General features: G+C 51.9%; 210 protein-coding genes, 5 tRNA genes, 6 pseudogenes and 1 other annotated feature (1 of these 222 cut by a window edge). Of the genes and pseudogenes, 99 read left to right on the forward strand and 122 right to left on the reverse strand.

All coding sequences use genetic code 11. The features are described 5' to 3' along the window. Positions 1-642 carry the final stretch of an alanine/glycine:cation symporter family protein gene (locus tag NAZ64_RS13315; RefSeq protein ID WP_483640962.1) on the forward strand. 789 nt of this gene lie to the left of the window's left edge, so the window shows 642 of its 1,431 coding nt (coding positions 790-1,431); its start codon lies off the left edge, out of view; it ends in the stop codon at positions 640-642. A 78-nt stretch (positions 643-720) separates the two neighbouring features. Then, positions 721-1,494 carry a peroxide stress protein YaaA gene (gene yaaA / locus NAZ64_RS13320; RefSeq protein ID WP_024797404.1) on the forward strand — a complete coding sequence of 258 codons (774 nt, stop codon included), beginning with the start codon at positions 721-723 and terminating at the stop codon, positions 1,492-1,494. A 92-nt stretch (positions 1,495-1,586) separates the two neighbouring features. Here yaaA and thrC read toward each other — a convergent pair whose 3' ends face one another. From thrC to yjjY, 6 genes are all read right to left on the reverse strand, one after another. Beyond that, on the reverse strand, positions 1,587-2,873 hold the full coding sequence (gene thrC, locus NAZ64_RS13325; RefSeq protein WP_058331392.1) for a threonine synthase: 1,287 nt from the start codon (positions 2,871-2,873) through the stop codon (positions 1,587-1,589). 3 nt (positions 2,874-2,876) lie between these two features. Beyond that, complete coding sequence (thrB, locus tag NAZ64_RS13330; RefSeq protein WP_000241685.1) at positions 2,877-3,806, reverse strand: homoserine kinase; 930 nt, start codon at positions 3,804-3,806, stop codon at positions 2,877-2,879. 1 nt (position 3,807) lies between these two features. Next, complete coding sequence (thrA, locus tag NAZ64_RS13335) at positions 3,808-6,270, reverse strand: bifunctional aspartate kinase/homoserine dehydrogenase I (protein ID WP_001264677.1); 2,463 nt, start codon at positions 6,268-6,270, stop codon at positions 3,808-3,810. Between the two features lie 25 nt (positions 6,271-6,295). After that, positions 6,296-6,416 (reverse strand) — a sequence feature (Thr leader region). Continuing rightward, positions 6,352-6,417, reverse strand: coding sequence for a thr operon leader peptide (gene thrL / locus NAZ64_RS13340; protein ID WP_001575544.1), 66 nt, complete (start codon positions 6,415-6,417; stop codon positions 6,352-6,354). (Overlaps the previous feature by 65 nt.) A gap of 213 nt (positions 6,418-6,630) precedes the next feature. Next, positions 6,631-7,317 (reverse strand): tRNA/rRNA methyltransferase, encoded by a 687-nt coding sequence (locus NAZ64_RS13345; protein ID WP_220569423.1) that lies wholly within the window; start codon positions 7,315-7,317, stop codon positions 6,631-6,633. Between the two features lie 399 nt (positions 7,318-7,716). Next, positions 7,717-7,857 carry a YjjY family protein gene (yjjY, locus tag NAZ64_RS13350; protein ID WP_001541509.1) on the reverse strand — a complete coding sequence of 47 codons (141 nt, stop codon included), beginning with the start codon at positions 7,855-7,857 and terminating at the stop codon, positions 7,717-7,719. A gap of 95 nt (positions 7,858-7,952) precedes the next feature. On the opposite strand from yjjY, the gene arcA (NAZ64_RS13355) reads away from it, so the two are divergent. The 8 genes from arcA (NAZ64_RS13355) (at position 7,953) to sthE (ending at position 16,228) form a co-directional block, all read left to right on the forward strand. Further along, positions 7,953-8,669: a two-component system response regulator ArcA gene (gene arcA / locus NAZ64_RS13355; protein ID WP_001194359.1), complete on the forward strand. Its 717-nt coding sequence runs from the start codon at positions 7,953-7,955 to the stop codon at positions 8,667-8,669. 266 nt (positions 8,670-8,935) lie between these two features. Beyond that, positions 8,936-9,250, forward strand: coding sequence for a hypothetical protein (locus NAZ64_RS13360; protein ID WP_000749516.1), 315 nt, complete (start codon positions 8,936-8,938; stop codon positions 9,248-9,250). A gap of 384 nt (positions 9,251-9,634) precedes the next feature. Beyond that, positions 9,635-10,306 carry a winged helix-turn-helix transcriptional regulator gene (locus tag NAZ64_RS13365; RefSeq protein ID WP_000811635.1) on the forward strand — a complete coding sequence of 224 codons (672 nt, stop codon included), beginning with the start codon at positions 9,635-9,637 and terminating at the stop codon, positions 10,304-10,306. Positions 10,307-10,644: 338 nt separating this feature from the next. Then, entirely contained in the window at positions 10,645-11,190 is a 546-nt protein-coding gene (locus tag NAZ64_RS13370; protein WP_220569424.1) for a fimbrial protein, read from the forward strand. A 70-nt stretch (positions 11,191-11,260) separates the two neighbouring features. Next, positions 11,261-11,944, forward strand: a complete 684-nt coding sequence (gene sthA / locus NAZ64_RS13375) for a fimbrial biogenesis chaperone SthA (RefSeq protein WP_000680525.1) — start codon at positions 11,261-11,263, stop codon at positions 11,942-11,944. Between the two features lie 45 nt (positions 11,945-11,989). Further along, on the forward strand, positions 11,990-14,527 hold the full coding sequence (locus NAZ64_RS13380) for a fimbrial outer membrane usher protein (RefSeq protein WP_220569425.1): 2,538 nt from the start codon (positions 11,990-11,992) through the stop codon (positions 14,525-14,527). A 17-nt stretch (positions 14,528-14,544) separates the two neighbouring features. Next, entirely contained in the window at positions 14,545-15,102 is a 558-nt protein-coding gene (locus tag NAZ64_RS13385) for a fimbrial protein (protein ID WP_001527481.1), read from the forward strand. Between the two features lie 40 nt (positions 15,103-15,142). Next, positions 15,143-16,228 (forward strand): fimbrial major subunit SthE, encoded by a 1,086-nt coding sequence (gene sthE / locus NAZ64_RS13390; protein ID WP_220569426.1) that lies wholly within the window; start codon positions 15,143-15,145, stop codon positions 16,226-16,228. A gap of 57 nt (positions 16,229-16,285) precedes the next feature. Here sthE and creD read toward each other — a convergent pair whose 3' ends face one another. The 4 genes from creD to creA are packed head-to-tail and all read right to left on the reverse strand — an operon-like array spanning position 16,286 to position 20,292. Then, positions 16,286-17,635 carry a cell envelope integrity protein CreD gene (gene creD, locus NAZ64_RS13395; RefSeq protein WP_483640963.1) on the reverse strand — a complete coding sequence of 450 codons (1,350 nt, stop codon included), beginning with the start codon at positions 17,633-17,635 and terminating at the stop codon, positions 16,286-16,288. A 57-nt stretch (positions 17,636-17,692) separates the two neighbouring features. Continuing rightward, entirely contained in the window at positions 17,693-19,117 is a 1,425-nt protein-coding gene (creC, locus tag NAZ64_RS13400) for a two-component system sensor histidine kinase CreC (protein WP_076936341.1), read from the reverse strand. Further along, positions 19,117-19,806 (reverse strand): two-component system response regulator CreB, encoded by a 690-nt coding sequence (creB, locus tag NAZ64_RS13405; RefSeq protein WP_001187046.1) that lies wholly within the window; start codon positions 19,804-19,806, stop codon positions 19,117-19,119. Before creB ends, creC begins: the two co-directional genes overlap by 1 nt. A 12-nt stretch (positions 19,807-19,818) precedes the next feature. Beyond that, positions 19,819-20,292: a protein CreA gene (gene creA / locus NAZ64_RS13410; protein ID WP_000875813.1), complete on the reverse strand. Its 474-nt coding sequence runs from the start codon at positions 20,290-20,292 to the stop codon at positions 19,819-19,821. A gap of 211 nt (positions 20,293-20,503) precedes the next feature. Here creA and robA point away from each other — a divergent pair, with 211 nt between their 5' ends. Next, the gene (robA, locus tag NAZ64_RS13415) at positions 20,504-21,373 is read left to right on the forward strand and encodes an MDR efflux pump AcrAB transcriptional activator RobA (RefSeq protein WP_000371685.1); all 870 of its coding nucleotides are present in this window, start codon (positions 20,504-20,506) and stop codon (positions 21,371-21,373) included. Here robA and gpmB read toward each other — a convergent pair. Further along, complete coding sequence (gpmB, locus tag NAZ64_RS13420) at positions 21,370-22,017, reverse strand: 2,3-diphosphoglycerate-dependent phosphoglycerate mutase GpmB (RefSeq protein ID WP_000942363.1); 648 nt, start codon at positions 22,015-22,017, stop codon at positions 21,370-21,372. The genes robA and gpmB overlap by 4 nt on opposite strands. 48 nt (positions 22,018-22,065) lie before the next feature. Between gpmB and yjjX the strand changes: the two genes are divergently transcribed. Further along, entirely contained in the window at positions 22,066-22,581 is a 516-nt protein-coding gene (yjjX, locus tag NAZ64_RS13425; protein WP_000554310.1) for an inosine/xanthosine triphosphatase, read from the forward strand. A 101-nt stretch (positions 22,582-22,682) separates the two neighbouring features. Here yjjX and trpR read toward each other — a convergent pair whose 3' ends face one another. Further along, entirely contained in the window at positions 22,683-23,009 is a 327-nt protein-coding gene (trpR, locus tag NAZ64_RS13430) for a trp operon repressor (protein WP_000192003.1), read from the reverse strand. Between the two features lie 57 nt (positions 23,010-23,066). Then, entirely contained in the window at positions 23,067-25,004 is a 1,938-nt protein-coding gene (sltY, locus tag NAZ64_RS13435; RefSeq protein WP_483640964.1) for a murein transglycosylase, read from the reverse strand. 208 nt (positions 25,005-25,212) lie between these two features. Here sltY and ettA point away from each other — a divergent pair, with 208 nt between their 5' ends. Next, the gene (gene ettA, locus NAZ64_RS13440; RefSeq protein WP_000046770.1) at positions 25,213-26,880 is read left to right on the forward strand and encodes an energy-dependent translational throttle protein EttA; all 1,668 of its coding nucleotides are present in this window, start codon (positions 25,213-25,215) and stop codon (positions 26,878-26,880) included. Between the two features lie 117 nt (positions 26,881-26,997). Here ettA and nadR read toward each other — a convergent pair whose 3' ends face one another. The 3 genes from nadR to serB form a co-directional block, all read right to left on the reverse strand. Then, entirely contained in the window at positions 26,998-28,230 is a 1,233-nt protein-coding gene (gene nadR / locus NAZ64_RS13445; protein ID WP_000093829.1) for a multifunctional transcriptional regulator/nicotinamide-nucleotide adenylyltransferase/ribosylnicotinamide kinase NadR, read from the reverse strand. 150 nt (positions 28,231-28,380) lie between these two features. Then, positions 28,381-29,763, reverse strand: a complete 1,383-nt coding sequence (gene radA / locus NAZ64_RS13450) for a DNA repair protein RadA (protein WP_001029710.1) — start codon at positions 29,761-29,763, stop codon at positions 28,381-28,383. An 83-nt stretch (positions 29,764-29,846) separates the two neighbouring features. Then, positions 29,847-30,815, reverse strand: a complete 969-nt coding sequence (serB, locus tag NAZ64_RS13455) for a phosphoserine phosphatase (protein ID WP_076936337.1) — start codon at positions 30,813-30,815, stop codon at positions 29,847-29,849. A 116-nt stretch (positions 30,816-30,931) separates the two neighbouring features. On the opposite strand from serB, the gene NAZ64_RS13460 reads away from it, so the two are divergent. After that, positions 30,932-31,576 carry a YtjB family periplasmic protein gene (locus NAZ64_RS13460; RefSeq protein ID WP_023139888.1) on the forward strand — a complete coding sequence of 215 codons (645 nt, stop codon included), beginning with the start codon at positions 30,932-30,934 and terminating at the stop codon, positions 31,574-31,576. A gap of 33 nt (positions 31,577-31,609) precedes the next feature. Further along, positions 31,610-32,626, forward strand: a complete 1,017-nt coding sequence (gene lplA / locus NAZ64_RS13465) for a lipoate--protein ligase (protein WP_000209758.1) — start codon at positions 31,610-31,612, stop codon at positions 32,624-32,626. 4 nt (positions 32,627-32,630) lie between these two features. On the opposite strand, the pseudogene yjjJ reads toward lplA, so the two are convergent. The 5 genes and pseudogenes from yjjJ to deoC form a co-directional block, all read right to left on the reverse strand. Next, positions 32,631-33,949 (reverse strand): annotated as a pseudogene (gene yjjJ, locus NAZ64_RS13470) (type II toxin-antitoxin system HipA family toxin YjjJ). A gap of 178 nt (positions 33,950-34,127) precedes the next feature. Beyond that, positions 34,128-34,847 (reverse strand): purine-nucleoside phosphorylase, encoded by a 720-nt coding sequence (deoD, locus tag NAZ64_RS13475; protein WP_076936333.1) that lies wholly within the window; start codon positions 34,845-34,847, stop codon positions 34,128-34,130. 135 nt (positions 34,848-34,982) lie between these two features. Further along, on the reverse strand, positions 34,983-36,206 hold the full coding sequence (gene deoB, locus NAZ64_RS13480; RefSeq protein WP_000816459.1) for a phosphopentomutase: 1,224 nt from the start codon (positions 36,204-36,206) through the stop codon (positions 34,983-34,985). Positions 36,207-36,257: 51 nt separating this feature from the next. Then, on the reverse strand, positions 36,258-37,580 hold the full coding sequence (gene deoA, locus NAZ64_RS13485) for a thymidine phosphorylase (protein ID WP_001647417.1): 1,323 nt from the start codon (positions 37,578-37,580) through the stop codon (positions 36,258-36,260). 123 nt (positions 37,581-37,703) lie between these two features. After that, positions 37,704-38,483 (reverse strand): deoxyribose-phosphate aldolase, encoded by a 780-nt coding sequence (gene deoC / locus NAZ64_RS13490; RefSeq protein WP_001519713.1) that lies wholly within the window; start codon positions 38,481-38,483, stop codon positions 37,704-37,706. A 259-nt stretch (positions 38,484-38,742) separates the two neighbouring features. On the opposite strand from deoC, the gene NAZ64_RS13495 reads away from it, so the two are divergent. Together NAZ64_RS13495 and NAZ64_RS13500 are read left to right on the forward strand one after the other, a co-directional pair. Next, positions 38,743-40,293: a YjjI family glycine radical enzyme gene (locus NAZ64_RS13495; RefSeq protein WP_001111671.1), complete on the forward strand. Its 1,551-nt coding sequence runs from the start codon at positions 38,743-38,745 to the stop codon at positions 40,291-40,293. Beyond that, positions 40,265-41,128: a YjjW family glycine radical enzyme activase gene (locus NAZ64_RS13500; RefSeq protein ID WP_023232169.1), complete on the forward strand. Its 864-nt coding sequence runs from the start codon at positions 40,265-40,267 to the stop codon at positions 41,126-41,128. The genes NAZ64_RS13495 and NAZ64_RS13500 overlap by 29 nt, the downstream gene beginning before the upstream one ends. A gap of 32 nt (positions 41,129-41,160) precedes the next feature. Here NAZ64_RS13500 and NAZ64_RS13505 read toward each other — a convergent pair whose 3' ends face one another. The 8 genes from NAZ64_RS13505 to NAZ64_RS13540 form a co-directional block, all read right to left on the reverse strand. Next, positions 41,161-41,934, reverse strand: a complete 774-nt coding sequence (locus tag NAZ64_RS13505) for a metal-dependent hydrolase (protein ID WP_000119005.1) — start codon at positions 41,932-41,934, stop codon at positions 41,161-41,163. Next, the gene (locus NAZ64_RS13510) at positions 41,931-43,004 is read right to left on the reverse strand and encodes a patatin-like phospholipase family protein (RefSeq protein WP_131046708.1); all 1,074 of its coding nucleotides are present in this window, start codon (positions 43,002-43,004) and stop codon (positions 41,931-41,933) included. Before NAZ64_RS13510 ends, NAZ64_RS13505 begins: the two co-directional genes overlap by 4 nt. Before the next feature lie 123 nt (positions 43,005-43,127). Next, on the reverse strand, positions 43,128-43,289 hold the full coding sequence (locus NAZ64_RS13515; RefSeq protein ID WP_000490276.1) for a DUF1328 domain-containing protein: 162 nt from the start codon (positions 43,287-43,289) through the stop codon (positions 43,128-43,130). A 118-nt stretch (positions 43,290-43,407) separates the two neighbouring features. Next, positions 43,408-44,025, reverse strand: a complete 618-nt coding sequence (gene osmY / locus NAZ64_RS13520; protein ID WP_000178963.1) for a molecular chaperone OsmY — start codon at positions 44,023-44,025, stop codon at positions 43,408-43,410. A gap of 401 nt (positions 44,026-44,426) precedes the next feature. After that, a complete protein-coding gene (gene prfC, locus NAZ64_RS13525; RefSeq protein ID WP_000175965.1) occupies positions 44,427-46,016 on the reverse strand; it encodes a peptide chain release factor 3 in 1,590 nt (529 codons plus the stop codon). A gap of 91 nt (positions 46,017-46,107) precedes the next feature. Then, positions 46,108-46,785: a pyrimidine 5'-nucleotidase gene (gene yjjG / locus NAZ64_RS13530; protein ID WP_000870686.1), complete on the reverse strand. Its 678-nt coding sequence runs from the start codon at positions 46,783-46,785 to the stop codon at positions 46,108-46,110. 21 nt (positions 46,786-46,806) lie between these two features. Beyond that, positions 46,807-47,253: a ribosomal protein S18-alanine N-acetyltransferase gene (gene rimI, locus NAZ64_RS13535; RefSeq protein WP_001092435.1), complete on the reverse strand. Its 447-nt coding sequence runs from the start codon at positions 47,251-47,253 to the stop codon at positions 46,807-46,809. Then, positions 47,198-47,635 (reverse strand): DNA polymerase III subunit psi, encoded by a 438-nt coding sequence (locus NAZ64_RS13540; protein WP_000204003.1) that lies wholly within the window; start codon positions 47,633-47,635, stop codon positions 47,198-47,200. Before NAZ64_RS13540 ends, rimI begins: the two co-directional genes overlap by 56 nt. A 102-nt stretch (positions 47,636-47,737) precedes the next feature. Between NAZ64_RS13540 and rsmC the strand changes: the two genes are divergently transcribed. From rsmC to NAZ64_RS13560, 4 genes are all read left to right on the forward strand, one after another. Beyond that, positions 47,738-48,766: a 16S rRNA (guanine(1207)-N(2))-methyltransferase RsmC gene (gene rsmC / locus NAZ64_RS13545; RefSeq protein WP_220569431.1), complete on the forward strand. Its 1,029-nt coding sequence runs from the start codon at positions 47,738-47,740 to the stop codon at positions 48,764-48,766. Between the two features lie 190 nt (positions 48,767-48,956). After that, a tRNA-Leu gene (locus NAZ64_RS13550) sits at positions 48,957-49,043 on the forward strand. Positions 49,044-49,070: 27 nt separating this feature from the next. Next, a tRNA-Leu gene (locus NAZ64_RS13555) sits at positions 49,071-49,157 on the forward strand. 31 nt (positions 49,158-49,188) lie between these two features. Next, positions 49,189-49,275, forward strand: a tRNA-Leu gene (locus tag NAZ64_RS13560). Positions 49,276-49,306: 31 nt separating this feature from the next. Here NAZ64_RS13560 and NAZ64_RS13565 read toward each other — a convergent pair. Continuing rightward, positions 49,307-49,543 (reverse strand): DUF1435 domain-containing protein, encoded by a 237-nt coding sequence (locus tag NAZ64_RS13565; protein WP_000941879.1) that lies wholly within the window; start codon positions 49,541-49,543, stop codon positions 49,307-49,309. 250 nt (positions 49,544-49,793) lie between these two features. Here NAZ64_RS13565 and NAZ64_RS13570 point away from each other — a divergent pair, with 250 nt between their 5' ends. The 3 genes from NAZ64_RS13570 (at position 49,794) to NAZ64_RS13580 (ending at position 52,376) form a co-directional block, all read left to right on the forward strand. Then, positions 49,794-50,858 carry a GGDEF domain-containing protein gene (locus tag NAZ64_RS13570; protein ID WP_000211207.1) on the forward strand — a complete coding sequence of 355 codons (1,065 nt, stop codon included), beginning with the start codon at positions 49,794-49,796 and terminating at the stop codon, positions 50,856-50,858. A 120-nt stretch (positions 50,859-50,978) separates the two neighbouring features. Continuing rightward, the gene (gene fhuF / locus NAZ64_RS13575; protein ID WP_079944419.1) at positions 50,979-51,767 is read left to right on the forward strand and encodes a siderophore-iron reductase FhuF; all 789 of its coding nucleotides are present in this window, start codon (positions 50,979-50,981) and stop codon (positions 51,765-51,767) included. 150 nt (positions 51,768-51,917) lie between these two features. After that, on the forward strand, positions 51,918-52,376 hold the full coding sequence (locus NAZ64_RS13580; protein ID WP_000058271.1) for a YbaK/EbsC family protein: 459 nt from the start codon (positions 51,918-51,920) through the stop codon (positions 52,374-52,376). A 50-nt stretch (positions 52,377-52,426) separates the two neighbouring features. Here the strand turns inward: NAZ64_RS13580 and bglJ are convergent, their stop codons facing one another. Beyond that, the gene (gene bglJ / locus NAZ64_RS13585) at positions 52,427-53,101 is read right to left on the reverse strand and encodes a DNA-binding transcriptional activator BglJ (RefSeq protein WP_000431546.1); all 675 of its coding nucleotides are present in this window, start codon (positions 53,099-53,101) and stop codon (positions 52,427-52,429) included. Continuing rightward, complete coding sequence (locus tag NAZ64_RS13590; protein WP_000936659.1) at positions 53,062-53,787, reverse strand: response regulator transcription factor; 726 nt, start codon at positions 53,785-53,787, stop codon at positions 53,062-53,064. Before NAZ64_RS13590 ends, bglJ begins: the two co-directional genes overlap by 40 nt. A 711-nt stretch (positions 53,788-54,498) precedes the next feature. Here NAZ64_RS13590 and NAZ64_RS13595 point away from each other — a divergent pair. The 6 genes from NAZ64_RS13595 to opgB all read left to right on the forward strand — a co-directional run bounded on the left by NAZ64_RS13595 (position 54,499) and on the right by opgB (position 60,234). Further along, a complete protein-coding gene (locus NAZ64_RS13595) occupies positions 54,499-55,275 on the forward strand; it encodes a threonine/serine exporter family protein (protein WP_001674846.1) in 777 nt (258 codons plus the stop codon). Further along, a complete protein-coding gene (locus NAZ64_RS13600) occupies positions 55,266-55,739 on the forward strand; it encodes a threonine/serine exporter (RefSeq protein WP_079826872.1) in 474 nt (157 codons plus the stop codon). The genes NAZ64_RS13595 and NAZ64_RS13600 overlap by 10 nt, the downstream gene beginning before the upstream one ends. A 92-nt stretch (positions 55,740-55,831) precedes the next feature. Next, positions 55,832-56,371, forward strand: coding sequence for a primosomal protein DnaT (gene dnaT, locus NAZ64_RS13605; RefSeq protein WP_000098573.1), 540 nt, complete (start codon positions 55,832-55,834; stop codon positions 56,369-56,371). 2 nt (positions 56,372-56,373) lie between these two features. Next, positions 56,374-57,111, forward strand: coding sequence for a replicative helicase loader DnaC (dnaC, locus tag NAZ64_RS13610; RefSeq protein ID WP_000799924.1), 738 nt, complete (start codon positions 56,374-56,376; stop codon positions 57,109-57,111). Between the two features lie 57 nt (positions 57,112-57,168). Next, positions 57,169-57,660 (forward strand): YjjA family protein, encoded by a 492-nt coding sequence (locus NAZ64_RS13615; RefSeq protein WP_024797791.1) that lies wholly within the window; start codon positions 57,169-57,171, stop codon positions 57,658-57,660. Positions 57,661-57,942: 282 nt separating this feature from the next. Next, entirely contained in the window at positions 57,943-60,234 is a 2,292-nt protein-coding gene (gene opgB, locus NAZ64_RS13620) for a phosphatidylglycerol--membrane-oligosaccharide glycerophosphotransferase (protein WP_042947772.1), read from the forward strand. A 168-nt stretch (positions 60,235-60,402) separates the two neighbouring features. Here the strand turns inward: opgB and tsr are convergent, their stop codons facing one another. After that, entirely contained in the window at positions 60,403-62,064 is a 1,662-nt protein-coding gene (tsr, locus tag NAZ64_RS13625) for a methyl-accepting chemotaxis protein (protein ID WP_220569433.1), read from the reverse strand. A 366-nt stretch (positions 62,065-62,430) separates the two neighbouring features. On the opposite strand from tsr, the gene btsT reads away from it, so the two are divergent. The 7 genes from btsT (at position 62,431) to NAZ64_RS13660 (ending at position 68,820) form a co-directional block, all read left to right on the forward strand. Next, positions 62,431-64,581 carry a pyruvate/proton symporter BtsT gene (btsT, locus tag NAZ64_RS13630; protein ID WP_000379928.1) on the forward strand — a complete coding sequence of 717 codons (2,151 nt, stop codon included), beginning with the start codon at positions 62,431-62,433 and terminating at the stop codon, positions 64,579-64,581. A 94-nt stretch (positions 64,582-64,675) separates the two neighbouring features. Then, entirely contained in the window at positions 64,676-64,879 is a 204-nt protein-coding gene (locus NAZ64_RS13635) for a YbdD/YjiX family protein (protein ID WP_000460616.1), read from the forward strand. 10 nt (positions 64,880-64,889) lie between these two features. Further along, a complete protein-coding gene (gene yjiA, locus NAZ64_RS13640) occupies positions 64,890-65,846 on the forward strand; it encodes a GTPase (protein ID WP_000187840.1) in 957 nt (318 codons plus the stop codon). A 37-nt stretch (positions 65,847-65,883) separates the two neighbouring features. Further along, complete coding sequence (locus tag NAZ64_RS13645) at positions 65,884-66,699, forward strand: AraC family transcriptional regulator (protein ID WP_001523695.1); 816 nt, start codon at positions 65,884-65,886, stop codon at positions 66,697-66,699. 47 nt (positions 66,700-66,746) lie between these two features. After that, positions 66,747-67,388, forward strand: a complete 642-nt coding sequence (locus NAZ64_RS13650) for a LysE family translocator (protein ID WP_000438687.1) — start codon at positions 66,747-66,749, stop codon at positions 67,386-67,388. 324 nt (positions 67,389-67,712) lie between these two features. Further along, a complete protein-coding gene (gene symE / locus NAZ64_RS13655; RefSeq protein ID WP_001647389.1) occupies positions 67,713-68,045 on the forward strand; it encodes an endoribonuclease SymE in 333 nt (110 codons plus the stop codon). Positions 68,046-68,118: 73 nt separating this feature from the next. Next, the gene (locus NAZ64_RS13660) at positions 68,119-68,820 is read left to right on the forward strand and encodes a hypothetical protein (RefSeq protein ID WP_023197696.1); all 702 of its coding nucleotides are present in this window, start codon (positions 68,119-68,121) and stop codon (positions 68,818-68,820) included. A gap of 74 nt (positions 68,821-68,894) precedes the next feature. On the opposite strand, the gene yjiS is transcribed toward NAZ64_RS13660, so the two are convergent. Continuing rightward, a complete protein-coding gene (gene yjiS / locus NAZ64_RS13665) occupies positions 68,895-69,059 on the reverse strand; it encodes a DUF1127 domain-containing protein YjiS (protein ID WP_000397917.1) in 165 nt (54 codons plus the stop codon). On the opposite strand from yjiS, the gene NAZ64_RS13670 reads away from it, so the two are divergent. Next, entirely contained in the window at positions 69,026-69,169 is a 144-nt protein-coding gene (locus NAZ64_RS13670; RefSeq protein ID WP_001595639.1) for a hypothetical protein, read from the forward strand. The genes yjiS and NAZ64_RS13670 overlap by 34 nt on opposite strands. 94 nt (positions 69,170-69,263) lie before the next feature. Here the strand turns inward: NAZ64_RS13670 and NAZ64_RS13675 are convergent, their stop codons facing one another. Further along, positions 69,264-70,634: an NAD-dependent succinate-semialdehyde dehydrogenase gene (locus NAZ64_RS13675; RefSeq protein WP_023212768.1), complete on the reverse strand. Its 1,371-nt coding sequence runs from the start codon at positions 70,632-70,634 to the stop codon at positions 69,264-69,266. Positions 70,635-70,814: 180 nt separating this feature from the next. Next, the gene (locus NAZ64_RS13680; protein ID WP_023197796.1) at positions 70,815-71,756 is read right to left on the reverse strand and encodes an Rpn family recombination-promoting nuclease/putative transposase; all 942 of its coding nucleotides are present in this window, start codon (positions 71,754-71,756) and stop codon (positions 70,815-70,817) included. 478 nt (positions 71,757-72,234) lie between these two features. On the opposite strand from NAZ64_RS13680, the gene mdtM reads away from it, so the two are divergent. From mdtM to hypT, 7 genes are all read left to right on the forward strand, one after another. Beyond that, entirely contained in the window at positions 72,235-73,476 is a 1,242-nt protein-coding gene (mdtM, locus tag NAZ64_RS13685; protein WP_220569435.1) for a multidrug efflux MFS transporter MdtM, read from the forward strand. 86 nt (positions 73,477-73,562) lie between these two features. Beyond that, positions 73,563-74,834 carry a DUF445 domain-containing protein gene (locus NAZ64_RS13690; RefSeq protein WP_001033033.1) on the forward strand — a complete coding sequence of 424 codons (1,272 nt, stop codon included), beginning with the start codon at positions 73,563-73,565 and terminating at the stop codon, positions 74,832-74,834. Between the two features lie 219 nt (positions 74,835-75,053). Next, complete coding sequence (locus NAZ64_RS13695) at positions 75,054-76,238, forward strand: MFS transporter (RefSeq protein WP_220569436.1); 1,185 nt, start codon at positions 75,054-75,056, stop codon at positions 76,236-76,238. An 870-nt stretch (positions 76,239-77,108) separates the two neighbouring features. Further along, complete coding sequence (locus tag NAZ64_RS13700; protein WP_220569437.1) at positions 77,109-77,780, forward strand: nucleoside recognition domain-containing protein; 672 nt, start codon at positions 77,109-77,111, stop codon at positions 77,778-77,780. Continuing rightward, on the forward strand, positions 77,777-78,238 hold the full coding sequence (locus NAZ64_RS13705) for a YjiG family protein (protein WP_220569438.1): 462 nt from the start codon (positions 77,777-77,779) through the stop codon (positions 78,236-78,238). Before NAZ64_RS13700 ends, NAZ64_RS13705 begins: the two co-directional genes overlap by 4 nt. Before the next feature lie 12 nt (positions 78,239-78,250). Then, a complete protein-coding gene (iadA, locus tag NAZ64_RS13710; protein ID WP_220569439.1) occupies positions 78,251-79,423 on the forward strand; it encodes a beta-aspartyl-peptidase in 1,173 nt (390 codons plus the stop codon). A gap of 118 nt (positions 79,424-79,541) precedes the next feature. Beyond that, entirely contained in the window at positions 79,542-80,450 is a 909-nt protein-coding gene (hypT, locus tag NAZ64_RS13715) for a hypochlorite stress DNA-binding transcriptional regulator HypT (RefSeq protein WP_000383509.1), read from the forward strand. Positions 80,451-80,455: 5 nt separating this feature from the next. On the opposite strand, the gene cuyB is transcribed toward hypT, so the two are convergent. Both cuyB and NAZ64_RS13725 read right to left on the reverse strand, forming a co-directional pair. Then, on the reverse strand, positions 80,456-81,190 hold the full coding sequence (cuyB, locus tag NAZ64_RS13720) for a cysteate racemase (protein ID WP_076728047.1): 735 nt from the start codon (positions 81,188-81,190) through the stop codon (positions 80,456-80,458). A 238-nt stretch (positions 81,191-81,428) separates the two neighbouring features. Next, positions 81,429-81,959, reverse strand: coding sequence for an Hcp family type VI secretion system effector (locus NAZ64_RS13725; protein WP_076936289.1), 531 nt, complete (start codon positions 81,957-81,959; stop codon positions 81,429-81,431). Between the two features lie 716 nt (positions 81,960-82,675). Here NAZ64_RS13725 and trpS point away from each other — a divergent pair. Next, positions 82,676-83,689, forward strand: a complete 1,014-nt coding sequence (gene trpS / locus NAZ64_RS13730; protein WP_079944407.1) for a tryptophan--tRNA ligase — start codon at positions 82,676-82,678, stop codon at positions 83,687-83,689. Here trpS and uxuR read toward each other — a convergent pair whose 3' ends face one another. Further along, positions 83,690-84,463, reverse strand: coding sequence for a Uxu operon transcriptional regulator (gene uxuR / locus NAZ64_RS13735; RefSeq protein ID WP_000841654.1), 774 nt, complete (start codon positions 84,461-84,463; stop codon positions 83,690-83,692). Positions 84,464-84,812: 349 nt separating this feature from the next. Here uxuR and NAZ64_RS13740 point away from each other — a divergent pair, with 349 nt between their 5' ends. Beyond that, entirely contained in the window at positions 84,813-85,478 is a 666-nt protein-coding gene (locus NAZ64_RS13740; RefSeq protein WP_220569440.1) for a dienelactone hydrolase family protein, read from the forward strand. 16 nt (positions 85,479-85,494) lie between these two features. Here NAZ64_RS13740 and NAZ64_RS13745 read toward each other — a convergent pair whose 3' ends face one another. The 3 genes from NAZ64_RS13745 to NAZ64_RS13755 form a co-directional block, all read right to left on the reverse strand. Beyond that, a complete protein-coding gene (locus NAZ64_RS13745; RefSeq protein WP_023231489.1) occupies positions 85,495-85,956 on the reverse strand; it encodes a DUF302 domain-containing protein in 462 nt (153 codons plus the stop codon). 204 nt (positions 85,957-86,160) lie between these two features. Beyond that, positions 86,161-87,072: an STM4504/CBY_0614 family protein gene (locus NAZ64_RS13750; RefSeq protein WP_131046648.1), complete on the reverse strand. Its 912-nt coding sequence runs from the start codon at positions 87,070-87,072 to the stop codon at positions 86,161-86,163. 351 nt (positions 87,073-87,423) lie between these two features. After that, positions 87,424-88,032, reverse strand: coding sequence for a DUF1062 domain-containing protein (locus NAZ64_RS13755; protein ID WP_220569441.1), 609 nt, complete (start codon positions 88,030-88,032; stop codon positions 87,424-87,426). 487 nt (positions 88,033-88,519) lie between these two features. On the opposite strand from NAZ64_RS13755, the gene NAZ64_RS13760 reads away from it, so the two are divergent. From NAZ64_RS13760 to NAZ64_RS13770, 3 genes are all read left to right on the forward strand, one after another. Continuing rightward, a complete protein-coding gene (locus NAZ64_RS13760; RefSeq protein WP_001054380.1) occupies positions 88,520-88,777 on the forward strand; it encodes a YjhX family toxin in 258 nt (85 codons plus the stop codon). A 4-nt stretch (positions 88,778-88,781) separates the two neighbouring features. Continuing rightward, entirely contained in the window at positions 88,782-90,413 is a 1,632-nt protein-coding gene (locus NAZ64_RS13765; RefSeq protein WP_220569442.1) for a class I SAM-dependent methyltransferase, read from the forward strand. Between the two features lie 558 nt (positions 90,414-90,971). After that, positions 90,972-91,688: a YebC/PmpR family DNA-binding transcriptional regulator gene (locus NAZ64_RS13770; protein WP_000532939.1), complete on the forward strand. Its 717-nt coding sequence runs from the start codon at positions 90,972-90,974 to the stop codon at positions 91,686-91,688. A gap of 458 nt (positions 91,689-92,146) precedes the next feature. Here the strand turns inward: NAZ64_RS13770 and NAZ64_RS13775 are convergent, their stop codons facing one another. After that, positions 92,147-93,022 carry a phosphorothioated DNA-binding restriction endonuclease gene (locus NAZ64_RS13775; RefSeq protein WP_220569443.1) on the reverse strand — a complete coding sequence of 292 codons (876 nt, stop codon included), beginning with the start codon at positions 93,020-93,022 and terminating at the stop codon, positions 92,147-92,149. Between the two features lie 396 nt (positions 93,023-93,418). Next, positions 93,419-93,787, reverse strand: a complete 369-nt coding sequence (locus NAZ64_RS13780; RefSeq protein WP_220569444.1) for a hypothetical protein — start codon at positions 93,785-93,787, stop codon at positions 93,419-93,421. Positions 93,788-94,176: 389 nt separating this feature from the next. Between NAZ64_RS13780 and NAZ64_RS13785 the strand changes: the two genes are divergently transcribed. The 3 genes from NAZ64_RS13785 to NAZ64_RS13795 are packed head-to-tail and all read left to right on the forward strand — an operon-like array spanning position 94,177 to position 103,597. Then, the gene (locus NAZ64_RS13785; protein ID WP_483640965.1) at positions 94,177-97,068 is read left to right on the forward strand and encodes an SNF2-related protein; all 2,892 of its coding nucleotides are present in this window, start codon (positions 94,177-94,179) and stop codon (positions 97,066-97,068) included. Positions 97,069-97,088: 20 nt separating this feature from the next. Then, a complete protein-coding gene (locus NAZ64_RS13790) occupies positions 97,089-100,217 on the forward strand; it encodes a site-specific DNA-methyltransferase (protein WP_220569446.1) in 3,129 nt (1,042 codons plus the stop codon). Positions 100,218-100,219: 2 nt separating this feature from the next. Continuing rightward, positions 100,220-103,597, forward strand: coding sequence for a DEAD/DEAH box helicase family protein (locus tag NAZ64_RS13795; protein ID WP_024797444.1), 3,378 nt, complete (start codon positions 100,220-100,222; stop codon positions 103,595-103,597). A gap of 47 nt (positions 103,598-103,644) precedes the next feature. On the opposite strand, the gene NAZ64_RS13800 is transcribed toward NAZ64_RS13795, so the two are convergent. The 9 genes and pseudogenes from NAZ64_RS13800 to NAZ64_RS13840 all read right to left on the reverse strand — a co-directional run bounded on the left by NAZ64_RS13800 (position 103,645) and on the right by NAZ64_RS13840 (position 110,749). Further along, positions 103,645-103,947, reverse strand: a complete 303-nt coding sequence (locus NAZ64_RS13800) for a hypothetical protein (protein ID WP_483640966.1) — start codon at positions 103,945-103,947, stop codon at positions 103,645-103,647. Between the two features lie 140 nt (positions 103,948-104,087). Then, a complete protein-coding gene (locus tag NAZ64_RS13805; RefSeq protein ID WP_483640967.1) occupies positions 104,088-107,603 on the reverse strand; it encodes an AAA domain-containing protein in 3,516 nt (1,171 codons plus the stop codon). 361 nt (positions 107,604-107,964) lie between these two features. After that, positions 107,965-108,248: pseudogene (locus NAZ64_RS13810) on the reverse strand (Arm DNA-binding domain-containing protein); the annotation flags it as partial. A gap of 435 nt (positions 108,249-108,683) precedes the next feature. Further along, positions 108,684-108,992, reverse strand: a complete 309-nt coding sequence (locus NAZ64_RS13815; protein WP_001199743.1) for a CcdB family protein — start codon at positions 108,990-108,992, stop codon at positions 108,684-108,686. A 2-nt stretch (positions 108,993-108,994) separates the two neighbouring features. Beyond that, complete coding sequence (locus NAZ64_RS13820; protein ID WP_000016244.1) at positions 108,995-109,234, reverse strand: type II toxin-antitoxin system CcdA family antitoxin; 240 nt, start codon at positions 109,232-109,234, stop codon at positions 108,995-108,997. Between the two features lie 108 nt (positions 109,235-109,342). Continuing rightward, a complete protein-coding gene (locus NAZ64_RS13825) occupies positions 109,343-109,591 on the reverse strand; it encodes a CopG family ribbon-helix-helix protein (protein ID WP_079944395.1) in 249 nt (82 codons plus the stop codon). A gap of 76 nt (positions 109,592-109,667) precedes the next feature. After that, the gene (locus NAZ64_RS13830; RefSeq protein ID WP_411022641.1) at positions 109,668-110,213 is read right to left on the reverse strand and encodes a helix-turn-helix domain-containing protein; all 546 of its coding nucleotides are present in this window, start codon (positions 110,211-110,213) and stop codon (positions 109,668-109,670) included. Positions 110,214-110,368: 155 nt separating this feature from the next. Next, a pseudogene (locus tag NAZ64_RS13835) lies at positions 110,369-110,464 on the reverse strand (integrase); the annotation flags it as partial. A 200-nt stretch (positions 110,465-110,664) separates the two neighbouring features. Continuing rightward, positions 110,665-110,749: transfer RNA gene (locus NAZ64_RS13840), tRNA-Leu, on the reverse strand. 222 nt (positions 110,750-110,971) lie between these two features. Here NAZ64_RS13840 and ahr point away from each other — a divergent pair. Next, positions 110,972-111,991, forward strand: coding sequence for an NADPH-dependent aldehyde reductase Ahr (ahr, locus tag NAZ64_RS13845; protein WP_000152558.1), 1,020 nt, complete (start codon positions 110,972-110,974; stop codon positions 111,989-111,991). 27 nt (positions 111,992-112,018) lie between these two features. On the opposite strand, the gene idnK is transcribed toward ahr, so the two are convergent. Next, positions 112,019-112,549: a gluconokinase gene (gene idnK / locus NAZ64_RS13850; protein ID WP_220569449.1), complete on the reverse strand. Its 531-nt coding sequence runs from the start codon at positions 112,547-112,549 to the stop codon at positions 112,019-112,021. 216 nt (positions 112,550-112,765) lie between these two features. Between idnK and idnD the strand changes: the two genes are divergently transcribed. The 4 genes from idnD (at position 112,766) to idnR (ending at position 117,029) form a co-directional block, all read left to right on the forward strand. Then, positions 112,766-113,797, forward strand: coding sequence for an L-idonate 5-dehydrogenase (gene idnD / locus NAZ64_RS13855; protein WP_000453357.1), 1,032 nt, complete (start codon positions 112,766-112,768; stop codon positions 113,795-113,797). 24 nt (positions 113,798-113,821) lie between these two features. Next, positions 113,822-114,586: a gluconate 5-dehydrogenase gene (gene idnO / locus NAZ64_RS13860; protein WP_000998688.1), complete on the forward strand. Its 765-nt coding sequence runs from the start codon at positions 113,822-113,824 to the stop codon at positions 114,584-114,586. Positions 114,587-114,647: 61 nt separating this feature from the next. Continuing rightward, positions 114,648-115,967: a gnt-II system L-idonate transporter gene (gene idnT / locus NAZ64_RS13865; protein ID WP_001128356.1), complete on the forward strand. Its 1,320-nt coding sequence runs from the start codon at positions 114,648-114,650 to the stop codon at positions 115,965-115,967. Positions 115,968-116,030: 63 nt separating this feature from the next. After that, positions 116,031-117,029 (forward strand): DNA-binding transcriptional regulator IdnR, encoded by a 999-nt coding sequence (idnR, locus tag NAZ64_RS13870; protein ID WP_001244065.1) that lies wholly within the window; start codon positions 116,031-116,033, stop codon positions 117,027-117,029. Positions 117,030-117,213: 184 nt separating this feature from the next. Here the strand turns inward: idnR and lptG are convergent, their stop codons facing one another. The 3 genes from lptG to NAZ64_RS13885 all read right to left on the reverse strand — a co-directional run bounded on the left by lptG (position 117,214) and on the right by NAZ64_RS13885 (position 119,510). Next, positions 117,214-118,296: an LPS export ABC transporter permease LptG gene (gene lptG, locus NAZ64_RS13875; protein WP_001182242.1), complete on the reverse strand. Its 1,083-nt coding sequence runs from the start codon at positions 118,294-118,296 to the stop codon at positions 117,214-117,216. Beyond that, positions 118,296-119,396, reverse strand: coding sequence for an LPS export ABC transporter permease LptF (gene lptF, locus NAZ64_RS13880; protein ID WP_000584132.1), 1,101 nt, complete (start codon positions 119,394-119,396; stop codon positions 118,296-118,298). The genes lptG and lptF overlap by 1 nt, the downstream gene beginning before the upstream one ends. Before the next feature lie 63 nt (positions 119,397-119,459). After that, the gene (locus NAZ64_RS13885; protein ID WP_212724070.1) at positions 119,460-119,510 is read right to left on the reverse strand and encodes a hypothetical protein; all 51 of its coding nucleotides are present in this window, start codon (positions 119,508-119,510) and stop codon (positions 119,460-119,462) included. A gap of 280 nt (positions 119,511-119,790) precedes the next feature. Here NAZ64_RS13885 and pepA point away from each other — a divergent pair, with 280 nt between their 5' ends. The 3 genes from pepA to NAZ64_RS13900 all read left to right on the forward strand — a co-directional run bounded on the left by pepA (position 119,791) and on the right by NAZ64_RS13900 (position 124,737). Then, entirely contained in the window at positions 119,791-121,302 is a 1,512-nt protein-coding gene (pepA, locus tag NAZ64_RS13890; RefSeq protein WP_000397158.1) for a leucyl aminopeptidase, read from the forward strand. 136 nt (positions 121,303-121,438) lie between these two features. After that, complete coding sequence (gene holC / locus NAZ64_RS13895; RefSeq protein ID WP_001523689.1) at positions 121,439-121,882, forward strand: DNA polymerase III subunit chi; 444 nt, start codon at positions 121,439-121,441, stop codon at positions 121,880-121,882. After that, a complete protein-coding gene (locus tag NAZ64_RS13900) occupies positions 121,882-124,737 on the forward strand; it encodes a valine--tRNA ligase (RefSeq protein ID WP_220569450.1) in 2,856 nt (951 codons plus the stop codon). The genes holC and NAZ64_RS13900 overlap by 1 nt, the downstream gene beginning before the upstream one ends. A 141-nt stretch (positions 124,738-124,878) precedes the next feature. Here NAZ64_RS13900 and NAZ64_RS13905 read toward each other — a convergent pair whose 3' ends face one another. Further along, positions 124,879-126,066 carry a YjgN family protein gene (locus tag NAZ64_RS13905; RefSeq protein ID WP_080094970.1) on the reverse strand — a complete coding sequence of 396 codons (1,188 nt, stop codon included), beginning with the start codon at positions 126,064-126,066 and terminating at the stop codon, positions 124,879-124,881. 194 nt (positions 126,067-126,260) lie between these two features. Here NAZ64_RS13905 and NAZ64_RS13910 point away from each other — a divergent pair, with 194 nt between their 5' ends. The 3 genes and pseudogenes from NAZ64_RS13910 (at position 126,261) to NAZ64_RS13920 (ending at position 127,608) form a co-directional block, all read left to right on the forward strand. After that, on the forward strand, positions 126,261-126,764 hold the full coding sequence (locus NAZ64_RS13910) for a GNAT family N-acetyltransferase (protein WP_024797435.1): 504 nt from the start codon (positions 126,261-126,263) through the stop codon (positions 126,762-126,764). Positions 126,765-126,870: 106 nt separating this feature from the next. Continuing rightward, positions 126,871-127,373: pseudogene (locus tag NAZ64_RS13915) on the forward strand (DUF3617 domain-containing protein). A 79-nt stretch (positions 127,374-127,452) separates the two neighbouring features. Next, on the forward strand, positions 127,453-127,608 hold the full coding sequence (locus tag NAZ64_RS13920; protein WP_220569928.1) for a hypothetical protein: 156 nt from the start codon (positions 127,453-127,455) through the stop codon (positions 127,606-127,608). 9 nt (positions 127,609-127,617) lie between these two features. Here the strand turns inward: NAZ64_RS13920 and miaE are convergent, their stop codons facing one another. Continuing rightward, positions 127,618-128,430 (reverse strand): tRNA isopentenyl-2-thiomethyl-A-37 hydroxylase MiaE, encoded by an 813-nt coding sequence (gene miaE / locus NAZ64_RS13925; RefSeq protein ID WP_078057625.1) that lies wholly within the window; start codon positions 128,428-128,430, stop codon positions 127,618-127,620. Between the two features lie 11 nt (positions 128,431-128,441). Beyond that, positions 128,442-128,858: a ribonuclease E inhibitor RraB gene (gene rraB, locus NAZ64_RS13930; protein WP_000002940.1), complete on the reverse strand. Its 417-nt coding sequence runs from the start codon at positions 128,856-128,858 to the stop codon at positions 128,442-128,444. A 100-nt stretch (positions 128,859-128,958) separates the two neighbouring features. On the opposite strand from rraB, the gene argL reads away from it, so the two are divergent. Together argL and argF (NAZ64_RS13940) are read left to right on the forward strand one after the other, a co-directional pair. Next, positions 128,959-129,054, forward strand: coding sequence for a putative translational regulatory protein ArgL (gene argL / locus NAZ64_RS13935; protein ID WP_223148976.1), 96 nt, complete (start codon positions 128,959-128,961; stop codon positions 129,052-129,054). Next, positions 129,024-130,028: an ornithine carbamoyltransferase gene (argF, locus tag NAZ64_RS13940; protein ID WP_000103041.1), complete on the forward strand. Its 1,005-nt coding sequence runs from the start codon at positions 129,024-129,026 to the stop codon at positions 130,026-130,028. The genes argL and argF (NAZ64_RS13940) overlap by 31 nt, the downstream gene beginning before the upstream one ends. A gap of 73 nt (positions 130,029-130,101) precedes the next feature. On the opposite strand, the gene NAZ64_RS13945 is transcribed toward argF (NAZ64_RS13940), so the two are convergent. Continuing rightward, complete coding sequence (locus tag NAZ64_RS13945; RefSeq protein WP_001647361.1) at positions 130,102-130,554, reverse strand: YhcH/YjgK/YiaL family protein; 453 nt, start codon at positions 130,552-130,554, stop codon at positions 130,102-130,104. Positions 130,555-131,230: 676 nt separating this feature from the next. On the opposite strand from NAZ64_RS13945, the gene arcA (NAZ64_RS13950) reads away from it, so the two are divergent. The 5 genes from arcA (NAZ64_RS13950) to NAZ64_RS13970 all read left to right on the forward strand — a co-directional run bounded on the left by arcA (NAZ64_RS13950) (position 131,231) and on the right by NAZ64_RS13970 (position 136,644). Next, positions 131,231-132,451, forward strand: a complete 1,221-nt coding sequence (arcA, locus tag NAZ64_RS13950; RefSeq protein WP_220569923.1) for an arginine deiminase — start codon at positions 131,231-131,233, stop codon at positions 132,449-132,451. A 10-nt stretch (positions 132,452-132,461) separates the two neighbouring features. Then, positions 132,462-133,394 carry a carbamate kinase gene (arcC, locus tag NAZ64_RS13955; protein ID WP_000428751.1) on the forward strand — a complete coding sequence of 311 codons (933 nt, stop codon included), beginning with the start codon at positions 132,462-132,464 and terminating at the stop codon, positions 133,392-133,394. A 111-nt stretch (positions 133,395-133,505) separates the two neighbouring features. Beyond that, positions 133,506-134,510, forward strand: coding sequence for an ornithine carbamoyltransferase (gene argF / locus NAZ64_RS13960; protein WP_023243272.1), 1,005 nt, complete (start codon positions 133,506-133,508; stop codon positions 134,508-134,510). Positions 134,511-134,565: 55 nt separating this feature from the next. Then, positions 134,566-135,969, forward strand: coding sequence for a YfcC family protein (locus tag NAZ64_RS13965; RefSeq protein ID WP_131046668.1), 1,404 nt, complete (start codon positions 134,566-134,568; stop codon positions 135,967-135,969). A 186-nt stretch (positions 135,970-136,155) separates the two neighbouring features. Beyond that, positions 136,156-136,644, forward strand: coding sequence for an arginine repressor (locus NAZ64_RS13970; protein WP_000666051.1), 489 nt, complete (start codon positions 136,156-136,158; stop codon positions 136,642-136,644). On the opposite strand, the pseudogene NAZ64_RS13975 reads toward NAZ64_RS13970, so the two are convergent. Next, positions 136,614-136,755: pseudogene (locus NAZ64_RS13975) on the reverse strand (hypothetical protein). The gene NAZ64_RS13970 and the pseudogene NAZ64_RS13975 overlap by 31 nt on opposite strands. Between NAZ64_RS13975 and pyrL the strand changes: the two are divergent. The 4 genes from pyrL (at position 136,735) to ridA (ending at position 138,744) form a co-directional block, all read left to right on the forward strand. After that, on the forward strand, positions 136,735-136,836 hold the full coding sequence (gene pyrL / locus NAZ64_RS13980) for a pyr operon leader peptide (protein WP_000249504.1): 102 nt from the start codon (positions 136,735-136,737) through the stop codon (positions 136,834-136,836). The pseudogene NAZ64_RS13975 and the gene pyrL overlap by 21 nt on opposite strands. 35 nt (positions 136,837-136,871) lie before the next feature. Beyond that, a complete protein-coding gene (gene pyrB, locus NAZ64_RS13985) occupies positions 136,872-137,807 on the forward strand; it encodes an aspartate carbamoyltransferase (protein WP_000013055.1) in 936 nt (311 codons plus the stop codon). Between the two features lie 12 nt (positions 137,808-137,819). Continuing rightward, entirely contained in the window at positions 137,820-138,281 is a 462-nt protein-coding gene (pyrI, locus tag NAZ64_RS13990; RefSeq protein WP_000148566.1) for an aspartate carbamoyltransferase regulatory subunit, read from the forward strand. A gap of 76 nt (positions 138,282-138,357) precedes the next feature. Continuing rightward, a complete protein-coding gene (gene ridA / locus NAZ64_RS13995) occupies positions 138,358-138,744 on the forward strand; it encodes a 2-iminobutanoate/2-iminopropanoate deaminase (protein ID WP_000047544.1) in 387 nt (128 codons plus the stop codon). Between the two features lie 88 nt (positions 138,745-138,832). Here the strand turns inward: ridA and mgtA are convergent, their stop codons facing one another. Then, positions 138,833-141,541 carry a magnesium-translocating P-type ATPase gene (gene mgtA / locus NAZ64_RS14000; RefSeq protein ID WP_000920858.1) on the reverse strand — a complete coding sequence of 903 codons (2,709 nt, stop codon included), beginning with the start codon at positions 141,539-141,541 and terminating at the stop codon, positions 138,833-138,835. Positions 141,542-141,681: 140 nt separating this feature from the next. Then, positions 141,682-141,780, reverse strand: a complete 99-nt coding sequence (mgtL, locus tag NAZ64_RS14005; RefSeq protein WP_131046669.1) for a mgtA regulatory leader peptide MgtL — start codon at positions 141,778-141,780, stop codon at positions 141,682-141,684. 144 nt (positions 141,781-141,924) lie between these two features. Between mgtL and treR the strand changes: the two genes are divergently transcribed. The 5 genes from treR (at position 141,925) to nrdG (ending at position 149,262) form a co-directional block, all read left to right on the forward strand. Continuing rightward, positions 141,925-142,872, forward strand: a complete 948-nt coding sequence (gene treR, locus NAZ64_RS14010; protein WP_001181297.1) for a trehalose operon repressor TreR — start codon at positions 141,925-141,927, stop codon at positions 142,870-142,872. A gap of 137 nt (positions 142,873-143,009) precedes the next feature. Then, a complete protein-coding gene (treB, locus tag NAZ64_RS14015; RefSeq protein ID WP_134945096.1) occupies positions 143,010-144,428 on the forward strand; it encodes a PTS trehalose transporter subunit IIBC in 1,419 nt (472 codons plus the stop codon). Positions 144,429-144,477: 49 nt separating this feature from the next. Further along, positions 144,478-146,130, forward strand: a complete 1,653-nt coding sequence (gene treC, locus NAZ64_RS14020; RefSeq protein ID WP_220569453.1) for an alpha,alpha-phosphotrehalase — start codon at positions 144,478-144,480, stop codon at positions 146,128-146,130. 408 nt (positions 146,131-146,538) lie between these two features. Beyond that, positions 146,539-148,677, forward strand: a complete 2,139-nt coding sequence (gene nrdD, locus NAZ64_RS14025; protein WP_220569454.1) for an anaerobic ribonucleoside-triphosphate reductase — start codon at positions 146,539-146,541, stop codon at positions 148,675-148,677. Between the two features lie 120 nt (positions 148,678-148,797). Next, positions 148,798-149,262 carry an anaerobic ribonucleoside-triphosphate reductase-activating protein gene (gene nrdG / locus NAZ64_RS14030; RefSeq protein ID WP_001268859.1) on the forward strand — a complete coding sequence of 155 codons (465 nt, stop codon included), beginning with the start codon at positions 148,798-148,800 and terminating at the stop codon, positions 149,260-149,262. Between the two features lie 3 nt (positions 149,263-149,265). Here the strand turns inward: nrdG and NAZ64_RS14035 are convergent, their stop codons facing one another. The 13 genes from NAZ64_RS14035 to pmbA form a co-directional block, all read right to left on the reverse strand. Beyond that, on the reverse strand, positions 149,266-149,550 hold the full coding sequence (locus NAZ64_RS14035) for a type II toxin-antitoxin system RelE family toxin (protein WP_000220578.1): 285 nt from the start codon (positions 149,548-149,550) through the stop codon (positions 149,266-149,268). After that, complete coding sequence (locus NAZ64_RS14040; RefSeq protein ID WP_000212724.1) at positions 149,540-149,782, reverse strand: type II toxin-antitoxin system RelB/DinJ family antitoxin; 243 nt, start codon at positions 149,780-149,782, stop codon at positions 149,540-149,542. Before NAZ64_RS14040 ends, NAZ64_RS14035 begins: the two co-directional genes overlap by 11 nt. 77 nt (positions 149,783-149,859) lie before the next feature. Then, positions 149,860-151,773: a BglG family transcription antiterminator gene (locus NAZ64_RS14045; RefSeq protein WP_001212135.1), complete on the reverse strand. Its 1,914-nt coding sequence runs from the start codon at positions 151,771-151,773 to the stop codon at positions 149,860-149,862. A gap of 16 nt (positions 151,774-151,789) precedes the next feature. Further along, positions 151,790-152,530: a 2-dehydro-3-deoxy-phosphogluconate aldolase gene (gene dagF, locus NAZ64_RS14050; RefSeq protein WP_023229489.1), complete on the reverse strand. Its 741-nt coding sequence runs from the start codon at positions 152,528-152,530 to the stop codon at positions 151,790-151,792. After that, the gene (locus NAZ64_RS14055; protein WP_483640968.1) at positions 152,527-153,645 is read right to left on the reverse strand and encodes a DgaE family pyridoxal phosphate-dependent ammonia lyase; all 1,119 of its coding nucleotides are present in this window, start codon (positions 153,643-153,645) and stop codon (positions 152,527-152,529) included. Before NAZ64_RS14055 ends, dagF begins: the two co-directional genes overlap by 4 nt. After that, positions 153,629-154,762, reverse strand: coding sequence for an amidohydrolase/deacetylase family metallohydrolase (locus NAZ64_RS14060; protein ID WP_023194698.1), 1,134 nt, complete (start codon positions 154,760-154,762; stop codon positions 153,629-153,631). Before NAZ64_RS14060 ends, NAZ64_RS14055 begins: the two co-directional genes overlap by 17 nt. Before the next feature lie 58 nt (positions 154,763-154,820). Then, positions 154,821-155,465 (reverse strand): DUF4310 family protein, encoded by a 645-nt coding sequence (locus NAZ64_RS14065; RefSeq protein ID WP_000392127.1) that lies wholly within the window; start codon positions 155,463-155,465, stop codon positions 154,821-154,823. 11 nt (positions 155,466-155,476) lie between these two features. Continuing rightward, positions 155,477-156,253, reverse strand: a complete 777-nt coding sequence (locus NAZ64_RS14070) for a DUF4311 domain-containing protein (RefSeq protein ID WP_000478578.1) — start codon at positions 156,251-156,253, stop codon at positions 155,477-155,479. A 22-nt stretch (positions 156,254-156,275) separates the two neighbouring features. Then, the gene (locus NAZ64_RS14075; RefSeq protein WP_000975187.1) at positions 156,276-156,578 is read right to left on the reverse strand and encodes a DUF4312 family protein; all 303 of its coding nucleotides are present in this window, start codon (positions 156,576-156,578) and stop codon (positions 156,276-156,278) included. Further along, a complete protein-coding gene (locus NAZ64_RS14080) occupies positions 156,578-156,940 on the reverse strand; it encodes an SFCGS family glycine-rich protein (protein ID WP_000435389.1) in 363 nt (120 codons plus the stop codon). Before NAZ64_RS14080 ends, NAZ64_RS14075 begins: the two co-directional genes overlap by 1 nt. 10 nt (positions 156,941-156,950) lie before the next feature. Then, positions 156,951-157,289: a glycine dehydrogenase gene (locus NAZ64_RS14085; RefSeq protein ID WP_077908845.1), complete on the reverse strand. Its 339-nt coding sequence runs from the start codon at positions 157,287-157,289 to the stop codon at positions 156,951-156,953. A 277-nt stretch (positions 157,290-157,566) separates the two neighbouring features. Further along, positions 157,567-157,953, reverse strand: coding sequence for a cytochrome b562 (gene cybC / locus NAZ64_RS14090; RefSeq protein ID WP_001232231.1), 387 nt, complete (start codon positions 157,951-157,953; stop codon positions 157,567-157,569). Between the two features lie 98 nt (positions 157,954-158,051). Next, entirely contained in the window at positions 158,052-159,404 is a 1,353-nt protein-coding gene (gene pmbA, locus NAZ64_RS14095) for a metalloprotease PmbA (RefSeq protein ID WP_000852997.1), read from the reverse strand. A 95-nt stretch (positions 159,405-159,499) separates the two neighbouring features. Here pmbA and yjgA point away from each other — a divergent pair, with 95 nt between their 5' ends. Continuing rightward, positions 159,500-160,051, forward strand: a complete 552-nt coding sequence (gene yjgA, locus NAZ64_RS14100) for a ribosome biogenesis factor YjgA (RefSeq protein ID WP_000166287.1) — start codon at positions 159,500-159,502, stop codon at positions 160,049-160,051. Between the two features lie 106 nt (positions 160,052-160,157). Here the strand turns inward: yjgA and mpl are convergent, their stop codons facing one another. Beyond that, a complete protein-coding gene (gene mpl, locus NAZ64_RS14105; protein ID WP_001219832.1) occupies positions 160,158-161,531 on the reverse strand; it encodes a UDP-N-acetylmuramate:L-alanyl-gamma-D-glutamyl-meso-diaminopimelate ligase in 1,374 nt (457 codons plus the stop codon). Between the two features lie 174 nt (positions 161,532-161,705). On the opposite strand from mpl, the gene fbp reads away from it, so the two are divergent. The 4 genes from fbp (at position 161,706) to NAZ64_RS14125 (ending at position 166,239) form a co-directional block, all read left to right on the forward strand. Beyond that, positions 161,706-162,704 carry a class 1 fructose-bisphosphatase gene (gene fbp / locus NAZ64_RS14110; RefSeq protein WP_000853764.1) on the forward strand — a complete coding sequence of 333 codons (999 nt, stop codon included), beginning with the start codon at positions 161,706-161,708 and terminating at the stop codon, positions 162,702-162,704. Positions 162,705-162,930: 226 nt separating this feature from the next. Further along, positions 162,931-163,461, forward strand: a complete 531-nt coding sequence (gene ppa / locus NAZ64_RS14115) for an inorganic diphosphatase (protein ID WP_000055079.1) — start codon at positions 162,931-162,933, stop codon at positions 163,459-163,461. Between the two features lie 409 nt (positions 163,462-163,870). Beyond that, positions 163,871-165,034, forward strand: coding sequence for a metallo-dependent hydrolase (locus tag NAZ64_RS14120; RefSeq protein ID WP_000977208.1), 1,164 nt, complete (start codon positions 163,871-163,873; stop codon positions 165,032-165,034). Next, the gene (locus NAZ64_RS14125) at positions 165,031-166,239 is read left to right on the forward strand and encodes an MFS transporter (RefSeq protein WP_000203131.1); all 1,209 of its coding nucleotides are present in this window, start codon (positions 165,031-165,033) and stop codon (positions 166,237-166,239) included. Before NAZ64_RS14120 ends, NAZ64_RS14125 begins: the two co-directional genes overlap by 4 nt. Positions 166,240-166,293: 54 nt before the next feature. Here NAZ64_RS14125 and NAZ64_RS14130 read toward each other — a convergent pair whose 3' ends face one another. Genes NAZ64_RS14130 through tamA form a run of 3 tightly spaced genes read right to left on the reverse strand, consistent with a single transcriptional unit; the run spans position 166,294 to position 172,150 of the window. Beyond that, positions 166,294-166,638, reverse strand: coding sequence for a gamma-glutamylcyclotransferase family protein (locus tag NAZ64_RS14130; RefSeq protein ID WP_220569457.1), 345 nt, complete (start codon positions 166,636-166,638; stop codon positions 166,294-166,296). Positions 166,639-166,640: 2 nt separating this feature from the next. Then, entirely contained in the window at positions 166,641-170,420 is a 3,780-nt protein-coding gene (gene tamB / locus NAZ64_RS14135; protein ID WP_483640969.1) for an autotransporter assembly complex protein TamB, read from the reverse strand. Further along, positions 170,417-172,150 (reverse strand): autotransporter assembly complex protein TamA, encoded by a 1,734-nt coding sequence (tamA, locus tag NAZ64_RS14140; protein WP_001120237.1) that lies wholly within the window; start codon positions 172,148-172,150, stop codon positions 170,417-170,419. Before tamA ends, tamB begins: the two co-directional genes overlap by 4 nt. Positions 172,151-172,362: 212 nt before the next feature. On the opposite strand from tamA, the gene msrA reads away from it, so the two are divergent. Both msrA and paeA read left to right on the forward strand, forming a co-directional pair. Next, entirely contained in the window at positions 172,363-173,001 is a 639-nt protein-coding gene (gene msrA / locus NAZ64_RS14145; protein ID WP_000051466.1) for a peptide-methionine (S)-S-oxide reductase MsrA, read from the forward strand. Between the two features lie 182 nt (positions 173,002-173,183). Beyond that, complete coding sequence (gene paeA, locus NAZ64_RS14150) at positions 173,184-174,527, forward strand: polyamine export protein PaeA (RefSeq protein ID WP_000934970.1); 1,344 nt, start codon at positions 173,184-173,186, stop codon at positions 174,525-174,527. 85 nt (positions 174,528-174,612) lie between these two features. On the opposite strand, the gene NAZ64_RS14155 is transcribed toward paeA, so the two are convergent. Beyond that, positions 174,613-174,819 carry a DUF1107 domain-containing protein gene (locus NAZ64_RS14155; RefSeq protein ID WP_000689229.1) on the reverse strand — a complete coding sequence of 69 codons (207 nt, stop codon included), beginning with the start codon at positions 174,817-174,819 and terminating at the stop codon, positions 174,613-174,615. Positions 174,820-175,145: 326 nt separating this feature from the next. Here NAZ64_RS14155 and NAZ64_RS14160 point away from each other — a divergent pair, with 326 nt between their 5' ends. Further along, entirely contained in the window at positions 175,146-175,703 is a 558-nt protein-coding gene (locus NAZ64_RS14160; RefSeq protein WP_000175302.1) for a YtfJ family protein, read from the forward strand. Here NAZ64_RS14160 and cysQ read toward each other — a convergent pair. Then, complete coding sequence (gene cysQ, locus NAZ64_RS14165; RefSeq protein ID WP_000893398.1) at positions 175,693-176,433, reverse strand: 3'(2'),5'-bisphosphate nucleotidase CysQ; 741 nt, start codon at positions 176,431-176,433, stop codon at positions 175,693-175,695. The genes NAZ64_RS14160 and cysQ overlap by 11 nt on opposite strands. Before the next feature lie 267 nt (positions 176,434-176,700). Here cysQ and NAZ64_RS14170 point away from each other — a divergent pair, with 267 nt between their 5' ends. Beyond that, complete coding sequence (locus NAZ64_RS14170; RefSeq protein ID WP_000589377.1) at positions 176,701-178,644, forward strand: bifunctional 2',3'-cyclic-nucleotide 2'-phosphodiesterase/3'-nucleotidase; 1,944 nt, start codon at positions 176,701-176,703, stop codon at positions 178,642-178,644. 57 nt (positions 178,645-178,701) lie between these two features. Here the strand turns inward: NAZ64_RS14170 and NAZ64_RS14175 are convergent, their stop codons facing one another. Then, positions 178,702-179,088, reverse strand: coding sequence for a winged helix-turn-helix transcriptional regulator (locus NAZ64_RS14175; RefSeq protein ID WP_001201297.1), 387 nt, complete (start codon positions 179,086-179,088; stop codon positions 178,702-178,704). Positions 179,089-179,175: 87 nt separating this feature from the next. Here NAZ64_RS14175 and NAZ64_RS14180 point away from each other — a divergent pair, with 87 nt between their 5' ends. From NAZ64_RS14180 to ytfE, 3 genes are all read left to right on the forward strand, one after another. Next, positions 179,176-180,024, forward strand: coding sequence for an SDR family oxidoreductase (locus NAZ64_RS14180; RefSeq protein WP_220569459.1), 849 nt, complete (start codon positions 179,176-179,178; stop codon positions 180,022-180,024). An 80-nt stretch (positions 180,025-180,104) separates the two neighbouring features. After that, complete coding sequence (locus tag NAZ64_RS14185; protein WP_220569460.1) at positions 180,105-181,070, forward strand: DMT family transporter; 966 nt, start codon at positions 180,105-180,107, stop codon at positions 181,068-181,070. A gap of 102 nt (positions 181,071-181,172) precedes the next feature. Then, on the forward strand, positions 181,173-181,835 hold the full coding sequence (ytfE, locus tag NAZ64_RS14190) for an iron-sulfur cluster repair protein YtfE (protein ID WP_000331471.1): 663 nt from the start codon (positions 181,173-181,175) through the stop codon (positions 181,833-181,835). Positions 181,836-181,946: 111 nt separating this feature from the next. Here the strand turns inward: ytfE and cycA are convergent, their stop codons facing one another. Both cycA and bamJ read right to left on the reverse strand, forming a co-directional pair. Next, a complete protein-coding gene (cycA, locus tag NAZ64_RS14195; protein ID WP_000228322.1) occupies positions 181,947-183,356 on the reverse strand; it encodes a D-serine/D-alanine/glycine transporter in 1,410 nt (469 codons plus the stop codon). A 295-nt stretch (positions 183,357-183,651) separates the two neighbouring features. Beyond that, the gene (gene bamJ / locus NAZ64_RS14200) at positions 183,652-184,272 is read right to left on the reverse strand and encodes a BamJ family beta-barrel-assembly machinery protein (protein ID WP_000235161.1); all 621 of its coding nucleotides are present in this window, start codon (positions 184,270-184,272) and stop codon (positions 183,652-183,654) included. 219 nt (positions 184,273-184,491) lie between these two features. On the opposite strand from bamJ, the gene NAZ64_RS14205 reads away from it, so the two are divergent. Then, entirely contained in the window at positions 184,492-185,127 is a 636-nt protein-coding gene (locus NAZ64_RS14205; RefSeq protein WP_001119446.1) for an OapA family protein, read from the forward strand. Between the two features lie 49 nt (positions 185,128-185,176). Here NAZ64_RS14205 and NAZ64_RS14210 read toward each other — a convergent pair whose 3' ends face one another. The 5 genes from NAZ64_RS14210 to rpsF form a co-directional block, all read right to left on the reverse strand. Beyond that, positions 185,177-186,103 carry a DMT family transporter gene (locus NAZ64_RS14210; RefSeq protein WP_134945104.1) on the reverse strand — a complete coding sequence of 309 codons (927 nt, stop codon included), beginning with the start codon at positions 186,101-186,103 and terminating at the stop codon, positions 185,177-185,179. 147 nt (positions 186,104-186,250) lie between these two features. Continuing rightward, the gene (rplI, locus tag NAZ64_RS14215) at positions 186,251-186,700 is read right to left on the reverse strand and encodes a 50S ribosomal protein L9 (RefSeq protein ID WP_001196065.1); all 450 of its coding nucleotides are present in this window, start codon (positions 186,698-186,700) and stop codon (positions 186,251-186,253) included. A gap of 41 nt (positions 186,701-186,741) precedes the next feature. Then, a complete protein-coding gene (gene rpsR / locus NAZ64_RS14220; protein WP_000135199.1) occupies positions 186,742-186,969 on the reverse strand; it encodes a 30S ribosomal protein S18 in 228 nt (75 codons plus the stop codon). 4 nt (positions 186,970-186,973) lie between these two features. After that, the gene (priB, locus tag NAZ64_RS14225; protein ID WP_001519453.1) at positions 186,974-187,288 is read right to left on the reverse strand and encodes a primosomal replication protein N; all 315 of its coding nucleotides are present in this window, start codon (positions 187,286-187,288) and stop codon (positions 186,974-186,976) included. Between the two features lie 6 nt (positions 187,289-187,294). Beyond that, positions 187,295-187,690, reverse strand: coding sequence for a 30S ribosomal protein S6 (rpsF, locus tag NAZ64_RS14230; RefSeq protein ID WP_001216673.1), 396 nt, complete (start codon positions 187,688-187,690; stop codon positions 187,295-187,297). 386 nt (positions 187,691-188,076) lie between these two features. Here rpsF and yjfY point away from each other — a divergent pair, with 386 nt between their 5' ends. After that, a complete protein-coding gene (gene yjfY, locus NAZ64_RS14235) occupies positions 188,077-188,352 on the forward strand; it encodes a DUF1471 family protein YjfY (RefSeq protein ID WP_001627599.1) in 276 nt (91 codons plus the stop codon). A 52-nt stretch (positions 188,353-188,404) separates the two neighbouring features. Here the strand turns inward: yjfY and NAZ64_RS14240 are convergent, their stop codons facing one another. From NAZ64_RS14240 to ulaA, 7 genes are all read right to left on the reverse strand, one after another. Continuing rightward, a complete protein-coding gene (locus NAZ64_RS14240; protein WP_220569461.1) occupies positions 188,405-188,962 on the reverse strand; it encodes a YagU family protein in 558 nt (185 codons plus the stop codon). 87 nt (positions 188,963-189,049) lie between these two features. Beyond that, positions 189,050-189,736 (reverse strand): L-ribulose-5-phosphate 4-epimerase, encoded by a 687-nt coding sequence (locus NAZ64_RS14245; protein WP_001170772.1) that lies wholly within the window; start codon positions 189,734-189,736, stop codon positions 189,050-189,052. After that, positions 189,736-190,590 carry an L-ribulose-5-phosphate 3-epimerase UlaE gene (ulaE, locus tag NAZ64_RS14250; RefSeq protein WP_220569462.1) on the reverse strand — a complete coding sequence of 285 codons (855 nt, stop codon included), beginning with the start codon at positions 190,588-190,590 and terminating at the stop codon, positions 189,736-189,738. Before ulaE ends, NAZ64_RS14245 begins: the two co-directional genes overlap by 1 nt. Positions 190,591-190,599: 9 nt before the next feature. After that, complete coding sequence (gene ulaD, locus NAZ64_RS14255; protein ID WP_220569463.1) at positions 190,600-191,250, reverse strand: 3-keto-L-gulonate-6-phosphate decarboxylase UlaD; 651 nt, start codon at positions 191,248-191,250, stop codon at positions 190,600-190,602. 13 nt (positions 191,251-191,263) lie between these two features. After that, entirely contained in the window at positions 191,264-191,728 is a 465-nt protein-coding gene (ulaC, locus tag NAZ64_RS14260; protein ID WP_000776531.1) for a PTS ascorbate transporter subunit IIA, read from the reverse strand. Positions 191,729-191,737: 9 nt separating this feature from the next. Next, positions 191,738-192,043: a PTS ascorbate transporter subunit IIB gene (gene ulaB, locus NAZ64_RS14265; protein ID WP_000218358.1), complete on the reverse strand. Its 306-nt coding sequence runs from the start codon at positions 192,041-192,043 to the stop codon at positions 191,738-191,740. Positions 192,044-192,058: 15 nt separating this feature from the next. Continuing rightward, on the reverse strand, positions 192,059-193,456 hold the full coding sequence (gene ulaA, locus NAZ64_RS14270) for a PTS ascorbate transporter subunit IIC (protein WP_000404876.1): 1,398 nt from the start codon (positions 193,454-193,456) through the stop codon (positions 192,059-192,061). A gap of 362 nt (positions 193,457-193,818) precedes the next feature. Here ulaA and ulaG point away from each other — a divergent pair, with 362 nt between their 5' ends. Both ulaG and ulaR read left to right on the forward strand, forming a co-directional pair. Further along, positions 193,819-194,883, forward strand: a complete 1,065-nt coding sequence (ulaG, locus tag NAZ64_RS14275; RefSeq protein ID WP_000049161.1) for an L-ascorbate 6-phosphate lactonase — start codon at positions 193,819-193,821, stop codon at positions 194,881-194,883. Between the two features lie 104 nt (positions 194,884-194,987). After that, positions 194,988-195,743, forward strand: coding sequence for an HTH-type transcriptional regulator UlaR (gene ulaR / locus NAZ64_RS14280; RefSeq protein WP_000133620.1), 756 nt, complete (start codon positions 194,988-194,990; stop codon positions 195,741-195,743). Here ulaR and yjfP read toward each other — a convergent pair. Continuing rightward, a complete protein-coding gene (gene yjfP, locus NAZ64_RS14285; protein WP_000560303.1) occupies positions 195,740-196,489 on the reverse strand; it encodes an esterase in 750 nt (249 codons plus the stop codon). The genes ulaR and yjfP overlap by 4 nt on opposite strands. 183 nt (positions 196,490-196,672) lie before the next feature. On the opposite strand from yjfP, the gene bsmA reads away from it, so the two are divergent. Both bsmA and yjfN read left to right on the forward strand, forming a co-directional pair. Continuing rightward, positions 196,673-197,002 carry a biofilm peroxide resistance protein BsmA gene (bsmA, locus tag NAZ64_RS14290; protein WP_000586836.1) on the forward strand — a complete coding sequence of 110 codons (330 nt, stop codon included), beginning with the start codon at positions 196,673-196,675 and terminating at the stop codon, positions 197,000-197,002. Positions 197,003-197,132: 130 nt separating this feature from the next. Beyond that, a complete protein-coding gene (gene yjfN, locus NAZ64_RS14295) occupies positions 197,133-197,408 on the forward strand; it encodes a DUF1471 family protease activator YjfN (RefSeq protein ID WP_001542902.1) in 276 nt (91 codons plus the stop codon). A gap of 44 nt (positions 197,409-197,452) precedes the next feature. Here yjfN and NAZ64_RS14300 read toward each other — a convergent pair whose 3' ends face one another. The 22 genes and pseudogenes from NAZ64_RS14300 to nnr all read right to left on the reverse strand — a co-directional run bounded on the left by NAZ64_RS14300 (position 197,453) and on the right by nnr (position 219,500). Continuing rightward, positions 197,453-199,075: an isovaleryl-CoA dehydrogenase gene (locus tag NAZ64_RS14300; protein ID WP_483640970.1), complete on the reverse strand. Its 1,623-nt coding sequence runs from the start codon at positions 199,073-199,075 to the stop codon at positions 197,453-197,455. Positions 199,076-199,159: 84 nt separating this feature from the next. After that, positions 199,160-200,323, reverse strand: a complete 1,164-nt coding sequence (locus NAZ64_RS14305; protein ID WP_000943942.1) for a glutathionylspermidine synthase family protein — start codon at positions 200,321-200,323, stop codon at positions 199,160-199,162. Positions 200,324-200,325: 2 nt separating this feature from the next. After that, on the reverse strand, positions 200,326-200,964 hold the full coding sequence (locus NAZ64_RS14310) for a DUF1190 domain-containing protein (protein WP_001085585.1): 639 nt from the start codon (positions 200,962-200,964) through the stop codon (positions 200,326-200,328). Positions 200,965-200,973: 9 nt separating this feature from the next. Next, positions 200,974-201,372 carry a DUF350 domain-containing protein gene (locus NAZ64_RS14315; RefSeq protein ID WP_000547736.1) on the reverse strand — a complete coding sequence of 133 codons (399 nt, stop codon included), beginning with the start codon at positions 201,370-201,372 and terminating at the stop codon, positions 200,974-200,976. A 17-nt stretch (positions 201,373-201,389) separates the two neighbouring features. Continuing rightward, entirely contained in the window at positions 201,390-202,073 is a 684-nt protein-coding gene (locus NAZ64_RS14320; protein WP_000090294.1) for a YjfK family protein, read from the reverse strand. Positions 202,074-202,194: 121 nt separating this feature from the next. Next, positions 202,195-202,282, reverse strand: a pseudogene (locus NAZ64_RS14325) (hypothetical protein); the annotation flags it as partial. Further along, the gene (locus NAZ64_RS14330; RefSeq protein ID WP_000511981.1) at positions 202,282-202,980 is read right to left on the reverse strand and encodes a PspA/IM30 family protein; all 699 of its coding nucleotides are present in this window, start codon (positions 202,978-202,980) and stop codon (positions 202,282-202,284) included. The gene NAZ64_RS14330 and the pseudogene NAZ64_RS14325, both read right to left, overlap by 1 nt. A gap of 14 nt (positions 202,981-202,994) precedes the next feature. Next, complete coding sequence (locus NAZ64_RS14335) at positions 202,995-203,399, reverse strand: YjfI family protein (protein ID WP_220569466.1); 405 nt, start codon at positions 203,397-203,399, stop codon at positions 202,995-202,997. A 131-nt stretch (positions 203,400-203,530) separates the two neighbouring features. Beyond that, positions 203,531-204,262 carry a 23S rRNA (guanosine(2251)-2'-O)-methyltransferase RlmB gene (gene rlmB, locus NAZ64_RS14340; protein ID WP_079900334.1) on the reverse strand — a complete coding sequence of 244 codons (732 nt, stop codon included), beginning with the start codon at positions 204,260-204,262 and terminating at the stop codon, positions 203,531-203,533. Positions 204,263-204,352: 90 nt separating this feature from the next. Next, positions 204,353-206,791 carry a ribonuclease R gene (gene rnr / locus NAZ64_RS14345; RefSeq protein ID WP_000076357.1) on the reverse strand — a complete coding sequence of 813 codons (2,439 nt, stop codon included), beginning with the start codon at positions 206,789-206,791 and terminating at the stop codon, positions 204,353-204,355. 37 nt (positions 206,792-206,828) lie between these two features. Beyond that, complete coding sequence (gene nsrR / locus NAZ64_RS14350) at positions 206,829-207,254, reverse strand: nitric oxide-sensing transcriptional repressor NsrR (protein WP_001177632.1); 426 nt, start codon at positions 207,252-207,254, stop codon at positions 206,829-206,831. A gap of 219 nt (positions 207,255-207,473) precedes the next feature. Beyond that, the gene (purA, locus tag NAZ64_RS14355) at positions 207,474-208,772 is read right to left on the reverse strand and encodes an adenylosuccinate synthase (protein ID WP_000527976.1); all 1,299 of its coding nucleotides are present in this window, start codon (positions 208,770-208,772) and stop codon (positions 207,474-207,476) included. Positions 208,773-208,874: 102 nt separating this feature from the next. Next, on the reverse strand, positions 208,875-209,072 hold the full coding sequence (locus NAZ64_RS14360; RefSeq protein ID WP_001089290.1) for a DUF2065 domain-containing protein: 198 nt from the start codon (positions 209,070-209,072) through the stop codon (positions 208,875-208,877). Positions 209,073-209,150: 78 nt separating this feature from the next. After that, positions 209,151-210,155 carry a protease modulator HflC gene (gene hflC / locus NAZ64_RS14365; protein ID WP_001232417.1) on the reverse strand — a complete coding sequence of 335 codons (1,005 nt, stop codon included), beginning with the start codon at positions 210,153-210,155 and terminating at the stop codon, positions 209,151-209,153. Positions 210,156-210,157: 2 nt separating this feature from the next. After that, positions 210,158-211,417, reverse strand: a complete 1,260-nt coding sequence (hflK, locus tag NAZ64_RS14370; protein WP_000312505.1) for an FtsH protease activity modulator HflK — start codon at positions 211,415-211,417, stop codon at positions 210,158-210,160. 214 nt (positions 211,418-211,631) lie between these two features. Then, the gene (gene hflX, locus NAZ64_RS14375) at positions 211,632-212,912 is read right to left on the reverse strand and encodes a ribosome rescue GTPase HflX (protein ID WP_000460338.1); all 1,281 of its coding nucleotides are present in this window, start codon (positions 212,910-212,912) and stop codon (positions 211,632-211,634) included. A gap of 71 nt (positions 212,913-212,983) precedes the next feature. After that, a complete protein-coding gene (hfq, locus tag NAZ64_RS14380; RefSeq protein WP_001051875.1) occupies positions 212,984-213,292 on the reverse strand; it encodes an RNA chaperone Hfq in 309 nt (102 codons plus the stop codon). Between the two features lie 82 nt (positions 213,293-213,374). Further along, positions 213,375-214,325 (reverse strand): tRNA (adenosine(37)-N6)-dimethylallyltransferase MiaA, encoded by a 951-nt coding sequence (miaA, locus tag NAZ64_RS14385; RefSeq protein ID WP_001000734.1) that lies wholly within the window; start codon positions 214,323-214,325, stop codon positions 213,375-213,377. Next, positions 214,318-216,174 (reverse strand): DNA mismatch repair endonuclease MutL, encoded by a 1,857-nt coding sequence (gene mutL / locus NAZ64_RS14390; RefSeq protein ID WP_220569467.1) that lies wholly within the window; start codon positions 216,172-216,174, stop codon positions 214,318-214,320. The genes miaA and mutL overlap by 8 nt, the downstream gene beginning before the upstream one ends. Positions 216,175-216,183: 9 nt before the next feature. Continuing rightward, positions 216,184-217,503 (reverse strand): N-acetylmuramoyl-L-alanine amidase AmiB, encoded by a 1,320-nt coding sequence (gene amiB / locus NAZ64_RS14395; RefSeq protein WP_000640362.1) that lies wholly within the window; start codon positions 217,501-217,503, stop codon positions 216,184-216,186. A 16-nt stretch (positions 217,504-217,519) separates the two neighbouring features. Next, positions 217,520-217,981 carry a tRNA (adenosine(37)-N6)-threonylcarbamoyltransferase complex ATPase subunit type 1 TsaE gene (gene tsaE / locus NAZ64_RS14400; protein WP_000981984.1) on the reverse strand — a complete coding sequence of 154 codons (462 nt, stop codon included), beginning with the start codon at positions 217,979-217,981 and terminating at the stop codon, positions 217,520-217,522. Then, positions 217,953-219,500, reverse strand: a complete 1,548-nt coding sequence (gene nnr / locus NAZ64_RS14405; protein WP_000968675.1) for a bifunctional ADP-dependent NAD(P)H-hydrate dehydratase/NAD(P)H-hydrate epimerase — start codon at positions 219,498-219,500, stop codon at positions 217,953-217,955. Before nnr ends, tsaE begins: the two co-directional genes overlap by 29 nt. Here nnr and queG point away from each other — a divergent pair. Then, positions 219,499-220,638, forward strand: a complete 1,140-nt coding sequence (gene queG, locus NAZ64_RS14410) for a tRNA epoxyqueuosine(34) reductase QueG (RefSeq protein WP_001670426.1) — start codon at positions 219,499-219,501, stop codon at positions 220,636-220,638. The two genes, nnr and queG, sit on opposite strands and share 2 nt — an antisense overlap. Positions 220,639-220,907: 269 nt before the next feature. On the opposite strand, the gene NAZ64_RS14415 is transcribed toward queG, so the two are convergent. Then, positions 220,908-220,983 (reverse strand) — tRNA-Gly (locus NAZ64_RS14415).

The following is a 220,983-nucleotide window of genomic DNA, read 5'->3' on the forward strand; positions in this document are numbered from 1 at the left end:
TTTCAGCGTGGGATGTTCTCTAATGAAGCGGGAATGGGGTCAACGCCTAATGCGGCCGCAGCGGCAACGTCGTATCCCCCTCACCCTGTCGCGCAGGGGATTGTGCAAATGATTGGCGTATTCAGCGACACCATTATCATCTGTACCGCCAGCGCGATGATTATCCTGCTGGCGGGGAATCACGCGTCCCATTCGTCAACAGAAGGCATTCATCTTCTCCAACATGCAATGGTTTCGTTGACCGGTGAATGGGGCGCCAGCTTTGTCGCGCTTATCGTCATTCTGTTCGCGTTCAGTTCTATCGTCGCCAACTATATTTACGCCGAGAACAATCTGTTTTTTCTGCGGTTACATAACGCAAAGGCCATCTGGCTATTACGCCTTGCGACGCTTGGCATGGTTATCGCCGGTACGCTTATCAGTTTTCCGCTGATATGGCAGCTCGCTGACATGATCATGGCCTGTATGGCCATTACCAATCTGACGGCGATTTTGTTGCTCTCACCGGTGGTGTATACCCTCGCCAGCGATTATCTGCGACAACGGAAACTGGGCGTAAGACCGCAGTTCGATCCGCGGCGCTTCCCGGATATCGAACCACAACTGGCGCCAGATACCTGGGATGCGGCATCGCGCGACTAAGCCGACAATCGCAACCATCGGTCAACTCTGTGGCGTTTTTTTGCTAAAGTCGCAGAAAATTCCCTGCAAGGACTGGATATGCTGATTCTGATTTCACCTGCAAAAACGCTTGATTATCAAAGCCCGCTGGCCACGACCCGCTATACCCAGCCGGAGCTGTTGGATCACAGCCAGCAGCTTATTCAACAGGCCCGCCAGCTTTCGGCGCCGCAAATTTCCAGGCTGATGGGAATTAGCGACAAACTGGCGGATCTCAACGCCACGCGTTTTCATGACTGGCAGCCTCATTTTACGCCGGATAATGCACGCCAGGCGATTCTGGCGTTTAAAGGCGATGTTTATACCGGCCTACAGGCGGAAACGTTCAACGACGCGGATTTTGATTTTGCTCAACAGCATCTGCGCATGCTCTCTGGCTTGTATGGCGTATTGCGTCCGCTGGATTTAATGCAGCCTTATCGTCTGGAGATGGGGATTCGCCTGGAGAATCCGCGCGGCAAAGATCTTTATCAATTCTGGGGCGATATCATTACCGATAAGCTCAACGAAGCGCTTGAGGCGCAGGGCGATCGGGTGGTGGTGAATCTGGCCTCCGAGGAATATTTTAAATCGGTGAAGCCGAAGAAACTGAATGCCGAACTGATTAAGCCCGTGTTCCTTGATGAGAAAAACGGCAAGTTTAAGGTGGTAAGCTTCTACGCCAAAAAAGCGCGCGGACTGATGAGTCGTTTTATTATTGAAAACCGCTTAACGAAGCCGGAACAGCTTACCGCGTTTGACCGTGAAGGGTATTTCTTTGATGAAGAAACCTCCACACAAGACGAGCTGATCTTTAAACGCTACGAGCAGTAACGGCATCGCCGGATGGCGGTTACGCCTTATCCGGCCTACAAATCGACACCACCCATAGGCCCGGTAAGCGACAGCGCCACCGGGCGCAATGGTTACTGGCGGGTCATCATCAGCTTACGCAGGGCGGCAAAATCCGCAGGCAGATGATGTGAAAGTAGCGGCAGGTCGGCGCGTTCGGCGAGCGCTTCAGGCAAGGCCAGCGTTTCTCCCAGAATGGACTCCACGCTTTCTTTAAACTTCGCCGGATGTGCCGTTCCGAGAAACAAGCCATACTCGCCAGGGTTTAACTGGTCGCGTAATGCCCGATACGCTACCGCCGCATGAGGTTCCGAGATATAACCTTTCGCTTTCAGCTCGCGCATCGTCTGCTGTGTCGTAGTATCATCTACCGCCGCATAGCCCAGCTCAGTCAGACGCCAGATTTTACGGCGGAATAGCTCCTCCACGCGCGGCCAGTTATTCGGCTGGCTGACATCCATCGCATTCGACAGGGTCGCCTGCGTCGCTTTCGGCGCCCACTTTCCGTCATGCAGAAAACGCGGCACCGTGTCGTTGACGTTGGTAGCGGCGATAAAGCGTTTCACCGGTAGGCCTAACGACTTCGCCAGCAGTCCTGCCGTCAAATCGCCAAAGTTGCCGCTGGGTACGGAGATCACCAGTTGGTTACGCGCCTCCTGCGGCAGTTGCGCCACGGCTTCAAAGTAGTAGCAAATTTGCGCCAACAGGCGGCTGATATTAATCGAATTAGCCGAATTCAGCCCCAGCGCCGTTTTCAGATCTTCGTCATCAAATGCCTGTTTCACCAGCGCCTGGCAAGCATCGAAATCGCCGTCGATCGCCACGGTTTCAATGTTGCCGCCCAGCGTACAGAACAGTTTTTCCTGCAACGGACTGATTTTACCGCGCGGGTAGAGAATGACGACCCGCACATTTTCCAGGCCATAGAACGCATGAGCCACCGCCGCGCCGGTATCGCCTGACGTTGCGGTCAGAATCGTCACCGGTTTGTCGCCGCTGATATGCGTCAGCATTTGCGCCATAAAACGCCCGCCGAAGTCTTTAAAGGCCAGCGTCGGACCATGGAACAGCTCCAGGCAGCCGACATCGCTTTCTACCTGCGCTACCGGCGCCGGGAACGCAAACGCCGCGCGGACGCGCTCTTCCAGAATTTGCTGCGGTATTTCATCGCCAATAAATGCCGAGAGGATCTTTGCGCTACGGCTGACAAAGTCCTGGTTGAGCATCTCATCAATTTCCGTCAGGCTAAACTCCGGCAGATCGTGCGGAAAAAAAAGTCCCTGCTGTTTGCCCAGTCCTTGCGTGACGGCCTGCGCAAAGCTGACCTGCTCATTATGGTCTTTCAGATTATAGAGTTTCATTGATTATCCCACTACTCGTGCGCCCGCCGTATCCAGCCGGCAAATATGAACGAAGCCTTCCTGATTTTGCAGATAATGTTTGCTCAGCCAGTCCGCGACGCGCTGCGCCGTCTCCGGTTTATCGCATAGCGCAAACAGCGTCGGCCCCGACCCGGAAATCCCGCTCGCCAGCGCGCCGATCTCCGACACCGCCTGCCGCGCCTGGCTAAAGCCCGGCAGTAAACGCGCGCGGTATGGTTCGGCAATAACATCTTTCATCAGCGCGGCGGCAAGCTGCGGCTGCCGCGAGTAACAGGCGTGAATAAAACCGGCCAGATGCCGTCCATGCGCAATGCAATCCTGACGGCGATACTGCGCAGGCAAAATGGCCCGTGCTTCTGCGGTGGAAACTTTAATGCCCGGATAAGCCAGTACCCATAGCCACTCATCAAAGCCCGGCACCTGTTGACTAATAATGCCGTTTTCTTCAATCATCAACTGCATACCGCCAAGAAAGCACGGCGCGACGTTATCGTAATGGATGCTGCCGGAGATACGGCCTTCCAGCTCGCCCATCAGCGCCAACAGACGCGTGTCGTTTAACGGTTTGCCGCAGTGCTCATTCATCGCGACCAGCGCGGCGACGACGGAACAGGCGCTGGACCCTAACCCGGAACCAATCGGCATATTTTTTTCCAGCGTCATCGCCACCGGGATGGTTTTCCCCAATGCCTGGCAAAAACGTTCCCAGCACTGATAAACAATATTTTCACGCGGCTCCGGCGGCAGTTTATCGGCAAATCGCCCCAGGTTATGCAGACGGAAATGGTCCGCTGCTTCAACGGATACCACATCGCCCAGCAACGTGCCGTCAACGGGTGTGACGGCTGCGCCCAACACGTCGAAACCGACGCTCATGTTCGCGCTGGAAGCCGGGGCATACACTTTCACCATGTTAAACTCCTAACTTCCATGAGAGGGTCCGTAACAGATCGGCAAACACGCCCGCCGCCGTCACATCATTGCCTGCGCCGTAGCCGCGCAGCACCAACGGCAAGGGCTGATAATAGTGGCTGTAGAACGCCAGCGCGTTTTCACCGTTTTTCACTTTGAAGAGCGGATCGTTACCATCAACTTCGGCAATCTTCACGCGGCACACGCCATCCTCTTCGATATTGCCCACATAGCGCAATACCTTACCTTCATCACGAGCTTTCGCCACACGGGCGGCAAACGCGTCGTCAAGCTGCGGCAGATGCGCCATAAAGGCGGTCACATCGCCGGAGGCGTCAAACTCGTCCGGCAACACCGGTTCAATCACGATATCGGAAAGCTCCAGCTCGCGGCCCGTCTCGCGGGCGAGGATCAACAGTTTCCGCGCCACATCCATACCGGAAAGATCGTCGCGCGGATCGGGTTCGGTATAGCCCATCTCGCGCGCCAGCGCGGTCGCCTGTGAGAGACTCATCCCCTCTTCCAGTTTACCGAAAATAAAAGAGAGCGACCCGGAAAGAATGCCGGAAAATTTTTGCAGTTCATCACCCGCATTCAGCAGATTTTGCAGGTTTTCGATCACCGGCAAACCGGCACCGACGTTGGTGTCATACAAGAATTTGCGCCGTGATTGCGCGGCGGCGAAACGTAGCTGATGGTAGTAGTCCATCGACGAGGTGTTCGCTTTCTTGTTTGGCGTCACCACATGGAATCCTTCACGCAGGAAGTCGGCATACTGGTCGGCCACCGCCTGACTGGAGGTACAATCAACAATCACCGGATTGAGTAGATGATATTCTTTCACCAGGCGAATTAAGCGTCCCAGATTGAACGGCGCGTTCGCTTGCGCCAGTTCCGCCTGCCAGTTGTCCAGATTCAGGCCATGCACATTGGTTAGCAACGCCTTTGAGTTTGCCACGCCGCACACGCGTAGATCGATGTGCTTGTTCTTCAGCCAGGTTTGCTGACGTTTAAGCTGTTCCAGTAGCGCGCCGCCGACGCCGCCGACGCCAATGACAAACACTTCAATCACCTGATCGGTATTGAACAGCATCTGGTGCGTTACCCGCACGCCGGTGGTGGCATCGTCGTTATTCACCACCACAGAAATGGAACGCTCAGAAGATCCCTGAGCGATCGCCACGATATTGATATTGGCCCGCGCCAGCGCGGCGAAGAATTTCGCTGAAATGCCGCGTAGCGTGCGCATACCGTCGCCGACAACAGAGATAATCGCCAACCGCTCCGTAACCGCCAGCGGCTCCAGCAGCCCCTCTTTCAGCTCCAGATAGAACTCATCCTGCATCGCACGGCGGGCACGCGCGCAGTCACTCTGCGGCACACAGAAGCTGATGCTGTACTCAGAGGAGGACTGGGTAATGAGCACCACCGAGATCCCGGCGCGAGACATGGCGGCGAAAACACGCGCCGCCATCCCAATCATCCCTTTCATTCCCGGGCCGGAGACGCTAAACATCGCCATGTTGTTAAGGTTAGAGATCCCTTTAACCGGCAGATTATCATCGTCGCTGGATGCGCCGATCAGCGTTCCTGGCGCCTGCGGATTGCCGGTATTTTTAATCAGACAGGGGATCTGGAACTGGGCGATAGGCGTTATGGTGCGAGGGTGAAGGACTTTGGCGCCGAAGTAAGAGAGTTCCATCGCTTCCTGGTAGGACATCGATTTCAGCAGCCTGGCGTCCGGCACCTGACGCGGGTCACAGGTATACACGCCATCGACGTCAGTCCAGATTTCACAGCAGTCAGCGCGTAAACAGGCGGCCAGCACGGCGGCGGAATAGTCGGAACCATTACGGCCCAGCACCACCAGTTCACCCTTTTCATTACCGGCGGTAAAGCCCGCCATCAGGATCATGTGATCAGCCGGGATCTGGCTGGCGGCGATACGGCGAGTCGATTCCGCGATATCGACGGTAGATTCAAGGTAATGGCCCACCGCCAGCAATTTTTCTACCGGATCGATCACCGTGACGCGATGTCCACGCGCCTCCAGGAGTCCCGCCATAATCGCGATCGACATTTTTTCGCCACGGCAAATCAGCGCGGCGTTGATGCTGTCCGGGCACTGACCCAGCAGGCTGATACCATGCAAAACATGTTTGATCTGAGCGAATTCTTGTTCGACAACCATTTTCAACCGTGCAAGCGGGAATCCCGGCTGTGCGCTGGCAAGTCCTGCGAGCAGGTCGGAAAAAATACGTTCGGCATCGCTGATATTCGGCAAAGCATCCTGGCCGCCGATAGTTTTTTCAATCATTGCCACCAGATGGTTGGTAATTTTCGCGGGGGCGGAAAGTACGGTCGCTACCTGCCCTTGCCTGGCATTGCTTTCCAGAATATCGGCAACACGCAGAAAACGTTCTGCATTTGCCACTGATGTACCGCCGAACTTCAACACTCGCATGGTTGTTACCTCGTGATCTCTGGTCGAAAAAAAAGCCCGCACTGTTCAGGTGCGGGCTTTTTTCTGTGTTTCCTGTACGCGTCAGCCCGCACCGTTACCTGTGGTAATGGTGATGGTGGTAATGGTGGTGGTGCTGATGCGGTTCATGGATGTTGTGTACTCTGTCATTTTTATTTGTCTGTCTTGTATTCCTATATTGGTTAAAGTATCTGCCCGCCTAAGTCAATAAATTTTTAAATTGATCACATTCCGAAACTTGTTCATGTGCTGCTGGCGATATATTTATTTTCAACCAATTCCCCCTGTCATGATCTCTTGCAACCAGACGTAATCTCTTATTATTTTAAAAATTGCAGCACGTTATTTTGTTAGTTTTTTTTCAATATCATGGACCAAACGGTGCAACATTACCGTATCTCGCTGTCCCAGCAGGCCAATTCGCTGTTGTAGCCAGTCGGTTAATTTGTGGTCATCGGCCGCCTCCAGAGTCGTTAGCAGGCGTAAAAGGCGCGCGCGTAACGCCTGTAACTGCGATTCATCAGCAATATCAACGGATTCTGTGGTCTGTTGCATTAAACCTGCTAATTGATAGCAATACACCATGACTGCCTGTCCCAGATTGAGCGAAGGGTAATCCGCCGCCATCGGCACGCCGGTCAATACATCCGCCAGCGCCAGCTCGTCATTGGTCAGACCGGAATCCTCACGACCAAAAACCAGCGCGGCATGACGCATCCAGCGTGATTTTTCCTGTAATAAGGGAACCAGTTCAGCGGGCGAAGCGTAGTAATGAAATTTTGCCCGGCTGCGGGCTGTCGTCGCTACGGTAAAATCCACATCGTGGAGTGCGTCGGCAAGGGTGTGGAAAACCTCAATATTATCAATAATATCTCCAGATCCATGTGCGACCCAACGGGTGGCGTGCTCCAGGTGCGCCTGGCTGTCGACAATACGCAGGTCAGTAAATCCCATGGTCTTCATAGCCCGGGCGGCTGCGCCGATATTTTCCGCTCTGGCGGGAGCGACAAGAACGATTGTTACACGCATTTCATTACTCTTTTTGACTAATTTACAGGAAATTAGCTGGCGTTTGTAAGCATATTACGCTTCGCAAATTTACAAAATTTTAACGGATATCACTGAAAAAGCATTTTTGATTTCGTAAAAGACGCTACACTATTGCGTATCTGTACTATTGCTGTTTATGTTAACAGAACATCGTTATCCTGCTGTTTATTTAGGATAATTTAATTTAAAATAGATCCTGCTCTTTGGATTCATCGCATTTATTAGTTGGCTTACGTAACTAGTTGGAATATTGCAAATTTGTGATGAAAGCTAGCATTTAGCTACGATGATTTCATCAAACTGTTAACGTGCTACAATTGAACTTGATATATGTCAACGAAGCGTAGTTTTATTAGGTGTCCGGTACGTCTTAGCCTGTTATGTTGCTGTTAAAATGGTTAGGATGACAGCCGTTTTTGACACTGTCGGGTCCAGAGGGAAAGTACCCACGACCAAGCTAATGATGTTGTTGACGTTGATGGAAAGTGCATCAAGAACGCAATTACGTACTTTAGTCATGTTACGCCGATCATGTTAATTTGCGACATGCATCAGGCAGGTCAGGGACTTTTGTACTTCCTGTTTCGATTTAGTTGGCAATTTAGGTAGCAAACATGCAGACCCCGCACATTCTTATCGTTGAAGACGAGTTGGTAACACGCAACACGTTGAAAAGTATTTTCGAAGCGGAAGGCTATGATGTATTCGAAGCGACAGATGGCGCGGAAATGCATCAGATCCTCTCTGAATATGACATCAACCTGGTGATCATGGATATCAATCTGCCAGGGAAAAACGGTCTCCTGTTAGCGCGTGAACTGCGTGAACAGGCTAACGTTGCGCTGATGTTCCTGACGGGCCGCGATAACGAAGTCGACAAAATTCTCGGCCTCGAAATCGGCGCGGATGATTACATCACCAAACCGTTTAACCCACGCGAATTGACCATCCGTGCCCGCAACCTGCTGTCCCGTACCATGAACCTGGGTACCGTCAGCGAAGAGCGTCGTAGCGTTGAAAGCTACAAGTTCAACGGTTGGGAACTGGATATCAACAGTCGTTCACTGATCGGCCCGGACGGCGAGCAGTATAAACTACCGCGTAGCGAGTTCCGCGCGATGCTTCACTTCTGCGAAAACCCTGGCAAAATTCAGTCGCGCGCAGAGCTGTTGAAAAAAATGACCGGCCGCGAGCTGAAGCCGCATGACCGTACTGTTGACGTTACCATTCGTCGTATCCGTAAGCATTTCGAATCCACGCCGGATACGCCGGAAATCATCGCCACCATTCACGGCGAAGGTTATCGCTTCTGCGGCGACCTGCAGGATTAATTCGGCCCAGGCACCAAACCGTAAAAACAGCCGGTAAGTTATTCTTACTGGCTGTTTCTTATGCTCCCCTTCCGCTAAGCGGCCCCGCTTTCCCTCCTGACCTGCCGTTATGACGTACTCTTTTACATAAAAATTGTCATATAGCGCTGTTTATCTCAGCTTGCGAAAGTTAAGGTAGTTTGTGTATTAACATTAAAGAGTAATACACGGGATTTGTTGGTCCCCAAAAAATAAGGGGATGCTCACAGGACGTGAGGTTTCAAAGGATGAAAAAATCACCATTATGCTGCTACCTGTTTTGTGCAGCGATGTCAGCTTCATCAGCCGCGCTGGCTGCTACCGCGCCGGTCTCCGCAGGCGTTATTCATTTCAAAGGCCAGATTGTCGAATATGGTTGTAACCTTGCGCCTCACGATCGCAATATCGAGGTATCATGTTCGCGGAATAATATCCCCCATTTGCAGACAGTCGCCACACCGTCTGGAAACGCTATTTCGTTGATGAATGGAATCGCCACGGTACGGCACGTGTCGTTAAAAGATCATCCGGAGATTCAAAGTTTGATCGTCCAGTACCGCTAACCGCTTATGGCTCCCGCCGGGAGGAGTTCCGGCAGGCGGCGATTTCGCTCAGTAAAACGCCGCCCGCCTGCATTTTGTACTTTTCTCTCATTCGTATCCTCCAACAGCGATGTTCATCGCTTCGCTATCCTGTACGCTCTACGCGCTCGTTAAGCACAGTACCTATGATAGCTGTCATAAAATGATTGCAAATAAAATCATCACATTTACTATGGTTAACCTTACAAACAGCGTTGTCGCTCATGCATTGATAAGGTGAATACATTGACTTAAATATTCTTGTTGGCTATTTTAATTTACTTAATTATAATTTTAAGTGAATATTAAATTTATGTTTACCTTTTAATAGTCAACCACTTTATCAGCCATAATAATGGGGAAGATATGAAGCAGTTAAACGGCGGGAATGTGTATCGTCCCACAGGGAAAGAAAAAAACCTGCAAGCCATTTTAAATATTCATCGGCACGTTATTCAAAACATCTCCCCTGTCACTATTACGGCCGGTAAAACACTGGATATCAAGATTGATAATCAATCCCACATCCTGTTAATCACTAAAGGCGCTATTAAAGTATGTCGGCGTATCGACAGCATTGTAATGGGCTGTGGTGTCTCACCAATGATTTTAGGCCTTGTAGATGCCTATGCTGACTTATACCAGTTAGAAGAGAATTCAGACGTCTTTTTTATCGCCGAAACCACCTGTGAATATTATCCTGTCCCAGTAAAAGATTTTGTGGAAATAGCCGATGAAAAGCATCTCTGGCGTGACATTTCGAACATCCTGATGTACCGCATTGCTTTCATGACTAACCGTGACAGAAACCTTATCGGGCAGGACGCCTATAGCCAGATAAAAGCGCTGTTACTTGAACTGTGGTCGTATCCTGAAAGCTCACGATTTGAGATCAACGCACAGAACTTCATACAGCAGAGAACCGGGCTTTCACGCAGCCGTATCATGCAGGTACTTTCAGAACTAAAAGCGGGGGACTATATAAAAATACTGCATGGAAGACTGTTAGAGCTTCGAAACCTGCCGGTTTCATTTTAAACGGACAAGCGTCGTATATTCTTAAAAATAAAGCAATATAGAGTTAAATAAACCCTCCAGGAAATAATAATTATTATCAAAAAAGAGATCTTGCTCTATAAATCCAGTCATCAACCATACTTCTTTAGTGGTATTTTATTAAACTTTGTTACCGGGTCCGAAACTGGACTGCCGTTCAATATTGCATCAGAATTTTTATTGAGTTCATAGTTGATATACGTAGAATAGCCGCCTGCTTATCTACAGAACAGAAAGAAGCGCATACAGAGTAAAATATAATATTTTATTTTATATGGCTATCTTTATTTTTCAGCGAATAGAATCAGGCAACAATTAATATGTTTAATAAGAAAATTATCATCCTGGCAATGTTAACTGCCGTAGCATCCGCACCGGTATTTGCCCAGAACACGATTACGTTCAATGGCAAAATTTACGATCAGGCGTGTACGGTTCAGGTTAATGGCTCCACGGATACCACCATTGATTTGGGTAATTACAGCAAAGAACGCATCGCGGAAAAAGGCGCCACAACCGATTACGTGCCGTTTACCGTAAGCCTGGTTAGCTGCCCGGAAGCAGGGACTGGCGTACCGACCCAGGCCATGTTCCGCTTCCACGGCGCAACAGATGATTCCAACCCAACGTACTTCAAAAACGCGGACGAAGGATCGGAAACGGGCGCCGCGGGTGTCGGTATTTCTATTCAGAACGCTTCACATAGCGATGTGACAGATAACACGGATGATGCCGCAGTAAACCTGCCAACCGACGGCTCGACAGCAGACTTTACCTATTACGCCGCCATGGCTAACGATGGTTCCGCAACCGTAACCGGTGGAGATGTTAGCGCTCAGGTTACGTATACCGTTTCGTATCAGTAAGGCATTCTCATCCTGATGTGGACAGGCAGGATGCCAGTCCATAGCGTAAAACATCTTTACAGAGTAAAAAATGAAACACATAAAGAAATCCGTGTTGGTCGTATTACTGACAAGCCATGTTGCCCATGCCAGCATTGTTGTTGGCGGAACCCGACTGGTTTTCGACGGCAATAATGATGAGTCGTCAATCAATGTAGAGAATAAAGACAGCAAAGCGAATCTTGTTCAGTCATGGTTATCGGTTGCCGATCCCCAGGTCACAAATAAGCAGGCGTTTATTATCACCCCGCCTCTTTTTCGCCTTGATGCCGGGCAAAAGAACAGCATTCGGGTTATTCGCTCTGGCGCCCCTCTACCTACAGATCGGGAATCTATGTACTGGCTCAATATTAAGGGTATTCCTTCTATTGATGATAATGCCTCCGCGAACCGCGTGGAAATCTCCATTAATACCCAAATAAAGCTTATATATCGGCCGCCAGCATTAACAAAATCGACGCCTGATAGCCAGAGCCAACAATTAAAATGGCAGACGGCAGGTGATGTTATTACCGTAAATAACCCCACTCCCTATTATATGAACTTTGCCAGTGTGACGCTTAACAGCCATGAAGTGAAATCAGCGACCTTCGTTCCGCCAAAATCATCAGCGTCATTTAAATTGGGTTCTACTGCCGCCCCTCATGGCACGGTAACGTGGCGATTAATCAGCGATTATGGGATGAGTTTAGAGCCGCATTCCGGTTCATTCTAGCCATTAACGACTTCACTTTACTTTTACCCTTTCAGGACTTTTACTGTGCAATTCTCCAGAGTAGAGCCCCGTTCTCAATTAGCGTTATCGTTTCTCTTTATATGCTGTTCCATAAAACCAGCGTTAGCGCATGATCATTTTAATCCATTATCGTTGGAAAATGATGAACCGGGCGTGGAGAATGTCGATCTATCGGTTTTCGAAAAGGGGGGGCAGGCAGAAGGCACCTATAATGTTGATATTTATATTAATAACACCAGTGTTGAAACAAAAAATATTGCCTTTAAAAATAAAAAATCAGCAGATAATAAGCTCTCCCTACAGCCGTGTCTTAGCGTTGAACAACTCAAGCAGTGGGGCGTAAAAACAGAAAACTTCCCCGAGCTTAAAAATGACCCAAACGGGTGTACCGATCTTAGTCTGCTGGCTGGCGCTGTAGCAAAGTTCAATGTCATCGGTAACCGGCTGGATTTAGCGATCCCTCAAATCGCGTTGATCGCCGACCCGCGAGAATTCGTCCCTACCAGCGAATGGGATGAAGGCATTAATGCTTTTTTGCTGAATTACAGTTTTACCGGATCGCAGGATCACGATATTGATGAAAACCGGACGGAAAATAGCGAATACGCTAACCTGCGCCCAGGTATTAACATTGGCGCATGGCGTTTTCGTAACTACTCAACCTGGAATCATGATAGCGATGGGCAAAATAGCTGGGATTCTGCCTACACCTATGTTTCTCGCGATATCGAATTTTTAAAAGGACAGCTGATCGCCGGGGAAAATAACACGCCCGCGGACGTCTTTGACAGTATTTCATTTAAGGGCGTACAGATCTCTTCTGATGACGATATGTTGCCGGACAGTATGAAAGGGTTCGCCCCGGTCATTCGCGGGGTGGCCAAAAGCAGCGCGCAGGTAACCGTTGAACAAAACGGTTATACCATCTACAAAACTAACGTTCCGGCGGGTCCATTCGCCATCAACGATCTTTATCCAACCGGCGGTTCGGGCGACCTGTACGTCACCATCAAAGAATCCGATGGTTCTGAACAGCATTTCATTGTGCCCTACGCCAGCGTTCCGGTATTACAGCGTGAAGGCCACCTGAAATACGACCTGACGGTAGGCCGCACGCGTTCATCAGATTCGCATTCCGCGCAACAGAATTTCGCAGAACTGACGGCCTTATACGGATTAGCAGGCGGCATAACCGCCTATGGCGGAATAGAGAGTACGCTGAGCAATGATGTTTATCATGCGGCGCTCATCGGGACAGGTTTAAACCTTGGCGATCTGGGCGCATTGTCTTTAGACGTCACCAATTCATGGTCAAAAATTAAAGCAGGCGATGTGGTTAGCGATACGCTTACCGGACAGTCCTGGCGTATTCGTTACAGCAAAGATATTCAGTCAACAGGCACCAATTTCACTGTCGCCGGTTACCGTTATTCGACCAAAGATTACTACGCTCTTGAGGATGTGCTGGATACCTATAGCGATAATAGTCACTATGATCATGTACGTAATCGCACCGACCTGTCGTTGTCGCAAGACATTATCTACGGTTCCATTTCACTCACTTTATATAATGAAGATTACTGGAATGACACTCATACCACATCATTAGGTATTGGCTATAACAACACATGGCATAACGTAAGCTATGGCATTAACTATTCTTATACGCTGAACGCCGATAATTCTCAGGATGAAGACGACGATACGGAAGACAGTAATGACCAGCAAATTTCAATCAATATTAGTATTCCGTTAGATGCCTTTATGCCGTCAACGTATGCCACCTACAATATGAACTCCGCGAAAGACGGCGATACCACGCATACTGTCGGTTTAAACGGAACAGCGCTGGCACAGAAAAATCTCTCATGGAGCGTTCAGGAAGGTTATTCCTCTCAAGAGAAAGCCACCAGCGGTAATGTGAGCGCAACCTATAACGGGACGTATGCGGATATTAACGGCGGGTATAGCTACGATAATCATATGCGTCGCCTGAATTATGGCGTTCAGGGCGGCGTACTACTACATCGAAATGGCCTGACACTATCCCAGCCAATGGACGACACCATCATATTGGTTAAAGCCCCTGGCGCAGCGGGTGTCCCCGTGAATAACGAAACGGGCGTGGACACCGATTTTCGGGGTTATGCCGTCGTACCTTATGCTTCGCCTTACCATCGTAATGAAGTGTCTTTAGATACGACGGGCATTAGAAAAAATATTGAGCTCATTGATACCAGTAAAACGCTGGTGCCTACCCGTGGCGCGGTGGTCAGGGCCGAATATAAAACCAATATTGGTTACAAGGCATTGATGGTATTAACCCGCATAAACAATCTGCCTGTTCCTTTTGGCGCGACCGTCTCGTCTTTAACAAAACCAGACAATCACAGCAGTTTTGTTGGTGATGCGGGGCAAGCCTGGTTAACCGGACTGGAAAAACAAGGGCGGTTATTAGTGAAGTGGGGGCCAACAGCAGCAGACCAGTGTCAGGTCTCTTATCGTATACCGAGCTCCCCCTCCGCTTCTGGCGTAGAAATCTTACACGAGCAATGCCAGTGATTCTGGTGGGATAAAAGATGAATATGAACAGATTTGCTGCATTAACCGCCCTGTTAACGTTCACGGGTCTGGCATTATGGTCGCCCTCGATCAGCGCGGCATACAATACCGCAGATGCCGTAGACATTAACGTCACGGGATTAATTTATGCCGATCCGTGTACCGTGACGGTCCCCGACACGATCTCTCTTGGGCAATATGCCCGGGCGGATATCGCTGTGGCCGGTGGCAATACCGCCACCATTCCTTTCACCATAAAAATGACGAATTGCCCGGCAACGACCACAAAAGCCGCGATTTCATTTAACGGCGTACCTTATCCCGATCCAAATTATGCTTCTGCGATTTATGCAAACAGCGCGGCCAATCCGGCGCAGGATTTAGGATTACAGCTTTTTAACCTGGACGGTAAAAGTCTGGTCAATCTGGCCAACAACGTCACTTACACGGTGGATATCAACAGTAATACCCATGAAGCCAATTTGCCTGTCGCCGCAAGGATGTATACCCCGCACGGAAAAGTCACGGCAGGGGATTTCACGTCCGTTGTGACGATCACTATCGCATGGCAATAACATCTTTCTATTTCACCTGGTATAAAAACAGGAATTTTTCATGAGAAGGTTATATCTGGCGCTTATTCTGCTGTTCGCGTATTCCAGTCATGGTTACGCCTCCTGTAAACGTTCCGGAAATGAAGGCGCGATCACTATCACCCCGCCGTCGCAGCTTGTGGTGGATAGCCACGCCTATACCGCAGGCGAAGTGTTGTGGCAATCGGGCTGGGTTTCCACCTCCGAAGTCACAATGGATGGCTGTAGTCGCGATTATAAGGTCGGTTTTTTATATGAACCCGGTAGCGCGCAGTCAAATACATCGGCGACAATCAATGCGAATGACGGGAACAACACGCCGGTATTTAGCACCGGTATTTCCGGCGTGGGCATTGCGATTAAAACCCAAACGAATGCTGGCCCTTACGATAATGTCATGCCAATCGATAATACCTACCATAATGGCGATGGCAATAAAACACACCATGCGATGGCTCCCGCCTACAATGTTGAACTGGTCGCCTTAGGCGGTCCGATCACCTCCGGTACCGCGACATTCCAAAGTCCACTGGCGCGCGTATCTTTTCGCGATAGCGCAACAGAAGACTCCGGCGGCGATATCCTGACCCATCTGTATTTGGGGAATACGCAATTGATTATGAAAGCGATGGGATGTCGGGTAGAAACACCTGCCATCACCGTGGATTTAGGCAGCGTCAATTTAGGCAGTTTCGCTAACAGTCAAACCGCGGGCACAGGCGAGCAGGATATCTTATTGACCTGCGAACAAGGCACCGCCATTTCCGCATCGTTAAGCGCCCAACCGGCCAGCGGAAACAATCCTGATAATTCAGTCATCCAGTTGAGCAATGCAAGCGCGCCAACCAGCGCAACCGGCGTTGGCGTACAGTTGGGTATTCAGGCGCCGGACGCCGGTTTCTTTACCGACAGTTTGCCAATCAATCAAAAAATTGATCTCTTTACTCACACGATTACTACCAATGCCGATGGCAGCCAGACGGTTAACGGCGGAACCATGAATATGTCCACCACCCTGAAAATTAGCGTGCACTACTATAAAACCGCCGCCACGGTAACGGCCGGGCAAGCGAATGCCACGGCAACATTAAACCTGACCTATAACTAACGGCATCACATTTTCTGGCGCTGCGCGGGAAAACGTTAACGCGCGCGCCCGTTAGATTTATTTCCACAAACGTAATTCGTCATCTTTTACTGGCGGTAATGACTTACGTTGCTGACAAGAGAGCGAATACCAGTCCAGATGGCGCGTCAGGAACATCACGCCGCCAAGCGCCAGTAGCAGAACGCCGGTACCCAGAAGCAACGAGCTATCTTCCGAACGCAGCAATCCCCACATCACGCCATCCAGCGCCAATAACGCTAACGTAAACAGTACGCTATTGCGCCATCCTTTCAGCACCGCCTGCAAATAAACGCTATTCATCAACGCGCCCACCAGGCTTGCAGCGATCCAGGCTGGCGTGAAACCGATATGTTCCGACAGTGCCAGCAATAGCAGGTAGAACATCACCAGTGATAACCCCACCAGCAGATACTGCATCGGGTGTAACCGCTGCCCCGTCAGGGTTTCGAAGACAAAGAAAGCCATAAACGTTAGCGTAATCAACAAAATGGCATATTTCGTCGCTCTGTCCGTCAGTTGATACTGGTCGGCTGGCGTCGATACAGCGACGCTAAACGCCGGTAAGTTGTCCCAATCCACCTTTTGCGCATCAACAAACTGTTCGCCGAGATTCGTGGCAAACCGGCTGGTTTGCCACTGGGCCTGAAATCCTGAACCGCTGATTTCGCGTTTACCGGGAAGAAAATCCCCCACAAAATTTGGGTGCGGCCAGTTGCTGGTCAGGGTCATTTCACTGCTACGCCCGACGGGAACCAGTGAAAAGCTGCCGGTTCCACTTAAATTTAACGACATCGCCAACGTCAGGTTACGCGTCGCCCACTGACTGTCCGGCAGCGGGATATGAATGCCCTCTCTACTTTCCGGTAAGCCGGTCCCCGGTTCTACAGTGAGCGTTTCACCATTCACCTGCGGCGCTTTTACTGCGCTGATACCGCGCGCATCGCCGACGCCTACGACGATAAAGGGCTTTCCAAGGGTAATGTTCGGTCTGTTCAGCTCATGCAGACGGGCCACATCAAACTCTGCCTTTATCGCCATATCGGTATGCCACACCTGCCCCTGATAAATACCTATTTTTCGCGCTTCAACGTTTTGATTGCCTTCGACCAATAGCGACTCCGGCAGCCAAAAATAGAGATAGCTGCGCTTATACTGGACCTCTTTCTCTTCTTCCAGCACGGTATAGAGCTCTGTCACCGGAACCGCCACCAGCGGGCCGACAACCTTTTGTGGGTCGCTGGTACTCTGACGAATAGCAGCTTCTACATGGCTTCGATAATCAGCACGTTCCACGATGGTGTGCCGTACCATCATCAGGGGAATTAACAGCAGGATCATGGCGCCGCCTAACGTAATCATTTTCCACAACAGGGGGGATTTCAACATAGCGTTCTCCTTTGCAATGCCAGCAGTGTAAGAACGCGATGTGGGGAGAATTTGAAGTTATGTGAAGTGACGGTGAAGTGTCAACGAGGCCAGCACGCCGCCTTCGGGACGATTGCACAACGTCACCTCACCGTTGAGGAGTCGCGCCGCCTCGCTGACAAACGCCAGCCCAAGCCCGCTGCTTTTACGCCCGTTTTCACGGGGCAACGAATAGAATCGGTCGAAAATGCGCGGCAGCGCAAAATCAGGAATACCACAGCCGGAATCCGTCACCTGCAGGATCGCTTTCTCCCCCATCGGCTGAGCGCTTAATGTGATAACGCCATTTTCAGGCGTAAAGTCGATGGCATTGTCCAATACATTGCCCAGCGCCTGCGCCAGAAGCTCCGCGTCGGCGACGACAACCAGCGAGGAAGGCCGTAGAGTAAGCGTGATCTTTTTTGCCGCCAACTGAATACTGCGCGCCTCGCTAAGCTGCGTAAATAGTTCATCAACAGCAACCGGCGCGAGAGGGATATCCTGTCGGTTTTCCAGCCGCGCCTGGCGCAGCAGGGTTTCTACCAGCGCCTGCATTCGCGTATTTTGCGCCAGTATATTCTCTGTAAAGCGGGTAACCACATCCGCGGGCGGTCCTTCACGCAGAATCTCCGCCGCGCCGCGTATCGCCGCCAGTGGACTTTTCAGCTCATGAGTCAACGCATACACGTACTGCTCAATGTCATTCTTGCCTTCCAGCTTAATGCGCATACTCTCCAGCGCCTGCGCCAGTTTACGCAGCTCGCTGCTGCCTAATGCAGGTAACGCAAGCGGGCGGTTTTCGGTGACAGAATCCGCATAGCGCGTCAACCGGGCGATGGAGCGGTTAATCCACCAGACCATCCCCGCGCCAATCGCCAGCGCAATTCCCAGTAAAACGGCGCTGGCCCACAGAATGCGCCGTTCGCTGCGCTTAATCACCGGCGCCATTGCCGCATTCGGTTTACCGACAGTCAGGACGCCGATAATCCGTCCATCGCTGATTATCGGCGCGGCTACGTACATCACGGTGCTATTGGGATCGGCAGAATCTTTTGCCGTGCTGCGGGCGCCATACTGTCCGTGCAGCGTAAGCCAGACGTCATTCCAACGAGAATAATCCTGCCCCACCGCTCTGTTTTCCGAATCAAACAACACCTTACCCTGCGCATCCGTCATGTAGACATGGTATTCATTGCGCACTTTGACGATCCCGCTGATATTGGCGCGAAACGGGCGATGTTGCAGTTGGGCGAATGCCTTCGCCAACTGGCCGTTAGTCGGGTTGCCGGAAAGGAGATCGTCGCGGGCCAGCGCCGCCAGCAGCGTCGCGGTGTCAATCAGCGTCCCTTCCGTCGCGCGGCGGACACCCGGCTTTATCTCCTGAACAAAGATAGACAGCACAAACACGGCGGCGACGGCGACAATAAGAAAGTAGCCCAGTAGCAAACGCATTCCGATGCGCATCAGACGCTCCTCAGGCTGTATCCCATTCCACGATGCGTGTTAATTGGCGAGAGATCCGGGTTGATCGCGCGTAGCTTAGCACGCAGGGTTTTGATGTGTGTATCGACCGTCCGATCGAAGGTCTCCTGGGCATCAGACCAGACAATATCCATCAATTGCTGGCGCGAGTACACGCGCTCCGGCGACAGCAGCAGGGTTTTAAGGAGCAGAAACTCATAACGCGTCAGCGAGAGCGGCGTACCAAACCAGGCGATCTGCGCCGCCGGTTCATTGAGTTCAAAATGTCCGGTACGCACCACCGGCGACGGCGCAGCAAACTTTTTCACCCGGCGCAGCAGCGTGCGCACGCGGGCGCTCACTTCGCGCGGCGAGAACGGCTTGGCGACATAATCATCTGCGCCGATCTCCAGACCAAGCAATCGATCCACTTCATCGCTACGGGCAGTCAGGAAAAGAATCGGCAGCGCAGGATGGCGTTCCAGCAACTGCCGACACAGCTCAAAGCCGCTGATATCCGGTAGTCCCACATCGAGAATCACCGCATCTGGCCGTTGCTGACGCGCTTTTTCCAGCGCGGGCAACCCGCGGGCGAATAGCTCAACGGTAAACCCTTCCAGTTGCAGGGTGTAGATGAGCGTATCGGCGATTCCCTGTTCATCCTCGACTAACCAGACCTGCGGTTGCTGCATACGCTTTTCCTGTTATTGTCGCCACGGCATGACCGGCACCGCGCTGATGGCGTTCTTCGGCGACCCGTCGACTACTTTGTCGGAGTAGGCCAGATACGCCAGCGTGTTGCGTTTCTCATCATAGAAACGCACGACCTGCAATGACTTAAATATCAATGAGGTGCGTTTTTTGAAAACCACCTCTCCCTGCGCCTTGCCGTTCTTAATTCTGTCGCTCAGTTCAATAGGCCCGACCTGCTGGCAAGAGATAGCGGCGTCAGACGTATCTTCCGCCAGCCCCAATCCGCCTTTTATGCCGCCCGTTTTCGCCCGGCTAACATAGCACGTCACGTTTTTGACATCAGGATCGTCAAAAGCTTCCACCACGATTTTATGGTCAGGACCGAACATTTTAAATACCGTATCGACTGAACCAATTTGTTCCGCGCGGGCGCTCTGCCCCAGCAGCAACAAAATTGAGAAAAGTACTAAGCTCTTGTATTTCATATTGTTACCATTCATAAAAGTTACATTGCGTAATTATTAGACATTCTAAAATAAAATGGTTATAGATCACAGGATTAGAATAATTACCTGTCACGTTGCCTAAAAAAAGCATTTAAGCTCAAAAAAAACACTGAATGCTAAAAGAACAAAAAATGCTATTATCCTCTTACCTGATATCGGGTGCTCGTTGTTGAAAGGATGGGGATATTTTATGGATCAGGCTGGCATAATTCGCGACCTGTTAATCTGGCTGGAAGGTCATCTGGATCAGCCGCTGTCACTTGACAATGTGGCGGCAAAAGCAGGCTATTCCAAGTGGCACCTGCAGAGAATGTTTAAGGACGTGACGGGCCACGCCATTGGCGCTTACATCCGCGCCCGTCGTTTATCGAAATCAGCAGTGGCGCTGCGTTTGACCGCGCGTCCAATTCTGGATATTGCTCTTCAGTACCGCTTCGATTCTCAGCAAACCTTTACGCGCGCCTTTAAGAAACAGTTTTCCCAGACGCCAGCGCTGTATCGTCGCTCCTCGGAATGGAGCGCCTTTGGCATTCGCCCGCCATTACGGCTGGGCGAGTTTACCGTGCCGGAACATCAGTTCGTTACGCTGGAAGATACGCCGCTCCTTGGCGTCACGCAGAGCTATTCCTGCTCGCTGGAACAGATTTCCGACTTCCGCCACGAAATGCGCGTGCAATTCTGGCATGATTTCCTCGGTCATTCGCCAACTATTCCGCCAGTGCTTTATGGGCTTAATGAAACGCGCCCCAGCATGGAGAAAGACGATGAGCAGGAAGTATTCTATACCACCGCACTGCCGCAAGAGCAGGCCGATGGCTATGTTCAGTCGGCGCATCCTGTGCTGTTGCAGGGCGGTGAATACGTCATGTTCACCTATGAAGGGTTAGGAACCGGCGTGCAGGATTTTATCCTGACCGTTTACGGCACCTGTATGCCAATGCTGAATCTGACCCGTCGTAAAGGACAGGATATAGAGCGATACTACCCGTCAGAAGATACCAAAACCGGCGATCGCCCTATCAACCTGCGCTGCGAATTTCTGATCCCGATTCGCCGTTAACGCTGTAGCTCATCCAATGCAGGGGCGTCCAGATGCGAAACGTCCCCTGCGGTTTCTACCACCCACCCAGACGCCAGCCACTGACTTTCCTGGTAATCGATGCGAGAAATAGAGCAGTTGCGCAAACGTAACCGGCGTTCCGCCCAGGCGGGTAGTCCCAGTATAGTACTGACCAGACAGCCCAACGCGATACCGTGACTGACCAATAAAGGTCGGCTGCCCTGCGGTAGCTCCAGACAGGACGCCAGCGCGGCATGAACGCGATCGCTCAACTCCTGCATCGATTCTCCGCCGGGAATGCGGCCATCCTGCGTGCCGTTGACCAGCTGACGGCGCCAGCCCTCTTCTTCTTCCGTCAGCGAATCGATCTGGCGCTTTTCCAGCACGCCCATATCCAGCTCGCGCAGGCGGGAGTCAAAGGTGATATCACACCCGCACGCCTGGGCGATAATCTCCGCCGTGCGTTTTGTGCGGCCTAAATCGCTGCTGATGATATGGGTGATGCCGAGGCTGCGGGCGCGTTCTCCTACCTGCATGGCCTGCTGCTCGCCTTTTGCTGTCAGGGGACTGTCCGATTGGCCCTGAATACGTCGCTCGGCGTTCCACTGCGTTTCACCGTGGCGAACAAGGTATACCTGTAACATGTTTTTTTTCCGTTATACTGCGATAAATTTTTAAAACTGAGCTTAATTATGCACCAGGTTATCTCTGCGACCACCAATCCTGCCAAAATTCAGGCAATTCTACAGGCATTTGAAGAGATTTTCGGCGAAGGATCGTGCCATATTACGCCCGTCGCCGTCGAGAGCGGCGTACCGGAGCAGCCCTTCGGAAGCGAGGAAACGCGTGCTGGCGCACGAAATCGCGTGGATAATGCGCGACGCCTGCATCCACAAGCTGATTTCTGGGTAGCCATTGAAGCCGGAATTGACGATGACGCCACCTTCAGTTGGGTGGTGATTGATAACGGCGTTCAGCGCGGTGAAGCGCGATCGGCCACGCTGCCGCTGCCCGCCGTCATTCTCGACAGAGTCCGCCAGGGAGAAGCGCTTGGCCCGGTGATGTCCCACTATACCGGTATTGACGAGATTGGTCGCAAAGAGGGCGCCATTGGCGTATTTACCGCCGGAAAATTAACGCGCTCCAGCGTTTACTACCAGGCGGTGATCCTGGCGCTCAGCCCGTTTCATAACGCGGTGTATCGATAATTATTTGCGCTATGTTGTAGGCCTGATAAGCACAGCGCCATCAGGCATTTCGCGGCGATGTTGCCGGATGGCCGCTTCGCCTTATCCGGCCTACGAGCAAATCAGGCGTTTTTCAGCAGTACGTTCTCAAGCCAATGACGCAGTTCAACCGGCGCGGATTTCAGGCTGTTTGACCCGCGCGTGATGGTGGCGATGCCCGCCCCCAGCTCGGTTTTCAACTCGCGCTGGCTCATTTCGCCACGCAACAACTCCTCAATAATGCGCACGCGCGTTCCCAGCGCTTCACGCTCGTCCGGCGTAAGCATCAGTTGTAATAAAGGCAGATGCAGATCCTCTGCATATGCCTGACGGAGTAACTCCACAAAACGAAGCCACTCCTGATTACGTTGTTCGGCGATAGCCGATGAATAAGGGGAATGCTGGGTCATGTTATACCGCCGTTTGTACTGTTACACGAGTACAAATGATAACATAACCCGTCTGCATTAATACCGTCGCTGCCACTCAGAGTCGCTCATTAAGGCCTCTTTCTGCCCCATAAAGTGGCGATAGTAAGCGTCATAGGCCAGAACGTTTTTCACGTAGCCGCGCGTTTCCGAAAAGGGAATGCTTTCGACAAACGCTACGGCATCGATACGCCCGGCGCTATTGCCAAGCCAGGTGCGCACGCGCCCCGGCCCGGCGTTATACGCCGCCGAGGCGAAAATACGGTTATTACCAAACTGCTGATAGACATACTGCAAATAGCTGGTGCCAATGTTGATGTTGGTCTCCGGCTCCAGCAGTTGGCCGGGGCCGCGGTAGTCCGGAATCGAAAACATTTTCACCGTATGGGTGGCCGTTCCCGGCATAATCTGCATTAAGCCGCTGGCCCCTACCGGCGATTTTACTTTCGGGTTCCAGGCGCTCTCCTGGCGGGCAATCGCCATGGCATAGCTTTGTGAGATATCTTTTCCGCGGGTATAGCGGGTAAAGAGATCGTTATACGCCAGCGGGAAACGCTCCTCCAGATGATCCCACAGTTTTCCGGCGATCGTCGCCTGTACGCTCAGATCCCACCAGTGCTGGTTAAACGCATAGCGCGCCAGCTGCGCCTGTTCAGATTTACTACGGCTTTTTACCAGATTCGCCCATTCGCTGCGCGCCGTGTTATCCAGGTTCCAGTACATCAGCTCCCGTACACGCGCCATCTCCGGCCCCTGCGTCAACGCGCTGTTTACGTTGGCGGGCGCTTTATCGATTTTAAGCGTGTACTCTTCGCCTAAACGCTGCGCCGCAACCATCGGATAAAAACCGCGCTTCTGCATTAAAGCATGAAGGATCTCTTTCGCTTCGGCGTCACGACCGCGCTCCAGCAATAAATCCGCCTGCCAGTAACGCCACTCGTCTTTCTCTTTCGCCTCCATCGGCAGGCGGGCAAGCCAGGTATTGAGACCGCGACGATCGCCCATCCCCAGCGCCATGCGCACGCGCCGTTCGATAAGCGACGTCGATTGCGAGCGCATAATCGCGTCATCGCGCCATTTCGCTTGCGCATCGGTCACATCGTTGCCCATCAGTCGCCAGGCAACGATATCGCGCAGCGCCTGCGTTTGTTCCTCATTAAGTTTCTGCGCCTGTACCAGCGAGGGGATCATCAGACGCGCATTTTCCGCGTCCTGGCGGGCGACGCTGGCAAACGCGACTTCCGCCATCTGGCGGGTAAAATCGGTGGCGCCGGTGGTGCGTGCGAAGGTCAACACGTTATTAGGGTCATTAGCCAGGGTAATGATCGCTGAGGCGATCGTTTGATATTCCGCCGGCATCTGTCCGGCCAGCACCGTAACCAACCCCGTATTCCCGGCTTTCATCGCCAGCCGAATACGTTCCAGATACGCCAGCGGGTCTTGCTTGCCGGAGGCCCGCCAGACGCTGAACAGTTTATCGCAGGCATTCGGCTGGCTTTTGCCGGTCAGCCAAAGGTCTTTCGCGCCCTGCCAGGCCGCTTCCGTTTGCCCGGTACTCCATTTCGCGTAGTAATAGTTACATTGCGCTTCCGTGGTGCCGGGTTTCTCCGGGCTAAACGCCAGCAAGCCGCGCCAGTCTTCACGACGCGCCAGCTCATTGACGAAGCGCGATTGCAGCGTACGCTCAGGCGGAAGCGTTGGATTGGCGCGCACAAACTGCGTGACGGCAATCGCCGGTTGGTTCATCAAATCGTCGGTGATCTTACGGTATTCCAGATACGGGTAGAGCGGATAATCTTTCAAACCCGGCATCATCTGCTCTACCACATCCATCTGGCGGTTGTCCCAGGCCTGCTTAATCTGCGCATAGCGGTTACGCTGCTCTTCCAGTGAGTCGGCCCGCGCGAGGTGACAAAAGGTCAGCAGGCATACGCTGGCGGCGACGAGACGCCAGACAAATGGTTTGGCTCTATCCACAAGCACTTCCTCAATTGTTATCCAATGCAGCATCATGCCGCGTAATGAATTTATGCTAACCAGTCATAGCCATTTGCGCCACGTTACGGACACTTTTTTACTTTTATTGCGAGTGCGATCTGCTGGCTGGGCTTAGGCAGGGAAAAAGGCTACACTTCGCCTTTGACATCTATTCACCATCACGATAAACATAGAGGCGAAGTCCAACGTGGCTCAATTCGTTTATACCATGCATCGTGTCGGCAAAGTGGTTCCGCCGAAACGTCATATTCTGAAAAACATCTCGCTGAGCTTCTTCCCTGGCGCCAAAATCGGCGTGCTGGGCCTTAACGGCGCCGGTAAGTCTACCCTGCTGCGCATCATGGCGGGTCTCGATAAAGATATCGAGGGCGAAGCGCGCCCGCAGCCCGGCATTAAGATTGGCTACCTGCCGCAGGAACCTCAGCTAAACCCGGAACATACGGTACGCGAGTCGATTGAAGAGGCCGTTTCGGAAGTGGTTAACGCCCTCAAACGTCTGGATGAAGTGTACGCGCTGTATGCCGATCCGGATGCCGACTTCGACAAGCTGGCCGCAGAGCAGGGCCGGCTTGAAGAGATTATCCAGGCGCACGACGGTCATAACCTGAACGTGCAGCTTGAGCGCGCTGCTGACGCTCTGCGTCTGCCGGACTGGGATGCCAAAGTCGAAAAACTGTCCGGCGGCGAGCGCCGTCGCGTGGCGCTGTGCCGTCTGTTGCTGGAAAAGCCGGACATGCTGCTGCTCGACGAACCCACCAACCACCTGGATGCCGAATCTGTTGCGTGGCTGGAACGTTTCCTGCACGACTTCGAAGGCACCGTCGTGGCGATTACCCACGACCGTTACTTCCTCGATAACGTCGCCGGTTGGATTCTGGAACTTGACCGCGGCGAAGGTATTCCGTGGGAAGGCAACTACTCCTCCTGGCTGGAGCAGAAAGATCAGCGTCTGGCGCAGGAAGCGTCTGCCGAAGCGGCGCGCCGTAAATCCATTGAGAAAGAGCTGGAGTGGGTGCGTCAGGGCGCGAAAGGCCGTCAGTCGAAAGGTAAGGCGCGTCTGGCTCGCTTTGAAGAACTGAACAGCGTTGAGTATCAGAAACGTAACGAAACCAACGAACTGTTTATTCCACCAGGACCGCGTCTGGGCGACAAAGTCATTGAAGTCAGCAACCTGCGTAAATCCTACGGCGACCGCGTACTGATCGACGACCTGAGCTTCTCGGTACCGAAAGGCGCTATCGTCGGGATCATCGGGCCAAACGGCGCGGGTAAATCGACCCTGTTCCGCATGATGTCCGGTCAGGAGCAACCTGATAGCGGCACCATTACGCTGGGTGAAACCGTCAAGCTGGCCTCGGTCGATCAGTTCCGCGACGCGATGGACAACAGCAAAACCGTCTGGGAAGAAGTGTCCGGCGGGCTGGATATCATGAAGATCGGCAATACCGAAATGCCAAGCCGCGCCTATGTAGGCCGCTTCAACTTCAAAGGCGTCGATCAGGGCAAACGCGTTGGCGAACTGTCCGGCGGTGAGCGCGGTCGTTTGCATCTGGCGAAGCTGCTGCAGGTGGGCGGCAACGTCCTGCTGCTCGACGAACCGACGAACGACCTGGATATCGAAACCCTGCGCGCGCTGGAAAACGCCCTGCTGGAGTTCCCTGGCTGCGCGATGGTTATCTCGCACGATCGTTGGTTCCTTGACCGTATCGCCACCCACATTCTGGATTATCAGGATGAAGGTAAGGTGGAATTCTTCGAAGGTAACTTTACCGAATACGAAGAGTACAAGAAACGCACGCTGGGCGCCGAGGCGCTGGAGCCGAAGCGTATCAAGTACAAGCGTATTGCCAAGTAAACGTCTGAATGCCGGGTGGCGCTTGCGCTTACCCGGCCTACAAACCCAGCGATTCCAGTACGTTGTGAAACTGTAGGCCTGATAAGACGCGGTCAGCGTCGCATCAGGCATTGGTTCTTATCCCTGCTCGCCCATCATCTCTTTCACCAGTTCCACACAGCGCAAAAAGCGGCCATCGTAATCAGCCTCTTTAACGTGAACGAACTCAATGTTGTTCTCTTTCAGCATCTCGACCAGCAGGTTCTGGAACGCTTTGCGATCCACTGAACTGCCCAGGCTTCGCAGTCCGTCAGCTACCCACGGCGTATTATTCTCCAGCAAAATCACCAGGTCGAAGCGATACTCGTCGATCAGCGCCTGGACAAAGGGATGCTCGCGCCCTTCGTATTTTTTGCAAAATGCCTGAGTGGTGACGAAATCGGTATCGATAAATGCCACTTTATTCGCATATTTCACTGCAAAATCAATATATTGTGCATGACCCAGCGCGATTTTATCGTAGTCGGAATACTGTAACGCCATCTCATCGCCGCCCAGATGCGAAAAGACATAGTCGCGGCCATATTCCCAGGCGCTGGTGGTATTAAAAATATTGGCGAGCTTATTGACCAGCGTAGACTTGCCGCTTGATTCCCCGCCCAGAATCGCGACGGTACGCACGAAAAACGGCTTCACTTCGGTAGGAATATATTCCCAGTAACGAAACGGATTTTCGCGGATTTGCGCCCCGCTGATATTCATAAACGTACGTTCAGGATCGACCAGTACCGTCTCAATCCCTAAATGCTCCAGGTACTGCGGCGCATCAGCCTCTTCGGAAGTGTAGATCCAGCTCGGCTGTATTCCCTTCTCTGCCATAAACGCTTTAATGCCGTTGCTCCAGACGTCCCAGCCATGCGGATAAGGCTCCATCCCCTCTTCATTAAAGGCGTGGATGCGAATATTTTTTTGGTATTTGAAGGTTTGCAATAACCAGCGCAGGCGATCCGACACGGTGGGCTGCTGCGACATGGCGCTATCCTCAAACAGCCCACGGTCGCGCGTATCGTCATAACCCATAATGATGTGCAACTCATCCACCTGGCTACAGGCGCGCTGGATCAAGTAGATGTGTCCGGTATGCAATGGATAAAATTTACCGAACACCACGCCAATGTTTTTCTGCCGGCGGGGAAACTCCAGCCCGAGAAAACGGTGTAGCGCCTCCAGTTTTTGCGCGCTGGGGCTTTTGATTTTGGCGTTAAGTAACTGACTCAGATACCCCTTGGTCATACCGCTGGCGTCAGCCACCTGTTGCAGAGTGCAACCTTGCTGCTTAATCGCGGTTTTGAGATAGTCGAACGATGACACAAGAGCCTCCTGCTGGAAAAATCGCATAACACTGCCTGATGGCGCTTCGCTTATCAGGCCTACAACATCAATCCGTACCAATCCGTAGGCCGGATAAGACGCATTGCGTCGCCATCCGGCAAATTATACAACATCACTGCATACAGCGAATTATAAGTCGTCAAACACGCTTAACGCATCTGCGAGCTTTTTAACACCGAACACCTGCATTCCTTCCGGCGGCTTTTTCGGTACGTTGGCGGCAGGCACAATCGCCCGACGAAAACCGTGTTTCGCCGCCTCGGAAATACGCTCCTGCCCGCTCGGCACCGGACGAATCTCGCCTGCCAGCCCCACTTCGCCAAACACCACCAGATCCTGCGGCAACGGCCTGTCACGCAGGCTGGAGACCATCGCCAGCAGTAAAGCCAGATCCGCGCTGGTTTCGGTGACTTTCACGCCGCCGACCACGTTGACGAAGACGTCCTGATCCGACATTTGCAGACCGCCGTGTCGGTGCAGCACCGCCAGCAGGATTGCCAGACGGTTTTGTTCCAGACCGACCGCCACGCGTCTGGGGTTCGCCATCATCGAGTGATCGACCAGCGCCTGAATCTCCACCAGCAACGGTCGCGTGCCTTCCCAGACGACCATCACTGAACTGCCGGAAGTGACCTCATCGCCGCGGCTTAAAAAGATGGCGGACGGATTGCTCACTTCGCGCAACCCCTGTTCGGTCATGGCGAAGACGCCCAGCTCATTGACTGCGCCAAAGCGGTTTTTGTGGCTGCGCAGCGTGCGGAAACGAGAATCGGCGTCGCCGTCGAGCAATACTGAGCAATCGATACAGTGTTCCAGCACTTTCGGCCCCGCCAGCGACCCGTCTTTGGTGACGTGGCCGACCATCACGATCGCCACGCCGCGCGTTTTGGCGAAGCGCGTCAGGTAGGCTGCCGTTTCGCGCACCTGGGCGACGCTGCCTGGCGACGACTGGATGTCCGCCATATGCATCACCTGTATAGAGTCGATCACCATTAGCTTCGGCTGTTCTTCTTCGGCAATCAGGCAAATTTGTTCGATGCTGGTTTCCGACAGCATATTCAGATTCGCCGTCGGCAGGCCAAGCCGATGCGCGCGCATCGCCACCTGCTGTAGCGATTCTTCGCCGGTGACGTACAGCGTTTTCATCTGCTCGGCGAGCTTGCACAGCGTTTGTAGCAGCAACGTTGATTTGCCCGCGCCGGGATTACCGCCAATCAAAATGGCGCTGCCGGGTACCACCCCGCCGCCCAGCACGCGGTCAAACTCTTTAAAACCGGTAGAAAAGCGCGGCAGTTCCTCAAGACTGATGTCAGACAGTTTCTGCACTTTTGATACGCCCGCACTGCCGGCGTATCCGCTCAGACGTTCGTTACGCGCCACCGTCGGCGACGCGGCAAGGCGCACCTCGGTAATGGTGTTCCAGGCATGGCAGGCGCTGCATTGCCCCTGCCAGCGCGGGTAATCGGCCCCGCATTCATTACAAACAAAGGCGCGTTTTGGAGCTTTTGCCACGTTTTACCTCTTTCGTTAACGCTGTTGCCGGATGGCGCTGACGCTTATCCGGCCTACGGTCGCCTTGCCATTGGGCAGGTTAATCATTTCTGGTTCATGCTGCCGGAGAGAATGCAAAACACGCCCATCAGGTCAGCGTGGCGGATCGTAATCTCCGTCTTTTCGTTTACTTTTGGCTTGGCATGGAAGGCAATACCTAACCCTGCCGCTTTGATCATTGGCAGATCGTTAGCGCCGTCGCCAATCGCCACCGTCTGCGCCAGCGGGATGTCATGCTCTTGCGCCAGACGAAGCAAGGTATTGGCTTTATACTCAGCATCCACAATATCGCCGATAACGTGGCCGGTAAATTTACCGTCCATGATCTCCAGCTCATTGGCGACCGCCGCCGTCAGGCGTAGCTGGTCACGCAGATAGTCGGCGAAGAAAGTGAAGCCGCCGGAGGCGATGGCGACTTTCCAGCCAAGCGCTTCCAGTTTTAGCACCAACTGCGTTAATCCTGGCATTAGCGGCAGATTCCCGCGCACCTGGCGCAAAATATCGGCATCCGCGCCTTTCAGCGTCGCCACGCGGCTGCGCAGGCTGGCGGTAAAATCAAGCTCGCCGCGCATCGCGCGCTCCGTCACTTCAGCCACCTTCTCACCGGTACCGGCCAGCTTCGCGATTTCATCGATACACTCAATTTGGATCGCCGTGGAATCCATATCCATCACCAGCAGCCCCGGCGTGCGCAGATGCGGAATTTTACCCAGCGGCGCGACATCCAGCTGCGCCTCATGCGCCAGCCGCGTCGCACGCGGCGTCAGCGACCCCGCCAGACGAATGACCTGATAATCCTCCACGCACCAGGCGGCGACAATCACCATTGCGGCGCCCAGTTTGGTCTGATATTGAGTTAAACGCTGCTTATCCAGCCCGCGCCCATACAGCAGCCAACCGCTGCGGCCTGCATGGTAATCCAGAGGCATCACCTCGTCGCCGCTTAAAGAAAGAGGCAAACCAGGCCATAAAGAGACATCTTCAGGCAGATCGCACCAGGTAATGTTAGGCATTAAAGCTCCTGTAAATCGTTCAGGCCGGTAACCGCCCCGCGGAAAATAACGCATGAGGCTACCTTGTAACCATCGCTTCTGGCAACATTAAGCCTCAAATTTTCAGCAGGTGGAATATGGCTCGCGCAAAACTGAAATTTCGGCTGCATCGTGCAGTCATTGTATTGTTCTGTCTCACACTGCTCGTCGCGCTTATGCAGGGCGCGTCCTGGTTTAGTCAAAACCACCAGCGACAGCGCAATCCGCAGCTGGAAGAGCTGGCCCGCACGCTGGCGCACCAGGTGACGCTCAACATCGCCCCGCTGATGCGCAGCGAAACACCGGATGAAAATCGCATCAACGCCGTGCTGCGTCAGCTCACGCAAGAGAGCCGTATTCTGGATGCCGGCGTCTATGATGAACAGGGCGATCTTATTACTCGCGCTGGCGAAAGCGTCAACGTGCGCGACAGGCTGGCGCTGGATGGCAAAAAAGCGGGCAGCTATTTTAACCAACAAATTGTCGAGCCTATCCAGGGCAAAAACGGCCCATTGGGCTATCTGCGTCTGACGCTGGATACCCACACGCTGGCCACCGAAGCAAAGCAGGTCGATAACACCACCAACATTCTACGCCTGATGCTGCTACTCTCGCTGGCGATAGGCGTGGTGCTGACGCGCACCTTGCTACAAGGTAAACGCACCCGCTGGCAGCAGTCCCCCTTCCTGTTAACGGCCAGCAAGCCTGTTCCGGAAGAGGAAGAGCGTGAGGAAAAAGAGTAAAATGACGGCTTAATAAAGGTAAGGAAAACCACCATGACAACATTACGCCTGCTTATTTCTGACTCTTACGATCCCTGGTTTAACCTGGCGGTCGAGGAGTGCATTTTCCGCCAGATGCCCGCCACCCAGCGCGTGCTGTTCCTGTGGCGCAACGCGGATACGGTGGTCATTGGACGCGCGCAAAACCCGTGGAAAGAGTGTAATACGCGGCGTATGGAAGAAGATAATGTCCGTCTGGCCCGCCGTAGCAGCGGCGGCGGTGCGGTATTCCATGACCTCGGTAATACCTGTTTTACCTTTATGGCCGGTAAACCGGAATACGATAAAACCATCTCCACCCATATTGTGCTCGCGGCGCTGAATTCACTGGGGGTCATGGCCGATGCTTCGGGACGCAACGATCTGGTCGTAAAAACGCCGGACGGCGATCGCAAAGTCTCCGGTTCAGCCTATCGCGAAACCAAAGATCGCGGCTTCCATCACGGTACGCTGCTGTTGAACGCCGACCTCAGCCGTCTGGCGAACTATCTGAATCCCGATAAAAAGAAACTTGCGGCGAAAGGAATCACCTCCGTTCGCTCCCGCGTGGCCAATCTTACCGAGCTATTACCGGGTATCACTCATGAACAGGTCTGCCAGGCGGTGACGGAAGCCTTTTTCGCCCATTACGGCGAACGCGTCGACGCGGAAGTGATCTCACCGGATAAAACGCCGGATCTACCGAATTTTGCCGAAACCTTTGCGCGCCAGAGCAGTTGGGAGTGGAATTTCGGCCAGGCACCGGCGTTCAGCCATCTGCTGGACGAGCGTTTCACCTGGGGCGGCGTCGAGCTGCATTTTGACGTCGAGAAAGGTGTGATTACCCGCGCACAGGCGTTTACCGATAGCCTGAACCCGGCACCGCTGGAAGCCTTAGGCGAGCGTTTACAAGGCTGCCAGTATCGAGTGGATGTGTTGGAGCAGGCCTGCGAATCTTTAATTGCTGAATTCCCGGCTCAGAAAGGTGAGCTGCGGGAACTGGCTGCGTGGATGGCTCAAGCTGTACGCTAAGCGTCTACGCCAGCCGCCCGATGGTCTGCGCGGCTAACTTCAATTTTCCCACCATCGCGCGGGCAATCTCCTGAAAGCCCGCGCTGATGCGTTTATCATCAGCGACCAGCACCCAAAAGCGCTCGGCCAACGGCAAGGCAAATTCCCACGCTTTCTTATCGATTGTGGCCTCCACACGAATGTCGACAGGCGCGTAGCGCAACATGCCCGATGCCGCCGGAGCGTAAGCCATCGGCAACATATCATAGACAGGCGCGAGCGCCATCGGGGCATCGGAGTAATAAAACGAGAGGTTACCCGCATGCATATCGCTGTTGGCGATAAGCCGACCAAACGCCCAAATTTTCTCAATTTGCTGATGGGCAACAGCATCTATCCGGCAAGCCGATGCGTGACCACCGGCCAGATGCCTGGCGAAGATGCATACTCGCCTTGCAACGCCTCCAGGGAAACAATTTGCCGACGACCACGTATCCCAGTGCAGTCGAAGCGAATGCTTTCCAGAAAGACCTGTCCTCCCTCGCTGCAAATCGCCGTGGCTGAACTGGCGTCAATGCTGGCGGCAGAAAGCACGGCTAATGCGATGGACTCGGCAATCAAGAGATCGCTCCAGCGTTCAGAAACGGTGTTCCTTTCACGCGCGCTGAATTTCACCAGTACGTTCTGATTGCCCCATCTTGTTTCTGCAAAACAGGCAAATTTAGGCTGCTCACCACCAGCTGAAGAGCCGATGACCTCACCTGCGAGCGCGTCTTCCGCCAGTTGCTGATAGCGATTGAGTTTTTCGGACTGCGTAATCGCCGTCGCATCCGGCGCGGTCACCCAACGCTGGTAATTCTCCTCACCCACGATCCAGCCGCCCGCATTTTCACCCTGATACGCCCGCAGCGCATACAGGACTTCATCCTCTTGCCACAACCGGATGTCATCAGGCAGATGCGCATACCCAGCCACGGTCCTTCCCCAGGCTCGCCCAAGGAATCCTTGTGGCCTAAGATCGGTCAGATACCATGGCAGGCTGTCAAACCATTGCCATTCACCTGTATCAAGCGCAACCAGGCAACTCCCCTGAGGCCAACACGGATAAAGAACGCCAAACTTAGCGGCCTGTCCTTGTGCATTGACCTGCCAGAGGGGAAAGGCCGCGACGCCGCGAACAGGCCGAACAAGCGCGTAGCGCGTAGCACGAGCTTTACCAAACTGGATGACGTCCTGATGCGCGGAAACCAGACGAGAGAACGTCGCCTGACTAACGGCCAGCGATGATCTTAATTCAGCGGCGGAACTCGGCCCCTGTAAGAGAAAATCGGTTAATGTGCTCATAGATGAATAGATTAACGAATAGATACTTGAATGGATTTAAGGACACAGCCCTTTGATTGTCAACACAAACAAAGAAAGAGCGAGAGGAAAGATGAATAGATTATCAGAAGAGAGTGGATATAACGCTGGCATTACCCGGACCAGGCCTTGACGCACCTCGTCCGGGTCGATTTCCTGCTTACTCCTGGTCGCCCAGAAGTACGGATTCCAGTGCGATTTTGATCATGTCGTTGAAGGTCGTCTGACGCTCAGCGGCAGTGGTCTGCTCGTGGGTACGGATGTGGTCGGACACGGTGCAGATGGTCAGCGCTTTCGCGCCAAACTCAGCTGCTACACCGTAGATACCCGCCGCTTCCATCTCAATGCCCAGAATGCCGTATTTTTCCATCACGTCGAATATTTCGCCGTCCGGAGAATAGAACAGGTCTGCGGAGAACAGATTGCCTACGCGCGTGTCTACGCCCAGCGCTTTTGCTGCGTCAACCGCGTTACGCACCATGTCGAAGTCGGCGATAGCCGCGAAGTCATGATCTTTAAAACGGATACGGTTCACTTTGGAGTCAGTGCAGGCCCCCATACCGATCACCACGTCGCGCAGTTTGACGTCCATACGCACAGCGCCGCAGGAGCCGACGCGAATGATTTTCTTCACGCCGAAATCGGTGATCAGCTCTTTGGTGTAGATAGAGCAGGACGGGATACCCATACCGTGGCCCATCACGGAGATCTTACGGCCTTTGTAAGTCCCGGTGAAACCTAACATGCTGCGAACGTTGTTCACTTCACGCACGTCTTCGAGGAAAGTTTCCGCAATATATTTCGCACGCAGCGGGTCGCCCGGCATCAAAACGACGTCAGCAAAATCGCCCATTTCTGCATTAATATGTGGGGTAGCCATTATTATTTCCTTTTAATTAATCAAACACCTTTACCAGGCGTTGGCCGGATAAGCGTAGCGACATCCGGCAATATATTCATAGCGAGCGCCTGATGGCGGCAGTGCCTTATCAGGCTTACAGATTGCAACACGGTTTTAAAGCATGTTTTTGCCGTAGTCCATCGGCGAAGTGCCAAAGTAGGTCGCCAGCGTCTGGCCGATATCCGCAAAGGTTTCACGGTGACCTAAAGAGCCCGGTTTTACTTTCGGACCGTAGATCAGCACCGGAATGTGCTCACGGGTATGGTCAGTACCGGTCCAGCTCGGGTCACAGCCGTGGTCAGCGGTCAGGATCAGAATGTCATCTTCACCCACCAGCTCCATCAGCTCCGGCAGACGGCGGTCAAACAGCTCCAGACCTGCGGCGTAGCCCGCGATGTCGCGACGGTGGCCCCAGGAAGAGTCGAAGTCGACGAAGTTAGTGAAGACGATGGTTTTATCGCCCGCTTCTTTCATCTCTTTGAGGGTCGCGTCGAACAGCGCGTCCAGACCGGTCGCTTTCACTTTCTTAGTGATGCCGCAGTTGGCGTAGATGTCGGCAATCTTACCGACGGACACCACGTGGCCCTGTTTTTCATCGACCAGTTTCTGCAGCACGGTCGGCGCTGGCGGTTCAACGGCCAGGTCGTGACGGTTACCGGTACGCTGGAAGTTACCGGCCTTGTCGCCGATAAACGGACGCGCGATCACGCGGCCAATGTTGTAGCCGCCTTCGGTCAGCTCTTCACGGGCGATTTCGCACAGCTCGTAGAGTTTATCCAGGCCAAAGGTCTCTTCGTGGCAGGCAATCTGGAACACGGAGTCAGCGGAGGTGTAGAAAATCGGCTTGCCGGTTTTCATGTGCTCTTCGCCGAGCTGGTCCAGAATAACGGTGCCGGAAGAGTGGCAGTTACCGAGATAGCCCGGCAGGTTGGCGCGTTTTACCAGCTTATCCAGCAGTTCCTGCGGGAAGCTGTTTTCGTGATCGCTGAAATAGCCCCAGTCGAATAGCACCGGTACGCCGGCGATTTCCCAGTGGCCGGACGGCGTATCTTTGCCGGAGGACAGTTCGTGCGCCCATGCGTATGCGCCAATAACGTCCGCGTTGCCGTCCATGCCGGCGGCAATTTTACCGGTAGAGCCTTCATGCGCTTTCACCAGACCCAGACGAGTCAGGTTAGGCAGATTCAACGGGCCCTTACGGCCATTGTCAGCTTCGCCATTGGCGCAAGCTTCTGCGATGTGGCCCAGAGTGTCGGAACCTACGTCGCCAAAACGATCCGCGTCTTCAGTAGCGCCGATGCCGAATGAGTCCAGCACCATAATAAATGCACGTTTCATATCTTCTCCGTACTTAGTGCTTCAAAAATAATTGATCAGATCAGTATACAACTATTCAGTAATTCGGCGATAGACCGAAGGTGTGCTTGCTGGCGCTTTATCGTCAAGGATAATTGCCGCTTTGACGGCCTTCGCCGCTTCCTGCCAACTGGCTTCGTCTTTGGCATGAACCACCGCCAGCGGGCGCTGCCCGTCGATGCTGTCGCCCAGACGGGCCATGTCGGTAAAGCCAACGCTGTAATCAATGGTGTCAGACGCCTGACGACGGCCGCCGCCCATCGAGACGACCGCCATCCCCAGCGCACGCGTATCCATTGCGCTGATAAACCCTTCGGTATCAGCATATACCGCTTTGCTCAACATGGCGGTCGGCAGGTATTTATCGTAATTCTCAACGAAATCGCTCGGCCCTTTCTGCGCGGCCACCATACGACCAAAGACTTCTGCCGCTTTACCGTTATCCAGCACCGCCTGCAGTTTGGCACGCGCTTCGGCGTCGTCTTTCGCCAGCTGGCCGGAGATCAGCATCTCCACACATAGCGCCATAGTGACGTCAAACAAGCGCGGATTGCGGTATTCACCGGTCAGGAACTGCACGGCTTCACGCACTTCCACCGCGTTACCGGCGCTTGAAGCCAGCACCTGATTCATATCGGTTAACAACGCCGTAGTGCGAACTCCCGCGCCGTTTGCCACGCCGACAATCGCTTCAGCAAGGGCTTCAGAAAGTTCATAGGTTGGCATAAACGCGCCGCTGCCGACTTTGACGTCCATTACCAGCGCATCCAGCCCTTCGGCCAGTTTCTTGGCGAGGATGGAACCAGTGATCAGCGGAATAGAGTCCACCGTCGCGGTAATATCGCGGGTGGCGTAAAAACGTTTGTCCGCCGGTGCAAGCGAGCTGGTTTGCCCAATAATCGCCACACCCACGTCTTGAATAATTTCGCGGAAACGGTTGTCGTCCGGGAAGATATCGAAGCCCGGGATCGCTTCCAGTTTGTCGAGCGTACCGCCGGTATGTCCGAGGCCGCGACCGGAGATCATCGGCACATAACCGCCGCAGGCCGCTACCATTGGCCCCAACATCAGAGACGTCACGTCCCCTACGCCGCCGGTCGAATGCTTATCGACAATCGGGCCATTGAGATTCAGGCTTTTCCAGTCAAGGACAGTACCGGAATCCCGCATCGCCATGGTCAGCGAAACACGCTCCGGCATGGTCATATCGTGGAAGAAGATGGTCATCGCCAGGGCGGCAATCTGCCCTTCAGAGATAGTATTGTCACGAATACCATTGATAAAGAAACGAATTTCTTCGTCACTCAACGCATGACCATCACGCTTTTTACGAATAATTTCTTGTGCGAGAAACACGGTACCCTCCTGAGGGAAAAGAGTAGAAGGCTTACATCGCCGGATGGCGGCTAACGCCTTATCCGGCCTACAGGCCTGGATTTGTAGGCCGGATAAGCGCAACGCCATCCGGCAAATCAGAGCTTAGTAGCTGCTGGCGCTCTTACCGTCGCCGTGACCCAGCGCTTTCAGCAGGCTTGCCAGCAGGCTGGATGCGCCAAAGCGGTAGTGACGAGAATCTGCCCAGTCAGCGCCAAACAGTTCGTCTGCAATCGCGAGGAATTTCTGCGCGTCTTCCGCCGTACGTACGCCGCCCGCCGGTTTGAAGCCAACGGTTTTGGAAACGCCCATGTCGCGGATCACTTCCATCATGATGCGCGCGCTTTCCGGCGTAGCGTTTACCGGCACTTTACCGGTAGAGGTTTTGATGAAATCCGCACCGGCTTTGATGGAGATTTCAGAGGCTTTACGAATCAGCGCCTCTTCTTTCAGCTCGCCGGTTTCAATGATCACTTTCAGCAATACGTTCGCTGCGGCACAAGCGTCTTTACAGGCTTTTACCAGGTCAAAACCCACCTGCTCGTTACCGGCGATCAACGCGCGGTACGGGAATACCACGTCCACTTCGTCAGCGCCGTAGGCGATCGCCGCACGGGTTTCCGCCAGCGCAATATCGATGTCATCATTGCCATGCGGGAAGTTAGTCACCGTTGCAATGCGGATGTCCGGCGTACCTTGTTCTTTCAGAGTTTTACGCGCAATCGGGATAAAACGCGGGTAAATACAAATCGCCGCCGTATTCCCGACCGGGGTTTTTGCCTGATGACACAACGCGATCACTTTTTCATTGGTGTCGTCATCGTTCAGAGTGGTCAGATCCATCAGTTTGAGCGCACGCAGGCTGCTTGCTTTTAAATCAGTCATGACATTCTCCAACGGCATTGCCGTATAAAATTTCACCTTGCGAGTCTGTTAATATTCTAACATTCAATCGCGTTTACACTTCGATATACATCACAGTTAATGAAAACTACGTACAAATTTGCATTACTGTAATGAGATCTGAATCAAATTATCCCGCCGTCACCGCCTGTTCTTCGAGCGATAAGCGCATCAGGATCAAAGTCGGTTTGCCGCCATTTTCTACAATAGCGCATCGTCCCGGCATAAAGAGGAAACGAAGATGCCTGCCTCATGCGAAACTGCGCTCCAGCAGCGTTGCCAGCAAATTGTGACCAGCCCGGTGCTCACGCCTGAACAAAAACGCCATTTTCTGGCGCTGGAAGCTGAAAACGCCCTGCCTTATCCCCCCCTGCCGGAAGATGCCCGCCAGGCGCTGGATGAAGGCGTCATTTGCGATATGTTTGAGGGGCACGCCCCCTTCAAACCGCGCTACGTGTTGCCCGATTACGCCCGATTTCTGGCTAACGGTTCACAGTGGCTGGAACTGGAAGGCGCGAAAGATCTGGATGATGCGTTATCCCTACTCACCATTCTGTATCATCACGTTCCTTCCGTGACGTCCATGCCGGTTTATCTCGGCCAGCTTGATGCGTTGCTGCAACCGTATGTTAGAATTCTAACACAAGATGCGATCGATATTCGAATAAAACGTTTCTGGCGTTATCTCGACAGAACGCTGCCAGACGCCTTTATGCATGCCAATATTGGCCCTGCCGATACGCCTGTCACACGAGCGATTTTGCGCGCTGATGCCGAGCTAAAGCAGGTGGCGCCTAACCTGACGTTTATCTACGATGCGGAAATTACGCCGGACGATCTGCTGCTGGAGGTCGCCAAAAACATTTGCGAATGTAGTAAGCCACACATTTCCAATGGCCCTGTAAATGATAAAATTTTCACAAAAGGCCATTATGGCATCGTCAGTTGTTATAACTCGCTACCGCTTGGCGGCGGCGGCAGTACGCTGGTACGTCTCAACCTGAAAGCCGTGGCAGAACGCAGTACGTCTGTCGATGACTTCTTTTCACGCACGCTACCGCACTACTGCCGACAGCAGATCGCCATCATTAATTCACGATGTGAATTCCTCTATGAAAAGTCACATTTCTTTGAGAATAGCTTTCTTGTACAGGAAGGTTTGATCGATCCCGAACGTTTTGCGCCGATGTTCGGTATGTACGGGCTGGCGGAAGCCGTGAATCTGCTGTGCGAAAACGCGGGCCTAAACGCCCGTTACGGCAAGAATGAAACGGCGAACGAGCTGGGCTACCGTATTAGCGCCCAACTGGCGGATTTCGTCGAAAATACGCCAGTGAAGTATGGCTGGAAGCAACGGGCGCTGCTCCATGCCCAGTCTGGCATCAGTTCCGATATTGGCACTACGCCGGGCGCACGTCTGCCGTATGGCGATGAACCGGACCCTATCACCCATTTGCAAACCGTCGCGCCGCACCATGCCTTTTATCATGCCGGGATCAGCGACATTCTGACGCTGGACGAAACCATCAAGCGTAATCCGCAGGCGCTGGTTCAGCTTTGTCTTGGCGCGTTCAAAGCCGGGATGCGGGAATTTACCGCCAATGTCAGCGGCAACGATCTGGTGCGCGTCACCGGTTATATGGTGCGCCTGTCGGATCTGGCGAAATTTCGCGCCGAAGGCTCGCGCACGAATACCACCTGGCTGGGAGAAGAAGCCGCACGTAATACCCGCATCCTGGAACGACAGCCACGCGTAGTCAGCCATGAACAACAGATGCGCTTTAGTCAGTAAGATCATTGCGTTTTCCTGCGTCGATGGGCCAGGCAGCCGCCTGGCATTATTCTTACAGGGCTGCAATTTGCGCTGTAAGAATTGCCATAACCCGTGGACGATGGGACGCTGTAACGACTGCGGGGAATGCGTATCGCAGTGTCCGCATCACGCCCTCAGCGTTGATGGCGGGAAAGTGGTATGGCGGTCGGACGTCTGCGAGCAGTGCGATACCTGCCTGAAAATGTGCCCACAGCGGGCAACGCCAATGGCGCAAACCATGAGCGTTGACGATGTGCTGCGTCATATTCGTAAAGCATCGCTGTTTATTGAAGGTATTACCGTCAGCGGCGGAGAGGCGACCACGCAATTACCGTTTATTGTGGCGCTATTTACGGCGATCAAAGCCGATCCGCAGTTACAACGGCTGACCTGTCTGGTGGACAGTAATGGTCAGTTAAGCGAGACCGGCTGGCAGAAACTACTGCCGGTTTGCGACGGCGTAATGCTCGATCTGAAAGCCTGGAAGAGCGAGTGTCATCACCGTCTGACCGGACGTGATAACACGCATATTAAGCACAGTATCCGCTTTCTTGCTGCGCGGGGAAAACTGGCGGAGCTGCGGTTGCTGGTTATCCCGGGTCAGGTGGACTATGCGGCGCATATCGATTCACTGGCGGCGTTTATTACTTCGCTGGGCGAGGTTCCGGTGCGCCTGAATGCCTTTCATGCGCATGGCGTCTATGGCGAAGCGAAAGCCTGGCCAGGCGCGACGCCGCAAGAGGTGGAACGGCTGGCTGACGGATTGCGCGCGCGTGGGGTGGCGAAGCTGATTTTGCCGGCGCTATATTTGTAAGCGTCACCTGCCGGATGGCGGCTGCGATGCCCTCAGAGCCGAAACAAGGTAATGGTATTGCGATACAGCGTATCGGCTATCACCTCTGCGGGCTCCGGACGTAATTCGCAGAGCGCATCAAATACGCGCGCCGCCTGCTCCGGGCGATTCGGCTGCCCCTGAAACCCCTTTAGCGGCATATCCGGCGCATCGGTCTCCAGCAACAGCGCGTCCAGCGGCAACCGCGCCATAACATCACGGGTTTTACTGGCGCGCGGGTAGGTGATGGTGCCGCCGACGCCGATTTTATAGCCCAGTCGCACAAAGCGTTCGGCCTGTTGCAGACTGCCGGCAAAACCATGCACCACGCCGGTTCGCGGCAGATCCTGGCGCTTTAAATGCATCGCCAGTTTGTCATGCGTGCGCCGCGAGTGCAGGATCACCGGCAGATCGTAGCGTTTTGCCAGTTGCAGTTGCGCGTCTAAAAATCGCTCTTGCCTGGCGAACTGCGGATCGTCGCGATAAAGATCGAGACCGATCTCGCCTACCGCCACGACGTTCTGTTGTTGCGCCAGCGCCTGTTGCAGCTTATCAGGATCGTCATCGGCATGACGCTCAATCACAATGGGGTGCAATCCCAGCGCAGCATAAAGCGACGGGAAACGCGCCGCCAGCGCCAGCACGCGGGGAAAGTGCGCCGCCTCGGTCGCCGGCACGATGATTTTTTCAACGCCCGCCTCACAGGCACGCTGAATACTGGCGCGCTCATCGCCCGTAAAGGGCGGGAAATCAAAATGGCAGTGTGTATCGATAAAGCGCCAGCTCACGCCAGATCCTCGTCGGTAAATGTGGTGTCGTTTGCCTGCGGCGCGCTAATGACCTCCGCCACATGCGTATCATTGGCCACCGGCGCCGGAGGCACGACCACCGTTTCCGGCATGGCAATCCGCGACGTATGGCGCAAGAGAGGCGGCGTTGCGGCGAGCAATTTACCAACGGTGGCAAGGAAATAACGCCCGCATAATTGCCCGGTTTTGTAATCCTCACGCAGCGCCGGGATACGGCTGCCCAGCGCCATGCTGTGCAGCGGTTTCGGCGGATAAATTTCAATGATCCGCAGCTTACCCGGCGGCTTTTCAATAAATTGTTGGATCGCGCTGTAGGACGTTTCATGATGCTGCACCAGGTTGACCAACGGCTGTAGACTGCTCTCTCCCAGCCAGCGCTCCATACGCTTAAACCACTGCGGCGTGTAATACATTTGCGAGGGTACGGTGCGGATCACCACAATGGTTTTCGCCCCCCGCTTTGCCGCCTCCTGAACCGGAATGGCGTCGCTAATGCCACCGTCCAGATAGTTGATGCCCTCTAACGTAACACCGGTACGGTAGAAACCCGGTATGGCGCTGGAGGCGCGAATGATATCAAGCCAGTTTTGTTTTGTCGGCGAGAAATAGCCCGGCGTGTAATCATCCCCCCGGCAGGCGCACATATAAAAGGATTTTCCGCTGTCGAACAGGCGCGCTGCGGTATCCATTTGCAGCGGCATTCGGGCGGCGGTGGACTCCACCAGCCAGTCGAGGTCAATAAGGTTTCCTCCGCGTACAAATCGCAGCGGATCAAAAAATTCGCGCCTGGTGGTATAGCGCATAATGACTTTACGCCCGTAGCCGGGCTGGTTGCAGAGATACGCCGAGAGATTTTGCGCACCGGCTGATGTGCCGAAGTAGAGATGGAAAGGATTAAACTGCGCACGCATAAACTCATCCAGCACGCCTGCGGTAAAGATGCCCCGCTGCCCCCCGCCCTCGCAGACCAGCGCCATACGGCCTGGCCGGAACGGTGTTAATGATAACGGCGCAATATTGCCGAGCGTAACCGGTATTCGCTGGCCCACCTCTGCCTTCCTGTTTTTCATTTTTTTCCAGGCTGACAAGGTAACGCAAAACGTTAACGGCTAAAACCGTAAAAGCCAGTCCGCTGGACTGGCTTGATAGCAATATATCTTTACAGATGCCTGCTAGGGTCGTTTACGGCCCATGAACAGGCTGACCAGGAAGAGCACGATCCCGACAACGAAGACGATTTTCGCCGCGCCGGCAGCCGTACCAGCCAGTCCACCAAAACCCAATGCGGCGGCAATTAACGCGATAACCAGAAATATAATGCCCCAACGAAACATAAGCCTCTCCTTTACCATAGTTAATGTCGACCGCTAAATATGAGCGCTCAGGCTACTCATTCGCGATATTTTTAGTGTGGTGCACATTACGCCTCCCGACAAACGTCGGGAGGACGAATTACTGAACTTTCAGATCGTTTTTAACACTTTTTACGCCATCAACGGCTTTCGCGATGCTTTCAGCGCGGTCGCTTTGTTCCTGAGTTTCAACGGTACCGGAGAGCTGTACGACGCCATCGGTCGTTTCCACTTTTACTTTACGGGAAGGGACGAGATCGTCCGCCAGCAACTTGGCTTTGACTTCACTGGTCGTGGCCGTATCGCCGGCATAACCTTTCACGGAACCTTCTTTATTGTCGCGAACGTGAAGTTTGTCGCTAACGGAGGTCACGCCTTCTACGCCTTTCGCCACTTTCACGGCGGCTTCAGCCTGCGCCTGGCTTTCTACAAAGCCGCTCAGGGTGACGACTTTCTGATTGGTTTCGACAGAAATATCGGTGCTTTTAATATTGTCATGGTCTACCAGCGCAGCTTTTACTTTCGCAGTGATGGCGCTGTCATCCATGAAGTTACCGACTTTATTCATAGAGCTATCGACTTTTTGCCCTGCGGTTTCGGTTCCGCTTTGCGCCTTGTCCGTTGTTGCGTTTTCTGCAAAGGCAGAACCTGTCGCAACAGCAGAGGTCAACATTACGGCCAGCAGAGTTTTAGAAATCTTCAGTCTTGTCATAGTCATCGATTTTGTCCTGTATAGTTTGCTCGTAATTTGAGCTCAGGCAACACGAGGTTGCATTGCTGAATGCGGTGAAACTCACCGGTTTCTGAAGTCAATGACTGGCATCACATTCGTGAATTTGTAACGACGCGTCGCCTGCCACCCTTCCGTTTCAGTTATTAATATCGTGACTGAAACAAATCTCAGCTTTAAGCTCTCATATTCACGCATTGAACAGGCATTAAAGCCGACATTTATGTCATCACTTTGTTAAATATAGATCACAATTTTAAAATCGCTTGTCGGTGCGTATAAAAAACAGGCAGATCGGAGAAAAAACGCGGGATTTAAGAACATTCCGTAAGCGGTTAAAAAGGCAGGGAAAGTACGAAGGCGCGGCGGATGCCGCGCCCGGAAAGGGATCAGTGTTCGCGCGTTTTACGGAACTGAACGTCAGGGTAACGTTCCTGGGTCAGGTTCAGGTTAACCATCGTGGGGGCGATATAGGTGAGGTTGTCGCCGCCATCCAGCGCCAGCTGCGTTTCATTCTTACGCTTAAACTCTTCGAATTTCTTCGCATCGGCGCTTTCCACCCAGCGCGCCGTCGCCACGTTGACGGATTCATAAATCGCCTCAACGTTGTATTCGCTTTTCAGGCGCGCGACAACAACGTCAAACTGCAAAACACCCACGGCGCCGACAATCAGATCGTTGTTGGAGATGGGACGGAATACCTGAACCGCCCCCTCTTCAGAAAGCTGCACCAGCCCTTTCAGTAGCTGCTTCTGCTTGAGCGGATCTTTCAGGCGAATACGACGGAACAGTTCCGGCGCAAAGTTCGGGATACCGGTAAACTTCATCATCTCGCCCTGGGTGAAGGTATCGCCGATCTGAATGGTGCCGTGGTTATGCAGACCCAAAATATCGCCCGGGTACGCTTCTTCAACGTGCGAACGATCGCCCGCCATAAATGTTAACGCGTCGGAAATCACCACATCTTTGCCGGTACGGACCTGGCGTAGCTTCATGCCCTTCTCATACTTACCGGAAACCACGCGCATAAACGCCACGCGGTCGCGGTGTTTCGGGTCCATATTGGCCTGAATTTTAAAGACAAAACCGGTGAACTTCTCTTCTGAGGCTTCCACCGTGCGGGTATCGGTTTGACGCGGCATCGGCGCGGGCGCCCACGCCACTAAACCATCCAGCATATGGTCAACACCAAAGTTACCCAGCGCGGTACCGAAAAATACCGGGGTAATTTCCCCTGCCAGGAACAGCTCTTCATCAAACTCGTTAGACGCGCCCTGCACCAGTTCCAGCTCGTCGCGCAGTTGCTGCGCCAGGTCTTCACCGACGGCGGCGTCCAGATCCGGGTTATTCAGCCCTTTAACGATGCGCACTTCCTGAATGGTGTGGCCCTTACCGGTCTGATACAGATAAGTTTCATCTTTATAAAGGTGATAAACGCCCTTAAACAGCTTGCCGCAGCCAATCGGCCAGGTGATCGGCGCGCAGCCGATTTTCAGCTCATTTTCCACTTCATCCAGCAGCTCCATCGGGTCGCGGATGTCACGGTCGAGTTTGTTCATAAAGGTCAGGATCGGCGTATCGCGCAGACGGGTAACTTCCATCAGCTTACGAGTCCTGTCTTCAACGCCTTTTGCGGCGTCGATCACCATCAGACAGCAGTCCACCGCCGTCAGGGTACGGTAGGTATCTTCGGAGAAGTCTTCGTGCCCCGGAGTATCCAGCAGGTTCACCAGACAGTCGTGATACGGGAACTGCATCACCGAGGTGGTGATGGAGATACCACGCTGTTTTTCCATCTCCATCCAGTCAGATTTTGCATGTTGGCTGGAGCCACGGCCTTTTACCGTACCGGCGGTCTGAATCGCCTGTCCGAACAGCAACACTTTTTCGGTAATGGTGGTTTTACCGGCGTCCGGGTGAGAAATAATGGCAAAAGTGCGGCGTTTGGCCACCTCTTGCAAATAAGGAGACAACGTCATAGTCAAATCTTCTTGAGTAAGCGCGGCGTTTGACCACGCATGTTGAATACGAAAAATGCGGCTATTTTACCCATCAACCTGGGGGAGGCAATCAGTGTTTACACAGGAGCTGCTCCAGTTCGCTTAATGACGCCACAGTCCAGGTTGGATGAATACCCGCGGGCTGCTCGCGATGATGCGCGTTAAGCCAGCAGGTCGACAGTCCGGCGTTAATGCCGCCAAGAATATCGGATTCCGCGGTATCGCCAACCATTAATACGCGCGAGCGGTCAGGGTTCCCCGCCTGCTCCAGGGCGTAGTTAAAGATTTTCGGATCGGGCTTCGCGACGCCAACCTGCTCGGAAATCACCAGCAGATCGAAATACTCGCGCAGCCCGGTGCGCTCCAGACGAGTTTGTTGTAGCGCGGTAAAACCGTTAGTAATAATACCGATTTTAGCCTGCCCGCGAATCGCATTAAGTAGCGAAACGGCGCCCGGCAAAGGAGAACAGATCTCCGCCATCGCACTAATAAAAGCGTCATTCAGCAGCCCCGGCGCAACGTTTAGCCGTTCAGCCCAACTTTGAAAACGCGCGTGCTGCAATTGTAATGAGGTAATCGCGCCGTTCTGGTAATCCACCCATAGCGGCTTATTCACGGCCTGGTAATCCTGGAAATCCTCAGCGGTAAAGGTGACGCTATAGTCAAGGAACATCCGCTGTAAGCCGGTGAAAGAATCAAACGTAAACAGCGTTTCATCGGCATCAAAGAAAATCCAGTCCCACTTCATCATTACACCTTGCCTCTGTTATTACATGCTTATCGGTAACGCCATGATGATGGCGTCCTCATGCCCTTGTGCCGTGGGATAGTAATTGCGGCGAATCGTCGCCTCGTTAAACCCCAGACTTTCATACAGCGCGATGGCGGCAGCGTTAGAGGCGCGTACCTCCAGCCATAGCGTTACAACCCCACGTTTTTCCAGTTCATCAATCAGATGCTCAAGCAGCATACGCCCCAGCCCCCGACGCTGAAAATCCGGATCGACGGCAATATTGAACAGCGTCGCTTCGTCCAGCACCACCTGTGTAATAGCAAACGCGGCCATTCTGTCATCAGCGGTCAGCTTAAGGTTGAGATACCGTTCGCCCTGGTTGCCGAAAAACGTTTTTTCGCTCCACGGAAACGCATGAGCGCGTTGCTCAATCTGCCAGGCTGCGGGGAGATCGGTCGTGCTGAGGATAGAAATCGTGTTCATGTTCGCAGATTTGTTGCCATAGTGCGGCGCGTGCCGCCGGGTTTGCCCGGAGTTCATTAAACGCCGGCGTCGTGACCTGAGCGCCTTCGAGTTGGAGCGGCGCGTCAGTTCCTAACCGCCAGCTATTACAACGGCTGCCCTGCGGCAGCATGGCGACGCGCTCAGGCGCCAGGGATAAAACCTGATCGGGACTCACGGTCAACGCGCGTAAAATATCGCGCATTAGCGGCTCGTTCAGCGCGGGTAATTCCTCTGCAACCACGATCAGACGAACGTGCGCGGGAAGGGAAATCGCAATCTCGCCTTGTAGCGCGCCAGGACGTCGCAGCGCCCACTGCGTAATACCCAGTTGCTGTAACTGCCAGTCTCGTCGGGATGTCATAGCGAAACGCTCCTGTAATCAGGGGCGCAAATATAGCAAATCTGTCGAATCTCCGCCATCAAACTACTATAATCGCCGCCAGTCTGAATTAAGGAGCATTCCATGTCTGCTTTTACCCCGGCAAGTGAAGTCTTGCTGCGCCACAGTGATGATTTCGAACAAAGCCGTATTCTTTTTGCCGGAGATTTGCAGGATGACCTGCCCGCGCGCTTTGAATGCGCCGCCAGCCGCGCGTATACGCAACAGTTTCACCACTGGCAGGCGTTAAGCCGCCAGATGGGCGATAACGTCCGTTTTAGCCTGGTCGCGCAAGCCAGCGATGTCGCTGACTGCGATACGCTGATCTACTACTGGCCGAAAAATAAACCCGAAGCGCAGTTCCAGTTGATGAATATTTTGTCGCTGATGCCGTCGGGCGTCGATGTTTTCGTCGTGGGGGAAAACCGCAGCGGCGTGCGTAGCGCCGAACCGATGCTGGCGGACTATGCGCCGCTGAACAAAGTAGATAGCGCGCGACGTTGCGGCCTTTACCATGGTCGTCTGGAAAAGCAGCCGCAGTTTAGTCTTGAATCCTGGTGGGCCGCGTACAACATCGACGGGCTGACCATCAAAACGTTGCCGGGCGTATTCAGCCGCGACGGACTGGATGTTGGTAGCCAACTGCTGCTATCTACGCTGACGCCGCACACCAAAGGTAAAGTGCTGGATGTCGGCTGCGGCGCTGGCGTGCTTTCCGCCGCGCTGGCCAGCCATTCTCCGAAAGTGCGCCTGACGCTGTGTGACGTCAGCGCTCCGGCGGTGGAAGCCAGCCGCGCCACGCTTGCCGCTAATGGCCTTGAAGGCGAGGTATTCGCCAGCAACGTCTTTTCGGAAGTCAAAGGACGTTTTGACATGATCATCTCCAACCCGCCGTTCCACGACGGAATGCAAACCAGCCTCGATGCGGCGCAAACGCTCATTCGTGGCGCAGTGCGCCATCTGAACAGCGGCGGAGAGTTACGCATCGTGGCGAACGCCTTTCTGCCCTATCCTAAGATTCTGGATGAGACTTTTGGCTTCCATGAAGTCATCGCGCAAACCGGGCGCTTTAAGGTTTATCGTACCGTGATGACCCGTCAGGCGAAGAAATAGCTGGCCTGATAAGCGCAGCGCCATCTGGTTGCATGTGCCGGATGGCGACGCCAGGCGTCTTATCCAACCTACGTCTCGCGCCCATTTTTGCAGCAATCAATCTGTCCCATGCAATTAACTATTGACGAATAGCTGAAAACCACTAGAATGCGCCTCCGTGGTAGTGATTCTTTTCAAGAATCGATGGTATGCGAAGGTGGCGGAATTGGTAGACGCGCTAGCTTCAGGTGTTAGTGTCCTTACGGACGTGGGGGTTCAAGTCCCCCCCCTCGCACCAAAACCACGTTGATATTGCTCGCACTGGGCGAAGGTGGCGGAATTGGTAGACGCGCTAGCTTCAGGTGTTAGTGTTCTTACGGACGTGGGGGTTCAAGTCCCCCCCCTCGCACCAACGAGGCGATATCAAAAAGTAAGATAACTGTGCGAAGGTGGCGGAATTGGTAGACGCGCTAGCTTCAGGTGTTAGTGTCCTTACGGACGTGGGGGTTCAAGTCCCCCCCCTCGCACCAATTATCTTATCCTTCCTTTGTCTCTTCATTTTCATCCCTGATTCCAGTTCATCATTGCCAACATCATGCCGCCAATAAGCGCCATACACGATGGCAGCAATACAAAATGCCGTAATTGTTTGTGATACAACATCAACGCAGACAGTAGCAATCCTGATACAATCAACAGCTTCAGCGCATAAGCTGACAGGCCGATAAACGCCAGTCCAACGATAATCACTCCAGGCAATAACACGCCCCATCCGCTGCCTAACGTCCGCTGCAACATGGTTTCACCTCTGGAATTGATAATGATAACCAATATCATATGATATATTTTCTCATTTGTCAGCCAGGGAGAAAGCTAAAGAGATGAGTTTTACTTAACGGTTGATGACACGTATTCAGTAAGGTGATAAATTGTCCGACTGTTAACGTAAAAACAACAACACCTCGCTTTAGGCGACCTTTTCTCATACGTTATTTTCATGTTGGCGCCCGATTCCGTGTATATCACCGATAAATAACGACAATTACCCATGACAACACCATCCTGGCGGTCGCTTCGTATTAAGAAGTATCAGTTTTCTTTACGTCTTTTCTTGTTTCTCAACGCCGTGTCGGCGCTATTTACTCTCGTTTTCCCCCTTTATCAGATCAATGTATTTTGCACGCCAATGATAGGGATAGTGGTCCTGAGCGTATTACTGTTGATATGGCATGGGAAATATGGGCAAAAAAGAATTAATCTCCCCTTTATCTCCCTACTCTTTGGGGGAATATGGGCGGCGCATATTGCGCTAAAGTATCCGGCGTTAGGCCATTATGATTTCTCTTTTTTACTGATTTCCCTGCTTAGCGTTCTGTTTATCGGCTCGATAGCCTTTGCCGCGAATATCGTCGCGTTTACGCTCTATTCGCTACCGCCAGTCGCGGTCTGCCTGTGGCTGAACGGTAATGAACAAGGTTTGCGAATTCTCTATTTGCTGGCCCTGCCAATGGTGGGAATCGCTATTCAACATGTTATCCAGAAACGCTACGATAATTTTGCCCAACAGCTCATGTTTAAGCTGCTGGCCGAGCGGGAAACCCTCAATGGCCTGAGTATGCTTGATCCATTAACCGGCTTATATAACCGCCGTGGCCTGCAAAATCGGCTGGATACGTTACAGGCGCCGGGCAGCCATGAACACTACGTCCTGCTATTGGATATCGATCATTTCAAAGCGTACAACGATCACTACGGTCATATGATGGGCGATCAGGCGTTAATTCGCGTCTCAGCGGCAATTCGGGACGCCGTGCGATCGCGCGATGTCGTCTGCCGTTTTGGCGGGGAAGAATTTCTGGTGTTGCTGACCACCGCCGAACCACAGCAAGCCCGCGCTACCGCAGAACGTATCCGACAGGAAGTATACGATCTTAAAATCCCGCATATGTTTAACGAAAGCGTCGCCACCAATGTCACTGTCAGTATCGGCATTGCGCCCCTGACGGATCGCAATATCGGAGACGCTATCGAAAAAGCGGATAAAGCGCTCTACGAAGCCAAGCATCTTGGACGTAACCACATTCTGGTCAGCGACGACATGCGCGCCCTATGAATCCTGCTGGCGTAATCGTGCTACGCCAACAGCGTTAACCATAAACCGCTTGCCATCGTTTATCGCTATCGATAGGATTAGCAATCATTATCATTTAGATTAACATCATTAAACTGCGCTATGGCCTACCGTTCCGCACCGATTGCTGACGATATTATCTGGCGAGCCGCTCCCCAGCCGGAAGACGCCTCGCTGGCGGACGCAGTACGCGAGACGATCGCCTCTACCCGTGAGCACCTGTTGGACTTCATTCGGCTGGATGAAACGCCGCCGCCAACGGCGATGACTCTTGCCCAGTGGACGCGCCCCGCGACGTTTCGTTCATTGCTGGCCGCCTATTCCGATCACATCTATCGCCACACGCCAGGCCTGCCACGTGAAAATAAGCCGTTACTCTCCCTGTGGGCGCAATGGTATATCGGGCTGATGACGCCGCCGCTGATGCTGGCATTACTGACGCAAGCGCGCGCTATCGATGTCTCGGCAGAACATATTCACGTTGAATTTCATGAAACCGGGCGCGCCGCATGTTTCTGGCTTGATGTGCATCAGGATAACCTGACAACGGGGCGTTCCCCGGAAGAACGAATGGAAACGCTGGTAGTCTCCGCACTACAGCCGGTCATTCAGGCGCTGGAGGCGACTGGCGACATCAACGCGAAACTTATCTGGAGCAATACCGGTTATTTAATCAACTGGTATCTGACTGAGATGAAACCGCTGCTTGGCGAAGCCCTGCTGGCAACGCTACGCCAGCGCTGTTTTTTTGAAAAGCAGCTATCCGACGGTCAGGATAACCCGCTGTGGCGGACCGTCGTAATGCGCGACGGTCTTCTGGTACGCAGAACCTGCTGTCAACGTTACCGCTTACCTGATGTACAGCAGTGCGGCGACTGCACGCTAAAGTAAACCGCTTTACGTTACCTTCAGTTATCGTCACGGCTTACTGCTGCTGGCCTGTCACATTATTATATTTACAGCTGCGCTCTCCGTATGCCAAATTACGTTTTGCCATTTTTGGGTCTACCGTGGCTATTGGTAAGGTCTCAGGAGAGAAGAATGAGTCTGCAATCTGTACGGCAATTTCTGGCCGATCATGCTCCCGATATTGAAATTATCGAATTAAATCAAAGTACAGCGACTGTCGAACTGGCAGCCAAAGCGCACAACGTAGAGCCTGGGCAGATAGCTAAAACGCTCTCGCTTAAAGTAAAAGACACTATTATCCTGGTGGTCGCTAAAGGCGATGCCCGCCTGGATAATAAGAAGCTTAAAAGCACTTTCGGCGCAAAAGCCCGTATGTTGAGCAGCGATGAAGTGGTCAATGCAACCGGACATCCTGTCGGCGGCGTATGTCCCTTTGGGCTGGAGCACCCGCTGCCCGTTTATTGCGACATCTCTCTGAAGGGGTATAACGAAGTATTGCCTGCCGCAGGCGCCACGCACAGCGCGGTACGCATCACGCCGGAAAGAATGGCTGAACTGACATCGGCGACCTGGGTTGACGTGTGCCAATAACGTGCCTGACACCCGGACTCCCCGAACAAGCACGACGCATCCGGCACGGGCTATACCCGATGCTGGAGCGCGGTAGCATCTCCGGCGCGCAGATATAACAGAATATCCGCCGCATCGAGTAACCCGGCATCAGAACTCACGCCCAGCTTGGACATCACATTAAACTTATGCGCCCGGATAGTCTTAATGTTACGTTCTAACTGGACGGCAATTTGCGGCATTGAGTAGCCGTTCGACATAAAACGCAGAATCTCCCGCTCGGTTGGACTAAGCATACAATTCTGGTGAAGTTCCCAAAGATTATCTGTACGCTCCGTTGTCCGCCGGGCGCTATTAAGCGATGTAAATAAGGCATCCTGTAAAACATCCAACGGCGACGCTTTGCTGATGACCCCATCCAGCGGCAGCGGGGATAGCGCGCTGATTAAGCGGGCTTCAGCATCATCATCTGCAATCACCAGACGCCGCATATGGGGATAATTTATCGCCAGTTCCGTCAGGCTGGATAATCCTGTCCGGCGTTCAGTTCTTAACGCAGAAAGAGAAAAAATAACGGCAGAAAACGGCGTCTTTAGCGCAGCCTTATAAAACGCGGATGGTTTTGAAAAAATATGAAGCGTATGTCGGCAATCCGGCATTGCATCAAATAGCCCTTTAATACCAATGGTGCTCATCACGCATTTTTCTACGAGCGCAACATTTCTCTTGCTGATTCTGTTTTCCATTCCATGGTTTCTCCATATACCGAAGGTAGGTTCAATTCTCTGGCTCCCTGAGAACTGTTTATCCATGCATACATCTCTGCATTACTGTGTATTGATAAGCGTCGCATGGCGCTATTTTTTTGGGCGCTAATTGTTTTATTACTTTTTTTAAGTAATGCCGCAATTTGGTTAATGCCCCACCCTTTTCCTAAAAGGCGTAATACTTTTCGTTCAGACAGCGTAAGGACAATCGGCCTGTCGTGGGACTGCTGAATTTCAGACGGTACCTGAGGCGATAATAACGTTTTGCTTATTCTTTCTGAACGAGCGTTTCCCGCATGGATAACGCTAATAAGATTCTCGATTGGCTCTTCGTCTGAAAGCAAGGTGCTGACGGGGCCCATCAGGAGATCAACCGCATGTGGATAGCTGGATTTAGGAACCAGAAATACCCAATGTATGTCGCGATATTGCGAGAGTAAGCTATAAAAATATTCGCAGATAGCACGGGGAGAGGCATTGTTAACTGCTAAATCAGCAATAACTAAATTACTTCGACGTAGTTGTAGCAGCGTTAGCTCTTCTATCGTACGGCAATACGCCAGTTTATAATCGGGGAAATTACCTGTTATAGCCCCTTTAAGGCCTTCCTGTATAAGGGGGGTTTTACTGATAATAAGTCCATTTTTGCAGCATCCTGGCAGCATAATTCCTCCGCACCCACGCCGCCCCTTTTCATTGTCCCATTAATAAAAATACTATTAACAATGAGCGCAAAGAAATATAAGCCGAGTGGATTAATTATCCTTGTTTTATTTTTAAAAATATAACATTGATTGCGCTACAATCCACATAGCACAAAAACATGAAATCACTATCGCATAGTTACTCATAAAACCAGAAGCAAGACAATTAAATTAACTAAATTTGCACATTAGTAATTCTAACGAAACTCATCATATTAATAAATTTAAAATATGAGTTCGTCCTTCATTCATATTGCTGAATCCTGAAATAAAAGCCCAACAATACTGACTGTCACCCATAAAATCCATGTAATATCTGCAAATTACACTAAGTCACGCCTATTTTTACACCGGCTGCTCACGCCATTGTTGCAAAACGATTAATGCATATCGTTGATAAAATTCACCACGTAATTGATTCAAAAATGAACGGCCAGGCTGGCATAATGTCTCTATTCTGGAAACGGACATACGAGAACCGTCACCCATAAGGATATCCTGCCTGTGACGAAGCGCACGTCTCAGGAAACTTATGCGTTGCGCCTGGCGGTTGACGTTTTTATCAACAAGAAATTGATCTTAACCAACGCCACCATGCCTGCGCTTCGTGTTAAAAAGAAAGCCTCTGTCATAGTGGCGGCGCATAGAATGTCTTTTCGGACAGGACGAGTCATGCAAGAAGAGCAATCAATTCAACGAGCAGTAACACGGTTATGTATTCAATGCGGGCTGTTTTTATTGCAGCACGGGGCGGAAAGCGCACTGGTTGATGAGCTTTCCACCCGCCTCGGTTTGGCGCTCGGTATGGATAGCGTCGAAAGCGCGATCTCCTCTAACGCCATTGTACTGACGACCATTAAAGACGGACAATGTCTGACATCGACACGTAAAAACCAGGATCGCGGCATTAATATGCACGTCGTCACGGAGGTTCAGCATATCGTTATCCTCGCGGAACATCGTCTGCTGGATTACAAAGGCGTGGAAAAACGCTTTAGCCAGCTCCGCCCGCTGCGTTATCCGCGCTGGCTGGTGGCGTTTATGGTCGGTCTTTCCTGCTCCTGCTTTTGTAAGCTGAATAATGGCGGCTGGGATGGCGCGGTTATCACCTTTTTCGCCAGTATGATAGCCATGTATATTCGCCAGATGCTAGCGCAGCGGCATTTACATCCGCAGATCAATTTTTGCATCACCGCCTTTGTCGCTACCACGATTTCCGGGCTGATGCTCACCCTTCCGGCCTTTAGCCAGACGCCCACTATCGCCATGGCGGCAAGCGTACTGCTACTGGTGCCGGGCTTTCCGCTGATTAATTCCGTGGCAGATATGTTTAAAGGACATATTAATACCGGGCTGGCGCGCTGGGCTATCGCCAGCCTGTTGACACTGGCCACCTGTGTGGGCGTAGTGATGTCAATGACAGTATGGGGGCTACGAGGATGGGTATAATCGACTTTTTACTGGCGCTAATGCAGGACATGATCTTGTCTGCGATCCCCGCCATCGGGTTTGCGATGGTCTTTAATGTTCCCCACCGGGCGCTTCCGTGGTGCGCGCTACTGGGGGCGCTGGGTCATGGCTCGCGTATGCTGATGATGAGCGCTGGTTTTAATATTGAATGGTCGACGTTTATGGCTTCGCTGCTGGTCGGCAGTATTGGTATTCAGTGGTCACGCTGGTATCTCGCTCACCCTAAAGTGTTTACCGTCGCGGCCGTGATCCCGATGTTTCCGGGGATTTCCGCCTATACCGCGATGATTTCCGCAGTAAAAATTAGCCATCTGGGCTATAGCGAACCGATGATGATTACGCTGCTAACCAATTTTCTGAAAGCCTCTTCCATTGTTGGCGCGCTCTCAATTGGCCTCTCTGTACCGGGATTATGGCTGTACCGCAAACGCCCCCGCGTGTGATCGGTGGAACGCCTCCTGCTGTTCTTACAGGTCTGTGTGGTACTATAAAAACAGTCGCCCTTCTCGGTTGTTGTTCCATATTGAGAAACATTATGTCTTCCAGAATTTTAACGTCGGACGTCATCGGTATTGACGCCCTTTTACACGATCATCATGCTGTGCTGGCGAAGTCAACGGGCGGCGCAGTGGCGGTATTCGCTAATAATGCGCCTGCCTTTTATGCCGTGACGCCTGCACGCATGGCTGAACTGCTGGCGCTTGAAGAAAAGTTATCACGTCCGGGAAGCGATGTGGCGTTAGACGCGCAATTTTACGAAGAACCCGAAGCCGCCCCCGTTGCGATTCCCTGCGGAAAATTCGCCATGTATCCCGCCTGGCAACCGGATGCGGATTTTCAGCGTCAGGCTGCCCTTTGGGGCGTGGCGCTTCGGGAGCCGGTCACCGCAGAAGAGCTGGCGGCGTTTATCGCCTACTGGCAGGCGGAAGGCAAGGTTTTTCACCATATCCAGTGGCAGCAAAAGCTGGCGCGCAGCGTGCAAATCAGCCGTTCCAGCAATGGCGGAATGCCGCAGCGCGACATCAATAGCGTCAGCGAACCTGACAATCATATTCCACCAGGTTTTAGGGGGTAACGATGAAAAATGTTGGCGACCTGATGCAGCGTCTACAAAAAATGATGCCTGCGCATATTACGCCGGCGTTTAAAACGGGCGAAGAACTGCTGGCGTGGCAGAAAGAGCAAGGCGAGATCCGGGCGGCGGCGCTGGCGCGGGAAAACCGGGCGATGAAAATGCAGCGCACCTTTAACCGTTCCGGCATTCGACCGCTGCATCAAAACTGTTCGTTTGATAACTATCGGGTTGAGTGCGACGGACAAATGAACGCGTTAAGCAAAGCCCGACAGTACGTTGATGAATTTGACGGCAATATCGCCAGCTTTGTCTTTTCCGGCAAGCCGGGAACCGGTAAAAACCATCTCGCCGCGGCTATTTGTAACGAGCTGCTGCTGCGCGGAAAGTCGGTACTGATTATCACCGTAGCGGATATTATGTCAGCGATGAAAGACACGTTCAGCAATCGGGAAACCAGCGAAGAGCAGTTGCTTAACGATCTGAGTAACGTTGATCTGTTGGTGATCGACGAGATCGGCGTGCAGACCGAATCCCGCTATGAAAAAGTGATCATCAATCAAATTGTCGATCGTCGTTCCTCGTCAAAACGTCCCACCGGCATGTTGACGAACAGCAATATGGAAGAGATGACGAAAATGCTTGGCGAACGCGTCATGGACCGTATGCGTCTCGGCAACAGTTTATGGGTTAATTTTACCTGGGACAGTTACCGCAGCCGGGTGACAGGTAAAGAGTATTAAATTGCAACGTGCTCCAGGGCGATACTACGCCTGGCAGGCATAACACAGGTGATTACCATGAATACAGCGAAACATGTTCTGTGCTGCGCGGCGGTCGCCTGCGTACTGTTTTCCACCAGCGGTATCGCCGCCTCCTGGCAGGATTCGCTTTCCAGCGCCGCCAGTCAGTTAAGCGCTCAGGGCGCGAACTCACAGCAGGGCGGGATGTCGCTTTCGGCGCTAACCGGTCTGCTCAGCAACGGCGCCCAGTCGCTCAGCGCCGATAATATGAATAATGCCGCCGGTATTTTGCAGTACTGCGCCAAACAGAAGCTGGCGTCCGCTACCAACGTGGAAAACGTTAAAAATCAGATTCTGAACAAGTTGGGGTTGGATACTACACAGCAGGAGCAGGACACTAACTACCTGAACGGCCTGCAAGGGTTGCTCAAGACGAAGGACGGCCAGCAGTTGAACCTCAATAATATCGGCAGTACGCCGCTGGCGGAAAAGGTGAAAACCAAAGCTTGCGATCTGGTGTTGCAGCAAGGGCTGAATTTCCTTTCCTGACTGCGTTTTTCTGACCATGCGCCACGCTGGGACGTCCTGATAAAAGCCGTGTTTTGGCCCTTTACCCGCCAGCACGGCATTAACCCGACTTTTCCTTTCGTCTTTTCCTGTTATTAACCGCTATGTCAGGAAGTGATGCCGATCAAAAAAACAACTTTCTAAACTCATTCTAAATAATAGCGCCGTGTAAAGTCATTAGAATTGCAGCAATGTGACATCGCTATTACATTGTTAGAAATTTTTTCCTGCCAGCGATAAGCCTGGTTTATTGAGGATCGTCAGTTGTCCGAGTTGCTCTCTGTCGCTCTGTTTCTCGCCTCTGTGCTGATATATGCCTGGAAGGCGGGCCGTAACACCTGGTGGTTTGCCGCCACTCTCACGGTGCTGGGACTTTTTGTCATTCTGAATATTACCCTGTATGCCAGCGACTATTTTACCGGCGACGGGATCAACGACGCAGTGCTTTATACGCTCACGAATAGTCTGACGGGAGCGGGAGTCGGCAAATATATTCTGCCGGGAATCGGCATTGCCCTGGCGTTAGTGGCGGTATTTGGCGCGCTGGGATGGGTACTACGCCGCCGCCGTCACCATCCTCATCATGTCGGTTACAGCCTGCTGGCGTTACTGCTGGCGTTGGGTTCGGTCGACGCTAGCCCGGCGTTTCGCCAGATTACCGAACTGGTAAAATCACAAATGCGCGATGGCGATCCGGATTTTGCCGTTTATTATAAAGAACCAGCAAAAACCATTCCTAATCCGAAGCTCAATCTGGTCTATATCTACGGCGAGAGCCTGGAACGGACCTATTTTGATAATGACGCGTTCCCCAATCTCACGCCAGAGTTGGGCGCGCTGAAAAATGAGGGGCTGGATTTCAGCCATACCATGCAACTGCCGGGAACGGATTACACCATCGCCGGGATGGTGGCCTCCCAGTGTGGTATTCCGCTGTTTGCGCCGTTTGAGGGCAATGCCTCAGCGTCGGTTTCCAGCTTCTTCCCGCAGAATATCTGCCTCGGCGATATTCTGAAAAACTCCGGCTACCAGAACTATTTCGTGCAGGGCGCTAACCTGCGTTTTGCCGGGAAAGACGTGTTCCTGAAATCACACGGATTTGATCATCTGTACGGCGCTGAAGAGCTGAAAACGGTGGTGGCAGACCCGTCTTATCGTAACGACTGGGGCTTCTACGACGATACGGTGCTTGATGAGGCATGGAAGAAATTTGAAGCGCTTTCCCGCTCAGGCCAGCGTTTTTCGCTGTTTACGCTGACCGTAGATACTCACCACCCGGACGGGTTTATCTCACGCACCTGCAACCGCAAACGCTACGATTACGACGGCAAGCCCAACCAGTCCTTTAGCGCCGTAAGTTGCAGCCAGGAAAACATCGCCGAGTTTATCAACAAAATCAAAGCGTCACCGTGGTTTAAAGATACCGTTATCGTCGTCTCTTCCGACCATCTGGCGATGAACAATACCGCCTGGAAATACCTGAATAAGCAAGATCGCAACAATCTGTTTTTCATTCTGCGCGGCGATAAACCACAGCAGGAGACGCTGGCGGTCAAACGCAACACGATGGACAACGGCGCAACGGTGCTGGATATTCTCGGCGGCGATAATTTTATCGGTCTGGGACGTAGCAGCCTTTCCGGGCAGTCGCTGTCGGAAGTGTTCCTGAATGTAAAAGAGAAAGTGCTGGCGATGAAGCCGGATATTATTCGCCTGTGGAATTTTCCGAAAGAGATAAAAGCGTTCACTATCGATCGGGACAAAAACATGATCGCGTTTTCCGGCAGCCACTTCCGCCTGCCGTTACTACTGCGCGTATCGGATAAGCGTGTTGAACCGTTACCGGAAAGTGAATACTCCGCTCCGCTGCGGTTCCAGTTGGCCGACTTCGCCCCGCGCGATAATTTCGTTTGGATCGATCGCTGCTACAAAATGGCGCAGCTATGGGCACCGGCGCTGGCGCTCTCCACCGACTGGTGCGTCTCGCAGGGGCAGCTTGGCGGGCAGCAAACCGTACAGCATGTCGATAAAGCGCAGTGGCAGGGTAAGACGGCGTTTAAAGATACGATGATCGATATGGAACGCTACAAAGGCAACATCGATACCTTAAAGATTGTCGATAACGATATTCGTTATAAAGCCGATAGCTTTATCTTTAATGTGGCGGGCGCGCCGGAGGAGGTGAAGCAGTTTAGCGGCATTTCCCGGCCGGAGTCCTGGGGGCGCTGGTCAAATGCGCAGTTGGGCGATGAGGTTAAAATCGAATATAAAGCGCCGCTGCCGAAAAAGTTTGATCTGGTGATCACCGCCAAAGCCTTCGGCGACAACGCGAATCGCCCGATTCCGGTACGCGTAGGCAACGAAGAACAGACGCTGGTGCTGGGTCACGATGTGTCCACTATCACGCTGCATTTCAACAACCCGACGGACGCGAATACCTTAGTCATTGCGCCGCCCGCTCCCGTCTCCACCAACGAAGGTAATATTTTGGGCCATTCGCCGCGCAAATTGGGGATTGGCATGGTGGAGATCAAAGTGGTGAATGTTGAGAGTTAAAAGAGAATGTCATATATGCCGGGTGGCGGCTGCGCCTTACCCGGCCTACACATCATCTTTATCAATAAACTGGCGCACAGGCCTGATAAGCGCTACGCCATCAGGCAAAAGTGTGAACATCTCATCCGGCCTACGATCATCTGTAGGCCGACTGTTCACCATACGCCCTTAAAACGTTTCCCAATTATCGCTGCCGTCGGCCACAGCGGCCTTTGGTGACGACACGGCTGCCGGGGTTTTTACCGCTGCCACATCACGCGCACGCTGCTGTTGCTGGTGAATACGGAACACCGCGACGGCCTGGGTCAGACGGCTGGCTTGCTCTTCCAGCGCCGCAGCCGCGGCGGCGGACTCTTCCACCAGCGAGGCGTTCTGCTGCGTTACGCGATCCATCTCCGCTACCGCCAGGCCCACCTGGTCGATGCCACGACTTTGCTCGTCAGACGCCGAGGCAATCTCGCCCATGATATCGGTCACGCGGGTCACTGCATTGACGATCTCATCCATGGTTTCACCGGCGCTTTCGACCAGCGTCGAACCCACATCAACACGGCTCACGGAATCCTCAATCAGACTCTTGATCTCTCGTGCCGCCTGCGCGCTACGCTGGGCCAGATTACGGACTTCACCGGCCACCACCGCGAACCCGCGTCCCTGCTCGCCTGCGCGCGCCGCTTCTACCGCCGCATTCAGCGCCAGGATATTGGTCTGGAAAGCAATACCGTCGATTACGCTGATAATATCGGCGATTTTCTGCGAACTGGAGGCGATATCGCGCATTGTTTGTACGACGTTATCCACTACTTTGCCGCCTTTTTGCGCTGTTTCAGAGGCGCTCAATGCCAGGTGACTGGCCTGACGGGCGTTTTCGGCGTTCTGTTTCACGGTGGCGGTCAGTTGTTCCATACTGGCGGCGGTCTCTTCCAGAGACGCTGCCTGCTGCTCAGTACGGGAAGAGAGATCGTTGTTACCCATCGCAATCTCGCTGGCACCGCTATAGATTGCATTCGCGCCGTTACGTACATCGCCAACGGTACGCATCAGTTCACTTTGCATATGACGCAGGTTTTCAGCCAACTGCCCCATTTCGTTGGAGCCTTCCACATCAATACGTTTCACCAGATCGCCGCTGGCGATATGACGAATGCTTTCAATCAGACGATTCATCGGGGCGATAAGCGACAGTTTGATGCCGAACCAGACGGCGATAATGACCACCAGAACGGCAATCAGCACACTGACCAGTACCCACATCGCCTGGTTGTAGGAACTGTTGTTATCCTCAACAGCAATATCGTACAGACGATCGTTTTGCTGCATATAGGCCATGTACTGCTTCTCAAAAGCGTCCTGATAGCTTTGAGTCGGTTGATCAAAAAACTCGTTAATCTTACCCGCGCCAAGAAGCTGAATAAGCTCCGCCAACGCGCCGTGGTAGATATCATAGGTTCGTTTGATCTCAAGGAAAGCCGCCTCACTCTGACGTGGATCGCGCGGTAACGACTCATACTGCGCCCAGTTTTTTTCGGTCAGCTTCAGCGCATTGGTCGCCCCCTGCATCAGTTCAGCGACAGTTGCGCCGCTGCCAATATTGCTCTGGTCCATCATCCAGCGGATACCCGCGCGATTCAGGGTATTACGCGTTTGCAACAGTTCCACCCAGGTTGCATTCAGGGCAGACTGCTGCTGACGAATGGTTTGCAATACGGTGAAGTTTTCTTTGTCATTCTTCAGCGAGTTGAAGAACAGCCCGCCGGATGTCAGTTGTAAAAGGCCAAATAGCGCCAATACCAGCAGTAAGCTGGTAACAATTTTAATTCGCTTTAACATGTTTTCTCTTTCCGCTAGACAGATACAGAATTTTCGGCCTGGAAAGGGAAAACTTTATGGGATGCGCGCCATTAATATCACGATTAGCTCAGTGAAGTCGTCATGACGCCCCGCGCAACAAGGATCGTCCCATTTTATATCGTGATCTCAATCACATAAAATAGCCCACGCCCTCCTCCGCGAAACCGCTTACCGGTACGTCCGACCGCTTAAACCGCCATACAACCACTCACTGATTTACCTAACTTTACGCGCGCGATGATCTGGCAAGATCCTCTCAGCATAGCAGTCAATCTACCTCCTCAAACACGAACTCAATGTCCACCCAGCTTCGGCTGATAATTAAACTTACAACCAGGTTTTACTATGGATACGAAAAAGATATTCAAGCACATACCCTGGGTGATTCTCGGAATCATCGGTGCTTTCTGCCTCTCGGTCGTTGCCCTACGTCGGGGTGAACACGTGAGCGCCCTGTGGATCGTGGTCGCTTCCGTTTCCGTCTATCTGGTGGCTTACCGCTACTACAGCCTGTACATCGCCCAGAAGGTCATGAAACTCGACCCGACGCGCGCGACACCGGCGGTTATCAATAACGACGGCCTGAACTACGTGCCGACTAACCGCTACGTGCTGTTTGGTCACCACTTCGCCGCCATCGCCGGCGCAGGTCCGCTGGTCGGGCCGGTATTGGCCGCGCAGATGGGCTATCTGCCGGGGACGCTGTGGTTGCTGGCGGGCGTGGTGCTCGCGGGCGCAGTGCAGGACTTTATGGTGCTGTTCATCTCTTCCCGCCGTAACGGCGCCTCTCTTGGCGAGATGATCAAAGAAGAGATGGGTACCGTTCCAGGCACCATCGCGCTGTTCGGCTGCTTCTTAATCATGATCATCATCCTCGCGGTGCTGGCATTAATCGTGGTGAAAGCGCTGGCCGAAAGCCCGTGGGGCGTCTTCACCGTCTGCTCAACGGTACCGATTGCGCTGTTTATGGGCATCTACATGCGCTTCCTGCGTCCGGGACGCGTAGGCGAAGTCTCCGTTATTGGTATCGTGCTGCTGGTGGCGTCTATTTACTTCGGCGGCGTGATTGCCCACGACCCGTACTGGGGCCCGGCGCTGACCTTTAAAGACACCACCATTACCTTCGCGCTGATCGGCTACGCCTTTGTTTCCGCGCTGCTGCCGGTATGGCTGATCCTCGCCCCGCGCGACTATCTCGCTACCTTCCTGAAAATCGGTGTGATCGTCGGTCTGGCGCTGGGGATTGTGATCCTCAACCCGGAACTGAAAATGCCGGCGTTGACGCAGTACGTCGACGGTACCGGCCCGCTGTGGAAAGGCGCTCTGTTCCCGTTCCTGTTCATCACCATCGCCTGTGGCGCCGTCTCTGGCTTCCACGCGCTCATCTCTTCCGGTACCACGCCGAAACTGCTGGCCTGTGAGACCGATGCGCGTTTTATCGGCTACGGCGCGATGCTGATGGAGTCCTTTGTTGCGGTGATGGCGCTGGTGGCGGCCTCGATCATTGAACCGGGTCTCTACTTCGCGATGAACACCCCGCCGGCAGGTCTGGGCATTACCATGCCAAACCTGCACGAGATGGGCGGCGAGAACGCGCCGCTGATTATGGCGCAGTTGAAAGACGTTACCGCACACGCGGCGGCGACCGTCAGCTCCTGGGGCTTTGTGATTTCCCCGGAACAAATCCTGCAAACTGCGAAAGATATCGGTGAACCGTCAGTATTGAACCGCGCAGGCGGCGCGCCAACGCTGGCAGTAGGTATCGCGCATGTGTTCCACAAAGTCCTGCCGATGGCGGATATGGGCTTCTGGTATCACTTCGGTATTCTGTTCGAAGCGCTGTTCATCCTGACCGCACTGGATGCGGGTACCCGTTCCGGCCGCTTTATGTTGCAGGATTTGCTGGGTAACTTCGTCCCGTTCCTGAAAAAAACCGATTCTCTGGTCGCGGGTATCATCGGTACCGCAGGCTGCGTCGGTTTGTGGGGCTATCTGCTGTATCAGGGCGTGGTCGACCCGCTGGGCGGCGTGAAGAGCCTGTGGCCGCTGTTCGGTATCTCTAACCAGATGCTGGCCGCCGTGGCGCTAGTGTTGAGCACCGTGGTACTGATCAAAATGCAGCGCACCAAGTACATCTGGGTAACGGTGATCCCGGCGGTATGGCTGCTGATCTGCACCACCTGGGCGCTGGGCCTGAAACTGTTCAGCGCCAACCCACAGATGGAAGGTTTCTTCTACATGGCAAACCTGTATAAAGAGAAGATTGCCAACGGCACCAACCTGACCGCGCAGCAGATTGCCAACATGAACCATATCGTGGTGAACAACTACACTAACGCTGGTTTGAGTATTCTGTTCCTGGTGGTGGTGTACAGTATTATCTTCTACGGTTTCACCACCTGGATGAAGGTACGCAACAGCGATAAACGTACCGACAAAGAAACCCCGTATGTGCCCGTGCCGGAAGGCGGCGTGAAGATCTCTTCACACCACTAAAACTGATGCCGGGTAGCGCACAGCGATCCCGGCTAGTGTAGGCCGGATAAGGCGCAAGCCGCCATCCGGCTTTATTCATTAACAGGACGGCAGAATGTTTGATACTTTAGGTCAGGCAAAAAAATATCTCGGCCAGGCGGCAAAAATGTTGATTGGTATTCCGGACTACGACAACTATGTCGAGCACATGAAAACCAATCATCCCGACAAGCCGTACATGACCTATGAAGAGTTCTTCCGCGAACGTCAGCAAGCACGTTACGGCGGCGATGGCAAAGGCGGTATGCGCTGTTGTTAATGGAGAGACTATGACCCCGATTGCAGTTACCCTACTTACCGGTTTTCTTGGTGCCGGCAAAACCACCCTACTACGCCATATCCTCAACGAACAACATGGTTTTAAAATCGCCGTTATCGAAAACGAATTTGGCGAAGTCTCCGTTGACGATCAACTGATTGGCGATCGCGCCACACAGATCAAAACCCTGACCAATGGCTGCATCTGCTGTACCCGCTCCAACGAGCTGGAAGATGCGCTATTAGACCTGCTCGACAGCCGCGACCGCGGCGATATTGCTTTCGACCGCCTGGTGATTGAATGCACCGGCATGGCTGACCCCGGCCCGATTATTCAGACCTTTTTCTCCCATGACGTATTATGCGAACGCTACCTGTTAGATGGCGTGATTGCGCTGGTCGACGCGGTGCACGCTAACGAGCAGATGAACCAGTTCACCATCGCCCAGTCGCAGATAGGCTACGCCGACCGTATCCTGCTGACCAAAACCGACGTGGCAGGCGACAGCGAGAAACTGCGCGAGCGGCTGGCGCGTATCAACGCCCGCGCCCCGGTTTACACCGTGGTACACGGCGATATTGACCTGAGTCAGTTGTTTAATACCAGCGGCTTTATGCTGGAAGAGAACGTGCTGGCAAGCCAACCGCGTTTCCACTTTATTGCCGATAAACAGAACGATGTGTCGTCAATTGTGGTGGAGCTGGATTACCCGGTGGATATCAGCGAGGTTTCGCGGGTGATGGAAAACCTGCTGCTGGAATCAGCGGATAAACTGCTGCGTTACAAAGGGATGCTGTGGATCGACGGCGAACCCAACCGTCTGCTGTTCCAGGGCGTGCAGCGTCTCTACAGCGCCGACTGGGACAGACCGTGGGGCGACGAAACGCCGCACAGCACGCTGGTATTTATCGGGATCCAGTTGCCGGAAGACGAGATTAGAACGGCGTTTGCGGGGTTAAGGAAGTAAACGGGCGCAGAAAAGCCGGGACCGCACAGGAGATTGTATGCCCCTTATCCGAGATATTCACCAACGCTTCTGGCGTCTGCCACAACTGCCGTGGCTGGAGCTACGTACCACCAGTGAAAGCCGTCAGGCCTATAAGCGCCACAGCCACCCGCAACTGTCGCTGGGCGCGATCATCGCCGGAGAAACCCGCTGCATCAGTAACGGGCAAGAGTATCTGTTACGCCCCGGCGAGCTGATCCTGATCCCCCCGCAATCTCCACACAGTTGTAACCCGCTCCACGAGCGACCACGCAGCTATCATATGCTGTATCTCGATGCGGACTGGTGTCTGACGCAGCTCCCCCATTTGCCGGCGGATAGCCGCCTGCATACCACGCAGCCACAGTTGCAGAACCCGCAGCTTTTCCAGCTTTATCAGCAAATTGTGACGTCTATTACTCAGCAGCAAACCGCCGGACTTCCGGCGCTTATTATCCACCTGTTGCGCGCCCTGCCGCTACAAAGCGCCGACGCCGAACCGCCATGCGCCATCAGCCGCCAGTTGGTTGCCCGCTTAGTCAGCAACCTTCAGGAACCGCCGACGCTGGACACACTGGCGCAGGAGTTTGCGCTCCGTAAGGAGACTCTGATTCGCACTTTTAAGCAGGATACAGGCCTGACTCCTGTCAGCTTTACCAATATGGCCCGCATTGAATATGCCCGGCACCGATTGCGCGCCGGGGACGATATTGCCGATGTTGCCTATCAGACCGGTTTCGCCGATCAAAGTCATTTCCACAAAACCTTCGTCAGCTACACGGCGGCAACGCCGCGTCAGTACGCGCAGAACAGATCAATATCCGACAATAAATAGCGCATCCGCAGGTATAGGCTGACCTCAGTATCATCACTGAGGTTACTATGGAACAGGTTACAACGTTATTTCCCCCGGCGTTTCCCGCACTGGCGCTGGCGCATTTTATGGCGCTGCTCAGCCCGGGCCCGGACTTCTTTTTGCTGGTCGGTTACGCCGTACGCTATCGGCTGCGCGGCAGCGTCGGGCTGTGCCTCGGCATTGCGGCGGGAAATGGGCTCTATATTCTGCTGGTAGTGATTGGGTCAGGGCTACTACGTCAGACGCCGCTGCTCTTTACCATCATCGAACTATTGGGTGCCGCCTACCTGCTATGGGTGGGCCGTCAACTGTTGAAAAGCCGCGCTGGGCCGCTGGAGTGGCGGTACGCCGCATCGGCATGTCCGTCACTGGCAAAACAACTATTACTGGGGCTAGGTTCATCGCTGTTGAATCCGAAAAATGCTCTGTTTTATCTGGCGCTAATGACCGCCCTGCTGGGCCCAAACGTGACCGTTACACAGCAGGCCATATGTGGAATCTGGATGACCAGCGTAGTGTTACTCTGGGATCTGCTGCTGATAACGCTTATCGCCCTGCCGCAAATTCAACGTCGCTTGGGTAATCTTGTCTGGAAAATTGAACGCGCCGCCGGCGGCATTTTGATCGCCTTTGGCTGCTGGATTGTGTGGCAGTTCATTACCAGTTAAATCGATGAGGGGCAGCTTTATACGGTGGTCAACGTTGCCCGGGCAGATGAATAGGGTCTGCATCATTCGAACCCTTTCCTTCTTATAATGCTGACGCCGCCATAAATTAACCTGCCCCAGAAACCAATAAAACGACTAAATAGCCGCTTTATTCTCATCACCAAATATAATATCACCTCTCATCCAGCGGCTTATTTTCATTGATTTTCAGCTGGACTTTTCTTTTATTTACTGATGATATATCCAGGTATTTAGCGCGGTGCGAGCGTGCGCCAACACGCCCGCACCGCTAATCACAATCCCTATTAAACAGGAATAGAGACCATGACTACCCCGCATTCTATTGCAGAATTCACCGATCCAGAAGTCTCCCCGACAAATAACCGTCACTTGACCGTGAGTTATGCGAGCCGCTACCCGGATTACAACCGTATTCCCGCTATTACCCTGAAAGGTCAGTGGCTGGAAGACGCCGGGTTTACCACCGGTACGCAGGTCGATGTAAAGGTGATGAACGGCTGTATTGTGCTCAGCGCACAGCAGCCGCAACCAGAAGAAAGCGATTTGATGCAGTCGCTGCGCCAGGTGTGCAAGCTATCGGCGCGTAAGCAAAAGCAGGTGCAGGCGTTTATCAGCGTGATGGCAGGATCTAAGTAAATACATAAAATAAGCTGGCAAAGAACCCTTGCCAGCTTTAATTATAATTAATATCAATGATTGAAGGGAAACCATGCAGCTAAAAGTAAAAGAAAACATTACGCTTTGGAGAAATGAAGGATTAATTTTTTATATCATCCTGGGATTTCTATGTACTTTATTTATGGAGGTCAACGCACTATTACCATACTATCTTCAGCAAAGTATATTTTTCGAAACGCTGATGAATTACATGGTCTTCAATACGTTATTTTCGCTTGCCTTATGTGAGATTTTTTTTGCGATGCTGGTAGTTGTTTGTAATAACACTAAACTAGAGAAGCTTACAAATAATATTTTGAAAGAGTTACATAAAAGAATTATGCAAGGTTCTTTCGTTATATCCTTCTTATCTTTCGGAATATCTCTATTTTGTATGATGGCATTCTGTATTGGTTCGCTGATAATAAATAATAATTACTATGGAAAACATGCCATAAATTTTGCTTACCCATTTGTTTTATTTCTATCCTTCCCTTATCTTATACATAAATGTATAACAATCCTGTGTACTCAATTAAAAGGATTTCCCAAAAGCAAAATTCATGCAGCCATAATAATGTTACTGATAATTGCAGCCGCCATTATCATTCCATGCATATTTAACAAAAAAGAAAAAATGACTATAACCATTGATAAGGAAAAATATCATGCAATTGAGCAAAAAACTAAGGTAAAACCAGAAAAATATATTGAGAAAAAGATTAATGATATTAATATTAATGATATAAAATAGTGAGCACGCATAACATAAGGGCATAGTAATATATCATAAAATCCTTTAACTACTATTGCCCTTGAATAGATCCACTATTCCACATCCTTCCTTTCCAACCCGATATCCCTTAACTGCTCGTCACTCATTCGCCGCAGCGCCTGACAGGCCCGCTTACGCAGCCACCACCTTTTTAGCGCCCGTCTGAGCTGCACAAAGCCAATGAATGGTTGTCTGGGGCGGTTCTCGTAAAATTCCATACCGGCCTCCGCATAGAACAGAAAATGCGGGCATCATGAATGTCTGTACAAACAATACCGGGATAAAAAGCACGGTTAGTGCAACGTGGATAAATAAGGAGGGCAATTGAGGGGGTTTTGTTCGCTTATTTCGTTCTGATTTAAGATCCGCGTCCTTCGCTGCAAAAAGCCAGGCCCCTCCCATTTTCAGAGGGGCAACAGGGATTAGCGGCGCACCACTACCAGCTTCTGGTTCACAAACTCCTTAATCCCCAGATCCGATAGCTCGCGTCCGAAGCCCGAACGCTTAACGCCGCCGAACGGCAGCTCCGCTGCGGTATCGGTCAGCCAGTTGATATAAACCATCCCGGTTTCAATCCGGGAGGCCATGCGTTTAGCACGCTCAATATCCTGACTAAACACCGCGCCGCCCAAGCCGTAGTGGGAATCGTTGGCGAGTTTTACCGCCTCGTCATCGTCTTTCACCACATACATCTGCGCCACCGGGCCGAAGAACTCTTCAAAGTACGCCGGGTTGTCACGCGTAATGTGGGTCAGAATGGTCGGCTCAAAGAAGTTGCCTTTGCTCTCCAGCGGCTTGCCGCCAACGTGCAGCGTCGCGCCATTTTTCACCGCGTCCTCGACCTGTCTGGTCAGTGTTTCCAGCGCATCTTTCGACGACAGCGGCCCCAGTTCGGTAGAAGCGTCCATCTGATCCCCCACCTTCACCTTCCTGAACGCCTCGGTGAACTGGCTGAGGAATTGATCGGCGATTTTCTCATGCAGGATAAAGCGCTTCGCCGCCGTACATACCTGCCCTGCATTAGTGAGTCGTGCCTGCACGCCAATTTTCACCGCTTTCTCAAGATCGGCATCGTCCAGCACGACGAACACATCGTTCCCGCCCAGTTCCAGCGTCGATTTTTTAATGTGCTTCGCCGCCTGTGCCGCCACGGCGCTCCCCGCTTTTTCAGATCCGGTCAGCGCCGCGCCCTGCACGCGCGGGTCGGCGATGATGTTCGCCACCTGATCGGAGGAAATAAACAGGTTGGTCCATGCGCCGTCCGGCGCGCCAGCTTCACGCACCAGATGGGCAAACGTCTCGGCACAGTGCGGTACGATGCTGGCATGTTTCGCCAGCACCGGGTTACCAGCGGCCAGGTTCGGCGCCAGCACACGCATCAACTGATAGTACGGGAAGTTCCACGGCTCAACAGCCATGATGACGCCAATCGGATGATGTTCTACCCACGCGTCGCCAAACTCGGTTTTATAAGGCACCGGGGCAAGAAACTGCTTCGCGTTATCCGCATAATAGCGAGCGATCTGCGCACACAGTTTGACTTCGCCACGGCTCTGCTCGATGAGCTTGCCCATCTCCTGGCTGGCGATTTTTGCCAGTTCTTCAACACGGCTGTCGATCAAGTCAGCCAGCTTATGCAGTACCGGCAGACGTTGGTCAATCTCTCCTTTGGACCAGTCGGAGTGATAGAGCGCGTCAGCTTTTTGCAGCGCGGCTTCAATATCCGCGTCCGTGTGCGGGGGATACTCTTTAATGAGCTGATTATTGGCAGGATTCACTGTCTGGTAAGCCATATCACATGTCTCCTTGTTATCGTCATTAAGGCAGCCGTAAATGCCGCTCAGAACAATAAGGGTAGTAGAGATGGCTGGCGCTATCGGTAAAGTTCGGTATATTCGTGCGGTTATCAGCGATAATTATAGAGATCGTTGCCCGGCGATCACCGGGCCTGCAACATTCAGACTGGAACCGCGTTAGTGGCTAACATCCTGAAGCTCTTCAGCCGTAAGGCCGGTGAACCGCTGGACAGTCTCGCGGTCAAGTCCGTCCGCCAGCATCTGTCTGGCGATACGCAATGCGGCAACACGCTGACCTTTTTCCAGCCCTTCCTCCAGACCAACCTGTCTTCCTTGCCGTTCCCCTTTTCTGCGATCCGCTGCGCGGATCCTCTCTATCAGCGTCATCAGTCTCTCCTTAGTGTGCGGGACATGCCCTACCACATCACGAATAAACGTGGTGAAACGAGGCGTATGTCCGTGCTGAATCATAAGATAATTAAACAGCGCTTTAAGCTGCCTGTCATTAGCGCAACCAGTAACTAACAGCGAAGCAATCCGTTCAACCAGTCCCAGCAGGTCGCGCTGGCGGATATGTTTTTGGATGAGCTCCAGCAGCGCAATGCGGCGGTGCTGCATAATGTCATCATCCGATACCACCGTAATATCGACCAGCGGAAAGGCAGCGGCATAGAGTCTTCTTGCCACTTCCGGGTTCGCAAACTCATCCAGCCAGCACAGCGAAAAAGGATACGGGCTATCAACACCGTGATAAAACAGCATCGGCACCACCAGCGGAAGATGCTTATGCCCCGCATCCAGATGCTGTTGCATTGCCGCCATCGCATACCGCATCAGCCGAAACGCCATATGCGCATCCGGCGTGCTCTGATGTTCAATCACGACATAGATATAACCGTCGCCCTCGCGCGTTTTCAGCGACCAAAGCACATCGGAATAATAGGCTCGCAGATTTTTTTCAATAAAACTGCCGGGTTCCAGCTTTAGCGTCCGCAGGTCGCAAAGCTGGCGTAACGACACCGGCAGATGAATCTCCATAAAATCGCGGGCGGTTTCCGGGTGGCGCAAAAAGGTTTTAAACACCGCATCATGCGGTGTTGAGGTCGTCGATTTTTTCATGGCGCTCCATCACCCCAAACCAGGATGCTGCGACTCTACCTCCTGAAAATTCCTTTCTCATCCGTACCTTTTCAGCATTGCGAGGCGCGACGGAAGATAAATCCTGTTATCTGTAATGCACATGCATTTTCGGAACTGAACACGCAAAATACCAGCCTGCGCGCCCTGCCTTTATCTTTATTAACCAGACAAACTCTTTTGATTAACATCAAAATTTAATTACACTTAATGTGTATATTTTCCGTGCAACGTAAATTTCCCGAGGTGTGATGTGCTGATTGTTATCTGTAATCGCCACACGTTCTGACGAGATTCAGAACGCGTCTCTTCCTGTCTGTGTTTTCACCGGCAGCGTTTTTGATTACATGAAATTCAGTACATCCGCAGCCGCTGTTTCCATCGCCTGCCTGACGTCACGATGACGGTATTGAGTTTCGCTGTCCCATCATAGGGTTCTCCGACATGGAGCGCATTTTTTATGCAACGGATTATTCAGTTTTTCTCCCAACGCGCCACAACGTTATTTTTCCCGATGGCGCTGATTTTGTACGATTTTGCCGCCTATCTGACGACGGATCTGATTCAGCCTGGCATCATTAACGTCGTGCGCGATTTTAATGCTGACGTCAGTCTTGCGCCGGCCTCGGTCAGTCTCTATCTGGCAGGCGGAATGGCGTTGCAATGGCTTCTGGGGCCGCTATCCGACAGGATTGGCCGCCGGCCAGTGCTGATTGCAGGGGCATTAATTTTTACTCTCGCCTGCGCGGCAACGCTGTTGACGACCTCAATGACGCAGTTTCTGATTGCCCGTTTTGTGCAGGGCACCAGCATTTGCTTTATCGCAACGGTCGGCTACGTCACGGTACAGGAGGCTTTCGGTCAAACCAAAGCCATTAAGCTGATGGCGATTATTACCTCCATTGTGCTGGTCGCTCCGGTTATCGGCCCGCTCTCCGGCGCCGCGCTGATGCACTTCGTTCACTGGAAGGTACTGTTCGGTATTATTGCGATGATGGGACTGTTAGCGTTGTGCGGCCTGCTGCTGGCGATGCCAGAAACGGTGCAACGCGGCGCGGTGCCGTTCAGCGCGGTGAGCGTACTGCGCGATTTTCGTAATGTGTTTCGCAACCCGATTTTTCTCACCGGGGCGGCGACGCTGTCGTTGAGCTACATCCCGATGATGAGCTGGGTGGCGGTGTCGCCGGTGATCCTGATCGATGCCGGCGGGATGAGTACTTCGCAATTCGCCTGGGCGCAGGTGCCCGTATTCGGCGCGGTGATCGTGGCCAATATGATCGTTGTGCGCCTGGTGAAAGATCCGACCCGACCGCGTTTTATCTGGCGCGCCGTACCAATCCAGTTAAGCGGGCTGGCGACATTGCTCCTCGGTAATCTTCTTCTGCCGCACGTCTGGCTTTGGTCTGTGCTGGGCACCAGCCTGTACGCGTTCGGCATTGGCATGATTTTCCCGACGCTGTTTCGCTTCACGCTTTTCTCCAACAACTTGCCAAAAGGGACGGTTTCGGCCTCACTGAACATGGTGATTCTGACGGTGATGGCGGTGTCGGTCGAAGTTGGCCGCTGGCTGTGGTTTCACGGCGGGAGACTGCCGTTTCACCTGCTGGCAGCGGTGGCCGGAGTGATCGTGGTCTTCACCCTGGCGACATTATTACAGCGCGTACGCCAGCATGAGGCAGCAGAACTGGCCGCTGAGAAGTAAACACTCTGCCGGATAGAGGCTTATCCGGCACAGGATAATCTGATGTTTTTTGCACGTTCCTGCCGTCTGGCTCTATCCTTAACCCTATGAATAAAATCGCCGAACTCAAACGCGCCAAACGCCTGGCGCTCTCACTGTTGCTGATAGCCGCCGCGACGTTTGTAACCACGCTTTTCCTGCCGCCCAGTTTCTGGGTGCTGGGCGTAAAAGCTATTGCCGAAGCGGCGATGGTTGGCGCGCTGGCGGACTGGTTTGCCGTGGTGGCGCTGTTTCGCCGTATTCCCATTCCGTTTATTTCACGACATACGGCGATTATTCCCCGTAATAAAGACCGAATCGGCGAAAATCTTGGGCAATTTGTGCAGGAGAAGTTCCTTGATACGCAGTCGCTGATCGCGCTAATCCGCCGCCATGAACCCGCGCTGCTTATCGGAAACTGGTTCAGCCAGCCGGACAACGCCAGCCGGGTCGGGCAGCATCTGCTGCAAATTATGAGCGGCTTTCTGGAACTAACCGATGACGCCCGTATTCAGCGGCTGCTCAAGCGAGCGGTACATAAGGCGATTGATAAAGTGGATCTTTCCGGCACCAGCGCCCTGATGCTGGAAAGCATGACCAAAAACGATCGTCACCAGGTGTTACTCGATACGCTGATCGCCCAGCTTATCGCCCTGTTACAGCGTGACAGCTCCCGAACATTTATCGCCAGACAGATCATACGCTGGCTGGAGACCGAGCATCCGTTAAAAGCGAAGATTCTGCCGACCGAATGGCTGGGAGAACACAGCGCTGAACTGGTCTCCGACGCGGTGAATTCTCTGCTGGATGATATCAGTCACGATCGCGCGCATCAGATTCGTCATGCCTTCGATCGCGCGACGTATAAGCTGATCGATAAACTTAAACATGATCCGGAAATGGCTGCCCGGGCAGAAAACATTAAAAGTTACCTGAAGGAAGATGAGGCGTTTAACCGTTATCTCGGCGAGATCTGGGCGGATCTACGCCAGTGGTTAAAAACAGATATCAACGCCGAAGACTCGAAGGTAAAGCAGCGCATCGCTCATGCCGGACAATGGTTTGGCGAGACACTGATCGCCGACGACGCATTACGCGCCTCGCTTAACGGTCATCTGGAACAGGCCGCGCACCGCGTCGCGCCGGAATTCGCCGCCTTCCTGACGCGCCACATCAGCGATACCGTAAAAGGCTGGGATGCGCGCGATATGTCGCAGCAGATTGAGCTTAATATCGGTAAAGATTTGCAGTTTATCCGCGTGAACGGCACGCTGGTCGGCGGCGCTATTGGTCTGGTGTTATATTTACTGTCGCAAATACCGGCACTGCTCAGTATCTAAGAAGGGGAAGGCGCAATTCTCGTTCAGATTAACTGCCAAACCCCGCACGTGGGAGGCATTAATTTAATGTCATTTCCCACCGATGCCCCTCTTCTCAATCCGTTATTCGCCTGCGCTTCACTTTCTTTTCTTGCAAATTTGAAACATTAATTTTACTTTTTATTATCATTTACAACAACAATCCGGCATTCCTGCCTTACTTTAGCAAAGAGAAAAACCATGGTTCATGCTCAGAGCGCTTCACCTCGCCATCCCATTTTTACGGCGCTTTTCGGTATGATGGTATTGACGCTGGGGATGGGAGTTGGCCGCTTTCTGTATACGCCCATGCTGCCGGTAATGCTGGCGGAAAAGCAGCTAACGTTTAACCAACTCTCCTGGATTGCCAGCGCCAATTATGCAGGGTACCTGGCGGGAAGCTTACTGTTTTCCTTTGGCCTTTTTCATCTCCCCTCTCGTCTACGCCCCATGCTGCTGGCTTCGGCGGTCGCCACCGGTATTCTTATTCTGTCTATGGCGATATTTACTCAGCCCGCGGTCGTCATGTTGGTGCGCTTCCTGGCAGGTGTCGCGAGCGCGGGAATGATGATTTTTGGATCAATGATTGTGTTGCATCATACCCGCCATCCGTTTGTTATCGCCGCGCTCTTTTCCGGCGTCGGGGCCGGGATTGCACTGGGTAACGAATATGTCATTGGCGGTTTACATTATGCGCTTTCGGCCCATTCGCTATGGCTGGGGGCCGGAGCGCTCGCCGGTATATTGCTATTAATCGTGGCAATGTTGATTCCCCCCCGCGCTCATGCGCTGCCGCCTGCGCCTTTAGCAAGAATCGAAAATCAGCCTATGCCCTGGTGGCAACTGACGCTGTTGTACGGTTTCGCCGGATTCGGCTACATCATTGTCGCTACCTATTTGCCGTTGATGGCGAAAAGCGCGGGCTCTCCGCTACTCACGGCGCACCTTTGGTCGTTGGTCGGCCTGGCGATCATTCCCGGCTGCTTCGGCTGGCTGTGGGCGGCAAAACATTGGGGCGTCCTGCCATGCCTGACCGCGAATCTGTTGATCCAGAGCGCCTGCGTGCTGCTGTCTCTCGCCAGCGACTCGTTGTTGCTGTTAATACTGAGCAGTATTGGTTTTGGCGCCACGTTTATGGGCACAACCTCGCTGGTGATGCCGCTTGCCCGACAGCTCAGCGCACCGGGTAATATTAATTTGTTAGGCCTGGTGACGCTAACGTATGGTATTGGGCAAATTCTCGGTCCGCTCGCCGCCAGTCTGTCAGGCAATGGCGCGTCGGCAATTATCAACGCCACGCTTTGCGGCGCCGCGGCGCTCTTTTTTGCCGCGCTGATCAGCGCCGCGCAGCAGATAAAACAAAAACGGTTTGTGATACGTGAATAAGCGGTAGAGTAAACTCGCGCTCTCCGCACCGGGTTGTATCTTTAACGCTATTCGCGGCGCAATGCGGATCTGTTTTTAATAGCACATCCTCAACACGTTATTTCAAGTTAAAAATGACACTAAAAACCATGCTTATTTTATGGTTTTTGGTGTTATCAATCTGCCTATTATTTTATATACCCTTCATACTTTAAGTTGCTTATGTGTTGGCTACGGATTACCCGGCCCATCCATGGGCCTCGCCCTGACGGGCCGTTGCTCACCCCAGTCACATAGTTATCTATGCTCCTGGGGACTCACTCCCTTGCCGCCTTTAAGCAACTCGAATTATTTTGGGTATATATCCCATTATGATGATTATCGCGCCCTTTCAAATCATCACAATTATAAATAAATCACATCATGAAATTAATTAGATGATTCGTTTTTTATTACCTGCCCGTAGGATTCTTAGGACGCAAACTGACCCATCAGCGGCTACTGACCTGATCGTGACAATTCCTCTTAAGGCGTGAAAAATTACAGTAAAAAGTAAAATTTAGGTTAAAAAATCCTATTTTTTAACAACGATAATTAAGTGGCGTGAAATTGACTAACGTCAAATTTATTTCCTCTTTTTCCTGCTCCCGGCTCCGGCCTGCGTCAACACCTGTTTCTTTGCTTTTTTACCTCGCGTTATACCGTCCACGGTTCCCCGCGCCTCCGGCAGTAGCGAGGATGGTGATTTTTCGCGCTGCTATGCAAGAAACGCATAGCACGATACATACTTGCATTTTGCCCTTACCCTCATGACTGATAAGGTCTTTCTGTTTCGGGCTTTTTGGCCTGTGGCTACAACCAACACATCATCAAAAAAATTCGGGGATCGCTATGGTGCAACAAGTGGACGGGGCGGCCATGCCGCTTGATACAGAAAAGGTCGGGATAAAGGGATACCTGGCGTTTTTTCTCACCATTATTTTCTTTTCCGGCGTATTTTCCGGAAGCGAAGGCTGGTGGCGCGTTTTTGATTTTACCGTACTCAACGGGTCATTCGGTCATGTGACCGGTACGCAGACCTTTCGCGGCGCGGGCGGAACGGGCGCGAAAGATGGCTTCCTTTTTGCGCTGGAGCTGGCACCGTCGGTTATCCTTTCTCTGGGTATCATCGCGATTACGGATGGACTGGGCGGTCTGCGGGCGGCGCAGCAATTGATGACACCCATCCTGAAACCATTGCTTGGCATTCCCGGCATTTGCTCACTGGCGCTGATCGCCAACCTGCAAAATACCGACGCCGCGGCGGGTATGACCAAAGAGCTGGCGCAGGAAGGCGAAATCACCGAACGCGATAAAGTGATTTTTGCCGCCTGGCAGACCAGCGGCAGCGCTATTATCACCAACTATTTCTCCTCCGGCGTTGCGGTATTCGCCTTTCTGGGGACGTCAGTCATCATTCCGCTGGTGGTCATTCTGCTATTCAAATTTATCGGCGCAAACCTTTTGCGCGTCTGGATTAACATCGAAGAACGCCGTCACCCTGCGCAAGGAGCCCAATCATGACGACTCAGGTACGTAAGAATGTCATGGATATGTTTATCGATGGCGCACGCCGCGGTTTTACCATCGCCACAACCAACCTGTTACCCAATGTGGTCATGGCATTTGTCATTATTCAGGCGCTGAAAATTACCGGTCTGCTCGACTGGGTAGGCCATATCTGCCGGCCCGTGATGGCGTTGTGGGGGCTTCCCGGCGAAGCGGCTACGGTGCTTCTGGCTTCGCTGATGAGTATGGGCGGCGCCGTTGGCGTGGCGGCCAGTCTGGCTACCGCCGGCGCGCTAAGCGGCCACGATGTTACCGTACTACTGCCAGCCATTTACCTGATGGGAAACCCGGTACAGAATGTCGGCCGCTGTCTCGGTACTGCCGAAGTCAACGCCAAATATTACCCGCATATTATCGCAGTCTGCGCCATCAATGCGCTGCTGTCGATCTGGGTCATGCAGCTTATTGTTTAATAAGGAGTTATCATGCCTGATTTATCCGCCGCGGAGTTTACCTTGTTACAGGGTGCGCACCTGTTTGCGCCAGAAGACCGGGGCATCTGCGATGTTCTGCTCGCGAATGGCAAAATTATTGCCGTCGGCGCTGACATCCCCGGCGATATCGTACCGGACTGTGCGGTAATTAATCTTAGCGGCCGTATGCTGTGCCCGGGCTTTATCGACCAACACGTTCATCTGATCGGCGGCGGCGGCGAAGCGGGGCCGACGACGCGGACGCCGGAAGTCTCCCTGAGCCGCCTGACGGAAGCCGGGATAACAACGGTCGTCGGTCTGCTTGGCACCGACTCCGTCAGCCGTCATCCCGCGTCGCTGTTAGCCAAAACGCGAGCGCTAAATGAGGAGGGGATCACCGCCTGGATGCTCACGGGCGCTTATCACGTTCCGTCGCCGACCATTACTGGCTCGGTAGAAAAAGACGTCGCGCTGATCGATCGCGTCATTGGCGTGAAATGCGCAGTCTCCGACCACCGTTCCGCCGCGCCCGGCGGGAATCAACTCGCCAGCATGGCCGCCGAATCACGCGTTGGCGGCCTGCTGGGCGGCAAACCCGGTGTCAGCGTTTTTCATATGGGCAGCAGCAAAAAAGGGTTACAGCCGCTATATGACATCCTGGAAAACAGCGACGTGCCGATCGGTAAACTGTTGCCTACCCACGTCAACCGTAGCGAATCGCTTTTCGAGCAGGCGCTGGCGTTTGCGCTTAAAGGCGGCGTAATCGACATTACCACCAGTATCCCGGATCCCGTCGCGCCGGCGGAGGGCATTGCCAGAGCGGTAAAAGCCGGCGTCCCGCTTTCCCGGGTGACGCTCAGTTCAGACGGTAACGGCAGCCAGCCGCTATTTGACGCTGCCGGAAATCTGACGGGCATCGGCGTCGCGGGCTTCGAAAGTTTGCTGGAGACGTTGCAGACGCTGGTTAACCACTACGGATTCAGCCTGACCGATGCTCTGCGTCCGCTGACGACCAGCGTAGCCGCCTTCCTCAGTCTGGACGGCAAAGGCGAAATCCGTCCCGGTAACGATGCGGATCTGCTCGTCTTTAGCACAGATTTACGCATTGAGCAGGTGTATGCGCGCGGCAAACGCATGGTCAATGAGGGGAAAGCCTGCGTAAAAGGTACCTTTGAACCGGCGTAATTCCCGCTAGTTTCAGGATGCCCCATCACGGCATTCTGAAAGAGGACGGGATAAGCGGTTGTCAGCCGCCCGAATGGACGTAGAATGCCCCTTCGGGCGGCTGACAGGATAACGGTAAATGGATGTAACTGGAGCAGGTTTGCACAATATTGAGACAAAATGGCTATATGATTTTCTGACGCTGGAAAAGTGCCGCAATTTCTCTCAGGCCGCCATTATCCGCAACGTATCGCAACCCGCTTTTAGCCGGCGGATTCGCGCCCTGGAACATGCCGTGGGCGTTGAACTGTTTAACCGACAGGTCTCGCCGCTACAACTTTCCGAACAGGGTAAAATCTTTCACTCCCAGGTTCGCCACCTGTTACAGCAGCTGGAAAGTAATCTGACCGAACTGCGTGGCGGCAGCGATTATACGCTGCGTAAAATCAAGATTGCCGCCGCCCACTCGCTCTCCCTCGGCCTGTTGCCGACCATCGTTAAGCAGATGCCGACGCAGTTTACCTACGCCGTTGAGGCGATAGATGTCGACCAGGCGGTGGATATGTTACGTGAGGGGCAAAGCGATTTTATCTTTTCTTATCACGATGAAAACCTGCAACAAGCGCCGTTTGATAATATCCGCCTGTTTGAGTCGAGACTGTTTCCGGTTTGCGCTAACAATGGCCGGGGCGAGCCGCGCTATACGCTTGAGCAGCCGCACTTTCCCCTGCTTAATTACAGTCAGAACTCCTATATGGGCCGACTGATAAATCGTACTCTGACTCGCCATGCTGAACTGAGTTTCAGTACATTTTTCGTCTCTTCGATGAGTGAATTGTTAAAACAGGTTGCGATGGACGGCTGCGGAATCGCCTGGTTGCCCGAGTATGCTATCCGTCAGGAGATTACTGACGGGCGCCTGATAGTGCTTGATGCCGACGAACTGGTTATCCCGATCCAGGCTTATGCTTATCGCATGAATACCCGCATGAGTCAGGTAGCCGAAACATTTTGGCGCGACCTGCGTGGGCTTCAGGCCGCGCTGTAAACACATCAGGCGGTAAGGCGTTGTTCCCCGGTCAAAGAGGCGCGGGTGTCTGGCCAGGACTCATACCAACGAATCGCCGCGCGCACCAGCGACGCTGTGGAATCAATCATCGGGCACGCTATCGCGCGTTCATGTCCGGCCACAATAAGCGGAATTTCGGTACACCCCATAATAATTGCCTGCGCGCCACGGGCAATAAGGCTATCGATTTGCGGCAGCAGCAGCGCTTGCGCCGCAGTTTTATCGCCACGTTTAAGCGCATAAATAGCCTGCATTACCAACGCCTGCCCCGCGTCTTCTGGCTGAATTAACGTCAGCCCCCGCGCCAGAGCTTTCTTTTGATATAACCCGGTCGCCAGCGTCGCATTGGTCGCCAGCAGACCAACGTGCCGCGCCGATGGCGGAATATCCCCCAGGGTAGCGTCCAGAATGCTGATCATTCGCGCTTTCGCGACGTTCTGTAAATCATCAAACCAATAATGCGCAGTGTTGCATGGGATAACGATACACTCCGCCCCGGCGTCTTCCAGCATATGCAGATAACGCTCCAGATAACGGTATGGCGAAGGCCCGCCGGATAACAGACATGCTGTACGATCGGGAATATCAGGAATAGAGCTGACAATGAGCGGGATATGTTGTTGATCACAACTGGCATGTCGTAATTCAACAAATTTTTCCAACATATCCGCCGTTGCCGCAGGTCCCATCCCCCCCAGTATCCCAATGGTGTGTTTCATCGCTTTTCCCGCTTATTTACGTCAAGGTCAGAAACACACTATCAACTTGATGTGTATATAAAAAATGCCGTTTTATTAGCGGCTATGCGTAAAAATCATAACGGGTGTAATGGCCACGCGTTATCGCCTTTTCAGGCAATCGATTGGTTACATGTGCGCTCATCGACCTTCGCAAGCCGCTAAATGCCATTTCGCTATACCGCATTGCCCACTGCGAGTCCGCAAACTTGTTTTGTCCTCATCGCCACAGCGCCTGTCGGTGAAGGGGCCGCCGTGTTTTGCTTTTCGACGCTAATGCGGGAATATCCCAGCGAATATGGCTATAAACCAAATCCACGGTCTCCGTGGCGCTGCCTTCGGCGTCGCCATGATTGCTCATGCGTGAAATTCGCACATTGGTGAGCGTATAAATAATAAATGGCAGCATTGCGCCCTTATCACTACGGCATAATGTCAGCACGCCTTCTTTCACCGTTTTCCCGTTACAATAGTGCTCATAGAGGCCAGGCGTAGCAAGATCGACAGGCTTTGTCAGCGTCAACCCTCCAATATATGTCCCTCTCGCTTCGCCGGACTCCCGTTTCGTCGGGTTGTGGTTGTAAGCAATAAGTTTTATTTGGTTTTCAAAACCTTTGATCCGGCTTTCGCCTTCAATACCGTCCAGTTTTAAATAGATGGCGTCCATCCCCCCTCCGTGATTATCATGCGGCAAAGCAGGCTGACAAGGACAGAACGCTAATAATGAAAGAACGTTCCATTTTCCAGCCATTTCGTTGGTGTCTCTGTATACCAGATTAAATACCGACAATCTGCTATAACTGGATTCTTGCTAAATACCTTCTGCCATCAACAATCCATTTTACAATAGCGCTACTGACCTGAAATCTATTACGCCTGGCATTCAAGCATCGTTTCCTGAATAACCATAGCCGCTATAAGAACCATATCAAAAAAGAAATATCAATATCATTTCTTATTTTTATCCGAGAAATTACTTAATTCCACAGAATCGGAATATAGACAATTCTTATTCCTTTTCACATCAATGGGTTTTTAGACTTTTGTCATATCGAAAACAACCATTCCAATAGAACATATTTACTATGTGAATATATTTAATGTTTTTATCGCGCACAGTGTTATCACAGTAATAAATGATTTGCATCAAAAATGCGCCTTTCAGCGCCACGTATTTTTGGGCAGCAAATTATAAAATCGCGTTTCAAAGTCAGTAACATGTTCTCTGTTCAGGCGATATGACTTTATGCCCGGACGACACGCCAGCCGCTTTACCCTTACGTTTAGTCGTGATACGTTAGATCACATGAACACGAAACGATCCAACGCTACGCAACGTCATCTCCGCTGGTGGCTGCCTTCCTGAAGGCGGCACGGATCACTATCCCTCTTTAAGTAGCCGCCGAAAGGCGGCTACTGTGTTTCGGGACGTCTTTCGGCTTTACAGTAAGCATAAAGGAGTCCTTAATGAACACCCTTCCCATCATTCTGACTGGCGATCGCCCCACCGGCTCGCTGCACCTCGGCCATTATGTCGGTTCACTGCGCCAGCGCGTCGCGCTACAGCAGGATCACCAACAGTATGTCCTGATTGCCGACCTGCAGGGACTCACCGATAACGGCAGTAATCCGCAAAAAATCCGCGATAATATTCCGCAAGTGTTAGCTGACTATCTGGCCGTCGGCATCGATCCCGCGCTGACGACGATCTGCCTGCAATCCGCATTACCCGCCCTCGCTGAATTAACGGTGCTGTATATGAATATTGTTACCGTCGCCCGAGTGGAGCGTAATCCTACGGTAAAAAATGAGATTGCCCAAAAAGGCTTTACCCGTTCCCTGCCGGTCGGGTTCATGGCGTATCCTATTAGCCAGGCGGCAGATATCACCGCCTTTAAGGCCGAAATGATACCGGTTGGCGACGACCAATTGCCCATGATTGAGCAAACGAATGAGATCGTTCATAAGATGAATAGTCTTTTCTCCTCGCCGGTATTGCGACCCTGTCAGGCGCTCCTGAGCGATACGGGCCGTCTGCCCGGCATTGACGGCAGCGCCAAGATGTCGAAATCGCTCGGCAATACCCTGCTTCTTTCCGCCAGCGAAGAGACCATCCACCGTGCGGTCAGCGCGATGTACACCGATCCCAATCATTTAAAAATTAGCGATCCGGGAAAAATAGAAGGTAACGTCGTCTTTACGTGGCTGGATGCGTTCCATCCGGATAAAGCCAAAGTCGCGGCGATGAAAGCACATTATCAACAAGGCGGATTAGGCGACCGTGTCTGTAAAAATGAGCTGGAGACCTGCCTGCAAGAACTGATCGCGCCAATACGCGAACGGCGGGCAACCTTTATTGCGGATAAGGGAATGCTAATGGAATTGCTGAAAAAAGGTAGCGAGCGGGCGCATGAGGTCACTCAAAAGACGCTACAGGAAGTAAAACGTGGACTGGGTCTGCCCACGCTATTCCAGGTATAATCAGGCATCAACGTTGTCCAGCGGCCATGACTCAAACAGATAGCCATCAAAGTAGATGTCATCAACATTGGAAAACTCCAGCAGACGCTGCTTCACGTTTTCCAGGTGCTGCCACATCGCCAGCTTCGCTGCGCGGGCGTCTTTCTTAATTAACGCCGCGAGGATCTGCTTATGATCAACCAGCCACTCCTTACGGTAAAGCGTATCGCCCAGATGGCTATGAAGCTGGAGCCACATCGGATTATTTTCACGCCATTGCCAGGACTGACGGAAGAGCTCGACCAACATACTGTTATGGGTCGCTTCGGCAATGGCCAGATGAAACTGCATATCGCCGCTTTCTGAGCCGCCCGGCGCGCTGGAGGCGAGCTCTCGCTCTTCCAGTTGTAACGCCTGGCGCATTTTAATGATGTCTTCGCGGGTGGCCTGCAGAGCGGCAAATTCAGCGATATTGCTTTCCAGCAACTGACGCGCCTGTAACAGTTCAAACGGCCCGGCGTCATTACAGTGATTGACGTCAGCGCCTTCCATCTCGTTATTATCCGCGCTGTCGAGCACGTAGATCCCGGCGCCGCGGCGGACTTCAACCAGACCTTTAATTTCCAGCATGATCAGCGCTTCACGCACGACGGTACGCGTCACATTGAGCCTCTCAGCGATCTCTCTTTCCGGCGGCAAGCGCTCCCCGGGGCGGTACGGCGTCTGAACAATCAGATCCCGTATCATTGCGCCCACTTCCTGGTAAGGTCTTTGCTGAGAAGTGTTTGATTTCATATTGGTCGTGCCCGTCCGATGCGATTTCCCGGTATCAGACTATAGCATTTGTAAAGAGGGATAGCACGCGTAGCACACCAAAAACGCGAAACTGGTCAACCAACAAAATAATAATGCGCCCCGTTTCGCTAGTGAGGCCAGATGAAAGGAAAGGCAATAGACAATACACGACTGATGTTCTACCTTTAGCCCTGATGCCTGAATATGAACAGCATATTGGTTTACCAATATAAAATTTATCAACCAAAAATCAGGCCATAAAATGTGTCTGTACATTGACAGGAACAATGCCTCTGACATAGCGTGATCGGCGAAAATCCAGCCGCTCTCTTTGTATCAAGAACGCGTTATGATAAAAGACACCGTGTTTTTCGCCCCAGGCGTATCCGGGGGAAGCAACGCCTCCAGTTTGTCGAGCCGCCATCGCCGGGCAGCGATTATTCTGCATGAAATTTATGGTATTAACGCTCATATCCAACGCGCAGGCCATGAATGGATGACGCGCGGATTCGACATCTATATTCCCGCGCTGTTTCCTCACCATACCCCCTTTCGCTATGAACAGCAGGAGGAGGCTTACCGTCACTTTTCAGCAAATGTCGGCTTTGATTCCGCCGTCGTTACCACGTTACTCCACGATCTCAGAACGCAGTATGAGACGTTAATCGTCGTAGGATATAGCGTCGGCGCAACGCTCGCATGGCTAAGTGCAGCCAGTGGGTTATGCGATGGCGTCATTTGCTATTACGGTTCCCGTATACGCCAGTACCTTCATCTTGCGCCTCTCTGTCCGGCACTGGTTATTATCGCGCGTTATGAGCCGGCGTTTGATCCCCTCGCCATGCGACAGACGCTGGAAAAGCGCCCCCGGGTGCAGTGTAAAATGTACGATGCGCGGCACGGGTTCTGTGATGCTGATAGCGCCACCTTCGATGCCGCCTTATCGCATCAGGTAATGGACGATGTGACCGCATTTATTCGCGACATCACTCGTGCAAACACATCGCCCGATTGAAGCCAGATTTTCCGCTTCAGTGGAGACTTTTTTCAACGAGCTGTTCCAGTTTTTTCAAAGCCTGTATGTCTGCGGCATCAAGACCATAACGTTGCAGCGTTTCAGCGGGATGATAACTGACTAACGTTCGCCCATCGGCTTGCTGGCTAATGAGCACCCGAAACGGTAAATCCAGCGCCAGTTCGGGATGCGCCAGCATGAGAGGCGTTCCGCCTTTAGGATTGCCAAAGACCAGAACCGTTGTCGGCGGCATTTTCAGGTTAACATTCTGTGCCGCTCTGGCATGATCAAATTCCCCAAATAACACCAGACCGTGATCGGCGACAGCGTGCATCAACCGCGCTCGGGTCTGCAAATAGTCATAAGCGCTGTAGGTTTTAACCATGGTTATCGCTCCATCCTCCGTTGCAAAGCCAGGCCTTATTAAGATTAACATCAGGGTTATTGCCAATAAAAAAGGCTTTAAAATAGCGCTCATTCTTCTCTCTCCCTGACCCAATACCCATGAGTAAATGCGACACAGATGATATGCAGTTTAAAAATCAGTCATCATACTGTACCCCTTATTATTGCACTGAACAGCTCATCACTAAAAAAGCAGACGGCAGAACAAAAAATTCCGACGCCTGAACAAATTTAAATGAAGATGATGCAGTCTGACTGAGCGACAGCGCGATTATTATTATGGCGCGACACCATCTTCTTCAGCCCGCTGGGTAAGAAAAAATATACTCCGCTCAGTAAGATAATAGATACTACAGGCCAACTCTTCAGAGATACGGAGCATCATTGCGTAGTGATGATGCGATTTTTCTGGCGCCATCGGCAGAAATATTTCTGACTCCAGCACGTCACTTAAAAAATGAAATTTATGTACATATTCAGCAGATATAATGCCTCTCGCCATCAGATTAGCCATTAGTGTATTTAAACTATCTTGTTCATGATATACGATACTTTTTCTCTCATGAATTCTGATAAGAACGCTTCTGAAAACTGTATAACATTCTCTTACGACACAGGCAAAATCATTAAGCATCAGGCGATTATACGCTTCCATAAGATCATATTCGACAAAGCCATACTCTCCAGGGGAGTATAAATAATAACATATATTTTTAAGTCGTTTTATTCTGCGCAACCTTACAATTTTACCATTTTCATATCGATATTTTAAACTATGCTCATGAAATATATTATTTAATTTACTAATCGCCTTATCCGGTTCTAACCCAAGCGTAACTTCATAGGTCCGAAGGTAGGTATCTATATAGTTAAAAGCAAGCTCAATGGTATCAATATGCTTTCTTTTATCATCTGTTTTTAATAACAGATTACTCATTTCATCCAGATATGACGTCGAATGCGCATATAAGGTGAATAAGCCATACTCTTTGCGCAGCGTTTTACATATTCTTCGATACACTTCGTCAGAATGACTATTATGATAGCAGTATAATGTCATATCATAAAAAGAGGAGCAACTTCCTAGCGTATTGATAATCAATAAGATTATTTGCTCGCGTATTTCTAACGGAATATCTTCATATAACAGATCGCTATGCCTTAGTGAGTATGGTCTAAAGGTGTGCATTCCTCCCCCTGTAACCGCAACAGAAAAAATTACGCTATGAATAGCGCCACATTACTCTAATTCAGTGGTTCGGGTATTAATATCAGCTCAACAGTGAGACACTTTTTCTTATTTTTTTATGGTGTTGAGTGAATATTTATTTACTCTACAGATAATTGTAACCCATCGCCCTTTGTCATTCTGCTGATCATCACTGGTGCGAAAATCTGGATTATCCATGGCATTCAGCCTTCACTGAATGCCACAGACAAGGGTTATTCAACTAAAGCTCACCTGTCCCTTAATCCTTCTTTCATTCCGTTACGTCGTTGCCATACCAGCACACTTAAACGTAAGGTGAGCTTATTGTTTTTATCGACGGGTCAGAACAATCCTTCGCCGGTCATACAGTGTTTCAACAGAGAGCTGCAAATCATATTTCGCATTCTTCAGTTTTCGCGATTTAAGAATTTTCATCGTGACGCCACTTATTTGCCCTGTTTCAATCCGTCTCTTGATTTCGGCTGCGCTTAACAGGAGTTGCTTCTTCAAAATCGACAGCAGGCTGACCTGAAAAGAACGGGAAATCCTGACGCTAACACTGACCTGCTTGTGGGAGGCGATACTGACCAGCCACCGTTCCTGAATTTGAAAATCAGGCTGCCCCGATAATTCAGCATTGTTTCGCTTCAGGATCGCGTTGTCATAAGCAAAATATTGCACCGTGGCAGCATCATTCGCCATCAGTCGACCATAAAGATCGCGGTTAATTTTACTGACTGGCAGGCGCGAGAACAGGGAGATATTCCAGGTGTAATCGCAGTGTGTGCATTTATAGATACTCCAGACATCGAGTACCTTCTTTTGCGAATTAACCCGAAATGCCCCAGAAGGCGTGAAGTCCCGTTTTACGCTGCATGAAGGGCAACGTTTCGCTATGCGCTGATACCCCACAGGAGTGACAGTCCATATGACTTTCATAACGTACCTTTTTTAACCCATACAAAACCGGATCCGAACTCAGCGGACCATAAATGTTTATGTATGAAAAATATTTAAGTGATATTTTTCAGTGGGTTAAAAAAAGATTTTCAACGCAACAACCCTGTCAATGGCTAAAAAGATACGCCGAGATTATCAAAGCGGCCATTATCGGGTATATGAGTTTAATCAATATTCATTATGGTAGCGGCGGGATCGATTCAACTGACTTACTAAACGCATGATCCTCCCTTTGAGATCACACTTTTCACTCCCGGTTATTCACTTACAGAAATCAGGTGTTATCATTCACGACGTAAATACCTTTCAACTCAACCCGAGGCTTTGATGCTGGAGAATGTCATCATCTGATAATCAGTTCCCCGACCTTTTCAGGCCGGACTGATTATCAATGTGCCGAAATCGAATGCGGACACCGCAGTGTGTTTGCACGTTTTGCCTATGATGATTAAACAGGTTCTTCAGTATGAATTTATCCCGTCAGGAACAACGCACCTTACACGTTCTCGCCAAAGGCGGACGCATTACGCACATCCGCGATGCGTCAGGCCGCGTCACCGCCGTTGAGTGCTATAGCCGCGAAGGGCTGTTGCTCGCCGATTGCACGCTCGCTGTATTCAAAAAACTCAAAACCAAAAAGCTGATCAAATCCGTTAATGGTCAGCCCTACCGCATTAATACAACCGGGCTGAACAACGTTCGCGCCCAGCCTGACAATCGCTAAGGAGATGATGATGGATATCAGCGCCGTTATTTTTGCAACGCATCGCATTCGGCTATTACCCGATGAAGGCAAAATCCCCTGGGACGAGCCAGCCTTCAGCCAACGCATGCTGGAAAATCATCTGTCGCAGGACCACGACTGGGCCAGCCGCCGGCTAACCGTGATTGAGCAACAGGTAACATGGATTACCCGTCTGTTACCCGCTGGCGCCCGCATTCTGGATCTCGGCTGTGGACCCGGTTTTTATACCCGCCTGTTAGCGGAGCGTGGGTTTCACTGCACAGGCGTAGATTTCTCTCCGGCATCCATCACATGGGCTCGCCAGCAGGCGCAAGCCGCAAACCTGAATATTGACTACATTCAGCAGGATATTCGTACGTACCACCCCACGGAACCTTTTGATTTCATTATGATGACGTTTGGGGAACTGAATGTCTTTAGCGCTGCTGATGCGCAAAGCCTCATCAGTTGTTGCGCGCAGTGGTTGAAACCGGACGGCAAACTGCTTGTTGAAGTGCATACCTTCGATGAAGTTAAACGCCAGGGCATGGCGCAGCCAGGCTGGCAGCGTTGTCCGCACGGCCTGTTTCTTGCCGAGCCTCATCTGCTGTTAACGGAAAATGCCTGGGATGAAGAGGCCCAAACCAGCTCAACGCAGTTCTGGGCGATAGCGGAAAACGGCTGTACCACCCGTTTCGGCAGTCAAATGAAGGCCTGGCGCGATGATGAATATATCAGCCTGCTTGGTGATGCTGGCTTCACTGTGTTGCAGCGCCCGGACAGTCACACCTGGCCGGTCGGCGAGACTTTTGCAGGCAAGCTGTTTGCGCTGCTGGCTGAAAAAGCATCCACTTCTGAGGGTATTGCCCTCAGTAAAAGGAATAACCCAATGGATATCCCACGTATTTTTACCATTAGCGAAAGCGAACACCGTATCCATAATCCGTTTACAGCGGAAAAGTACGCCACACTGGGCCATGCGTTACGCATGAAGCCAGGCACGCGGATTCTCGATCTCGGTAGCGGTTCGGGTGAGATGCTCTGCACCTGGGCTCGCGATTACGGTGTTACAGGTACTGGCATTGACATAAGCCCGCTCTTCACCACACAGGCAAAACAACGTGCAGAAGAGCTCGGCGTCAGTGAATATGTACATTTTATTCATAACGACGCGGCCGGTTATATTGATGAGGAAAAATATGACGTGGCGGCCTGCGTAGGCGCTACCTGGATTGCGGGCGGTGTCGCGGGGACAATAGATCTGCTGGCCAAAAGCCTCAAACCAGGCGGGATCATTCTCATCGGTGAACCGTACTGGCGTCGGATCCCCGCAACGGAAGAGATCGCCCACGCCTGTGGCGTCTCATCCGTCGCCGATTTTCGTCCCCTGCCCGAGTTGGTCGCCTTTTTCGACCAACTCGGCTATGACGTAGTGGAAATGGTGCTGGCGGACCCGCAAGGCTGGGACAGATATGAAGCCGCGAAGTGGATGACCATGCGCCGCTGGCTGGAGGAAAACCCTGACGATGAGTTTGCGCAAGAGGTTCGAACAGAACTGACGGTAGCCCCCAAACGTCACGTCACCTGGACACGAGAATACTTTGGCTGGGGCGTATTTGCGTTAATCGCGCGATAACGTGAAGCAGGAGGTATAGCCTACAAGAGGTATACCTCCATTTAAAAGTATGCAACAAATTAACGCGGCTCAAGGCGGGAATATATCGTCTTAGAGACTATCCCAGTAGGCGTTATTGGCGCAGCCAGTTTGGACACGGACAGCGCGCAAAAACCGGAGCGTACACGTAGTACGTGAGGATTTTGAGCACTGCCCAGGTCCAAAATGGCAAGTAAAATAGCCCTAATGGGATAGGCTCTTAATTTCGCCATTAAGTTTCTGCCACAATATGTCGCAAGACGTGCAAGCGTTCCACCTCACCTGATGAGCGAAACCACCATCAATAAGACGTTATTGCTGCGATTCAATTATTAAAAATAAAAAAGAACCAGAAGAAAATTAAAAAATGACTTACCCACCATATTGGCCATTGTTAAAATCAAAGTAATCCCCCGTAAAAGCTGGATATTTTTATTTCTCATAGACGAGAATTTATATATTATGATATAATGCGGCAGAAAAACATGCAGGTTATTAACCTGCCATTAATGTAAATAATTCTTTGAGGAGATGTTTCCAGTGGGACGTAAATGGGCAAATATTGTTGCTAAAAAAACGGCTAAAGACGGTGCAACGTCTAAAGTATATGCAAAATTTGGTGTAGAAATCTATGCTGCGGCTAAACAAGGTGAACCAGATCCGGAATCAAACTCAGCTTTAAAATTCGTTATTGAACGTGCGAAACAAGCACAGGTTCCAAAACATGTTATTGATAAAGCCATTGATAAAGCCAAAGGTGGCGGAGATGAAACGTTCGTGCAAGGGCGTTATGAAGGCTTTGGACCAAATGGTTCAATGGTTATCGCTGAAACGTTGACGTCTAATGTTAACCGTACGATTGCTAATATCCGCACAATTTTTAATAAAAAAGGCGGGAATATCGGAGCGGCAGGTGCTGTCAGCTATATGTTTGACAATACTGGAGTGATTGTATTTAAAGGAACAGACCCTGACCATATTTTTGAAATTTTGCTTGATGCTGAAGTTGATGTTCGTGATGTAACCGAAGAAGAAGGAAACATCGTTATTTATACTGAAGCTACAGACCTGCATAAAGGAATTGCAGCGCTAAAAGCAGCTGGAATTACTGAATTTTCAACAACAGAATTAGAAATGATTGCTCAATCAGAAGTTGAACTTTCACCAGAAGATTTAGAAATCTTTGAAGGACTTGTTGATGCCCTTGAAGATGATGATGATGTGCAAAAAGTATATCATAACGTTGCAAACCTCTAATTATAAATTAAACAAATCTGTCACTATGGCAGATTTGTTTAATTTATAAAGCTGTTATAAAAAAGTCTATCTGGCCAGATATATAGATTTTTAAATTTATGTGTCTTGTCACGACCTGATCTGACACATAGCCTTGAAAGATTGAGAGTTACCGGTTTTGATATAGTGTCGAATCCTTATATGAAACATGAGGTAATTTTCATGTTTCATACGACGAATCCCGTCAGCAAGCTAAGCAAAAGCCAGCAATATCGGGTTGCTTACAATCTCCCTGTGCTCTTTAAGGCACCGCCCTTATAAATTCCGCTGGCGCTCTACCGCGTCGCTTGACCACAGGTGTGACTCCACCAGCGCGCTACAGACCATAGTGCGAGAACCGTGGCCGATTACTTTGATGCTTTTGATGTGGAGCTATTTTTAACAGATAACGTATACCACACTCAAAATCCTCCCCCAGATCAATGCCCTCCTCTGAACACCTCCCTATTGTGCCATTCCACAAACCGTTCACCCGGATAATTTTCTTTCATCTGCGGCAACGCGATCTCTTTCCCCGCAAAATCCCAGAACAGCCGCTGTACCACCCCGCCACCATTCACCGCGTCGGAAACCACCACGCGCATATTTTCATCCAGGCCAATCGAACCACGATCGAACGCTTTATGATGGATTGCGCACAACGCCAGGCCATTAGGTACTTCACAAGGACCATGATGCTGCTTCCATCTGATATGAGCTGCTTCAAGCGCTATAGGGGCGTTGTCGTGGCGCATATTGAAGCCGCAGACCGCACATTGATAATTGTAAGCTCGTAGCACCGCCTGGCGGAACTTCGGATCGCGTTGCCTGAGAGAGGTGCGAATATCAAAACCCATCTCGTCAGCGATGTCTTCCTGAATACTGGTCGGAAAATGCGCCTCAAGGATCTGCTGCGCCAGCGTGTCGATTAGCTTACGTTTTTTTGTTACCAGCGCGAAATTGACGGCATCAAACCCACCAGCAACATTATATTCAATGAGTTCGCGCTTGGGCGGCTGGCGGCTACCGCTGGTTGAGCAGAATTCCGCGTTTTGCAATTCCCAGAAACCATCGCCCTTCAGACGCCAGAACGGCATATCCGGGCGCTGTTCACGGCGCTGTGGCCCATAGCGCTCCAGCAAATCCAGCAATTGCTCATGAATTTCAGAACCATAATCAAACAGGCGATCGTGACCCTGCCGATAGTGCGAGAGAACATATAACAGCAATAACGGCTTATGCGGTGCTCGCTGTTCGCCTTTGCGCCAAATAGTAATATTTGATATCGCTTGCTTTAGAGTTTTGTCAGAGGTCATTACATTGAAGAATCCATGAGCACATAGTTGCGATGATGCTCGCAACTATATGTACATTCAAGACATTATTGCAGACATACATTTTGTCTGTCGGCTCTGTAGTGACGGTTAGCATTCTGATAACAACGGAAAAAACACAGCGCTCAACCGAGAAAGGTAGGTAACTTCTGGATTTCAGGCATCAAAAAGACCTCAGTTGAGGTCCATTTATATGCTTTTGGTGCGAAGGCCGGACTTGCCTTTTCATTTAATCTATTGAAAATTAATTGGTTTTGAGATTTTAGTTTGGGGATTTGCCCCCAAAATGGGACATAAAATTGAATACTGCGTGGAAGATCACAAAGTTGTGTGTTTTTCACCCATCAACAATACCTATCCTAACCCTAAATTGCCTCATTAGCTCCCCACACCACACGTGATTTCGGTTACGGGCCAAAAATCAGTACACTTTCGTAACTGCGTTAAGTTTTCGCGCAACTCTTGCTCCGCCTTATGCAGATCATTTTGATTATTTTGTAGCAGCTGTCGGCGGGTGGTTTCATCGAACAAGATTCTCAAAGACTCAATAATTGTACTTTTTCCAGCGTTAGTTTCGCCAAAAAAAGCAAGGGTAAACTTGTCCCATTCGGCATGTTGCTGTAGATAAGCCAATTTCTGATTGAAAGTATCCTGCAGAATCTGTAATTGCGCCGTCATAGCATTAAGCTGCTTTTTGCCATCTTCGTTTTCAACATGAAGCCCTGCAATATCAGCTAGTTTGCTCAATGTTACGCCCTACGTCGGCATAAAGCCGGTTGAAGTCCTCAGCGGTATTCATTTTTAATCTCATTAATGTTCTATTTTCACCGGTTTGCTCAGATACATAGTCTTCCCGGCAGGCTTGTGCAGCATTACTTAACTTGAAGGCAATCTTAGCGTTGAAGAAAAAGTAAAACCACTTCAATTGCAAGGAGATATTGACCGGATTATCACGTATCAACTTTTGTATCAGATATCGGCCTGTAAGGGTTAAAATGATAAGATCGGCATCGCTTAATCCGCATGGTGCTCGCCTGAGGGCATCTAAGACTTAGCAGTTCAGAGGGCACGGTGACATGCTAAAGTCGTGGACCATACACAGTGATTTCAGCGTCAGGAAACAAGGGCGAGCTTAGATGATCGGTACAACTCCCTACCATGCTAAATATTTTGCGCATGAGCTTTCTATCCTCCATTCAAACAATGGCGTGGATCGTCTTTCTCAGTCATTGTTTGATGCCAGCGTTGATCTCAACCCTCACCAAATTGAGGCGGCGTTATTTGCTATAGAGAATCCTTTAAGTAAGGGCGTGGTACTTGCCGATGAAGTCGGCTTGGGTAAAACCATCGAAGCGGGATTAGTACTTTGCCAATACTGGGCAGAAAGGAAGCGAAAACTACTGATCATCTGCCCAGCGTCTTTACGTCGCCAGTGGGCAAGTGAACTAATTGAGAAATTCAACTTACCTTCACAGGTATTGGATGCAAAGACTTTCAGCCAGCTTCAAAAAGAAGGTGTCTATAACCCTCTAAATAACAAATCGATAACAATAATGTCCTTCCACTATGCAGCCAGGTTAGAAGAGAAGCTGGTAGCTGAAATGTGGGATCTAGTGGTAATTGACGAAGCTCATAAACTCCGGAATGCACACCGCGACAGTAACAAGATGGGACAAGCATTAAAACGCGCGCTTTATGGCCGGAAAAAATTGTTATTGACGGCAACGCCTTTGCAGAATTCGCTAATGGAACTGTACGGCATATCGACACTTATTGATGAGCACACTTTCGGCGACCCTAAGGCTTTCAGAAAGCAATATATGCAGACAGACAGTGATATGGTGGAGCTGAAAGGGAGACTGGCGCACTTTATCAAACGAACATTACGTAAGAATGTACTCGAGTACGTCAAGTATACGGAACGTAAAGCCATCACAATCCCATTCTATCCAAGTGAACAAGAGCATGAACTCTATGAGCGTGTTCAAAATCTGCTGGAACGTGAGGATAGCTACGCGCTGCCTAAGCGACACAGGCATCTGACAGGGCTTATTCTCAGAAAACTGCTTTCGTCGAGTACGAAAGCAGTTTTGAATAACTTACAGATACTTAAGATTCGTCTTGAGAAACTAAAGCACAAAGGCATCGTTGAAGATGAGCTAGATATCATTCAGCAGATTATTGTTGATGATGATCTTGAAGATGACATCGTTGAAGGTGATGAAATATTCAACGCTGATACAGAGCACAAAATTATCGATCTAGTAGCACTTCAGGCTGAAATCAATGAGCTTGAGACCCTCATCTTCAAAGCTGAACAAATTGGTGTTGATACTAAAACAAAGGAGTTACTCCTTGGCCTGGAGCAAGGTTTTGCACAGCTTGCAGAAATGGGGGCAGCAAAAAAAGTCATCATCTTTACAGAATCGATGAGAACTCAGCAATATCTTGCTCACTTCTTAGAAAATCATGGTTATCTGGGTAGAGTGGTTACTTTTAGTGGTACCAACAACACGCCGCAGACAAACCAAATTTATCAGCAATGGCTTGAAGAATATCGTGGTTCTTCTCGCATCACAGGTTCGGCGCAGATTGATAAACGTTCGGCATTGATCGACCATTTCAAAGATCATGCTGAAATTATGATCGCTACTGAAGCAGCAGCGGAAGGGGTTAACCTGCAATTCTGCTCGTTGCTGATTAATTACGATTTGCCATGGAACCCTCAACGCATTGAACAAAGAATTGGTCGTTGCCATCGTTACGGGCAAGAGTTTGATGTGGTGGTTATTAACTTCCTTAACCAAAGAAATCAAGCAGATCAACGTGTTCTGGAATTGTTGACTGAGAAATTCAATCTTTTCGATGGTGTGTTTGGGGCATCAGACAGTGTTTTGGGCAGCATTGAAAACGGCGTAGACTTTGAAAAAAAAATTCAGTCCATTTATGAGTCATGTCGGACACCTGAAGAGATTGAGGCCGCCTTTGAAAAACTGCGAAAAGAGCTTGAAGACGAAATTAACCTCAAGATGCAAAAGACTCAAGAGCAGCTACTCGAGCATTTTGATGAAGATATTCACGATGTTCTAAAGATCAGGCTTGATGAAACACAAGAGCGCTTAGATAAGGTTGGCCGCTGGTTTTGGGCGGTGACACATTACCAACTTAAACATTGTGCCAATTTTGATCATGAGCATCACCGTTTCACATTGTGCGAGCCAGTCAATGGGTTACCAGTAGGGCAGTATCAATTACTACGCAGAAGTGTTAACCAAAAAAGTGAGTTACAAAGGCAAGAACATCATAGTTTTGCGTATCGCATCAACCATTCTCTCGGTGAGTATGTGATTGATAACGCCAAAAGGCTAGATACGGAGATGGCAGAAGTCATCTTCAATTACAGTGACCATGCAACGAAAGTTTCCGTTGCTGAGCAACTAAAAGGACAGGCGGGTTGGTTGACGCTGAACTTGCTTACTGTAGATGCGTTTAACACACAGCAGTTTTTAGTCTTTACGGCAAAGACCGATCGCGGGCAAATAATAGACGGTGAAGCATGCAAGCGGTTGTTTCAGATTGCTGCAACACCAGGCGATAGAGAAAGTATGTCTGCAGAGGCGAACACACTGCCCGATGACCTGCTCTTACTCAAAAAGAGACAAATCGATGCCCAACTTGCTGAAGTCATGGAGCAGAACAATGCCCTCTTTGAACTAGAAAGAGATAAGCTGGAAAAATGGGCAGAGGATGTGATGTATGCTGCGGAAGAAGCGTTACGCGATACGAAAATGCAAATCAAGTCTTTGAGGAGAGATGCAAGACTGGCACAATCCATTGAAGAACAAAAACAAAACCAGGAAAGACTAAAACAACTGGAGCGACAACAGAAGCGCCAGAGAATGGAGATTTTTGATATTGAAGATGAAATATCAGACAAACGAGACCTGTTGATCAGTGCCCTTGAAGAGAGAATGAAGCAGAAAACAGAGATCGCAGAATTGTTTACCATTCGCTGGAAAGTTATTTAGTTGATTTATAAGAGAAAACAATGAGTAAATACAACGAATTAGTTAAGAAACTTAAAGAAATTTTTCAGATTGATCGACCAGAGCTGGATTTCGGCATTTACCGCATTTTGAATGCCCGCGCGGATGAAATTAATGATTATCTTGAGAATAAACTGAAGATTAAAATTCAGTCTGCACTTGCTGATGCAGAGAACGCTAACAAAGCAGACTTAGAACAACAGTTACATCTCGCAATCAAAGCGGCAACAGATGCTGGTTTTGAATCAGATGAAAGCCCAAAAGTTCAAGAAATTCAAAAGAAATTGTCTACTATAACCTCTGGAGCCAGTGAGCACGAAAATGCAGTTTTCTCCCACTTGCTCACTTTTTTCTCACGTTATTACGACAATGGTGACTTCATTAGCAAGCGTCGTTATAAAGGAAATACTTACGCTATCCCATATGCAGGTGAAGAAGTCATGCTGCATTGGGCAAATAAAGATCAGTATTATATTAAAAGCGGTGAAAATTTTGCCAACTATTCGTTTAAATTAGCCGATGGCCGAAAAGTTAGCTTCAAATTACTTGCAGCAGATACGGCAAAAGATAACCGTAAAGATAATGATTTAGATCGCTGCTTTGTTCTTATTGAGCCTCATGTACGTACTAAATTTGATGATGAAGGTGAAGAATACGAACAAGAATATAAACCAGTCGAAGTTATTAAAACTTCATCGATTGTTGATGGCAAATCCGTTGACACAGAAGAATTAATTATTCATTTTGAATACAAAGCGATGAAGAAAGGGACTAAGCAAGAGACATTAGTCCAGTCAGCTATTTCAAAAATTCTGTCAGACAATAATGTCCAGCAGCATTGGGTTGACCTTGCTAAACGAGTACCGACAGAAAAGAATCCGATGCGTACGGAGTTAGAACGCCATCTTACTACCTATACTCAGCGTAATACAGCAGACTACTTTATACACAAAGATCTTGGTGGGTTCTTGACTAATGAACTTGATTTTTATATTAAAAATGAAGTCATGAATCTTGATAATTTACAAAATGCAGAAATATTTTCAAATATCGAAAAACAACTGCGCATGATCCAGTGCCTGCGTTCAGTTGCACTTGAATTAATTGCATTTTTAGCACAAATTGAAAATTTTCAGAAAAAACTATGGAACAAGAAGAAGTTTATTGTTTCCTCTAATTATACCGTAACATTAGACATTTTAAGCGAAGAACTTAAAGCTGAGGCTTTATCAAATAAAAATCAAATTGAAAGATGGAAAGAATTAGGATTCATCACAGATGATACTTGCTCACATCTTCAATACCTACCAGTTGATACAGAATTATTTGATGATAGATTCAAAGAGAAAATTGTTAATTCTATCGAGAATTTAGATGCCAAAATTGATCATGTTTTAATTAATGGTGATAATTTTCAGGCTTTAAGATTAATAAAAAACAAATATGCAAATCGCATTGACTCAATCTATATCGATCCTCCTTACAACACTAATGCCTCAGAAATTCTTTATAAGAATGGTTTCAAACATAGCGCCTGGAATACTTTAATTGAAAATAGAGTGTCTGAAGGTTATCAACTACTCTCTGAAAGAGGGATTCAGGTTTTTACTATTGATGATTACGAACTTGAAAACAGTATTTTTATAAACAATGAGATATTCGGTGCCGAAAACCACTTAGCTACTGTACCAATCCGAAATAATCCACAAGGTCGTTCCACGGTATCAGGGTTCTCTATTAATCATGAGTATGCAATTTTCCACAGAAAAACGGACCTTGTAGAATCTGTCGGACGTTTACCAAGAAATGACACTCAAAATCAACGTTATAATGAAACGGATGAAAACGGCCTAAAATATTTATGGGAAAACTTTCGAAAAACTGGCACAGACTCAAGTAGAAAGGATAGACCAAAACAATTTTACCCAATAGTTCACTCTGGTAATAAAATATTTATACCGGAAATGTATTGGAATGATGAAAATGATGAGTGGGATTATGATCTATCTCAATATCATTCACATGATATAATTTTCCCTATTGACTCAACAGGCACAGAGCGAGTCTGGAAATGGGGAGTTGATAGAGCCAAGAAGGAAATTGCACATCTTAAATGCGAGATTGTGCGTGGTCGTTATGAGGTTTATCGTAGAAATTATATAAATGATGATGGCAAATTGCCAGGAACGTGGTGGGATGATTCTGCTTATGCAGCTGGTTCTCATGGTACTAATCTTCTATCGTCTATGTTTACCCGAGATAGATTGTTTTTATTTCCTAAATCATTTAAAGCAGTAATTGACAGCTTGAAAGTTGCTGGTGCACATAAAGAAAGCCTTATTTTAGATTATTTTGCTGGTTCTGCTAGTACAGGTCATGCAGTAATAGCAATGAATGATGATGATAATGGTTCAAGACGTTCAATACTTATTGAGCAAGGTGACTATTTTGATATTATAACTAAGCCTAGAATGTTGAAATGTATATTCTCTGCTCAATGGAAAGATGGGAAGGCAACCCAAATTCGCAATAAATCATGCATCATTAAAACCATTAAAATCGAGAGTTACGAGGATGCTCTGAATAACATTTCATTAAAAAATAAAAATCGAGATCTTTTTGAAGATGCATCATCAAATGTCAAAAACAATTATTTGATAAATTATATGTTACAAGAGGAAAGTAAAAACTCTTTAATCAACACGGATAGCTTCCAGAATCCATTCAAATATAAAATGGACATTGCTATGGATTCCGCAGGAGCAACTGAACCTCGATGTATCGATTTAATCGAAACGTTCAATTATCTTATTGGGTTACATGTGAAATCTATTGAATCCAACGTTGAGCGGGGCTATGTACGGATAGAAGGAACTCTGCCTACAGGAGAACGTACGCTAATACTATGGCGCGACTGCGATAAAATCGGTTATGAAGAGTTGAATAAATACGCTAACCGTTTTGATTTATATGCTAAAGAGAAAACATTTGATGTTATTTATATCAATGGCGATCATAACCTACCAACTGCATTTACAGTTGATGAAGAAGACGGTGAAATCGTCCGTAGTTTGAAAATTCGCCAGATCGAACCTGAGTTCCTAAACTTAATGTTTGCTGAGGAGGTTTAAGAATGGCTAAAAAACCCACTACCGGAAAAGCCGTCAAAAAGCAGACTAACAGCAAATTAAGTTTTCATAAGCAGCTGGTTTTAAATCGCTTTATGTTCCGTTTTTTTAAAGACGGTACACTGCATGGTTTGAAAATCCGTTTAGGTGAAGACCGATTTGAAGGTATTCATGAAGATGGCCAAAGCCTGTTCTTCCATGAGTTAAGTAACTACTTATTCGAGGTCGATCTCATCGACCTCGATGAATTACGTCGCTACGATCTTAATATTGTTAAGCACTGGCAACAAATAACAGAGCATCGTAATCTTAAAGAAGATACTGTATTGAATATGAAATATTTTCAATACCTGTCTCTTTTGTTTACTGAGATCTATCTCGATTGGTACTTCAATCGTAAACAAGAATTACTTGATGGTCTTAACAGTGAACTCAATATATACAATGCTGAAAATAATGAAACAGCAAAGGATAGAGCTAATCAGTTTAAATCATACATCCTGGATGATTTGAATAAACTGGCATACTGGAATGCTACAGGTTCCGGTAAGACATTGTTATTACATGTAAATATTTTACAGTACCTACATTACTATCAGAATGGTAATACTCATCATTATCCGGATAAAATCATCCTGCTTACGCCAGACGAACGTCTTTCACAACAACACTTGGATGAGTTGTATAATTCTGGTTTTTCCCACATTCAGTTGTTTGATAAGAACAAATCAGCTCCGTTTAAAGGTACCGTTGAAGTTATTGATATCAATAAACTTGCTGATGACATGGGTGATAAAACCGTTGCTGTTGAGGCATTTGAAGGCAACAATCTGGTTCTAATTGATGAAGGTCATAAAGGAACAGGGACTGCTGCTGGTGCCTGGATGCGTCGTCGCGACAAATTAACACGAGACGGTTTTGCATTCGAATACTCGGCTACTTTTGGACAAGCAGTATCTGGCGGAAATAATGTTGAAGCTGTCGAAGCCGAAATCAAAAAGAAAAAAGCAAAATTACTCTTTGAGACAACTGCATTAGGAAAACTGACTGCTGAGCAGTTAGAAAAATTAGAGCTGACCTCAGAGGAGTTACGTGATGCGCGTATTCAGGCCACAAGAGAAGTTTATGGTAAATCAATTCTATTCGACTATTCCTATAAATTTTTCTATGAAGATGGCTATGGAAAAGAGTCTCTGATTCTTAACCTTAATCCCAATGAAGATAAAAAAGATGAGCATCGCTACGAATACTTCACTGCTTGTTTACTCAGTTTTTACCAGCAACAATATTTATTCAATAAGAATAAAGATAAGTTAGGCGAATTCAACATTGAAAAACCATTATGGGTCTTTGTTGGCAACACTGTCAGTGGTGAAGACTCGGATATTCACGCAGTACTGCGTTTTTTAGCATGGTTTTTAAACAATGAAGTACAAGCAAAATCATGGATTCGGGATCTTGTTGAAAATAAAGCCAGAATTCTGGATACCAAAGATCGTAACATCTTTGAAAAACGCTTCACTGCTCTAATAAATGGACCGGAAGATATCTATTTGGATATCCTTGCTCGCCTGTTTAATACCACACATTCAGGTCAGCGGTTAAGAGTATTAAATTTGATCGGAAGTAAAGGTGAACTTGCATTACAGGTCGGTGAAGCAGAACCTTTTGGTTTGATCAATATTGGCGATTCACCCTCTCTTTATAAAATGTGCGAGGAAGATACGACGTTCGATTATCAAAGAGACGATTTTGCCAAGTCTCTGTTCCATACGTTGAACGATAAAGATTCCCAACTGCATATCTTAATTGGGTCCCGAAAATTTACTGAGGGCTGGAGCAGTTGGCGTGTATCAACTATGGGTCTACTCAATATGGGGCGTGGGGAAGGCTCACAGATTATTCAGCTTTTTGGTCGCGGGGTACGCCTGAAAGGTCGCAACTATTCTTTAAAAAGAAGCACACCAGGAGAACGTCCTAAAGGACTGCATCTGGAGAAATTAGAGACACTGAATATTTTCGGTGTTCGTGCTGACTATATGGCAACATTTAAACAATATCTCGAAGACGAAGGAATAACGCCAAGTGATGAGATCCTAGAGCTAAATTTTGAAACTCGGCCAAACATGCCTAATACAAAGCTTAAAACACTTAAGCTCAAAGATGGCTACAAGGATAATCAAAAAAACGGCTTCAAGCGTGTTTACTTTCCTGAGCTTTATGAGGTTCCTGCTGAACTGCAAGGCAAGATAAAGCATCCACACATCAAACTCGATTTATATCCTAAACTTGAGTCGATTGATACGAGCAGGAAGGGTGACAATACACCTGTTAATGTCAGAAACGAGGCTAAATTAGATTATAAAGTAATCAGTGCGTTTGATTTTGATCGTCTTTATCTCGCTATTCAGGCCTATAAACTACAGCGTGGATGGTCAAATTTACGTCTGGATAAACAACGGTTGATCGATTTTTGCCTTGGAAAGGCGAATATCGCAAACAATTGGTACACGCTTTCGATTCCGGCATCGGAGCTCGAAATTAAGCAGTATTCCGATATTGCTAAGCAAGAAGATATTATGCTTCGCCTTCTGACTGATTATACCGACCGCTTTTATAATGCATTAAAGAATGCTTATGAAGGTCAATTCTATGAAATAACTCAAGTCAATGAAGACGATCCATGCATGATCAAAATGTATCACTTTGAAATTGAAGAGTCTGATGACGGTCTGGATTATACAAAGCGACTTGAGCAATTGCAGCAGATCGTCGCTCAAGGTGATATTGGTAAAGCTAAATCCTGGAACGCTCCCGGCATGATTGCTGTAACCTTCGACAAGCATCTATATTATCCTCTTCTTTCAATTGAGAAAAATGCTGATTTACCGCTAAAAATGCGTCCAACCGCCTTTGATGCACCGAGCGAAATTACCTTCATTAAGGATTTACAAGAATTTATTGAAACACCAAAAGGTCAAAAAACCATCGGCAATAAGAACTTATACTTGTTGCGCAATGCTGATTCCAAAGCTAAAGGCTTAGGTTTCGCTACTGCGGGTAACTTCTATCCTGACTTTTTATTGTGGCTAGTTGATGATGAAAGTGGGAAGCAATGGTTAAGCCTGATTGATCCAAAAGGTATTAGAAATCTGAATCTTGACGATGCTAAATTTGGCTTGTACAAGGAAATAAAAGAGCTTGAGAAGAAATTATCTGATGATAAATTAAGCCTAAGTGCGTTTATTATTTCTGAAACTCGTTTCGTTGATTTAATAAATGTATCCGAACCTAAAGATAAAATTGAAGAACGTAACGTACTCTTTATAGAGGATACTGGTTCTATTTATCTGGAGAAGCTTTTCAAAAAGATGGTTGCTTAACAACCATTCTTCTTGCCCCATTTCTTATTTAAGATATGGGGCAAGCATCACAACCAATGTGCAGGAACTTCTAAATCGAAAGCTCGTGATACATGATTCAGTGTGTTCATTATTTCAGCATGCTTGGATTGATCTATAGGCTGACCAGCCTTTCGCAGCTCAAGTAGTTTTTGCAACTCCGGGAGAGAGAACATTTCTAATTTATAAAAATTACTCCACGTTGCTTGACCAAAAAGATTATAAATGGTTTCCGTACTATCTCTTTCACTAGCAAGCCTTTTCTCACCCGAGATTTTTGTTAATGCATCCTCTGCTTCATCTTTATCTTCGTAAGTGTTTAGCAATTTCATTATAATACTCATATTTATAATAACAGTCCACAGAATATACCATAACTCATTATATTCTTTCAATATTGAATATATTACATCAACGATAATCAGTATAAAAATAGCCATCCGAAAAAAGATGGCTTAATAAAAGAATTTGTCTAAACCTGACGCCTCTCAAGGCTATTATAAATTGCCTCAATCTCGCCCTTCAGGTTATCACCGCAATAAACCATCGATGTATCGTATCGTTCATATCGCGCTTCACGTGTCGCGCTAAACCAGTTGAACGATCCCACGCACAGCAAACCATCATCACCAATAACAATTTTGCTATGAACACGATTGACCAGTTTTGTCGCAATACCAAGGGTGTTCAGTTTCTCCAGCGCCGCTTTGAGGTTCTGCTGCTTCTCTTTTCGCTTCTCAAAATCATTATGTTCAGTGTTGTAGCTTCTGTCAGTGACTACCGTGACGTTAATACCACGTGAACACGCCGCAATCATGGAATCAAGAAAACCGGTTTGCTCCAGCTTTTGCCAGGTCAGCCATGGAGAGACTATCGTGATGTGTTTACCGGTATTTTCAAACGTCTGATTCAGGAAATTATCATGCTGCTCCACACCATGGAGGGTGTAGATTTTGGTCTCGGAAGTTTTTAAATCCTCACGCTCTTTATAGTCAAAAAAGAGTGCATTTTTCTCTGACTCAAAGAGATATTTTGCCAGTAATCCCCGCGGAGATGAGGCTGGCTGGATCTCAAACAGGTCCATATCGCCGAAGACAAGGAAACTGTCCTTAGCTCGGGAGACAGCAACGTTCAGCATGCTGTTATCGCTATCAATAAACGCGCCGTCTTCATGCTTTGAATAGACTGGCGAGAATATAACAATCGCTCTTTCAGCGCCCTGAAGAGAATGCACGGTGCCTACTGTAAGCGACTTTTCATTCGCGCCTGCGCTGATGCCTTGTTTATCCAGCGCCTGTTTGATGGTCGATACCTGCGCACTAAAAGGCGTCACGATACCGACAACTTCATGAAGCGATTTACCATAATACGCTTCAATACTTTGCTGGTTATCTGTCAGCCAGGCCGCTATCGTTTCAGCCTCCAGCAAATTATATCGGCTTCCGCTACTTGCCAGCTCTCCTTTACCATCAATATGGAGATAACCCATTGCGGGCATTAAATTGCTCTCTTCACATCCTCTTTTAGGCAACAACTTACCGTGATAGCAAAGCGTATTGCAGTATCCAATAATATTATCGAAGCACCGGCGGTGTTCATATAAGTACATGCCACGTGCCAGTTCGGGATCATATTGATAGCGTGAAGCACACTGCGCTATTTTCATGACGCTGCCAGATGCGGCGCTTTTACCAAGCTCTGCGATTGCCGTATATTTCTCAGTAATCTCTTCTTGCGTACTGCCTGACAGAATTTTTTCCGCCAGCATGTTACCTATATCAATAGCAGGAGTAATACTCCATATTGGCGGGATCTGTTCCGTATCACCAATCACTAATGCCTTTTTAGCCAGAGCAAACGAAGCAGCAGCCACTTCAGGAAGCACCTGCCCGGCTTCATCGACAATGAGTAAATCGGCAAAATCATATAAATAACTTTTCTCGAATTTACGTTGTCCTTTATGTTCACTTATCTGCATATTGCCGGGCAGCATATAGCAGGTCATGACCACGCATGGGGTAAGTTTCATTCGGCGTTGCCAGCGAGCGGCTACTCCTTTAGCACCTTTCTTGCCCTTTTCTTTCTGCAGATCATCGATCTTCGCCATATCCATCAACCAACGACCTTCCCAGTAGTGGGTCGCCAGTAAGAATGCAGGGAAGCGGATTTGCGTATCAGCCAGCTCATCTGCCTGTGAGAAGCTCAGTTCCTCGCCCCCCTCATACCCTAAATCAAGTGCCAGCCTCTGCCATTCCTGAGCCGCCTGCTGTTCTTTAAGAACGATTTCATGCGCGGAGTCAATCTGCTGCCGGTAGGTTGTCTGCTCGCGCTCGGCGGAATTAAGCAACCCATCGATATTACGTTCGATGGTTTCAGGATCAGACCACTGATTTCCCGCAATCAGCGCACCTAATTTATCTTCGAGAAACAGTTGTATTTGGTACTGCCGCTTACTGCGAACCGCTGGTAGCCATGAAAATAATGGATAGATCAGTGATTCACTGGCCCGATATTTTTTCCATTCCGCTTTAGCACTTTTTAGTAGAGTGACATTTTGTTCTTGCCCGGAAAGTAATTTATTTAAATTATCGAGATATTGCTTAATGTCGTTAGCAATAAGCTCACGCGCTGCCCGAACCTGGCTTAACGTTTGCCATACAGCGTTCAGCCTTACCAGTTGTTCGGATTTTGCTGCCAACTGACCATGCAGGAGTTCAATAACCTTTTCAGGGGATGAACACTCTTTTTCAGGAAAGGCTGCCTTAGCTTTCTCCAGATAAAACAGCTGTGCATCCTCTACATACTCTTTTGACTCAACCTGGTTGAAGAAATCTTCAGTTTGATATTTTTTGGCGGCCTCGGCTTTACGAGTGCTTGAGGGAAAATAAGCGCCGAAGCTTTTCAGCTCTGGCAACCATCGTCCGGCCATTGCACCAGTGCCCTGGGAAAAATCTTTCCCGAACGCCTCGATAATGTTCGTTACAGCCTGGTTATTCGTTGAAGTCGCGATAATAACCGGAGGTTCCGCTTTTTCGAGAGCCGCTCTGGCCCACTGTGTGGCGATGATAGAAAGCACCAGCGTGGTTTTTCCGGTTCCCGGGGGACCATTAACGGCAAGGATATCGCCATGCCTCGCATCCAGAAAATGGCTTAAGGCATCGCGCTGAGCCTTTGCCAGCGGAAACTTATCCCCGGAGTGTCCAAGTCTGTCGCTGAATTTTGCTTCCGGAGGAAGTAATGACTCTGCAGCATGAACCTCTCGCGAGGCGAAGCGATTGAAGAGCGGCACATCCTTTTTGCAAATAAGCAGGTGATCATAAAGCGAAAGGATATGGAAACTGGCGCCGCCAGATTGCGCCGTTTTAACAATATAACCGTGCTCAGCGAGTTCATATTGCTCGGGATTTTTAATCCAGTCGCCGACAACATTCTTCAGTAGCCTCTCTGAATCATCCAGATATTGACGCCAATCCTGCTGCCAGGCTGCATATCGTGCTTCTCGTTCTTCATCTGTTTCGGCGGTCTTATCAACGCTGTCATCAAAGTTGATAGAGAATGAGGTATGTGTCGTTTTATATTTATCATACTGCCCAATCTCACCAATTGAAAATGCCCCTTTTGGCAAAGGTTCAAGCAGGTCTCTGGGAATGGAGGTCGCTGGCGTCGGATATAAAAAACCTTCACGGCTCAACAGGGCTGGCGTCACTATCGGGGTAACAATATCAGGCGCACCAGCGGAATGGTCCTTTCCACGCTGCAGTAACCGGAAATAAACCTTTGGCCGCAAGATGACATCGACTGTTTCGACGTCGTCTTTTTCTCCCTCAAAAAATTTACCGACGATCGTTTCGTCAAGACGTCCCGCCGCTATCCCATGCCAGTGAGTGAAATTTTTGGCATCTTTGCGTTCAAAACTGCCCTTTCCTGACTCAGCATCTGCCAGCGAATTGCGCCAGTATGAGGCAAACCCTAAAGCATTGTCATCCATTACCAGTCCTATGTTTCAATGAAACCCATTGATTTATCGAATATAAAATCACCGTATGGATAACTATTGTCCACGTTGAAAGGCTGGCTGCAATGTTTTGTTCACGCTTCGATAAAAATACTCAGGTTATACGGAGTTCAGAAAACGACCATATCATGCTGCATGTCACATAAAAGCGTTATAACTGAACCAGAAGAGGGTTACCGGTTACGTAGCACGTTCCAGAAACCCGTGAGCTCGACTGGGCAGCGTTCAGTGCAATACTGGAACCTGTAAGCTCAGAAAATAACGCTGTCGAATGTTCCGCCGACCAGATTATGTTACTGGCGCCCCATTCGCGCGCCACGGACTCGAACGTATAAAGGGGCTCTCCACCCCGCTTGTCCTCTCTGCGTTTTTCCGCCGGATTAATGCCTTCTAAAATAAGCCTTCTTCTATCCGCTTGCTTCTCCCTTACCAGTGCGAGAGAAATGAGCGGATAAGGGCCTAATGCCATGCGGTTCTCTTTGTTTCCAAAGCGAAATTTCAGATACCACAGCTTGGATCCGCTGGGGTTCACCTGAATGTAAAGACCGTGGCAGTCAAAGAGCCTGTATGCCTTGCCAGGCGGCTGGCATGCCGGATTGCGAGATCTGTAAGCGCCATTTGGGGGTCACTCCTCTATCGAACCGGATTTACCCCTTTTTGCCCCCAGAGCGCGTGGATGTCAATGGATGAAAAATGACCAACACGTAAAGGCAATAAAATAAATATGGTTATTAGCGAAAAATAAATTATCTTTGAATTACAGACAGATATGGACGAACCTGGACAGAAATGGACACAAAAAAAAGCTACCATTAGGCAGCTAATTATTGCATCACTTGGTGCGAAGGCCGCACCGCGATTCTCGACGTAACCTATTGAAGTAAATAAGATTACAAAACAAGAGAACCGCTATATATACTCACATGTATACTCATGCGCGATTCTCTGAAAACGCAGTTAACTTAAAATCACGCCTCATCTTCTTCCACAGGTTCAAGCGCGTCAAGTCCCCTCCAGAACGGTGAACAACTCTCCATTTAACCTGCAAGCCATTCAGAACCCGTCAAAGATAAAATCGAGAGCATTTTTGATGGTTTGCCTGTGGGAACGAACATCCATCACCTCATCACCAATCTGCGAAAGCCTGATACTCGCCATTTCGTGAGTCATCACCAGATAGTCATTACCTTCCACATTCAGAGTGGGCGTGAGACGCTTAACTGGGTTATTTACCAACCTGCTCACAGGAAACAATGGGATAACCATGCGAGTATGCAGTTCATCAATAATATCGCTTTGCACATCAAGTAAATAAGGATAAGCCTTGCTGTTTCCTTTATTGCGATAAACCATGTATTGCATGATTAAAACGTCCTGTAATCGTCCGATAAAAGGCCGTGCTCATCAGTAATACGATTGAGCTCCTGCAAACCCGCTCTATTTTCTGCTTTCCAGCGTTCAACGCCTGTGGCACTGATTTCCTCTTTCAGCGCAGCGGTAAGCACCGCAGACAGATTAATACCTGCATCACGGGCTTGCTGAAGCAATGCAGGTTCCAGCGTGACACTGACTGTTTTTTTATGTCGTACACTCATACCCGACATAGAGCCTCCTGAAATTACACGTGTAATAAACACATGTATCTAGTATGGGGAGTATTTAAGCAAATGGCAATGAGAGGCGACTATCTCGGATAGCAACATCTTTGCCTGTCAGGTTTCCTTTAAACGGTTGGCAAAATCTACCATATCCGAATGACTCACCACACGACCAGCATCCACATCGGCAAGACCGGCCTGGATGCTCTGGTGACGTCGCTCTCTTTCAGCCAGCATGGAGAGTAATGCTTCCTTTATGACCCAGCTCTTTGAACGATCCAGCTCTACAGCCAGATTTTCAACAGCAGCAGCCAACTCAACTGGAATCTGGGCGCTGATGGTCTGTTTAGCGGAAGAAGCCATAGGGATTACCTCGTTTAATAATACTTAATAACTCCTATTAAGATTAGCATAGAGGTGCCTATAAAAACATCATATCTTATTTCGCAGGCAACATCCCCGGATAGTGTTTCGCCACGATATCATTCATCTTCTCCATCAGATCCAGACGCTTGAACGTGATATATCCGCTGCCCTTCTGGAAGTAGCGAATAGACATCTTTTCATCTTTATGCGGGTCACGGATACGCAGAGTTGGCGCGGCCCTTCGCCACACAAGCCCCGCAGACGGCAACCAGCGGCGAACGGTTCCGGCATGTAACTGGCAACCGGTTATCTCATTGATTTTTATTGCCAGAAGTTCTGTACTCCAGCGGGAACGCTGGTAGCCAAAATCACCGGGAGAGTGTTTTACCAGCTCACGTAACAGCGTGCAGATATGCTCAAACGGCGAGCGACAGGTACGCCCGGCAGGTAATGATTTCAGACCTTCAATACCCGACAACGTGAACCAGTTAATCCAGCGACCGACGGAGGAACGGGCACAGCAGAGCGTTCTGGCAACGTCGCTGACGCGATCGCCCCGGTGCAGCATCAGCATGGCAGTCAGCCTGCGGGCATAATTTTTATCGTGCGTTTTATGGATAGCTTTCTACATCAGGCGTCGTTCGTCACGGGGAATTGGTGCTATGATCGGCATCGCTCAGTCCGGCTGGTGATTTGTGATTTTTGGCGATTGATCAGATCGCACAATCCGGGCTGAGTTCCCTCAAAGTGATCTACTATTTGGCGCAGCTATTTAGGTTTTACAAGTAAGGACATGCCGTCGCCGTCAACAAGTGAATACTCTTTCTCCTCAGGTTTCGCAGAACGAACTTTAGTATCCGTTAGGGCCATAATGGTCCTCCTTCCATTGGTATCTCGTGAGCATACAAGCAATATAGAATCGGAAAATATACTCATTAGTATACTCACAAGCTTGTTGATGTGGGTTGACCCAGGTTGAATTCAGTTGAGGTGAAAAGCGGGTAAAGCCTTGTATAGCGCGGATTTCAGGCATAAAAAAAGACCTCAATTGAGGTCCATTTACATGCTTTTGGTGCCGAAGGCCGGACTCGAACCGGCACGTATTTCTACGGTTGATTTTGAATCAACTGCGTCTACCGATTTCGCCACTTCGGCACTGAAGAGGTATGCGGAAAACGTTGTGGATTATACCTGTCATACGCCGCCATGCAAGCACGAGCATACACCTGTACCGCTAAGTGCTGAAAATTTCAGCAGCGTTGAGTATTAAATAGAATAATCAGGCTACTTCCCGCCTTCTCCAGCAGATTAACGCCGGGCGTCCCTTGCCTCCATGCTCTACACTTTTCAGTTCAACACCACATTAAGGGAAACACAATGACGATAATAAAAAGCTACGCCGCCAAAGAGGCGGGCGGCGAGCTCGAACTCTATGAATATGACGCGGGAGAACTCCAACCGGAAGATGTCGAGGTACGGGTCGACTACTGCGGGATCTGCCATTCCGATCTGTCGATGATCGACAATGAATGGGGGTTCTCTCAATACCCTCTGGTTGCCGGACATGAGGTCATCGGTCGGGTGGCCGCACTCGGCAGCGCGGCACAGGATAAGGGGCTAAAAGTCGGCCAGCGCGTTGGAATAGGCTGGACGGCGCGCAGCTGCGGACACTGCGATGCCTGTATCAGCGGCAATCAAATTAACTGCCTGGAAGGCGCAGTGCCCACTATCCTCAATCGTGGCGGTTTTGCCGAGAAGCTTCGCGCAGGCTGGCAGTGGGTAATTCCTCTTCCGGAGAATATGGATATGGCGTCCGCAGGTCCGCTGTTATGTGGCGGGATTACGGTCTTTAAACCGCTATTGATGCACCATATTACTGCTACCAGCCGCGTTGGCGTCATCGGTATCGGCGGGCTGGGGCATATCGCCATAAAGCTGTTACATGCAATGGGCTGCGAAGTCACCGCGTTCAGCTCCAATCCATCGAAAGAGCAGGAAGTGCTGGCGATGGGGGCCAATAACGTGGTGAACAGCCGCGATCCGGAAGCGTTAAAAGCACTGGCGGGCCAGTTCGATCTCATTATTAACACGGTCAACGTCGATCTCGACTGGCAGCCCTACTTCGAAGCGCTGACGTATGGCGGCAACTTCCATACCGTTGGGGCCGTATTGAAGCCGCTGCCCGTACCGGCGTTTACATTAATTGCCGGCGATCGCAGTATCTCAGGCTCGGCAACCGGAACGCCATATGAACTTCGCAAACTGATGAAATTCGCCGGACGCAGTAAAGTCGCGCCCACCACGGAACTGTTCGCAATGTCACAAATCAACGAGGCTATCCAGCACGTTCGCGACGGCAAAGCCCGCTATCGTGTAGTGCTAAAAGCTGACTTCTGACCGCCTGACTCAGCGCTTTGATAATGATCAGGAAGCGCTGAGTGCCTGACGAAAAGCCTGTACAGCCTGTCGGCACTGCTCCGTCACGTGCTCGATGTCATGATTAACATCGATACGCGCAATATCATGTTCATCGGCACAGGGTCGCTCCAGCGCGTCAAACTGACTTTGCAGCAGGTCTGGCGGCATAAAATGCCCGGCACGACGCTGCATTCGCTGCAGAATGGTGGCATAATCGCCGTCCAGCCACAGGAAATGTACGTTAGGGCTGCTCTTACGTAAAATATCGCGGTACTGTTTTTTTAATGACGAGCAGACAATAAATCCCGTCTCATTTTTTTTATAAAGACTGTATGAAGCGTCATTTAATCGTTCCAGCCAGGGTAAACGGTCTTCATCAGTTAACGGTATTCCCTGAGACATTTTATCAATGTTTTTCGCCGGATGGAGATCATCGCCGTCAATAAACTTTGCAGAAAATAATTTTGCAATTTTGCTGCCTATTAAAGACTTACCACTACCTGAAACACCCATTAAAATATAGCTTTCCCCGGCCATTTAAATACCTCTGAGTCATATTCCACACCACAATATTACGCCTCTACGTTCGACAATTTCACGTTTTTTAATTTCCATAGAGAAGAACTCTAAGGCACATCACGTTATGCGTAACATTGTAGTGTAACAATTTTCCAGCGTGACATAAGTCACAAATAATGACAAATAAAACCGCTTAAATGCGTTCAGGGTAACTACCTGACCAGTGAGGAATTTATGGAAGTAAAAACTCAATCCTGCGTTGTTGCGGGTAAGCGTGCTGTTGCCGTTACGGAACAAAATATTGAATGGAATAATAAAGGAACACTCGTACAAATTACCCGTGGCGGCATTTGTGGGTCTGACTTACATTATTATCAGGAAGGCAAAGTCGGCAATTTTACAGTAAAAGCGCCAATGATTTTAGGTCATGAAGTGATTGGCAAAATTGTTCATAGCGACTCAGATTTATTACGTGAAGGACAACCGGTAGCGATTAATCCATCGAAGCCTTGCGGTCATTGCAAATACTGTCTGCAGCATGAAGAAAACCACTGTACTGAAATGCGTTTCTTTGGCAGCGCCATGTATTTTCCGCATGTCGATGGCGGTTTTACCCGATTTAAAGCTGTCGATACCGTTCAGTGCATTCCCTGGCCGGAACAGGCAGACGAAAAAGCCATGGCCTTTGCCGAACCGCTGGCGGTTGCCATTCATGCGGCTCATGAGGCGGGCGATCTGCAAGGCAAACGCGTCTTTATCTCCGGCGTTGGCCCTATCGGCTGCCTGATTGTTAGCGCGGTAAAAACGCTGGGCGCGGCGGAAGTGGTATGTGCTGATATCAGTACCCGTTCTCTCTCGCTGGCCCGGCAGATGGGCGCGGATACGCTGGTGAACCCACAGCATGACTCTCTCGATGACTGGAAAGCAGAAAAAGGGTATTTCGATATCAGTTTTGAAGTCTCTGGGCATCCTTCCTCTATCTCAACGTGTCTGGAAGTCACACGGGCCAAAGGCGTGATGGTGCAGGTTGGCATGGGCGGCGCAGTCCCCAACTTCCCGATGATGATGCTAATAAGCAAAGAGATCTCCCTGAAAGGCTCTTTCCGCTTTACTACCGAATTTAATACTGCGGTTTCCTGGCTTGCCAACCGCGTTATCAATCCGCTGCCGTTACTGAGCGCGGAATATCCATTTACCGACCTGGAAGCGGCGCTGATCTTTGCCGGAGACAAAACACAGGCGGCAAAAGTTCAGCTCGTTTTCTGAGAAAGTAAAATAAGGGACACTATCATGAACGATCTTTTTTCACTGGCAGGTAAAAATATCCTTATCACCGGAGCCGCTCAGGGAATTGGTTATTTGCTGGCGACCGGTCTTGGTCGCTATGGCGCGCGCATTATTGTTAACGATATTACCCCGGAGCGCGCCGAAACAGCCGTGACGAAACTTCAGCAGGAAGGGATAAAGGCTATTGCCGCTCCCTTTAATGTCACCCATAAACAGGACATTGAAGCTGCGGTTGAACATATCGAAAAAGATATCGGCGTCATTGACGTCCTGATAAATAACGCCGGTATCCAGCGCCGTCATCCGTTTACTGAGTTTCCCGAGCAGGAGTGGAACGACGTCATCGCCGTAAATCAGACCGCGGTTTTTCTCGTCTCTCAGGCCGTTACGCGCCGTATGGTGGCGCGGCAGGCAGGAAAAGTGATCAACATCTGTTCGATGCAAAGCGAGCTGGGCCGCGACACGATTACGCCATACGCCGCATCGAAGGGTGCCGTGAAGATGCTGACTCGCGGCATGTGCGTGGAGCTGGCGCGTCATAATATCCAGGTCAACGGTATTGCGCCGGGATACTTCAAAACGGAGATGACCAAAGCGCTGGTTGAAGATGAAGCCTTCACCTCCTGGCTATGCAAACGTACGCCTGCCGCACGCTGGGGCGATCCCCAGGAGCTTATTGGCGCAGCGGTGTTTCTCTCGTCAAAAGCCTCCGACTTTGTTAACGGACATCTGCTGTTTGTCGATGGCGGTATGCTGGTTGCCGTCTGACCAGGGAAATACGACGCAGCGCGTAAGCGCTGCTATTTTGGCGCTAATAAGAGAGACGAATATGCCATTAATAATTATTGCGGCAGGCGTTGCGCTGCTGTTGGTCTTAATGATTGGCTTTAAAGTTAACGGCTTTATCGCCCTTGTTCTGGTTGCCGCCGTGGTGGGATTTGCCGAAGGGATGGGCGCGCAAGACGTCCTGCACTCCATACAAAACGGAATTGGCGGTACTCTGGGCGGACTCGCCATGATCCTCGGTTTTGGCGCGATGCTGGGAAGATTAATTTCCGATACAGGCGCAGCGCAGCGCATTGCGACGACGCTCATTAATACGTTCGGCAAAAAACGCGTGCAATGGGCGCTGGTGATCACCGGGCTTATCGTCGGCCTGGCAATGTTTTTTGAAGTCGGATTCGTACTGCTGTTGCCGCTCGTTTTTACGATTGTGGCCTCATCGGGACTGCCCTTGCTGTATGTCGGGGTTCCAATGGTCGCCGCCTTATCCGTTACGCACTGCTTCCTGCCGCCGCATCCCGGCCCTACCGCTATTGCGACAATTTTTGAGGCAAATCTCGGTACGACCCTGCTGTATGGGTTAATCATTACCATACCGACCGTGATTGTTGCCGGCCCTCTGTTTTCAAAATTGCTGGCGCGATTTGAAAAAGCGCCGCCTGAAGGATTATTTAATCCTCACCTATTCAGTGAAGAGGAGATGCCGTCATTCTGGAACAGTATTTTTGCCGCCGTGATCCCGGTCATTCTGATGGCCATCGCAGCGGTATGTGAAATCACGCTGCCAAAAACGAATGCCGTGCGGGTTTTCTTCGAATTTATCGGTAATCCAGCAGTGGCGTTGTTTATTGCCATTATCATCGCCATTTTTACGCTGGGCCGACGCAATGGACGTACGGTTGAGCAGGTGATGGATATCGTCGGCGAGTCCATTGGCGCTATTGCGATGATTGTTTTTATCATCGCGGGCGGCGGCGCGTTTAAGCAAGTGCTGGTGGATAGCGGCGTGGGCCAATATATCTCGCAATTAATGACCGGCACCTCGCTATCTCCGTTATTAATGTGCTGGACGGTAGCCGCCGTGCTGCGTATTGCGTTAGGTTCCGCGACCGTGGCCGCGATAACCACAGCGGGCGTCGTATTGCCGATTATTAACGTAACCCACGCCGATCCGGCGTTAATGGTACTGGCGACAGGCGCGGGAAGCGTTATTGCATCACATGTTAACGATCCCGGTTTTTGGCTGTTTAAAGGGTATTTTAATCTTAGCGTCGGGGAAACCCTACGCACCTGGACCGTTATGGAAACATTGATTTCTGTCATGGGGTTGCTGGGCGTACTGGCGCTGAATGCGGTTCTGCATTAATTCATCATCCGCAGCCCAATTAACCATGGGGGCGACGTTCCCGCCCCCGGTACTGGAGAAAACATGAGGAATCACAGAATTTCTTTGCAGGATATCGCTACGCTTGCAGGCGTGACAAAAATGACGGTGAGCCGTTACATCCGCTCACCGAAAAAAGTCGCCAGGGAAACCGGCGAGCGTATTGCGCAGATCATGGAGGAAATTAACTACATACCAAATCGCGCGCCAGCTATGCTGTTAAACGCGCAAAGTTACACTCTGGGCGTGCTGATCCCCTCTTTTCAGAACCAGTTGTTTGCCGACATTCTTGCCGGGATTGAATCCGTAACGTCGGGTCATAACTACCAAACTCTCATTGCGAATTACAATTACAATCGCGATTCGGAAGAAGAGTCCGTTATCAATTTACTGTCTTACAATATCGACGGCATTATTCTTTCAGAAAAATATCATACCCTCAGAACCGTCAAATTCCTGCGCTCAGCTACCCTTCCGATTGTAGAACTCATGGATATCCAGGGCGACCGCTTAGATATGGAGGTAGGGTTTGATAACCGTCAGGCCGCCTTTGATATGGTCAGTACCATGCTGGATAAACGCCAGCGGCGAAAAATCCTCTATCTGGGTTCAAAAGACGATATCCGAGATGAGCAGCGTTATCACGGCTACTGCGATGCGATGACGCGCCGGGGGCTGGCGCCGTTGCGCATCAATCCCCGCGCTATCTCCTCTATCCATCTGGGGATACAGCTAATGCGTGATGCGCTTACTGCGCACCCGGACGTGGATGGCGTCTTTTGTACAAATGACGATATCGCAATGGGCGCTCTACTGTGGTGCCGCGAGCGTCAACTGGCCGTACCGGAGCAGATCTCCATCGCCGGCTTCCACGGTCTGGAGATGGGCAGGCAAATGATACCGAGCCTCGCCAGCGTAATTACCCCTCGTTTTGAGATCGGGCGCAGAGCCGCGCAGATGTTGCTCAACAAAATTAAAAATAACGATCTCAACCATAATACGATTGATTTGGGTTATCAGATTTATCACGGCAGCACGTTATAAATTTTTTGATCTACTTTTTCCCGCAGCTTGCCTGAGCTTAACGCGTAGCCAAAAGCGCCACGCGTCAGGTTACGCGCTACATCATTCGAGGAATACCAGGCTGTCTGCCGGATGGCGGCGCTAACGCCTTATCCGGCCTACGGGTCCGGAGTAGGCCTGAAAAGCGCAGCGCCATCTACTGTGATTACGACTTACGCAGCATTAGCCACAGGCTAATCAGGAAGAAAGACGCGCTCGGCAGCAGCGCGCCGACAATCGGCGGAATGCCGTATACCAGCGTCAGCGGGCCAAAAATCTGGTCGAGGACGTAAAAGACGAAGCCGAAGCTAATCCCCGTCACCACGCGCACGCCCATCGGCACACTACGCAGCGGTCCAAAGATAAACGACAGCGCCATCAGCATCATCACCGCCACGGAGAGCGGCTGGAAGATTTTACTCCACATATTGAGCTGATAACGTCCGGCGTCCTGTCCGCTCGACTTCAGATATTTAACGTAGTTATGCAGACCGCTGATGGAAAGCGCATCCGGGTCCAGCGCCACCACGCCTAACTTATCCGGCGTCAGATTCGTTTTCCAGGTGCCGCTCACCGTCTGCGAACCGGTGATCTGTTTCGGGTTTTGCAGATCGGACTCATCCACCTGCGACAAACGCCAGACCTTATGCTCCGGGTCGAATTTTGCCGAAGCGGCGTAACGCACCGACTGCAAACGACGCTGATCGTTGAAAGCGTAAATACTAATGCCGGCCAGCTCCTCGTCGCCCTTCACCCGTTCAATATAGACAAAGTTATTCCCGTCTTTCGCCCACAGACCTTGCTGGGTGGAAAGCAGCGAACCGCCATACATCGCCTGCGCACGATAGTTACGCGCCATCTGCTCGCCCTGCGGGGCGACCCATTCGCCGATCGCCATGGTTAACAGCACCAGAGGGATAGCCGTTTTCATCACCGACAGCGCCACCTGCATACGGGTGAAACCCGATGCCTGCATCACCACCAGTTCGCTACGCTGCGCCAGCATCCCCAGTCCCAGCAGCGCGCCAAGCAGCGCCGCCATAGGAAAGAAGATCTGGATATCCTTAGGTACGCTGAGCAGGGTGTACATACCCGCGCCCAGCGCGTCGTAGTTACCCTGCCCCGCTTTTTTCAGCTGATCGACAAACTTGATGATCCCGGAGAGCGACACCAGCATGAACAACGTCATCATGATGGTGGTAAAAATGGTTTTACCGATATAGCGGTCAAGTACACCAAATGGCTGCATTATACCGCTCCTTTACGCAGAAAACGGGCACGCAGGCGGCGGACCGGCACCGTATCCCACAGGTTTAAACCAATCGCCAACGCCAGATAGATCAGGTTGACCGCCCACATCCAGATAACCGGGTCCAGTTTGCCTTTACCGCCATTCGATTTAATGGAGGTCTGGATCAGGAAGAACAGCAGATAAAGCAGCATGGCGGGCAACATAGACAAGACGCGCCCCTGACGTGGATTCACCACGCTGAGCGGCACGACCATCAGCGCCATCATAAATACGGTAAAGACTAACGTGATACGCCAGTGCAGCTCGGCGCGAGCGCGATCGTTGTCGGTATTCCACAGCGTGCGCATGTCCATCTGGTCGGTATCGTTCGGGTCCAGCGCCACGGCCTGATGGCCAATAATCGCCTGATAGTTCTGGAAGTCGGTGATGCGAAAATCGCGTAGCAACGCCGTCCCTTCAAAACGCGTCCCTTTGTTTAAGGTGACAACCTGGGAACCATCGCGCAACTGAGTAAGGTGTCCGGAATCGGCCACGACCACAGAAGGACGAGCATTGCCCTTAGGGCGAATCTGCGCCAGGAAAACATCGTGGAAGTCGCTGCCATCAACGCTTTCGATAAACAGCACCGAGCTGCCGTTGGTCGCCTGCTGGAATTGCCCCTGCGCCAGCGCCGCCATACCGGGGTTCGCTTTCGCCTCCGCCAGTACTTCATCCTGGTGTTTTGACGACCAGGGGCCGGCCCACATCACGTTAACCGCCGCAAGGATACCGGTAAATAACGCCAGTACCATGGCGGCCTTTACCAGCACGGCTTTGCTCAACCCACAGGCGTGCATGACCGTAATTTCACTTTCGGTATACAGTTTGCCCAGCGTCATCAGCAGCCCCAGGAACAGGCTTAAAGGTAGGATGAGCTGCGCCATTTCCGGTACGCCCAGCCCCAGAAGCGAGAGCACCAGATTTGCGGGAATATCGCCGTCAACCGCCGCGCCGAGAATCCTCACTAACTTTTGACAAAAGAAGATCAAAAGTAAGATGAAGAGTATCGCCAGCTGGCTTTTGAGCGTCTCCCGCACCAGATATCTTATGATTATCACTTTAAATACGCCCGTAAAAACCCATTTTTTTGCTGGAATTTAGCTTGTTTCATGGCTTAAACGTCATTTATTCTCTTGAGTCGTCGAAATCATCGCTAAGATCATTATACTCAGCGGATTCACCTCTCAGAACTTGTTCTGACGTGCCAATGCCGTAATAACGTTAAGATTAACACGAAGTCACCGCAACAGCGGATATGAGTTACGAAAGCTTTCAATTTCTATACTCTAATGGATTTCGAGTTGCAGGCAGGCGGCAAGACTGTGGAGCCCCGGAGCTTACATCAGGTAAGCGACAGGGGTGAGCAGGCGCAGCCAACGCATCTGCAACTTGAAAGACGACGAGTATAGCTGTAGCCACCACTGTTGTCTTTAAGATTCAGGAGCATAGTGCATGGAGTTCAGTGTAAAAAGCGGTAGCCCGGAGAAACAGCGGAGTGCCTGCATTGTCGTGGGCGTCTTTGAACCGCGTCGCCTTTCTCCGATTGCAGAACAGCTCGACAAAATTAGCGACGGATACATCAGCGCATTGCTGCGTCGCGGCGAACTGGAAGGAAAACCGGGGCAGACTCTGTTGCTGCACCATGTTCCTAACGTTCTTTCCGAGCGAATCCTCCTCATTGGTTGCGGCAAAGAGCGCGAGCTTGATGAACGTCAGTATAAGCAGGTTATTCAGAAAACGATAAATACTCTGAATGATACCGGTTCGATGGAAGCCGTCTGTTTCCTGACCGAACTGCACGTCAAAGGCCGCAACAACTACTGGAAAGTGCGTCAGGCCGTCGAAACGGCCAAAGAGACGCTTTATAGCTTTGATCAACTCAAGACCAACAAGAGCGAGCCGCGCCGCCCGCTACGTAAGATGGTCTTTAATGTGCCGACCCGCCGTGAGCTCACCAGCGGCGAACGCGCCATTCAGCACGGTCTGGCCATCGCCGCCGGGATTAAGGCTGCGAAAGATCTCGGCAACATGCCGCCCAATATCTGTAACGCCGCCTACCTGGCGTCACAGGCGCGCCAGTTGGCCGACAGCTACAGCAAAAATGTCATCACCCGCGTCATCGGCGAACAGCAAATGCGCGAACTGGGTATGAACGCTTATCTGGCAGTCGGCCACGGTTCGCAGAATGAATCGCTGATGTCGGTGATTGAGTACAAGGGCAATCCATCCGAAGACGCGCGCCCGATCGTGCTGGTGGGTAAAGGCCTGACCTTCGACTCCGGCGGCATCTCCATCAAGCCATCTGAAGGGATGGACGAGATGAAGTACGACATGTGCGGCGCGGCGGCGGTTTACGGCGTGATGCGTATGGTCGCCGAGCTTCAGCTACCGATTAACGTTATCGGCGTACTGGCGGGCTGCGAAAACATGCCGGGCGGACGCGCATATCGCCCTGGCGACGTGCTGACCACCATGTCCGGTCAAACCGTTGAAGTCCTGAACACCGACGCCGAAGGCCGTCTGGTTTTGTGCGACGTGCTGACCTACGTTGAGCGCTTCGAACCGGAAGCCGTCATTGACGTGGCGACGCTAACCGGCGCCTGCGTGATTGCGCTGGGCCATCACATTACCGGTCTGATGTCGAACCATAACCCGCTGGCGCATGAACTGATTGGCGCGTCCGAGCAAGCGGGCGACCGCGCGTGGCGTCTGCCGCTGGGCGATGAGTTCCAGGAACAACTGGAGTCCAACTTTGCGGATATGGCGAACATTGGTGGTCGTCCTGGCGGCGCTATCACCGCGGGCTGCTTCCTGTCGCGCTTTACCCGTAAGTACAACTGGGCGCACCTGGATATCGCCGGCACCGCCTGGCGCTCCGGCAAAGCGAAAGGCGCGACGGGTCGTCCGGTAGCGCTGCTGTCGCAGTTCCTGCTCAATCGTGCGGGCTTTAACGGCGAAGAGTAAGTTTGAGATTACCCCGTAGGCCTGATAAGGCGTATTAGCGCCGCCATCAGGCGTTTTGCCGGATGGCGCTGCGCTTATCCGGCCTACGGGAGGCATCATGGCAACGCATTTAAATCCACCACAAGAAGCCCCATATATGAAAAATGCGACGTTCTATCTTCTGGACAATGACACTACCGTCAACGGTTTAAGCGCCGTTGAACAACTGGTGTGTGAAATTGCCGCAGAACGTTGGCGCGCCGGCAAGCGCGTGCTGATCGCCTGCGAAGATGAGAAGCAGGCCATTCGGCTGGATGAAGCGCTGTGGGCGAGACCGGCGGAAAGTTTTGTCCCGCACAATCTGGCAGGCGAAGGCCCACGCGGCGGCGCGCCGGTTGAAATTGCCTGGCCGCAAAAACGCAACAGCAGCCCGCGCGATATTTTAATCAGCCTGCGTACAAGCTTTGCAGATTTTGCCACCGCTTTCACAGAAGTGGTAGACTTCGTCCCTTACGAAGAAACTTTGAAACAACTGGCGCGCGAACGCTACAAAGCCTACCGCGTGGCTGGTTTTAACCTGAATACGGCAACCTGGAAATAATGGAAAAGACATATAACCCCCAAGATATCGAACAGCCGCTTTACGAGCACTGGGAAAAGCAGGGCTATTTCAAGCCTAACGGCGACGAAAGCAAAGAGTCCTTCTGCATCATGATCCCGCCGCCGAACGTCACCGGCAGTTTGCATATGGGACATGCTTTCCAGCAAACCATCATGGATACCATGATCCGTTACCAGCGTATGCAGGGTAAAAACACCCTGTGGCAGGTCGGCACCGACCACGCCGGGATCGCAACCCAGATGGTGGTTGAGCGCAAGATTGCCGCTGAAGAAGGTAAAACCCGTCACGACTACGGCCGCGATGCGTTTATCGACAAAATCTGGCAGTGGAAAGCGGAATCCGGCGGCACCATTACCCGTCAGATGCGCCGTCTCGGCAACTCCGTTGACTGGGAGCGCGAGCGCTTCACCATGGACGAAGGCCTTTCCAATGCCGTGAAAGAAGTCTTTGTCCGCCTGTACAAAGAAGACCTGATTTACCGTGGCAAACGCCTGGTGAACTGGGACCCGAAGCTGCGCACCGCCATCTCTGACCTGGAAGTGGAAAACCGCGAGTCCAAAGGCTCGATGTGGCACATCCGCTATCCGCTTGCCGACGGCGCGAAAACCGCAGACGGTAAAGATTACCTGGTCGTCGCCACCACCCGTCCGGAAACCGTACTGGGCGATACCGGCGTGGCCGTGAACCCGGAAGATCCGCGTTATAAAGATCTGATTGGCAAATTCGTTATTCTGCCGCTGGTTAACCGCCGCATTCCGATTGTAGGCGACGAACATGCCGATATGGAAAAAGGCACCGGCTGCGTAAAAATCACCCCGGCGCACGACTTTAACGACTATGAAGTCGGGAAACGTCACGCCCTGCCGATGATCAACATCCTGACCTTTGACGGCGACATTCGCGAAAGCGCGGAAGTGTTCGATACCAAAGGTGAAGAGTCTGACGTTTATTCCAGCGAGATTCCGGCTGAGTTCCAGAAGCTGGAACGCTTTGCTGCCCGTAAGGCCATCGTTGCTGCCGTTGACGCGCTGGGCCTGCTGGAAGAAATTAAACCTCACGATCTGACCGTCCCTTACGGCGACCGTGGCGGCGTGGTTATCGAACCGATGCTGACCGACCAGTGGTACGTCCGTGCCGACGTGCTGGCGAAACCGGCAGTGGAAGCGGTTGAGAACGGCGACATTCAGTTCGTGCCGAAGCAGTACGAAAACATGTACTTCTCCTGGATGCGCGATATCCAGGACTGGTGTATCTCTCGTCAGCTGTGGTGGGGTCACCGTATCCCGGCATGGTATGACAACGACGGCAACGTCTACGTTGGCCGTACCGAAGACGAAGTGCGTCAGGAAAATAACCTCGGTGCCGACGTTCAGCTTCGTCAGGACGAAGACGTTCTTGATACCTGGTTCTCCTCCGCGCTGTGGACTTTCTCCACCCTCGGCTGGCCAGAAAACACCGACGCCCTGCGTCAGTTCCACCCCACCAGCGTGATGGTGTCCGGCTTCGATATCATCTTCTTCTGGATTGCCCGCATGATCATGATGACCATGCACTTCATCAAAGATGAAAACGGCAAGCCGCAGGTGCCGTTCCATACCGTCTATATGACCGGTCTGATTCGCGACGACGAAGGCCAGAAGATGTCCAAATCCAAGGGTAACGTTATCGACCCGCTGGATATGGTGGACGGCATCTCCCTGCCGGAACTGCTGGAAAAACGCACCGGCAATATGATGCAGCCGCAGATGGCGGAGAAAATTCGCAAGCGTACCGAGAAGCAGTTCCCGAACGGCATTGAGCCGCACGGCACCGACGCCCTGCGCTTTACCCTGGCGGCGCTGGCCTCGACCGGTCGCGACATCAACTGGGATATGAAGCGTCTGGAAGGTTACCGTAACTTCTGTAACAAGCTGTGGAACGCCAGCCGCTTCGTGCTGATGAACACCGAAGAGCAGGATTGCGGCTTCAATGGCGGCGAAATGACCCTGTCGCTGGCGGACCGCTGGATCCTGGCGGAATTCAACCAGACCGTTAAAGCCTACCGCGACGCGCTGGACAGCTTCCGCTTCGATATCGCCGCGGGCATTCTGTACGAGTTCACCTGGAACCAGTTCTGCGACTGGTATCTGGAGCTGACCAAGCCGGTAATGACCGGGGGTTCCGAGTCTGAACTGCGCGGCACCCGCCATACGCTGGTCACCGTACTGGAAGGTCTGCTGCGCCTGGCGCACCCGATCATCCCGTTCATCACCGAAACCATCTGGCAGCGCGTGAAGGTCATTTGCGGTATTACCGCCGACACCATCATGCTGCAGCCGTTCCCGGAATATAACGCCGCACAGGTGGATGAAGCCGCGTTGGCCGATACCGAGTGGCTGAAGCAGGCGATCGTCGCGGTACGTAATATTCGTGCGGAAATGAACATCGCCCCGGGTAAACCGCTGGAACTGCTGCTGCGCGGCTGTAGTGAAGAAGCCGTGCGTCGTGTTAACGACAACCGTAGCTTCCTGCAAACCCTGGCGCGTCTGGAAAGCATCACCGTGCTGCCAGCTGATGACAAAGGCCCGGTTTCCGTGACCAAAATCATCGACGGCGCTGAACTGCTGATCCCGATGGCTGGCCTCATCAACAAAGACGATGAGCTGGCGCGTCTGGCGAAAGAAGTGGCGAAAATCGAAGGCGAGATTGCCCGTATCGAAGGCAAACTCTCCAACGAAGGTTTCGTTGCCCGCGCGCCGGAAGCGGTCATTGCCAAAGAGCGTGAGAAGCTGGACGGTTACGCAGAAGCGAAAGCGAAGCTGATTGAGCAGCAGGCGGTTATCGCCGCGCTGTAATCTGAAAGCCTGATGGCGCTTCGCTTACCAGGCCTACACGTTCGCTTATTGAAATGGCGCGATCGGTAGGCCGGATAAGGCATTCACGCCGCCATCCGACAACATGAATTATGGGCCGACGTAAACGTCGGCCTTTTTACATCAGATAAACGGGAAGTAAGGCATGATGCCACGAGAAATCCACATTAGCGGGCCATTTTCCAGCGGCGTCTCATCATTGGTTAACTCAAGTGAATCCAGATCGCCCTGGACCTGTGTATTCTGCGCCAGCCAGCTCACCAGCCCAATTTTCAACCACGGATAAGCCAGCCCTAAGGTCACGCCGGAAATCACAAACACCACCAGTAACCGCCACAGCATACCGTGTGAAGTGACAGAGGAATGAAAACGAATCGAATCGTTCGCCAGTGACAAATTGTTTAAAAACAGGTTGCGTAACGCCACATATAAGTAACTGGTTACCACAATAATCGCGAGAAAATAGAGGAAATAACATGCCATTATCTGGCTATAATATTGCAGAATAAGCGCCCCTCCTGCCTGCGCATTCCCCATCATACTCAAAAGAATCATGTCGGTGAACACCGGCGCGATTAGATAACCAATCACGACAGCAAAAGGGAAAAGGGTCAACATTGCCAACACGCACCCTCTGATGCACGTTTTAACATTAACCTGAATCGAGAAACGATGAATGCCAAAGTTTGCGCCATTGCCAAACAAGGTCATCCATTTGCTGTAGGTAATACCGTTAATAACCCCTATCCCAATAATAGCCAGCAAACCGAGAAAAACGATATTGAACACTAAACCGCCGACGGCGATGGTTACCAGTGAGATAATATAAAGAACAATATAAAGCGCCACCATCAGGAGTACCGGGAGAGCGAACATGTACCACCAGGCGCGCCGCATGGAACACTGGAATCCAAAATGTACGCCATTAAGCGAAGTCATCATCGCCTGATACTGTAATCCTTTCACCGCCATAAAAGGAATAATCGCAATTAATAAGCCGAATAGCGTAAAACCGAGACCGGGATGACCGTGTTCAATAAGAGAGAGGCTAACAATATAAATAATAAAAACTAACAACATACTAATAAATAATGCGCTGCCCGTGGCTTTGTAAGCAAAAGGCTGATTGTTTAGCGTCATATTAGTATAAATATAACGTCGACACTTCACCATCGCCCACGGCGCATAGATTCCCAACGTGATACACGTCAACAAGAAATTCACAAGGCAAATAACAAAATACTTTCCGCCCTTGCCTGTAAACACCAACGTGTGATTATGGTTATCTTTACTACTGATAACGTTATTCATGAATCATATCCCTGACTTGCAGTCTATTAGAATTAATAATAAAAATCAGTAGATTGTTACTGATTCGACTACAATACTATTTTTGTTTAATTTTTCCGCCTTTTATTTTGTCTGATTCAGGATCTCCTTGCGCGTGACTCAAGACGGTGGTATTAAAGTAATCTATAAATAAATTTTAAAAATTGAGCCATATTATGAATAATGTCGCCTCGCCAACGCTCACGGTGCGCCGAATCACTACCGCCGACAATGCCGCTATTGCCCGTGTCATCCGTCAGGTTTCAGCGGAATACGGACTTACCGCCGATAAAGGTTATACCGTTGCCGACCCCAATCTGGATGAACTGTATCAGGTTTATAGCCAACCGGGCGCAGCCTACTGGGTGGTAGAGCAAAACGGTTGTGTGGTGGGCGGTGGCGGCGTGGCGCCGTTATCCTGTAGCGAACCAGACATTTGTGAACTGCAAAAAATGTATTTTTTACCGATGATTCGTGGTCAGGGGCTGGCGAAAAAGCTGGCGCTGATGGCGCTGGATCATGCCCGTGAACAGGGTTTTAAACGCTGCTATCTGGAAACAACGGCTTTTTTACGCGAGGCGATTGCGCTATACGAACGTTTAGGATTTGAGCATATTAGCGAACCGCTCGGCTGCACCGGACATGTCGATTGCGAAGTGAGGATGTTAAAGGATCTCTGAAAACCAGGCGTTTATTTATCCTCGCCAGGTATTATTTTTGCTGATATAAGTAATCCCGGAAACATCCTGTTATCCGGGAATCACTTATTATTCAAGGAAGTTATAAATGAAACGCCTATTATCAGCAATTGTTTTCCCCGCTATGTTTATTAGTATCTCTAATGTATATGCATTAGATATACAGCCCGGCGAATGGAAAATGGAAAATGGAAAATGGAAAATATAGAAATGCGCACCATCAATCCAGATACAAAAGAAGTATTAATGGATGAAAAAAATTCGGGCATAGCGACGCTTATGTGTTATACCCCTAAAATGTCTGAAGATTCTAAAAAAATGGTGAAGGGTTTTTCTACCAGTGCAGGCGGTTGCACGACAACATTTGTAGAAAGTACGGATACCAAACTGATCAATGAGACTGTGTGTAATAATCCTGATGTCAAATCGCACTCTATTGTAGAAACGACGAAAATAAGCGATACAGAATTTGCGATGACCATGAAATCGGATGTCGATGCAGGAGGTAATAAAACAACCTCCATCAACAAAATTAAACAAACTTTTGTTGGCAAGACCTGCTCTGAAGCGTCAAAAGGCGTGAAACAGTAACTATTTCAACACAAAAACCCGTAGTGGTTGATGCAAAAATGGCATTATTCACGGTCAACTTTCGGGAATATAACACTGAGTGAGTTCTTTTTTGCCTGCCGCTGGCAGGCTTTACTCAGAACAGAATATCATGAAAATGACTTTTCCTGCTTGCCAGCAGCTTGATGCTGGGCGGATGACCACCACAAATTTTGCAGACGGCGACAGCGTAAAAGATAAAAACGCTAATCTTTAATTTTACCCTTTATCCGACGGCTGGCACGCCGCTATGAAAACGAAACTCGCGGTCTGGCGACAAGATAAGGTCAGCTTCCACGTCGCCAAAATAGCGCACGCGCGCAGAAATGTCCTCGGTGGAAATCTGCTGCGCCAGCGCCAGGTAATCCTGATAATGCCGCGCTTCGGAGCGCAGAAGCGAGAGATAAAACGTCTGTAAATCCTCATCCAGCCAGGGCGCCAGAGCAGCAAAACGTTCGCAGGAGCGGGCTTCGATATACGCCCCACAAATCAGCTTATCAATTAAGGTGAGCGGTTCGTGCGTGCGTACCGCTTTCAACATTCCTTTCGCGTAGCGGCTGGCGGTGATTTTCACATAAGGAATGTTTCTGGCCTGCATGACCTCGCGTACCTGCCAAAAATGGTGCAACTCCTCTTTAATCAATAACACCATACGGTCGATAAGCTGACGACCCCAGGGGTCATCAGTTTGCGGCATGGCGCTTTTGCTAATCTGTTTATGCAGGGCAACAAAATCCGGCTCCGGCCCCTGACGAAACGTGAACGCCTCGTAAGGTTGCAGCCAGGCGAGCAGCGCGTCGGCGCCCGATTTATCGGCGACATATTTACGCACCAACAGCAACGCGGTTTGCGCAGCCTTCAGTTCGCAGATCAAGTGATCGGTAAGCAGAAGAGGAAGATTTTGCGGATCGCGGGCCTGGACAATCCACGCCTGCGGCGTCGGGCAATGCAGGAAATTAAGCACCGGAGAGAGTATTTGCGGGTAATTCATACGTAACCTGTTAAAAAAATACGACAGCAGACGCTGCCGTACCGTCATACTATACAGCTTTAGTGACGCACGCCGTCGTCATCTTCATCGACATAATCGTCGTCGTCACCCTCTTCGCCATTAGGGTCTTCGAAATAGGTTCCCCAGCCGTCGTATTCAACATCATATTTTTCCGCCAGGTTCATCAGTTGCTCAACCTGAGCGTCGATGAGTTCGGCGTTCAACGCGCACTCGCTGAGAATGTCGCAACAAATAACCGTATCGCCCTCTTCCACTTCCAGCTCTTCCGGCTCCGTCACTTCATAGCCGAGTTTAAAGGCTTCTACCGCGGCTTTTTCCAACGTTTCGAAATCGTCAGCGGAAAGGTGATGCTCAATAGTGTACAGCGCATCCGGATCGCTGCCGTCCTCAAGTAACTCTTCAATAATTAACCGCGTTTCTTCACGCTGCTCTTCCAGTAATTCCGGGTTTGCCATAGCTCGTTCCTCATAGATGTCCTGCCGATACTCTTATTGTCACATACCGCCGACGTTGCCTCCACCTTATCGAGAAAAGTTTTATCAAACAGGGTTGCAAATGAATAATCATCCATATAAAGTGAATTTTAATTCAATGAGAGGCCTAAGCCATGTGAGGGAAGTATGTCTACGTTTTACCAAAAACCTTTTTTAAAGTTACTTGATTTCACCGCCAGCGAACTCACTGCTCTGTTGCAGCTTGCCGCCAAACTGAAAGCCGATAAGAAAAACGGTAAAGAAGAACAAAAGCTGGTGGGTAAAAATATTGCGCTCATCTTCGAAAAAGACTCGACCCGGACACGATGCTCTTTCGAAGTTGCCGCATACGATCAGGGGGCGCGCGTGACGTACCTGGGCTCCAGCGGGAGCCAGATCGGCCATAAAGAGTCCATCAAAGATACTGCCCGCGTCCTGGGCCGGATGTTTGACGGTATTCAGTATCGAGGATATGGCCAGGAGATCGTCGAAACGCTGGCTGAATATTCCGGTGTGCCGGTATGGAACGGTTTAACCGATGAGTATCACCCAACGCAATTACTGGCGGATCTGCTCACCATGCAGGAACATCTGCCGGGTAAAGCCTTTAACGAGATGACGTTGGTCTATGCCGGAGACGCGCGTAATAACATGGGTAACTCCATGCTGGAAGCCGCCGCGTTAACAGGATTGGATCTCCGTCTGGTCGCGCCAAAAGCCTGCTGGCCGCAAGCCGCGTTAGTGGCGGAGTGCAGCGCCATGGCGAAAAAGAATGGCGGCGCCATCACCCTGACCGAAGATATCGCCTCGGGCGTAAAAGGCGCGGATTTTATCTATACCGATGTTTGGGTCTCTATGGGCGAACCCAAAGAGAAATGGGCGGAGCGTATTGCCCTGCTGCGTGATTATCAGGTCAACAGCCAGATGATGGCGTTAACCGGCAATCCGCAGGTTAAGTTCCTGCATTGTCTGCCTGCGTTCCATGATGACGAAACCACGCTTGGCAAAAAAATGGCCGAAGAGTACGGTTTACATGGCGGGATGGAAGTGACCGACGAGGTTTTTGAGTCTGCGGCCAGCATTGTCTTTGATGAAGCGGAAAACCGAATGCATACCATCAAAGCAGTAATGGTAGCGACGCTGTCTAAATAATGTCGTTATGATGCCGGATGGCGGTTGGCCTACAAGATCACAACGTGCAGGCGCCGCCATCCGGCACAAAATATTACGCTATCAGCATTTTCACAACCGCTTTACGTACCCGCGCCGGTTCTCCCACCGCGCACAGGGGCTTATGCACTTCGCCGGGATAAAACACCACAAAGTCACCTTCGTTCAGGACGACGGTTTTCTCGCCGACGCTCGTCGGTAAAAATGCAATGTCTTTATCCGCCAGCCAGTCAGTGTGCGGCGTTCCCGCAGGCCGGGTACTGAATGCCATCCCTTCCTGACCTTGTAGCACAATCTGAATATCAAGATAACGGGCGTGGTACTCTGCGCTGCGCGATTCGCCCGGCTCCGTCATATTTTCAGAAATCATATAAAACAGCCTGTCGCCGTCAATGTCATACTTACCTGGCGCGGTCGTTGCCGTGACATGCGCATTGACGTGCTCAATCGCCTGCCGTAACGCCGTCGGCAGCCAGGCCTCCAGATGTTCAATATTGCCAATAATCATCGCATCCCCTTAGTTAAAACAGCGTTTTATTTTTTCTCTTTATACGAGAAAAATGGCTGCCATACTACCCTTACGCTCATCGATTTTGCGCCAGCGCATGTTTATCGCCAGCGGTGTTTATATATTGTTAATAGTTCGCCCAACTTTATGCAGTACCTATGCATAAACCCCAGCGGCGCCAAATCGCCATCACTAACAACCCCTTGATATTAAAGGCGTTAACATAAAAACGTTTTAGCGATCACAATTCGCTCTTCCCGCATAAATGACTTCTATATCCATAGTTATTTTTAAATTATTTAAATATCCCCGATAATAAAATCCCCCTCACGCATAGTTATGCAATTCTCAAGAATAATCACTTTATTTTCAATTAGTTAAGATTTAAATATCATTCAATACAACAAACAAATAATTAACAATAAAAAAATAACAAACCATATAGCTGCGTAGTAATTCATTTAATGCCTTATTGTTTTTTGAATTTCTCTGACCCGGCTCATATATTAAGTAAGAAAAATAGCACTCCTTGATTGATGTGAATCTCATCACATTAACAACCCAAATAAAATTCAATCATTGCTCCCGAATTTAACTGAAACGCCGCGACTGCAAGCACGCTAAATATTTGCAGCCACTCCTTCTTTATTCTTGAAATTATGTAAAAGGTATAATGATGGAAAAGCATTTTGTCGGTTCTGAAATCGGTCAATTACGCAGCGTAATGTTGCATCGGCCCAATCTCAGCCTAAAAAGACTTACCCCTTCAAATTGTCAGGAATTACTTTTTGACGATGTATTATCCGTAGAGCGCGCTGGCGAAGAGCATGACATTTTTGCCAACACGCTGCGCCAGCAAGGGATAGAAGTGTTGCTGTTAACCGACCTGCTCACCCAAACGCTGGATGTGGCTGACGCTAAAGCCTGGCTACTGGGTACGCAAATTTCCGATTATCGCCTTGGGCCCACCTTTGCCGCAGATATTCGCGCCTGGCTGGCGGATATGCCGCACCGTGAACTGGCTCGCCATTTAAGCGGCGGTTTAACTTACGGCGAAATTCCCGCCTCCATAAAAAATATGGTGGTCGATACTCACGATATTAATGACTTTATTATGAAGCCATTACCGAATCACCTATTTACCCGTGACACGTCCTGCTGGATATATAACGGCGTCTCAATTAACCCCATGGCAAAACCTGCACGCCAACGTGAAACGAATAATTTACGTGCTATTTATCGCTGGCATCCTCAATTCGCAGGCGGTGATTTCATTAAATATTTCGGCGACGAGGACATTAATTACGACCACGCCACTTTAGAGGGCGGCGATGTGCTGGTGATTGGCCGCGGCGCGGTGTTGATCGGTATGTCTGAACGTACTACGCCGCAGGGCGTCGAGTTCCTGGCGCAGGCATTGTTTAAACATCGTCAGGCGGAACGCGTCATTGCCGTTGAACTGCCAAAACATCGCTCCTGTATGCACCTTGACACCGTCATGACCCACATTGATATCGACACCTTCTCCGTCTATCCGGAAGTCGTTCGCCCGGACGTTCAGTGCTGGACGCTGACGCCAGACGGACGCGGCGGTCTGAAACGAACCCAGGAGAGCACGCTGGTTCATGCTCTTGAAAAAGCGCTTGGCATCGATCAGGTGCGCTTAATCACCACTGGCGGCGACGCATTTGAAGCTGAGCGCGAACAGTGGAATGACGCCAATAACGTGCTCACCCTGCGTCCCGGCGTGGTGGTGGGCTATGAGCGCAACATCTGGACCAACGAAAAATACGACAAAGCCGGCATTACCGTCCTTCCCATTCCCGGCGATGAACTGGGTCGCGGGCGCGGAGGCGCACGCTGCATGAGCTGTCCACTGGAACGCGATGGTATTTAAAGGAGACGTTATGGAAAACAAACGCACACTGGTCGTCGCGCTGGGCGGCAATGCGCTGCTCAAACGCGGCGAACCGCTGGAGGCTGATATTCAGCGTAAAAATATCGAACTGGCGGCCAGAACCATCGCCCAGCTTACCCGGCAATGGCGCGTGGTATTAGTGCACGGCAACGGCCCACAGGTAGGACTGCTGGCGCTACAAAATAGCGCCTACGCTAACGTTACGCCCTACCCGCTCGATATTCTCGGTGCGGAAAGCCAGGGCATGATTGGCTACATGCTGCAACAGGCGCTGAAGAATCATCTGCCGGAGCGTGAAATCAGCGTCCTGCTCACCCAGGTCGAAGTCGATGCCAACGACCCGGCATTCCTCAATCCAACCAAATATATCGGACCGATTTACGACGAAGCGCAGGCCCGTGCGTTACAGGCAGAAAAGGGCTGGGTATTCAAAGCCGACGGTAACGCCTTCCGCCGCGTTGTGCCCTCCCCGCAGCCGAAACGCATTGTGGAAAACGATGCCATCCGCGCGCTGATTAGCCGCGATCACCTGGTTATCTGTAACGGCGGCGGCGGTGTACCGGTCGTGGAAAAAGCCGATGGCTACCACGGTATCGAGGCAGTGATCGACAAAGATCTGTCCGCCGCCCTGCTTGCCAGCCAAATTCACGCCGACGCGCTGCTCATTCTGACCGATGCCGACGCGGTGTATCTCGACTGGGGCAAGCCCACCCAGCGCCCGCTGGCGCAGGTTACGCCGGAGCTGCTTCGTGAAATGCAGTTCGACGCCGGTTCGATGGGCCCGAAAGTGACCGCCTGCGCTGAGTTTGTCAGCCATTGCCGCGGCATTGCCGGAATCGGCTCGCTGGCGGATGGGCAAGCCATTCTCGCGGGCGAGAAAGGCACTTTGATTCGGTGTGAAACCGCCGACGTTGACGCATAAGGCTTTTTACCGGATGGCGGCTTCCGCCTTATCCGGCCTACAGAGCGCACATAACCGTGGGCCGGATAAGCGCAGCGCCATCAGGCAATTCATTTTAACAAGGATATTGTAATGGTTATTACACTGAAAAATCGTAACTTTTTGAAGCTGCTTGACTACACTCCGGCGGAAATCCAACACCTCATCGATCTGGCTATTGAGCTGAAAGCCGCAAAAAAAGCCGGATGCGAAAAGCAAACACTGATCGGCAAAAACATCGCGCTGATTTTTGAAAAAACCTCTACCCGCACCCGATGCGCGTTTGAAGTCGCCGCTTTCGACCAGGGCGCGCAGGTGACTTATCTCGGCCCAAGCGGCTCGCAGATCGGCCATAAAGAGTCCATGAAAGATACTGCTCGCGTCCTGGGGCGGATGTATGACGGCATCGAATATCGCGGTTTTGGTCAACACATTGTGGAAGAGCTGGGGGAATACGCGGGCGTTCCCGTCTGGAACGGCCTGACCGATGAATTTCACCCCACCCAGATCCTGGCCGATCTGATGACCATGCTGGAACACGCGCCGGGTAAAACGCTGCCGGAACTGAGCTTCGCCTACCTGGGCGACGCGCGCAACAACATGGGCAACTCGCTGATGGTGGGCGCGGCGAAGATGGGCATGGATATCCGCCTGATAGCGCCAAAGTCCTTCTGGCCTGATGCCGCGCTGGTCGCGCAGTGCCGGGAAATCGCCAGCGTTACCGGCGCTCGTATCACCTTAACGGAGAGCGTTGAAGACGGTGTTCACGGTGTGGATTTCCTCTATACCGACGTCTGGGTCTCGATGGGAGAACCCAAAGAAGCCTGGGCGGAGCGCGTCAGTCTGATGACGCCATATCAGGTCAACCAGCAGGTGGTAAACGCTACCGGTAATCCTGATGTGAAGTTTATGCACTGCCTGCCCGCCTTCCATAACGAGCACACCAAAGTGGGACGCGAAATCGAAATGGCTTACGGCCTGAAAGGACTGGAGGTCACGGAAGAGGTGTTCGAGTCCGCAGGCTCGATAGTCTTCGATGAAGCGGAAAACCGGATGCACACCATCAAAGCGGTCATGGTGGCGACGCTCGGCGACTAATCCCACAGGATATGCGCCCTCGCGGCGCATATCCGTGATATCAGGAGAGAACATCATGGGTAAATTTAAATTTCCCACCGCTTATACCATCCTGTTTATTCTTATTGCCCTGGTCGCGGTGATGACCTGGATTGTGCCGGCGGGAAAATACCAAATGGCGATGAACGCCACGCTGGGAAAAGAGGTGCCGGTGGCGGGAACGTATGCCCCCGTGGACGCGCATCCGCAAGGGATTACCGCTGTTTTACTGGCGCCGATTGACGGCCTCTATAACCACGAAACCTACACCGCCGGCGCCATTGACGTCGCGCTGTTTGTCTTGATTATCGGCGGCTTTCTGGGGGTGGTGAATAAAACGGGGGCGATTGATGCCGGTATTGAACGGGTAACAGTCAAACTCAACGGCAAAGATGAGTGGATGATCCCCATTCTGATGGCGCTGTTCGCCGCAGGCGGCACTATCTATGGCATGGCGGAGGAGTCGTTACCCTTCTACACGCTGCTGGTGCCGGTTATGATGGCGGCCCGCTTCGATTCGTTAGTGGCGGCGGCAACCGTACTGCTCGGCGCCGGGATAGGCACGCTCGGTTCGACCATTAACCCTTTCGCCACGGTCATTGCCGCCAACGCCGCTGGCATCCCTTTTACTCAGGGAATGCTGATGCGCGTACTGCTGTTAATTGTCGGCTACGTACTGTGCGTGTTTTGGGTAATGCGCTATGCGCGCAAAGTCCGCGCCCATCCTGAGCTTTCTATCGTGGCGGATAAAATGGAGGAAAATCGCGCCCATTTCCTCGGCAATCGCGCCAATACACTGCTGGAGTTTACGGCTACCCGGAAATGGGTGCTGCTGATCTTCGCCTCCTCTTTCGCGGTGATGATTTACGGCGTGGCGGTTCTCGGCTGGTGGATGGCGGAAATCTCCGGCGTTTTTCTGGCGGCGGCGATTATCGTTGGCGTGATAACGCGGATGGGCGAGGAAGCGTTCACCAGTACCTTTATCGACGGCGCGCGGGATTTGCTCGGCGTGGCGCTAATTATTGGTATCGCGCGCGGCATTGTGGTGGTCATGGATAACGGTATGATTACCCATACTATTTTGCACAGCGCGGAAAATCTGGTTTCCGGCCTCTCTACCACCATTTTCATAAACGTAACCTACTGGCTGGAAGTATTGCTCTCCTTCCTGGTGCCCTCCTCTTCCGGTCTTGCCGTATTGACAATGCCCATTATGGCGCCGTTAGCGGATTTTGCCCACGTACAGCGGGATTTGGTCGTAACCGCCTACCAGTCGGCCTCCGGGATTGTGAACCTGGTTACTCCCACCTCCGCCGTGGTCATGGGCGGTCTGGCGATCGCGCGGGTTCCCTATGTCCGCTATCTGAAATGGGTCGCGCCGCTGTTGCTGATCCTGACATTGCTGAATATGGCGGTACTGAGCATCGGAGCGATGATGTAACGAGCCAGATGGCGACGCGTCTTATCCGAGAGAACTGATAAGCACAGCGCCATCAGGCACGCCGTCACCTTTTTTGATCGGCTTCTCATTTTCCTGCAAAACCGCCCGATTGATCCGCAATCGATGTGACAAATGTGATGAATTTCGCCAGTCCGTTGATATTAATAATAAAGATAAGGTGCATTTATGAAGGAATACGATGATTACTCCGCCAAAGAACAACAGCAACTGGCGGTTTGTCAGCGCCTGATTAGTGAAAAAAGTTACCTGTCCCAGGAGGAGATTCGCCGCGATTTACAAAATGAGGGATTTGAAGGTATCAGTCAGTCTACGGTTTCGCGCCTGCTCAAGCTGCTGGGCGCAATAAAAATCAGAAATACGAAGGGACAAAAGATTTATTCCGTAAATCCCCAGCGGCGTCCTTCGCCGGATGCCGGACGTTCAATAGCTGAAATGGTCGTCAGCGTTGAACATAATAGCGAATTTATCCTTATCCATACGGCGGCAGGTTATGGTCGCGCCGTCGCGAGAATTCTGGATTACCACGCATTGCCGGAAATTCTCGGCGTCGTTGCCGGTAGCAGTATTGTCTGGGTCGCACCGCGGGTCGTTCAGCGCACGGCGCTGGTACACAAACAAATTAATTATTTGCTTAAAATGAATTTAAATTCATAAGAACCGTTTGCGACAAGTAAATCATGCATTAATTCGCTTGATCCCAAAACAGAGCTGAGTATAATCGCGGACAATTTGCCGGGAGGAAGCATGGTTCAGTGTGTACGACATTCTGTCTTACCGCGTCTGAAAAAAGACGCAGGCCTGCCGTTTTTCTTTCCGTTGAAAACCAATACCAAGCCCCTCAATTGAGGGGCTTTTTTTTGCCCAGGCGTCAGGAGATAAACATGGCTAACCCGCTATATCAAAAACATATCATTTCCATAAACGACCTCAGCCGCGACGATCTTAATCTGGTACTGGCGACGGCGGCGAAATTAAAAGCCAACCCGCAGCCGGAGCTATTGAAACATAAAGTGATCGCCAGCTGCTTTTTCGAAGCCTCCACGCGTACCCGCCTGTCGTTTGAAACTTCAATGCATCGCCTGGGCGCCAGCGTAGTGGGCTTCTCCGACAGCGCCAACACGTCGCTGGGGAAAAAAGGAGAAACGTTAGCCGACACGATCTCAGTGATTAGCACTTACGTGGACGCGATTGTGATGCGCCATCCGCAAGAAGGCGCGGCACGTCTGGCGACGGAGTTTTCCGGTCAGGTGCCGGTGCTCAATGCGGGCGACGGTTCAAACCAGCATCCGACGCAGACCCTGTTGGATCTGTTCACCATCCAGGAAACGCAGGGCCGTCTGGATAACCTGCATATCGCGATGGTCGGCGATCTGAAATATGGCCGCACCGTGCATTCGCTAACCCAGGCGCTGGCGAAATTTAGCGGCAACCGTTTTTATTTTATCGCGCCGGACGCGCTGGCGATGCCGCAGTACATTCTGGATATGCTGGATGAAAAAGGAATGGCCTGGAGCCTGCATGGTTCTATTGAAGAGGTCATGGCCGACGTCGACATCCTCTATATGACTCGCGTACAGAAAGAGCGTCTCGACCCGTCCGAGTACGCCAATGTGAAGGCGCAGTTTGTTCTGCGCGCCAGCGACCTGAACGGCGCGCGTGAAAATATGAAAGTGCTGCACCCGCTGCCGCGGATTGATGAAATCACCACGGATGTGGATAAAACGCCACACGCCTGGTACTTCCAACAGGCGGGCAACGGTATTTTCGCTCGCCAGGCGTTACTGGCGTTGGTACTGAATAGCGAACTGAGTCTGTAAGGGAGAAAAGCGATGACACACGATAACAAACTGCAGGTTGAAGCCATTAAATGCGGCACCGTGATTGACCATATCCCTGCGCAGGTAGGCTTTAAACTGCTGAGTCTGTTTAAATTGACCGAGACCGATCAGCGAATCACTATCGGTCTGAATCTCCCGTCTGGCGAGATGGGGCGTAAAGACTTAATCAAAATAGAAAACACCTTCCTCACCGATGAGCAGGTTAACCAACTTGCTCTGTACGCGCCGCAGGCCACCGTTAACCGCATCGACAACTACGACGTAGTCGGGAAATCACGCCCCAGCCTGCCGGAGCGTATTAATAATGTGCTGGTTTGCCCGAACAGCAACTGCATCAGCCACGCGGAACCGGTATCCTCCAGCTTTGCAGTGAAAAAACGCGCCAATGATATCGCCCTCAAATGCAAATACTGTGAAAAAGAGTTTTCGCATAATGTGGTGCTGGCCAACTAATGGGGGTTGGTTATGAGATCCCGGCTCCCTATAATGAGCGGGGACATTCTATTACCGCTGTAATTCAGGAGAAATCATGAGCAAAACTATTGCGACGGAAAATGCACCAGCAGCAATCGGCCCATACGTACAGGGCGTTGACCTGGGTAGCATGGTAATCACTTCCGGTCAGATTCCGGTTGATCCGAAAACCGGTGCCGTAGCGGAAGACGTATCCGCTCAGGCACGTCAGTCGCTGGAAAACGTTAAAGCTATCGTGGAAGCCGCTGGCCTGAAAGTAGGCGACATTGTGAAAACGACCGTCTTCGTGAAAGACCTTAACGACTTTGCGACCGTCAACGCCACCTACGAAGCCTTCTTCACCGAGCACAACGCCACCTTCCCGGCGCGTTCCTGCGTGGAAGTTGCCCGTCTGCCGAAAGACGTGAAAATTGAGATTGAAGCGATCGCTGTTCGTCGCTAACGCTCGTTTATAGATAGTGGCCGGATGGCGCTATCGCTTATTCGGCCTGGTATGCCATCCAGGCCGATAATGCACAATACTTCGACGCTTACTGCCAGCCATAACGTCGGCTGTAAAACCCTTTCACCAACTGGGTTAACGTCATATAGCCCGCCAGAATGGCAATCAGCCACGGGAAATAGCTTAACGGCAGCGCCTGCAATTGCAGGTAAGACGCCAGCGGCGAAAACGGCAACGAAACTCCCACGACCATCACCAACAATGTCATCGCCATCAGCGGCCAGGCGGCGCGACTTTGAATAAACGGCAGACGACGGGTACGGATCATATGCACAATCAGCGTTTGCGACAGTAATCCCACCACAAACCAGCCGGACTGGAACAAAGTTTGCGTTTCTGGCGTATTCGCATGAAATACCCACCACATCAGACAAAAGGTCAAAATGTCGAAAATCGAGCTGATCGGACCGAAAAAGACCATAAAGCGCCCCAAATCCGCCGGATTCCAGCGCTGCGGCTTTTGAATTTGTTCTTCATCGACATTATCAAACGGAATCGCCACCTGGGATACATCGTACAGTAGGTTTTGAATCAGCAAGTGCAGCGGCAGCATTGGCAGGAACGGCAAAAAGGCGCTCGCTACCAGCACGCTAAACACGTTACCGAAATTTGAGCTGGCCGTCATCTTGATATATTTCAACATATTAGAAAAAGTACGACGACCTTCAATGACGCCTTCTTCCAGCACCATCAGGCTCTTTTCCAGCAGAATAATATCGGCGGCTTCACGGGCGATGTCCACCGCGCCATCTACCGAGATACCAATATCCGCCGCCCGCAACGCCGGGGCATCGTTAATCCCGTCGCCCATAAAACCGACCACATGCCCCTCGCGTTTGAGCAAAGTGACGATGCGCTCTTTATGCATCGGCGTCAGACGCGCAAACAACGTCGTACGGGCGGCCAGCGCCGCCAGCGCGTCGTCGCTTAACCCTTCAATATCACTGCCAATAACGACATCGCCCGCATCCAGCCCAACTTCATGGCAAACTTTCGCCGCTACCAGCTCGCTGTCGCCGGTGAGAATTTTCACCGTAATTCCGCTCGCCTTCAGCGCTTTCAGCGCCGGCGCGGTGGTCTCTTTCGGCGGATCGAGAAAAGCAATATACCCTTCCAGGATCAGGTCAGATTCATCGATACGCTGGTAATCGCCCTCACGCGCAGGCAGGTATTTGGTCGCGACGGCGACCACGCGTAGCCCCTGACGGTTCAGCGTGTCGGTAACGCGTTTCACCCGGCGCAGCATATTGTCGTCCAGCGGCACAATATCGCCGTTGTGGCGCACCTGAGTACACACGTTCAGGATCTCCTGTAACGCGCCTTTGCAGACCAGTTGATGCACGTTCGAATCTTCGGCGACCACCACCGACATCCGGCGACGCTCAAAATCAAACGGGATCTCATCGATTTTCTGCCAGCGTCCGGAGAGCTGACGCGCGGCGGTTTCGTCTACTCCCTCCAGGACCGCCGTATCCAGTAAATTTTTTAGACCGGTCTGATAATGGCTGTTCAGCCAGGCACAATGCAGTACATGCTCGCTGGGCTTACCAGAAATATCCGTATGATTCTCCAGCACAATTTTGTCCTGCGTCAGAGTGCCGGTTTTATCGGTGCACAGAATATCCATCGCGCCGAAGTTCTGAATCGCATCAAGGTGCTTCACGATAACTTTCTGTTTCGAGAGCTTCACCGCCCCGCGCGCGAGGGTGGAGGTGACGATCATCGGCAACATTTCCGGGGTGAGTCCTACCGCGACCGAAAGCGCAAATAGCGCCGCTTCCCACCAGTCACCTTTCGTGTAACCATTAATAATCAGTACTACCGGCGCCATGACCAGCATAAAGCGGATCAGCAACATGCTGACGCGGCTAATTCCTTTCTGGAAAGCGTTCTGCTCGTTATCTTGTTCCGACACGCGCCCCGCCAATTGACCAAACCAGGTGTCGGCGCCGGTCGCCATCACCACGGCCTGCGCCGTTCCGCTCACGACGTTCGTCCCCATAAAGCACAGCGTGTCGCACTCAAGCGGGTTATTTTGCCGGGGCTCACGCGTCGCGGCGACTTTCTCGACCGGCAGAGATTCGCCGGTCAGCGACGCCTGGGCGACAAACAGATCGCGCGCCTGGATAATCCGTAAATCCGCCGGGATCATATCCCCCGCCGCCAGCTTAATAATATCGCCGGGCACCAGTTGATCGATGGGTAATTCCAGCCAGGCGTTTTCGCCATTTTCATTAATAACCCGCAGTACGGTAGCGGTATTACTCACCATCGCTTTTAGCGCGTCCGCCGCTTTCGTCGAGCGCGCTTCCTGCACAAAATTCAGCAGCGTTGAGATACCGACCATCAGGGCGATAACGCCTGCGGCAAACAGATCCTCCGTGGCATAAGAAATGCCGCCAAGAATCGTGAGTAAGATGTTGAAAGGATTGCGATAACATACCCACAGATGCACCCACCACGGCGAGGGTTTCTGTGCCGGAAGGCGGTTTTCGCCATGCTTTTCACGCGCGCGCGTCACCTCGGCGGCGTTTAATCCCTCCGGGTGCGTATCAAAAACGCGCCAGAGCGTCTCCTGCTCCATTGCCGCGACTTTCAGACAGCGCTCGCTCAGCGAAGGCGGGATAGTCGCATTTACCGCGGTCTGCGCGCCGGGCAGCGGATCGCGGTGAACCAGACGATAAGGCAAATGACGATTAAGCCGGGCAAAAAGCTGGCGGGTAATGGTTTTTAGCATAGGTAATCCCTCCGCACCGAAGTCAGGCGCAGAAAATTCTTCAGGCACGGCAAAGCCTTGCCCGATGAGCAATGTTTAAATAAAAACAGGGACGTTATTGTGTCACTGTCTTACACACCGGTAAGACAGCAGAGGCAGGCTTACCGGAAAAGGAAAATTCTCCATCGCGGGAGAGGGGTGGGTTCAGGGTCCATGTCGCCTCCGGTAAGTAAACGATTTGCGCCGTGGATTATACTCATAAATCCATAAGTTTTGTGGCAATTATGGCGGTATCATACCGTTACGTAATTAAACCAACGATAAACCAGACTTTGCCCATTGCCCTTCGCTTGAGTAAAGTTACTCTTTTTATCACCATCAGCGTCACGCCACGGGAAAACAGGATGCAAAACCGGCTCACTATCAAAGACATCGCCCGCCTGAGCGGCGTAGGGAAATCAACTGTTTCCCGCGTGCTTAACAATGAAAGCGGCGTAAGCGAACGTACCCGCGAGCGTGTCGAAGCGGTGATGAATCAACACGGTTTCTCTCCGTCCCGCTCCGCCCGCGCGATGCGGGGACAAAGCGATAAAGTGGTCGCTATTATCGTCACTCGCCTTGATTCGTTGTCTGAAAACCTCGCGGTTCAGACCATGCTGCCTGCGTTTTATGAACAGGGCTACGACCCTATTATGATGGAAAGTCAGTTCTCGCCGACGCTGGTAATGGAACATCTGGGCATGCTCAGACGACGTAACATTGATGGCGTGGTGCTGTTTGGCTTTACCGGCATCACAGAAGAGTTGATCGCCCCCTGGAAAGCCTCGCTGGTGCTGCTGGCAAGAGATGCGCAAGGTTTTGCCTCCGTCTGTTACGACGACGAGGGCGCGATTCATATCCTTATGCAGCGGCTGTATGAGCAGGGACACCGCAACATTAGCTTTCTGGGCGTTCCCCATAGCGATATTACCACCGGCAAACGTCGGCATGACGCATACCTGGCGTTTTGCAAAAAACATAAACTTCATCCCGTCGCCGCCCTGCCCGGTCTTGCCATGAAGCAGGGCTATGAGCATACGGCAAGTGTCATCATGCCGGATACCACCGCGTTAGTCTGCGCCACCGATACGCTGGCGTTGGGCGCCAGTAAGTATTTACAGGAGCAACGTATTGAGACGCTGCAACTGGCAAGCGTCGGAAACACGCCGCTGATAAAATTCCTGCACCCGGAGATCGTCACTGTCGATCCCGGCTATGCTGAAGCCGGACGGCAGGCGGCTTCGCAGCTGATCGAACAGATCAATGGCCGCTGCGATCCGCGCCGGATCGTCATTCCTTCTACCCTCGCCTGAGTGACTGATTAAACGAAATACCACGAGTAATTTGTGATCGTCGCTGCGTTTCGGGAACGTTCCCATTTTTAAACCAACGTTGAAGAGATACTCTTGCGCCAACCCATAACATACCTCCTCTGCCATGAGGCTTTACGATGAGCAAAGTAAAACAAGCCGATATCGACCGGCTGGTTGACCTGGTTGGCGGGCGCGACAACATCGCCACGGTGAGCCACTGCATTACTCGCCTGCGCTTTGTGCTCCACCAGCCCGCGAACGCCAGGCCAAAAGAGATCGAACAATTACCGATGGTTAAAGGCTGTTTCACCAACGCCGGGCAGTTTCAGGTGGTGATCGGCACCGAAGTCGGCGATTACTATAACGCGCTGCTGGAGACCACCGGCAAAGCGTATGCCGATAAAGAGCAGGCCAAAAAAGCCGCTCGCCAGAACATGAAATGGCATGAGCAGTTAATTTCCCACTTTGCGGAGATCTTCTTTCCGCTACTACCGGCGTTGATCAGCGGCGGTTTGATCTTAGGCTTTCGTAACGTGATCGGCGATGTGCCGATGAGCAACGGCCAAACGCTGGCGCAGATGCATCCGGCGCTAAAAACGCTTTATGATTTTTTATGGTTGATCGGCGAAGCGATCTTTTTCTATCTGCCGGTGGGGATCTGCTGGTCGGCGGTGAAAAAAATGGGCGGCACGCCGATTCTTGGTATCGTGCTCGGCGTGACGCTGGTGTCGCCGCAGTTGATGAATGCGTATCTGCTGGGCCAGCAAACGCCGGACGTCTGGAACTTCGGCGTATTTAGCATTGAGAAAGTGGGCTACCAGGCGCAGGTTATCCCGGCGCTACTGGCAGGGCTGGCGCTTGGGTTTATTGAAACGCGGTTGAAACGCATCGTACCGGATTATCTCTACCTGGTCGTCGTCCCGGTTTGTTCGTTGATACTGGCCGTCTTTCTCGCCCACACCTTTATCGGCCCCTTTGGTCGTATGATCGGCGACGGCGTGGCCTTTGCGGTACGTTATCTGATGACCGGCAGTTTCGCCCCGATAGGCGCGGCGCTGTTCGGCTTCCTGTATGCCCCGTTGGTCATTACCGGTGTCCACCAGACAACGCTCGCTATCGATATGCAGATGATCCAGAGCATGGGCGGTACGCCAGTCTGGCCGCTGATTGCGCTGTCGAATATCGCGCAGGCCTCCGCCGTGGTGGGCATCATCATCTCCAGCCGTAAACACAATGAACGCGAGATCTCCGTTCCTGCCGCCATTTCCGCTTACCTTGGGGTAACCGAACCGGCGATGTACGGTATCAACCTGAAGTATCGTTTTCCGATGCTATGCGCGATGATCGGCTCTGGTCTGGCGGGACTGCTCTGCGGTCTGAACGGCGTCATCGCCAACGGTATCGGCGTGGGCGGCCTGCCGGGTATCCTGTCTATACCGCCGCGCTACTGGCAGGTGTACGGCATGGCGATGGTTATCGCGATCGTGATCCCGGTGATTCTGACCACCTTTATCTATCAGCGTAAGCATCGTCAGGGCACATTACAAATTGTCTAATACTTCTTCGGGGCGCAGTTGCGTCCCAACGCACTTGCAGGAAACAACAATGACTATTCCCCTCTGGTGGCAAAACGGCGTTATTTATCAGATCTACCCGAAAAGTTTTCAGGACACGACCGGCAGCGGCACCGGCGATTTACGCGGCGTCACGCAGCACCTTGACTATCTACAGCGACTCGGCGTAGATGCCATCTGGCTCACGCCGTTTTATATCTCGCCGCAGGTGGATAACGGTTATGACGTCGCAAATTATACGGCCATCGACCCGACCTACGGCACGCTGGATGATTTTGACGAGCTGGTCGCGCAGGCGAAAGCACGCGGTATTCGCATCATCCTGGATATGGTGTTTAACCATACTTCTACCCAGCACGCCTGGTTTCGCGAAGCGCTGAACAAAGAGAGCCCATACCGTCAGTTTTATATCTGGCGCGATGGCACGCCGGATGTCTGCCCGAATAACTGGCAATCCAAATTTGGCGGCAGCGCCTGGCGCTGGCATAACCAGAGCGAACAATATTATTTACACCTTTTCGCGCCTGAACAGGCCGACCTGAACTGGGAAAACCCCGCCGTGCGCGCCGAGCTGAAAAAGGTCTGCGAATTCTGGGCCAATCGCGGCGTGGATGGCCTGCGTCTGGACGTGGTGAACCTGATCGCCAAAGATCAGGATTTTCCTGACGATCCGACGGGCGACGGACGCCGCTTTTATACCGACGGACCGCGCGCGCATACGTTTTTACGCGAAATGAACCGTGACGTTTTTACGCCGCGTAATCTGATGACGGTAGGCGAAATGTCCTCTACCACGCTGGAAAACTGCCAGCAATATGCCGCGCTTAGCGGCGACGAACTCTCGATGACCTTCAATTTTCATCATCTGAAGGTGGATTACCCCAATGGCGAAAAGTGGACGCTGGCAAAACCTGATTATGTGGCGCTGAAAGCGTTGTTCCGCCACTGGCAACAGGGAATGCATAACGTCGCCTGGAACGCGTTATTCTGGTGTAATCACGATCAGCCGCGCATCGTTTCCCGCTTTGGCGACGAGGGTGAATACCGGGTTCCAGCCGCGAAAATGTTGGCGATGGCGCTGCACGGTATGCAAGGGACGCCTTATATCTATCAGGGCGAAGAAATCGGCATGACCAACCCACACTTTACCCGCATCACCGATTATCGCGACGTGGAAAGCCATAACATGTTTGCCGCGCTACGCGCCGCCGGACGCGACCCCGACGAACTACTGGCTATCCTGGCCAGTAAATCCCGCGACAACAGCCGCACGCCGATGCAGTGGGACAACGGTAAAAACGCCGGTTTCACCCAGGGCGAGCCGTGGATAAGCCTGTGCGATAACTATACGGAGGTTAATGTCGCGGCGGCATTACGCGATGAAAACTCGGTGTTTTACACCTATCAAAAGCTGATTGCGCTACGTAAAACCCAGCCTGTACTGATCTGGGGCGATTATCAGGATCTCCTCCCGGATAGCCCATCAGTATGGTGTTATCGCCGCCAGTGGCAGGGGCAAGCCCTGCTGGTTGTCGCCAATCTGAGCGACCAGTGCCAGGAGTGGCATCCGTCGCATATCAAAGGACAGTGGCAGGCGCTACTGCACAATTATGGCGAGGTCGCCAGCCAGCCAGCCGCGATGACGCTCCGCCCATTTGAAGCCATCTGGTGGTTACAACGCTAACGCGACGTCCTTATACGGATAAACGCCACAAACCTATTGACACGGGCTGTGGCGTTGCTCCAGGTTACTGTCTGTTTTTGTTGAATAATTAATCAGATTTTTCTTGCTATCTTTTACAAACGCTACAGCGCCCGCCATCTGTACGCTCTGATTTTTACCTTGTTCTACATCAATAAAATTGCAAACATCCTTGATGCAAATCACTACATATAGACTTTAAAATGCACGCCGACCCAATATGTTGTATTAATTGACTACAATTGCTACAACACCTGTTCACTCGACACAAGGTGAATTGTGGATAACCTGGGTCAGGATTGCGGGAAGTCGTTGGAAAAGAGATGAATAAACCTGTTATGGCTTCCCCGGCCTCTGTGGATAACCTGTTCTTACAAATATGGAGTGATCATGACACCGCATGTGATGAAACGAGATGGCTGTAAAGTGCCATTCAAATCAGAGCGCATTAAGGAAGCCATTCTACGTGCAGCTAAAGCAGCGGGAGTCGATGACGCAGATTACTGTGCCACCGTCGCAGAAGTCGTTAGCAGCCAAATGAACGCACGCAGTCAGGTGGATATTAACGAGATCCAGACTGCGGTTGAAAACCAACTGATGTCCGGCCCGTACAAACAGCTTGCCCGCGCCTACATCGAATACCGTCACGATCGCGACATTCAGCGTGAAAAGCGTGGTCGTCTGAACCAGGAAATTCGCGGCCTGGTAGAGCAAACTAACTCCGCGTTGCTCAATGAAAACGCCAACAAAGACAGTAAAGTCATTCCCACCCAGCGCGATTTGCTGGCCGGGATTGTCGCCAAACACTATGCCCGCCAGCACCTGTTGCCGCGTGACGTAGTACAAGCGCATGAGCGCGGCGATATCCACTATCACGATCTCGACTATTCGCCGTTCTTCCCGATGTTCAACTGTATGTTGATCGACCTGAAAGGCATGTTGACCCAGGGCTTTAAGATGGGTAACGCCGAGATCGAACCGCCAAAATCTATCTCTACCGCCACTGCCGTTACCGCGCAGATTATCGCGCAGGTCGCCAGCCATATTTATGGCGGCACCACCATTAACCGTATCGACGAAGTGCTGGCGCCGTTTGTCACCGAAAGCTATAACAAGCACCGCAAAACCGCCGATGAGTGGCAGATCCCGGATGCCGAAGGGTATGCGCGTTCTCGCACCGAAAAAGAGTGCTACGACGCGTTCCAGTCGCTGGAATACGAAGTTAACACGCTGCACACCGCTAACGGCCAGACGCCTTTCGTGACCTTTGGTTTTGGCCTCGGCACCAGTTGGGAGTCGCGTCTGATCCAGGCGTCTATTTTGCGTAACCGTATCGCCGGTCTGGGTAAAAATCGCAAAACCGCCGTGTTCCCGAAACTGGTCTTCGCTATCCGCGACGGTTTGAACCACAAGTTTGGCGATCCGAACTACGACATTAAACAACTGGCGCTGGAGTGCGCGAGCAAGCGCATGTATCCGGACATCCTCAACTACGATCAGGTGGTCAAAGTCACCGGTTCGTTCAAAACGCCAATGGGCTGCCGCAGCTTCCTCGGCGTGTGGGAGAACGAAAACGGCGAGCAGATCCACGACGGTCGTAACAACCTGGGCGTGATTAGCCTTAACCTGCCGCGCATCGCGCTGGAAGCAAAAGGCGACGAAACCGCATTCTGGAGACTGCTGGATGAACGTCTGGCGCTGGCGCGGAAGGCGCTGATGACCCGTATCGCCCGCCTTGAAGGCGTGAAAGCCCGCGTCGCGCCTATCCTGTATATGGAAGGCGCCTGCGGCGTGCGGCTGAAAGCGGACGACGACGTGTCTGAAATCTTTAAAAATGGTCGTGCGTCCATCTCTCTGGGCTACATTGGTATCCATGAAACCATTAACGCGCTGTTCGGCGGCGAGCACCTGTACGACAGCGAGCAGCTTCGCGCTAAAGGCATCGCGATTGTGGAGCGTCTGCGCCAGGCCGTGGATCAGTGGAAAGAAGAGACCGGCTACGGCTTTAGTCTGTACAGCACGCCAAGTGAAAACCTCTGTGACCGCTTCTGCCGTCTGGATACCGCCGAGTTCGGCGTGGTGCCGGGCGTAACCGATAAAGGTTACTACACCAACAGCTTCCACCTCGACGTGGAGAAGAAGGTCAACCCGTACGACAAAATCGATTTCGAAGCACCGTATCCGCCGCTGGCGAACGGGGGCTTCATTTGCTACGGCGAATACCCGAACATTCAGCACAACCTGAAAGCGCTGGAAGATGTCTGGGATTACAGCTATCAGCATGTACCGTATTACGGCACCAACACGCCGATCGATGAATGCTACGAGTGCGGCTTTACCGGCGAGTTCGAATGTACCAGTAAAGGTTTCACCTGCCCGAAATGCGGCAACCACGACGCCGCGCGCGTCTCGGTCACCCGCCGCGTGTGCGGTTATTTAGGCAGCCCGGACGCGCGTCCGTTTAACGCCGGCAAGCAGGAAGAAGTGAAGCGCCGCGTGAAGCATTTAGGCAATGGGCAGATCGGTTAATTTCCGTTTGCAAAGACCGTAGGCCTGATAAGACGCAATCGCGTCGTCATCAGGCATCACAATGTTGCCGGATGCGGTGCAAGCACCTTATCCGGCCTACATGCTTTCTGGACACCCGCTATGCGCTACCACCAATACTACCCCGTAGACATCGTTAACGGCCCCGGCACCCGCTGCACCCTGTTTGTGTCAGGGTGCGTGCATGAATGCCCTGGCTGCTATAACAAAAGCACCTGGCGGCTCAATTCCGGCCAGCCGTTTACCAAAGAGATGGAAGATAAGATCATTGCCGATCTGAACGACACGCGCATTCACCGTCAGGGGATCTCGCTGTCGGGCGGCGATCCGTTGCATCCGCAAAACGTACCGGATATCCTGGCACTGGTACAACGCATCCACGCGGAGTGCCCGGGGAAAGATATCTGGGTGTGGACCGGCTACAAGCTCGATGAACTCAACGCCGCGCAGATGCAGGTGGTCGATCTCATCAACGTGCTGGTCGATGGCAAATTTGTGCAGGATCTGAAAGACCCAGCGCTTATCTGGCGCGGTAGCAGCAACCAGGTAGTGCATCATTTGCGTTGATCGCTAAAGCCGTTTGTTTGCATCGTGATAGACGGCTGAATGTTCTCGCTTGCCGACCGCGACAACAAACACAATCACAACGTCATCCCGAACCTGGTACACCAGACGATAACCGGACGATTTAAGCTTAATTTTATAGCAGTCAGGAAGACCGTTTAAACGGGCAGAGTCGATTCTGGGGTTCAATAGCACATCAGCCAACTTTTTCTTAAGCTGAGCCTTCACCGTATCGCCCAGCTTATGCCACTCTTTTAAGGCCCTCGGGTCGAATTCCAGTTCATAAGTCATCCAGACTAACCTTGATTCCCTTTTGCGGGCTAGACAGCCTCTCCCGAACTGTCTGAATCAGTGCATCCTCACTGTCGCTAAGAGTGACGGTTTTCACTGGCATGCGCCCCGTTTCCGCGACGTACTGGAACAGTAATCGCACGGCTTCCGTTGGAGTAATGTTCAGTTTTTCCAGCACGGCATAAGCCTCATTTTTGAGTTTGTCATCCAGACGGACGTTCAGCGTGGCCATTATGCCTCCAGTAAAATCGAATGTGTAATGCAGTTTAGCATTACATTCGCATTACATCGAATTCTGGATAACGCCTCTCAAAAACGACTCACGCACTCCATCGCGACCGTTTTAAATTGCGTAAAATTCTGGCATGCGCAGAGGCGCGTCATGGCGCGTTCGCGCAGGAAAGTGACGAAAATATCGTAGATGGCCATCGCCTCTTCATATTCACTTTTGCTGATGGCGAGTAAAAAAATAACGTGCGCCGTTTCGTCACCCCAGGCAATCCCCTGTGGCGCGAGCACCGTATAAACCACCGTTTTCTTCGCCAGCAGCCCCAGCGCGTGTGGCAAGGCAATCCCGTCGCCTAATAACGTACTGACGATAGCTTCACGTTCAATAACCGAATCGAGAAACGCCGCATCAACAAAGCCTTCCTCATGCAACTGATCGCACAGCGTTTTAAACAGCGTCTGTTGATCTATTTCCCCCTCCACGATGCGAAAATGCGAGGCATCGAAATATTTATCCAGCATCCACGGACGGGTTCTGTCCACCAGCACCAGCTTACCGATCTGCTCCAATTGATAGTCAGTAGGAAAGGGCGCGATCATGATGACCGGCTTATCTTTTTCGCCGATCCGCGCTGTGGAAATCACAAAATCCTCCACAATACTGTCCCGCGCCTCATAGTCGCGTAGCGTCAAAGTGCGGGCTATCTCAATCTGCGGGTATTTCCGCGCCAGTACCGCTTCAATCATCCGCACCATCGCATTACCAGCATCACACACCAGCAGTACCTGCGGCTGCCGCTGGTAGCCAATGTTGTAACTACGTTCCAGCCCAACGCCAATATGCAGCACCAGAAAACCGATTTCGTTTTCGCTAATGGTATACGGCGTGTATTTTCCCCAACTCGATATCGCCGCCAATGTCATATCCCACGCCATCGGATAGTGCTGCTTAATATTTTCCAGTAGTGGGTTGGGGATCATGATCTGGTAGCGCACGCGGGTGATCATCGTTTTGATGTGGGTCAGCAAGTCCGCGTGAAGCTGTTTATCATTCAATAGGTTATAGTTGTACTGGGTATTAATAAAATTGAGGATATAGCGCACCAGCGCCTCTTCATCATCGGCATTAATGGCGCTGGGGGCAATCTCCTGTACCTGGCGGGCGGCAATATGCACCTTCAGCCAGCTTACTTCCGGCTCCGACAGCGGCTTGTCGGCCAGCTGTTGTAGTAGCTCCGCAATCTCATGCGCCGCATGGCGCACCTTTTCATCGACCTCCTCCGCCACGCATTCCGATAACGGATACCCCTCGCGAATACGCCGTACCGCCACCGCGCAGTATAAACGCAGAAACAGCTCGCTCTCATCGGTCAGGCGGATTTGACAATGAGAGAAAATATCCGGCAAAAGAGACTGCAGCCGTTGAGACACCTCGGTGTTCAGCGTGGTACTAACAATTAACGGATGGGAGGGCTCCTGCTGCGCCAGCGTCCATAAAAGGTCGGTCAGACAGGCGCGAATCGCCATCTCTCCGCCAAACAGTTTCATGCCATGACGCGGACGCGTTTCCAGCGTCAGATGATAACGCAGCAAATGCTCGCGCACGTCCGCCATGTCGTTCTGCAGCGTCGCACGGCTGACAAACCATTCATCTGCCAAATCCTCCAGCTTCAGCGAGAAGGCGGAGGTTAAAAAACGCGCCAGCAAATAGTGTATCCGCTCCTGGCTGGTGCGCGGACCGCGCGCCAGGGCGGGAGATTGCTGCGTTTGCAGGGATTGATAACGTGCCGGATCATCAATTTTGAGCTGATACCCGTTGCCGCGGCTGAGAGTAAATTGCGCGCCATGCGGCGTCAGCAACATGTTCAGCGCGGCGATATCCGCCCGAACGGTACGCGTGGAGACCGACAACCGCTGCGCCAGCTCATCCTGCGGCAGCGTCTCGTTTTGCAGCATCGCAAATAGCTGCGCTAAACGTTGGTTGGGGAATCGCACGTCTCTCTCCTCATGATTAGCCGACACGCGACCGGACGATAGCGAGTAACTGACGCACATCGTCCGCACGGGTGTTGCCGCTCACCTTATCAATAATCGAACTATAAATGTGAGGAATGATTTTGCTTACACCTGCATCAAGGGCGATGTGCAGAATCTCGGCGAAGTTTTCCAGATCGATGCCGCCCGTCGGTTCCAGCCAGAAATCATGGCGGGCGCAGGCCTCAGCCACCGCTTTATACTCGTCGCGACAGGTGAGTCCTCCCATCGGAAAGTATTTAACAGAGCTGCCGCCCATGTCTTTGAGTAGCGCAATCGCCGTTTCTATGGGTACGATGCCGTCCGGCGCGCGGCTGCTTAGCGGGCCGGTGGAAATTTTCACCAGCCCCGGCGTGCCGGTCGGCGAGACAAGACCGTTCACCACCGTCTCGTTTTGCCCCAGCAGCGCCCGGCTGGCCCCGACGCCGGTAAACACCTGGTTGACATGCTGCGGCTGTACCTGACGCGAGATTTCGCTCACCATCGCCGACTGGTTAGGATCGCCTGCCCCCAGTCCGACGGAGAGCGCATTGTCGATAAGCGCCGCATATTCACGCATATCCGCGACTGCGCTTGCCACATCCGGATAGTTTTTGGAGAGCACGCCAACCAGCACATGACCTTCCGCCGCCGCGTAGATTTCCCGGGCGTTATCTTTCGAACCGGCCAGTACGTTCAGGCAAACGCGATCGCGGTAAAAGTTAGGGGTCAGTTTCATGCTTGTTTCTCCTGATTAATCACCTCGCCAATACGACGCGCCACAATCGCTAACTGCGCGCGATCGACGCTGCGGACATCCGCTTCAATAATTCCTTCGTTGGCTTTGTATCCGCGAAAGTAAATCGCGTATTCCCCTTGCTTCAGCGCGTCGACCAGTTCGCCTGTGGCGATGCCGGTAACGGCTTCATCAAACTTAATTTCCGTGCGCGCGATGTCGCGTCCGGCGCTGTCCCACACCACACGGGCGCTGACGCCGTTAAACGTGTTCAACGTGTCGATAAAGGGCGCCATTTTTTCTACCATCTCCGCGCCGCTCTCTTTTTGCGCCCGCAGGTACAATTCAATGGCGCAGGTCAGGCCAACAATTCCCTCTTTGCCGACCTTCATCGCCCGGCCAATGCCCGCTGACTGACGTTTTACCCACTCAACATACTGCGTTTTACCAATCACCAGCCCGCTGGTCGGCCCTTCAATCGCTTTCGCACCGCTATAGATAACGAGATCTGCGCCCACGCGATAGTAGCACTGCAAATCTTCTTCCGCTGCCGCGTCCACAATCAGCGGGAGATTATGCGTGCGCGCCACCACCGCAGCCTGCTCCACGCTGAGCATACTTTTCTGTACGCAGTGGTGAGATTTGATATAGAGAATAGCCGCCGTGCGCGGCGTAATGGCCGCCGCCAACTGCGCAGCAGAACATTCGTTGGCGTAACCGGCTTCCACCAGTTTGCCGCCGCCCAGCGCCACCATCGTTCCCACCGGCGCGCCAAAGTTGACGTTGTGGCCCTTTGGCAGGACGATTTCGTTATTTTCAATCGGTGTAATGTGCAGGTTTTCCAGCAGCCAGTCGCGGTCCTGAACCAGGACCGCGGCAACCGACTGGGCAAGGCCCGCACTGGCGCAGGAGACTACCGTCGCCCCTTCCACTTCCAGCAATTTCGCAATGTACTCACCGGTTTTATTCACCAGATCTTTCATCTCGAAATACTGATTCATTCCGGCCATCGCCGCGTCTATCACTTCCGGGCGCGGCGTGGAGACGCCGAGCGCCGTCATACGTCCGGAGGCGTTAATCACCTGTTTTAATTGATACTTCTCAAAAATCGAAGGCATGTTCCGCGCTCCCCTGTTCGGTCATATAGCCCTTGCCTGCGCGTATCGCGGCAAGCGGCGTCAGCAATTCTTCAGCCTGTAAGCTGTCGTTTTCCGCGTCTACCAACACGGTGGGCTGGCGTTTAAGCGTAAAGAGGGTCAGGTCGGCATCCAGACCAGGCTGAAGACGACCTTTGGTTTTCAGATTCAGGCTATCGGCGGCATTGGCCGTCACGCACGCAATGACCTGCGGCAGCGACATGCCGATGGCGAGGAATTTCGACATCACATTAGCCAGCGAATGCACCGGGCCATTAATGCGGTTACGGCAGTAGATATCGGAACTGATGGTATGCGGTAAAATCCCCAGGCTAATGGCGCGTTTCGCCACCGCAAAGCTCAGACTGGCGGTACCATGTCCAACGTCCAGACGCACGCCGCGCGCCAGCGCTCGTGTCACCGAGGCGCGCAGCTCGCCTTCGGGCGTCAGAATACGGTTCGGCTTACCGTTGTAACAGTGGGTAATGATATCGCCCGCCGTCAGACGCTCCGCGATTTCGTCCAGATCCGGCGGGTTATTTCCAATATGTACCATCAGCGGCAGGTTGCCGTTTTCTTGCTGCATGGCTTTAGCGCGTTCCAGCGGCGTGATGCCGTTAACGCCTACCACGCTGCTGCTCATCCGCGCCTTGAGGCCGACGATAAAATCCGGATGGCGTTTTACCGCCTGCCGGACCGCATCGGCGTCAATATTGGCCATGTTAGCCAGCTCGTTTTGGGCAATAAGCCCAACGCGTGAAACATTCAGCAGCGCATAAACGTCGGTGGTCGCCTGACGCGTCAGAGCATAGAAATCATCAATATCATCTGCGCCAGTGCTACCGGCATCCACCACTGTGGTAACGCCAGTGGCAATACCCACGCTGTCCGGTTCGTCGTGGTAAATCGGTGATGTCGGGTAGCAGTGAACGTGAGAATCAATCCAACCCGCACTAACGTAACACTCGCCGCGCAGGTCAATGGTTTTCACCGCCGGGCCATCAACGTCACCCAACGCCGCGATTTTGCCATCTTGCAGGGCAATATTAGTCAGCGTGTCATCGACCAGACGCGCATGGCGCAGGAGTAAATCAAACATCGCTCTCTCCTTTGCCGGATGGCGGCGCAACCGCCTTATCCGGCCTACAAATCAACAGTTAGCTAATCGCAATCGGGAAGATGGAACCGAGGATCATCGCGCCTAAAATCGCGCCGCCGGTAATCGGCTTCTGCCAGATATAAAACAGCAGCGCGCCCACCAGAGAGCCCAGACCAATAGGAATCGATGCCGTCATGGCGCTGAGGATAATCAACGGCCCCAGAAAACGACCTGAAGTGTTACCGGCCCCCATCATGACGTCCGCCCCGTACGTGGAGTCGCTCTGATTGATGGTGAACTTACGCGCCAGAATAATGATGTAGCCAATCGCCAGGCCAATCACCAGACCGGTTATCAGCGAAGCGATAAAGTTCGCCACCGGGAAGACAAAGCCAGCCCCCAGCAGTAACGCCGGAACCCCTAAGCCCACGCCAGTCTGAATTGCCCCGCCGATATCCAGAATTCCGACCAGCGAACCTTCGATAATGCGGGCAAATAAAAAGCTGGCGCCGAAAGCGGCGACCGCGCCGTAGACGCCGGTATCCATCCCCGCTTTCAACATCGCCACAAAAGCAACTTCGTTAAATGCGCCGATACCGTACAGATAGTACATATGCGTCCCGGCGAAAACGCCGGAGGAGAGCAGACCAACAAAGATCGGGAACGACCAGTCGGCATACCAAAAACCTTTATTCTCTTCCATTGTGGCCTCCGTTATTTGCCGCTGAGCGAGTTGTGGATCAGTTCAAGCCAGTTCGGTACCGTCATGTTGAAAGACTCGATCATTTTCATGTCGAAGCCGCGGAAGAAGCCGCTCAACACAAACAGCAAAACGATGGCGACCATCATCACTTTGGTGACATGGTTCCAGCCGCTCTCTTCTACGCCTTTACCGATCAAAATACCCAGCACCAGCCCCGGTACGGCGTTCCCCATGATGAGCTGCGCCGCGCCGCCGAAAACGGTGGCCCAGAAGCCCGATTTTTTACCGGCGTCGATCGCCGCTAACCAGAAGATCACAGGCATGACGATGTTGACCAGCAGGTTTGCCGCCGGTACCAGCACCTTAACCGCTGTCACCTGTAGCGCTTCTGGCACGGATGAGGCGGTCAGGTTAAGGAACGTCACGACGATCATGCCGATGACGGCGCAGGCAATCGCCATTTTTTTCGGGTCGTGCAGCGTCTCGCCAACGTTACGGTTTTTGATCATGAGCGCCGCCGCGCCCCAGTTAGGGATGATGCGGTGATCGACATCCTGGGTGAACGATCCGGCCGCCACAGACGACGCCCAGGCGTTAAAGAAGAAACCCAGTCCAAAGGAGAAGTGAGATGCCGGGTCGCCTTCACAAGAGTTGAGTTCGCCCAACGTACGGAACGCGCCCATCCCCTGTGTGGTTGGCGCGTGAAACATGCGTGCAGCCCCAGCGCCCACCCCTACGCCGACCAGCGCGCCGATAATGAGCGATTTAATTAGTATTATCAGGAACATAACTATGCCTTTTTAATAAAAATCAGCGTTTCGCGACGAAATCCACCCTGTCGAGATTGATGGCGGTCACGTTGACGGTCACATCCAGCTCCACGCTGTAAGTGCGTCGTTCCCGGCGCAAAAAGAAAAACAGAAAGGCCTCTTTACGCACCGACTCATGCGCCTGAACAATCCGCACATCCTGTGGCTCAATACGCAGTAAGATATACGGCGACTCTCTCATCACCGCCGACTGAACATGGTTCAGCGCATCGGCAAAGGCGCGTGCTTTGGCGTCGCCCTTGCCTTTTACTCTCACCGTGGTGGTGAATTGCTCTTTCATCATCAGGCGCCGTATTTCTTTTGCCACGCCTGCACCAGGCGCTCGCCGAGCTCTTCTTTATCCATAAAGCCGAAACCCAACACGTTGCAGCCTTCATTGATAGCGGTGACGCCTTCATCCACTGACCGCATGCCATATTTGGCTTTGTAGCCATGCTTGTTTTGCGCGGTGATAGCGCCCGCGCCGCCGCTGCCGCAAAATGAAATGCCGAAGGTGGCGTTTTCCGCTTTCATCACATCGCCCAGCTTCATGTCTGCCGCGACGCCCGGTACGACGACCGCGCGACCGCCCGCTTTTTCCACGCCTGCCGCCACTTTCTGGCCTTTACCCAGGCGATCGCCAATCACGACGGTAATCTGTTCCATTTTTTGCTCCTTAGAGGTTGTCTTTCGCGACTTCAAAATGTACCGATAATAGCCAGGCTTCTTCGTCAGGAAGGTTGCCAAACGCCGCCACGATTTCGCGGGCGAGCGCCATTGATTCGGCTGAGATTTCATCAAACAAGCTGGCATCGACTTCCGGTAAAGGCTCGCCGGTAATTGACCGGTGCGCCATCGCGCGAACGTGCGAGGTCAGCATTTGCGTCTGTACCGCATTGGGGACAATGTGATGTCGCCCCAGCAGGCCATCCACCTGCGTTAACACCTGTTCAGCTAATTTGTTAATTCGCTCACCGGCATCGTGTTTTACTGCTCCGTTATCCACGCGTCTCACCCCGTTAATGGCAATGAGATAAAACTAGCGGCAAGGGTTAAAAGTTTGTAGCGAGTTATTTTCCACCTCGAAGTGGAAACGCGAGTGGGATAGGTGATCTGCGCCACAGAAAAGGCGGCATTAATGAATTATCGCCGGGAAAGTGTGAGATCTATCGCGGCATAAAGAGGAAATGGCGAAACAATGACGTTGTCGTATAAAGTGAGAAAGTGTGATGGGTATTACATTTTGCCGGATGGCGACCTGCGGATAAAGCGAAGCCGCCATCCCACAAAAATTAACGATACTTCTTATGATACGTATTGCGGGTGGTTTTTAGCGCTTCCGCCGCCGCTTTCGCTTCTTTAACGTTACCTTCGTTCGCCAGCTTCAGCGCGCCATCAATTTGGCCGACCAGAATGTCAAAACCGTGACGAAAATCCTTCATTTCCGGGCTATCCGGCGCTTTATCTTCCAGCTTTGGCGGCGTAGCTTTTTGAGCATCCAGCGCGGCCGCGCGCATTTTGGTTAATGCCGCTTTCAGTTCAGGGGCACTATCCGTTTTCTCAACAACTTTCAGGTTATCATTGAGAATATCCATATTATCTTCAAGATCGGCAGCAAAAACAGCCGAACCGAATACCAGCGATGACACAGCAAGAATAGCTAACAGGCTTTTACGCATTGCTCACTTCCTTTTTTATTATTAACGATAAGTGTAATACCCTGAATAATTCAAGTTGCAGGCAGCCAACGCGCCTGCAGCCTGAAGTATGACGGGTATTATTGTCCGGCGATTTTCATCTCCGGTAACAATACCGAACCACACTGTATATTACTGCGCGTTTCAATATCATCACCCACAGTGACAATATTACGCCACATCTCTTTTAAATTACCGGCAATGGTAATTTCACTTACCGGGTACTGGATTTCACCATTTTCAACCCAGAATCCCGCAGCGCCGCGGGAGTAGTCGCCGGTAATACCGCTGACGCCCTGGCCCATCAGTTCCGTCACCACCAAGCCGGTGCCCATCTCTTTCAGTAACTGCTCAAAGTTCAGCCCCTGCCCGGCGATACGCCAGTTATGAATGCCGCCGGCATGACCGGTACTTTTCAGCCCCAGTTTGCGGGCGGAATAGTTGGTCAGCAACCATTGCGTCAGTACGCCATCCTTCACAATGTCCCGGCGCTCTGTACGCACGCCTTCGCTGTCGAACGGTGAAGACGCCAGCCCTTTTAGCAGATGCGGGTGTTCTTCGATGGTTAACCATTCCGGCAGAATTTGTTTGCCCAGCGAGTCGAGCAGAAAAGTGGATTTACGGTATACCGCGCCGCCGGCAATCGCCCCGACCAGATGACCAAATAGCCCTGTCGCCACTTCATTGGCGAAAATGACCGGCGCTTTCATGGTGGAGAGCTTGCGCGGCGACAGGCGGGATAAGGTGCGGCGCGCGCACTCGGTCCCGACCCATTCCGGCGCTTGCAGATCCGCCATTGCCCGACCGATGGTGTAAGCGTAATCACGCTCCATATCGCCGTTCTCTTCGGCGATGACGCAGCTTGAGAGCGAATGGCGCGTGGAGCAATAGCCCTGCAACATGCCGTGGCTGTTGCCAAACACTTTAATGCCGTAATGGCTGTTAAAGCTCCCGCCTTCGGTATTGGTGATGCGTTTATCCGCCTTTAGAGAAGCCTGTTCCGCACGCGCGGCCAGTTCAATGGCTTCGTCTGGCGTAACCTCTGCCGGGTGGAACAAGTCCAGATCCGGCGCGTCAAACGCCAGCAGTTCTTTGTCCGCCACGCCTGCGCACGGGTCCGGCGACGTGTAACGCGCGATATCCAGCGCGGCCTGCACGGTACGGGCAATCGCCTGCGGGCTTAAATCCGTCGAAGAGGCGCTGCCTTTGCGGTTCTGGTGATACACCGTAATGCCCAGCGCGCCGTCGCTATTAAATTCGACATTCTCTACTTCACCATAACGGGTGCTGACGCTAATGCCGGTGGTCTTGCTGACGGCGACTTCCGCCCCATCCGATTTGCCTGAGGCTAACTCCAGCGCTGTCGAAACTGCTTCTTCCAGAATCTTACGCTGCGCTTCAACTTGTGAGATTACTTTCATTGCAAATGCCATAATGTAGAGAGAGTTTCTCTGAAGTCTAACAGAGAACCGTTTTTCAGTGCGCATCTTAACTGGTAACATTAGCCTCTTTTTTTAAGGAGCCTGACATGACAAAGCAGCCCGAAGACTGGCTCGACGACGTTCCCGGTGATGACATCGAAGACGAAGACGATGAAATTATCTGGGTCAGTAAAAGTGAAATTAAACGCGATGCCGAGGAATTAAAACGCCTGGGCGCGGAACTGGTGGATCTGGGGAAAAACGCGCTGGATAAGATCCCGCTGGACGCCGATCTGCGCGACGCCATTGAACTGGCCCAGCGAATCAAAATGGAAGGACGCCGCCGCCAGTTGCAGCTTATCGGAAAAATGCTGCGCCAACGCGACGTTGAACCTATTCGCCAGGCGCTGGACAAGCTGAAGAACCGCCATAATCAGCAGGTGGTACTGTTTCACAAGCTTGAGCATCTGCGCGATCGTCTGATCGTCGAAGGCGATGACGCGGTAGCCGAAGTACTGACCCTGTGGCCGCACGCCGATCGTCAACAGCTTCGTTCATTGATCCGCAATGCGAAGAAAGAGAAAGAAGGCAACAAACCGCCGAAATCAGCGCGTCAGATCTTCCAGTATCTGCGCGAGCTGGCGGAAAACGAAGGGTAATTTTACACGTTGGTAGCATCTGCCGGATGGCGGCGCTAGCGCCTTCTCCGGCCTACAGGAATGTACCTATTGTAGGCCCGGTAAGCGCAGCGCCACCGGGCATTTTTTACTCCACAACCAGTGCTTTTTTCGCCAGCCCATCCAGCAATTTCTGATGGATGCCGCCGAAACCGCCGTTGCTCATCACCAGGATGTGATCGCCAGGCTGTGCGGTTTTCACCACCATTTCCGCCAGCGTATCGACATCGCCACTCCAGTGAGCAGGCTGTACGCAGGCTTCAGCGACTTCCGCCACTTGCCACGGAATATGCGGCGGCTGCAGCAGGAACACTTCATCCGCACGCCCTAACGACGGTGCCAGGTCATCCTTGCATAACCCCATCTTCATCGTGTTAGAACGCGGCTCCAGCACTGCGATAATGCGCGCGGTGCCGCCCACTTTACCGCGCAGCGCCGCCAGCGTGGCCAGAATTGCCGTCGGGTGGTGAGCAAAATCGTCATACACCGTCACGCCGTTCGCTTCGCCGCGCAGTTCCAGACGGCGGCGGGCGTTAATAAATGACCCCAGCGCGCTGGCCGCTTCAGCGGGCGCGACGCCCACGTGGCGCGCGGCGGCAATCGCCATCAGACCGTTGTGCATGTTATGTTCGCCGACCAGGCCCCATTTCACATCGCCGACTTTTTCGCCGTCCAGCCACACTTCCCACTCGGAAGCATCCGTAGTCAGCTTCTTCGCCTGCCAGTGTCCCTGCTCGCCCACCAGCTCCTGCTCGCTCCAGCAGCCCAGAGCCATGGTCTGTTTCAGGTTGATGTCGTTTTCCGGCCAGATGATGCGCCCCTGCCCCGGCACGATGCGCACCAGATGGTGGAACTGCTTCTGGATCGCTTTCAGATCGTCGAAGATGTCGGCATGATCAAACTCAAGGTTGTTGAGGATCAACGTCCGCGGGCAGTAATGCACAAATTTAGAACGTTTATCAAAGAACGCGCAGTCGTACTCATCCGCTTCGATAACAAAGAACGGGCTCTCGCCCAGGCGCGCGGAAACCTCAAAGTTGCCCGGTACGCCGCCGATCACGAAGCCCGGTTTGTACCCGCACGCTTCCAGTATCCAGGTCGCCATGCCTGCGGTCGTGGTTTTGCCGTGGGTACCGGCGACCGCCAGTACCCAGCGGTCGCGCAACACAAAGTCATGCAGCCACTGTGGACCAGACATAAAGGGAATGTTTTTTTCCAGCACCGCTTCCACGCACGGATTCCCGCGCGTCATCGCATTGCCGATAATCACCAGATCCGGCTGCGGATCGAGCTGGCTGGCGTCATAACCCTGGATCAGATCAATGCCTTGCTTCTCAAGTAAGGTACTCATCGGCGGATACACATTGGCGTCCGAACCCGTTACTTCATGACCAAGCGAGCGAGCCAGCATCGCCAGCCCCCCCATGAAAGTGCCACAAATTCCCAAAATATGAATGCGCATACGTCACTATCCTTTTTTTATCTGCGAGCCATTTTACGCACATGTCTGGCAAGTGAGAAACGCATTTCAGGTAAATCTGTACTTTGCTGGCGCGATTCACCTGAGCGCATCATCTGAAATGTTTGTTAAGATTGTTACGGTCGCTTTACTCCAATCAATTGCAGGGAAAGTGTTATGAAAACGTTAGGTGAATTTATTGTCGAAAAGCAGCACGAGTTCTCTCAGGCTACCGGTGAGCTCACTGCTTTGCTGTCGGCAATAAAATTGGGCGCCAAGATCATCCACCGCGATATCAATAAGGCCGGTCTGGTCGATATCCTGGGTGCCAGCGGTGCTGAGAACGTACAGGGCGAGGTTCAGCAGAAACTCGATCTGTTCGCGAACGAGAAACTGAAAGCTGCACTAAAAGCGCGCGATATTGTAGCGGGCATCGCATCGGAAGAAGAGGACGAAATTGTCGTCTTTGAAGGCTGCGAACACGCGAAATATGTGGTGCTGATGGACCCTCTGGATGGCTCTTCTAACATCGACGTTAACGTCTCTGTCGGTACGATTTTCTCGATTTATCGCCGCGTGACGCCCGTCGGCACGCCGGTCACCGAAGAAGATTTCCTGCAACCCGGCAACAAACAGGTCGCTGCGGGATATGTCGTGTATGGCTCGTCCACCATGCTGGTTTACACCACCGGCTGCGGCGTACACGCTTTCACCTACGATCCGTCGTTAGGCGTGTTCTGTCTGTGCCAGGAACGTATGCGTTTCCCGGAAAAGGGTAAAACCTACTCCATTAACGAAGGCAACTACATTAAATTCCCGAATGGCGTGAAGAAGTACATAAAATTCTGTCAGGAAGAGGATAGTTCAACAAGTCGCCCTTATACCTCACGTTACATTGGCTCTCTGGTGGCCGATTTCCACCGCAACCTGCTGAAAGGCGGCATCTATCTCTACCCCAGCACCGCCAGCCATCCGCAGGGAAAACTGCGTCTGCTGTATGAATGCAACCCGATGGCGTTCCTCGCGGAACAGGCCGGCGGCAAAGCAAGCGATGGTAAAGAACGTATTCTGGATATCATTCCGGAAAGCCTTCACCAGCGCCGCTCGTTCTTCGTCGGCAACCGCCATATGGTTGACGATGTGGAACGCTTTATCCGCGAATACCCGGACGCGTAATCTTTACCACCATGCGGAATAACGCATGAAGCCGCCATTGGGCAATAACATGTCCGATGGCGGCGTTGCCTTATCAGGCCCGTGATTTTTTCGTTTCTTAACCTTTGTAGTTCATGCTCCGCAACGACGCGCCAGATGAGGCGGAAACGAAAACAAGCGAAGACTTTCGGCGTGAGTTGGCTATAATACTCGCCACTTGTTTGTCATAAATTCAAAGGAAACAGACATGAGCTTACTCAACGTCCCGGCGGGTAAAGAACTGCCGGAAGATATCTACGTCGTTATCGAGATCCCGGCTAACGCAGATCCGATCAAATACGAAGTTGACAAAGAGAGCGGCGCGCTGTTCGTTGACCGCTTCATGTCCACCGCGATGTTCTATCCGTGCAACTACGGTTACATCAACCATACCCTGTCTCTGGACGGCGACCCGGTAGACGTTCTGGTCCCGACGCCGTACCCGCTGCAGCCAGGCGCCGTCATCCGTTGCCGTCCGGTTGGCGTACTGAAAATGACCGACGAATCCGGTGAAGATGCGAAACTGGTTGCCGTACCGCACACCAAACTGAGCAAAGAGTACGATCACATTAAAGATGTGAACGATCTGCCGGAACTGCTGAAAGCGCAGATCACTCATTTCTTCGAGCATTATAAAGATCTCGAAAAAGGCAAATGGGTGAAAGTTGACGGTTGGGACAACGCCGAAGCGGCTAAAGCGGAAATCGTTGCCTCCTTCGAGCGCGCCGCGAAGAAATAAGTCCGCTTTTACATAATCGTCAAGATAAAGGCTCTCATAGTAATGAGGGCCTTTTTATTGGCTAATGAATAGAACACAATTTTTATCATTATTAATTTAACATTCACGGAATGAATAAGACTTTACCTGATTTTTTATTAAAAAGGGTTGAATACGCTCACGGTTTCTCTAAAAAGCTTAAGATAATAATTGTTTTGTGAATGCCCCCAGACTCCCCTGGACTTACGCCCTAAATATTAGCAAGCGCTAAATTCTTATTTAGTGCATAAGCCCGATTACCTTTTTAATAAGGTATCCTAAGCTCTCCCTACCAATAATTGTATTTTTAATCCAACATAACATCCGCTCAAAACACACTTTTTAATATATTTTTAAGGGCTGCCATAATTATTTACTACTTTAAGAGATTATGATGAAAAATGATATATTAATTACCGGTGGACATATCATCGATCCCGCTCGTAATATTAATGAGATTAACAATTTACGCATCATTAACGATATTATCGTTGATGCCGATAAATATCCTGTAACTTCGGAGACCCGGATTATCCATGCCGACGGCATGATCGTCACTCCCGGTCTTATCGATTATCACGCGCATGTTTTTTATGACGCGACGGAAGGCGGCGTCAGGCCTGATATGTACATGCCGCCGAATGGCGTCACCACCGTCGTGGATGCAGGTTCTGCCGGTACGGCAAACTTTGATGCCTTCTACCGAACGGTGATTTGCGCCAGCAAAGTTCGAATCAAAGCGTTTCTGACCGTGTCGCCGCCGGGCCAAACCTGGTCACAAGAAAATTATGATCCTGACAATATTGATGAAAATAAGATCCACGCGCTGTTTCGCCAGTATCGCAATGTTCTTCAGGGATTAAAACTCAAGGTTCAGACTGAGGACATTGCTGAATATGGCTTAAAACCGCTGACTGAATCCCTTCGTATTGCCAACGATTTAAGGTGCCCCGTGGCAATACACTCGACTCATCCCGTCGTTCCCATGAAAGAACTTGTCTCCTTGCTACGCCGCGGCGATATTATCGCTCATGCGTTTCACGGCAAAGGTAGCACCATTCTTACTGATGAAGGCGCTGTCTTAGCCGAAGTCCGTCAGGCAAGGGAAAGAGGCGTTATATTTGATGCCGCCAATGGTCGCAGTCATTTTTCAATGAACACGGCACGCCGGGCCATCGCCAATGGCTTTCTTCCGGATATCATCAGTAGCGATCTCTCAACCATCACTAAACTCGCCTGGCCTGTTTACGCCTTACCATGGATTTTATCGAAATATTTAGCACTCGGCGTCGCGCTTACCGATGTCATTAACGCCTGTACCCATACCCCAGCAGTTTTAATGGGTATGGCAGCAGAAATTGGTACGCTGGCCCCTGGGGCATTTGCCGATATCGCCATCTTTAAATTAAAAAACAGGCATGTTGAATTTGCCGATATTCATGGTGAAACGCTCACGGGGACGCATGTGCTGGTACCACAAATGACCATAAAATCCGGTGAGATATTATTTCGTCAAATTGATTTTGGCGCGCGGCCAAACGGAGTTGAAAAATGACCTCAATGCAAAAATGGCTACGGATCGGCGCGACATTAATGTTCGGCCTTTTTGTTGCTTATCTTGACCGTTCTAATCTTTCCGTTACGTTACCTACGATTACACACGACCTGAATATTGATGGCGCAACGGCCAGCATTGTATTAACCATATTTCTTATTGGCTATGCCTTTTCAAATATTTTTGGCGGCGTATTTACCCAGCGATACGATCCGAAAAAAATAGTCATTCTGATGGTGCTAATCTGGTCGATTGCGACCGTTTTTGTCGGATTTACCTCGTCAGTGTACGTTATTTTGATTTGTCGGCTGGTGCTTGGCATTACCGAAGGCATTTATTGGCCGCAGCAGTCCCGCTTCGCCAGCGACTGGTTTTCAGACAAAGAACGGACGCAGGCGAACAGTATTATCCAGTATTATGGACAGTTCCTGGCATTAGGCCTGGGATTTATGATTTTGTCCCCGCTGGATGCTGCCTTCGGTTGGCGAAATGTTTTTATTATCACTGGTGTGATCGGCATTGTTGTTGTAGTTCCACTTTATATAACAATGCTGAAAAAACAGGAAGAAGCGCCTTATTATCGTGCGCCGGCGCCAACAGAGAAAACTAAGCTTACCCTGGAATCGCTGGGCGGAACCCCCTTCCTACTTCTTATTTTTACCTACATCACTCAAGGGATGTTGTTCTGGGGAATTACGTTATGGATCCCCATGGTTGTCAATTCTCTCGGCTATACCGGATTCAGTAAAGCATTGGTCAGTTCTCTGCCTTATCTGACTGCGGTTATACTGGCAATCCCTATCTCATGGATCAGTGATAAGACACAAAAGCGTGTACTTATTGCTTCACTGGGCCTACTAATCCCCGGCGTGATGTTATTTCTCCTGCCATTTGTCGATGCGCCGGGCTTTAAAATCACGCTCATTACCCTGGCGATGGGTTATTATGCCGCCAGCTTTACCCCCAATATCTGGTCGATTATCCAGTCGAACGTTAAACCCCATGCGATTGGCCCAGCCTCCGGTATTATTAATGGCATCGGCGCTGGCGGCGGCGGTACGTTGGCAGGCCTAATGGTCGGCTATTTTTACCGGACAACTGGCAGCTATATGCAGGGATTTATGGTTCTTGGATGCATTGTTATCCTGGGCGGCGCGTCATTATTGATCTACGGCAGAATAAGAGCTCACCATGCCCGGCGCTAGCGCCATCAGCCAGAATGTAAAAAAACAACGCCACCCGAGGGTGGCGTGTTCAGTTCAGGTCTGGTTTCTGTCTAACCAGTCACCGCTTTCAATCAGAGTTAACCCATCAACAGGACGTTGATATACATACATCCATGCGCTGCCGTAAGGCGTCTGGATTAACTGGCGTGCGTATTCACCGCCCCTGGTGCGCAAAGCATCAAGTTCGGCCAGCGTGGCGTTATCAATTCGATAAACTTCACCGTATACCGCTCCGTTTCCCGGAACTGCGCCTGGATAGTGGCCCAGACTATACAACTGGTAGTTATCGATACGGTAATCGCCAAGCAATTGGGCATTGGTCATCCAGTGACTGTTGCCTTGTTTCTGTCGTAAACTGCCATAGACAAATATTCGCATTGCTAAAACTCAAACTGATAGAGCAAATCAAGTGCCTGATCTACGCCAGACACTGCTTCCAGATATAGCTTAGGCATCAGGCGATAACGTAACGTGAGCGTCGCCAGAGAGTCAAATATCCCTACACCATACTTCACCTGTAGACCCGGCAGTACATAGCCGCTGACCACAACCTGAGACGAATCGCCCACCCCTTGCGTGTCCAGCGCCAGATTACTTACGCCGAATGTCTCTCCGATTTTACCCACAACCTGACCACTTTGCGCAACCCCCAGGCCAATAAGCATGGAGGTCATTGCTGCGCTATCACTCTGATTGCTGTCCAACCCCTGCCCACGCAGCAGATAAGAAAGCGCTTCAGCCTGCGGCATCGCCGGATCGGAGAAGATTTCCGCTTTGGGTTCATCAGCAGTGCCTGTGACACGCACGCCCGCAATGACATCGTCTTCGGTGGCGTCAGGGTTACGGATCGCTTCGATATTGAGCAGCGGCTGATCCGGCGGGCCGGAGAACAGCAGCTCGCCTTTACGGACAAGCAGGTCCTGGCCGTAGGCGCGGAATCGGCCGTCAGGAATATTGATTTGACCATTCAGCCCCAGCCCCTGCTTATCCTGCGCGACTTTCAAATCGCCGGTCAAACGCGCTTTAAGCCCGAAGGCGTCGATGCGCACATTGTTGCCGACGTGGACCGTCAGATTACTGTTGATGGGAATAGACGCTGTCTGCGGCGTTTCTGGTTGCAGGTCATTGTTGAGCATAACCACATCGCTGGAGACGCCGACCGCGCTCTCCGGCAGGTCGTGCACCACAATTCGCGCCCACGGAACGTCCACACGCCCATCCAACGTGAACAGCGAAGGCGTCGCGTCAAAGACCACATCCGGCGAGACATCCAGGCGCACCATCGGCGGAACGGTAATCCGCACCCGGCTGCCTTTCGCCGTCACCCGCGCGCGCCAGTTGTCAATCTGACTCCAGTCGGCGTTGCCGTTCAGGTTAATTTGCCCTTGTTGTGTTCGCACGATACCGGCGAGCGTCGAACGCGTCCCGCTAAAGTTCATGGTGAGCTGGCTCGGCTGCATCTCAAACGGCATAAAATTACCGTCAATATCCAGCGCGCTAAGCTGCAACTGACCAAACAACTGCGGGCTTTGTACATCGCCGCCCAGACGTAGCCTGGCGTTTAACATTCCCGCCGCTTTTTCGCCGCGCGAAAAGACAGGGTTGACCATCGCCAGATTGAGATTGCGCATGTTGACGTTACCGCCGAGATTGCGCCGCCCCTGAGGATCGGTTACCTGCACCTGGCCATCGAATTGACCATTGTTCGTCAGGCGAATCAGCCATCCCAGCTCGGCGCGATTATTGTGCAGATCGGCGCAGAGGTTCAGCGTCTCAAATGCGACCGGTAACGGCGCGTCATTGACGGTCTGCGTGACCTTCACGTTACGACCGGAAAGCGTGACCTTCCCCTGCGGCAATCCCTCCTGGGTGGTATCCCACGACACGTCCGCTTTCCCGCTAAAGATCCCGCTGGCCTGAGTGGTATCAGGCATAAATGGCTTCAGCATCGCCAGATCAAAGCGGTTGAGATTGACCACCGCCCGTCCTGCGGCACCCGCATCAATGGTTTGCGGGATGCACAGCTCGGCGTTCGGGTTCAGCCAACAATGCGGTCCGATACTGATTTTCTGTTCTTTATTACGGTAGTCCAGCGCAATCGCGCGGGTCAACGACCATGGCCCCACTGGCGTCTGGAAACGGGTGTCGCTTAACGTCCCTTTCCAGCGCGCCGCCTCGCGATCAAAACTGCCTGTCAGGGAGAGTTGACCGGATACCGGTTCTCCCTGAACACGGAGCTGTAGCTGATGCTGCTTCTCGCTGCCTTTGGCGTCAAGCGTCACCAGATTGATGTTAACGTCGGGTTGCGAAATCCGCTCTACGCGAACGTTGAGATGGCCCGCTATCTGATCGGTGGATTTAATATCGCCCTCAATGCGCGCCTGGGCGACAGACAGCTCCTGCCAGCGCAAGCCGCGGGCGGTGATATCCGCCAACAACTGCGGCGCTTCTACCGTACCGCGGACTTTAACGATTCCTTTTGCCATGCCGCCCAGCCCTGGCAGCGCATTATCCAGCCCTGGCGCATCGATGGCGGCGTCAAGATTCAGCTCCTTAACGCCAAGCTCGCCTTTTATATCGGCGCTGTTTGGGCCCAGCGCAAGGTGCAGCCCCGGGATCGTCCACTGCATGTAGCTGTTGCCCTTTAGCGTCCCGTTGACGTTAACGCTGTTCTGCTTCACATTGCCGGTCAGCTTGAGTTCCGGGACATCCATCTGCCAGGTGCCGCCGTAGAGGCTGCCTTTGGTTTTCATGACGCCGTTAAGCTTCGCGGGCCAGTCCGGGATCTCTTTAGCGGTATTGATGCCATTCAGCGTCAGTTCGCCACGCCAGCTAATCGCCTGCTGCCAGTCCACCAGCGCTTTCAGTTCGGTTTTTCCCTCCAGAGCGGCGACGGTGAGTTTATCGAGATTAATCTGCCGCTCATTCCCTTTAGCATCCAGCGTAATGGTCGCCGGCGGAATATCTTGTCCTTTCACGGCGGTTCGCATCGACAACGTATAGTCGGTCATCTTACCGCTCAGTTTGAGCTTCAGATCGTCAGCCTGAAACTGGGTATCACCCGTCAATGGCCAGGCAATACGTTGGCTGACGACCTCAAGATTGAGCGGTAAACCGGCCTCCGCCAGCCGCGTCTGGGCGCGAAGCGCGACATCCATCGGCCCGGAAAGATTCACCCCGACCTCCAGTTGTTCGCGTAGCGCGCCGCCGACCTTGAGTTTTATCTTTTCACCCTTTAGCGGATCGATATTCAGCGTACTGTTGAGCGTAATATCAACCGGCCAGTTATTGGCGAGCTGCGCCGTACCGGAGGCTTTCACCGTGCCCTGGTTGGCGTCGATATCCAGCGTATCCAGCTTCATATTACCGTCGATACTGCTGACTTTAAGCAGCATCGTGCGCACCGTCAGATCGGTATCGCCGGTGATGCGTAGCTGCTCGCCGCGAAATGACTCGATATTCAGATTGAGCGGCAGGTGAACATCGGTCATCTCCGGCATTACTGGTTTTGCAAACAGATCTTTTAGCGTTTCGCCAAGCGGCTTTTCATCCGGTTGAGGTTTCTCGATTTTGGGTTCAACCACCTCTTCCTGCGCCACGTCAGCGACCTTCGGCAGCGCGATCAGCAATCCCTGAAGCCGCGTCGGTTTCAGGGTCAGGTTTTTCTCCTGCCATGCCAGCCCGGAGGTAAAATCCAGCACCGAAACGGTAGTGTCATCAATCTTGATATTGATGTTATTCAGCGCCACGCGCGACAGCGTGATGGGCCAGGGGGTGGAGAGGTTCAGCGGTCCGCTTTCTTCCTCTTCTTGCGCCGGTTCGGAAGGCGGCATTTTTTTGCTGTCGATAGCGACATTAATGTCTTTTAACGCCAGATCATTGACGCACAGGCTACTGCGCCACAGGCAATCAAGCCCGACGGCCAGATGAATTTCGCCCGCATTCACCGCAACGCCCGGCTGCTCATAGCGGATATTTTTTAACGATAAGTCCCGCCAGCCGCCGGTGACCTGCCCAATCTCCAGCCCCGGCACCCAGCGGTTCGCCGCACTGAATACCAGATGCAGCCCCGTCGTCGTCCCGACCAGAAACGCAACGCTCGCCAGTAACACCACAATGAAAATCAACACGCCGAGGCTTATTTTCTTCCATAAACTCATAATTCAGGCCCCAGACCGATATAAAACTGTAAACCGTGTTCGTCTTTGTCGCCGACCGGTACGGCAAAATCGAGTTTGACAGGCCCAACCGGCGACGCCCAGCGCACGCCGACCCCGGTCCCGGTTTTGAAATCGCTACGGCGAATATCACTCACCGCCTCGCCGCTATCGACAAACACTGCCCCCCACCATTTGCCGGTGACGTTATACTGGTACTCCAGCGATCCGGTTGCCAGTTTTGAGGCGCCTTTAAGATTGCCGTCGCTATCTTTAGGCGAAATAGATTTGTATTTATAGCCGCGAATACTGCGGTCGCCCCCGGCGAAGAAACGTAAATCCGGCGGAACTTTGTCGAAATCACCGGTTTCTATCCAGCCCAAATTGGCGCGCATCACAAAACGGTGGCGATCGTACAAAGTCCGAATCCAGACGTTTTGCGCCTGCAGCACGGAGAAATCCACGTCGGAGCCCCAGGCCGTATTCGAATAGTCTACCGAGTAGCGCTGCGAATCGCCCCAGGTTGGCATCAGTCCCCCTCGCGAGCGGGTTCGGCTGATCATCACGCCCGGGTAGAACAGCATGGTGGTATTGGTGACGTTCCCCTGGGTAAAGTGGTCGAAACTCCAGCGCAGGTTAATCGCCCGCTGCCAACCGCTGGAAAGGTCCCAGTAACGCGACACGGCAAGCGTGGTCGAGTCCTGCTCCGTATCATTCAAATCGGTACGTTTAAAACCGCCCTGTACCAGATAGTATTGCTCCAGCGGGTTTTTCAGCAGCGGCATTTTATAACTAAAATCCAGCACCTGTTCCGGCGCAGAAATACTGGTGCTGGTGGTCAGGCTATGACCGTAGGAGTTCATCCACGGTTTTTTCCACGACGCTTTCACGCGCGGCCCGACGTCGGTGGAGTACCCCACCCCGGTTTCAATCGTGTTTTCGGTTCGCGGCGATACCACGCCTTTTAACGGCAGAATTTTTGTTTTACGCGATTTCTCAAATTCCGGCGCCACCACGACAGAATTAAACCATCCGGTAGCGGAAAGTCGGCGGTTTAGTTCCGCCAAATCTTTCGACTCGTACTCATCGCCCTCTTTAAACGGCAACAGATTTTGTAAATATTCATCACGAATCTGCGAACCTTCGAAGGTGACAGGCCCGAAGCGATAGCGCTCACCGCTATCATAATCAATATCCCAAAACGCCTGATGACGGCCCAGAGCAATTCCCAACTGACTTTTAACGAATTCGCTGTCGAAATAGCCTTTACGTAGCGACACGCTGGTTAACGACTTTTTAAAATTGTCATAGTCTCCCTGGTTCAGCACCGTGCCGATTGCCGGACGCGTTTTCAGTAAGGCCAGATAATCTTTGTCCGTGCGCGCGCCGCCGCGTAAAATGACTTCTGTACCGCCAATCAACACCGGCTGGCCGGGCGTAACCCTGGCGATTAATACCTGCCGTCCTTTCGCAGGCGGTGGAAGCAAGTCGAATTTGATAGTGGGTTCGTAATAGCCTAACGCTTTAAGCCCTTCGCGAATCGCATCATCAACTCGGGCGCGAAAGCGCCGATCCGGCGTCACCTCATCGCTCTGAATCGTAGAGAGCTGTGCGCGAACGTTTTTTTCCAGCTCTCCGGATAGCCCTTCGACTTTCAGACGAACATTTGCGGCTACCGCAGAACTGCTCAGGCACAGTAAGCTAACCCAACATAACTGACGGATATGTGGCACATTTTCTCCTGAATATCCCCTATTCCCACCCCTGGAAAAAATCACACTACCGCTCCGCGGCTTAACATAAAATCAACAATTTCGATTGAAAAGCAGACGACTGCCCAAATATTTCTTATGGTTAAATCCAGATACATTAATGTTGTTATTGTGTGCAAAGATGCGTCTCGTTACAACCTTAACGCCAATTAACGCTTTCGGGAGAATAGCTCATGAGTTTATTTGATAAAAAACATCTGGTTACTCAAGCAGATGCGTTACCAGGACGCAACACCCCGATGCCGATCGCCACTCTGCATGCGGTAAATGAACACTCTATGACCAATGTCCCTGCCGGGATGGAGATCGCCTACTTCGCTATGGGCTGTTTCTGGGGCGTAGAACGTTTATTCTGGCAATTGCCCGGCGTATATAGCACCGCGGCAGGGTATGCAGGCGGTTACACGCCTAATCCAACCTACCGGGAAGTCTGCTCCGGGCAGACCGGTCATGCCGAAGCGGTACGGATAGTGTACGATCCTGCCGTTATCCGTTATGAGCAGCTTTTACAGACCTTCTGGGAAAATCACGATCCGACGCAGGGGATGCAACAGGGTAACGATCACGGTACGCAATACCGTTCTGCGATTTATCCCTTAACGCCGGAACAGAATGCCGCCGCTCACGCCAGTCGCGAGCGCTTTCAGGCGGCAATGGCCGCCGCCGGAGACCATCGCCCTATTACCACGGAAATCGCCCATGCGACGCCGTTTTACTACGCCGAAGATGAACACCAACAGTATCTGCACAAAAATCCATACGGTTACTGCGGGATTGGCGGGATCGGCGTTTGCCTGCCGCCTGACGCGTGACGACGCTGGCGTAGGGGGAACTTGTCGGAGTTGAAAATGAACCCTCTGGCGACTTTACAGTAGCTTACGCTATACTAGCCCTGAACTTATCGGCTCACTGCTACGAGCCGGTTTTCATTAAACGTTACCACACGGATTTATAAACTTCCCTTCCGAGGATCTGGCGTTTCGCCGGATAAGATATGTTAAACAGTATATTCATTATATTCTGCCTGATCGCTGTAAGTGCGTTCTTCTCCATCTCCGAGATCTCGCTTGCCGCATCACGTAAGATTAAACTTAAGTTATTAGCTGATGAAGGCAGTATCAACGCACAACGCGTATTGAAAATGCAGGAAAATCCCGGCATGTTTTTCACCGTTGTGCAAATTGGCCTGAACGCCGTCGCTATTCTTGGCGGTATCGTCGGCGATGCGGCATTTTCGCCCGCCTTTTCCGCCCTTTTCTCGCACTATATGTCGCCAGAACTCTCCGAGCAGCTGAGCTTTATTCTCTCTTTCTCGCTGGTGACGGGGCTGTTTATCCTGTTCGCGGATTTAACCCCGAAACGCATCGGTATGATTGCGCCAGAAGCTGTGGCTTTGCGTATCATCAACCCGATGCGCTTCTGCCTGTTCGTTTTTCGCCCGCTGGTGTGGCTGTTTAACGGCATGGCAAACAACATCTTCCGCCTGTTCAAAATTCCAATGGTGCGGAAAGACGACATTACTTCTGATGATATTTACGCAGTGGTGGAAGCCGGCGCGCTGGCGGGCGTCTTGCGCAAGCAAGAGCACGAACTGATTGAAAATGTGTTTGAACTTGAATCCCGCACCGTACCGTCTTCCATGACGCCGCGCGAAAGTATCATCTGGTTTGATCTGCACGAAGACGAGCAAAGCCTGAAGAAAAAGGTCGCCGAACATCCGCACTCAAAATTTTTGGTGTGTAATGAAGATATCGACCACATCATCGGCTATGTAGACTCCAAAGATCTGCTGAACCGCGTGCTGGCGAACCAAAGTATGGCGCTGAATGGCGGCGTGCAAATTCGCAATACCTTGATTGTGCCGGATACGCTGACCCTTTCTGAGGCGCTGGAAAGTTTCAAAACGGCGGGCGAGGATTTCGCGGTCATTATGAATGAATACGCGCTGGTCGTCGGTATCATTACGCTGAACGATGTGATGACCACGCTAATGGGTGACCTGGTCGGCCAGGGACTGGAAGAGCAAATTGTGGCGCGCGATGAAAATTCCTGGCTGGTTGACGGCGGCACGCCGATTGACGACGTCATGCGCGTGCTGGATATCGATGAGTTTCCGCAATCCGGCAACTATGAAACCATTGGCGGCTTTATGATGTTTATGCTGCGCAAGATCCCAAAACGCACTGATTCAGTGAAGTTTTCCGGCTACAAATTTGAAGTGGTGGATATCGACAACTACCGTATCGATCAGTTGCTGGTGACGCGTCTCGACAATAAAAGCAACGTACCGGCGCCGAAACTGCCCGATGCGCAAGGTAAAGAAGACAGCGCGGCCTGAAATCCGTTTGCCAGAAACATCAACGGCTCCTGATTCAGGAGCCGTTTTTTTTTTACTTTTTTAACCTACTGCATAGCACTTTTGGTTACGCCATCTCAGTTTGCAGACGCATAACCTGACGGTTAACTTCAGACATCACAGACAAGTGCTGCTTGTCTCTCACTTTTGGGATAAGAATCTTACCCTTATCGAACTCAAAAGCGCCAACATCCTTGATATATAACCGTCCACGGAACAGGATCTTCACGTACTTCGCCACCTGTAGCGGGTTGTAGCGTTGGAAAATTTTCATTGTTGTCTCCTGCAGAGTATTACGCCCTTGCGGTGCCACAATCGGCCCAACAGTTTTAAGGCGCAAATTTTAATGCCATATGACTATAGACCATATCTACGTCGTTTCCAGTGTGCATAAGTATATTTACCTTTTGATTACAGTTATTCAGAATTATCTAAACATCAGCTCATTTTTCTCAGTATATGCCTTCATTTTTCACAGGAAGTGTGCGCCCGCCCGCAAACTGGCATCCCCTTTGCGGGAAAAAGCATCAATCGCACATATGATTAACTATCGGCCCAAAGTGGTCGGATCACCTGCAAAAAAATAAAGAAGGAATGACCATGACCCTACGTAAAATTCTGGCGATGTCGTGTCTGCTACTCCCCATAATGGCTTGTGCGCATAACCTTGAAGTTAACCAACGGGTGCCGCCGGTAGGCATTGCCGACCGTGGCGAACTGACGTTGAATAAAGATGAGTTTAGTTATAAAAACTGGAATAGCGCTCAGCTGGCGGGAAAAGTGCGCGTCCTGCTGCACATTGCGGGTCGAACGTCAGCGAAGGAAAAAAACGCCACGCTGATTGAAGCGATTAAATCCGCCGGGCTTCCGCATGACAGATACCAGACGACCACAATTGTGAACACCGATGATGCGATCCCAGGCTCCGGTATGTTCGTGCGTAGCAGTATAGAAAGTAATAAAAAGCTCTACCCGTGGTCGCAATTTATTGTCGACAGCAATGGCGTGGCGCGTAACGCCTGGCAATTAAAAGAAGAGGGGTCCGCCGTCATCGTGCTTGACAAAGACGGTCGGGTTCAATGGGTGAAAGATGGCGCGTTAACCCAGCAAGAGGTACAGCAGGTGGTCGACCTGCTGCATAAGCTCCTCAGTAAATAGTCACCCGGAAGCCGGGGTTAAGGAACGATTCACGAGGGGTATAGTCCAGCGTTTTTCCCTGCCAGTCGTGAACGTGCGCTCCGGCTGCAACGGCAATGGCATGACCAGCGGCAGTGTCCCAGACGCTGGTCGGCCCAAATCGGGGGTAAAGCTGCGCCTGGCCTTCCGCCACAAGGCAGAATTTCAGCGAGGAACCAATAGAGGTAGTCTGATGTTCGCCAAGCTGTTGGAGATATTCGGTGAGTTCATCATCCGTATGCGAACGGCTAATCACCACCAGCGGCGGGCGGGCATCCCGGACCTGAATCTGCTTACGCACCCCGCACTCCTCTTTCCAGGCCTTACCTTCCGCCGCGTAGTACATCACTTTCAGCACCGGCGCATAGACAACGCCCAACACCGGCTTGCCCTGCTCAATCAGCGCGATATTGACCGTGAATTCGCCATTGCGCTTGATGAACTCTTTGGTGCCGTCGAGCGGATCGACCAGCCAGTAGCGCTGCCAGTGCTGGCGCACTTCCCAGGCAGGCGGATCTTCTTCTGAAAGCACCGGAATATCCGGCGTGAGCGTGCGTAACCCTTCGAGAATCACGGTATGTGCGGCGATATCCGCCGCAGTGACTGGAGAATCGTCCTGCTTGCGGGCGTACTCCATCGGTTTGGCTCCATCATAAACCTGCATAATGGCATCGCCCGCGTTCCGTGCAAGCTGGCATACTTGTTCTAACATTCTCCACCTCTTTATGACGGGGGCGTTAACTCGTTGTTTTACTTATACCCGATCGTTAAGGGTTCCGCCAACTGTGATACCGTCTGCGGTTTTGATAATACCTTTCATGGCATGATTCACCCTTCTGTGAACACTCGCAAAAAATCGGCCGGATGGGGCGGTTTCGCCTTCTTCTGGCGACGGTCGGAACGATATCGGGTTTCACTGTTTATCATCGCTATTTTTCACTATCCGGCTTTTCTATTGCGTTCTTAAAAGGTGCCTCTGATGATTAAGTTTAGTGCAACGCTTCTGGCTACGCTGATCGCCGCCAGCGTGAATGCGGCCACCGTCGATCTCCGTATCATGGAAACTACTGATTTACATAGCAACATGATGGATTTCGATTATTACAAGGATACCGCAACCGAAAAATTCGGATTGGTACGTACCGCAAGTTTGATTCATGCCGCCCGAAATGAAGTCAAAAACAGCGTGCTGGTGGATAACGGCGACCTGATTCAGGGGAGCCCTCTGGGCGATTATATGGCGGCAAAAGGGCTCAAAGACGGTGATATTCACCCGGTCTATAAAGCGCTCAACACTCTGGATTACGCGGTTGGAAACCTCGGCAACCATGAGTTTAATTATGGTCTGGACTATCTGCATAACGCGCTGGCCGGCGCGAAATTCCCTTATGTTAACGCCAATATTATCGACGTTAAAACCCAAAAGCCGCTCTTTACGCCTTATCTGATTAAAGAGACGAGCGTTATTGATAAAGACGGCAACCCGCAAACTCTGAAAATCGGCTATATCGGCTTTGTTCCGCCGCAAATCATGATTTGGGATAAAGCGAATCTGAGCGGCAAAGTTACCGTCAATGACATTACGGAAACCGCCCGGAAATATGTGCCCGAAATGCGCGAGAAAGGCGCTGATATCGTGGTAGTCATTGCTCACTCAGGCCTTTCTGCCGATCCGTACCACAGCATGGCGGAAAACTCGGTTTATTACCTCAGCGAAGTTCCCGGCGTCGACGCGATTATGTTTGGCCACGCCCATGCCGTCTTCCCCGGTAAAGATTTTGCCGACATCAAAGGCGCGGATATCGCCAAAGGTACGCTTAACGGCATTCCTGCGGTAATGCCAGGCATGTGGGGCGACCATCTGGGAGTGGTCGATCTGGTGCTCAATAACGACAGCGGTAAATGGCAGGTTACGCAGGCGAAAGCGGAAGCGCGGCCTATTTACGACGCCGCCGCTAAAAAGTCGCTGGCAGCGGAAGACAGTAAGCTGGTCGGTATTCTGAAAGCCGATCACGATGCCACCCGCGAGTTTGTCAGCAAGCCCATCGGTAAATCCGCCGATAACATGTACAGTTATCTTGCTCTGGTGCAGGACGATCCTACCGTACAGGTGGTGAATAACGCGCAAAAAGCGTATGTGGAACACTTTATTCAGGGCGATCCGGATCTGGCGAAACTGCCGGTGCTGTCCGCCGCCGCGCCGTTTAAAGTTGGCGGGCGTAAGAACGATCCTGCCAGTTTTGTCGAAGTGGAAAAAGGCCAGTTGACCTTCCGTAACGCCGCCGATCTTTATCTCTATCCGAATACGCTGGTGGTGGTGAAAGCCAGCGGCAAGGAGGTAAAAGAGTGGCTGGAATGTTCTGCCGGACAGTTTAATCAAATTGATATTCACAGCAACAAACCGCAATCGTTGATCAATTGGGATGGCTTTCGCACCTATAATTTCGATGTCATTGACGGCGTGAATTATCAAATCGATGTGTCACAGCCCGCCCGCTATGATGGCGAATGCCAGATGGTGAATCCGCAGGCGGAACGTATTAAAAACCTGACCTTTAACGGTAAGCCTGTCGACCCGAACGCTACGTTCCTGGTCGCCACGAATAACTATCGCGCTTACGGCGGCAAGTTTGCCGGCACGGGCGACAGCCATATCGCCTTTGCGTCTCCGGATGAAAATCGCGCCGTGCTGGCGGCATGGATTGGCGCAGAATCAAAACGCGCGGGCGAAATCCATCCGGCGGCGGATAATAACTGGCGTCTGGCACCAATCCACAGCGATACGGCGCTGGATATCCGCTTTGAAACATCGCCAGGCGATAAAGCCGCTGCCTTCATTAAAGCGAAAGGGCAGTATCCGATGAAGAAGGTTGCCGTTGATGATATTGGTTTTGCCATTTATCAGGTAGATTTGAGCAAGTAACGTGAGTCCCGTATGGCGCTGCGTTTATTCGGCCTGACTGGCAGGCCGAATAAAGCGCTAGCCGCCATCTGATAAACGCTCCCGCTGCGCCAATACCTGGGGCAAATTCAGTTCTATCCAGTCCGCCAGTGCGGCGACTTTATCGCTCACCTGCTCGCCAAGCGGCGTCAGGCTGTACTCCACATGTGGCGGAACAACTGGATATGACACCCGGTTGAGAAATCCGTCCTGTTCAAGCGCCTGTAACGACTGCGCCAGCATCTTTTCACTCACGCCTCCCATCTTGCGGCGCAGGTCGCTAAAACGGTGTGTACCGTCGCGTAACGCGACCAGAATCAGTACGCCCCAGCGACTGGTGACATGTTTTAACACCTCACGGGACGGGCACTGTTCAGCAAAGAGATTGCCTTCACGCAACTGCCGGGAAAGAGTATGAGCGCGCATTGATACTTACCTTTTTGTACGTACTTACTAAAAGTAAGTTTAGGTGGTAGCGTAATAAAACACAAGACCAACACTGAGGAGTTCACCATGATTGCTATCACTGGCGCAACAGGCCAACTGGGCCAACACGTTATTGAAAACCTGCTAAAAACGACGCCCGCCAGTCACCTCATCGCGATCGTCCGTAACCCGAAAAAAGCCGCCCCGCTCAGTCAGCGCGGGATTGCCGTTCGCCAGGCGGATTACGCTAACGAAGCCGCGCTGACCACCGCCTTACAGGGCGTTGATAAACTGCTGCTCATTTCATCCAGCGAAGTGGGACAACGCACCGCGCAGCACCGCAACGTCATTCAGGCCGCCATTGCCGCGAAGGTGAAATTCATCGCCTATACCAGCCTGCTACATGCAGATAAATCGCCGCTGGCGCTCGCCGATGAACATATTGAAACGGAAAAAATGCTGGCTGAGTCAGGTATTCCTCACACGCTATTACGTAACGGCTGGTATACGGAAAACTACCTGGCGAGCGTCCCTGCCGCGCTGAAGCATGGCGTCTTTATTGGCGCAGCGGGAGAAGGGAGAATCGCCTCCGCAATGCGCGCTGACTATGCCGCCGCCGCCGCGCGCGTCATCCGTGAAGAGGGTCACGCCGGGAATGTCTACGAACTGGCGGGTGATGACGCCTGGACATTAAGCCAGTTGGCGGATGAACTTACTCATCAGAGCGGAAAAAAAATCGTCTACCAGAACCTGAGCGAAGTCGATTTTGCCGCCGCGCTGAAAGGCGCAGGCCTGCCTGACGGACTGGCGGATATGTTGGCCAATTCTGACGCTGGCGCGGCGAAAGGCGGCCTGTTTGATGACAGCCATACGCTGCGTAAACTCATCGGTCGCCCGACGACGACGCTCACAGAAAGCCTTCGCTCCGTACTGTAAGTGTTAAAATTTAGTTAATTTATGTGGCATCCTCATAGACCTTCTCTGATAATGACGGAACGGTTTATGAGGAGAATCTGATGATTAGCGGCGTGCTATACGCCCTGCTGGCAGGGCTAATGTGGGGATTGATTTTCGTTGGCCCGTTAATCGTACCGGATTACCCGGCCCTCTTACAGTCAATGGGACGCTATCTGGCGCTGGGGCTGATTGCCCTGCCAATTGCCTGGTTAGGCCGCACACGGTTACGCCAGTTGACGCGCAAAGACTGGTCCACCGCCCTGTCGCTGACTCTGATGGGCAATGTAATCTATTACGCCTGCCTCGCCAGCGCCATTCAGCGAACCGGCGCGCCGATTTCGACGATGATCATCGGGACATTGCCGGTCGTCATTCCGCTTTTCGCTAACGTTCTCTATAGCCAACGAGACGGCAGATTATCCTGGCGGCGTTTAGCGCCCGCGCTGGCGCTTATCGGTTTTGGCCTGCTGTGCGTCAATATTGCTGAACTTAGCCAGGGATTGTCCGATGTTAGCGGCTGGCGCTATGGTTCAGGCATTGTGCTGGCGCTGATTTCCGTAGCGTGCTGGGCATGGTATGCGCTGCGCAACGCCCGCTGGCTGCGGGAAAATCCCGACAAACATCCCATGATGTGGGCAACGGCGCAGGCGCTGGTTACGCTGCCGGTCTCGTTAATCGGCTATGCGGCGGTCTGTCTGTGGCTGAGTATCCAGAAACCGCTGTTTACCCTGCCCTTTGGCCCGCATCCCGCGCTGTTTATCGGTCTGATGATCGCCATCGCGGTGCTGTGTTCCTGGGTGGGCGCGCTGTGCTGGAATATCGCCAGCCAAAAATTGCCAACCGTTATTTTAGGGCCGCTGATTGTTTTTGAGACGTTGGCGGGACTGCTCTATACCTTCATTCTGCGCCAGGAAATCCCGCCATTCCTGACGTTAAGCGGCATTGCGCTCCTGGTGGCGGGCGTGGTCATTGCCGTGAGAGCGAAACCGGAAAAAGCGACCGTCGTTCCGGTCACGGAACGCTAATTTCATACTGGCTTAAATTATACGCACCCCGAAAGAGTTATAGCCTAGCCTTAAAGATGCATTTAAAATACAACTTATATTATGGCAAATGAGGTAACGGCTATGGCTTATCGCGATCAACCTTTAGGCGAACTGGCGCTCTCTATTCCCCGCGCATCGGCGCTGTTTCGCCAGTACGATATGGATTACTGCTGCGGCGGAAAACAGACGCTGGCGCGCGCCGCCGCGCGTCACGACGTCGATATTGACATCATAGAAGCGCAACTGGCGCAATTGGCTGAACAGCCCATCGAAAAAGACTGGCGCGCCGTTCCGCTGGCGGACATTATTGACCATATCGTTGTGCGCTATCATGACCGACACCGCGAACAACTGCCGGAGCTTATCCTGCAGGCAACCAAAGTGGAACGCGTCCACGCGGATAAGCCAAACGTCCCACGCGGCCTGACAAAATATCTCACCGCGCTGCATGAAGAGCTTTCCAGCCATATGATGAAAGAAGAACAGATCCTGTTCCCAATGATTAAACAGGGTATGGGTCGCCAGGCAACGGGCCCGATAAGCGTAATGGAAAGCGAGCATGACGAGGCGGGAGAGCTGGTAGACGTCATCAAACACGTCACCCAAAATGTAACGCCGCCGCCAGAAGCCTGCACCACCTGGAAAGCGATGTATAACGGCATTAATGAGATGATTGATGATCTGATGGAGCACATCAGTCTGGAGAATAACGTGCTGTTCCCACGCGCGCTGGCCGGGGAATAATCGCCAGCCGGGCATTTTGCCGGATGGCGGCTGTAAACGGCGCCTTATCCGGCCTCCAAATCAACGCTACGCTGTAAGCCCGGTAAGCGCCAGCGCCACCGGGCAAAACAATTAACGCATTCCCGCCATCCGTTTCTTACCTATCAACAGCCAGCCCAGACCCAACGCGATAAACCACAGCGGCGTCACGATCAGCGCCTGGCGCGTATCGTCTTCCAGCGTCAGTAATACCAGCACGAACGCAAAGAACGCCATGCAGACCCAGCACATCAGCTTACCGAGCGGCATCTTATAGATGGATTTTTCATGCAGGTGGGGACGCTTTTTGCGGTACACCAGGTATGAACACAGAATGATGGTCCAGACAAACATAAACAGGATGGCCGAAACCGTAGTGATCATGGTGAATGCGCCAATCACGCTCGGGTTGACCATCAGCATAACCACCCCACCCAGCAGGCAGATACAGGAGAAGGTCAGGCCTTTCGCCGGTACCGCGCGTTTCGATAGCTTAGCGAACGCTTTTGGCGCCACGCCTTCTTGCGCCAGGCCAAACAGCATACGGCTGGTCGAGAAGACGCCGCTGTTGGCGGAAGACGCCGCCGAGGTCAGCACGACAAAGTTGATCACGCTCGCGGCGGCAGGCAGACCCACCAGTACAAACAGCTCAACAAACGGGCTCTTATCCGGCACCACGGAACTCCACGGCGTCACCGACATAATGACAATCAGCGCAAAGACGTAGAACATGATGATACGGATCGGTATTGAGTTAATCGCGCGCGGCAGCGATTTTTCCGGATCTTTAGTTTCAGCGGCGGTAGTACCGACCAGCTCAATGCCCACGAAGGCGAACACCGCAATCTGGAAACCGGCAAAGAACCCGCTAATACCTTTCGGGAACCAGCCGCCGTCATTCCACAGATGCGCGAAAGACGCTTCAACGCCGGTCGGCGATTTAAAGTGCATCGCAATCATGACCAGCCCGACCACAATCAACGCCACGATGGCGACGATTTTGACCATAGCAAACCAAAATTCCATTTCACCAAACATTTTAACGGTGGCGAGGTTGAGGCTTAGCAGCAGGATCACTACCGCCAGCGAGGCGACCCAATCGGAAAGGCCGGGAAACCAGAACTGCGCGTAGGCGGTAATCGCCACCACGTCAGCCATACCGGTCACTACCCAGCAAAACCAGTACGTCCAGCCGGTGAAATATCCCGCCCAGGGGCCAAGCAGGTCGGAAGCAAAATCGCTAAACGATTTATATTCCAGATTCGAGAGCAGCAATTCCCCCATGGCGCGCATCACGAAAAAAAGCATAAAACCGATGATCATATACACAAAAATGATCGACGGTCCGGCGAGACTGATCGTTTTACCCGATCCCATAAACAGACCGGTACCAATAGCGCCGCCAATAGCGATAAGCTGTATATGACGGTTTGTAAGATTGCGCCGTAGCGACTGTTCAGCCGGAGCCTGTTCGTCGGCTGCGACTTTTACCTGATCTACCATGTTTTTCTTCCTGTACCTGTCTGTGTTGTGCGGGCTCTACGGCCTTTGGTCTATGATACGACGATCCTGTTATCAGGACTCATCGATATTAGGTAAGAATCGGCGGGATGAATACTAAGATTCAAATACAATGTTAATTTTATGTTTAAAATGAGTGTTATATCACTTTGATAATGCGAATTAGCTCACAAAAATACACGTAACGACGCCATTTGCAAAATAAAATATTGGCATCTGCTGAAGTCAGGGTTGCCGGATAAGGCGTTTACGCCATCATCCGGCAAACCCGGGGCGCTTAGAGAATTTCCAGCAGTTCCACTTCAAACACCAGGGTGCTGAATGGCGGAATAGATGCCCCGGCCCCACGCTCGCCATAGGCCAGCTCCTGTGGGATAGTCAGTTCCCATTTGGAACCTACCGGCATCAGAGTCAGCGCTTCAATCCAGCCGGCGATCACGCCATTTACCGGGAATTCAGCCGGTTCGCCGCGCGCGACGGAGCTGTCAAATACGGTGCCATCAATAAGCTTACCGGTGTAATGCACGCGTACGCGGTCGGTACGCGCCGGAATCGCGCCTTCGCCCTGCGTCAGAACGCGGAACTGTAAACCAGATTCAGTACTGTTCACACCGTCTTTTTCGCGGTTTTCTTCCAGGTATTTCACGCCTTCGGCCGCCATCGCTTTGAAACGCTCACGACGCACCGCGTCCGCACGCTCATGAATTTCACGCAGCGCGCGATGCACCACATCAACAGGAACCGCTGGGTGTTTACCTTCCAGCGCATCAGCAATGCCTGCAACCAGCGCTTCAGGCAACAGCCCTTCAAGACCGGATTCGCTGAGCTGCTGCCCTACCTGCAAACCAATGCCGTAGCTCGCTTGCGCTTCAATAGTGTCAAAAGTCGGGGTGGCCATTATTTTTCCTTCATCGGATATCAAAAAAGTAGCGGGCAGCATAACAGCCACGCTTCTTCTGGTAAAACTTTGTCTCAGGGAGGATGACAAATCGCAGGGAAAAAGAAACAATAGATTATCCGTATTGATGTCACGAAAGCGGATAGCACTACCAGTATCATAGCGTTAGCCATCTATACTCTATGATTAAGGAACGAGATGCGGAGCAGGAGGTAAACCATGCCCGGGCGCTTTGAATTAAAACCAACCCTGGCGAAAATCTGGCACGCGCCGGATAATTTTCGCATCATGGAACCGCTGCCGCCTATGCATCGTCGTGGCATTATCATTGCCGCTATCGTGCTGGTGATTGGTTTCCTGCTGCCCGCCAGCGAGACCAGCGACTCGCCTGTCGTCACGCGGGAAGCGCAATTGGATCTGCAATCGCAATCACAGCCGCCGACGGAGGCCCAGCTTCAGGCGCAACTGGTCGCGCCGCAAAACGATCCGGATCAGGTGGCGCCCGTTGCGCCGGAACCTATCCAGGAAGGCCAGCCGGAAGAACAAAACCAGCCGCAGACGCAGCCTTTCCAGCAGGATAGCGGCATCGGTCAACAGTGGCGCTCGTACCGGGTAGAGCCTGGTAAAACTCTGGCGCAACTGTTCCGTGACCACGGACTGCCCCCAACAGACGTTTATGCAATGGCGCAGGTAGAAGGCGCTGGCAAGCCGCTGAGTAATCTCAAAAATGGTCAAATGATTAAAATTCGCCAGAATGCCAGCGGGGTGGTGACAGGTTTAACGATAGATGGCGATAACGGCCAACAGGTGCTGTTTACGCGTCAGCCTGACGGCAGTTTTATTCGCGCACAGTAACGCCGGCTACGCCTTACCCCGCCTATACCCTATTCGTTCAGGTGAAGCATTACCGCTTCACCTTATTCACCCACCAAATCCCCGAACACACCAGCACCAGCGCAATCATGTATTTCCACTCCAATATATTCTCGCCGAGAAAAATAGCCGAAAGAGCCGCGCCAGAAACCGGGATCAGAAAGTTAAACGGCGCAATCATCCCCACGCGGTTATATTTGAGTAAAATGCTCCATAGCGCAAAAGCGACCGACGAGAGTAACGTCAGGTAGACTAAAATCGCCACCGACGAGAAGCCATGTATCGTTAGCGTACCGCCAAAAACGTAACCGCCAATGACCAGTACCAGACCGCCAATCCCCAATTGATAGCCAGTCATGACCATCGGATCGACCGTCTGCGAGAGACGTTTGCCATACAACGTGGCCGCAGAAAGAATAAACGCCGCCAGCACCACGGAGCCTTCTCCCGGCAGATTAAAGCTGAAATCCAGGCCGTTGCTGACGTTCACCACCATGACGCCCGCAAAGCCCAGAATACAGCCGAGCGTTTTGTTGTAGCTCAATCGGTCGTTCTGATAAATAAAGTGCGCCAGCAATACGCTGAAGAATGTGCCTGTCGCGTTCATGATTGAGCCTTTCACGCCGGAGGTAAACGCAAGGCCGATATAGAAAAAGAGATATTGCAGCGACGTCTGAGTCAGCCCCAGTAATGTCAACTGAGCAAACTGGCGCGGACGAAACCGACCAATCGGTTTACACTGAAGCAGCGCGAACAGTAGCAGCAACCCACCCGCAAACAAAAAACGATAACCAGCAAAAACAATTTTAGAAGGGATATCGTCGGTGGCTATCTGAAAGAGGTCATAACCGCTTTTGATGGCTGGATAAGCGCTGCCCCATAGCAGGCAACAAAATGCGGCACACACATAAACGACGTTTTTGCGGGCAAACGGGGAGGCCTGGCGTTGGGTATCCATTCTTTCACCAAGAAATTAAAATAATGTTTTATTTTTGATTATCGCGAAAAGAGGGGGAGATAGCCAGTCGAAAAGCGATGGGGTTAAAAAAGCAAAACGTCGGCGCTGGGCCGACGTTTCGTTGCTAGCAAAAACGAGAATGCCTGATTACTCAGCAACCACGTTGATGATAACTTTTGCGAATACTTCGCTGTGAACCTGGAAGTTCACTTCGTGTTCGCCAGTGGTACGCAGAACGCCGTTCGGCAGACGAACTTCGCTCTTAGCCACGTCAACGCCAGCTGCAGTCACAGCGTCAGCGATGTCGCGAGTACCGATGGAACCGAACAGTTTACCTTCGTCGCCTGCTTTAGACGCGATAGTAACGGTTTCCAGGGCGTTGATTTTCTCTGCGCGTGCATTTGCAGCAGCCAGAACGTCAGCCAGTTTAGCTTCCAGTTCAGCGCGACGTGCTTCGAAGTATTCAACGTTTTTCTTGGTAGCCGGAACAGCTTTACCCTGTGGTACCAGGAAGTTACGAGCATAGCCCGCTTTAACGTTAACCTGATCACCCAGGCTACCCAGGTTTGCTACTTTATCAAGCAGAATAACTTGCATTACCTTATCCTCTCAAAGTCGTATTAATGGACCGTGACCGATTACTGATGGCGATCAGTGTACGGCAGCAGAGACAGGTAGCGAGCGCGTTTGATAGCGCGAGCCAGCTGACGCTGGTATTTTGCACGGGTACCGGTGATACGGCTTGGGACAATCTTACCGCTTTCGGTGATGTAGTTTTTCAGCGTAGCGATATCTTTATAGTCGATCTCTTGAACGCCTTCCGCGGTGAAACGGCAGAACTTGCGACGACGGAAATAACGTGCCATATGGCTAGTCTCCAGAATCTATCAATTCAATCTGCTCGGCATGCAGAACCATTTTGCTCAGACCGTTCTTTGCCTTGTGGCAAGAGATAAACCCCTGAACGGTTATGCGGCTGCCGACCGTTATACTGTGAGTAATGGCCTGGTTTTCGTGTCCGCTAACAATAACGGGCATTTGGCACCACGCCTGCCGGTGAAAGCCGGCTTCCTCTTGCACAGAACGATGCTCAAGCACGAACTGGCAATGCGGAATTCCTGATGGACTGACCTTTCGAAGGGGGGCCCTGCACACAGTGCCGGACAACGCCAGACGGTTGGTCATCAGAAATTACTCTTCAGAATCCCCAGCTTCAGCATCATCTGCGGTTTCGTTAGCGAAATCATCGCGACGCTCACGGCGCTCGTCTTTCGCTTTAACCATCGGAGAAGCTTCGGTAACAGCGTGCTTAGTACGCATAACCATGCTGCGGATAACGGCATCGTTGAAGCGGAAGGTAGTTTCCAGCTCATCGATCACTTCCTGCGGCGCTTCAACGTTCATCAGAACATAGTGCGCTTTGTGCAGTTTGTTGATCGGGTAAGCCAGCTGACGGCGGCCCCAGTCTTCCAGACGGTGGATCTTGCCTTCTGCGCCAGTGATGGCGGCAGAGTAACGCTCGATCATACCCGGAACCTGTTCGCTCTGGTCAGGATGGACCATAAAAACGATTTCGTAATGACGCATCGAATTGCTCCTTACGGATTATTCAGCCTCCTGTCTGGGTCAGCCGCGGCCCATGGAGGCAAGGAACGTGTTAAAGGTCGGCTGAAAAATGACGCGTTATAATACTGACACGCCCGGCGAAACTCAAGGCAATAGTTCGATTATTTATGTGCCTGCCGATCAGTTCTGAAATGTAAAAGATTAAGGCTGAGATACCGACCTGTTAACCACCATAACAGCTAGCGAGTTGACGATTTATCAGGCAGAAGCGGGAAATGCGGTAATTTTTTGAACAACAGCATCAGAAATGGTCGCTATCGCTCCTGCTGGTAGCGATTAAAATAACATCAGAGGTTCACAAAAAAGGAGGCAGGGCCAGGTCAGCAACCGCCGCCGAGGAGGTCACTATGTTCTTCCGTATTTTCCCCCTTCTGGCTGGATTTTTGCTCAGCGTAAATACAATGGCAGCCATTGAAATTGATAATCGTCAGGCCAGAAATATGGACGATATACAGAGCTTAGGCGTGATTTACATAAACCATAATTTCGCGACTGAAAGCGAGGCCCGCCAGGCGCTGAAAGAAGAAACTGATGCGCGAGGCGCAATGTACTACCACCCGATTTTTTTACGGGAGCCCGGTAGTAACGGCAACATGCATGCCAGCGCGGAGATTTATCGCTAGTATCAGGAAAATGCCATAGTTTTGCCCCCTGGTCAGGGGGCATTTTTTTCGCTTATCGGGTTGTTAATGGCACTTCGGCATCCGGCTCATGCGTTATGCGGTTTCGCAGATCGCGGCGCATTAATTCAATCACCCAAAACCAAAATACATGTCCCAGAATTTCAGAAGCGTACTCGTCAAAAGGAAGTCGTGTAAGCGGAGGCGTTAAGTTCAGCGCCGGGCAGAATATGCCATGCACGACAACCGTAACAATCAGCCCCGCCAGTATCCCCTGCCATAATTTAACTTTCGGGAAAATTTCCGCGACGACGCAGTAACCTATTGCGAATACCAGCGAAAAGATAATGTGAGTTACCATCACAGGGTTAATAACATGCTCAGAAAAGGTATAAACCGTTTGTGTTGGGTCAATGCCTAAATAATCCCGCAAAAAAATATACGGTGGATTAAACTCATCGCGCCCGCCGGAAAACGTTCGCGGCGGTAAAGGAACTTCCGCGCCCCATTTTACAAATGCTGAAATAATACCCGCTGCAAAACCAATTAACGCAGCTACTCCATACCGACGCCGCTGTGGGTCAGTTTTAACAAACAATCCGTTGATAGACACAATAGTATGATTCTATAGAGTGTTATGAAAGAAGCTCCGGAATCTGACCAATTACATCCCTGAGGGATAGGATCCCGGAGCGTTGTTTTACTTCTGCCCGTAATACGCATTCGGGCCATGCTTACGCATGAAGTGTTTATTCATCAGATAATCGTCGATGGGGTTGAGGCCAGGGTTAATACCGCGCGCAATCCACGCCATTCGCGCCACTTCCTCCATGACCACCGCGTTATGTACCGCATCGTGCGCATCTTTCCCCCAGGCGAACGGCCCGTGTTGATACACGACAATGCCTGGCGTATGCAGCGGTTCCACCTCGCCCAGCGTTTCGATGATCACCTTACCGGTGTTCAGCTCGTACTCGCCCTGCACTTCTTCTTCGCTTAACGCCCTGGTACAAGGAATATCGCCAAAGAAATAGTCCGCGTGCGTGGTGCCGAGCGCTGGAATAGCCATCCCCGCCTGCGCCCATGCCGTGGCGTGGGTGGAATGGGTATGAACGACGCCGCCAAGCGACGGATAGCGTTGATACAGCGCCAGATGGGTAGCGGTATCGGAAGAAGGACGATAACGTCCCTCCACCACTTTGCCATCCATATCCACCACCACCATGTCATCTACCTTCATGGTTTCATAGGCGACACCGCTTGGCTTAATCACCACCAGCCCGCGTTCGCGATCGATAGCGCTGACGTTGCCCCAGGTAAACGTCACCAGTCCATAACGGGGCAAATCCATGTTAGCGTCAAATACCTGCTGCTTGAGCTTTTGCATTAGGCTGCCTCCACCAGACCGGCGCTGGCCATGCGCGCTTTCACCCAGTCACGCGCTTTCGCTACCTCTGCCGCCGGGTTCTCTGCTGTTTCACTCCACATCTCAATCAGATAGGGCCCGCAATAGCCACTCTGTTTGAGCGTTTCGAAGCAGCGTTCGAAATCGACAACGCCTTCGCCAAACGGCACATTTTTGAACACGCCGGGTTTAGTATCTTTGACGTGTACCGCGACGATATGCCCGATTCCCGCCTGTAGCTCCATCTGTACGTCGTTATCCCAGGCAGACAGATTGCCGATATCCGGATAGAGCTGGAACCACGGGTTATTGAGGTAGTGAGCATAGCCCAGCGCTTTACTGATGGAATTCATCAATGGATAATCCATGATCTCCATCGCCAGCGTCACCTGGGCGCGGCTGGCCATATCAACGCTCTCTTTTAACCCATCGCGGAAGCGGCAACGCGTTTCGTCATTGGCCTGCTGATAGTAAACGTCGTACCCCGCCAGTTGAATGACGCGAATCCCGACGTCCTGCGCAAACTGAATCGCTTTACGCATAATCTCCAGCCCCTGCGCCCGTACCGCGTCATCTTCGCTACCGAGCGGAAAACGACGATGCGCGCTCAGACACATGGACGGCACGCGCACGCCGGTTTCAGCAATCGCGCTCACCAGCGCCAGGCGCTGCTCGCGACTCCAGTCGAGCCGCGCCAGTCGGGCGTCGGTCTCGTCCACCGACATTTCAACGAAGTCAAAACCCAGCGTTTTCGCCAGCCGCAGGCGCTCCAGCCAGCACTCCCCGGCAGGGAGCGCTTTTTCATAGATGCCGAGCGGAATTTGTTTCGACAGCATAGCCGCTCCTTAGCCCCACAGTTGGGCAATGGAGCGTTTGAACTGCCGTGCGGCTTCTACCGGCGATTCGGCATCGCGAATGCTACGCCCCGCGATAAAGACATGGATCGGAATGCCTTGGAACAGCGGCAGGTCTTCCAGCGCCAGTCCGCCGGTCACGGTCACTTTAAAGCCCATATCGGAGAGTCGCTTAATCGCGGTAATATCCGCCTCGCCCCACGCCACGCCTGCGGCCTGCGCATCGCGGCTGCGGTGATAAACCACTTGCTGAATGCCCGCATCGCGCCACTGCTGCGCCTGTTCCCAGGTCCAGTAACCGGTCAGTTCGATCTGCACGTCGCCGTTGAACTCTTTCGCCACATCCAGCGCGCCTTTCGCGGTGTTGATGTCGGCGCAGCAAATGACCGTCACCCAGTCCGCGTTGGCTTCGAAACACATACGGGAGAGGATTTTACCGGCATCGGCAATTTTGGCGTCCGCCAGCACGATTTTGTGCGGGTAAAGCGCTTTCAGATCGCGAACCGCACGCACGCCTTCGCCCACGCACAGAATGGTGCCCACTTCGATAATGTCGACTTCTTCGGCAATCAGGCGAGTGGTTTCATAGGCGCTATCCATAGTCTGGTTGTCCAGCGCGACCTGCAACATTGGTAATGACATTTTCAATTCCTTCTTAAGCTGCCGCGTTGGTGCGGTCAATGAGATCCAGGACTTCCTGCGCGGTGCGGCAGGCGCGTAAACGGTCAAAATTAGCTTCGTCTTCAAACAGGTTGACGATCTGCATGATGCCCACTTCCTGGTGGGTATTGGCGTCTACCGCCGCCATGGTGATCAGAATATCGACCGGGTCGTTATCTTCGTGGTTGAACTCCAGCGGCTTTTTCAGGGTCACCAGAGAAAAACCGGTTTTCTTCACCCCTTCTTCCGGGCGGCCATGCGGCATCGCCAGGCCGGGGGCAATCACAAAATAGGGGCCAAACTGCTCAACGCCATCGAGAATGGCCTGGTAATAGCGCGGCTCCACCACGTCGGCAGCCACCAGTAAATCGACGCCGATCTTGACGGCTTCCTGCCAGGTATTCGCTTCAGCCTGCAGGCGGATAGAATTATTCTCCGCCAGTGAATCACGTAATTTCATGTTGCATCCTTACTTCACATCTTGCGGGAAATGTTCTTTGATCACTTCCAGCAGTTTCGGGCCGAAGTCAGCTGGAGAGAGCATGTTGCGCACGCCAACCACATATTTGTTGCCGGTCACGCTGATTTCGCCTGCAATATGGGTAGAAGCGATGATGATATCCGCGCCGCTCAACTCGCTTTTGTACTCGCCAACCGCGCAGCTGTTTACCGTGTGGTCAATGTTTGATTGGGTTAAAAACTGGTCCACTTTCATTTTCATGATCATGGAACTGCCTTGTCCGTTGCCACACACAGCCAGAATACGTACGGTCATAATCAAAACTCCTTATTAAGCAGACTGTTCTGCCAGTTGTTTTTCTGCATCTTCTTCTGCGCGCAGTGCGCGGCCAGCGAAGAACATATAAGCCAGTGCAATTACAATGATGACGGCCATAAAGGCGATACCGAGGGAGAAGAAGCCCTGCATCATCGGCGGTGCCAGAATCGACCAGTCCGCCATGCCCATCCAGGCACTCATACCGGTGAGTTTCACCGCCCAGACGCAACCAAAGATTTCGATCATCCCCATCACCAGACAAATCTTCAGCGCCGCACGCCAGCCGCCGAAGTGGTTAGCGAACACGCCGATAGTGGCGTTAGAGAAGAACATCGGGATAAAGCCAGGAATAATCAGGATCGAGGAGCCGCAGGCAACCAGGATGCCAACCGCAATCAGCTGGCCGATGGTGCCCCACATAAAGCCCCAGACCACCGCGTTAGGCGCGAAGCTATAAATAGCCGCACAGTCAATCGCCAGTACTGCGCCCGGAATCAGACGCTGGGAGATACCGTTAAAGGCCTCAGAGAGCTCGGCGACAAACATACGCACGCCCTGAGTAATAATGAAAATCGCCACCGCAAAGGAGAAACCGGTTTGCAGGATGTAGACCGTCCAGTGCACTTTGCCCGCCATCGCCTGCACGGTGTCGATACCGAAGGAGAGCAGAATGGCACCAAAGAAGATGGTCATTACAATCGCCGTGGAGACGATGTTGTCGTGGAAAATGTTCAGCCAGCCCGGCAGTTTGAGATCTTCAACGCTCTCCTCTTTTTTGCCCAGGAACGGCGCGACTTTATAGGCAATCCAGGAAGCAAACTGCTGCTGGTGACCGATGGAGAAACCGCAGCCGTCCGTCACTTCCTGAGTCGGCTTGTACATCATGTTGGAGGTAATACCCCAGTACAGGGAAACCAGTATCGCCGTGCAGATAATGGTGGTCCACATGGAATAGCCGAAGATATAGAAAGAGACCGCAATCAGCCCCGCCTGCTGGAACATGATGTGCCCGGTCAACATGATGGTGCGAATACCGGTAATGCGTCGCAACAAGACGTAACAAATATTCAGCGCCAGCGCGAGCAACACCGCGTAGCCTACCCAACTATACGCATCACCCATCCGCTCGATCGTTGCCATCATCGAAGCATAGGTATCGGAAATCGCGCCGTTGATGCCGTAAACCTCAGACATTTTCGCCACCACCGGTTTAAAGGTGCTGGTCAGAATGCCGGACCCGGCCTGTAGCAGCATGAAGCCAATGATGGTTTTGATCGTCCCTTTGATGATCACGCTGACGCTTTTACGCAGCAGGATATAGCCCAGGCAGGTCACAATACCCAGTAATAGCGGGGCATTGGTCATTACCTGATTAAAAAAAATGGTAAAGATGTTGTAGAGGATCTCCATAACGATCTCCGGTAGACAAGGTTGCTGAGTCGCAGGCGCTCAGAATAATGTCCCTCCACTGTAATTTTCAAAAGTAATCACAACAAGATTGAATTTGATTAAATGTGACGTAGCGCGCAAATAATTAGCACACTTAATACATGGTTTACTTATAAATAACTCATTTCTTCATTAAAATAAGTAAAATCATAAAGATGAATACATCCTCATGACGCCAGAAAAGATTAAGTTTTCTTCTGGCTGCGTTCTCCCCTACCCAAAAGTCAAAAAATAGCCCATTGCCTTCTTGAGAAAATAGTGTCAGGATTAATCAAAACAAATCACGTTTTGAACTATTTTGAACAAACATGAAGGTAAATGCGATGAGTAAAGTACAAAGCATCACGCGTGAATCATGGATTCTGAGCACGTTTCCGGAGTGGGGAAGCTGGCTGAACGAAGAGATTGAGCAAGAGCAGGTCGCGCCGGGTACGTTCGCTATGTGGTGGCTGGGCTGTACCGGTATCTGGCTAAAATCTGAAGGCGGCACTAACGTATGCGTCGATTTCTGGTGCGGTACCGGTAAACAGAGCCACGGTAACCCGTTGATGAAAACCGGCCATCAGATGCAGCGTATGGCTGGCGTCAAAAAATTACAGCCTAACCTGCGCACCACGCCGTTTGTTCTCGATCCTTTCGCTATCCGTCAAATTGACGCCGTACTGGCGACCCACGACCATAACGATCACATTGACGTCAATGTCGCGGCTGCCGTAATGCAGAATTGCGCCGATGATGTTCCGTTTATCGGCCCGCAGACCTGCGTGGATTTATGGGTTGGCTGGGGCGTGCCGAAAGAACGCTGCATCGTGGTAAAACCGGGCGATGTCGTGAAAGTGAAAGATATTGAAATTCATGCGCTTGATGCCTTTGACCGCACCGCATTAATCACCCTGCCCGCCGATCAGAAAGCCGCTGGCGTACTGCCGGACGGCATGGATGTACGCGCGGTTAACTATCTGTTTAAAACGCCGGGCGGCAATCTCTATCACAGCGGCGATTCTCACTATTCCAACTACTATGCGAAACACGGCAACGAACATCAAATTGATGTCGCGCTCGGTTCTTACGGTGAAAACCCGCGCGGTATTACGGACAAAATGACCAGCGCGGATATTTTACGCATGGCGGAATCGCTGAATACCAAAGTGGTGATCCCGTTCCATCACGATATCTGGTCGAACTTCCAGGCCGATCCGCAAGAGATCCGCGTGCTATGGGAAATGAAGAAAGATCGCCTGAAGTATGGTTTTAAACCGTTTATCTGGCAGGTTGGCGGCAAGTTTACCTGGCCGCTGGATAAAGACAATTTCGAATACCACTATCCGCGTGGGTTTGACGATTGCTTTACCATTGAACCCGATCTACCGTTCAAATCCTTCCTGTGAGTCGATATCATGCCGGGATTACCCGGCATTTTTTCCATTTACTTTAGTATTTCCAGGCTATTTCAAATATCATCTTTTCAAATCAATTTGTATCGGAATAGCTCATGACTGAAGCACAAAGACATCAAATACTGCTGGATATGCTGGCACAGTTGGGCTTTGTTACCGTCGAAAACGTGATTGAGCGTCTGGGGATCTCCCCGGCGACAGCGCGCCGCGACATCAACAAGCTCGACGAAAGCGGGAAACTTAAAAAAGTGCGCAACGGCGCAGAGGCCATTACCCAACAGCGGCCCCGCTGGACGCCGATGAATCTGCACCAGGCGCAAAACCACGATGAAAAAGTACGCATCGCGAAAGCGGCGTCGCAGTTGGTGAACCCGGGTGAAAGCGTAGTGATTAACTGCGGCTCCACCGCTTTCCTGCTGGGGCGCGAAATGTGCGGGAAGCCGGTACAGATCATTACCAACTATCTGCCGCTGGCGAATTATCTGATCGATCAAGAGCATGAAAGCGTGATTATCATGGGGGGTCAGTATAATAAAAGCCAGTCGATTACCCTGAGCCCGCAGGGAAGTGAAAACAGTCTCTATGCGGGCCACTGGATGTTTACCAGCGGAAAGGGCTTAACCGCGGATGGCCTGTACAAGACCGATATGCTAACCGCCATGGCGGAACAAAAAATGCTCAGCGTCGTCGGGAAACTGGTCGCGCTGGTCGATAGCAGTAAAATTGGCGAGCGCGCGGGAATGCTGTTCAGCCGCGCCGATCAGATTGCTATGCTGATTACCGGCAAAAATGCCAATCCGCAGGTTTTGCAACAGCTTGAAGCCCAGGGTGTAAGCATACTCCGCGTTTAAAGATGCTGTCGGAAAAACGCTACCGTCGCCGACAACGCTTCTGGCGTAATGCGATGCCGCACGCCTGCGGCCCATAAACAGGTCACATGCTTATCCAGCTTCGCCGCGGCGAGTGCCTGCTGGAGCCGGAAGGTTTCGATAGCAGGCACCACGTCATCCTCCTGACCATGCCACAACAGAAGCGGCCTGTCGGCCAGTCGCTCTAACTGGTGTGTGACTTCCCATTCACGTAGCGGCGCGATGATATTGTCGAATTCCGCCTGCTGCGCCGGGTTCTGCGGGGATAACGGCGGGAAAAGCGTCCGGGCGAGCCCGGTAAAATAGCCCGACCCCATTAAACTGGCCCCGCATTTTACCTCCCGGTGACGCGTCATAATGCCCAGCGCCGTCATACCGCCCATGGATGCGCCGCCCACCGCTAACCGCCCGTCAAGTAGCCAATTTTCCGCCTGAATCGCCGCACGTAACGTCGTAAATTCCTGCATGTTTTGGTGCAGAATCTGCCAGAATCGGTGTATCCGTCCCTGTGAGTCGCCGCCGAAGCGAGCGCCATGCTCCGGCGCATCCGGCATGACTACCCGGAATCCTGCCTGTGCCAGGGCAACGGCAAAATAACTATAAACCAGGCTGGAGGAGGTGAAGCCATGATAGAACACCACACAGGGAAGCGGCACGGCGCGTTTCCCTTCCGGGAAGGCATGTAGTACGACGCCTCCGGCTAATTGTCGTGTTTCAATCGCTATCATTATTCTCTCCTTTTTATCCGGTATGCCACGGAGAAATACTTAACGCAAGTTTATGGATAGCGCAATAATTCATAATGTTTGAGAACTGGGTTACGCTTTCGCAACGTTTTCATTCGAAAATCGCGTGACAGGTAACACTTCGGGAACATTCCCCCTAAAGGGAAATCAATAAGGCATTACACTATGATTATCAGGAAACGAGATAGAGTTATGCGTCGGTTTGCTTCATTGATAGCAGCGCTGTTATTAAGCGCGTGTAGCGTGCTGCAGGGTACGCCGCAACCTGCGCCGCCTGTCGCCGATCACCCGCAGGAAATCCGTCGCGATCAAACGCAAGGACTACAGCGGATGGGGACCGTAAGCGCGCTGGTTCGGGGCTCCCCGGATGATGCTATAGATGAAATCAGAGCGAAAGCCGTCGCTGCGAAAGCCGATTATTACGTTATCTTAATGGTTGATGAAACGGTTGTAACCGGCCAGTGGTATTCACAAGCCATTTTGTATCGTCAATAACAGTAGATTGATTTTTAGTCAGTTTTACATTGCTTTGCGCCCCTATGCGTTTACCTGTGCACAATACACAAACAGGTTTACCGTGATGGAGCGTCCTGTTAAATGCGGGGTATGTAATAAGGAGCTGACGATGAAACAAGAACTTGCCTTATCCTCACTGCTGCTTTCTGCCGGACTGGTGAGTACGACGGCACAGTCTGCCGAATTCGCCAGTGCTGACTGCGTAACGGGTCTGAATGAAATCGGCCTGATCTCGGTCAGTAATATTGCAGGAAACCCACAGGATGTGGAGCGGATTATCGCCCTGAAAGCCGACGAACAGGGTGCGTCCTGGTACAGAATTATTCAAATGTATGAAGAACAACAGTCGGATAACTGGCGCGTACAGGCGATACTCTATGCCTGATGCCGCGTGGCTCGCGCCGGATGGCATGTACCACAGGCCAAACGTTACCGCAGTCCCCCGGTCGCCCTTAACAGTAAATCATTTTGCACCTGGGCAGACAGCGGCATTTCGCCGCGTGTATCCATCATCATCTGACACCACGCTTGCGCCAGCGGCGGCGAGGCATGACGCAGCATTTCCGCTCCGCATCCCAACAAGAAAAGCTGCTGCGTAATCTCTCTGCCCATTGCTTCGTCCGGTTTGCGTAAACGTTGCTGTAGCTGACGTACCGCGCGGTCGTAATGGCGATCCTGACCTTTGACTTCCGTAAAAACCTCACTCAATACGTCATAGAGGCCGTGTTGTTTTGTCATCACCCGCAGTACATCCAGACACATGATATTGCCGGAACCTTCCCAGATACTGTTCACCGGCATTTCACGGTACAGGCGCGGGAGTTCGCTCTCTTCGCAATACCCCATCCCGCCGAGAACCTCCATCGCCTCAGCCACAAAAGGGATTCCCTGCTTACAGATGGCGAATTTCGCCGCTGGCGTGAATAATCGCGCCCATAATGCCTCTTTCGCCTCGCGACGTTGCTCCCAGGCGCGCGCCAGCCGAAACAAAAGCGCCGTCTGCCCCTCCAGGCATAGCGCCATACGACTTAAGGTTTGTCGCATCAACGGTTGTTCGATCAGCGGCTTACCAAAAGCCTGACGCTGATGAGCATGGTAAATCGCGACTGAAAACGCGCGCCGCATTAAACCATGACTCCCGAGCGCGCAGTCAAGACGCGTCATACCGCCCATCTTTAAGATATGCCGAATCCCTTCGCCCTCTTCTCCCAGCCGCCAGCCGACGGCATCCTGAAACTCGACTTCGGCGCTGGCATTAGATCGATTACCGAGTTTATCTTTCAGGCGTTCAAGACGAACAGAGTTCCGTTGCCCGTCTGGCAGGAAACGCGGCACAAAGAAACAGGATAGTCCTCCTTTTGCCTGCGCCAGCACGAGGTGCGCATCGCTTTGCGGCACAGAGAAAAACCATTTATGTCCCACCAGCCGATATGAATCATCCGCCAGCCGCTCCGCGTGGGTCGTATTACTGAGTACGTCCGATCCGCCCTGCTTTTCCGTCATTCCCATGCCGATAAGCAGGCCCCGTTTTTGCCCGCCCGGCAGCAAATGCGAATCGTAGCGATCGCTGCGCAGCGGCACCAGCCAGTCATGGAAAGTGGCGGGAAGCATCTGCAATAGCAACGGTGTCGCGGCAAAGGTCATCGTGACAGGACAGAGTGTTCCCGCTTCTACCTGAGCATGTAATACAAAACGCGCCGCCCGGGCGACAAAACTTCCCGCCCTTGTCTCCTCCTCCCAGGCCAGGTTATGTACCCGATTAGCGCAAAGCCCCTGCATCAACAGGTGCCAGGCGGGGTGAAAGCGAACGTCATCCAAACGCTGTCCCTGGGGATCGTAACGCAGCAACTCAGGAGGATGCGCGTTCGCCAGACGCCCCAGTTCCAGTGATTCCGCCGTTCCCAGTTGTTGGCCAATGCTGGCGAGAAGATCGCTATCCCATCCCGCGCCTTCCCGGGAAACCGCTTCACACAGCGCGCCATCAGACAGGAATAAGTTACTGTTATTGAGCGGAGCAGGTTGATTAAAAACGGTATGTGTTTGCCAGGACATGGTGTCTCCCTCCTTCAATGGCGCTGACGTCAAGTATGGTCATGACTGCGCCATTGACGCCGGAGCAAGATCACAAAAGTATGATTAACCGGCAATATAATGTGGGACGAAACGGGAAGTGTCTTTAGTAATCAGCGTATTGTCCTCGCGAATCCCCATTCCGGAGGCTTCATCGTCAATGATCCAACTGCCAATCAGCGTATAGCTATCGCCAAAGCGCGGCAAAGGCTGAAACGCCTGGTAAATCATCGGCTCGTCAGCGTAGTCGCCGTCGGCATGATCGATAACATTTTGCCGCTCGTCGAAAATCGTGACGTTGCCGCCTTCACGTGAATAAATCGGCTTCCGTACGCTGCTTTCGCCTGGCGCTGCGAGCGATTTTTCGCCCTCAAACCAGGCCGGTAGCAGATTCGGATGGCCAGGGAAAAAGCGCCACAATAACGGCAACAGCCCTTTGTTACTCAGAATACTTTTCCACAATGGCTCAATCCATTGCTCACGCCGTTTTCGCAGTAGCGGGCCGTTGTCATCGCGCATCATCCATTCCAGCGGGTAGAGCTTAAAGGCGCGGCGAATCACGTTATCGTCCAGATCGGTCAGCACGCCGCCTACGCCAAGCCCCAGTTCTTCAATATAGATAAATCGCGTTTCCTGGCCCGCCTGCTGCGCGCAATCCTGAAGGTACAGCACCGTCGTACGATCTTCGTCGGTATCTTCACAACAGCAAAAGTAGAGCGGTTCCCGACTGTACAGCTCGCTGAAGCGGGCGATCAGCCGCTCCTGTATCGCGTTGTATTGATCGGCATCACGCGGAATGGCGCCGCTACGACGAGCATCCTCCAGCCATAGCCATTGAAAGTAGGAGGATTCATAGAGCGATGTCGGCGTATCCGCGTTGTATTCCAGCAATTTAACCGGATCTTTGCCGCACCAGACGAAATCCATCCGTCCGTAAAGCGAAGGATCGCGGCTGCGCCAACTTTCGGCGATGACATCCCAGTACAATGGCGGGATCGCCAACTGCTGCATGATCTGCTCATCCCGGACGGCCCGCTCGACAATCTCCAGACACATCTGATGAAGCTCTGCGGTCGGTTTTTCGATCTGTTCTTCAATTTGCCGTAATGTAAAACGGTAGGCCCGGCTTTCATCCCAGTAAATTTCGTTATCGATAACATGAAAGTCAAAACCGTGATCGCAGGCGATCTTATCCAGATCCCGGCGTACCGGTACGTTATGTCGTAGCATGGTTAGCCTCCCCAGTGCCCGCGGGCGCTGGAAGAACGGCCATAGCCGCCGCGGGAGACGGTGGACGCTTTCCGTGTGATATAACCAGGGCTGGTCGCGGTATCGCTTTTCCCGGTACCGCTGCGCCACGCATAATCGCCGGACGTGGTGCGCCAGACGGGACGGGAGGCGTAGGATGAACCGCCGCTGCTATAGATGTATTGTTCGTCACGGTTTTGACGAATCGCGCGGCTGAGCAAAAAGCCGCTTAATACCGGAACCCAACTCCGATCGGTGCTATCAAAGTAGCAATCGCCAAACTGCGACTGACAGCTCTCCTGCGTCAATTGCTTAGGCACATTCGCGTAAAATTCTGTTTTCGCATTATTCCAGCCGTCAGCGCAAACGCTGGCACTATTGCCATCGTCAATACAGTCGTTCACCGTGGCGTAAAACGTCCCATCGCCGTCGTTGTCAGTATTGCCGCCATCACCGCACCCTTTCAGGAGAAAAAAGGCCGCTCCGCCCATAATCGCCAGCGTCAGGCATTTTGGCGTGTAGCGATTTCGTTGCCGCTCAAAGGGATTAACCGGTTCGGCTATCCGTCTTATTGCCGAATGGCCTACGCCGGATGTTCTTCTGGATTTTCGTTTTTTTGCCATGATCTTCCGTTACCATGTCATACAGGCAGCGTTAAAAATACCGCCAGCCAGCGCTGCGGTTCCCATAAATAGCCCCGCCGCCACGTTGTGATGAATAATTTTTTCGCTCAGCGTAGGCATGTATAACCTTACGCAGCCATAAATCAGCAGTTGAATCACCAGCGCAATGCCGCCCCAGGCAAAATAGTCCGGGATGCTGACCGAGTTTATCGCCGCGCTGGATAAGGGGATGACATAGCCCAGCAACGTACCGCTAAAGGCCAGCGATGCCGCAGTATTGTTATTTTTTATCAACTGCCATTCATTATGCGGCGTTATCTTTGAGTAAATAAAAAGAAATGCGATGACCATTGCCGCGCCAATAAAAAAATAGGCGCAGAAAGCCAGTAATGCGTCCAGTATATGCATAATTGTCCTGTATGTGCTTAACCAATAACCGTCAGTGAGGTGAGCGGGATATCCACGCCGAGCGCGCGCGAAAACACCCATTCAGGCTCACCGCGTTCGTTAAATGATTCTTCCCCGTTCAATAGAAGATACTCCCAGGCGTCATCCGTCACCTGGCGCTGGAAGCCCATCGTAAAATTGTGAACGTCCCATTTCTCTGCCTGCTGATTTTCAACCTTTTCCAGCATGTAGACAGGTTCAATATTGCCCGGCTCTTCATGGTTAAAAAAGCGCTGCCAGCGCCGTTCTTGCCAGTTGAGCGTCATCGGCCCTATTGCCGCTGGCGCAATGGCTGAACGCCAGTGACGTTCCTCGTTAATACCGAAACTTTCCTCATATACAAAAAGTTTGATGTCATCAATGTCGTCAACATCCGTGCCGCCAGTGGTGTTAATTTGTAGAAACTCATCGCCAGAGGTGTAGTAGCGAAAAATCTGACTGCCGCCGCCTAAATCTATGCGACTCGCTGCCGCGACAGTGTATTTTTCACCCGGTAGCTCCACCAGCAACGACGACTCCAGTAGCCGGAATGCCAGCGTATCCAGCGTGAAACCGGCGTTAAGATGTAATCCTAATGGTCCGCGAATCGGCGCTGGCGCGCTTGTTTTACCGAGCAAACGCTGAAAAAATTGCATCATAGGGGAACCTCTATCTCTTGCCATGCGACCTCTTCAGCCAGAATGCGATTGTCGTTAGGCATAATGCCATTTGAGATCGCGCATTCATGTGCCGTCTCGTATGAAAGCGACGAGCTCAGCACGGTAGCGCGCTTTCGCGCTACCGATAACAAAGCAGATACTGCCCGATAAACAGGCCAGGTCAGTCTGGACAAATGACGCTGGCAGGTTTTGACCATCCACGTAAAGAGCATTATTCGCCTTGTTGACGCTGTAAACGCGCCAACACATCCTGAGCATTGCTTTTATTGGTTGCGCCAATGCCGGCCTGCGCCAGTTTTTCATCCAGGTCGCGTCCATCGGCGACTTTTTCCAGCTGCGCGGCGGCATCCAGCCGGGCCTGGCGTTCAGCCTGACGCGTTTGTAAACGTTTAAGCGACTCCGCCGCCGTAGACACATTCGACGCGGCTCCGACGGTCGAGGTCGTCACCGCCTGCTGGGCGCGCTGCATGGCTTCTGTCGCCTTAACCACTTCAAGTTGCTGCTCAAACTGCGCAATCCGCTGGCCTGTCGCCGTTACGGCCTTCTCCACCGCATCACGAGAGGCTTCCAGATTAGTCAGCACCTGTTCTTCGGCAAGAATGGCATTTTCCAGACGGGCTATTTCTTCCGCCACTTCGTTGAGTAAAGCGGCGTCGACATTCTTACTCATTGCCGCCAACGCCCGCGTTTCAAGGCTGGCTTTACGCTCACGTAAATCATTCAGCTTGTCATGGCTTAGCTTCACCCGCGCCAATAAATCCACTCTGGATTTACCCGCTTTATCCAGCTCGGCTTTTGCGTCGCGAATATGCTGCTCCAGCATACGTACACCCTGTGCTTCATCAATGGCTTCTTCTGCCTGAGCAACGAATGATTTACCTAACGTGAACAAACTTTTTAAAATTCCCATGTAAGCCGCCTGTATTATTCCTGTGAATAGACTTGTGTTATTTCAGCGATATCCAACGCATTTTCTACAAGCGTGGTGATTTCCAGCGTCACGTCGGCAAGCGACGAATTTAACGACAACGCGCCAAAAGCGACATAATATTCCTCCTGTTTTACCTGGGTAATACCGACCGAAGACAGCGGTAAAATCTTCTGATTTCTCAGCAAGAAAAGATTAAATTCCGCGGTATCTCTAATCGTATTTACCGGACAGATATAAGTCTCGATAACTATTTGTTGCGAGGTAAATAAAACCGCCAGTGGTAAATCGCCATAATCATTCATTTTTATTATTAATGAAGATTCATTATTTTGTATATCAATATTTAATTCAGCGATGTTGTTTAATGCATCCGCCAGCGTCCGTGGAGTCCATGCCATATTATTATCTCTATCTCTTTTTTATAAATAAAGGAAATTACAGGGTAGGTTTTGTTTTATATATTACCAGCCAAAGATAAAAAAAAACCATCCGATTATGGATGGTTTTTTCTTAAAAAATACTATTAGCATCAGGTGCGCTGGCGAACGGCTTCAAACAGACAAATCCCGGTCGCCACAGAGACATTCAGCGACGACACGCTACCGGCCATAGGAATGCTGATCAGCTCATCGCAGTGCTCACGGGTCAGACGACGCATACCTTCACCTTCAGCACCCATGACCAGCGCCATGCGGCCAGGCATTTTGCTCTGATACAGCGTATGGTCAGCCTCGCCCGCCGTCCCGACAATCCAGATATTCTCTTCCTGCAACATGCGCATCGTGCGCGCCAGGTTGGTGACGCGGATCAACGGCACGCTTTCCGCTGCGCCGCAGGCGACTTTCTTCGCCGTCGCGTTAAGTTGCGCGGAGCGGTCTTTCGGCACGATTACCGCATGTACGCCAGCGGCATCGGCGCTGCGCAGACAGGCGCCAAGATTATGCGGATCGGTGACGCCATCGAGGATCAACAAAAAGGGGCGATCGTGTAATGCGAGCAGATCCGGCAGATCGTTTTCCTGATACTGCCGGCCTGGTTTCACGCGAGCGATAATGCCCTGATGCACGGCACCGTCGCTTTTCTCGTCGAGATATTGGCGGTTTGCCAGCTGGATAACCACGCCCTGGGACTCAAGGGCGTGAATCAGCGGCAACAGACGTTTATCTTCACGGCCTTTTAAAATAAAGACTTCCTGAAAACGTTCAGGGGCGCGCTCCAGCAGGGCCTGCACTGCGTGGATGCCGTAAATCATTTCGCTCATTAATGTACTCATTGTTTACGTTTTGCCGGGGGCGCTACGCTTGCCCGGCCTACAGATAATTCACCCTCTTCTGTTTGAAGAGGGTGTTGCTCACTCTGCCGCTTTTTTCTTCGCCGCACGCTTCGCTTTGGTCGCTGCGGCTATTTTCTGCGTTTTAGCCGATGGCTTTTTTGCTTTTCTCGCGTCTTTCTTCGCTGCTTTCGGCTTCGCTTTTTTCTCGCCGCGGAAGGCGCTATCAGGCTCGAAGTTAACTTTTTTACCTACCTGACGACGTTTACCGGCGTTTTTACTTTCACCTTTTTTCGCTTTTTCACGCGCCGTTTTGCCGACGTTACGCGGTGCGCGCTCGCTGGAGATCAGGCTAAAGTCAATTTTCCGTTCGTCCATATTCACCGCTTCGACGCGTACCTCGACCCGGTCGCCCAGGCGATATGTCTGCCCGCCGGACTCGCCAATCAGACGTTGCCCTACCTGATCGAAGCGATAGTAATCGTTATCCAGTGAGGAAACGTGTACCAGCCCATCGATAAACAGTTCATCAAGACGGACAAAGAAGCCGAAACCGGTGACACTGGCAATCACGCCCTTAAAGACGTTGCCTACCTGATCCAGCATAAAGTCACATTTCAGCCAGTCGGAGACATCACGCGTCGCTTCATCAGCGCGGCGTTCCGCCATCGAACAGTGTTGGCCGAGCTGCAACATCTCTTCCATCGAGTAGTGATAACCGCCCGTTTCTGTGGTGTTGCCCTTGTTCCCTTGCTCTTTCGCCAACAGGTACTTAATGGCGCGGTGCAAAGAAAGATCCGGATAGCGGCGAATCGGCGAGGTAAAGTGCGCATAAGACTGCAACGCCAGGCCAAAGTGCCCGCGGTTTTCCGGATCGTAAATCGCCTGCTTCATTGAACGCAGCAGCATAGTTTGCAGCATTTCGGCGTCCGGCCGGTCGGCAATCGATTCAAGCAGTTCGGCATAATCGCGCGGTTCCGGTTTGTTTCCGCCCGGCAGCTCCAACCCCAGCTCCGCCAGTACGGAGCGGAATGAGGTGATCGCTTCGGTGGTGGGCTTATCATGAATACGGAATAGCGCCGGCTCTTTAGCTTTTTCGACAAAGCGCGCCGCCGAGATATTCGCCATGATCATGCACTCTTCGATAAGCTTATGCGCGTCATTACGCTGGGTCTGTTCGATACGCTCAATGCGACGCTCGGCGTTGAAGATAAACTTCGCCTCTTCGCTCTCAAACGAGATCCCCCCGCGCTCTTCACGCGCTTTATCCAGCACTTTGTAGAGGTTGTGCAGCTCTTCAATATGCTTCACCAGCGGCGCATATTGTTCACGCAGATCCTGATCGCCCTGCAGCATATGCCAGACTTTGGTATAGGTCAGACGCGCATGGGAGCTCATCACCGCTTCATAGAATTTGTAGCCGGTCAGCCGACCTTTCGCCGAGATGGTCATTTCACAGACCATACACAGCCTGTCAACCTGCGGGTTTAGCGAACACAGGCCGTTGGAGAGCACCTCCGGCAACATTGGGACAACCTGTGACGGGAAGTAAACCGACGTGCCGCGATTGCGCGCCTCGCGATCCAGCGGCGTTGGCGGCCGTACATAATAGCTCACGTCAGCAATAGCGACCCACAAACGCCAGCCGCCGCCGCGTTTTTTCTCACAGTAAACCGCGTCGTCAAAGTCACGGGCATCTTCGCCATCAATCGTGACCAGCGGCAAATCGCGCAGATCGACACGACCGACTTTCGCCTCTTCCGGCACCTCTTCTTTCAGCCCGGCGACCTGCTGCTCTACCGCCTGCGGCCAGATGTAAGGTATTTCATGGGTACGCAGCGCCATATCAACCGCCATACCGGTGCCCATATTGTCGCCCAGCACTTCGACGATTTTCCCTACCGCTTTAGTACGGCGAGTTGGACGTTGGGTCAGTTCAACCACGACCACGAACCCCATCCGCGCGCCCATGACGTCTTCTGGCGGGATAAGAATGTCGAAGCTGAGACGGCTGTCGTCCGGCACTACAAAGCCGACGCCCGCATCGGTGAAATAACGCCCGACTATCTGACTGGTTTTCGGTACCAGTACACGGACGATACGCGCTTCGCGGCGACCTTTACGATCGGCGCCCAGCGGCTGCGCCAGCACCTGATCGCCGTGAATACAGGTTTTCATCTGCTCGCTGGAAAGATACAGATCGTCTTTGCGGCCTTCGACACGTAAGAAACCGTAACCGTCACGATGACCGATCACGGTGCCTTTCAGCAGGTCGAGGCGTTCCGGCAGCGCATAGCACTGGCGACGGGTAAAGACCAGTTGTCCGTCGCGTTCCATCGCGCGCAGGCGGCGACGCAAGGCTTCAAGCTGCTCTTCGCCTTCAATATTCAGTTCTACGGCCAGTTCTTCGCGACTGGCCGGTTTTTCACGTTTCGTTAAATGTTCGAGGATAAATTCCCGGCTCGGGATAGGATTCGCGTATTTTTCTGCTTCGCGTTCCTGGAAAGGATCTTGTGACATTGAGGTTCCTCCATTGTCATCTCTAATGAAGTTTACTTCACTCCACCAGTAATAATTTATAAAGCGGTTGATTCTCTTCAACCAAATCGGCAAGCGTGTAGTTATCCAGCTCCTTGAGAAAACTCTGCACGGCCTTAGAAAGCGCCTGTTTCAGACGACAGGCAGGGGTGATGTGGCAAAATTCGCTGCTACAGTTGACCAGTGATAAGGGTTCCAGCTCACGCACCACATCGCCAATACAAATAGTATTAGCCGGTTTACCCAGGCGGATACCGCCATTTTTTCCCCGAACGGCGGTGACAAAGCCCGCCCGGCTAAGCTGATTGATAATTTTGACCATATGATTACGGGACACGCCGTAGACTTCTGTCACCTCAGAAATGCTGGTCATTCGTCCATCTGGTAACGACGCCATATAGATTAGCGCACGTAAGCCGTAATCGGTGAAACTCGTTAACTGCACATCAACCTCAGGAAAAGGGAAAACGGGATATAACTTATCTGTATTGATGATAAACCAGCCACCTGTCAGGCTGCTAATTTATTTCGGTTCAGGAAGGAAAAAAGCGGGGAACAATGACGCATTTGAGCCGAAGGATGATGCAAAGCATCTTATCCGGCCAACAAATGCGTACTCATCATAGACCCGGTAAGCGTAGCGTTACCGGGCATCATCCATCAATTACGCGTCGAACGGATCGCGCAGAATCATCGTCTCAGTACGATCGGGGCCGGTAGAAATAATATCAATCGGCACGCCGGTCAGTTCTTCAATACGCTTGATGTAGTTCAGCGCCGCCTGCGGCAGACCGCTACGATCTTTCACGCCGAAGGTGGATTCAGACCAGCCCGGCATAGTTTCGTAAATCGGCTCTACACCTTTCCAGTCGTCAGCTGCCAGCGGAGTGGTAGTCACTTCGCGGCCATCCGGCATACGATAAGCCACGCAGAGTTTCACCTCTTTCAGGCCATCCAGCACGTCCAGTTTGGTCAGGCAGAAGCCAGACAGGGAGTTCAGCTGTACCGCACGACGCACGGCAACGGTGTCCAGCCAGCCGGTACGACGACGACGGCCGGTAGTGGCGCCGTATTCGTTACCCTGCTTGCAGAGGAACTCGCCGGTTTCATCAAACAGCTCAGTCGGGAACGGACCTGCACCTACACGAGTGGAGTAAGCTTTGAGGATACCCAGAACGTAATCAACATAACGCGGGCCCAGGCCGGAACCGGTCGCCACGCCACCTGCAGTGGTGTTAGAAGAAGTTACGTACGGATAAGTACCGTGGTCGATATCCAGCAGGGTACCCTGCGCACCTTCAAACATGACGAAATCGCCACGCTGACGCGCCTGGTCGAGCAGGTCCGAAACGTCAACAACCATAGAAGTCAGGATGTCGGCAACAGCCATCGTATCATCCAGAACTTTCTGGTAATCAACCGCTTCAACTTTGTAGTAGTTAACCAACTGGAAGTTGTGATATTCCATCACTTCTTTCAGTTTTTCAGCGAAGGTTTCTTTGTCGAAAAGGTCACCAACACGCAGACCGCGACGTGCCACTTTATCTTCATAAGCAGGCCCGATTCCACGACCGGTGGTGCCGATCGCTTTCGCGCCACGCGCTTTCTCACGCGCGTTATCCAGCGCAACGTGATAATCAAGGATCAGCGGACAGGCTTCAGACAGCAGCAGACGCTCACGAACGGGGATGCCACGGTCTTCCAGTTCTTTCATCTCTTTCATCAGCGCGCTCGGAGACAGCACAACACCGTTACCGATGATGCTGGTTACATTCTCGCGAAGAATACCTGATGGAATAAGATGGAGAACGGTTTTTTCACCGTTGATTACGAGAGTATGGCCTGCGTTGTGACCGCCCTGGTAGCGTACAACATATTTAGCCCGTTCAGTCAGAAGATCGACGATCTTTCCTTTACCTTCGTCACCCCATTGGGTGCCCAGTACGACGACGTTGTTACCCATTTTTCAAAATCACCGTTTGCTTAAAAATGGATTCTACCATCGCTTTTTCAGATATACAGCACTTTTTGCACTCAATCTGCGGCAAATCCGACCACTTTTTGCTCAGCCAATCGTTTTCCTCAACATGTAGTAGACCACAACTCCCGCGACCACAAGTCCGCCGCCAAAACGACGTAAAACATTTTCCGGCAGTTGCGCCAGTGCCGAAACCATTTTTTTCCATGCGCCGGGATACAGCATCGGTCCCAGCCCTTCGAGGACTAATACCAGAGCAAGCGCCAACCAGATTGTTGAATTCATTTATCGCCCTTATAAAAGAAAACCACCGGCATCCTTTGGATGCGGTGGTTTTGCTGGTCTAAAACCGCTGACGCTATTTTAGCGTGTCGTCGAACTCGGTGTCTTCATGTAGCGGAAGAAATCGCTGTCCGGGCTCAGTACCATCACGTCCTGATTACCTTCGAAGCTCTTCTCGTAAGCGCGCAGACTACGAATGAACGCGTAGAAATCAGGGTCCTGACTGAACGCGTCGGCAAACAGCTTCGCGGCTTCAGCATCACCTTCACCACGCATGATACGCCCCTGACGCTCGGCTTCCGCCAGAGTTTTCGTCACCTCATAGTCAGCAGCCGCACGCAGTTTTTCCGCTTCTTCCTGACCTTGTGAGCGATGACGACGCGCGACCGCTTCACGCTCGGCGCGCATACGGTTGTAAATCGCCTCAGAAACCTCGGTCGGCAGGTTGATCTGCTTAATACGCACATCGACCACTTCGATACCCAACGCCGCCATACTGTTCGGGTTGATGACCGGTACTTTACCTTTGGTTTCCGCCGTGACGCGTTCCGCCGCTTCGGCAATCGCGTCATCCGCCGCCGGGGTCGCCACTTCATCATCGGTACCGGCTGAACCGGAGTTCAGCGCGTCGCGCACCTCCAGAGTCAGACGACCACGAGAATCGGTCACGATGTCTTTTACGTCCAGGCGACCAATCTCAGAACGCAAACGGTCCGAGAATTTACGTTTTAACAGCACTTCGGCTTGCGAAATATCGCCGCCGCCGGTCGCCAGATAGTAACGGCTAAAGTCGCTGATACGCCATTTGATGTAGGAGTCGACAATCAGGTCTTTCTTCTCTTTAGTCACAAAGCGATCGGCCTGGTTATCCATCGTCTGGATACGCGCATCAAGCATTTTCACTGATTCAATAAACGGGATCTTAAAGTGCAGACCCGGCGCGTAAACCAGCGGTTTGTTCTCATCGTCACGCAGAACTTTACCAAAACGCAGCGTAATGCCGCGCTCGCCCTCTTTGACCACAAAGACGGACATGTAGAGCACTACCAGCACGATGATGATAATCGCAATAACTGACTTACGCATCGTTATTCCCCCTGACGCTGGTAGTCGTTACGCTGCGCATTCGCGCGGCGTTGGTCCATAATATCGCCCTGATTTGAGGACGACGTGTTGCTTGCTCCGCTGGCGTTAGACTTTGTGGACGGCGGCAGGCGCAGCAGGTTGCTGGCGCTATTGTCGCTCTTTGCCGCCGGCGCATTCCCGCCTTTCAGCATCTGATCTAACGGCAGCACCATTAAATTACCGCTCTTGTCGTTAACCAGTACTTTACGGGTATGGCTCAGCACTTTTTCCATCGTTTCAATATACAGACGCTCGCGTGTAATCTGCGGCGCGGCTTTATATTCCGGCAAAATCTTCGCAAACCGGGCGACTTCACCCTGCGCTTCCAGGATAGTCTGGGTTTTATAGGCGCGCGCCTCTTCCAGAATACGCTGCGCCTGACCGTTGGCGCGCGGCTGAACTTCGTTGGTATACGCTTCCGCTTCACGAATGTACTGCTGCTCGTTTTCACGTGCGGCAATCGCGTCGTCAAAGGCGGCTTTCACCTCTTCCGGCGGACGCGCAGCCTGGAAGTTCACGTCCAGCAGGGTAATCCCCATGTTGTACGGTTTGATAGTCTCTTCCAGCTCGCGTTGGGTATCGCTACGAATAACGGTACGGCCTTCGGTCAGGATGCGATCCATCGTGTATTTACCAATGACGCCACGCAGCGCGCTGTCGGTGGCCTGACGCAGGCTATCGTCCGGGCTGGTCACGCTAAACAGATATTTCTGCGGATCGGTGACGCGGTATTGCACGTTCATTTCAACGCGCACGACGTTTTCATCAGACGTCAGCATCACGCCTGACGCCGCCAGTTCGCGCACCGCTTCGACGTTCACCGGCGTGACGTCGTCAATAAATGTCGGCTTCCAGTTCAGACCTGGCTCTACCAGATGGCTGAATTTACCAAAACGCGTCACAACGCCACGCTCGGCTTCTTTAATGGTATAAAAACCGCTGGCCGCCCAGATAATGACTACTGCCGCCGCGGCGATGGCGACAATACGGCCTCCCAGTTGCGGACGCGGGCCTTGCGATGAGCTACCGCCGCCGGAACCGGTGCCTTTACCGCCCCCAAAACCACCGAGTTTTTTACTCAGCTTACGGAAGATATCATCCAGATCGGGAGGTCCCTGATCGCGGCCACCTTTGTTTCCATTTCCCCCAGAGTTGCTGCCAGGTTTGCTGCTTCCCCACGGGTCGCGGTCCTGTCCGTTATTACCGGGCTGATTCCACGCCATGTTTGTGCTCCATATTTGTTATGCGGTGATCCCCGTTGTCTTTCGACCTCAGAGGATAAGGCGAAATTACTCCATGCTTCAGACGAACCGCCGTTACAGACATCATCTTTCAGGCTGCGTCTTGAGTGGCGGCTTTTTTACCCCAGGTCACTTAGTTGTGAGCTCCTGAGATTCTCTCAGCTACCGCCTCAATACGACCTGAATGACTTCGCGTCTAGATCACGTATTCGATCAACGCCGGTTCTTGTTTACAGAGGCGACGCCAGTCGACAATCGGCATTCGTACCTGCAGACTGACGCTACCGTCTTCCTCCATCCACTCTTTTTCTATTGCCTGAAGCTGATAAAACCGGCTTCTCAGACGCCCTTCCTGCGGCGGCAAACGCAGCGTATGCTGCGCCACCTCGCCGGAAAGACGCTCCGTCAAAGCCTGAAAAAGCTGTGGTATCCCCACGCCGCTTTGCGCTGAAAGCCAAACGCGGATGGGTTTATTCTCTTCATCTCTGTCGATACGCGGTTCAAAGTCGTCCAGCATATCGATTTTGTTCATCACCATTAAGGTGGGGATTTCGTGAGCGTCAATCTCTTCAAGAACGGTGTTTACCGCCTCGATGTTTTCCTGCACGCGAACATCCGCCGCATCGACCACATGCAGCAGCAGCGTCGCCTGACGCGTCTCCTGCAGGGTAGCTTTAAAGGCAGCCACCAGATCGTGCGGTAAATGGCGGATAAAGCCTACCGTATCCGCCAGAACGGTTTCACCGACATCCGCTACATCAATACGACGTAAGGTCGGGTCCAGCGTCGCAAATAGCTGATCTGCCGCATAGACCCGCGCTTCAGTGATCTGATTAAAAAGGGTGGATTTTCCGGCGTTGGTATAGCCCACCAGCGATACCGTCGGAACGTCGGCCTTGATGCGCGACTGCCGCCCCTGCTCACGTTGCTTCTCAACCTTCTCCAGGCGCGACTGAATCTGCACAATGCGATTACGCAGTAAACGACGGTCGGTTTCGAGCTGGGTTTCACCCGGACCGCGCAAACCAATCCCGCCTTTCTGACGTTCAAGGTGGGTCCAGCCACGCACCAGACGCGTAGCCAGATGGCGTAGCTGCGCCAGCTCAACCTGCAACTTACCTTCGTGGGTTCGCGCACGTTGGGCAAAAATATCTAAGATAAGACCGGTGCGATCGATAACCCGGCACTCGCACAAACGCTCCAGGTTTCGCTCCTGGGCTGGACTCAATGCATGATCAAACAATACGACCGCTGCGCCAGTCGCTTTCACGGCTTCCGCAATTTCAACTGCCTTACCTTCACCTACAAAGTACTTCGGGTGCGGTGCTTTACGGCTACCGGTAATCACCTGCATTGCTTCGACACCGGCGGAAGAGACCAGAGATTCAAACTCCTGGAGGTCTTCCATATCTTTGTCTTGCGAAAAATAGATGTGTACCAGTACCGCCTGCTCACCGGCATCATAACGGTCAAACAAGCGTAAACCCTCTTAATAACCAGCGGGGGCGATTATCCGACGCCCCCGACATGGATAAACAGCGCGTGAACTTATTCAGTCTCTTCGCTGTCCTGTTGCGCAGTAGAACCCTGCGCGTTGCTACCGTGATGGTAGTTATTGCTGGCGCCGCCACCGGCATTGTTGCTGTGATGGGAAACCGGGCGAGACGGGACAACAGTAGAAATCGCGTGCTTATAAACCATCTGGCTGACCGTGTTCTTCAACAGGATCACGAACTGATCAAAGGACTCGATTTGACCTTGCAGCTTAATACCATTCACCAAATAAATAGAAACTGGAACACGTTCCCGACGCAATGCGTTCAGGAACGGATCTTGTAAAGATTGCCCCTTAGCCATTCTCTTTTCCTTATATGCTTATTTGTACTTTGAACCTTTCGATTCTGAAAAATTGCGCACGATACGTCTCAATTGTACACATTCAGTCTGCGATAGCACCAACAACCTGTAATACTTCTTTTCGCGCCCGATCGGGATTCTCACTGTCAAGCCAGCGCACCCCTTCCCAACCGCGCAACCAGGTCATCTGGCGCTTCGCCAACTGTCTCGTGGCGCAAACACCTCTATAAACCATTTCATCATATGAGATTTCGCCCTCAATGTATGACCACATCTGGCGGTATCCCACACAACGGATGGAAGGCAAGTCCGTATGCAAATCTCCTCGGGCAAAAAGCGCCCGGACTTCTGCTTCAAAACCTGAAGCCAACATCTGATGAAAACGCAGTTCAATGCGCTGATGGAGCAGTTCACGGCTCGCCGGGGCGATAGCGAACTGATGCACCTGGTACGGTAGCGCGTCTCCTGACGTTTGCGTTAGCTCCGTTAAAGTTTTACCCGAAATGAAAAAAACTTCCAGTGCCCGGGAAAGTCTTTGCGGATCATTTGGATGAATTCGCGCGGCGGCAACCGGATCTATCTCCTGAAGTTGCTGATGCAACGCCTCCCATCCAAGCTCCGCTGCTTGCTGCTCTATCCGGGATCTGACTTCCGGATCTGCTGAAGGCAGCGGCGATAACCCTTCCAGCAATGCCTTAAAATACAGCATGGTACCGCCCACTAACAGCGGGATACGCCCCGCAGCGGTGATCTCCGCCATTTGCGCTAACGCGTCGCGGCGAAAATCCGCCGCCGAATACGCCTGCGACGGGTCGCGTATATCCAGCAGTCGATGCGGCGCCGCTTTCAGCTCATCGGCATTCGGCTTAGCCGTGCCAATATCCATTCCCCGATAAATGAGGGCGGAATCAACGCTTATCAACTCTACTGGCAAAACTTTACGCAGTTCTATCGCCAGCGCCGTTTTGCCGGAGGCCGTCGGCCCCATCAAAAATATCGCCTTAGGCAGGCTCGCCTTGCTTACATCATTCATGCTTCAGGGCGTTCATCGCCGAATGTAAATCAACAGGTTGTAACAGGCCACCCGGCGGCGCTTTTACCAGCTGCGGACATAGCCGCTCAACATCCGCCAGCAGCGATATGGCCTGCGCCATCGACCACTGCGGATGTTCACTCTGCACATTACGCGCTATCCATTGTGCAATATTGGCCGTTGCAAATGTGGTCTGTTGCGCCAGGTAGCCTATCAGTTCAGGAATCAAGATTTGTAAATTTTGTTGTCGTAAGGGTAAAGGCACCGCCCGAATGGTCACATGCTGCGCATCTGACTGAAATTCAATACCCAATTCTCCCAACAAAGATTGGGCTTTTTGCAGCGCGGCTTTTTCATCGGCGCTCACTTTTAAACGCAGCGGAATCAGCAACGGCTGCGCGCAAACCGGACTTTGACCCGGTGTAAGCTGCGCCTGACGCAGCCAACGCTCCGCAACCGGCAGCGACAAGAGCTGGATAGTCCCCGCGTGTTCCAGCAACGCGCAGTCACCGCCGACTATCGTCAGTACGCGACCAAAACTCTGGCTATGTCCGTCAAGCGCAACCGCAACCGGCTCCGGCGCGGGGCTCGTCGCCGGCGTCTGTAAAAGCGCGCGATAAATCTCGCCCTGCTGCTTCTGATAACCTGGCTGCGCGTGCGGCCAACCACCTGCGGACTGACGCCCGCCGTTACCGCCCGATGCGCCGCCGGAATAACGCGGTGTCGCGGGCTCGCGCGCCGCAGTTGGCTCGGCGGGTACAGCAAAATGGTTGCGCCCCGCGGCGATACGGTTTTCCGGGACATGCCGCGGCGCTGGCGCAATGTCCTCAAGCGGCAGCGTCGTTTCCGTCTGCTGTTGCAGAACGCTCAGCACCCCTTGATAGATGAAGTCGTGCACCAGCCGGGATTGATGAAAACGCACTTCGTGCTTGGCGGGATGGACATTGACATCCACCTGATGCGGGTCAATCTCCAGATACAGCACAAACGCAGGCTGTTGGTCCGCGCCCAGTTTATCTTCACAGGCCTGGCGAATGGCATGGTTGATCAAGCGGTCGCGCATCATGCGGCCATTCACATAACAGTACTGGATCTCCGTTAACGCCGTGGTGGTGTGATTCGGATCGGCGACCCAGCCGCGCAGGGTCAGATCGCCATGCTGCCACTCGATCGCCAATGCCTGTTCGAGAAACGGCGTCCCGCAGATGGCGCCTAACCGGCGCTCTTTTTGCCCGTCCTTTGCGACAGCGCGATACTGCCGTACCAATTTGCCGTTGTGCGACAGGTTAAGCGTGACGTCAAAACGGGCCAATGCAATACGACGGATGATCTCATCGATGTGATTAAATTCCGTTTTTTCGGTACGCATGAATTTGCGCCGGGCGGGCGTATTATAAAAGAGATCCAGAACTTCCAGGGTGGTGCCGACCGGGTGCGCGGCGGGTTTTACCGTCACGTCCATGTCGCGCCCTTCCGCATACGCCTGCCAGGCTTCCGCCTGCTCCGCCGTGCGCGACGTTAGCGTCAAACGCGAGACCGAACTGATACTGGCCAGCGCTTCGCCGCGAAATCCCAGACTGATAATCGCTTCCAGATCGTCAAGCGAGGCGATTTTACTGGTGGCATGACGGGCCAGCGCCAGCGCCAGCTCCTCTTTTTTAATGCCGCAGCCATTGTCGCGAATACGAATAAGCTTCGCGCCGCCACGCTCGATATCGATATCAACGCGGGTAGCGCCTGCATCCAGACTATTCTCTACCAGCTCTTTAACAACCGACGCAGGGCGTTCCACCACTTCGCCAGCGGCGATTTGGTTCGCAAGCTGCGGCGGCAGAACCTGAATCGGCATGAAATCTCCTTAATTCGCGGCGGTTATGGCGCCAGGCTGGTTGGTACTGGCCGTCTGGCCTGGGCCGCCCTGCGGCGCAGACTGGATCGGATGCGCTGCAAAGTACTTACGCAACCCCCGGTATATAGCGTCAGCAATCTGCTGCTGATAACGGTCGCTCGCCAGCAATCGCTCTTCGCCGTGATTACTGATAAAGCCCGTCTCCACCAAAATGGACGGGATATCCGGCGAACGCAACACGCCCAGGCTAGCGTGTTCCGGGCGACGTTTATGCAGCGACCCCACGCCGTCGAGTTGGCTTAGCACGTTCGTCGCCACATCATACCCTACCCGCTGCGAATGACCGAATTGCAAATCCAGTACCGCCTGGCTCAGATAAGGGTCTGACTGACTGTTCGCCAGCACATCGCCAGCGCCGCCTAACAGTTCGGATTGCTTCTCATGCTGCTCAAGCCAGTTTGCCATTTCGCTGTTCGCGCGACGATTGGACAATACCCAGACGGAGGCGCCGGTGGCGTCGCGATTTGGCGCGGCATCCGCATGAATAGAGACAAGGAAGTTGGCGTTTTGCTTACGCGCCACGTCAGACCGCCCCATCACCGAAATAAAATAGTCGCCGTCACGCGTCAGCACGCCTTTAAACATCGGATCGTTATTCAGCAATGTGCGTAACTTACGCGCGATGGCGATGGTGACATTTTTCTCGCGCGTACCGCCCGGGCCTATCGCGCCGGGGTCCTGGCCTCCATGTCCGGCATCAATAGCAATCACCACTTTATCGCCAGCGCCTGCCGACGCGCGCGCCGCAGGCCGCGTAACGGTATTGCTGCTGGTTACGCCGGTCAGGCGATCATCAGAAGATTTAAACGGATTACGGGCAGGCTCCGTCGGGCGGGGCGCGCTTTCAACCCGTTTCGCGACGACAGGCGGTGGCGGCGGCGGAACATCGGCATTAATGGTGAAAATGACCGTATAGTTGCCGCCGTTTTGCCGCTTCACCGCCTCGGTTTTACCATTTTCCGTCAGATCGACAAGCAACCGTAAAGATTGCGCATCTTTCGGCGTTCCGGCACGGATCGTTTTCACCAGATTGTTACCGCTAAACTGAAGCGGCAGCCCCTGAATCACGCCGGTCTGCCTGATATCCAGCGCCACAGTCCGTTTACCGTCCTGTGAGTAAGCATATTCCGGCTCGCCGATAAAACTCAGCGTAATGCGCGCCTGCTGCTCGCCGTTGGACACCTGAATATCAGAGAGACTGGCGGCGCCCGCCTGCGCGCACAGCAGGATTAAGGCTGCTATTACGGCATTTTTGATGCGATAAATCATCCCGCCACCTTTATAGCTAATCGGCTAAACGCGCCAGTAACGAATGACCCGATGAGGATACCGCGCTTACGCGAGCCTCACGCCCCTGCGCCTGGTAATCAATATGGATTTCGACGTCCGGGTCGGGGAGAACGCCTTTACCTTGTTGCGGCCACTCCACCAGACAAATGGCGTCGTTGGCGAAATAATCGCGAATGCCCATAAACTCCAGCTCCTCCGGATCCGCAAGACGGTATAAGTCGAAGTGATATACCATCATGTTATCAAGCGCATAAGGCTCTACCAGCGTATAGGTGGGGCTTTTTACATTACCGTTATGGCCTAACGCCTGTAAAAATCCCCGGCTAAACGTCGTTTTACCGGCACCTAAATCGCCATACAGATAAATAACGGTCGCGCCATCGCAGGCGTTGGCTACCCGTTGCCCCAGGTCTAGCGTCGCCTGTTCGTCAGGTAGCGGAATTACTCGATTCATCATGGTTTACGTCAATCACATCAGGGTTAACAATACGCCGCAGCGTAGTAAAAAGATCGGTCGCCAACATGCCGCGAGCGCCATAACGCGCTGCCAGTAAGTCCGCCGCCGCGCCGTGAGCCACACATCCCACACATGCCGCATCATACGGGGTAAACTTCTGTCCGAGCAATGCGCCGATGATGCCGGACAGGACATCGCCCATCCCGCCGCTCGCCATCCCCGCATTACCAGCGTCAATGATAGCCAGAGGGTGGTGTTCAGCGGCGATAATCGTTCCTGCGCCTTTTAACACGACCACGCCTCCGTACCGTTTTACCAGACGCTGCGCTGAAAGTAAGCGATCACTTTCAATTTCTGCCACAGAACATCCTAACAGGCGGGCAGCCTCTCCCGGATGCGGCGTAATCACGCGATTGTGACGTTTATCAGGATTGATTGCCAGTAGGTTCAACGCATCCGCATCCCACAGCATAGGTTTACGGACGTTTTCTACTTTCTGTAAGGCTTTTTTGCCCCATTCCTGCTGCCCAAGCCCCGGGCCGATCACCACAACGTCAGCCCAGGTCAGGCTCTCTTCCAGCGACTGAGGCGTGAGTTCATGTACCATCAGTTCCGGGCGGGCCGTCAGCAACGGCGCGATGTTTTCACCGCGAGTCAGAACTCTGACCAACCCAGCCCCCGTACGCAGCGCCGCCTCGCCAGCCATCCGAATTGCGCCCGCTGTTCCCTGGTCGCCGCCAATAATCGCCAGACGACCATGATCGCCCTTATGCGAGGTCGGTCGACGCGGCGTTAGCCATTGCCCCAACTGCGTCGCGTCAAAACGCCGGAGCGGCGGCGTCTGGCTCGCCAGCCAGCCTTCCAGTCCCAACGCGTCATAATGCAATATGCCGGTAACGTCACGCGCTTTGCCGGTCAGCAGGCCTGGTTTCAGGGCGATAAACGTGACCGTATGCGCGGCGCTTATCACCGCGCCAGGCGTGGCGCCCGTTTGCGCCAGCAGGCCTGACGGGATATCGACGGCGACAACCGGCGCAGGATGGGCGTTCGCCTGTTCAATCAGACCGGCTACCGGGTCGCGCGGCGCCTGGGCTATGCCGGTGCCAAGCAGCGCGTCGATAATCAGATCCGTCGCTTCCGGCCAGATAATATCGGCAGCATGGATAATGCCGCCGGCATTCAGCCAGGCATCGCGCGCCTGCGCCGCTTCTTCAGGCAACGGTTTGTCGCTCTCCTGCGCCAGCAACGTTACGCTAATGCCCGCCGCTTGCGCTAGTCGCGCCACGACGTAACCATCGCCGCCGTTGTTGCCATGACCACACAACACCAGCCAGTGTCGGGTGTCAGGATAACTGTCACGGGCTACCCGAAATGCCGCGTCGCCAGCGCGCAGCATCAATTCATAGAGTGTGAGTCCGAAGGCATCCGCCGCATCGCGTTCCAGCCGTTTGATGTCATCGGCGGGCCAAATGGAGTGTGGTATACTTACAGGGTTTTTCTTCATGTTATGGTCCATCATGTCAAAGCCCCTCGATCTCAATCAGTTAGCGCAAAATATTAAGCAGTGGGGGCTGGAGCTGGGCTTTCAGCAGGTCGGTATTACTGATACCGATCTGCGCGCATCCGAACCTGCGCTGCAGGCGTGGCTGGACAAACAATACCACGGCGAGATGGCATGGATGGCGCGCCACGGTATGATGCGCGCCCGGCCTCATGAACTCTTACCCGGTACGCTACGTGTCATCAGCGTGCGCATGAACTATCTGCCCGCCAACGCCGCGTTTGCCAGTACGTTGAAGGATCCCACGCTGGGCTACGTTAGCCGATATGCGCTGGGGCGTGATTATCACAAGCTGTTGCGCAGCCGCCTTAAAAAACTGGGCGAGCAGATCCAGCAGTACTGCGGTTCGCTGAATTTTAGACCGTTTGTCGACTCTGCGCCTATTCTTGAACGCCCATTAGCGGAAAAAGCCGGACTTGGCTGGACGGGTAAGCACTCACTTATCCTTAATCGGGAGGCCGGCTCATTCTTTTTCCTGGGGGAATTGCTGATTGATTTACCGCTACCGGTCGACCAGCCGGTCGAGGAAGGTTGCGGCAAATGCGTCGCCTGTATGACCATTTGCCCGACCGGGGCGATTGTCGAACCGTATACGGTGGACGCGCGGCGCTGTATTTCTTATCTCACCATTGAGCTGGAAGGCGCTATTCCGGAAGCATTTCGCCCACTGATAGGCAACCGTATTTACGGCTGCGATGACTGCCAGCTTATCTGTCCGTGGAATCGTTACTCTCAGTTGACCGACGAAGCAGATTTTAGCCCACGCAAGGCGCTGCATAACCCAGATTTGCTTGAGTTGTTTAGCTGGAGCGAAGCGCAGTTTCTGAAAGTCACTGAAGGTTCTGCGATTCGGCGCATTGGCCATTTACGCTGGCTGCGCAATGTTGCCGTCGCGCTGGGGAATGCGCCGTGGAGTAATGCCGTCATTACGGCGCTGGAAAGCCGCAAGGGTGAGCATCCACTTCTTGATGAGCATATCGAATGGGCGATTGCGCAACAAATTGAAAAGCGCAACGCCTGCATCATTGAAGTGCAGCTACCGAAAAAACAGCGTCTGGTCAGGGTGATTGAAAAAGGGCTGGTGCGCGATGCCTGAATTATTCACAGGCTGTGTATAAAAATAAAAACACATTGCGATTCAAGAGGGAAAAAAGGAACAGACAATAACGCTAACGTTTTGAAATCTTATTTTTTCTATATTTTTCAGTAAATTATAGAAATTCTACGCGTCAGGTATAATTTTTTGCATTCCAGGAGTAATGGGCCGCCCTGTGGATAAGTCTGTTTACAAGGATCTGACGAAAGCGGAACAAAACGTGCCCCAACGCGATATTCGTTGTGGATAATTTTACTGTAGATAAGAATTGGAGCGGGAAACGAGACTCGAACTCGCGACCCCGACCTTGGCAAGGTCGTGCTCTACCAACTGAGCTATTCCCGC

The organism is Salmonella sp. A1325, assembly GCF_056991255.1.

What these genes read in the sequence shown, in the direction of transcription:
- NAZ64_RS14060 (WP_023194698.1), bottom strand. Translation starts at nt 154,762, where the DNA reads ATGTTTGATTTACTCCTGCGCCATGCGCGTCTGGTCGATGACACGCTG.
- NAZ64_RS13750 (WP_131046648.1), bottom strand. Translation starts at nt 87,072, where the DNA reads ATGCACACCTTTAGACCATACTCACTAAGGCATAGCGATCTGTTATAT.
- fbp (WP_000853764.1), top strand. Translation starts at nt 161,706, where the DNA reads ATGAAAACGTTAGGTGAATTTATTGTCGAAAAGCAGCACGAGTTCTCT.
- cybC (WP_001232231.1), bottom strand. Translation starts at nt 157,953, where the DNA reads ATGCGTAAAAGCCTGTTAGCTATTCTTGCTGTGTCATCGCTGGTATTC.
- NAZ64_RS13645 (WP_001523695.1), top strand. Translation starts at nt 65,884, where the DNA reads ATGCCCCTTATCCGAGATATTCACCAACGCTTCTGGCGTCTGCCACAA.
- NAZ64_RS13820 (WP_000016244.1), bottom strand. Translation starts at nt 109,234, where the DNA reads ATGTCGGGTATGAGTGTACGACATAAAAAAACAGTCAGTGTCACGCTG.
- NAZ64_RS13785 (WP_483640965.1), top strand. Translation starts at nt 94,177, where the DNA reads ATGATCGGTACAACTCCCTACCATGCTAAATATTTTGCGCATGAGCTT.
- NAZ64_RS13725 (WP_076936289.1), bottom strand. Translation starts at nt 81,959, where the DNA reads ATGGCTGGAAAATGGAACGTTCTTTCATTATTAGCGTTCTGTCCTTGT.
- NAZ64_RS14335 (WP_220569466.1), bottom strand. Translation starts at nt 203,399, where the DNA reads ATGGCATGGACTCCACGGACGCTGGCGGATGCATTAAACAACATCGCT.
- hflC (WP_001232417.1), bottom strand. Translation starts at nt 210,155, where the DNA reads ATGCGTAAGTCAGTTATTGCGATTATCATCATCGTGCTGGTAGTGCTC.
- NAZ64_RS14245 (WP_001170772.1), bottom strand. Translation starts at nt 189,736, where the DNA reads ATGCAAAAGCTCAAGCAGCAGGTATTTGACGCTAACATGGATTTGCCC.
- rnr (WP_000076357.1), bottom strand. Translation starts at nt 206,791, where the DNA reads ATGTCACAAGATCCTTTCCAGGAACGCGAAGCAGAAAAATACGCGAAT.
- yjfP (WP_000560303.1), bottom strand. Translation starts at nt 196,489, where the DNA reads ATGATAGCGATTGAAACACGACAATTAGCCGGAGGCGTCGTACTACAT.
- idnR (WP_001244065.1), top strand. Translation starts at nt 116,031, where the DNA reads ATGAGGAATCACAGAATTTCTTTGCAGGATATCGCTACGCTTGCAGGC.
- lplA (WP_000209758.1), top strand. Translation starts at nt 31,610, where the DNA reads ATGACAACATTACGCCTGCTTATTTCTGACTCTTACGATCCCTGGTTT.
- treR (WP_001181297.1), top strand. Translation starts at nt 141,925, where the DNA reads ATGCAAAACCGGCTCACTATCAAAGACATCGCCCGCCTGAGCGGCGTA.
- symE (WP_001647389.1), top strand. Translation starts at nt 67,713, where the DNA reads ATGACTACCCCGCATTCTATTGCAGAATTCACCGATCCAGAAGTCTCC.
- osmY (WP_000178963.1), bottom strand. Translation starts at nt 44,025, where the DNA reads ATGACTATGACAAGACTGAAGATTTCTAAAACTCTGCTGGCCGTAATG.
- NAZ64_RS13635 (WP_000460616.1), top strand. Translation starts at nt 64,676, where the DNA reads ATGTTTGATACTTTAGGTCAGGCAAAAAAATATCTCGGCCAGGCGGCA.
- NAZ64_RS14035 (WP_000220578.1), bottom strand. Translation starts at nt 149,550, where the DNA reads ATGACTTATGAACTGGAATTCGACCCGAGGGCCTTAAAAGAGTGGCAT.
- cycA (WP_000228322.1), bottom strand. Translation starts at nt 183,356, where the DNA reads ATGGTAGATCAGGTAAAAGTCGCAGCCGACGAACAGGCTCCGGCTGAA.
- NAZ64_RS13945 (WP_001647361.1), bottom strand. Translation starts at nt 130,554, where the DNA reads ATGATTATTGGCAATATTGAACATCTGGAGGCCTGGCTGCCGACGGCG.
- rplI (WP_001196065.1), bottom strand. Translation starts at nt 186,700, where the DNA reads ATGCAAGTTATTCTGCTTGATAAAGTAGCAAACCTGGGTAGCCTGGGT.
- lptG (WP_001182242.1), bottom strand. Translation starts at nt 118,296, where the DNA reads ATGCAGCCATTTGGTGTACTTGACCGCTATATCGGTAAAACCATTTTT.
- NAZ64_RS13595 (WP_001674846.1), top strand. Translation starts at nt 54,499, where the DNA reads ATGCAAGAAGAGCAATCAATTCAACGAGCAGTAACACGGTTATGTATT.
- hfq (WP_001051875.1), bottom strand. Translation starts at nt 213,292, where the DNA reads ATGGCTAAGGGGCAATCTTTACAAGATCCGTTCCTGAACGCATTGCGT.
- NAZ64_RS13680 (WP_023197796.1), bottom strand. Translation starts at nt 71,756, where the DNA reads ATGAAAAAATCGACGACCTCAACACCGCATGATGCGGTGTTTAAAACC.
- cysQ (WP_000893398.1), bottom strand. Translation starts at nt 176,433, where the DNA reads ATGTTAGAACAAGTATGCCAGCTTGCACGGAACGCGGGCGATGCCATT.
- deoB (WP_000816459.1), bottom strand. Translation starts at nt 36,206, where the DNA reads ATGAAACGTGCATTTATTATGGTGCTGGACTCATTCGGCATCGGCGCT.
- nrdD (WP_220569454.1), top strand. Translation starts at nt 146,539, where the DNA reads ATGACACCGCATGTGATGAAACGAGATGGCTGTAAAGTGCCATTCAAA.
- NAZ64_RS14130 (WP_220569457.1), bottom strand. Translation starts at nt 166,638, where the DNA reads ATGCGAATATTTGTCTATGGCAGTTTACGACAGAAACAAGGCAACAGT.
- mdtM (WP_220569435.1), top strand. Translation starts at nt 72,235, where the DNA reads ATGCAACGGATTATTCAGTTTTTCTCCCAACGCGCCACAACGTTATTT.
- NAZ64_RS14040 (WP_000212724.1), bottom strand. Translation starts at nt 149,782, where the DNA reads ATGGCCACGCTGAACGTCCGTCTGGATGACAAACTCAAAAATGAGGCT.
- bglJ (WP_000431546.1), bottom strand. Translation starts at nt 53,101, where the DNA reads ATGGAAAACAGAATCAGCAAGAGAAATGTTGCGCTCGTAGAAAAATGC.
- pepA (WP_000397158.1), top strand. Translation starts at nt 119,791, where the DNA reads ATGGAGTTCAGTGTAAAAAGCGGTAGCCCGGAGAAACAGCGGAGTGCC.
- NAZ64_RS13590 (WP_000936659.1), bottom strand. Translation starts at nt 53,787, where the DNA reads ATGCTGCCAGGATGCTGCAAAAATGGACTTATTATCAGTAAAACCCCC.
- NAZ64_RS14305 (WP_000943942.1), bottom strand. Translation starts at nt 200,323, where the DNA reads ATGCTACGACATAACGTACCGGTACGCCGGGATCTGGATAAGATCGCC.
- thrA (WP_001264677.1), bottom strand. Translation starts at nt 6,270, where the DNA reads ATGCGAGTGTTGAAGTTCGGCGGTACATCAGTGGCAAATGCAGAACGT.
- NAZ64_RS13345 (WP_220569423.1), bottom strand. Translation starts at nt 7,317, where the DNA reads ATGCGTGTAACAATCGTTCTTGTCGCTCCCGCCAGAGCGGAAAATATC.
- rsmC (WP_220569431.1), top strand. Translation starts at nt 47,738, where the DNA reads ATGTCTGCTTTTACCCCGGCAAGTGAAGTCTTGCTGCGCCACAGTGAT.
- NAZ64_RS13910 (WP_024797435.1), top strand. Translation starts at nt 126,261, where the DNA reads ATGAATAATGTCGCCTCGCCAACGCTCACGGTGCGCCGAATCACTACC.
- NAZ64_RS14125 (WP_000203131.1), top strand. Translation starts at nt 165,031, where the DNA reads ATGACCTCAATGCAAAAATGGCTACGGATCGGCGCGACATTAATGTTC.
- NAZ64_RS13705 (WP_220569438.1), top strand. Translation starts at nt 77,777, where the DNA reads ATGACGACTCAGGTACGTAAGAATGTCATGGATATGTTTATCGATGGC.
- fhuF (WP_079944419.1), top strand. Translation starts at nt 50,979, where the DNA reads ATGGCCTACCGTTCCGCACCGATTGCTGACGATATTATCTGGCGAGCC.
- NAZ64_RS13540 (WP_000204003.1), bottom strand. Translation starts at nt 47,635, where the DNA reads ATGACATCCCGACGAGACTGGCAGTTACAGCAACTGGGTATTACGCAG.
- NAZ64_RS14175 (WP_001201297.1), bottom strand. Translation starts at nt 179,088, where the DNA reads ATGCGCGCTCATACTCTTTCCCGGCAGTTGCGTGAAGGCAATCTCTTT.
- sthE (WP_220569426.1), top strand. Translation starts at nt 15,143, where the DNA reads ATGAGAAGGTTATATCTGGCGCTTATTCTGCTGTTCGCGTATTCCAGT.
- arcA (WP_001194359.1), top strand. Translation starts at nt 7,953, where the DNA reads ATGCAGACCCCGCACATTCTTATCGTTGAAGACGAGTTGGTAACACGC.
- ulaR (WP_000133620.1), top strand. Translation starts at nt 194,988, where the DNA reads ATGACTGAAGCACAAAGACATCAAATACTGCTGGATATGCTGGCACAG.
- NAZ64_RS13765 (WP_220569442.1), top strand. Translation starts at nt 88,782, where the DNA reads ATGATGATGGATATCAGCGCCGTTATTTTTGCAACGCATCGCATTCGG.
- NAZ64_RS14170 (WP_000589377.1), top strand. Translation starts at nt 176,701, where the DNA reads ATGATTAAGTTTAGTGCAACGCTTCTGGCTACGCTGATCGCCGCCAGC.
- yjfN (WP_001542902.1), top strand. Translation starts at nt 197,133, where the DNA reads ATGAAACAAGAACTTGCCTTATCCTCACTGCTGCTTTCTGCCGGACTG.
- creA (WP_000875813.1), bottom strand. Translation starts at nt 20,292, where the DNA reads ATGAAATACAAGAGCTTAGTACTTTTCTCAATTTTGTTGCTGCTGGGG.
- holC (WP_001523689.1), top strand. Translation starts at nt 121,439, where the DNA reads ATGAAAAATGCGACGTTCTATCTTCTGGACAATGACACTACCGTCAAC.
- msrA (WP_000051466.1), top strand. Translation starts at nt 172,363, where the DNA reads ATGAGTTTATTTGATAAAAAACATCTGGTTACTCAAGCAGATGCGTTA.
- dnaT (WP_000098573.1), top strand. Translation starts at nt 55,832, where the DNA reads ATGTCTTCCAGAATTTTAACGTCGGACGTCATCGGTATTGACGCCCTT.
- hflK (WP_000312505.1), bottom strand. Translation starts at nt 211,417, where the DNA reads ATGGCGTGGAATCAGCCCGGTAATAACGGACAGGACCGCGACCCGTGG.
- NAZ64_RS13460 (WP_023139888.1), top strand. Translation starts at nt 30,932, where the DNA reads ATGGCTCGCGCAAAACTGAAATTTCGGCTGCATCGTGCAGTCATTGTA.
- creC (WP_076936341.1), bottom strand. Translation starts at nt 19,117, where the DNA reads ATGCGCATCGGAATGCGTTTGCTACTGGGCTACTTTCTTATTGTCGCC.
- pyrL (WP_000249504.1), top strand. Translation starts at nt 136,735, where the DNA reads ATGGTTCAGTGTGTACGACATTCTGTCTTACCGCGTCTGAAAAAAGAC.
- NAZ64_RS13775 (WP_220569443.1), bottom strand. Translation starts at nt 93,022, where the DNA reads ATGACCTCTGACAAAACTCTAAAGCAAGCGATATCAAATATTACTATT.
- mgtA (WP_000920858.1), bottom strand. Translation starts at nt 141,541, where the DNA reads ATGCTAAAAACCATTACCCGCCAGCTTTTTGCCCGGCTTAATCGTCAT.
- argF (WP_023243272.1), top strand. Translation starts at nt 133,506, where the DNA reads ATGGTTATTACACTGAAAAATCGTAACTTTTTGAAGCTGCTTGACTAC.
- nnr (WP_000968675.1), bottom strand. Translation starts at nt 219,500, where the DNA reads ATGATGGACCATAACATGAAGAAAAACCCTGTAAGTATACCACACTCC.
- NAZ64_RS14310 (WP_001085585.1), bottom strand. Translation starts at nt 200,964, where the DNA reads ATGGCAAAAAAACGAAAATCCAGAAGAACATCCGGCGTAGGCCATTCG.
- trpS (WP_079944407.1), top strand. Translation starts at nt 82,676, where the DNA reads ATGAACACCCTTCCCATCATTCTGACTGGCGATCGCCCCACCGGCTCG.
- ytfE (WP_000331471.1), top strand. Translation starts at nt 181,173, where the DNA reads ATGGCTTATCGCGATCAACCTTTAGGCGAACTGGCGCTCTCTATTCCC.
- ulaC (WP_000776531.1), bottom strand. Translation starts at nt 191,728, where the DNA reads ATGAAATTACGTGATTCACTGGCGGAGAATAATTCTATCCGCCTGCAG.
- NAZ64_RS13790 (WP_220569446.1), top strand. Translation starts at nt 97,089, where the DNA reads ATGAGTAAATACAACGAATTAGTTAAGAAACTTAAAGAAATTTTTCAG.
- NAZ64_RS13695 (WP_220569436.1), top strand. Translation starts at nt 75,054, where the DNA reads ATGGTTCATGCTCAGAGCGCTTCACCTCGCCATCCCATTTTTACGGCG.
- NAZ64_RS13570 (WP_000211207.1), top strand. Translation starts at nt 49,794, where the DNA reads ATGACAACACCATCCTGGCGGTCGCTTCGTATTAAGAAGTATCAGTTT.
- NAZ64_RS13365 (WP_000811635.1), top strand. Translation starts at nt 9,635, where the DNA reads ATGAAGCAGTTAAACGGCGGGAATGTGTATCGTCCCACAGGGAAAGAA.
- tsr (WP_220569433.1), bottom strand. Translation starts at nt 62,064, where the DNA reads ATGTTAAAGCGAATTAAAATTGTTACCAGCTTACTGCTGGTATTGGCG.
- mpl (WP_001219832.1), bottom strand. Translation starts at nt 161,531, where the DNA reads ATGCGCATTCATATTTTGGGAATTTGTGGCACTTTCATGGGGGGGCTG.
- miaE (WP_078057625.1), bottom strand. Translation starts at nt 128,430, where the DNA reads ATGACGGTACGGCAGCGTCTGCTGTCGTATTTTTTTAACAGGTTACGT.
- yjjY (WP_001541509.1), bottom strand. Translation starts at nt 7,857, where the DNA reads ATGACTAAAGTACGTAATTGCGTTCTTGATGCACTTTCCATCAACGTC.
- NAZ64_RS13385 (WP_001527481.1), top strand. Translation starts at nt 14,545, where the DNA reads ATGAATATGAACAGATTTGCTGCATTAACCGCCCTGTTAACGTTCACG.
- ppa (WP_000055079.1), top strand. Translation starts at nt 162,931, where the DNA reads ATGAGCTTACTCAACGTCCCGGCGGGTAAAGAACTGCCGGAAGATATC.
- NAZ64_RS14205 (WP_001119446.1), top strand. Translation starts at nt 184,492, where the DNA reads ATGCCCGGGCGCTTTGAATTAAAACCAACCCTGGCGAAAATCTGGCAC.
- NAZ64_RS13755 (WP_220569441.1), bottom strand. Translation starts at nt 88,032, where the DNA reads ATGAAAGTCATATGGACTGTCACTCCTGTGGGGTATCAGCGCATAGCG.
- NAZ64_RS14300 (WP_483640970.1), bottom strand. Translation starts at nt 199,075, where the DNA reads ATGTCCTGGCAAACACATACCGTTTTTAATCAACCTGCTCCGCTCAAT.
- NAZ64_RS14055 (WP_483640968.1), bottom strand. Translation starts at nt 153,645, where the DNA reads ATGCCTTCGATTTTTGAGAAGTATCAATTAAAACAGGTGATTAACGCC.
- NAZ64_RS14360 (WP_001089290.1), bottom strand. Translation starts at nt 209,072, where the DNA reads ATGAATTCAACAATCTGGTTGGCGCTTGCTCTGGTATTAGTCCTCGAA.
- rlmB (WP_079900334.1), bottom strand. Translation starts at nt 204,262, where the DNA reads ATGAGCGAAATGATTTACGGCATCCACGCAGTGCAGGCCCTGCTGGAG.
- thrC (WP_058331392.1), bottom strand. Translation starts at nt 2,873, where the DNA reads ATGAAACTCTATAATCTGAAAGACCATAATGAGCAGGTCAGCTTTGCG.
- creB (WP_001187046.1), bottom strand. Translation starts at nt 19,806, where the DNA reads ATGCAGCAACCGCAGGTCTGGTTAGTCGAGGATGAACAGGGAATCGCC.
- NAZ64_RS13495 (WP_001111671.1), top strand. Translation starts at nt 38,743, where the DNA reads ATGCCTGCCTCATGCGAAACTGCGCTCCAGCAGCGTTGCCAGCAAATT.
- NAZ64_RS14120 (WP_000977208.1), top strand. Translation starts at nt 163,871, where the DNA reads ATGATGAAAAATGATATATTAATTACCGGTGGACATATCATCGATCCC.
- yjfY (WP_001627599.1), top strand. Translation starts at nt 188,077, where the DNA reads ATGTTCTTCCGTATTTTCCCCCTTCTGGCTGGATTTTTGCTCAGCGTA.
- NAZ64_RS13360 (WP_000749516.1), top strand. Translation starts at nt 8,936, where the DNA reads ATGAAAAAATCACCATTATGCTGCTACCTGTTTTGTGCAGCGATGTCA.
- yjjX (WP_000554310.1), top strand. Translation starts at nt 22,066, where the DNA reads ATGCACCAGGTTATCTCTGCGACCACCAATCCTGCCAAAATTCAGGCA.
- hypT (WP_000383509.1), top strand. Translation starts at nt 79,542, where the DNA reads ATGGATGTAACTGGAGCAGGTTTGCACAATATTGAGACAAAATGGCTA.
- argF (WP_000103041.1), top strand. Translation starts at nt 129,024, where the DNA reads ATGTCTACGTTTTACCAAAAACCTTTTTTAAAGTTACTTGATTTCACC.
- NAZ64_RS13760 (WP_001054380.1), top strand. Translation starts at nt 88,520, where the DNA reads ATGAATTTATCCCGTCAGGAACAACGCACCTTACACGTTCTCGCCAAA.
- NAZ64_RS13600 (WP_079826872.1), top strand. Translation starts at nt 55,266, where the DNA reads ATGGGTATAATCGACTTTTTACTGGCGCTAATGCAGGACATGATCTTG.
- NAZ64_RS13795 (WP_024797444.1), top strand. Translation starts at nt 100,220, where the DNA reads ATGGCTAAAAAACCCACTACCGGAAAAGCCGTCAAAAAGCAGACTAAC.
- NAZ64_RS13740 (WP_220569440.1), top strand. Translation starts at nt 84,813, where the DNA reads ATGATAAAAGACACCGTGTTTTTCGCCCCAGGCGTATCCGGGGGAAGC.
- NAZ64_RS14330 (WP_000511981.1), bottom strand. Translation starts at nt 202,980, where the DNA reads ATGGGAATTTTAAAAAGTTTGTTCACGTTAGGTAAATCATTCGTTGCT.
- NAZ64_RS13370 (WP_220569424.1), top strand. Translation starts at nt 10,645, where the DNA reads ATGTTTAATAAGAAAATTATCATCCTGGCAATGTTAACTGCCGTAGCA.
- NAZ64_RS13650 (WP_000438687.1), top strand. Translation starts at nt 66,747, where the DNA reads ATGGAACAGGTTACAACGTTATTTCCCCCGGCGTTTCCCGCACTGGCG.
- NAZ64_RS13805 (WP_483640967.1), bottom strand. Translation starts at nt 107,603, where the DNA reads ATGGATGACAATGCTTTAGGGTTTGCCTCATACTGGCGCAATTCGCTG.
- NAZ64_RS14155 (WP_000689229.1), bottom strand. Translation starts at nt 174,819, where the DNA reads ATGAAAATTTTCCAACGCTACAACCCGCTACAGGTGGCGAAGTACGTG.
- NAZ64_RS13500 (WP_023232169.1), top strand. Translation starts at nt 40,265, where the DNA reads ATGAACAACAGATGCGCTTTAGTCAGTAAGATCATTGCGTTTTCCTGC.
- ulaB (WP_000218358.1), bottom strand. Translation starts at nt 192,043, where the DNA reads ATGACCGTACGTATTCTGGCTGTGTGTGGCAACGGACAAGGCAGTTCC.
- NAZ64_RS13815 (WP_001199743.1), bottom strand. Translation starts at nt 108,992, where the DNA reads ATGCAATACATGGTTTATCGCAATAAAGGAAACAGCAAGGCTTATCCT.
- paeA (WP_000934970.1), top strand. Translation starts at nt 173,184, where the DNA reads ATGTTAAACAGTATATTCATTATATTCTGCCTGATCGCTGTAAGTGCG.
- creD (WP_483640963.1), bottom strand. Translation starts at nt 17,635, where the DNA reads ATGTTGAAATCCCCCCTGTTGTGGAAAATGATTACGTTAGGCGGCGCC.
- dagF (WP_023229489.1), bottom strand. Translation starts at nt 152,530, where the DNA reads ATGAAACTGACCCCTAACTTTTACCGCGATCGCGTTTGCCTGAACGTA.
- gpmB (WP_000942363.1), bottom strand. Translation starts at nt 22,017, where the DNA reads ATGTTACAGGTATACCTTGTTCGCCACGGTGAAACGCAGTGGAACGCC.
- thrB (WP_000241685.1), bottom strand. Translation starts at nt 3,806, where the DNA reads ATGGTGAAAGTGTATGCCCCGGCTTCCAGCGCGAACATGAGCGTCGGT.
- robA (WP_000371685.1), top strand. Translation starts at nt 20,504, where the DNA reads ATGGATCAGGCTGGCATAATTCGCGACCTGTTAATCTGGCTGGAAGGT.
- NAZ64_RS14315 (WP_000547736.1), bottom strand. Translation starts at nt 201,372, where the DNA reads ATGCATATACTGGACGCATTACTGGCTTTCTGCGCCTATTTTTTTATT.
- serB (WP_076936337.1), bottom strand. Translation starts at nt 30,815, where the DNA reads ATGCCTAACATTACCTGGTGCGATCTGCCTGAAGATGTCTCTTTATGG.
- NAZ64_RS13900 (WP_220569450.1), top strand. Translation starts at nt 121,882, where the DNA reads ATGGAAAAGACATATAACCCCCAAGATATCGAACAGCCGCTTTACGAG.
- pyrI (WP_000148566.1), top strand. Translation starts at nt 137,820, where the DNA reads ATGACACACGATAACAAACTGCAGGTTGAAGCCATTAAATGCGGCACC.
- rimI (WP_001092435.1), bottom strand. Translation starts at nt 47,253, where the DNA reads ATGAACACGATTTCTATCCTCAGCACGACCGATCTCCCCGCAGCCTGG.
- uxuR (WP_000841654.1), bottom strand. Translation starts at nt 84,463, where the DNA reads ATGAAATCAAACACTTCTCAGCAAAGACCTTACCAGGAAGTGGGCGCA.
- ridA (WP_000047544.1), top strand. Translation starts at nt 138,358, where the DNA reads ATGAGCAAAACTATTGCGACGGAAAATGCACCAGCAGCAATCGGCCCA.
- arcA (WP_220569923.1), top strand. Translation starts at nt 131,231, where the DNA reads ATGGAAAAGCATTTTGTCGGTTCTGAAATCGGTCAATTACGCAGCGTA.
- deoD (WP_076936333.1), bottom strand. Translation starts at nt 34,847, where the DNA reads ATGGCTACCCCACATATTAATGCAGAAATGGGCGATTTTGCTGACGTC.
- cuyB (WP_076728047.1), bottom strand. Translation starts at nt 81,190, where the DNA reads ATGAAACACACCATTGGGATACTGGGGGGGATGGGACCTGCGGCAACG.
- idnT (WP_001128356.1), top strand. Translation starts at nt 114,648, where the DNA reads ATGCCATTAATAATTATTGCGGCAGGCGTTGCGCTGCTGTTGGTCTTA.
- treC (WP_220569453.1), top strand. Translation starts at nt 144,478, where the DNA reads ATGACTATTCCCCTCTGGTGGCAAAACGGCGTTATTTATCAGATCTAC.
- bsmA (WP_000586836.1), top strand. Translation starts at nt 196,673, where the DNA reads ATGATTATCAGGAAACGAGATAGAGTTATGCGTCGGTTTGCTTCATTG.
- NAZ64_RS13670 (WP_001595639.1), top strand. Translation starts at nt 69,026, where the DNA reads ATGGTTGTCTGGGGCGGTTCTCGTAAAATTCCATACCGGCCTCCGCAT.
- rpsF (WP_001216673.1), bottom strand. Translation starts at nt 187,690, where the DNA reads ATGCGTCATTACGAAATCGTTTTTATGGTCCATCCTGACCAGAGCGAA.
- yjgA (WP_000166287.1), top strand. Translation starts at nt 159,500, where the DNA reads ATGACAAAGCAGCCCGAAGACTGGCTCGACGACGTTCCCGGTGATGAC.
- idnD (WP_000453357.1), top strand. Translation starts at nt 112,766, where the DNA reads ATGGAAGTAAAAACTCAATCCTGCGTTGTTGCGGGTAAGCGTGCTGTT.
- NAZ64_RS13675 (WP_023212768.1), bottom strand. Translation starts at nt 70,634, where the DNA reads ATGGCTTACCAGACAGTGAATCCTGCCAATAATCAGCTCATTAAAGAG.
- iadA (WP_220569439.1), top strand. Translation starts at nt 78,251, where the DNA reads ATGCCTGATTTATCCGCCGCGGAGTTTACCTTGTTACAGGGTGCGCAC.
- rpsR (WP_000135199.1), bottom strand. Translation starts at nt 186,969, where the DNA reads ATGGCACGTTATTTCCGTCGTCGCAAGTTCTGCCGTTTCACCGCGGAA.
- idnK (WP_220569449.1), bottom strand. Translation starts at nt 112,549, where the DNA reads ATGGCCGGGGAAAGCTATATTTTAATGGGTGTTTCAGGTAGTGGTAAG.
- sthA (WP_000680525.1), top strand. Translation starts at nt 11,261, where the DNA reads ATGAAACACATAAAGAAATCCGTGTTGGTCGTATTACTGACAAGCCAT.
- tsaE (WP_000981984.1), bottom strand. Translation starts at nt 217,981, where the DNA reads ATGATGAATCGAGTAATTCCGCTACCTGACGAACAGGCGACGCTAGAC.
- btsT (WP_000379928.1), top strand. Translation starts at nt 62,431, where the DNA reads ATGGATACGAAAAAGATATTCAAGCACATACCCTGGGTGATTCTCGGA.
- tamB (WP_483640969.1), bottom strand. Translation starts at nt 170,420, where the DNA reads ATGAGTTTATGGAAGAAAATAAGCCTCGGCGTGTTGATTTTCATTGTG.
- NAZ64_RS14320 (WP_000090294.1), bottom strand. Translation starts at nt 202,073, where the DNA reads ATGGCAAGAGATAGAGGTTCCCCTATGATGCAATTTTTTCAGCGTTTG.
- purA (WP_000527976.1), bottom strand. Translation starts at nt 208,772, where the DNA reads ATGGGTAACAACGTCGTCGTACTGGGCACCCAATGGGGTGACGAAGGT.
- bamJ (WP_000235161.1), bottom strand. Translation starts at nt 184,272, where the DNA reads ATGGCCACCCCGACTTTTGACACTATTGAAGCGCAAGCGAGCTACGGC.
- NAZ64_RS14080 (WP_000435389.1), bottom strand. Translation starts at nt 156,940, where the DNA reads ATGGAACAGATTACCGTCGTGATTGGCGATCGCCTGGGTAAAGGCCAG.
- NAZ64_RS13800 (WP_483640966.1), bottom strand. Translation starts at nt 103,947, where the DNA reads ATGAAATTGCTAAACACTTACGAAGATAAAGATGAAGCAGAGGATGCA.
- ahr (WP_000152558.1), top strand. Translation starts at nt 110,972, where the DNA reads ATGACGATAATAAAAAGCTACGCCGCCAAAGAGGCGGGCGGCGAGCTC.
- mutL (WP_220569467.1), bottom strand. Translation starts at nt 216,174, where the DNA reads ATGCCGATTCAGGTTCTGCCGCCGCAGCTTGCGAACCAAATCGCCGCT.
- yjiA (WP_000187840.1), top strand. Translation starts at nt 64,890, where the DNA reads ATGACCCCGATTGCAGTTACCCTACTTACCGGTTTTCTTGGTGCCGGC.
- NAZ64_RS14065 (WP_000392127.1), bottom strand. Translation starts at nt 155,465, where the DNA reads ATGGAAGAGAATAAAGGTTTTTGGTATGCCGACTGGTCGTTCCCGATC.
- queG (WP_001670426.1), top strand. Translation starts at nt 219,499, where the DNA reads ATGTCAAAGCCCCTCGATCTCAATCAGTTAGCGCAAAATATTAAGCAG.
- NAZ64_RS13515 (WP_000490276.1), bottom strand. Translation starts at nt 43,289, where the DNA reads ATGTTTCGTTGGGGCATTATATTTCTGGTTATCGCGTTAATTGCCGCC.
- mgtL (WP_131046669.1), bottom strand. Translation starts at nt 141,780, where the DNA reads ATGAGTATAATCCACGGCGCAAATCGTTTACTTACCGGAGGCGACATG.
- NAZ64_RS13825 (WP_079944395.1), bottom strand. Translation starts at nt 109,591, where the DNA reads ATGGCTTCTTCCGCTAAACAGACCATCAGCGCCCAGATTCCAGTTGAG.
- NAZ64_RS14160 (WP_000175302.1), top strand. Translation starts at nt 175,146, where the DNA reads ATGACCCTACGTAAAATTCTGGCGATGTCGTGTCTGCTACTCCCCATA.
- ulaE (WP_220569462.1), bottom strand. Translation starts at nt 190,590, where the DNA reads ATGCTGTCGAAACAAATTCCGCTCGGCATCTATGAAAAAGCGCTCCCT.
- NAZ64_RS13700 (WP_220569437.1), top strand. Translation starts at nt 77,109, where the DNA reads ATGGTGCAACAAGTGGACGGGGCGGCCATGCCGCTTGATACAGAAAAG.
- ulaG (WP_000049161.1), top strand. Translation starts at nt 193,819, where the DNA reads ATGAGTAAAGTACAAAGCATCACGCGTGAATCATGGATTCTGAGCACG.
- deoC (WP_001519713.1), bottom strand. Translation starts at nt 38,483, where the DNA reads ATGACTGATTTAAAAGCAAGCAGCCTGCGTGCGCTCAAACTGATGGAT.
- pyrB (WP_000013055.1), top strand. Translation starts at nt 136,872, where the DNA reads ATGGCTAACCCGCTATATCAAAAACATATCATTTCCATAAACGACCTC.
- NAZ64_RS14075 (WP_000975187.1), bottom strand. Translation starts at nt 156,578, where the DNA reads ATGATGAAAGAGCAATTCACCACCACGGTGAGAGTAAAAGGCAAGGGC.
- NAZ64_RS14210 (WP_134945104.1), bottom strand. Translation starts at nt 186,103, where the DNA reads ATGGATACCCAACGCCAGGCCTCCCCGTTTGCCCGCAAAAACGTCGTT.
- NAZ64_RS13905 (WP_080094970.1), bottom strand. Translation starts at nt 126,066, where the DNA reads ATGAATAACGTTATCAGTAGTAAAGATAACCATAATCACACGTTGGTG.
- yaaA (WP_024797404.1), top strand. Translation starts at nt 721, where the DNA reads ATGCTGATTCTGATTTCACCTGCAAAAACGCTTGATTATCAAAGCCCG.
- trpR (WP_000192003.1), bottom strand. Translation starts at nt 23,009, where the DNA reads ATGACCCAGCATTCCCCTTATTCATCGGCTATCGCCGAACAACGTAAT.
- NAZ64_RS13615 (WP_024797791.1), top strand. Translation starts at nt 57,169, where the DNA reads ATGAATACAGCGAAACATGTTCTGTGCTGCGCGGCGGTCGCCTGCGTA.
- ulaA (WP_000404876.1), bottom strand. Translation starts at nt 193,456, where the DNA reads ATGGAGATCCTCTACAACATCTTTACCATTTTTTTTAATCAGGTAATG.
- amiB (WP_000640362.1), bottom strand. Translation starts at nt 217,503, where the DNA reads ATGATTTATCGCATCAAAAATGCCGTAATAGCAGCCTTAATCCTGCTG.
- NAZ64_RS13565 (WP_000941879.1), bottom strand. Translation starts at nt 49,543, where the DNA reads ATGTTGCAGCGGACGTTAGGCAGCGGATGGGGCGTGTTATTGCCTGGA.
- dnaC (WP_000799924.1), top strand. Translation starts at nt 56,374, where the DNA reads ATGAAAAATGTTGGCGACCTGATGCAGCGTCTACAAAAAATGATGCCT.
- treB (WP_134945096.1), top strand. Translation starts at nt 143,010, where the DNA reads ATGAGCAAAGTAAAACAAGCCGATATCGACCGGCTGGTTGACCTGGTT.
- NAZ64_RS14180 (WP_220569459.1), top strand. Translation starts at nt 179,176, where the DNA reads ATGATTGCTATCACTGGCGCAACAGGCCAACTGGGCCAACACGTTATT.
- yjjG (WP_000870686.1), bottom strand. Translation starts at nt 46,785, where the DNA reads ATGAAGTGGGACTGGATTTTCTTTGATGCCGATGAAACGCTGTTTACG.
- NAZ64_RS13965 (WP_131046668.1), top strand. Translation starts at nt 134,566, where the DNA reads ATGGGTAAATTTAAATTTCCCACCGCTTATACCATCCTGTTTATTCTT.
- NAZ64_RS13745 (WP_023231489.1), bottom strand. Translation starts at nt 85,956, where the DNA reads ATGAGCGCTATTTTAAAGCCTTTTTTATTGGCAATAACCCTGATGTTA.
- nrdG (WP_001268859.1), top strand. Translation starts at nt 148,798, where the DNA reads ATGCGCTACCACCAATACTACCCCGTAGACATCGTTAACGGCCCCGGC.
- ulaD (WP_220569463.1), bottom strand. Translation starts at nt 191,250, where the DNA reads ATGTCATTACCAATGTTGCAGGTCGCGCTGGACAACCAGACTATGGAT.
- argL (WP_223148976.1), top strand. Translation starts at nt 128,959, where the DNA reads ATGAATAATCATCCATATAAAGTGAATTTTAATTCAATGAGAGGCCTA.
- NAZ64_RS14185 (WP_220569460.1), top strand. Translation starts at nt 180,105, where the DNA reads ATGATTAGCGGCGTGCTATACGCCCTGCTGGCAGGGCTAATGTGGGGA.
- NAZ64_RS13970 (WP_000666051.1), top strand. Translation starts at nt 136,156, where the DNA reads ATGAAGGAATACGATGATTACTCCGCCAAAGAACAACAGCAACTGGCG.
- rraB (WP_000002940.1), bottom strand. Translation starts at nt 128,858, where the DNA reads ATGGCAAACCCGGAATTACTGGAAGAGCAGCGTGAAGAAACGCGGTTA.
- NAZ64_RS14070 (WP_000478578.1), bottom strand. Translation starts at nt 156,253, where the DNA reads ATGTTCCTGATAATACTAATTAAATCGCTCATTATCGGCGCGCTGGTC.
- NAZ64_RS13690 (WP_001033033.1), top strand. Translation starts at nt 73,563, where the DNA reads ATGAATAAAATCGCCGAACTCAAACGCGCCAAACGCCTGGCGCTCTCA.
- priB (WP_001519453.1), bottom strand. Translation starts at nt 187,288, where the DNA reads ATGACCAACCGTCTGGCGTTGTCCGGCACTGTGTGCAGGGCCCCCCTT.
- NAZ64_RS13660 (WP_023197696.1), top strand. Translation starts at nt 68,119, where the DNA reads ATGCAGCTAAAAGTAAAAGAAAACATTACGCTTTGGAGAAATGAAGGA.
- miaA (WP_001000734.1), bottom strand. Translation starts at nt 214,325, where the DNA reads ATGAATGATGTAAGCAAGGCGAGCCTGCCTAAGGCGATATTTTTGATG.
- yjiS (WP_000397917.1), bottom strand. Translation starts at nt 69,059, where the DNA reads ATGGAATTTTACGAGAACCGCCCCAGACAACCATTCATTGGCTTTGTG.
- NAZ64_RS13580 (WP_000058271.1), top strand. Translation starts at nt 51,918, where the DNA reads ATGAGTCTGCAATCTGTACGGCAATTTCTGGCCGATCATGCTCCCGAT.
- arcC (WP_000428751.1), top strand. Translation starts at nt 132,462, where the DNA reads ATGGAAAACAAACGCACACTGGTCGTCGCGCTGGGCGGCAATGCGCTG.
- prfC (WP_000175965.1), bottom strand. Translation starts at nt 46,016, where the DNA reads ATGACGTTGTCTCCTTATTTGCAAGAGGTGGCCAAACGCCGCACTTTT.
- pmbA (WP_000852997.1), bottom strand. Translation starts at nt 159,404, where the DNA reads ATGGCATTTGCAATGAAAGTAATCTCACAAGTTGAAGCGCAGCGTAAG.
- idnO (WP_000998688.1), top strand. Translation starts at nt 113,822, where the DNA reads ATGAACGATCTTTTTTCACTGGCAGGTAAAAATATCCTTATCACCGGA.